The organism is Bradyrhizobium sp. cf659 (genome assembly GCF_900113725.1).
GTDB lineage: Bacteria > Pseudomonadota > Alphaproteobacteria > Rhizobiales > Xanthobacteraceae > Bradyrhizobium.
On sequence record NZ_FOQJ01000006.1, the window covers coordinates 113,690 to 344,375 of the forward strand.

207 protein-coding genes, 1 tRNA gene, 4 pseudogenes and 1 riboswitch (2 of these 213 cut by a window edge) are annotated in these 230,686 nt (G+C 62.4%); of the genes and pseudogenes, 93 read left to right on the forward strand and 119 right to left on the reverse strand.

Features of this window, described 5'->3' with window-relative positions; genetic code table 11:
• Positions 1–53: the final stretch of a helix-turn-helix domain-containing protein gene (locus tag BM118_RS24685; protein ID WP_092188151.1), read on the forward strand. 934 nt of this gene lie to the left of the window's left edge; only the last 53 of its 987 coding nucleotides appear in the window; the start codon falls outside the window, past its left edge; it ends in the stop codon at positions 51–53.
• 206 nt (positions 54–259) lie between these two features.
• Here BM118_RS24685 and BM118_RS24690 read toward each other — a convergent pair whose 3' ends face one another.
• The 6 genes from BM118_RS24690 to BM118_RS24715 all read right to left on the reverse strand — a co-directional run bounded on the left by BM118_RS24690 (position 260) and on the right by BM118_RS24715 (position 9,592).
• On the reverse strand, positions 260–760 hold the full coding sequence (locus tag BM118_RS24690; protein WP_092188153.1) for a Dps family protein: 501 nt from the start codon (positions 758–760) through the stop codon (positions 260–262).
• 429 nt (positions 761–1,189) lie between these two features.
• Positions 1,190–3,511, reverse strand: coding sequence for a molybdopterin guanine dinucleotide-containing S/N-oxide reductase (locus tag BM118_RS24695; RefSeq protein WP_177234654.1), 2,322 nt, complete (start codon positions 3,509–3,511; stop codon positions 1,190–1,192).
• Between the two features lie 363 nt (positions 3,512–3,874).
• Positions 3,875–5,845: a MacB family efflux pump subunit gene (locus BM118_RS24700; protein ID WP_092188157.1), complete on the reverse strand. Its 1,971-nt coding sequence runs from the start codon at positions 5,843–5,845 to the stop codon at positions 3,875–3,877.
• A 1-nt stretch (position 5,846) separates the two neighbouring features.
• Complete coding sequence (locus BM118_RS24705; protein ID WP_244550229.1) at positions 5,847–7,040, reverse strand: efflux RND transporter periplasmic adaptor subunit; 1,194 nt, start codon at positions 7,038–7,040, stop codon at positions 5,847–5,849.
• A 166-nt stretch (positions 7,041–7,206) separates the two neighbouring features.
• On the reverse strand, positions 7,207–8,661 hold the full coding sequence (locus tag BM118_RS24710; protein WP_441299764.1) for an efflux transporter outer membrane subunit: 1,455 nt from the start codon (positions 8,659–8,661) through the stop codon (positions 7,207–7,209).
• 52 nt (positions 8,662–8,713) lie between these two features.
• Positions 8,714–9,592, reverse strand: coding sequence for a DUF3313 domain-containing protein (locus tag BM118_RS24715; protein WP_092188161.1), 879 nt, complete (start codon positions 9,590–9,592; stop codon positions 8,714–8,716).
• Positions 9,593–10,031: 439 nt separating this feature from the next.
• Here BM118_RS24715 and BM118_RS24720 point away from each other — a divergent pair, with 439 nt between their 5' ends.
• Positions 10,032–11,390, forward strand: coding sequence for a sensor histidine kinase (locus tag BM118_RS24720; RefSeq protein WP_244550230.1), 1,359 nt, complete (start codon positions 10,032–10,034; stop codon positions 11,388–11,390).
• On the opposite strand, the gene BM118_RS24725 is transcribed toward BM118_RS24720, so the two are convergent.
• Genes BM118_RS24725 through BM118_RS24735 form a run of 3 tightly spaced genes read right to left on the reverse strand, consistent with a single transcriptional unit; the run spans position 11,391 to position 17,168 of the window.
• Positions 11,391–14,435 carry an efflux RND transporter permease subunit gene (locus BM118_RS24725; RefSeq protein WP_092188165.1) on the reverse strand — a complete coding sequence of 1,015 codons (3,045 nt, stop codon included), beginning with the start codon at positions 14,433–14,435 and terminating at the stop codon, positions 11,391–11,393. It abuts the gene before it with no gap.
• 34 nt (positions 14,436–14,469) lie between these two features.
• Positions 14,470–15,585, reverse strand: coding sequence for an efflux RND transporter periplasmic adaptor subunit (locus tag BM118_RS24730; RefSeq protein ID WP_244550231.1), 1,116 nt, complete (start codon positions 15,583–15,585; stop codon positions 14,470–14,472).
• Positions 15,582–17,168: an efflux transporter outer membrane subunit gene (locus tag BM118_RS24735; RefSeq protein ID WP_092188167.1), complete on the reverse strand. Its 1,587-nt coding sequence runs from the start codon at positions 17,166–17,168 to the stop codon at positions 15,582–15,584. Before BM118_RS24735 ends, BM118_RS24730 begins: the two co-directional genes overlap by 4 nt.
• 84 nt (positions 17,169–17,252) lie before the next feature.
• Between BM118_RS24735 and BM118_RS24740 the strand changes: the two genes are divergently transcribed.
• On the forward strand, positions 17,253–17,984 hold the full coding sequence (locus BM118_RS24740; RefSeq protein ID WP_092188169.1) for a TetR/AcrR family transcriptional regulator: 732 nt from the start codon (positions 17,253–17,255) through the stop codon (positions 17,982–17,984).
• A 54-nt stretch (positions 17,985–18,038) separates the two neighbouring features.
• Here BM118_RS24740 and BM118_RS24745 read toward each other — a convergent pair whose 3' ends face one another.
• Positions 18,039–18,422 carry a hypothetical protein gene (locus BM118_RS24745; protein ID WP_092188171.1) on the reverse strand — a complete coding sequence of 128 codons (384 nt, stop codon included), beginning with the start codon at positions 18,420–18,422 and terminating at the stop codon, positions 18,039–18,041.
• Between the two features lie 236 nt (positions 18,423–18,658).
• On the opposite strand from BM118_RS24745, the gene BM118_RS24750 reads away from it, so the two are divergent.
• Together BM118_RS24750 and BM118_RS24755 are read left to right on the forward strand one after the other, a co-directional pair.
• A complete protein-coding gene (locus BM118_RS24750) occupies positions 18,659–19,381 on the forward strand; it encodes a response regulator (RefSeq protein WP_210189063.1) in 723 nt (240 codons plus the stop codon).
• A 58-nt stretch (positions 19,382–19,439) separates the two neighbouring features.
• Positions 19,440–20,834: a sensor histidine kinase gene (locus BM118_RS24755; protein WP_177234655.1), complete on the forward strand. Its 1,395-nt coding sequence runs from the start codon at positions 19,440–19,442 to the stop codon at positions 20,832–20,834.
• Positions 20,835–20,847: 13 nt separating this feature from the next.
• Here the strand turns inward: BM118_RS24755 and BM118_RS24760 are convergent, their stop codons facing one another.
• The 6 genes from BM118_RS24760 to BM118_RS24785 all read right to left on the reverse strand — a co-directional run bounded on the left by BM118_RS24760 (position 20,848) and on the right by BM118_RS24785 (position 27,281).
• Positions 20,848–21,576: a response regulator transcription factor gene (locus BM118_RS24760; RefSeq protein ID WP_092188177.1), complete on the reverse strand. Its 729-nt coding sequence runs from the start codon at positions 21,574–21,576 to the stop codon at positions 20,848–20,850.
• A gap of 170 nt (positions 21,577–21,746) precedes the next feature.
• The gene (locus tag BM118_RS24765) at positions 21,747–22,241 is read right to left on the reverse strand and encodes a hypothetical protein (protein WP_092188179.1); all 495 of its coding nucleotides are present in this window, start codon (positions 22,239–22,241) and stop codon (positions 21,747–21,749) included.
• Between the two features lie 243 nt (positions 22,242–22,484).
• The gene (locus BM118_RS24770; RefSeq protein WP_092188181.1) at positions 22,485–23,810 is read right to left on the reverse strand and encodes an MFS transporter; all 1,326 of its coding nucleotides are present in this window, start codon (positions 23,808–23,810) and stop codon (positions 22,485–22,487) included.
• Between the two features lie 119 nt (positions 23,811–23,929).
• Positions 23,930–24,778 carry a fumarylacetoacetate hydrolase family protein gene (locus BM118_RS24775; protein WP_092188183.1) on the reverse strand — a complete coding sequence of 283 codons (849 nt, stop codon included), beginning with the start codon at positions 24,776–24,778 and terminating at the stop codon, positions 23,930–23,932.
• A complete protein-coding gene (locus BM118_RS24780) occupies positions 24,775–26,382 on the reverse strand; it encodes a bifunctional 3-(3-hydroxy-phenyl)propionate/3-hydroxycinnamic acid hydroxylase (protein WP_092188185.1) in 1,608 nt (535 codons plus the stop codon). Before BM118_RS24780 ends, BM118_RS24775 begins: the two co-directional genes overlap by 4 nt.
• Positions 26,379–27,281 (reverse strand): VOC family protein, encoded by a 903-nt coding sequence (locus BM118_RS24785; RefSeq protein ID WP_092188187.1) that lies wholly within the window; start codon positions 27,279–27,281, stop codon positions 26,379–26,381. Before BM118_RS24785 ends, BM118_RS24780 begins: the two co-directional genes overlap by 4 nt.
• 171 nt (positions 27,282–27,452) lie before the next feature.
• Between BM118_RS24785 and BM118_RS24790 the strand changes: the two genes are divergently transcribed.
• A complete protein-coding gene (locus BM118_RS24790) occupies positions 27,453–28,151 on the forward strand; it encodes a GntR family transcriptional regulator (protein ID WP_092188189.1) in 699 nt (232 codons plus the stop codon).
• A 26-nt stretch (positions 28,152–28,177) separates the two neighbouring features.
• On the opposite strand, the gene BM118_RS41685 is transcribed toward BM118_RS24790, so the two are convergent.
• From BM118_RS41685 to BM118_RS24810, 3 genes are all read right to left on the reverse strand, one after another.
• Entirely contained in the window at positions 28,178–29,164 is a 987-nt protein-coding gene (locus BM118_RS41685; RefSeq protein ID WP_177234656.1) for a peptidyl-alpha-hydroxyglycine alpha-amidating lyase family protein, read from the reverse strand.
• A gap of 38 nt (positions 29,165–29,202) precedes the next feature.
• Complete coding sequence (locus BM118_RS24805) at positions 29,203–29,874, reverse strand: 4-carboxy-4-hydroxy-2-oxoadipate aldolase/oxaloacetate decarboxylase (RefSeq protein WP_092188193.1); 672 nt, start codon at positions 29,872–29,874, stop codon at positions 29,203–29,205.
• Between the two features lie 97 nt (positions 29,875–29,971).
• Entirely contained in the window at positions 29,972–30,958 is a 987-nt protein-coding gene (locus BM118_RS24810) for a LysR substrate-binding domain-containing protein (protein ID WP_177234657.1), read from the reverse strand.
• 185 nt (positions 30,959–31,143) lie between these two features.
• Between BM118_RS24810 and BM118_RS24815 the strand changes: the two genes are divergently transcribed.
• The 6 genes from BM118_RS24815 to BM118_RS24840 are packed head-to-tail and all read left to right on the forward strand — an operon-like array spanning position 31,144 to position 35,818.
• Positions 31,144–31,902 (forward strand): SDR family oxidoreductase, encoded by a 759-nt coding sequence (locus tag BM118_RS24815; protein ID WP_092188195.1) that lies wholly within the window; start codon positions 31,144–31,146, stop codon positions 31,900–31,902.
• Between the two features lie 47 nt (positions 31,903–31,949).
• Positions 31,950–32,405, forward strand: a complete 456-nt coding sequence (locus tag BM118_RS24820; protein WP_177234658.1) for an acetyl-CoA carboxylase biotin carboxyl carrier protein — start codon at positions 31,950–31,952, stop codon at positions 32,403–32,405.
• On the forward strand, positions 32,405–33,760 hold the full coding sequence (gene accC, locus BM118_RS24825; protein WP_092188199.1) for an acetyl-CoA carboxylase biotin carboxylase subunit: 1,356 nt from the start codon (positions 32,405–32,407) through the stop codon (positions 33,758–33,760). Before BM118_RS24820 ends, accC begins: the two co-directional genes overlap by 1 nt.
• Positions 33,757–34,419, forward strand: a complete 663-nt coding sequence (pxpB, locus tag BM118_RS24830; protein ID WP_092188201.1) for a 5-oxoprolinase subunit PxpB — start codon at positions 33,757–33,759, stop codon at positions 34,417–34,419. The genes accC and pxpB (BM118_RS24830) overlap by 4 nt, the downstream gene beginning before the upstream one ends.
• Complete coding sequence (locus BM118_RS24835; RefSeq protein ID WP_092188203.1) at positions 34,416–35,399, forward strand: 5-oxoprolinase subunit C family protein; 984 nt, start codon at positions 34,416–34,418, stop codon at positions 35,397–35,399. The genes pxpB (BM118_RS24830) and BM118_RS24835 overlap by 4 nt, the downstream gene beginning before the upstream one ends.
• Positions 35,384–35,818 (forward strand): acetyl-CoA carboxylase biotin carboxyl carrier protein, encoded by a 435-nt coding sequence (locus BM118_RS24840; protein WP_092188205.1) that lies wholly within the window; start codon positions 35,384–35,386, stop codon positions 35,816–35,818. Before BM118_RS24835 ends, BM118_RS24840 begins: the two co-directional genes overlap by 16 nt.
• Here BM118_RS24840 and BM118_RS24845 read toward each other — a convergent pair.
• From BM118_RS24845 to BM118_RS24885, 9 genes are all read right to left on the reverse strand, one after another.
• Positions 35,811–36,578: a LamB/YcsF family protein gene (locus BM118_RS24845; protein WP_092188207.1), complete on the reverse strand. Its 768-nt coding sequence runs from the start codon at positions 36,576–36,578 to the stop codon at positions 35,811–35,813. The two genes, BM118_RS24840 and BM118_RS24845, sit on opposite strands and share 8 nt — an antisense overlap.
• 35 nt (positions 36,579–36,613) lie before the next feature.
• Entirely contained in the window at positions 36,614–37,591 is a 978-nt protein-coding gene (locus BM118_RS24850) for a 5-oxoprolinase subunit C family protein (RefSeq protein WP_092188209.1), read from the reverse strand.
• On the reverse strand, positions 37,588–38,283 hold the full coding sequence (gene pxpB, locus BM118_RS24855; RefSeq protein ID WP_244550233.1) for a 5-oxoprolinase subunit PxpB: 696 nt from the start codon (positions 38,281–38,283) through the stop codon (positions 37,588–37,590). Before pxpB (BM118_RS24855) ends, BM118_RS24850 begins: the two co-directional genes overlap by 4 nt.
• 138 nt (positions 38,284–38,421) lie before the next feature.
• Positions 38,422–39,516, reverse strand: a complete 1,095-nt coding sequence (locus tag BM118_RS24860; RefSeq protein ID WP_092188214.1) for an ABC transporter ATP-binding protein — start codon at positions 39,514–39,516, stop codon at positions 38,422–38,424.
• A gap of 11 nt (positions 39,517–39,527) precedes the next feature.
• A complete protein-coding gene (locus BM118_RS24865) occupies positions 39,528–40,592 on the reverse strand; it encodes an extracellular solute-binding protein (protein ID WP_244550234.1) in 1,065 nt (354 codons plus the stop codon).
• Positions 40,593–40,620: 28 nt separating this feature from the next.
• Positions 40,621–41,424: an ABC transporter permease gene (locus BM118_RS24870; protein WP_177234659.1), complete on the reverse strand. Its 804-nt coding sequence runs from the start codon at positions 41,422–41,424 to the stop codon at positions 40,621–40,623.
• Positions 41,424–42,356, reverse strand: a complete 933-nt coding sequence (locus BM118_RS24875; protein ID WP_177234660.1) for an ABC transporter permease — start codon at positions 42,354–42,356, stop codon at positions 41,424–41,426. The genes BM118_RS24870 and BM118_RS24875 overlap by 1 nt, the downstream gene beginning before the upstream one ends.
• A 218-nt stretch (positions 42,357–42,574) precedes the next feature.
• Positions 42,575–43,777: a pyridoxal phosphate-dependent aminotransferase gene (locus BM118_RS24880; RefSeq protein ID WP_092188223.1), complete on the reverse strand. Its 1,203-nt coding sequence runs from the start codon at positions 43,775–43,777 to the stop codon at positions 42,575–42,577.
• Positions 43,770–44,573, reverse strand: coding sequence for an SDR family oxidoreductase (locus tag BM118_RS24885; RefSeq protein ID WP_092188225.1), 804 nt, complete (start codon positions 44,571–44,573; stop codon positions 43,770–43,772). The genes BM118_RS24880 and BM118_RS24885 overlap by 8 nt, the downstream gene beginning before the upstream one ends.
• A gap of 237 nt (positions 44,574–44,810) precedes the next feature.
• Here BM118_RS24885 and BM118_RS24890 point away from each other — a divergent pair, with 237 nt between their 5' ends.
• Positions 44,811–45,503: an SDR family NAD(P)-dependent oxidoreductase gene (locus BM118_RS24890; protein WP_092188228.1), complete on the forward strand. Its 693-nt coding sequence runs from the start codon at positions 44,811–44,813 to the stop codon at positions 45,501–45,503.
• Positions 45,504–46,335: 832 nt separating this feature from the next.
• The gene (locus tag BM118_RS40685; protein WP_143099519.1) at positions 46,336–46,524 is read left to right on the forward strand and encodes a hypothetical protein; all 189 of its coding nucleotides are present in this window, start codon (positions 46,336–46,338) and stop codon (positions 46,522–46,524) included.
• Between the two features lie 106 nt (positions 46,525–46,630).
• On the opposite strand, the gene BM118_RS40690 is transcribed toward BM118_RS40685, so the two are convergent.
• Positions 46,631–47,359 carry a hypothetical protein gene (locus BM118_RS40690; protein WP_143099520.1) on the reverse strand — a complete coding sequence of 243 codons (729 nt, stop codon included), beginning with the start codon at positions 47,357–47,359 and terminating at the stop codon, positions 46,631–46,633.
• A 144-nt stretch (positions 47,360–47,503) separates the two neighbouring features.
• Here BM118_RS40690 and BM118_RS24905 point away from each other — a divergent pair, with 144 nt between their 5' ends.
• Positions 47,504–49,912, forward strand: coding sequence for a MobA/MobL family protein (locus BM118_RS24905; RefSeq protein WP_092188234.1), 2,409 nt, complete (start codon positions 47,504–47,506; stop codon positions 49,910–49,912).
• Positions 49,913–50,543: 631 nt separating this feature from the next.
• Here the strand turns inward: BM118_RS24905 and BM118_RS24910 are convergent.
• Positions 50,544–52,373, reverse strand: coding sequence for a tannase/feruloyl esterase family alpha/beta hydrolase (locus BM118_RS24910; RefSeq protein ID WP_177234661.1), 1,830 nt, complete (start codon positions 52,371–52,373; stop codon positions 50,544–50,546).
• 270 nt (positions 52,374–52,643) lie between these two features.
• On the opposite strand from BM118_RS24910, the gene BM118_RS24915 reads away from it, so the two are divergent.
• Positions 52,644–53,087: an acyl-CoA thioesterase gene (locus BM118_RS24915; protein ID WP_177234662.1), complete on the forward strand. Its 444-nt coding sequence runs from the start codon at positions 52,644–52,646 to the stop codon at positions 53,085–53,087.
• 70 nt (positions 53,088–53,157) lie between these two features.
• On the opposite strand, the gene BM118_RS41690 is transcribed toward BM118_RS24915, so the two are convergent.
• The 8 genes from BM118_RS41690 to BM118_RS24950 all read right to left on the reverse strand — a co-directional run bounded on the left by BM118_RS41690 (position 53,158) and on the right by BM118_RS24950 (position 60,005).
• On the reverse strand, positions 53,158–53,334 hold the full coding sequence (locus BM118_RS41690) for a hypothetical protein (protein ID WP_177234663.1): 177 nt from the start codon (positions 53,332–53,334) through the stop codon (positions 53,158–53,160).
• An 80-nt stretch (positions 53,335–53,414) separates the two neighbouring features.
• A complete protein-coding gene (locus BM118_RS24920; protein WP_092188240.1) occupies positions 53,415–54,419 on the reverse strand; it encodes a branched-chain amino acid ABC transporter permease in 1,005 nt (334 codons plus the stop codon).
• Positions 54,420–54,421: 2 nt separating this feature from the next.
• A complete protein-coding gene (locus BM118_RS24925; protein WP_092188242.1) occupies positions 54,422–55,300 on the reverse strand; it encodes a branched-chain amino acid ABC transporter permease in 879 nt (292 codons plus the stop codon).
• A gap of 13 nt (positions 55,301–55,313) precedes the next feature.
• The gene (locus tag BM118_RS24930) at positions 55,314–56,027 is read right to left on the reverse strand and encodes an ABC transporter ATP-binding protein (RefSeq protein WP_092188244.1); all 714 of its coding nucleotides are present in this window, start codon (positions 56,025–56,027) and stop codon (positions 55,314–55,316) included.
• Positions 56,024–56,821 carry an ABC transporter ATP-binding protein gene (locus tag BM118_RS24935; protein ID WP_092188246.1) on the reverse strand — a complete coding sequence of 266 codons (798 nt, stop codon included), beginning with the start codon at positions 56,819–56,821 and terminating at the stop codon, positions 56,024–56,026. The genes BM118_RS24930 and BM118_RS24935 overlap by 4 nt, the downstream gene beginning before the upstream one ends.
• Before the next feature lie 194 nt (positions 56,822–57,015).
• Complete coding sequence (locus BM118_RS24940; protein ID WP_092188248.1) at positions 57,016–58,116, reverse strand: NADH:flavin oxidoreductase; 1,101 nt, start codon at positions 58,114–58,116, stop codon at positions 57,016–57,018.
• A gap of 433 nt (positions 58,117–58,549) precedes the next feature.
• A complete protein-coding gene (locus BM118_RS24945; RefSeq protein WP_092188250.1) occupies positions 58,550–59,350 on the reverse strand; it encodes an SDR family NAD(P)-dependent oxidoreductase in 801 nt (266 codons plus the stop codon).
• A 76-nt stretch (positions 59,351–59,426) separates the two neighbouring features.
• The gene (locus BM118_RS24950) at positions 59,427–60,005 is read right to left on the reverse strand and encodes a TetR/AcrR family transcriptional regulator (protein ID WP_092188252.1); all 579 of its coding nucleotides are present in this window, start codon (positions 60,003–60,005) and stop codon (positions 59,427–59,429) included.
• A 215-nt stretch (positions 60,006–60,220) separates the two neighbouring features.
• Here BM118_RS24950 and BM118_RS24955 point away from each other — a divergent pair, with 215 nt between their 5' ends.
• The 5 genes from BM118_RS24955 to BM118_RS24975 all read left to right on the forward strand — a co-directional run bounded on the left by BM118_RS24955 (position 60,221) and on the right by BM118_RS24975 (position 67,191).
• The gene (locus BM118_RS24955) at positions 60,221–61,324 is read left to right on the forward strand and encodes an efflux RND transporter periplasmic adaptor subunit (RefSeq protein WP_092188254.1); all 1,104 of its coding nucleotides are present in this window, start codon (positions 60,221–60,223) and stop codon (positions 61,322–61,324) included.
• The gene (locus tag BM118_RS24960) at positions 61,324–64,434 is read left to right on the forward strand and encodes an efflux RND transporter permease subunit (RefSeq protein WP_092188256.1); all 3,111 of its coding nucleotides are present in this window, start codon (positions 61,324–61,326) and stop codon (positions 64,432–64,434) included. Before BM118_RS24955 ends, BM118_RS24960 begins: the two co-directional genes overlap by 1 nt.
• Before the next feature lie 132 nt (positions 64,435–64,566).
• Positions 64,567–64,809, forward strand: a complete 243-nt coding sequence (locus tag BM118_RS24965; protein ID WP_244550235.1) for a DUF3551 domain-containing protein — start codon at positions 64,567–64,569, stop codon at positions 64,807–64,809.
• Positions 64,810–65,022: 213 nt separating this feature from the next.
• Complete coding sequence (locus BM118_RS24970) at positions 65,023–66,183, forward strand: iron-containing alcohol dehydrogenase (protein WP_092188258.1); 1,161 nt, start codon at positions 65,023–65,025, stop codon at positions 66,181–66,183.
• A gap of 129 nt (positions 66,184–66,312) precedes the next feature.
• The gene (locus BM118_RS24975) at positions 66,313–67,191 is read left to right on the forward strand and encodes an alpha/beta fold hydrolase (RefSeq protein ID WP_092188260.1); all 879 of its coding nucleotides are present in this window, start codon (positions 66,313–66,315) and stop codon (positions 67,189–67,191) included.
• Here BM118_RS24975 and BM118_RS24980 read toward each other — a convergent pair whose 3' ends face one another.
• The 6 genes from BM118_RS24980 to BM118_RS25005 all read right to left on the reverse strand — a co-directional run bounded on the left by BM118_RS24980 (position 67,192) and on the right by BM118_RS25005 (position 73,973).
• A complete protein-coding gene (locus BM118_RS24980) occupies positions 67,192–68,355 on the reverse strand; it encodes a lactate 2-monooxygenase (RefSeq protein WP_244550236.1) in 1,164 nt (387 codons plus the stop codon).
• Positions 68,356–68,375: 20 nt separating this feature from the next.
• Complete coding sequence (locus tag BM118_RS24985) at positions 68,376–69,320, reverse strand: ketopantoate reductase family protein (protein WP_092188264.1); 945 nt, start codon at positions 69,318–69,320, stop codon at positions 68,376–68,378.
• 119 nt (positions 69,321–69,439) lie between these two features.
• On the reverse strand, positions 69,440–70,651 hold the full coding sequence (locus BM118_RS24990) for an ABC transporter substrate-binding protein (RefSeq protein WP_092188266.1): 1,212 nt from the start codon (positions 70,649–70,651) through the stop codon (positions 69,440–69,442).
• 245 nt (positions 70,652–70,896) lie between these two features.
• Positions 70,897–71,688 (reverse strand): class II aldolase/adducin family protein, encoded by a 792-nt coding sequence (locus BM118_RS24995; protein ID WP_092188268.1) that lies wholly within the window; start codon positions 71,686–71,688, stop codon positions 70,897–70,899.
• 37 nt (positions 71,689–71,725) lie between these two features.
• Positions 71,726–72,550, reverse strand: coding sequence for a class II aldolase/adducin family protein (locus BM118_RS25000; protein WP_244550237.1), 825 nt, complete (start codon positions 72,548–72,550; stop codon positions 71,726–71,728).
• A gap of 466 nt (positions 72,551–73,016) precedes the next feature.
• Positions 73,017–73,973 carry an NHL repeat-containing protein gene (locus BM118_RS25005; protein WP_092188270.1) on the reverse strand — a complete coding sequence of 319 codons (957 nt, stop codon included), beginning with the start codon at positions 73,971–73,973 and terminating at the stop codon, positions 73,017–73,019.
• A gap of 312 nt (positions 73,974–74,285) precedes the next feature.
• Between BM118_RS25005 and BM118_RS25010 the strand changes: the two genes are divergently transcribed.
• Positions 74,286–75,218, forward strand: a complete 933-nt coding sequence (locus BM118_RS25010) for a LysR substrate-binding domain-containing protein (protein WP_092188272.1) — start codon at positions 74,286–74,288, stop codon at positions 75,216–75,218.
• A gap of 102 nt (positions 75,219–75,320) precedes the next feature.
• On the opposite strand, the gene BM118_RS25015 is transcribed toward BM118_RS25010, so the two are convergent.
• The gene (locus BM118_RS25015) at positions 75,321–75,989 is read right to left on the reverse strand and encodes a TetR/AcrR family transcriptional regulator (protein WP_092188274.1); all 669 of its coding nucleotides are present in this window, start codon (positions 75,987–75,989) and stop codon (positions 75,321–75,323) included.
• A gap of 232 nt (positions 75,990–76,221) precedes the next feature.
• On the opposite strand from BM118_RS25015, the gene BM118_RS25020 reads away from it, so the two are divergent.
• A complete protein-coding gene (locus BM118_RS25020; protein ID WP_092188276.1) occupies positions 76,222–77,163 on the forward strand; it encodes an alpha/beta fold hydrolase in 942 nt (313 codons plus the stop codon).
• Positions 77,164–77,238: 75 nt separating this feature from the next.
• A complete protein-coding gene (locus BM118_RS25025; RefSeq protein WP_177234664.1) occupies positions 77,239–78,222 on the forward strand; it encodes an NAD(P)H-binding protein in 984 nt (327 codons plus the stop codon).
• A 57-nt stretch (positions 78,223–78,279) separates the two neighbouring features.
• Here the strand turns inward: BM118_RS25025 and BM118_RS25030 are convergent, their stop codons facing one another.
• Positions 78,280–78,738 carry a winged helix-turn-helix transcriptional regulator gene (locus BM118_RS25030; RefSeq protein WP_092188278.1) on the reverse strand — a complete coding sequence of 153 codons (459 nt, stop codon included), beginning with the start codon at positions 78,736–78,738 and terminating at the stop codon, positions 78,280–78,282.
• 228 nt (positions 78,739–78,966) lie between these two features.
• Positions 78,967–80,664: a long-chain-fatty-acid--CoA ligase gene (locus BM118_RS25035; protein ID WP_092188280.1), complete on the reverse strand. Its 1,698-nt coding sequence runs from the start codon at positions 80,662–80,664 to the stop codon at positions 78,967–78,969.
• A 311-nt stretch (positions 80,665–80,975) separates the two neighbouring features.
• On the opposite strand from BM118_RS25035, the pseudogene grxD reads away from it, so the two are divergent.
• Positions 80,976–81,306 (forward strand): annotated as a pseudogene (gene grxD / locus BM118_RS25040) (Grx4 family monothiol glutaredoxin).
• A 205-nt stretch (positions 81,307–81,511) separates the two neighbouring features.
• Here grxD and BM118_RS25045 read toward each other — a convergent pair.
• A complete protein-coding gene (locus BM118_RS25045) occupies positions 81,512–82,003 on the reverse strand; it encodes a winged helix-turn-helix transcriptional regulator (RefSeq protein WP_092188282.1) in 492 nt (163 codons plus the stop codon).
• Positions 82,004–82,152: 149 nt separating this feature from the next.
• Between BM118_RS25045 and BM118_RS25050 the strand changes: the two genes are divergently transcribed.
• Genes BM118_RS25050 through BM118_RS25060 form a run of 3 tightly spaced genes read left to right on the forward strand, consistent with a single transcriptional unit; the run spans position 82,153 to position 85,864 of the window.
• Positions 82,153–82,644, forward strand: a complete 492-nt coding sequence (locus BM118_RS25050) for a (2Fe-2S)-binding protein (protein WP_092188284.1) — start codon at positions 82,153–82,155, stop codon at positions 82,642–82,644.
• Positions 82,641–85,010, forward strand: coding sequence for a xanthine dehydrogenase family protein molybdopterin-binding subunit (locus tag BM118_RS25055; protein ID WP_092188286.1), 2,370 nt, complete (start codon positions 82,641–82,643; stop codon positions 85,008–85,010). Before BM118_RS25050 ends, BM118_RS25055 begins: the two co-directional genes overlap by 4 nt.
• The gene (locus BM118_RS25060) at positions 85,010–85,864 is read left to right on the forward strand and encodes an FAD binding domain-containing protein (RefSeq protein WP_092188288.1); all 855 of its coding nucleotides are present in this window, start codon (positions 85,010–85,012) and stop codon (positions 85,862–85,864) included. The genes BM118_RS25055 and BM118_RS25060 overlap by 1 nt, the downstream gene beginning before the upstream one ends.
• Here the strand turns inward: BM118_RS25060 and BM118_RS25065 are convergent.
• The 4 genes from BM118_RS25065 to BM118_RS25080 form a co-directional block, all read right to left on the reverse strand.
• Positions 85,844–86,392, reverse strand: a complete 549-nt coding sequence (locus BM118_RS25065) for a winged helix-turn-helix transcriptional regulator (protein WP_092188290.1) — start codon at positions 86,390–86,392, stop codon at positions 85,844–85,846. The genes BM118_RS25060 and BM118_RS25065 overlap by 21 nt on opposite strands.
• Positions 86,393–86,474: 82 nt before the next feature.
• Positions 86,475–87,740 carry a CaiB/BaiF CoA transferase family protein gene (locus BM118_RS25070; protein ID WP_092188292.1) on the reverse strand — a complete coding sequence of 422 codons (1,266 nt, stop codon included), beginning with the start codon at positions 87,738–87,740 and terminating at the stop codon, positions 86,475–86,477.
• Position 87,741: 1 nt separating this feature from the next.
• A complete protein-coding gene (locus tag BM118_RS25075) occupies positions 87,742–88,539 on the reverse strand; it encodes an enoyl-CoA hydratase/isomerase family protein (protein ID WP_092188294.1) in 798 nt (265 codons plus the stop codon).
• An 88-nt stretch (positions 88,540–88,627) separates the two neighbouring features.
• The gene (locus tag BM118_RS25080) at positions 88,628–89,626 is read right to left on the reverse strand and encodes a fumarylacetoacetate hydrolase family protein (protein WP_092188296.1); all 999 of its coding nucleotides are present in this window, start codon (positions 89,624–89,626) and stop codon (positions 88,628–88,630) included.
• Between the two features lie 281 nt (positions 89,627–89,907).
• Here BM118_RS25080 and BM118_RS25085 point away from each other — a divergent pair, with 281 nt between their 5' ends.
• Positions 89,908–90,810 (forward strand): SDR family NAD(P)-dependent oxidoreductase, encoded by a 903-nt coding sequence (locus tag BM118_RS25085; RefSeq protein ID WP_092188298.1) that lies wholly within the window; start codon positions 89,908–89,910, stop codon positions 90,808–90,810.
• A gap of 255 nt (positions 90,811–91,065) precedes the next feature.
• Entirely contained in the window at positions 91,066–91,362 is a 297-nt protein-coding gene (locus BM118_RS25090; protein ID WP_092188300.1) for a YciI family protein, read from the forward strand.
• Between the two features lie 229 nt (positions 91,363–91,591).
• On the opposite strand, the gene BM118_RS25095 is transcribed toward BM118_RS25090, so the two are convergent.
• The 6 genes from BM118_RS25095 to BM118_RS25120 form a co-directional block, all read right to left on the reverse strand.
• Entirely contained in the window at positions 91,592–92,605 is a 1,014-nt protein-coding gene (locus BM118_RS25095; RefSeq protein WP_092188302.1) for an NAD(P)H-dependent flavin oxidoreductase, read from the reverse strand.
• A 21-nt stretch (positions 92,606–92,626) separates the two neighbouring features.
• Positions 92,627–93,814, reverse strand: coding sequence for an acetyl-CoA C-acyltransferase (locus tag BM118_RS25100; RefSeq protein WP_092188304.1), 1,188 nt, complete (start codon positions 93,812–93,814; stop codon positions 92,627–92,629).
• Between the two features lie 14 nt (positions 93,815–93,828).
• On the reverse strand, positions 93,829–94,959 hold the full coding sequence (locus tag BM118_RS25105) for an acyl-CoA dehydrogenase family protein (protein WP_092188307.1): 1,131 nt from the start codon (positions 94,957–94,959) through the stop codon (positions 93,829–93,831).
• 21 nt (positions 94,960–94,980) lie between these two features.
• Complete coding sequence (locus BM118_RS25110) at positions 94,981–96,162, reverse strand: acyl-CoA dehydrogenase family protein (protein WP_092188309.1); 1,182 nt, start codon at positions 96,160–96,162, stop codon at positions 94,981–94,983.
• A 12-nt stretch (positions 96,163–96,174) separates the two neighbouring features.
• Positions 96,175–96,912 carry an SDR family oxidoreductase gene (locus tag BM118_RS25115; protein ID WP_092188311.1) on the reverse strand — a complete coding sequence of 246 codons (738 nt, stop codon included), beginning with the start codon at positions 96,910–96,912 and terminating at the stop codon, positions 96,175–96,177.
• Positions 96,913–97,355: 443 nt separating this feature from the next.
• Complete coding sequence (locus BM118_RS25120) at positions 97,356–97,985, reverse strand: 2-hydroxychromene-2-carboxylate isomerase (RefSeq protein WP_092188313.1); 630 nt, start codon at positions 97,983–97,985, stop codon at positions 97,356–97,358.
• Between the two features lie 199 nt (positions 97,986–98,184).
• Between BM118_RS25120 and BM118_RS25125 the strand changes: the two genes are divergently transcribed.
• Positions 98,185–98,703, forward strand: a complete 519-nt coding sequence (locus BM118_RS25125) for a winged helix-turn-helix transcriptional regulator (RefSeq protein WP_092188315.1) — start codon at positions 98,185–98,187, stop codon at positions 98,701–98,703.
• Positions 98,704–98,806: 103 nt separating this feature from the next.
• On the opposite strand, the gene BM118_RS25130 is transcribed toward BM118_RS25125, so the two are convergent.
• The 4 genes from BM118_RS25130 to BM118_RS25145 all read right to left on the reverse strand — a co-directional run bounded on the left by BM118_RS25130 (position 98,807) and on the right by BM118_RS25145 (position 104,044).
• Entirely contained in the window at positions 98,807–100,612 is a 1,806-nt protein-coding gene (locus BM118_RS25130) for an AMP-binding protein (RefSeq protein WP_092188317.1), read from the reverse strand.
• A 157-nt stretch (positions 100,613–100,769) separates the two neighbouring features.
• The gene (locus BM118_RS25135; protein ID WP_092188319.1) at positions 100,770–101,969 is read right to left on the reverse strand and encodes an ABC transporter substrate-binding protein; all 1,200 of its coding nucleotides are present in this window, start codon (positions 101,967–101,969) and stop codon (positions 100,770–100,772) included.
• Positions 101,970–102,301: 332 nt separating this feature from the next.
• A complete protein-coding gene (locus BM118_RS25140) occupies positions 102,302–103,195 on the reverse strand; it encodes an alpha/beta fold hydrolase (protein ID WP_092188321.1) in 894 nt (297 codons plus the stop codon).
• A 57-nt stretch (positions 103,196–103,252) separates the two neighbouring features.
• Positions 103,253–104,044 (reverse strand): crotonase/enoyl-CoA hydratase family protein, encoded by a 792-nt coding sequence (locus BM118_RS25145; RefSeq protein ID WP_092188323.1) that lies wholly within the window; start codon positions 104,042–104,044, stop codon positions 103,253–103,255.
• Between the two features lie 252 nt (positions 104,045–104,296).
• Here BM118_RS25145 and BM118_RS25150 point away from each other — a divergent pair, with 252 nt between their 5' ends.
• On the forward strand, positions 104,297–105,493 hold the full coding sequence (locus BM118_RS25150; RefSeq protein ID WP_092188325.1) for an acetyl-CoA C-acyltransferase: 1,197 nt from the start codon (positions 104,297–104,299) through the stop codon (positions 105,491–105,493).
• 133 nt (positions 105,494–105,626) lie between these two features.
• Here the strand turns inward: BM118_RS25150 and BM118_RS25155 are convergent, their stop codons facing one another.
• The 3 genes from BM118_RS25155 to BM118_RS25165 all read right to left on the reverse strand — a co-directional run bounded on the left by BM118_RS25155 (position 105,627) and on the right by BM118_RS25165 (position 109,201).
• Positions 105,627–107,876 (reverse strand): xanthine dehydrogenase family protein molybdopterin-binding subunit, encoded by a 2,250-nt coding sequence (locus BM118_RS25155; RefSeq protein WP_092188327.1) that lies wholly within the window; start codon positions 107,874–107,876, stop codon positions 105,627–105,629.
• 1 nt (position 107,877) lies between these two features.
• Positions 107,878–108,336, reverse strand: coding sequence for a (2Fe-2S)-binding protein (locus BM118_RS25160; protein WP_092188329.1), 459 nt, complete (start codon positions 108,334–108,336; stop codon positions 107,878–107,880).
• Positions 108,337–108,688: 352 nt separating this feature from the next.
• The gene (locus BM118_RS25165; protein WP_092188332.1) at positions 108,689–109,201 is read right to left on the reverse strand and encodes a MarR family winged helix-turn-helix transcriptional regulator; all 513 of its coding nucleotides are present in this window, start codon (positions 109,199–109,201) and stop codon (positions 108,689–108,691) included.
• Between the two features lie 194 nt (positions 109,202–109,395).
• Here BM118_RS25165 and BM118_RS25170 point away from each other — a divergent pair, with 194 nt between their 5' ends.
• Complete coding sequence (locus BM118_RS25170) at positions 109,396–110,724, forward strand: SCP2 sterol-binding domain-containing protein (RefSeq protein WP_092188334.1); 1,329 nt, start codon at positions 109,396–109,398, stop codon at positions 110,722–110,724.
• Between the two features lie 198 nt (positions 110,725–110,922).
• Here the strand turns inward: BM118_RS25170 and BM118_RS25175 are convergent, their stop codons facing one another.
• A complete protein-coding gene (locus BM118_RS25175; RefSeq protein WP_143099521.1) occupies positions 110,923–112,074 on the reverse strand; it encodes a hypothetical protein in 1,152 nt (383 codons plus the stop codon).
• A 386-nt stretch (positions 112,075–112,460) separates the two neighbouring features.
• Here BM118_RS25175 and BM118_RS25180 point away from each other — a divergent pair, with 386 nt between their 5' ends.
• The 4 genes from BM118_RS25180 (at position 112,461) to fabF (ending at position 117,978) form a co-directional block, all read left to right on the forward strand.
• A complete protein-coding gene (locus BM118_RS25180) occupies positions 112,461–113,210 on the forward strand; it encodes an electron transfer flavoprotein subunit beta/FixA family protein (protein WP_092188340.1) in 750 nt (249 codons plus the stop codon).
• Positions 113,210–114,145 carry an electron transfer flavoprotein subunit alpha/FixB family protein gene (locus BM118_RS25185; protein ID WP_092188343.1) on the forward strand — a complete coding sequence of 312 codons (936 nt, stop codon included), beginning with the start codon at positions 113,210–113,212 and terminating at the stop codon, positions 114,143–114,145. Before BM118_RS25180 ends, BM118_RS25185 begins: the two co-directional genes overlap by 1 nt.
• A gap of 103 nt (positions 114,146–114,248) precedes the next feature.
• Positions 114,249–116,318, forward strand: coding sequence for a 3-hydroxyacyl-CoA dehydrogenase NAD-binding domain-containing protein (locus tag BM118_RS25190; RefSeq protein WP_092188345.1), 2,070 nt, complete (start codon positions 114,249–114,251; stop codon positions 116,316–116,318).
• Positions 116,319–116,718: 400 nt separating this feature from the next.
• Positions 116,719–117,978: a beta-ketoacyl-ACP synthase II gene (gene fabF / locus BM118_RS25195; protein WP_092188347.1), complete on the forward strand. Its 1,260-nt coding sequence runs from the start codon at positions 116,719–116,721 to the stop codon at positions 117,976–117,978.
• Between the two features lie 52 nt (positions 117,979–118,030).
• Here fabF and BM118_RS25200 read toward each other — a convergent pair whose 3' ends face one another.
• A complete protein-coding gene (locus tag BM118_RS25200) occupies positions 118,031–119,206 on the reverse strand; it encodes a vWA domain-containing protein (RefSeq protein WP_092188349.1) in 1,176 nt (391 codons plus the stop codon).
• Positions 119,207–119,566: 360 nt separating this feature from the next.
• On the opposite strand from BM118_RS25200, the gene BM118_RS25205 reads away from it, so the two are divergent.
• The 4 genes from BM118_RS25205 to BM118_RS25220 all read left to right on the forward strand — a co-directional run bounded on the left by BM118_RS25205 (position 119,567) and on the right by BM118_RS25220 (position 122,520).
• Positions 119,567–120,409 (forward strand): AAA family ATPase, encoded by an 843-nt coding sequence (locus BM118_RS25205; RefSeq protein ID WP_092188579.1) that lies wholly within the window; start codon positions 119,567–119,569, stop codon positions 120,407–120,409.
• A gap of 80 nt (positions 120,410–120,489) precedes the next feature.
• Positions 120,490–121,077: a TetR/AcrR family transcriptional regulator gene (locus BM118_RS25210; RefSeq protein WP_092188581.1), complete on the forward strand. Its 588-nt coding sequence runs from the start codon at positions 120,490–120,492 to the stop codon at positions 121,075–121,077.
• Between the two features lie 89 nt (positions 121,078–121,166).
• Positions 121,167–121,799: a glutathione S-transferase family protein gene (locus tag BM118_RS25215; protein ID WP_092188351.1), complete on the forward strand. Its 633-nt coding sequence runs from the start codon at positions 121,167–121,169 to the stop codon at positions 121,797–121,799.
• Positions 121,800–121,809: 10 nt separating this feature from the next.
• The gene (locus tag BM118_RS25220) at positions 121,810–122,520 is read left to right on the forward strand and encodes an SDR family NAD(P)-dependent oxidoreductase (protein WP_092188353.1); all 711 of its coding nucleotides are present in this window, start codon (positions 121,810–121,812) and stop codon (positions 122,518–122,520) included.
• Between the two features lie 75 nt (positions 122,521–122,595).
• Here BM118_RS25220 and BM118_RS25225 read toward each other — a convergent pair whose 3' ends face one another.
• The gene (locus tag BM118_RS25225) at positions 122,596–123,702 is read right to left on the reverse strand and encodes a LysR family transcriptional regulator (RefSeq protein WP_244550239.1); all 1,107 of its coding nucleotides are present in this window, start codon (positions 123,700–123,702) and stop codon (positions 122,596–122,598) included.
• 341 nt (positions 123,703–124,043) lie between these two features.
• Positions 124,044–124,847, reverse strand: coding sequence for a glutathione S-transferase family protein (locus BM118_RS25230; RefSeq protein WP_092188355.1), 804 nt, complete (start codon positions 124,845–124,847; stop codon positions 124,044–124,046).
• A gap of 280 nt (positions 124,848–125,127) precedes the next feature.
• Here BM118_RS25230 and BM118_RS42765 point away from each other — a divergent pair.
• The 4 genes and pseudogenes from BM118_RS42765 to BM118_RS25250 all read left to right on the forward strand — a co-directional run.
• Positions 125,128–125,331, forward strand: a pseudogene (locus tag BM118_RS42765) (alpha-hydroxy-acid oxidizing protein); the annotation flags it as partial.
• Entirely contained in the window at positions 125,238–125,528 is a 291-nt protein-coding gene (locus BM118_RS42770) for an alpha-hydroxy-acid oxidizing protein (protein WP_092188357.1), read from the forward strand. The pseudogene BM118_RS42765 and the gene BM118_RS42770, both read left to right, overlap by 94 nt.
• A gap of 241 nt (positions 125,529–125,769) precedes the next feature.
• Complete coding sequence (locus tag BM118_RS25245; RefSeq protein WP_244550240.1) at positions 125,770–126,771, forward strand: fumarylacetoacetate hydrolase family protein; 1,002 nt, start codon at positions 125,770–125,772, stop codon at positions 126,769–126,771.
• Between the two features lie 143 nt (positions 126,772–126,914).
• On the forward strand, positions 126,915–127,844 hold the full coding sequence (locus BM118_RS25250) for an enoyl-CoA hydratase-related protein (protein ID WP_244550241.1): 930 nt from the start codon (positions 126,915–126,917) through the stop codon (positions 127,842–127,844).
• A gap of 262 nt (positions 127,845–128,106) precedes the next feature.
• Here BM118_RS25250 and BM118_RS25260 read toward each other — a convergent pair whose 3' ends face one another.
• Positions 128,107–128,571, reverse strand: coding sequence for an SDR family NAD(P)-dependent oxidoreductase (locus BM118_RS25260; protein ID WP_143099522.1), 465 nt, complete (start codon positions 128,569–128,571; stop codon positions 128,107–128,109).
• Here BM118_RS25260 and BM118_RS41695 point away from each other — a divergent pair.
• The gene (locus tag BM118_RS41695; RefSeq protein WP_177234640.1) at positions 128,517–129,113 is read left to right on the forward strand and encodes a hypothetical protein; all 597 of its coding nucleotides are present in this window, start codon (positions 128,517–128,519) and stop codon (positions 129,111–129,113) included. The genes BM118_RS25260 and BM118_RS41695 overlap by 55 nt on opposite strands.
• A 106-nt stretch (positions 129,114–129,219) precedes the next feature.
• On the opposite strand, the gene BM118_RS25265 is transcribed toward BM118_RS41695, so the two are convergent.
• From BM118_RS25265 to BM118_RS25295, 7 genes are all read right to left on the reverse strand, one after another.
• The gene (locus BM118_RS25265) at positions 129,220–129,681 is read right to left on the reverse strand and encodes a Zn-ribbon domain-containing OB-fold protein (protein WP_092188365.1); all 462 of its coding nucleotides are present in this window, start codon (positions 129,679–129,681) and stop codon (positions 129,220–129,222) included.
• On the reverse strand, positions 129,678–130,877 hold the full coding sequence (locus tag BM118_RS25270) for a thiolase C-terminal domain-containing protein (protein WP_092188368.1): 1,200 nt from the start codon (positions 130,875–130,877) through the stop codon (positions 129,678–129,680). Before BM118_RS25270 ends, BM118_RS25265 begins: the two co-directional genes overlap by 4 nt.
• The gene (locus BM118_RS25275) at positions 130,874–132,166 is read right to left on the reverse strand and encodes a CaiB/BaiF CoA transferase family protein (protein WP_092188370.1); all 1,293 of its coding nucleotides are present in this window, start codon (positions 132,164–132,166) and stop codon (positions 130,874–130,876) included. The genes BM118_RS25270 and BM118_RS25275 overlap by 4 nt, the downstream gene beginning before the upstream one ends.
• Positions 132,167–132,191: 25 nt before the next feature.
• On the reverse strand, positions 132,192–133,454 hold the full coding sequence (locus BM118_RS25280; RefSeq protein WP_092188372.1) for an ABC transporter substrate-binding protein: 1,263 nt from the start codon (positions 133,452–133,454) through the stop codon (positions 132,192–132,194).
• Between the two features lie 27 nt (positions 133,455–133,481).
• Positions 133,482–134,438, reverse strand: a complete 957-nt coding sequence (locus BM118_RS25285) for a PDR/VanB family oxidoreductase (protein WP_092188374.1) — start codon at positions 134,436–134,438, stop codon at positions 133,482–133,484.
• Positions 134,439–134,448: 10 nt separating this feature from the next.
• Positions 134,449–135,696 carry a Rieske 2Fe-2S domain-containing protein gene (locus BM118_RS25290; RefSeq protein WP_244550242.1) on the reverse strand — a complete coding sequence of 416 codons (1,248 nt, stop codon included), beginning with the start codon at positions 135,694–135,696 and terminating at the stop codon, positions 134,449–134,451.
• 100 nt (positions 135,697–135,796) lie between these two features.
• On the reverse strand, positions 135,797–136,117 hold the full coding sequence (locus tag BM118_RS25295; protein WP_092188378.1) for a type II toxin-antitoxin system HicB family antitoxin: 321 nt from the start codon (positions 136,115–136,117) through the stop codon (positions 135,797–135,799).
• Positions 136,118–136,311: 194 nt separating this feature from the next.
• On the opposite strand from BM118_RS25295, the gene BM118_RS25300 reads away from it, so the two are divergent.
• From BM118_RS25300 to BM118_RS25310, 3 genes are all read left to right on the forward strand, one after another.
• Positions 136,312–136,788, forward strand: coding sequence for a MarR family winged helix-turn-helix transcriptional regulator (locus BM118_RS25300; RefSeq protein WP_092188380.1), 477 nt, complete (start codon positions 136,312–136,314; stop codon positions 136,786–136,788).
• Positions 136,789–137,021: 233 nt separating this feature from the next.
• Entirely contained in the window at positions 137,022–138,161 is a 1,140-nt protein-coding gene (locus BM118_RS25305) for an acyl-CoA dehydrogenase family protein (protein ID WP_092188382.1), read from the forward strand.
• A gap of 36 nt (positions 138,162–138,197) precedes the next feature.
• Positions 138,198–139,409 carry an ABC transporter substrate-binding protein gene (locus BM118_RS25310; RefSeq protein WP_092188384.1) on the forward strand — a complete coding sequence of 404 codons (1,212 nt, stop codon included), beginning with the start codon at positions 138,198–138,200 and terminating at the stop codon, positions 139,407–139,409.
• 108 nt (positions 139,410–139,517) lie between these two features.
• Here the strand turns inward: BM118_RS25310 and BM118_RS25315 are convergent, their stop codons facing one another.
• Together BM118_RS25315 and BM118_RS25320 are read right to left on the reverse strand one after the other, a co-directional pair.
• Positions 139,518–140,294, reverse strand: coding sequence for an SDR family NAD(P)-dependent oxidoreductase (locus BM118_RS25315; RefSeq protein ID WP_092188386.1), 777 nt, complete (start codon positions 140,292–140,294; stop codon positions 139,518–139,520).
• 59 nt (positions 140,295–140,353) lie between these two features.
• On the reverse strand, positions 140,354–141,217 hold the full coding sequence (locus BM118_RS25320) for a MaoC/PaaZ C-terminal domain-containing protein (protein ID WP_092188388.1): 864 nt from the start codon (positions 141,215–141,217) through the stop codon (positions 140,354–140,356).
• Positions 141,218–141,349: 132 nt separating this feature from the next.
• Here BM118_RS25320 and BM118_RS25325 point away from each other — a divergent pair, with 132 nt between their 5' ends.
• A complete protein-coding gene (locus BM118_RS25325; protein ID WP_092188390.1) occupies positions 141,350–142,516 on the forward strand; it encodes a thiolase domain-containing protein in 1,167 nt (388 codons plus the stop codon).
• A gap of 1 nt (position 142,517) precedes the next feature.
• Entirely contained in the window at positions 142,518–142,922 is a 405-nt protein-coding gene (locus tag BM118_RS25330; protein ID WP_092188392.1) for a Zn-ribbon domain-containing OB-fold protein, read from the forward strand.
• Between the two features lie 56 nt (positions 142,923–142,978).
• On the opposite strand, the gene BM118_RS25335 is transcribed toward BM118_RS25330, so the two are convergent.
• From BM118_RS25335 to BM118_RS25365, 8 genes and pseudogenes are all read right to left on the reverse strand, one after another.
• The gene (locus BM118_RS25335) at positions 142,979–144,217 is read right to left on the reverse strand and encodes a cytochrome P450 (RefSeq protein ID WP_092188394.1); all 1,239 of its coding nucleotides are present in this window, start codon (positions 144,215–144,217) and stop codon (positions 142,979–142,981) included.
• A 22-nt stretch (positions 144,218–144,239) separates the two neighbouring features.
• The gene (locus tag BM118_RS42415; protein ID WP_244550243.1) at positions 144,240–144,692 is read right to left on the reverse strand and encodes a zinc-binding dehydrogenase; all 453 of its coding nucleotides are present in this window, start codon (positions 144,690–144,692) and stop codon (positions 144,240–144,242) included.
• A 244-nt stretch (positions 144,693–144,936) separates the two neighbouring features.
• A pseudogene (locus tag BM118_RS42420) lies at positions 144,937–145,341 on the reverse strand (alcohol dehydrogenase catalytic domain-containing protein); the annotation flags it as partial.
• Positions 145,342–145,413: 72 nt separating this feature from the next.
• Entirely contained in the window at positions 145,414–146,682 is a 1,269-nt protein-coding gene (locus BM118_RS25345; protein ID WP_092188396.1) for a cytochrome P450, read from the reverse strand.
• Positions 146,683–146,709: 27 nt separating this feature from the next.
• Positions 146,710–147,942, reverse strand: coding sequence for a CaiB/BaiF CoA transferase family protein (locus BM118_RS25350; protein ID WP_092188398.1), 1,233 nt, complete (start codon positions 147,940–147,942; stop codon positions 146,710–146,712).
• Complete coding sequence (locus tag BM118_RS25355) at positions 147,939–148,823, reverse strand: CoA transferase subunit A (protein ID WP_092188400.1); 885 nt, start codon at positions 148,821–148,823, stop codon at positions 147,939–147,941. The genes BM118_RS25350 and BM118_RS25355 overlap by 4 nt, the downstream gene beginning before the upstream one ends.
• Before the next feature lie 48 nt (positions 148,824–148,871).
• On the reverse strand, positions 148,872–149,660 hold the full coding sequence (locus BM118_RS25360) for a CoA-transferase subunit beta (RefSeq protein WP_092188402.1): 789 nt from the start codon (positions 149,658–149,660) through the stop codon (positions 148,872–148,874).
• Positions 149,661–149,879: 219 nt separating this feature from the next.
• Positions 149,880–150,722 carry a FadR/GntR family transcriptional regulator gene (locus BM118_RS25365; protein ID WP_244550246.1) on the reverse strand — a complete coding sequence of 281 codons (843 nt, stop codon included), beginning with the start codon at positions 150,720–150,722 and terminating at the stop codon, positions 149,880–149,882.
• A gap of 77 nt (positions 150,723–150,799) precedes the next feature.
• Between BM118_RS25365 and BM118_RS25370 the strand changes: the two genes are divergently transcribed.
• Together BM118_RS25370 and BM118_RS25375 are read left to right on the forward strand one after the other, a co-directional pair.
• On the forward strand, positions 150,800–153,055 hold the full coding sequence (locus BM118_RS25370) for an acyl-CoA dehydrogenase (protein ID WP_244550247.1): 2,256 nt from the start codon (positions 150,800–150,802) through the stop codon (positions 153,053–153,055).
• A 20-nt stretch (positions 153,056–153,075) separates the two neighbouring features.
• Complete coding sequence (locus BM118_RS25375) at positions 153,076–154,332, forward strand: CaiB/BaiF CoA transferase family protein (protein ID WP_092188408.1); 1,257 nt, start codon at positions 153,076–153,078, stop codon at positions 154,330–154,332.
• Between the two features lie 51 nt (positions 154,333–154,383).
• On the opposite strand, the gene BM118_RS25380 is transcribed toward BM118_RS25375, so the two are convergent.
• Entirely contained in the window at positions 154,384–155,922 is a 1,539-nt protein-coding gene (locus BM118_RS25380; protein ID WP_092188410.1) for an acyl-CoA synthetase, read from the reverse strand.
• Between the two features lie 101 nt (positions 155,923–156,023).
• A complete protein-coding gene (locus BM118_RS25385; RefSeq protein WP_244550248.1) occupies positions 156,024–157,310 on the reverse strand; it encodes an ABC transporter substrate-binding protein in 1,287 nt (428 codons plus the stop codon).
• Positions 157,311–157,422: 112 nt separating this feature from the next.
• Between BM118_RS25385 and BM118_RS25390 the strand changes: the two genes are divergently transcribed.
• Together BM118_RS25390 and BM118_RS42775 are read left to right on the forward strand one after the other, a co-directional pair.
• Positions 157,423–157,911, forward strand: coding sequence for a CoA transferase (locus tag BM118_RS25390; RefSeq protein WP_092188414.1), 489 nt, complete (start codon positions 157,423–157,425; stop codon positions 157,909–157,911).
• Positions 157,856–158,101, forward strand: a complete 246-nt coding sequence (locus BM118_RS42775; RefSeq protein WP_177234667.1) for a CoA transferase — start codon at positions 157,856–157,858, stop codon at positions 158,099–158,101. The genes BM118_RS25390 and BM118_RS42775 overlap by 56 nt, the downstream gene beginning before the upstream one ends.
• 199 nt (positions 158,102–158,300) lie before the next feature.
• On the opposite strand, the gene BM118_RS25400 is transcribed toward BM118_RS42775, so the two are convergent.
• The 5 genes from BM118_RS25400 to BM118_RS25420 all read right to left on the reverse strand — a co-directional run bounded on the left by BM118_RS25400 (position 158,301) and on the right by BM118_RS25420 (position 164,488).
• Positions 158,301–158,642, reverse strand: coding sequence for a hypothetical protein (locus BM118_RS25400; protein WP_092188418.1), 342 nt, complete (start codon positions 158,640–158,642; stop codon positions 158,301–158,303).
• Positions 158,639–159,124, reverse strand: coding sequence for a Rossmann-fold NAD(P)-binding domain-containing protein (locus BM118_RS25405; protein WP_092188420.1), 486 nt, complete (start codon positions 159,122–159,124; stop codon positions 158,639–158,641). The genes BM118_RS25400 and BM118_RS25405 overlap by 4 nt, the downstream gene beginning before the upstream one ends.
• A 17-nt stretch (positions 159,125–159,141) precedes the next feature.
• Positions 159,142–162,276 carry an efflux RND transporter permease subunit gene (locus BM118_RS25410; RefSeq protein WP_092188422.1) on the reverse strand — a complete coding sequence of 1,045 codons (3,135 nt, stop codon included), beginning with the start codon at positions 162,274–162,276 and terminating at the stop codon, positions 159,142–159,144.
• Positions 162,277–162,447: 171 nt separating this feature from the next.
• Positions 162,448–163,551 (reverse strand): efflux RND transporter periplasmic adaptor subunit, encoded by a 1,104-nt coding sequence (locus BM118_RS25415; protein ID WP_092188424.1) that lies wholly within the window; start codon positions 163,549–163,551, stop codon positions 162,448–162,450.
• Between the two features lie 85 nt (positions 163,552–163,636).
• Positions 163,637–164,488, reverse strand: coding sequence for a class I SAM-dependent methyltransferase (locus BM118_RS25420; RefSeq protein WP_092188426.1), 852 nt, complete (start codon positions 164,486–164,488; stop codon positions 163,637–163,639).
• 287 nt (positions 164,489–164,775) lie between these two features.
• Between BM118_RS25420 and BM118_RS25430 the strand changes: the two genes are divergently transcribed.
• The gene (locus BM118_RS25430; protein WP_092188428.1) at positions 164,776–165,414 is read left to right on the forward strand and encodes a TetR/AcrR family transcriptional regulator; all 639 of its coding nucleotides are present in this window, start codon (positions 164,776–164,778) and stop codon (positions 165,412–165,414) included.
• A gap of 405 nt (positions 165,415–165,819) precedes the next feature.
• Here BM118_RS25430 and BM118_RS25435 read toward each other — a convergent pair whose 3' ends face one another.
• From BM118_RS25435 to BM118_RS25445, 3 genes are all read right to left on the reverse strand, one after another.
• The gene (locus tag BM118_RS25435) at positions 165,820–166,665 is read right to left on the reverse strand and encodes an alpha/beta fold hydrolase (protein ID WP_092188430.1); all 846 of its coding nucleotides are present in this window, start codon (positions 166,663–166,665) and stop codon (positions 165,820–165,822) included.
• Between the two features lie 223 nt (positions 166,666–166,888).
• Positions 166,889–167,266 (reverse strand): antibiotic biosynthesis monooxygenase family protein, encoded by a 378-nt coding sequence (locus tag BM118_RS25440; RefSeq protein ID WP_092188432.1) that lies wholly within the window; start codon positions 167,264–167,266, stop codon positions 166,889–166,891.
• Positions 167,267–167,324: 58 nt separating this feature from the next.
• The gene (locus BM118_RS25445) at positions 167,325–168,221 is read right to left on the reverse strand and encodes an NAD(P)/FAD-dependent oxidoreductase (RefSeq protein ID WP_092188435.1); all 897 of its coding nucleotides are present in this window, start codon (positions 168,219–168,221) and stop codon (positions 167,325–167,327) included.
• Between the two features lie 111 nt (positions 168,222–168,332).
• Between BM118_RS25445 and BM118_RS25450 the strand changes: the two genes are divergently transcribed.
• The gene (locus tag BM118_RS25450; protein ID WP_092188437.1) at positions 168,333–169,016 is read left to right on the forward strand and encodes a TetR/AcrR family transcriptional regulator; all 684 of its coding nucleotides are present in this window, start codon (positions 168,333–168,335) and stop codon (positions 169,014–169,016) included.
• A gap of 100 nt (positions 169,017–169,116) precedes the next feature.
• On the opposite strand, the pseudogene BM118_RS42425 reads toward BM118_RS25450, so the two are convergent.
• Positions 169,117–169,203: pseudogene (locus BM118_RS42425) on the reverse strand (SOS response-associated peptidase); the annotation flags it as partial.
• 500 nt (positions 169,204–169,703) lie between these two features.
• Here BM118_RS42425 and BM118_RS25460 point away from each other — a divergent pair.
• From BM118_RS25460 to BM118_RS25480, 5 genes are all read left to right on the forward strand, one after another.
• The gene (locus tag BM118_RS25460) at positions 169,704–171,140 is read left to right on the forward strand and encodes an ABC transporter substrate-binding protein (protein WP_177234669.1); all 1,437 of its coding nucleotides are present in this window, start codon (positions 169,704–169,706) and stop codon (positions 171,138–171,140) included.
• A 62-nt stretch (positions 171,141–171,202) separates the two neighbouring features.
• Complete coding sequence (locus tag BM118_RS25465) at positions 171,203–172,126, forward strand: carbohydrate ABC transporter permease (RefSeq protein WP_210189064.1); 924 nt, start codon at positions 171,203–171,205, stop codon at positions 172,124–172,126.
• Entirely contained in the window at positions 172,123–172,962 is an 840-nt protein-coding gene (locus tag BM118_RS25470) for a carbohydrate ABC transporter permease (RefSeq protein WP_092188444.1), read from the forward strand. The genes BM118_RS25465 and BM118_RS25470 overlap by 4 nt, the downstream gene beginning before the upstream one ends.
• A 10-nt stretch (positions 172,963–172,972) precedes the next feature.
• On the forward strand, positions 172,973–174,076 hold the full coding sequence (locus BM118_RS25475) for an ABC transporter ATP-binding protein (RefSeq protein ID WP_092188446.1): 1,104 nt from the start codon (positions 172,973–172,975) through the stop codon (positions 174,074–174,076).
• Between the two features lie 82 nt (positions 174,077–174,158).
• The gene (locus tag BM118_RS25480) at positions 174,159–175,001 is read left to right on the forward strand and encodes an SMP-30/gluconolactonase/LRE family protein (protein ID WP_244550249.1); all 843 of its coding nucleotides are present in this window, start codon (positions 174,159–174,161) and stop codon (positions 174,999–175,001) included.
• 44 nt (positions 175,002–175,045) lie between these two features.
• Here the strand turns inward: BM118_RS25480 and BM118_RS25485 are convergent, their stop codons facing one another.
• The 5 genes from BM118_RS25485 to BM118_RS25505 all read right to left on the reverse strand — a co-directional run bounded on the left by BM118_RS25485 (position 175,046) and on the right by BM118_RS25505 (position 180,777).
• A complete protein-coding gene (locus BM118_RS25485) occupies positions 175,046–176,899 on the reverse strand; it encodes a TRAP transporter large permease (protein ID WP_244550255.1) in 1,854 nt (617 codons plus the stop codon).
• Between the two features lie 35 nt (positions 176,900–176,934).
• On the reverse strand, positions 176,935–177,960 hold the full coding sequence (locus BM118_RS25490) for a TRAP transporter substrate-binding protein (protein ID WP_177234685.1): 1,026 nt from the start codon (positions 177,958–177,960) through the stop codon (positions 176,935–176,937).
• 185 nt (positions 177,961–178,145) lie between these two features.
• Positions 178,146–179,156, reverse strand: a complete 1,011-nt coding sequence (locus BM118_RS25495) for a transketolase family protein (RefSeq protein ID WP_177234670.1) — start codon at positions 179,154–179,156, stop codon at positions 178,146–178,148.
• Positions 179,153–180,004: a transketolase gene (locus BM118_RS25500; protein ID WP_092188454.1), complete on the reverse strand. Its 852-nt coding sequence runs from the start codon at positions 180,002–180,004 to the stop codon at positions 179,153–179,155. The genes BM118_RS25495 and BM118_RS25500 overlap by 4 nt, the downstream gene beginning before the upstream one ends.
• A gap of 23 nt (positions 180,005–180,027) precedes the next feature.
• Positions 180,028–180,777 carry an SDR family NAD(P)-dependent oxidoreductase gene (locus BM118_RS25505; RefSeq protein ID WP_092188456.1) on the reverse strand — a complete coding sequence of 250 codons (750 nt, stop codon included), beginning with the start codon at positions 180,775–180,777 and terminating at the stop codon, positions 180,028–180,030.
• A gap of 108 nt (positions 180,778–180,885) precedes the next feature.
• Between BM118_RS25505 and BM118_RS25510 the strand changes: the two genes are divergently transcribed.
• From BM118_RS25510 to BM118_RS25540, 7 genes are all read left to right on the forward strand, one after another.
• Positions 180,886–181,782 carry a LysR substrate-binding domain-containing protein gene (locus tag BM118_RS25510; protein WP_092188458.1) on the forward strand — a complete coding sequence of 299 codons (897 nt, stop codon included), beginning with the start codon at positions 180,886–180,888 and terminating at the stop codon, positions 181,780–181,782.
• Positions 181,783–181,831: 49 nt separating this feature from the next.
• Entirely contained in the window at positions 181,832–182,119 is a 288-nt protein-coding gene (locus tag BM118_RS25515; RefSeq protein ID WP_092188460.1) for an ATP-binding cassette domain-containing protein, read from the forward strand.
• A 312-nt stretch (positions 182,120–182,431) separates the two neighbouring features.
• Positions 182,432–182,587: a hypothetical protein gene (locus tag BM118_RS41705; protein ID WP_177234671.1), complete on the forward strand. Its 156-nt coding sequence runs from the start codon at positions 182,432–182,434 to the stop codon at positions 182,585–182,587.
• Between the two features lie 205 nt (positions 182,588–182,792).
• Positions 182,793–183,740, forward strand: coding sequence for a GIY-YIG nuclease family protein (locus BM118_RS25520; protein WP_177234672.1), 948 nt, complete (start codon positions 182,793–182,795; stop codon positions 183,738–183,740).
• A gap of 12 nt (positions 183,741–183,752) precedes the next feature.
• A complete protein-coding gene (locus BM118_RS25525; RefSeq protein WP_092188463.1) occupies positions 183,753–184,235 on the forward strand; it encodes a hypothetical protein in 483 nt (160 codons plus the stop codon).
• On the forward strand, positions 184,232–185,806 hold the full coding sequence (locus BM118_RS41710; protein WP_177234673.1) for an AAA family ATPase: 1,575 nt from the start codon (positions 184,232–184,234) through the stop codon (positions 185,804–185,806). The genes BM118_RS25525 and BM118_RS41710 overlap by 4 nt, the downstream gene beginning before the upstream one ends.
• A gap of 140 nt (positions 185,807–185,946) precedes the next feature.
• Complete coding sequence (locus tag BM118_RS25540; RefSeq protein WP_177234674.1) at positions 185,947–187,221, forward strand: DUF2130 domain-containing protein; 1,275 nt, start codon at positions 185,947–185,949, stop codon at positions 187,219–187,221.
• A 254-nt stretch (positions 187,222–187,475) separates the two neighbouring features.
• Here BM118_RS25540 and BM118_RS25545 read toward each other — a convergent pair whose 3' ends face one another.
• The 3 genes from BM118_RS25545 to BM118_RS25555 all read right to left on the reverse strand — a co-directional run bounded on the left by BM118_RS25545 (position 187,476) and on the right by BM118_RS25555 (position 196,401).
• The gene (locus tag BM118_RS25545; protein WP_092188465.1) at positions 187,476–193,622 is read right to left on the reverse strand and encodes an HTH domain-containing protein; all 6,147 of its coding nucleotides are present in this window, start codon (positions 193,620–193,622) and stop codon (positions 187,476–187,478) included.
• A 636-nt stretch (positions 193,623–194,258) separates the two neighbouring features.
• Positions 194,259–196,226 carry a DUF6538 domain-containing protein gene (locus tag BM118_RS25550; protein WP_092188467.1) on the reverse strand — a complete coding sequence of 656 codons (1,968 nt, stop codon included), beginning with the start codon at positions 196,224–196,226 and terminating at the stop codon, positions 194,259–194,261.
• A gap of 100 nt (positions 196,227–196,326) precedes the next feature.
• Positions 196,327–196,401 (reverse strand) — tRNA-Gln (locus BM118_RS25555).
• Positions 196,402–196,674: 273 nt separating this feature from the next.
• On the opposite strand from BM118_RS25555, the gene BM118_RS25560 reads away from it, so the two are divergent.
• Positions 196,675–198,453 (forward strand): acyl-CoA dehydrogenase, encoded by a 1,779-nt coding sequence (locus tag BM118_RS25560; protein WP_092188469.1) that lies wholly within the window; start codon positions 196,675–196,677, stop codon positions 198,451–198,453.
• 242 nt (positions 198,454–198,695) lie between these two features.
• Here the strand turns inward: BM118_RS25560 and BM118_RS25565 are convergent, their stop codons facing one another.
• Positions 198,696–199,934 (reverse strand): MFS transporter, encoded by a 1,239-nt coding sequence (locus BM118_RS25565; RefSeq protein WP_092188471.1) that lies wholly within the window; start codon positions 199,932–199,934, stop codon positions 198,696–198,698.
• A 101-nt stretch (positions 199,935–200,035) separates the two neighbouring features.
• Between BM118_RS25565 and BM118_RS42600 the strand changes: the two genes are divergently transcribed.
• The 10 genes from BM118_RS42600 to BM118_RS25610 all read left to right on the forward strand — a co-directional run bounded on the left by BM118_RS42600 (position 200,036) and on the right by BM118_RS25610 (position 210,564).
• On the forward strand, positions 200,036–200,170 hold the full coding sequence (locus tag BM118_RS42600) for a hypothetical protein (RefSeq protein WP_283806378.1): 135 nt from the start codon (positions 200,036–200,038) through the stop codon (positions 200,168–200,170).
• A 69-nt stretch (positions 200,171–200,239) separates the two neighbouring features.
• Positions 200,240–200,998 (forward strand): enoyl-CoA hydratase-related protein, encoded by a 759-nt coding sequence (locus BM118_RS25570; protein WP_092188473.1) that lies wholly within the window; start codon positions 200,240–200,242, stop codon positions 200,996–200,998.
• A 155-nt stretch (positions 200,999–201,153) separates the two neighbouring features.
• Positions 201,154–202,812 carry a bifunctional metallophosphatase/5'-nucleotidase gene (locus BM118_RS25575; RefSeq protein ID WP_092188475.1) on the forward strand — a complete coding sequence of 553 codons (1,659 nt, stop codon included), beginning with the start codon at positions 201,154–201,156 and terminating at the stop codon, positions 202,810–202,812.
• A 135-nt stretch (positions 202,813–202,947) separates the two neighbouring features.
• On the forward strand, positions 202,948–203,877 hold the full coding sequence (locus BM118_RS25580; RefSeq protein ID WP_092188477.1) for a histone deacetylase family protein: 930 nt from the start codon (positions 202,948–202,950) through the stop codon (positions 203,875–203,877).
• A gap of 74 nt (positions 203,878–203,951) precedes the next feature.
• Positions 203,952–204,203, forward strand: coding sequence for an exodeoxyribonuclease VII small subunit (locus BM118_RS25585; protein WP_008132970.1), 252 nt, complete (start codon positions 203,952–203,954; stop codon positions 204,201–204,203).
• A gap of 587 nt (positions 204,204–204,790) precedes the next feature.
• A complete protein-coding gene (gene dxs, locus BM118_RS25590) occupies positions 204,791–206,719 on the forward strand; it encodes a 1-deoxy-D-xylulose-5-phosphate synthase (protein WP_177234675.1) in 1,929 nt (642 codons plus the stop codon).
• 38 nt (positions 206,720–206,757) lie between these two features.
• On the forward strand, positions 206,758–207,312 hold the full coding sequence (locus BM118_RS25595; RefSeq protein WP_092188481.1) for a nucleoside 2-deoxyribosyltransferase: 555 nt from the start codon (positions 206,758–206,760) through the stop codon (positions 207,310–207,312).
• 51 nt (positions 207,313–207,363) lie between these two features.
• The gene (locus BM118_RS25600; RefSeq protein WP_177234686.1) at positions 207,364–208,098 is read left to right on the forward strand and encodes a TlyA family RNA methyltransferase; all 735 of its coding nucleotides are present in this window, start codon (positions 207,364–207,366) and stop codon (positions 208,096–208,098) included.
• Positions 208,091–209,338 carry a class I SAM-dependent RNA methyltransferase gene (locus tag BM118_RS25605; protein WP_092188485.1) on the forward strand — a complete coding sequence of 416 codons (1,248 nt, stop codon included), beginning with the start codon at positions 208,091–208,093 and terminating at the stop codon, positions 209,336–209,338. Before BM118_RS25600 ends, BM118_RS25605 begins: the two co-directional genes overlap by 8 nt.
• Positions 209,339–209,499: 161 nt before the next feature.
• Positions 209,500–210,564, forward strand: coding sequence for an Acg family FMN-binding oxidoreductase (locus BM118_RS25610; RefSeq protein WP_244550250.1), 1,065 nt, complete (start codon positions 209,500–209,502; stop codon positions 210,562–210,564).
• A 4-nt stretch (positions 210,565–210,568) separates the two neighbouring features.
• On the opposite strand, the gene BM118_RS25615 is transcribed toward BM118_RS25610, so the two are convergent.
• Positions 210,569–211,201, reverse strand: coding sequence for a hypothetical protein (locus BM118_RS25615; protein ID WP_092188489.1), 633 nt, complete (start codon positions 211,199–211,201; stop codon positions 210,569–210,571).
• A 253-nt stretch (positions 211,202–211,454) separates the two neighbouring features.
• On the opposite strand from BM118_RS25615, the gene BM118_RS25620 reads away from it, so the two are divergent.
• Positions 211,455–212,513, forward strand: a complete 1,059-nt coding sequence (locus BM118_RS25620) for a class I SAM-dependent methyltransferase (protein ID WP_177234676.1) — start codon at positions 211,455–211,457, stop codon at positions 212,511–212,513.
• A gap of 30 nt (positions 212,514–212,543) precedes the next feature.
• Here BM118_RS25620 and BM118_RS25625 read toward each other — a convergent pair whose 3' ends face one another.
• Positions 212,544–212,927, reverse strand: coding sequence for a bleomycin resistance protein (locus tag BM118_RS25625; protein ID WP_092188492.1), 384 nt, complete (start codon positions 212,925–212,927; stop codon positions 212,544–212,546).
• 222 nt (positions 212,928–213,149) lie between these two features.
• Between BM118_RS25625 and BM118_RS25630 the strand changes: the two genes are divergently transcribed.
• On the forward strand, positions 213,150–213,977 hold the full coding sequence (locus BM118_RS25630; RefSeq protein WP_092188494.1) for a nucleotidyltransferase domain-containing protein: 828 nt from the start codon (positions 213,150–213,152) through the stop codon (positions 213,975–213,977).
• A 16-nt stretch (positions 213,978–213,993) separates the two neighbouring features.
• On the forward strand, positions 213,994–214,767 hold the full coding sequence (locus BM118_RS25635; protein WP_092188593.1) for an enoyl-CoA hydratase/isomerase family protein: 774 nt from the start codon (positions 213,994–213,996) through the stop codon (positions 214,765–214,767).
• 39 nt (positions 214,768–214,806) lie between these two features.
• Here BM118_RS25635 and BM118_RS25640 read toward each other — a convergent pair whose 3' ends face one another.
• Positions 214,807–215,442: a hypothetical protein gene (locus BM118_RS25640; protein ID WP_092188496.1), complete on the reverse strand. Its 636-nt coding sequence runs from the start codon at positions 215,440–215,442 to the stop codon at positions 214,807–214,809.
• 169 nt (positions 215,443–215,611) lie between these two features.
• Positions 215,612–216,475, reverse strand: a complete 864-nt coding sequence (locus BM118_RS25645) for a DUF1194 domain-containing protein (protein ID WP_092188498.1) — start codon at positions 216,473–216,475, stop codon at positions 215,612–215,614.
• A 320-nt stretch (positions 216,476–216,795) separates the two neighbouring features.
• Positions 216,796–216,873, forward strand: a riboswitch (Fluoride riboswitch).
• A 140-nt stretch (positions 216,874–217,013) separates the two neighbouring features.
• Between BM118_RS25645 and BM118_RS25650 the strand changes: the two genes are divergently transcribed.
• The 6 genes from BM118_RS25650 to BM118_RS25675 all read left to right on the forward strand — a co-directional run bounded on the left by BM118_RS25650 (position 217,014) and on the right by BM118_RS25675 (position 220,604).
• Positions 217,014–218,222, forward strand: a complete 1,209-nt coding sequence (locus tag BM118_RS25650) for an MFS transporter (RefSeq protein ID WP_092188500.1) — start codon at positions 217,014–217,016, stop codon at positions 218,220–218,222.
• Between the two features lie 19 nt (positions 218,223–218,241).
• On the forward strand, positions 218,242–218,631 hold the full coding sequence (crcB, locus tag BM118_RS25655) for a fluoride efflux transporter CrcB (protein ID WP_092188502.1): 390 nt from the start codon (positions 218,242–218,244) through the stop codon (positions 218,629–218,631).
• A 6-nt stretch (positions 218,632–218,637) separates the two neighbouring features.
• The gene (crcB, locus tag BM118_RS25660) at positions 218,638–219,066 is read left to right on the forward strand and encodes a fluoride efflux transporter CrcB (RefSeq protein ID WP_092188504.1); all 429 of its coding nucleotides are present in this window, start codon (positions 218,638–218,640) and stop codon (positions 219,064–219,066) included.
• 2 nt (positions 219,067–219,068) lie between these two features.
• Positions 219,069–219,410: a DUF190 domain-containing protein gene (locus tag BM118_RS25665; RefSeq protein WP_092188506.1), complete on the forward strand. Its 342-nt coding sequence runs from the start codon at positions 219,069–219,071 to the stop codon at positions 219,408–219,410.
• A gap of 44 nt (positions 219,411–219,454) precedes the next feature.
• The gene (gene clpS, locus BM118_RS25670) at positions 219,455–219,760 is read left to right on the forward strand and encodes an ATP-dependent Clp protease adapter ClpS (protein WP_092188508.1); all 306 of its coding nucleotides are present in this window, start codon (positions 219,455–219,457) and stop codon (positions 219,758–219,760) included.
• Between the two features lie 79 nt (positions 219,761–219,839).
• Positions 219,840–220,604 (forward strand): hypothetical protein, encoded by a 765-nt coding sequence (locus BM118_RS25675; RefSeq protein WP_177234678.1) that lies wholly within the window; start codon positions 219,840–219,842, stop codon positions 220,602–220,604.
• An 18-nt stretch (positions 220,605–220,622) separates the two neighbouring features.
• Here the strand turns inward: BM118_RS25675 and BM118_RS25680 are convergent, their stop codons facing one another.
• The 4 genes from BM118_RS25680 to fabI form a co-directional block, all read right to left on the reverse strand.
• The gene (locus tag BM118_RS25680) at positions 220,623–221,813 is read right to left on the reverse strand and encodes an adenylate/guanylate cyclase domain-containing protein (RefSeq protein WP_092188510.1); all 1,191 of its coding nucleotides are present in this window, start codon (positions 221,811–221,813) and stop codon (positions 220,623–220,625) included.
• Positions 221,814–221,929: 116 nt separating this feature from the next.
• Positions 221,930–223,018 carry a chorismate synthase gene (gene aroC / locus BM118_RS25685; protein ID WP_092188512.1) on the reverse strand — a complete coding sequence of 363 codons (1,089 nt, stop codon included), beginning with the start codon at positions 223,016–223,018 and terminating at the stop codon, positions 221,930–221,932.
• A 168-nt stretch (positions 223,019–223,186) separates the two neighbouring features.
• Entirely contained in the window at positions 223,187–223,786 is a 600-nt protein-coding gene (locus BM118_RS25690; RefSeq protein ID WP_092188515.1) for a histidine phosphatase family protein, read from the reverse strand.
• 12 nt (positions 223,787–223,798) lie between these two features.
• Positions 223,799–224,614, reverse strand: a complete 816-nt coding sequence (gene fabI / locus BM118_RS25695) for an enoyl-ACP reductase FabI (RefSeq protein WP_092188517.1) — start codon at positions 224,612–224,614, stop codon at positions 223,799–223,801.
• 172 nt (positions 224,615–224,786) lie between these two features.
• Here fabI and BM118_RS25700 point away from each other — a divergent pair, with 172 nt between their 5' ends.
• On the forward strand, positions 224,787–225,275 hold the full coding sequence (locus BM118_RS25700; protein ID WP_011085414.1) for a sigma-70 family RNA polymerase sigma factor: 489 nt from the start codon (positions 224,787–224,789) through the stop codon (positions 225,273–225,275).
• A gap of 106 nt (positions 225,276–225,381) precedes the next feature.
• A complete protein-coding gene (locus tag BM118_RS25705; RefSeq protein ID WP_092188519.1) occupies positions 225,382–226,152 on the forward strand; it encodes an anti-sigma factor family protein in 771 nt (256 codons plus the stop codon).
• A gap of 325 nt (positions 226,153–226,477) precedes the next feature.
• Here BM118_RS25705 and BM118_RS25710 read toward each other — a convergent pair whose 3' ends face one another.
• Both BM118_RS25710 and BM118_RS25715 read right to left on the reverse strand, forming a co-directional pair.
• Complete coding sequence (locus BM118_RS25710) at positions 226,478–227,440, reverse strand: DnaJ C-terminal domain-containing protein (protein ID WP_092188521.1); 963 nt, start codon at positions 227,438–227,440, stop codon at positions 226,478–226,480.
• Between the two features lie 110 nt (positions 227,441–227,550).
• Positions 227,551–227,958: an RT0821/Lpp0805 family surface protein gene (locus BM118_RS25715; protein ID WP_177234679.1), complete on the reverse strand. Its 408-nt coding sequence runs from the start codon at positions 227,956–227,958 to the stop codon at positions 227,551–227,553.
• Between the two features lie 113 nt (positions 227,959–228,071).
• Here BM118_RS25715 and pdxH point away from each other — a divergent pair, with 113 nt between their 5' ends.
• Complete coding sequence (gene pdxH / locus BM118_RS25720) at positions 228,072–228,713, forward strand: pyridoxamine 5'-phosphate oxidase (protein ID WP_092188524.1); 642 nt, start codon at positions 228,072–228,074, stop codon at positions 228,711–228,713.
• A gap of 21 nt (positions 228,714–228,734) precedes the next feature.
• A complete protein-coding gene (locus tag BM118_RS25725; RefSeq protein WP_092188526.1) occupies positions 228,735–229,487 on the forward strand; it encodes an SDR family NAD(P)-dependent oxidoreductase in 753 nt (250 codons plus the stop codon).
• A 211-nt stretch (positions 229,488–229,698) separates the two neighbouring features.
• Here BM118_RS25725 and BM118_RS25730 read toward each other — a convergent pair whose 3' ends face one another.
• Positions 229,699–229,917: a hypothetical protein gene (locus tag BM118_RS25730; protein ID WP_074077209.1), complete on the reverse strand. Its 219-nt coding sequence runs from the start codon at positions 229,915–229,917 to the stop codon at positions 229,699–229,701.
• A gap of 185 nt (positions 229,918–230,102) precedes the next feature.
• Positions 230,103–230,686: the 3' portion of a magnesium transporter CorA family protein gene (locus tag BM118_RS25735; protein WP_092188528.1), read on the reverse strand. 394 nt of this gene lie beyond the right edge of the window; the window shows 584 of its 978 coding nt (coding positions 395–978); its start codon lies beyond the right edge, outside the window; the stop codon is at positions 230,103–230,105.

Genomic DNA, 230,686 nt, shown 5'->3' on the forward strand with positions numbered 1-230,686 from the left:
CGCGGCGCCGTCCTGCCGCGGACAGGGATTGGATGGCCAGCGCGGCCGCGTAGGGGTCCTTATCGACACGCCAGGCGACACTGGAATTGCGGAATACGCGTCCGGTTTGGTCTGCAACGTTTCGAACGCAAGTGCCCCTCCACTTGCGCCGGCTCGCGCCCTCCTCCCGGGCCTACGAGCCACTCGGGGCCGTCCCTGCTCCCCCACAGGACGGCCCCTTTTCTTTGTATCGCTGCAACCGCCACCGCGGCGCGCGGCATCACGCATGCGGACCGGTGCGGCCGGACTCGTACAGGAACCAGACCCGGCGCTCGGCCTCATCGATCCAGTTCTCGATCAGGCTTGCGGTTGCGACATCGCCATATTCGTCGCAGAGCTCGTGCACGCGCCGCATCTCCCGCGTCAGCTGCTGGTTGTCGCTGCGCAATTCCGCCAGCATGTCCGGGGGGTCGACATAGTCCGCGTCGTTGTCGAGGATGCGCTGCTCGCGCGCGATGTGGCCGATCGAGCGCAGCGTCGTGCCGCCGATCTTGCGCGCGCGCTCGGCGATGTCGTCGGTCATGGCGAAGATCTGGTCGGCCTGCTCGTCCAGCAGCAGGTGATAGTCGCGAAAATGGCTGCCCGACATGTGCCAGTGGAAGTTCTTGGTCTTCAGATAGAGCGCGAAGACGTCGGCGAGCAGGGCACGCAGCGCGGCGGGAATGTCCCGGTTCGCGTTGGCGCCGAGATCGGTCGGGCTTTGGAGGTCTGCCTTGGTCATGTTCGTTGATCCTAGCCTGGAGTCACGAACCTTTAGCAGCACGGCGCGGGAGCTTTCTTTCGTCATGCGCGGGCCGATTTCGAATTCGCACGGGTGCGCTCAGGTGCAAAAGCACACCAACTCCGTCATCCCCGCGCAACGGCGAAGCCGTTGTCGCTGGAGGTGCGAGCCATGGGACGCAACGCGTCCCATGGGGAGCCTCGAAGGATGCACGGCCGGGATACAGCCGGGCCGTCGCCCTTCGAGGCTCGCCGAAGAGGCGAGCACCTCAGGGTGACGGGGATGGAATAATGCTCCGCTGTCTCGACATCGTCATTGCGAGCGCAGCGAAGCAATCCAGGCTGCCACCGCAGAGAGACGCTGGATTGCTTCGCTGCGCTCGCAATGACAGCAGAATGCGCGAAGGCGGCAGAATGCGCGAACTATCCGCTACACCGGATCGAACGCCCGTATCGGCGGCAGATTGCCGGTGAATTTCTCCACCTCCACCGTCGTCAGCTGCCCCGTGCAGCCCTGCGCGAAGGACGAGGTGCCGATGTCGCGGGTGAGCACGTTCGGATTGCCGTGGACGCAGAGCGGCGCCTCGTCCTCGGGGTCCATCGGGTCGTACCAGGCGCCGGTCGGGAGCTGCACCACGCCGGGCGCGATGCCGTCGGTGACGTGGACCGCGGCGAGGCAGGCGCCGCGCTGGTTGAACAGGCGGATGATGTCGCCGTCCTTGATACCGCGCGCGTCGGCATCGCGCGGATTCATGCGCGCGACCTCGCGTCCCCGATGTTTGCTTTGAAGCGAATGTCCGCCGAAGTCGAGCTGGCTGTGCAGGCGCGTCACCGGCTGGTTGGCGACTAGGAAGCACGGCGCCCCTCGCTTGGGCATGTCGGTCTTCTCCAGCCAGACCGGATGTCCCGGACAATCCGCATCGCCATGGCCGGCAATCTTCGCAGAGAAAATCTCGATGCGGCCGCTCGGCGTCGGCAGGGCGTGAGTGACCGGATCTTCGCGGAAGCGGCGCAACCGGCCGCCGTCGTCGGGCTGTTGCGGCACGACCAGGCTGCCGCGCTGCCAGAATTCGTCGAAGCCTGGAGCCTCGAGGCCGCGCGCTTCGAGCGAGGCGCGGGTCGGCTCGTAGAGATGCTCCAGCCATTGCCGCGACGTGCGTCCCTCGGTGAAGGGCTCGCGCGCGCCGAGACGTTCGGCAAGATCGGCAAAGATCTCGTAGTCGTCGCGCGCGAGGCCAAACGGCTCGGCGATCCGGTGCATCGCGACCATGAGGGAATCGTTGGTGGAATAGCCGATGTCCTCACGTTCCAGCGTCATGGTCGATGGCAGCACGATGTCGGCGTGCCGCGCGGTGGCGGTCCAGGCCAGCTCGTGCACGACCAGCGTGTCGAGTTGCGCAAAGGCCTTGCGCAGGCGGTTGATGTCCTGATGGTGATGGAAGGGATTGCCGCCGGCCCAGTAGACGAGGCGGATGTCCGGATAGGTGCGCGTCTCGCCATTGTAGCGATAGGTGGTTCCGGGATTGAGCAGCATGTCGGCGATACGCGCGACCGGGATGAAATCGCGGACGCCGTTGCGACCCTGCCCGAGCGTCGGCCCCGGCACGTCGTTGACGCGGCGACCATAATAGCCGATCGCCCCCAATGAATAGGCATAGCCGCCGCCGGGCAGGCCGATCTGGCCGAGGGCTGCCGCCAGCACCATGCCCATCCACACCGGCTGCTCGCCATGCTCGGCGCGCTGCAGCGAATGCGAGACGGTGATGAGCGCGCGCTTTCCGGCAAGCCGGCGCGCGAGCGTGCGGATCGTGTCCGCGCCGACGCCGGAGATCGCAGCGGCCCACTCGGGGCTCTTCGGCTGTCCATCGCTCTCCCCGGTGAGATAACGCAGGAAGACGGGCCAGCCCTCGGTGTAGCGATCGAGGAAGGCCTGATCGTGCAGGTTCTCTGCGACCAGCGTGTGGACGATGCCGAGCATCAGCGCGGTGTCGGTGCTGGGCACGCAGGTCATCCATTCGGCACCGGCCTCGACCGGCAGGTCTTCCCGCAACGGGCTGACCAGGATGAACTCGCAGCCGCGCCGGCGCGCCGTTTCCATGGCCCCGCGCTCGACATGCTTGCTGATCGAGCCGCCGGCCACCATGGAGTTCTTCAGCGCCATGCCGCCGAACGCCAGCACGATCTCGGTGTTATCAGCAATCTGCTCCCAGGTGACGTTGCGCTTGGTGATGTCCTCGTAGCCCGCCATGATCTGCGGCAGCAGCACCGAGGACGCGCCCGAGGAATAGGTGTTCACGGAGCGCACATAGCCGCCCATCGCGATGTTGAGGAAGCGATGCACCTGGCTCTGCGCGTGGTGAAAGCGGCCCGCGCTCGACCAGCCGTAGGAGCCGCCGAACACGGCGCCGGGCCCGCGCGTGTCGCGGATGCGGCCGAGCTCGTCGCCGAGGAGGTCGAGCGCCTTCTCCCAGCTCACGGAGACGAATTCGTCGCGGCCACGGCGATCGTCCGGACCGGGACCTCGTTCGAGCCAGCCGCGGCGAATCGCCGGCTGGGCGGTGCGTGCCTGGTGCCGCAGCGCGCCGGGGAAATTGTCGATGATGCCGTTCGGATCAGGATCGCCCGCATAGGCCCTGACCTCAAGGCCCGCTGCACTGTTTCGAGCCGAGAACACGCCCCAATGCGAGGTGTGCGGCTTGAAACCGTCGGACAGGTCGAGGCCGGGGTCGGGGAAGCCAATCGTATCGTCCATCGTCTGATCCTTGTTCCGGTGCATGGTGGCAGTATACCGATCCACGTCCCGATGTCGTCGAGATCAGGGTTGACGGAAACGCTGGGCTCCCGCGCGCGCCGCAGGCAGGTGGGGATGTGTGGCGGAACGATCGGCGACGGATCACCGGATATGGTGGCCGCGACCGGCCTCGAGCCTGGGATTCGCCGAGCGAGAGACACGCTCAAACAATTGATTTTTCTTAGTTTTTCCCAAGTAGCCAGAATACGATCGTCGCAGATCAATGGATCATAGGCTGGACGCGAACATATTCTCCGGTTGGCTCGCGCACCCGAGGTCGTCTGCCGTCAGGACGCCGGCGAGAATCTTTCCGCATCCTACGGGCTACTCGCGCGACAACGCCGCCACGGGATCGAGCCGCGACGCGTTGCGTGCCGGCATGTAACCGAATGCCACGCCTATCACGGTCGAGAACGCGACTGCGATGACAATCGCCGTCGTCGAGTAGATCAGCCTGAAGCCAACGTCGAAGGCGTTGAAGATGGCGCCGAAGCCCAGCGCAAAGCCGATCCCGAGCGCGCCACCGATCAAGCAGACCAGCACCGCCTCGATCAGGAATTGCTGGAGGATGTCGGACTGACGCGCGCCGACCGCCATGCGCACGCCGATCTCGGCGATGCGCTCGGAGACGGACACCAGCATGATGTTCATCACGCCGATGCCGCCGACGATCAGCGATATCACGGCGATGGCGGCGACCAGCAGCGTCAGGATCTGGGCGGTGCTCTGGATGGTCCGGCGGATCTCGTCGGTATTGAGAATGAAGAAATCCTTGGTCCGATGACGCTCCGTCAGGAGGCGCGTGACCGCCTGCTCGGCGACACCTGTCGACATCGTGTCATTGATCCGGATGCTGATGCTGCGCAAGGACGGATCGCCGAGGAAGCGCGCCTGCACCGTGGTGTAGGGCAGATAGACCGTGGGATTGGCGCTGGATCCAAATCCGCTCTGCTGCTGGCGGGTGACGCCGACGATGCGGCACGGCACCTTTCCGACGAGAATGACCCTCCCGACCGGGCTCGCGGTGCGATCGGGAAACAACGCTTTCCGCGCGTTGTCGTCGATCACCGCGTCCTGGGCATAGCTGCGCACGCTGTCCGCGTCGAAGAAGCTCCCCTCGGCCAGCTGCGTGCCCTTCACCTGAAAGTAATATTCGCCGACGCCGCTGACCTGTGCGCTGGCCTCGGTCGCGGCGAAGCGCAGCGTGGTCGACGTGGACACCGTCGGCGTGACCGCGGCGACATAGGATTCCTGCCCCAGCGCACGCGCATCCGCCAGCACCAGCGTCTTGATCTTGGCCGAACGGGTATCGCCGAAGTCCTTGCCCGGAAATATCTCCAGCGTGTTGGTGCCGAGGCTGTTGATGTTGGCGAGCACCCGCTCCTGCGAACCCGAACCGAGCGCCACGACGCAAACCACGGACGCCACGCCGATGATGATGCCCAGCATGGTCAGGAATGCCCTGAGCCGATGCGCATTCATGGACAGCAGCGCCATGCGCATCGTTTCCTGGAAACGACCCAGCGCCGCCCGCCAGCCCGACGGCGACGGTGGCGCCGCCTCCTCCGTCGTCGGCGCATGAGCCGCGGCAACGGCGGCACGATCGCCCGGATTGGGCTGATCCGAGCACACCTTGCCATCGCGCAGCTCGATGATGCGCCGGGCGCGCCGGGCCACCGCCATGTCGTGGGTAACGATGATCACGGTGCGGCCTTCGGCGTGGATCTCGTCCAGGATGCGCAACACCTCTTCGCCGCTGCGGCTGTCGAGCGCGCCGGTCGGCTCGTCGGCGAGAATGACGTTGGCATCGTTGATCAGAGCCCGCGCAATCGAGACGCGCTGCTGCTGGCCGCCCGAGAGCTGCCCCGGGGTGTGCTGGAGCCGGTTCACCATGCCGAGACGGCCGAGCAGGTCCGATGCCCGGTCCCGCCGGTCGGAGGCGCTGCGGCCGGCATAGATCGCCGGCATCTCCACATTGCCGACCGCGGTGAGCTCGGCAAGCAGATGATAGCGCTGGAAGATGAAGCCGAAATGCTCCCGCCGCAGCGCGGCGAGCTCGTCCACGTCGAGCGAGCCGACGTCGCGGCCGGCGATGCGGTAATGGCCGGAGGTCGGACGGTCGAGGCAGCCGAGGATGTTCATCAACGTCGACTTGCCCGATCCGGACGTACCGACGATCGCGACCATCTCGCCGGCGGCGATCCGGATATCGACGCTGTCGAGCGCCACCACGATGGATTCGCCCGAGACATAGGCGCGGCTGACCGCGTCGAGAACGATCAAGGGCTCGGCCATGTCACATCCCCGGCTGCGGCGGAAGCGCCGACCTGGCCTGCGACACATCGTTGCTGCCGATCACGACGCGCTCGCCGGCGGAAAGCCCGCTGCGGATCTCGGTCAGGATCTTGTTGCTGAGGCCGACCTTCACCATGCGGGTGACGACGGTGCCCGACGGCTCGACCACCCTCACCCTGGCGGTGCCGTCCGCGGATGTCTCGCCAAGCGCGGCGACCGGAACGGTCAGGACATTATGTGCTTCCCCGAGCAGGATATGCACCTCCGCAGTCATGTAGGTCCGCAGATCGCCTTCGGGGTTCGGCACCTTGAAGATGCCGTTGTAGTAGATCGCCGACGAGGTGGACGACGAGGACGAGCTGCTGCTCGAGGACGTCGTGGTCGTCGAGGTAAAGCTGCTGTCGGTCTTGATCGATTCCGGCGCAGGCTCGATGGATTCGAGCTGCGCCTCGTAGCGGCGTGCCGGATCGCCGAGGATGGTGAAATAGACTTTCTGGCCGGGCCGGCACCGCACCACGTCGGCCTCGGAGATCTCCGCGCGGACCGTCATGGTGTCGAGCCGGCCAAGCACGACGATGGTCGGTGCCGACTGCACCGAGTTCACGGTCTGGCCTTCCTGGGTCACGATCGAGAGCACCGTACCGTCGATCGGCGCGACGATGCGGGTGTAGTCGAGATTGATCCGCGCGGTCTCGACCGCGACCTCGGCCTCGATGATCTGGGCGTCGAACTGGGCGATCTGGGCCTTGGTGGTCTTGACGGTGGCTTCGGCGGAATCATAGTCGGCGCGCGAAGACGCCTTCTGGGCCAGCGTGGTCTGCTGGCGCGCGAAATTCGCTTCGGCAAGCGCCAGGCTCGCCTCCTTCTCGGCGCGCTGGGCGCGGGTGTTCTGAAGCGCCGCCTGGTTGGTCCGCAGCGTGTTCTGCTGGGTCAGGGAATCGATCTCGGCAATCAGATCGCCCGCCTTCACCGTCTGGCCGAGCACAACCTTCAGCGACACCAGACGGCCCGAGGCTTGCGCGCCGAGCGCCACCAGCTTGACCGGCTTCAGCGTGCCGGTCGCCAGCACGGTCTGCTCGACGTCGCCCAGCGTGACGGGCGCCGTCGTCAGGTCTGCGTTCGACGATGGAAACATCACGACCTTTGCGCCCCAGCCCACCAACGCCAGCAGCAGGATGGCCGCGAGGATGCGCATGCGCCGCGAAAATGATCTTTGGCGCGGCGGTGCGCTCGGCTGCGGCGCATGGCTCGTCGGTCGCGGCGTTGCGTCCGTCCGCGGAATACGTTCCCGCCCCTTGATTTCCACCACATCGTTCATGATCGCTCCGATCGATGCCGTCGTGTCCGATTGCGCGTCTGCATCATTGTCCCGCGGCCAGATGTGGACCCATTTCGGCGTCGACGACCTCCGGCTTGCTGCTGTCGATCGCGCCGTCCCAGCCGCCGCCGAGCGCCTTGCCCAGCGCGACGTAGTCCCGCGCCAGATTGGCCCGGCTCTCCAGCAACGAGTCTTCTGCGGAGAATTGCGAGCGCTCGGCGTCGAGCACGTCGAGGAAGCTGCTCGACCCGCTCTCGTAGAGCGAGCGCGACAACCGGGCGGCCTCGCCGTAGCGCGAGGCAGATTCGGACAGGCTGCGGATCCTGATCCGCTCCTGGGCGAGCGAGACGATGGCGTTCTCGACATCCTCCAGCGCCGTCATGACGGCGCTGCGCCAGGCGACGTGGTACTCGTCGCGCTGGGCTTGCGCCACCTCGACGGCGGCGCGCAGCTTGCCGCCGTTGAAGATCGGCACGCTCAGCGACGGGCCGACCGACCAGCCGATCGTCGAATTCTTGCCGAGATCTCCGAGCTTGAGCGCAGTCGTCGAGACCGATCCGTTCAGGCTCACATCGGGATAGAGGGCGGCTTCGGCCTGTCCGATCTTGGCGGTGTATTGCGCGAGCTGCCGTTCGGCCTTGCGCACGTCCGGCCGCATCGTCAGCAGGTCCGCCGGAATGCCCTTCGGCAACGGCAGGCGCGGCGCCGGTATCGGCACCACACGCGCCATGCGCGAAACCAGCGCCGTGGGATCGCGCCCGAGCAGCACGCCGAGCCGGTGTACCGCCTCCCCGTAGGAAGCCTCATGGGTCGGGACATTGGCCTCGGTGCTGGCGGCCTGCGCGACGGCCTTGGCGTTGTCGACGGCGGACGCCGAGCCCGCGTCGAGCTTCTTCTGGGTCAACGCGGCCGTTGCGCGCTGCGAGGCCGCCGTGCGCCGTGCCAGCGCCGCACGGGCCTGATAGCCCCGGGCCTGGATGTAATTGGAGGCGACATCGCCGATCAGGGTCAGCAAGGTCGCGCGCAGGTCGTCTTCCGACGCCTGCACATTGTAGGTCGCGCTCTCCACGGCGCGGCGGTTCGCGCCGAACAGATCGAGCTCCCAGGATGAATCGAAGCCGGACTGGAACTGATTGTAGGTGGTGGCGCCGGTGCCCTCGGTCGCAACGCCGGCGCCGGTGCGGTTCGCGGTGGCCGAGCCGGATCCCGATATCTGTGGAAACAGCGCACCGATCGACTGGCGCTGCAATGCGCGCGCCTCGCGGATGCGCGCCTTTGCGGCTGCGACGTCCAGATTGCCCTGCACGGCCTCCTCGATCAGTTCGTTCAGCAACGGATCTTTGAGACGCAGCCACCATTGTGCGAGCTGCACGGGGCTCTGTCGCGGCCGCTTGCCCGCGTCGTCGCTCCAATGCGTCGGCAGCGCGATCGACGGGCTCGTATGATCCGGCCCCACGGCACAACCGGCGAGCATCGACATGACAAGCGGAAGCGTCATCAAACCAGCCGTTCTGATAATGGCCTTCATCATGCCCCGATCGATCGATCGCTCATTGGCTGGTCGCCGGAGCGCCCTTGTCGGACCACTCCGGCGGCGCGCCCAGACCTCTCGCGACCATCCCGACCACGCCTGGGTCGCGGCCGAACGCCTCGCAGGCTTCGTATTTCGGCTTGCCGCCCAATGACGAGCCGATCCCGTCGAACGACGGCAGGCTCGGCGCCTTGCCGAACGGCGACTCTCCGGTGACCAGCAGCCGGCTGAAATCCCCGGCGAACGCACCGGCGAGGTCATAGGCGTCGCCGGCACTCGAGACGGTCGGCGAATTCGTGAAGGAGTTGGCGCCGCGCGCCCAGATCATTGCGGCCTGCTGCCGGCCGGTGCGGTCTTGCGCCTCGGCTTCCAGGGACAACGTGCCGAGCCCGATCGGCAGACGCGGTATCGGCGCCGGCACGCCCAGTGCGGCGGGCACCACCGACACCACCTTCGAGGCGCCGGCGGCCACCTCGTTGGTCGGCGCAGCCTGCGTCACCAGAACACGGGTCGTAAGGTCCGCCGGTTGATCCGGACCGACCACTCGAAACCGTTCGCTGAGGCCGATACACAATGCGCGGTTCACGGCATTGGCCACCAGAGTGCGCTGCTCCTGCGACAGCGTCGGCGATGCCGCTTTCGAGAACCCCGCCGGCATGAGCCGCACGGTCCTGGCCGCCAGCACATCATCCTTGCTGACGCGCACCAGCGATTTCGCCAGCACGCCGTCGGACGGCGCCATATCGTCGTAAGACGACAGCGAGCCGCCCCTGGTCAGCGGTGCATTGGCGCAGCCCGATAGCGATACGGCCGCCAGGAGAACGAGAACCGGGTGCGGGCGCAGCACGCGTCCATGCGACGCGCCAGCCGGGCGCGGACCTTCGATATCCGCGATCATCAGTGCACCAGCCCGGCCGGGGCAACCAACGATCGCGCAGTCGGCATCGGCCGCAGCGCCGGCGCGTGATCGACCGGCTCGTAAAGCCGCCGCGGACGATTCACGCCCGCGACGAGCCGACTGAAGCTGAAAACCCACGCGACCGCCATAACATCCTCGGATATCGGAGCGGCACGATAGAATGGAGCCGAATGAACTTGGATTAAGAGATGTTACAAAAGATTACGGCGGCGAAACGCGCATTGTCCCGGTTCGCCCCGTGGATCATGGCCTTCGCGCGTCATTCATCAAATGAAACACTTCGCGCCCTGCCCATCAGCGATGAATCTCCTACGGTGTTGCGATGCCAGCTCCTCTCGACACCACACGCTCCCCCGCCCACGACATTCGCACCGATTTCCCGTCACGCCTCTCCGCGTCGAACGTCGGAAAGCGCCTGGTGACGTTTATCCAGCGGATGCTGCCGCAAAACATCACGACCCAGATTACCGGCCTCGTCGCCGTCTCGGTGTCGCTCGGAATCGTGCTTCTGGCGGCGATCCTCTGGTTCCTCTACGATCCGCCCGCGCGCGACGACAGCCCGTTCTATGCTGCCGCACGCATCACCGAGATCACGCGGATCGTACGCGCCGCAAAAGGGGCGACGGAGATTGACGCGATACTGAATGCGATCGAGCGCAGCGGCCTCCAGGTCAGGCGCATCAACCTCGCCGATCTCGCGCCGGGCAGGACCGACGCCTTGTCCGCCCGTCTCGCGACGCATCCGCTCGAGTCGCGCCGCGACATCGAGATCCTGGACGGCGTCAGGGATCCTGCGGGTCCGCCGTCGCAGATCATCGCCCGGCTCGACGACAGTCATGGCCTGATGTTCAATCTCGCCGTCAGGACGTGGCCGATGTTCATCCCGCCTACCGCCCTGCTGTTGATCACGGTCGTGTTCTCCGCACTCCTCATGTCCATCTATGCCGTGCGCTGGGTGGTCGCGCCGCTGGCTGCGGTCGCGAGCGCCGCGACCTCCTTCGGCCGCTCGCAACAATCCTATGACGCGTTGAGCCGGCGCGGTCCCCGCGAGATCACCCAGGTCACCGACGCCCTCAACGAGATGCGGACCCGCATCCGCTCGCTGCTGAACGACCGCACCCGCATGCTCGCGGCGATCAGCCACGACCTGCGGACGCCGCTGACGCGGCTCCGGCTGCGCGCCGAGCAGATCCAGCAGGACAGTCTGCGCGCGCCGATGCTGCGCGATATCACCAAGATTGGCCGCATGCTCGACGACACGCTGGAGTATCTCCGGGACGACGCCAAGTCGGAACCGTTGACGCGTGTCGACCTACCGAGCTTTCTACAAACGATCTGCTCGGACTTCTCCGACATGGGGCATGCGGTGACCTATGCCGGTCCGGAGCACCTCTCCTACGCCTGCCATCCCCGCGCCCTGTCGCGTGCCGTCACGAACATCGTCGAGAATGCGGTCAAGCATGCCAGCACGATCAACGTGTCGCTCGGCACCAACGCCGGTGATGCGATCGAGATCGACGTTTCAGACGACGGCCCGGGTATTCCCGCCCCTCTCCTCGACCAGGTATTCCAGCCGTTCTTCAAGGTTGACGACGCCAGGGGCGAGAACAACAGCGGCTTCGGCCTTGGACTCTCGATCGCACTCGAGATCACCAAGCGGCATGGCGGCCACATCGAAATGCGGCCACGCCTGCCCACCGGCTTGCAGGTGCTGATGCTGCTGCCGCCCGAGGGGTCTCGCCAGGCCCCGACAGGTGATGGACCGGCATCGGGATGACTAGGCTGCGTCCTGACGCGCCGGACGGGCGATCAGCGCATAGGCCACGGGCACCACGAACAGCGTGAACAGCGTCCCGATCGAGAGCCCCGTCGCGATCACGAGCCCCATATTGTAGCGCGACACGGCGCCTGCGCCGCTCGCCGTGATCAGGGGCACGACGCCGAGCACCATCGCCGCCGTGGTCATCAGGATCGGCCGCAGCCGGATCGTCGCCGCCTCGATGATCGCGTCGGTGGGCTCCTTCCCGGCCGCGCGCAGCTCGTTCGCGACCTCGACCATCAGGATGCCGTGCTTGCTGACGAGCCCCATCAGGGTGAGGAGGCCGACCTGGGTGTAGATGTTGAGGCTGGCGCCGCCCACTCCGACGCTGATGAAGATCAGCGCGCCGGCGAGCGACATCGGCACCGACACCAGGATGATGACGGGATCGAGAAAGCTGTTGAACAGCGCAGCGAGCGCCAGGAAGATGATGATCACGGCGAAAGCGAACGTGGTGACGAAGCCGCCCGATTCCTTCTCGAGCTGCCGCGATGCGCCGCCGAAATCGACCGAGTAGCCGACCGGCAACGTCTTCGCCAGCTCCTTCAGCGTCGCCAGCGCGCTTCCCATGGAGACACCGGGCATCGCGACGCCCGAGATCGTCGCCGCATTGATCTGCTGGAAGTGGTTGCGCGACTGGGGAATGGTCTTGTTCTCGAGATGCGCCACGGTCGACAGCGGCACCATCGAATTGTCGCTGGCCCGAATGTAGTAGCCGAGCAGCTGGTCGGTGGTCAGCCGTTCGTTCTGCCGGGCCTGGGGGATCACCTTGTAGGACCGGCCGTCCAGGCTGAAATAGTCCAGATAGTTGCCGCCCAGCATGGTCGCGAGCGCACCGCCGAGATCGCTCATCTTCAGGCCGAGATCGCCGGCCTTGTCGCGGTCGAACATGACCATCGTCTGCGGCTTGTCGACTTTCAGGTCGGTGTCGAGGAAGATGAACTGACCGCTCTTGAGCGCCTGCGCCATGAAATTCCGCGAGACCTCGTCGAGCTCGTTGAAGGATCCCGTCGTGCCGATGACGAACTGGATCGGAAGCCCGTTGCTCCCTGGCAGCGGCGAAGGCTGAAACGCGACCGACCGGGTGCCGGCGATGGTGTTGAGCAGGTTCTGGAAGTCCGGCTGGAGCGTCTTGGTGGTGAGACTGCGCTGCTCCCAGGGCTTGAGCACCCAGCCGCTGATCACCTGGGTCGAGGTGTCGATCTGGAAGACGGTAGCGGTCTCGGGCCGCTTGGCCACGAGGTCGTAGAGCTGCCGCCCGTAGAACTGCCGCTGCTGAAGGGTCGCCGAAGGAGCGGCCGTGGTCAGCGAGAGAATGACGCCCTGGTCTTCGTCCGGAGCCAGCTCGCTGGTCGAGGTCGCGTAGAGCCAGGGGATGCCGGCGAGCAGCAGCAACGCGAACACGACCACGACGGGCTTCATGGCGAAGACCGCCTCGAGCCGGCGGCGATAGGCGCCGGAGAGCCACTCCAGCACATGGTCGATCCCGCGCACCAGGCGCGCCTCCCAATTGGCTGCATCGCGTTCGGTCTTGCGCAGGAGCCAGGCGCAGTTCATCGGCGAAAGCGTGAGCGCGATCACCGCCGACACCGTCACGGCACCCGCAAGCGTAAAGGCGAACTCGGTGAACAGCGCGCCTGTCAGGCCGCCCTGGAATCCCACGGGCACGTAGACGGCGATCAGGACCACGGTCATGGCGATGATCGGGCTCGCCAGCGAACGGGCCGATTCGATGGCGGCCTCGACCGGAGGCACGCCTTCGTCGATCAGCCGATGCACGCTTTCGACCACGATGATGGCGTCGTCCACCACAAGTCCGATGGCGAGCACGAGCGCAAGCAGCGTCAGGAGATTGATGGAAAAGCCCATCAAGAGCATCAGGCCGAACGTGCCGATCAGGGACAGCGGAATCGCGATGACCGGGATCAGCACCGAGCGCCAGGACCCCAGAAACAGGAAGACCACGACGATCACGATCAGCACCGCTTCCAGCAGCGAGTGGATGACCTCGTTGATCGAGGAGTTCACGAAATCCGTGGAGTCGTAGAGCACCTCGCCGGAGAGGCCGTTCGGAAGCTGCGCCTTGATGTCCGGCAGCACCGCCTTCACGCCGTTGATGACGTCGAGGAGATTGGCCGTTGGCGCGGCCTGGATGCCGATATAGACGGCGGTCTTGCCGTTGAACCGCGTTTCGGTGTCGTAATCGTCATTGCCCAGCGTCACGTTCGCCACGTCCCGCAACCGGATGATGGCGCCGTTGACGTTCTTGACCACCAGGTTCCGGTACTGCTCGAGCGAATGCAGGTTGGTCGATGCCGCCAGATCCACCTGCACGAGCCGGCCCTTGGTCGCGCCGAGCCCGGAGATGTAGTCGTTGCCGGAGAGCGCGGTCGAGACGTCGCTCGCCGTCAGGCCGTAGGCGGCGAGCTTATCCGGATCGAGCCAGGCCCGCAGCGCGAACTTCTTTGCACCCAGCAACTCGGCCGTCTGCACGCCGGAGACAGCCTGAAGGCGCGGCTGCACCACGCGCGTGAGGTAGTCCGTGACCTGGTTCGGCGCCAGCACCTCGCTGGCAAAGCCGATATACATGGCATCGATGGTCTGGCCGACCTTGAGCGTCAGGGTCGGCTGCTGCGTGCCGGTCGGAAACTGGTTGAGGACCGAATTGACCTTGGCATTGATCTCCGTCATCGCCTTGCCGGAGTCGTAGTTCAGCCGCAGATTGATCGTGATGGTGCTGGAGCCGGTGACGCTGCTCGACGTCATGTAGTCGATGCCGTTCGCCTGGGCGATGGCATTTTCCAGCGGCGTCGTGATGAAGCCGGCGATGATGTCGGAATCCGCGCCGGCATAGGCCGTCGTCACCGTGACGATGGCGTTCTGGGTCCGCGGATATTGCAGGATCGACAGCGTCGACATCGAACGCAGGCCGAGCACCAGGATCAGGGCGCTGACCACCAGCGCCAGGACCGGCCGGCGGATGAAGATATCGGTGAAACGCATCGCTAAGGCTGCCTGCTGGGACTCGTGGCCGGGTCTACTGATCGACGATATTGGGTGCGGCTTCGGCGACCGGCACATGGGAATTGTCGATCTTGACCGGGCTGCCATTGCGCAGCTTGAGCTGACCGGCAATCACCACCGTCTCGCCCGGCTTGACCCCCTCGTTCACCGCGATGCGGTCGCCCTTCGGTGACCTGGTCTTGACGAACATCTGGCGCGCCGTGCCCTGCCCGTCATGGACATCATCGACGAGATAGACGAGATCACCGTAGGAATTGTTGACGATCGCGGTCAGCGGCACCGTGACGACCTGCTCGGGCTTGCCGACGGCGATCTCGACCTTGGCGAACATGCCCGGCAGCAGCCGGGCCTCGCCGTTTCGCAAGGTGGCGCGGACCTGGACGTTGCGGCTGCTCGAATCGATCTTGGCGTTGATGGCCGTGATCTGTCCGGTGAAGCGCTCGGCCGGAAACGCATCGACGGCGATCGTAACGTCCTGCCCGGTACTGATCGCCGCGAGCGCCTGCTGCGGCAGGTAGAAATCGACGTAGATCGGATCGAGGCTCTGCAGGGTGACGATGCTCGTGCCGGCGCTCAAATATTGGCCGAGATCGACGGCGCGGATGCCGAGCCGGCCGGCGAACGGCGCCTTCAGCGTCTTCTGCTCGAGCAGGGCCTTCTGCTGCCCCACCAGGGCCTGGGCGTTCTTCAGATTGGCCTTATCGCTGTCGACCGTCGCCTGGCTGACGGCGTTGAACTTGATCTGCTCCTCGTCGCGCTTCAGCACGATGGCGTAGTTCTCGGCGGTTGCTTGCAGCGAGTTCAGCTTGGCGATGTCGTCGGTTGCGACCAGCGACAGCAATGGCTGCCCGGCCGCGACGCTGTCACCGGAGGAGAACTGGATATTCTGGACGATGCCCGCGACCTGCAGCGCGAGATCGGCGCCGTTGACGGCCCGCAGCGAGCCGACGGCGCTGAAGGTCGACTGCCAGGGCGCGTTGGCGGCCACCACGGTGGACACGACCTGCGGCGGATTCGCCATGCCCCCGATCGCCTTCCTGATCATCATGTCCTTGAAGGTCTGAAAGCCGTAGAGGCCGCCGAACAGGACGGCCATCCCGCTCAGCATGATCGTCATGCGCTTGATCATCGCATCGCTTCCTGGTTTTTCTTGTCGGGACCGGCGAAGTAGCCGGGATTGGCGCGCGGCAGCGCGTCGGGAGTCTCGTCCGCCCGATTCCACCAGCCGCCGCCGAGCGACTGGAACAGCGCGGCCGTATCGGTGAAGCGCGTCGCCTGCGCCTTGATGCGCGACACGCGCGCATTGAGATAGGACTGCTGGGCGTTGATGACGGTCACATAGGGGACCGCGCCGGTCTTGAATTGCTCGACCGCCATCGCGAGACTGTCCGCAGTCGCCTTCTCCGCGGCCGCCTGCGCCTTCAGCGTCGCGGCGTCGTACTGGATGGCGCGCAGCGAATCCGCAACGTTCTGGAACGCAGTCACCACCGCGCTCTTGTAGAGCGCCAGATCCTGCTCGAACGTCGCCACGTCGGCTTCCTTGGTGTGATACAGCGTCCCGCCATCGAAAATCTTCTGGCTGACGCTCGAGGCCGCACTCCAGACGATGGTGTCGGGCGAGAACAGCCGCTCCGGACCGCTGGCTCCATAGCTGCCCGACAGCGTGAGCTGCGGCAGCAGATTCGCGATGCCGACGCCCACGGTGGCGGTCGCCTGATGCAGCGTCGCTTCGGCCTGGCGGATGTCGGGACGCTGCCGCACCAGCGTCGAGGGCAAGGACACCGGCAACCGGCCCGGCAGACGCAGATCGGCAAGCCTGACATGCTCGCCACGGTCCTGGCTCGGCAGCCGCCCGAGATAGGCCATCAACTGGTTGCGCTGCTGCGCCAGTTGCTTCTGCAGAGGCGCCAGCGTTGCTCTCGCCTGCGCCAGCGTCGCCTCCTGCGAGAGCACATCCGATTTCGAGTTCGCGCCGATCTCGAACTGGTGCTGGATGCGCACGAGTTGGTCCGTCTCGGCCTTGATGATCTCCTCGGTCGCGGTGATTTGATCGCGCAGCGAAGCGTCCGTGATCGCGGCGGTGACCACGTTGGCGGTCAGCGCCAGATAGGTCGCCTCGAGCTTGAACGCCTGGTAGTCCGCCTGCGCCTGAAGGGATTCGACCTGACGTCGCGTGCCGCCCCAGATGTCCAGGGCGTACGACACGCTGACCGAGGCGCCATAGAGCGTATAGTTCGAGGTCTGCCCCGGCCATTGCCCCTGCTGGGCCGTCGTCCCCTGCTGGCGCTGCGCCGATCCGTCCGCGGTCACCTGTGGAAACAGGCTCCCCTGCTGCGCCAGCGCGTTTTCCCGCGCATTGCGCAGCGCGAACTGCGCCGCCTGGACATCGGGATGGTTGCGCACCGCCTCCTCGACGAAGGCGCTGAGCTGCTTCGATCGAAACAGCGTCCACCAGTACTCGGATATGTCGCCGCCGGAGGCGAAGCCCTGCGCGTTGCCGCCGGCAACCGGAGCGCTCGTCGTCGCCGCGAGGCGTTGCTCGCGCGTGAAACCATCGACCGCCGGGACCGAGGGCGGGATGAAATCCGGCCCGACGGCACAGGAAGCGAGCAAGAGACCGGGGAGAAGGATGCCGGTCCAGGCAAGCCCTCTGCCGCGCCGCTCGGCCGCAACGGAGGGCCTTCGCCGGCGTGGGTCGCGTTTGGGAGACATAGTCGAACTAAACCGTTTAGTTTTGTTTGGCGGGCATGTATGCTGCCAGCCTCGGGGAAATGTCAAGCCGCGGAGGAACGGGTCATGGCAGCTGCTGCGCAAAAGCCGCAAACACGACGGGCGCCGAATCGGATCGAGGCCAGCGAACGGCCGCGGGCAAAGGCGAAGTATCGCCAGATCCTCGACGGCACGCGCGGGCTGTTTCTCGACCTCGGCTTCGACGCAACGAGCATGGATGCGATCGCGCGCCATGCCGGCGTGTCGAAGGCGACGCTCTACGTTCATTTCGACGACAAGGACGACCTGCTGCTGGCGCTGGTGAGCGACGAGTGTCGCCGCTTCGGGCCGAAGACGTTGTGGCACGACGACGGCGGACCGATCGACCTCAGGAAGGGGTTGCGCACGATCGCAAAGACCTTCCTCGAAGGCTTTCTCGACCACAGAGGCCTGGCGATGCACCGGCTGATCATGTCCTGCGCCTCGCGCCATCCGCGCGTGGCCGAGGTCTTCATGAAGGCCGGGCCCGAACGCTGCGACGCCGAAGTGGCCGCATTCCTGCGCGCAGCGCAGGCGCAGCGGCTCGTCAACATCCCCGACATCAAGCTCGCGGCCACACAGTTTCTGAGCCTGATCCAGGGCAAGGTGATCCTGAAATGGGCTCTCTCCATGAATGCGCCGAGCGAGGCCGAGTGTCGCTCGCTGATCGAGGGAGGCATCGGCGTCTTCCTTGCCGCCTACCAACGCAATCCCACCGCCGCGAAAACCACCGGCAAGCAGGCCCATCAAAGTTCGGTGAAGGCGCGAGCTCGGCGTTAACATCGGCGTGTGGCCGCCTGGCTCGGGAACGAGACGATGAGCACGGCAGGGTTGCTACCGTCTGAGCCGCAGCTCCACCGCGCTGTCCGTGTAAGCGTCCAAGCCTCCGGCGACCTTCGCGAAGCGATGGCATTTGACGCCAATAATGGTCATCGTGATGCAGATGTCCTCGCCCTTGATCCCCCATGTCGCCGACACCGTCATAGGTCCCTCGAATGTCCCCGTGCCGTCCGGATTGAAGGTTATCCTCGCCTGGCGACCGCCCTCGCCCGTCGCAGCCCAAGGCCTGGAATCGGCGAGGATCTTTGCGGCCTGGGCCGGACGCAGGAACTCGCGCTCCGCCTGAGCCCGCACGATGCCGCCGGACGGCCCGAGCGCCGTCATGATCGCCGCCCCCGTGCGGATCACTCGCACTAATTTGATGATTGTCGGCCGCATGTTCGGTATTCCTTGCTCCGCTTCCTGCAAGCAGTTGATCGTCAATCCTGCGCGACGATCTCTACAGCCTCGATGCGTCGGCAGGATGAGCCGCAAGTTTCGGATTATTTCATTCTGTAACGTCCGGTCGGTTGCGTTGAGGACGGCCCCGCAAGGTCGCGGTCAAACGGGCGGCTGTTACACATTGTTACGAGAAAACGCTTGAGACGATCGAAAAACCGAAGGATGCCTCGATCATGTCGGCTCCCCACATCCTCATCGTCGACGACGATCCGAAAATTCGCTCCGGCCTGGCCAAGTTTCTCGGGCAGCAAGGCTTGCGCGTGTCGGTTGCGAGCGACGGAAAGCAGTTCCGGGAAAAGCTTGCGACGTCCAAGCTCGATCTGATCGTGCTCGACGTCATGCTGCCCGACGAGAACGGACTGTCCCTGCTGCGCCAGACGCAGGCCGACAACCCGGTGCCCGTCATACTCTTGACCGCGGTCGCCGAGGAGACCGACCGGGTGATCGGCCTTGAGCTCGGCGCGGAGGATTACATCTGCAAGCCATTCGGTCTCCGCGAACTCCTGGCCCGCATTCGCGTGGTCCTGAGGCGTCAATCCACTGTCGACGTCAACAAGTCCGCCAAGCAACAGACAGTGTTGGTGTTCGCCCGATGGACTCTGGACATCCGGGCGCGGACGTTGAAATCCCCGTCGGGCGCGCTGGTCGAGCTCACCTCCGGCGAATATGACCTGCTTCAGGCCTTCGTCGAGCACCCCAACCGCGTGCTCAATCGCGACCAGCTTCTGGACCTGGCGCGCGGCCGCACCTCGACGTCGGTCGATCGCACCATTGATGTCCAGGTCATGCGCCTGCGGCGCAAGCTGGAAGAGAACCCCGAGAATCCGACGCTGATCAAGACAGTGCGGAACAGCGGCTACATCTTCACACCGGTCGTCGAAAACAATGCTGCCTAAGGAACATGCCCTGAGCTGGATCCGGCGACCAGGAATTGGCCGCCGAATTGCCGCCGCCATGGCCCTCAGCCTGGTGGCCGTCCAGTCCCAAGCGATCTTCCAGGTCTGGCTGTTTTCGGAGCCGCAAATACGGATGACCGGAGCGCGATGGCTCGCAGAGCAGACAAGCAGCCTCGCCGCCGAGATCTTCGCGCGACCGGCGCTGGATCGGGCCTCCAAGGCAACGCAATCCAGCTCGCTCCTGTCCGTGACGTGGTCGAGGGAAAAGCCGATCGACAAGTCGGACAACGGCCAGAACCCGACCTACGCCAGGCTGGGCGCGACGATCAAGGCTGCACTTGGTGACGGTATTCGGACGGTCGAGGTCTACGATGCCGGGTTTGCCGTCGCGCCCGTGGTTCAAACGATCAAGACGCAGGTCGTACCGGCCTCGGTCGGCGCCTCGTTGGGCGCCACGCCCATGGCGCCGAGCGAGCCGGAAGCGCTCGTGCCGGCCAGCCTGAGGATCGCCGTTCAGGGCAGCGATAGTTCCTGGGTCAGCGTGTCATTCGCGGAATCGGTCGGCGGCTTGAACCATGCCCTGCCCCTGCTTCCCCTGATCGGCGGCGGCCTGATCATCGCGATCATTTCCACGCTGCTGACTCGCCGGATCGTCGCGCCGCTGGACAGGCTGGTCGAGGCCGCGGACCGGATCGGCAAGACGCGCGATTTCGTTTCGGTCTCCGATCAGGGCCTGTACGAGTTCGGTGTCGTCGCCAGGGCGTTCGAGGACATGCAACGGCGCCTGTTGTCCTTCGTCAAGGAGCGCACGCAGATGCTTGCGGCGATCTCTCACGATTTCAGATCGTCCTTGATGCGAATGCGAATTGCCGCCGAGCAGCTCGACGCGGAGGATGATTGCAACGCCATGATGTCCGAGATTTCGGACATGACGGCGATGGTCGACACCACCCTCGCCTTCGCAAGCGGAGAGACGACCGAGGCGACGACCCAGCCGATGGATCTGGCCGCGCTGCTGATCAGCCTGGTCGACGAAGCCACCGACAATCGCCACGATTGTAGCTATGACGGCCCCGATCATCTCGAAATCGTCGGGCGCCTGATTTCGCTCAAGCGGGCTTTTCGAAACCTGATCGACAACGCCGTGAAGTACGGCGCGGTCGCGCGGGTGAAACTGACGGCAGGCGGCCAGCACATCGAGGTCGGCATCAGCGACGACGGGCCCGGCATACCCGACGACAGGACCGACGAGGCGATGGCACCTTTTCGGCGGCTGGATCACGCCAGAAGCGCCAAGATTCCCGGCACCGGATTGGGCCTCGCGATCGTGCGCGACGTCGTCCTGAGCCATGGCGGATCCATCGGGTTCAAGACCGACGATGGCACAGGATTTACCGTGACGATTTTGCTGCCCAAATTGAGCTCGCGGCCATCGGCCGTTCGCCGGTGCTGACCGGCAGACATCGTCAGGCGCCGGCGTTGGCGCCACGGATGGAGTTGACGTCGGACGTGAACTGATACCCGCCGTTGCGGATCGTGCTGATGAGGCCGCCATCGGTCTCTGCAAGCAGCTTCCGGCGCAACCGGCTGACCAGCACGTCGATTGATCTCGCCGCGTCATCTGTCGTTCGCCGATCCATCAGATCGAGCAATTGCGATCGCGACAACTTCCTTCCGGCCCGCGCAACGAACGCAGCCAGCAGATCGAACTCGGCCGACGTAAGCCGGAGTGATGAACCGTTGGGTCTCGTCACACGTCTTTCCTTGACGTTCAGCCGCAGTCCTGCAAACGAATAGGTATCAGCAGCTTGATGGCCGCGGTCGACGATCCGCAACCTCGCCCTGATGCGGGCCACGAGCTCCTTCTCGTCCACCGGTTTTTCGATGCAATCATCCGCGCCGAGCTCGAGCCCGATGACGCGATCGATGGGATCACCACTGCCTGTGAAAAGGATGATGGGGACGAGGACGCCCTTCTCCCGCAATCTGCGACAGGCTTCGAGCCCGCTCCCGTCGTCATTGGCAACGTCCAGAACGACCGCGTCGACTGTATTCGTCTCGAGTTCGTGGAGCGCGTTGCGTCCCCGGCCGATGGCCGTCGTTGCGAACTGATGAGCCGCAAGACAGGCGCCGATCGTCCGTCGATCCACTGGAGAACCGGAAACGAAAAGAATATGAGGCAGTCGTCTCGACATCACATCGATTGCTGAATTGGTCGAGCAGCAACATAACGCCTCACAGGTTCCGGCTGATGAGCGGCGTGTTCACTTGTGTAACAAACGATTGCAGCCGTGCCGTCCCACTGCCGAACGCAGCATGGACCGCCTTTCGTGCCATTGCCCGGCAGCTGAGCTTCTGCCCGTCACTACATATCCTTGTTCAGCTCGATGGCGACTTGCGAGACCCAGGCGCCGGGGGCATCCATGACGAAGGACTGCCGGTTGCCCTTGGTCCGGATCGTCACCAGGGCTGCGACGGTGTTGCCTTCGATTCTGGCTTCGATCAGCCCGTCCTCCGCGCTGGTTCCGTAGATCTTGCCGCCCTGGCGGTATTCGCTCTCGAACCAGTTGCCCGAGAAATTCGCTCCGTTCTGCTCGATGTTGGCAGACAGGATCATCCTGTAGGCCTCGCTTGCGCACCGCAGCTCCAGCGTCAGCGAGCGGCCGGGCTTCGTGACATTGTAGGCAACCTTGCAGCGTACCCTCTCGCGCGGACCGTCGGCGGGCTTCATCGAGCCCATTCCGGACCACGAGCCGGCCAGGGCGTCCAGAGTCGCTCCCGCAGGGGATGAGATCACGGTCGCCAGCACGAGGCAGACGGCACCAAGGCCCCTTGGCGTCACGGACAATTTTAGGGACATCGCGGCGGTCTCCGATTCCAGCGTTTGAATCGATCCTACCCGAGGTCCGCCGGTCAAACTTTGGCGAAGATATTGAGATATGTTGCAGAACATGGCCGAAGTGCGCGGCGGTCGCTGCAGGCGGCGGCTTGAACCGCCGCGTCGTGATCCAAACCGCGCGCCCTGGTTCAGAGAAATGACCGCCACCGAGATCGCACCGATGCATCGCTACCAGCGGACGGGGCCTCCGCCTCGCCATTGACTTTACAACGGGCGTTTCATGCTCTCCGGGGCCAGCAGAATGCCGATGAAGGCGCAGACTGCAATCACCTCAAAATACAGAATGACAGACGTGAAGCTGCCGCCGGCTCCCATCAAGGCGGTGCCGACCAGCGGCGCGATGCCGCCACCGAGGATGATGCCGAGCTGCTTGCCGAGCGATGAGCCGCTGACCCGGATCTCGGTCGGAAACAGCTCTGCGGTGAAGGCGGCTTCGGGCGCGAACATCAGCGCGTGGATGATCCCGATCGAGACGACGAGGCCCAGGATCAGCAGCGTCGGATCCTTGGTCGCGACGAGCTGGAAGTAGATCGAGTACCAGGCCGCGGCAAGGAGGATGCCGAGGGCGATGAAGGGGCGCCGGCCGAAGCGATCGGAATAGCTCGCGATCAGCGGCACCATGCACATTTCCAGCACGTTGGCCACCATGGTGCCGAAGGTGACGGTGGACTGCGCCATGCCCAGCGTCTTCACGGCATAGCCGAGCACGAACACCGTGCTCATGTACTGGAAGGTGCTGTGCACCATGTTGGCGAGGCAGCCGAACAACACCGATGTCTTCCACGAGCGCAGCACGTCGAGCAGCGGCGCCTTTGGCCGCGCGGCGGAGACCTGCACCGCCTTGAACAGCGTGGATTCATCGACCTGGAGGCGGATGTAGGTGCCGAGCACCACCAGCACGAGGCTCAGCACGAAGGGCACGCGCCAGACCCATTGCGCAAAGTCCTGCGGCGTCGAGACGAAGCCGAGAAGAGCGATGAAGCCCGAGGCCAGGATCACGCCGATCGGACCGGAGGCGTTGACGAAGGAGGCGAAGAAGCCGCGCCTTGCCGAGGGCGCGTTTTCCAGCGTCAGCGATACCGCGTTCATGTATTCGCCGCCGAAGGCAAAGCCCTGGGCGAAGCGCAGCGCTACCAGCGCGATCGGCGCAAGCAGCCCGATCGCGTCATAGCTCGGCAGACAGCCGATCAGGAAGCTCGCGATGCCCATCAGCATGAAGGTGATCGTCAGCATCGCCTTGCGGCCGAGCCGGTCGCCGTAATGGCCGAACACCATGCCGCCGAGCGGGCGGGCGACGAAGCCGACGGCGAAGGTCGCGTAGACCGCCAGCATGCTCGCCGTCGAATCCATCCTGGGGAAGAAGAAGCGGTCGAATACCACGGGCGCGGTGAAGGCGTAGATGAAGAAGTCGTAGTGCTCGATCACCGAGCCCAGCGAGGAGGCGATCACGAGCTTGCGGAACGCGGGCGTAATTGGAGCCGCCGCCGCGGCTCCGTTCGCGCCGACCATGACATCTGCACTGTTGCTCATGACGTTTCCCCTCGTTGGTCTTGTTTGTATTGTCTTCAATCAGCAGCATGCCGGCGTGCAGACGAAGCCAAACGAGCTTCGCCGCCGCCGTTGCCGGCAGCTTCCGTCGGATGGATCGGTCACCGCGCCTCGTCCGTGATCGGATTGCGCAGCACGCCTAGCCGCTCGACCTCGACCTCGACGACGTCGCCCGGCTTCATCCATAGCGGCGGATTGCGCCTCGAGCCGACGCCGCCCGGCGTGCCGCTGACGATGACGTCGCCGGGCTCGAGCCGCGTGAAGGTCGAGCAATATTCGATCTGGCGCGGGATATCGAAGATCATCTGTTTGATGCGCGCTTCCTGCACGACCTCTGCGTTGAGGCGGGTCGTGAGCTTCAGCTCTGCGAGTTCGCCGAGCTCGTCCGGCGTCATCATCCACGGGCCGAACGCGCCGGTGTCCGGAAAATTCTTGCCGGGCGTGAACTGATGGGTGTGACGCTGGAAATCACGGACGCTGCCGTCGTTGTAGCAGGCATAGCCGGCAACATGGCCCATCGCCTCGCTGCGGGAGATGTAGCGTCCGGCCTTGCCGATGATGACGGCGAGCTCGCCTTCGAAGTCGAGATCGGTCGAGACGCGCGGCCGGATGATCGGCTTGAGATGCCCGGTCTGGCTGTTGGCGTAACGTGCGAAAATCGTGGGGTGCTCGACCTCGGTGCGGCCGGTCTCTTTGCGGTGCGTCTCGTAGTTCAGTCCGACGCAGAGAATCTTGTCGGGGTTCGGAACGACCGGCAGCCAGGTGAGCTTCGCAAGCGGCGTGGCCGCAGCCTTCGACCTGGCCTCCGCAACGTCCGCAAGGGCACCCGCGATGGCCGCCCGGAGATCGGCATAGCGTGACGCGAGTACGGTCCCGACATCGAAAAAGTTGTCGCCCTCGACAAGGCCCCAGGTCGTCCGTCCGTCGATCGCAACGGTTGCGAGCTTCATGCTGTCTTCTCCATTTTCAGATCCGGTTTGTGGTTGCCGCGCAGGCGTGAGCTGATGTCGTGCAAGAGCCGGCTGAGTTCGGACGCGCTGCGCGCCGTCCCGAACACGTAGTGATCCGGGCGCACGACCGCGGCGACGACGCCGTGACGGTCGAACCAGCCGGCCAGCACGCCGTCGATTTCTTCCAGAGTGAGGGGCTTTCCAGCGCCGGCGGGTGCGATGGCCGTTGCGGGCAGGTCCGGGTGCGCGGCGCAGAGCGCGGCGAGCGACGATGCGTCGCTACGCCGGCCGTCGATGAAGACGCGCAGGCCTGGGCCGGTCATCTGATCGAGCAGCCGAGGCCCGCCGTCACTGGCGATGCGCGGCTGCGGAAACAGGCTGCCGCGTGCCGCACCGTCCTGCTCCGAAAGAAAGCCTGCGCGCAGCGGCGGGATGATCTCCTGCCGCGTCAGCACCAGCGGCTTACCGCCGCCCTCGGAGAGAATCTGCGCATCGCGCCGTCGCGCGGCGGCCGGGTCGCGCTCGCAGATCGACTGGCCGATCGCCTTGATCTTGCCGGTCAGCTCGATGACATGCTGCTTGCGCTCGGCGGTGTAGCTGTCGAGCAGGCCGTCGGGCGAGCTGCCCTTCAGCACGCGATCGAGCTTCCAGACGAGATTGGTCGCATCGCGCAGCCCCTGGCACATACCCTGGCCGATGAAGGGCGGCTGCTGATGCGCGGCATCGCCGGCGATGAGGACGCGGCCATTGCGCCAGTCGGCAGCGACCAGGGCGTGGAAGCGATAGGATGCCGCGCGCCACAGCTCGCCATCCGCAGGCGCGAGCCACGGTGCCAGCAACGACCATACGTTGTCCGGCCGCTCCATCGCCCGCGGGTCTTCGCCCGGCAGCAGCATGATCTCCCAGCGGCGATGGTTGTTCGGGCCGATCAGAAAGCTCACGGGCCGCGCCGGGTTGCAGAACTGCGCCGAGCTTTGGGGCAGCCTTGCGATCGCGTCGGGATTGACGCGCACGTCGACCACGAGCCACGGCTCGTCGAAGATCAGGTCTTCCAGCGCGATACCGGCGATCTGCCGCACCGTGCTGGACGCGCCGTCACAGCCGAGCACGTAGCGCGCCGTCACCGATCGCAACTGTCCGTCGGCATCCCGCAGCTTCGCCTCGACGTGCTCGGGCCGCTGCACGAGATCGACCAGTTCGACGCCGAGCGCGGCACCCACGCAATCAAAGCTCAAAGCGTGACGGCGCAGCTCGGCCTCGACCGGCGGCTGGCTGAACACCATGCTCGGCGTGTAGCCGAGCGGGTAGGGTTTTGCGACCATGTCGATGCGACGGATCAACTGGCCGTCAGCGCCAAAATGTTCGGAAGCCGTGAAAGGCTCGACGTGAGGCGAGATTGCCTCGGCCACGCCCATGTTGTCGAAGTGGCGAAAGATCTCGTGATCGAGCGCGATCGCGCGCGGCTTGTCGTAGATGCCGGCGAGCCGGTCGACGACCAGCGTGCGATGGCCAAGCCGACCGAGCAGGCCGCTCGCGACCGCGCCGGTCGGTCCGAAGCCGACGACGAGCACGTCATAGCCGGTGGCTGCGGAAGACATCGTCATGCGCGCCCGCCGGCGTCGAACAGCACGGCGAGCTGTGCCGCCTTGCAGGCCTCGCTCTTGGGCGCCGCGATGCCCCATTGATCGGTGCGTCCCGGCGGCCAGACCCATTCGGCCGGTCCCTTCGCGCGATAGCTGTCATCGACCTGCAAGACTTCGGCGGTGTATTCGATGACGACACCGGTCGGATCGACGAAATAGGCGAACACATTGTCGCCGGGTCCATGCCGGCCGACGCCCCAGCCGATCGGGAAGCCGTGATCGACCATGCGGCCGGAGCCGCGCATCACCGACTCCAGGTCCGGCATCAGGAAGGCGACATGGTTGAGGCCGTTGACCTTCGCCTCCGCGAGAACGACAGCGTGGTGGTCGCTGTTGCAGCACAGAAACGCCATCAGCTTCGAGCGGTCAGTCTGGCGGAAGCCGAGAACCTGCTGATAGAAGCTGGAGAGCTGTTCGACGTCGGCACTGTTGATGTTGACATGCGCAAGCCGCTCGGGGCGGTCGGCCGCGACGCGCGCCGTCTTGGTGCGATCGCCATGGACGAACTCCAGGCAGCAGCCCTGCGGCTCCCGGATCACGAAATGCACGCCGCCTGACGGTGTTGGCGACGGGCCGGGCGGCGTGATGACTTCGCAGGCCGCTTCGCGCGCGCGGGCAAACAGGCGGTCGAGATCCTCGCGCGAACGCACGCGAAAGCTCACCTTGCGCAGCGCCGGCCGCTCGCCTTGTGTGAGCTCGAGAACGTGGAAGTCGGATCCCGTCGCCGCGAGATAGATCGTGCCATCGGCGTTCGCGACGAAATCGAGTCCCCAGACCTTGGCGTAGAAATCGGCCGAGGCACCCAGCTGCGGCGTCGTCAGCTCGACACTGCGCAGAGCGGCCACCGGGAAATCGGACATCGGGCTTCCTCGTCAGTGGTCGCGGACTGGAGCTGACCTGGTCGCGACCGAATCTGTTGCTGCTGGCCAAGGAGTAATATATATAAAATAGCCAGTAAAGCATAAATTTATAAATTATCGGTCGAGGGTTGGCTGATGTACAAAAAATGCCGATGAATCAGTGGGACTCTCATGCGCTCTGACCTGTCGAGCCCGAAGATGGAGGCGCCGGCGACGCTGGCGACGACCATCTATGCCCGCCTCAAGGCCGACATCCTGACCACACGCCTCGCGCCCGGGCGCAAGCTCCAGTCGCGCTTCCTGATGGAGCACTACAATGTCGGGCAGACGCCGCTGCGCGAGGCGCTCAACCGTCTGACCACGGAGGAGTTCGTCATCGGCATGGAGCAGCGCGGCTTCTACGTGAAGCCGGTCAGCAAGGACGAGCTCCAGGAGCTGACCAAGACGCGCTGCTGGGTCGAGGGCCTCGCGCTGCGCGAGTCCATGCAGAACGCGACGCAAGACTGGGAGGAAGCCCTCCTGGTCACGCATCACAGGCTCGACCGCACCCCGCGCTCGCTCGACCCCGAAAAGTTCGAGGACAATCCGGACTGGGAGAAAGCGCACCGCGCCTTCCATGCGACGCTGATCGGGCTATGCGGCTCGCGCCCGCTGCTTGGCTTCTGCGAGCAGCTCGCCGACCGGCTCTATCGCTATCGCATGATGTCGATCGCAAAGGCCTATCCGATCCGGAAGGTCGGCGCCGAGCACGCGCAGATCCTTCAGGCGGTGCTCGACCGCAAGACCGACGACGCCGTCGCGCTGCTCCAGCAGCACTATCGGCGCACGGCCGACGTCATCTATTCCGATCTCGAGACGGTACTCACCTAGCACCGTCAGGCCGTCGAGGTTCGCCTCTAGCGAGGATCTTCCGCGACGCGCTCCAGTTTCTGCAAACAGCGCGTTGTGCGGACCACGGCCGGCATGTCCTCGTCCGGAAAATTCGTCTTCCAGTCGGTGACGCCGACCTCACCGACATACATGTCGCCCCTGGAATCCAGTGCGATGCCATGCGGCGCGAGGAATTTGCCGCTCGCAAGACCGGGACCATCCTCGCCGCCGAGCCGCGCGATGCGCTTGCCCTTGGCGTCCACGATCGACAGCCGCGGGCCGAGATTGGGTACCTTGCGGTTGACCGGCATGGCGGGGCCGAGCTCGCCGATCACGAAGGTCGGGTTCTTAGCCCCACCGCAGCAGCACAGCGCGCATGGCCGGTGCAGGTTGTTCCACTGCGTCTCGTATTTGCCGTTGCCGTCGAACACCTGCACGCGATGGTTCTCGCGGTCTGCGACATAGACCCAGCCGTCGGCGTCGGTGACGATATTGTGCACGATGTTGAACTGGCCGGGGTCGGTGCCGGGCGCGCCCCAGCTCCTGATCAGCTTGCCGTCCGGTGTGAATTTATGGATGCGCGCGTTGCCGTAGCCGTCGGAGACGTAGATCTCGCCCTTCGGTGACAACGCGGTGTGGGTGCAGCGATGGAAGGGATCGCCGCTCATGAACGGCGATGGCTTTTCGGGAACGCCGATCGTCAGCAGCACCTTGCCGTCGGTCGTGCACTTGCGCACGGTGTGGTCGCCGTCGTCGGTGCAGTAGAGATTGTCATCGGCATCGATGGAAAGGCCGTGGGCGCGGGAGAACAGCCCCTCGCCCCAGCTGCGCAGGAAATTGCCGTCGCGGTCGAGCACCACCATCGGATGGGCACCGCGGTTGAAGACGTAGATTCGGTCGCGGCTGTCGACCGCGACCGAGGCAACGTCGGTGAGCTGCCAGCCATCCGGCAGCTTCGCCCAATTGTCGACGACGCGGTAGCGATGCTCGCCCGAGCCGAGAATGGCTGCCACTGGTTTTCCTGTTATTGCTCGCTTGTGGCGCCTGCCGCTCAGGCGAAGGTGCAGCCCTTGGATTCCAGCACCTTGCCGATACCGGAGAGCTCGAGGATGTCCCCGCCGGCCTTGAGCGCCTTCATCACGCCGGCTTCCTTGTCCTCGCGCGCCGCGGACTTCACGCAGACGTCGGCGATGTTCTCCTTGGGCACGATCACCACGCCGTCGTCATCGGCACTCACGATGTCGCCGGGACGGACGGCAATGCCGCCAATGACGATCGGCTGGTTGATAGTGCCGAGGGTCTCCTTGACGGTGCCCTTCATGCAGAGGCCGTAGGAGAAGACGTTGAAGCCGGTGGCGCGCACCGCCAGTCCGTCGCGAACGCCGGCATCCGTGACCAGGCCGACAATGCCCTTGGCGACGCAGGCCGTCGCCAGCACCTCGCCGAAGCCGCCCTGCTCGGGGTGATCGCCCGCGCTCACCACGAGCACATCGCCCGGCTTGGCCAGCGAAATCGCCGTGATCAGCATCATGTTGTCGGCCGGATGGCAGCTCACCGTCAGCGCCGGCCCGCAGGCGCGCATCCCGGAATAGATCGGCTTGATGCGGGAGGTCAGCGCGCCCGATCGCCCCTGCGCCTCATGCAGGGTGGACGGAGGAAACTGCTTGATGCGCTCGACGAGGTCTGCACCAGGCCGATCGAATGTTCTGACGACGTGAACCATGGTCCCTCCGAGGGTCCGCAATCTGCGCTTCACCTCAGATAGTCGACCGTCTCACATCGGAGAATTTCAGATTTTGGGATTGCCACATCGTGTTTCGTTATGGCTCGTTCTTCTGACCCTCCAGAGGCGATGTTGGGGCCCCCTCTGCGATGGTAACCGCGCCGGGAGGGATATCGAACTGCCCCCAGGTCTTGACGATGATCTCGAGCAATATCTTGTAGACGGCGAAGGCGGCGTCGGACAGGGCGGCGTTATCGGAAATGCAGAGCGACATCTGCTGCGAGGCCGACGGCGCATTGATCCGCCGAATGCAGAGTTCATCCAGGTTCGGCAATGCCTTTGCGATGGAGATGGGGAGCACGGCAGCCCCCACTCCGGCTGCAATCGCCGAAGACAGGGTCGATTGGGAATGGATCTCGGCGACGATGCGCGGGCGCAGTCCCACTTCAGCGCAGACCCGCTCGACCGTCTGTCGCAGGAAGGATTCCCGATATGGAAGAAGCAGGTCGAATTGTGCGACCTCCTCCGCCGAAACCTCCTCCGGAGGCGTCTGCTCCGAATATATGCTGCGGGGTGCGACAAGATAAAAATACTCGCGCATCAGCGGCTTGTAATCGAGACCGGTCACCGGGCGATCGCCGTAGAGGACGGCCATATCCATGCTCCCCTTCAGCATCATTTCGCTGAGCATGACCCCGGAGCTGTCGTAAATGTGCGGCACGATGCCGGGATAGCGTTCACGCACCTGCATCAACAGCGGGGTCGCGAGCAATGCCGCCGAGCTCAGCGGGGCCAGGCCGATCGTGACGTTGCCGGTCAACTCCGGCTTGTTGTCCAGAATGGTGCGCCTCGCCTCTTCGATCTGCCGCTGGATCGACTTGGCATAGCGATAGAGGATTCGTCCGGCCTCGGTGGGCTTGACCCCGCGGGCGCTGCGATCGAGCAGCTTGCACTTGAATTCCGCCTCCAGGCTCGCAATGTGCTGGCTCAGGGCCGGCTGTGCGACATTCAGCACCTTCGCCGCGCTCGTCATGCTGCCGAGATCCACGACCTTGGTGAAGGCCTCCAAACGTTTCGTATCCAATACGGCGCCTCCGGATATCCAGACAGGGAGCGATGCAGCAGCAATAGGCTGAAGCTATGGGATCAGAAGGAATTGTTCTTACCACCTGGAACCTGAGGGGCCTATAGGTAGTGCTGCACTCGTCCGCCGCTCGCGTTACAGCCGACGCCATTCGGGGTTGGACGGTAGCAGAGGAGCCCTCACGGATGGGATTTTCGGACTATCGAACGGCCCTGGTGACGGGCGCATCCTCGGGGATCGGGGCTGCGACGGTTCGCCGCCTGAGTGCGGAAGGGCTCGAAGTTTACGCCGTGGCCCGCGACGCCACTCGCCTGAGCGCCTTGTCCGCGGAGACCGGCTGTCGACCATGCGCCGTCGACATCAGCGACCTCGACGCGCTTGCGGCCCTGGCGAAATCGGCCGAGTTCGACGTCCTGGTCAACAACGCCGGCCAGTCCCGACGCGGCAATATCCTGGACACGACGCCGGAGGATGTCGATGCGCTCATCGACGTCAATCTGCGCGCGGTCCTGCATCTGACCCGGCTGGTCGTGCCGGGCATGGCCCGCCGCGACCGCGGCCATGTCGTCAACATCTCCTCCATCGCCGGCCACTACGCATTCGGCGGCGGAAACACCGTGTATCATGCCACCAAAGCGGGCATTCACTCGCTGTCGCAGCAATTGCGCGTTGACCTCTACGGAACCAGGGTTCGCGTCACCGAGATATCGCCGGCCCGGGTCGAGACGGAAGTGTTCGGACGGCTGCTGGGTGATCTGGCCGAAGCCAAGCGCCGCTTCTTCGACGACTACGATGCACTCCAGCCCGAGGACATCGCCAATTCGATCGCATTCGCGGTTGGATCGCCGGCGCGCATGAATGTCGCCTTCATGGAAGTGCTGCCGACCCAGCAGGTCGTCGGCGGCCTCAATTTCGCACAGAAGAGCCGGCCGCCGGCAGAGTGAGGCGTGAACGCCCCGAACTCGACAGGCCGTCAACGCGGAGCGTGACTGTGGACCTCCCCAAAATCGAACAGCTCGTGGATCTGGTTGCACGCTCCGCCATCGCGGAGCTGGACCTCACGCAGGACGGGACCCGCATTCGCATCCTCAAGCGCGCCTCTGCGGGAGCCTCACCGGTCCCGGCACACCCCGCGAGCGGGAGCAGCGTTGAGGCTCCCGCTCCTGATCGCGAGAGCCCTCGTCCCGACGCGACCACCGACATTGTCGTGCCGGCGCCGATGCACGGCGTGTTCTACCGGGCCGCGGCGCCGGACGAGCCGCCGCTGGTCGAGGTCGGCGCACGGATCGGGGCGGGGCAGAAGATCTGCATCATCGAGGCGATGAAGACCTTCATCGACATCGCCGCCGAGGCGCCCGGTGTCGTGCTTGCGATCCTCGCGGAGAACGGTGACGAGATCGAAGCAGGGCAGCCCCTGTTCCGGATCGGTCCTGCAGGTTCATCCTGATGTTCGACAAGGTCCTGATCGCCAATCGCGGCGAGATCGCGCTTCGCATCCAGCGCGCCTGTCGGGCGATGGGCCTCAAGACGGTCGTCATTCACTCGGAGGCGGACCGCGACGCGCGCTACGTTGCGCTCGCCGATCAGGCGCTCAGCATCGGACCGGCGCCGGCGAGCAGCACTTATCTCAACGTGGCGGCGATCCTGCTCGCGGCCGAGGTCAGCGGCGCCCAGGCAATTCACCCGGGTTACGGATTCCTCTCGGAGAGAGCGGAGTTCGCCGAACGGGTCGCGCGCGCCGGTCTCACCTTCATCGGCCCGCCCGCCGACTGTATCCGGACCATGGGCGACAAGGTCGCCGCCAAGCGCGCGATGCGGATGGCGGGCGTCCCTTGCGTACCCGGACCGGACAGTGCCCTGCCGGATGATCCGGCCGAGGTGCGCGCGATCGCGCGGGACATCGGATATCCCGTGATCATCAAGGCCGCCGGTGGTGGCGGCGGGCGCGGCATGCGGATCGTGCGCAACGAGCACGCGCTGGACGAGGCGCTGGCGCTGACGCGTGCGGAAGCCAGCAAGGCCTTTGGGAACGCTGCGGTCTACATCGAGAAATTCCTCGAAAAGCCGCGCCATATCGAGATTCAGGTGCTGTCTGATCAGCACGACAATCACCTCTGGCTCGGCGACCGCGACTGCTCGCTCCAGCGCAGGAACCAGAAGGTCGTCGAAGAAGCTCCCGCGCCCGGCATCGATCGCGCGCTGATCGAGCGGGTGGGCGCAAGCTGCGTCGAAGCCTGCCGCCGGATCGGCTATCGCGGCGCCGGCACTTTCGAATTCCTCTACGAGGACGGACAGTTCTTCTTCATCGAGATGAACACGCGCGTCCAGGTCGAGCATCCCGTCACCGAGATGACGACGGGGATCGACATCGTGAGGGAGCAGATCCGCATCGCACGGGGCGAGGCGCTGGGGATCGCGCAAGGCGACATCGCACGTGTCGGCCATGCGGTCGAATTCCGCATCAACGCCGAAGACCCCACCACCTTCGCGCCCTCGCCGGGCACGGTGACGCGCTGGGACGTGCCGGGCGGCATCGGCATCCGCGTCGATTCGCACATCACTGCCGGCGCCTCCGTTCCCCGTCACTACGACTCGCTGATCGGCAAGCTGATCGCCCATGGCGGCACCCGTGACGAGGCCCTGGCACGCGCGCGCGTCGCCCTGTCCGAATTGCGCGCCGAGGGCGTCCGAACCAATGTGGCGCTGCATCAGGCGATCCTCGCAGATCCGGCGTTCTGCCGTGGCGGCTACGACATCCATCATCTCGAGCACTGGATGAATGCGCGGGTGGCCGCGCAATGACGGCGTCTGACCGGCCGCGGATCAGCCTGCTCGGGACATCAGCGCTCCTGTTCGAGGCGCCCGGCGCGTTCGACCTGCCGCACCAGCGGCGCATCTGGTCACTGGCGGCCACCGCGTCGAAATGGCCAGGAATCCGCGAGGCCATTCCCGGCATCACCAACCTGATGCTGACCTTCGAGACCCCTCCCCGCGAGCTGGACGACCTGATCGCCGCCCTCAACGACGGCTGGGACGCGGCGGAAGGCCTCGCGATTGGCGGTCGCGAGATCCGCCTGCCGGTCACCTACGGCGGCGAGATCGGATCGTCGCTCCAGTCCGTTGCCGATCATTGCGGCCTGTCCGTCGACGACGTGGTGTCGATCCATGCCGCGCCGCTCTACACGGTGTTCGCACTCGGCAGCCATCCCGGCTACTGCTACCTCGGCGGCATGGACCCGCGCATCACCATGCCGCGGCGGCAGACGCCGCTACAGCGTTCCGCAGGCGGCTCGGTCTCCATCGGCGGATCGCAGACCGGTGTCTCCGCATCGCCCGGGCCGAGCGGCTGGCACGCCATCGGGCATACGAGCTGGATGTTCTTCGATCCGACCTGGCCGACGCCGGCCGCGCTCGCGCCGGGCGATACGATCCACTTCGAGATCAAGCAGGTGATCCGGTGATCGAGATCCTGTCAGTCACGGGGCCCGCCAGCGTCCAGGATCTCGGCCGTCTCGACCAATATCGCTTCGGGGTCGGCACGTCGGGCGCGATGGACGACGTTGCCCTGCGCGCCGGCAACATCCTTCTCGGCAATGACGAAAACGCTGCCGGCATCGAAATCCCGATGATGCCGTTCCGCCTTCGTTTCGGCCGGGACATGGCCTTTGCGCTCACGGGCGCCGGTGTCGAGGCCGAGATCGCAGGACGCGCAATCCCGCCATGGTGGCGGTCGCACGCCCGTGCCGAAGAGATTCTGAGCATCAAGACGATGCCCCGCGGCGCACGACTCTATCTGACCGTCGGCGGTGGCATCGACGTGCCGACGGTGCTGGGCTCGCGCAGCACGCAGTTTCGCGGCGAGTTCGGCGGCTGGCACGGACGGCCGCTCCAGCCCGGCGACAACCTGCCCTGCGCCATCCCCACCGCGACCATCGGCGAGCTCGGGGTCGAACCGGCCGAGATCACGCTGGCGCGGCCGAACGCTGCCGCGGACGAGACCGTCGTCAGGGTCGTGATCGCCGGGGAATATGACGGGTTCGATGCCGCCACGCAGGAGCGCTTCTGGTCCAGCAGCTGGAAGATCACGCCCCAAAGCAACCGCTACGGCTACCGCCTGCAAGGACCTGCCGTGAAGCCGACAGCGCCGATCGAGAAACGCTCGCACGGCATCGTCCCCGGCGTCATCCAGATTCCGCCGAACGGACAGCCCATCATCCAGATGCGCGATGCGCAGACATCCGGCGGCTATCCGAAGATCGCGACCGTGATCCGGGCCGACCTGTGGCGCGTCGGGCAAGCGCGGCTCGGTGGAAAGTTGCGGTTCGAGCAAACTGCCTATGCCGATGCACTTGCAGCCGAGGCCGAGATGTCCGCCTATCTGGATCGGCTCAGGACCAGCGTGCGCCTTGTCGAGGAGATCAGAACATGCCGATCAAGCTGACCGATATCGAGCGTCTGGCGCAGATCCTCGAGAGGTCCGGCGTCGACACGATCGAGATCGAGGAGCCGGGACAGTCCCTGAAACTCGTCGTGGACACGGGCGTCCGGATGGCTGCAGCTGCGACGCTTGCCGCGGCGGCCGCCTCTGCCACAGACCATTCCGTCATCGCGAAAGCGGATGTCGCAGGACATTTCCTTGCGGCCCATCCCTGGCGGGACAAGCCGTTCGTCGCACCCGGCCAACCAATCGAGGCCGGCGCGCTCGTCGGCCTGGTCAAAATCGGGCTGCTGTACGCGCCCATCGTTGCACCGGCCGCCGGCACCATCGATGCCGTGATCGCGGAGCCCGGCACAACTGTCGGCTATGGCACACCGGTCGTGCGCATCCGCCCGCGCGCCGGGAGCGGCCCGGTCAATTGAGCAAGACGGTCGCGGGCGTGACTTCGCCGCCGCCCTGCTCGATCACGCGGCGCACCGTGCGGGCGAGATTGACCGATCCGGGCGTGTCGCTGTGGATCAGGATCGAGCGCGCCTCGACCTTGATCGACTTGCCTTCGATGGTCTGCACCGTCCCGCTGTCCAGGAACCGCTTGACCCGCTCGGCCACGGCTTCAGTCGAGGTGATGACCGAGTTGGGAAGCTTGCGGGACACCAGATGGCCGTTCTCGTCATAGGCGCGATCAGCCAGGAACAGAGTCAGGATGCGCAGGCCTACCTTGCGCGCGGCGCGCACGATCTCGGCATCAGGCTGCGAGAACACGATGAAATCGCGATTGATGGTCGCAATCGCGCGGGCGACGACATCAGCCATATCGGGGTCCGCATTGACCATGTTGCCCATCGCAGCATGGAAGCTGACATGGGTCACGCGGTGGCCGGCATTGGCCGCGATCGCCTGTAAGGCGCCGATCTGATAGACCATGTGCTTCTCGAGCTCGGCGGCGTCCATCTGGATCACGCGGCGGCCAAATCCGAGCAGGTCCGGCAGACCCGGGTGGGCGCCGACCTCGACCCCCTTCTGCTTTGCCAGCCGGACCATGCGATCCATGATGATGGGATCGCCGGCGTGGAAGCCGCATGCCACGTTGGCGGACGAGATGATGCCCATCAGCGCCTCGTCGTCGCAGATGCGATAATTGCCGAAACCTTCGCCCATGTCCGAATTGATGCCGATTTTCATGTTCGCACCCTGCTCTTGTTCTTGTTGACGTTCACTCAAAGCGCTCGATAGAGATCCGCAGTCGCACGCAACTTCGCGAGGTAGTCGTTGACGGGAGCCATGGCCGCAACGGCCTCCTGGTAGCTGACCTCGCTGAAGGCGATGAGCGTTCCCGGCGCCGCCTGGCCCAGACGCCAGAGATCGGCCTGTATCACGGCCGCCATCTTCGGATAGCCGCCTGCCGTATTGGCGTCGCTCATCTGGATGATCGGCTCGCCGGCCGGCGGCACTTGCACGACACCAGCCACCACGCCATGCGAGCGCATCTCGACGGGCGCGTCCAATGTCAGCTTGTCTCCGGTGAGGCGGTATCCGCCCCGGTCGCTCCGGGCGCTGATCTTCCATGTGGTGGACCAGAACGTCGCCTGCATCGCCTCCGAAAACAGATCATACTCGCCGGCCCGCATGACGCGTATCCGCAGCACACCGTCATCCGCCGGGCCGGAACCTGCGATCGCCACATCCGGCGGCGCGACGCCGAAGTCGAAGCGGCCGTCAGCATTGCGTGGCGGCGTCCCGATCGGCACGACATCGCCCGCCTCCAAGGTGCGCCCCTCGAGCCCGCCGAACCCTGCGCGCAGATGCGTGCTGCGCGAGCCCAGCACGCGCGGAACATCGATGCCACCGCCGAACGTCGCGTAGACGCGCGCCCCGCGCCTCGGCACGGCAATCGCGAGAATGTCGCCCGCCTTCGCCCGCGTGCACCACCACGGCCGCACGGCTGATCCGGCCAGCGTGGACTCGTGGTCGGCGCCGGTGAGCGCAAACGCGGTGTCCGCCGAAAAGCGCAGGCGGAACGGAAAGGTCTGGATCTCGATGCCGGCCGCACCGTCGTCATTGCCGAGCAGCGCATTGCCGGCCGCGAGCGCGACGGGATCCATGGCGCCCGATGTGCTCACGCCGAAACGGCGCGCGCCGTGACGGCCAAGATCCTGGATGGTGTTGAAAGCGGGACTGGTCACTACCTCGATCACAGCTCGATCCGATCGATCCTGAATCTGACACGGTCACCCGGAAGCATGAGCGAGGGCTGTTCGGACTGCGGGTCGAACATCGCGACCGAGGCCCATCCGATGGCATTCCACCCGTTCGGACTTGTCAGCACCGCGACGCCGGTCTGCATCCCGCCGATGGTCACCGAACCCGCCCGCATGTTGAGCGACGGCACGGATTTGCGCGGCATGTGGATGCGCGGATCGAGACCGTGGAGGTAGCCGAACCCCGGGGAGCTCGCGATGGCGCAGACGGTGTAGTCACCCTCGCTGTGGATCTTGATGACCTCGCGCTCGGACAGTCCGGCGCGGTTCGCGACCGCCGGCAGGTCAAAGCCGAGCTCCCCGCCATAGACCACGGGAATTTCGATGATCTTGCCGTCGGCCTTGCGGCTCGGCGTACGATGCCACAGTTCGACGATCGAAGCGCTGAGCATGCCGATATCCGCGGGCGGCCGCTCGAATACGAGCATCACATTGGTGACGCCAATGACGGCTTCCTGGACGTTGGGCCAGGCAGAAACAGCATCCGCCAGCGCCCAGATGCGTCCCTGCTGAACCAGGTCGAAGTCACCCGGCGCCTCGACCAGCATCGCAAGTGTGCCGATCAGGCTGATCTTCGGGCTCTTCTCGATCGTGCCGACAAAGGGGGCGCTGGGCTGATTAATCGACAAAAGGGCCTCGCTGATCCAACGCCCGCGGCGCCGCCACCCTCAAATCTAGTCAGGCAGCGGAAGCCGATCCAAGACGATGTTCGTCTGCGGGTATAAGGGATGTCGATTGCCCGCGAGACGCCGCGTTCGTCCCGAGCTTCAGTGACGGGCAATGACGTGATTGCTCGGGGACTCCCACCGCGCGACAACCTCCTCGCCCACGGCGTATCGAAGTCCCGCTTGCTGCGATTGATTCTGCTCGAACACGATGATCTGCCCGCCGCTCGGCGTCTTGAGGTAGTAGTGACTGACGAACCCGCGATAAATGACCTGGTCGACACGCGCCGTCACGCTATTGGCACGTTGCGCCGTCGGACTCTGGCCAGCGCGCTCGACGAGGATCGCTTCGGGCCTGATCGAGACCATCACGTCGCTCGCCGATGACGGTATCTGATCGACCTGGAGGCTCAATTCGGGCGATACGCGAATGACCGCTCCGCTTCCGTTTCGCTGCTCGATGGGGCCCTCAAACAGATTTGACGCGCCGATGAACTGCGCGACGAATTTCGAGGCCGGACGCTGGTAGATTTCGGTCGCCGAGCCGACCTGCTCGAGCTTGCCGTCGCGCATCACCACGATCTTGTCCGCCATCGTCAGGGCTTCGTCCTGGTCGTGAGTCACCATGATGGTGGTCAGGCCGAGCCTGCGCTGAAGGGCACGCAGCTCGACCTGCATGCTCTCGCGAAGTCCCTTGTCGAGCGCCCCGAGCGGCTCGTCCAGCAGCAGCATCGCCGGCTCGATCACCAGGGCGCGCCCCAATGCGACGCGCTGCTGCTGACCGCCGGAGAGCTGCGCCGGATAGCGTTTCCCGAAGCTCGACAGCTGGACGAGATTGAGGGCCTCGCCCACCTTCCTTGCGGCATCGGCCTTGGATATCCCGCGCATCTCGAGACCGAATACGATGTTCTCCTCGACGGTCAGATGAGGAAACAGCGCGTAGTTCTGGAACAACATCCCGACGTTGCGGCGATGCACGGGAACGTCGGTCATCCTCTTGTCGTTCACGAAGACGTCGCCGGATGTCGGGCGGATCAGCCCCGCGACCATGCGCAGGCAGGTCGTCTTGCCGCATCCGCTCGGACCGAGCAGCGCAACCATGTGGCCCGGCTCGATCGTGAGCGAGACGTCGTCGACCGCGACGGTGCGGTTGTATTCCTTGCTGAGGCGGTCAAGCCTGACTTCGGAAGACCTCATGGCACCCTGCCTTAGCTCGTGAACACCTGATTGTAGCGTTCCAGCCACGGACCGCGGCGCGGAACGATGAACTTCCAGTCCGGCGTGAACAGCCCGAGATCGGTTGCCTTGGTGTCGGGATAGGCAAGGAACTTGGCCGTCTCCGGCTTGAAGTCGATACCGCCCACCGAGGGCGCGCTGAGGGTCTGCTCGGACAGCATCTTGGCGACCGATGGCTCCAGAATGCGGTTGATCAGCGCACAAGCAAGCTCCGGCTCGGGCGCGTTCTTGACCAGCGTCATGCTGTTGATGCCGGTGAACGCGCCCTCTTTCGGGAACGTCATGTCGAGCGGCAAGCCCTTGGCCGTGTGAGGATAGATCGCCTTCGAATATTCGATGCCGCCGATGGTCGCCTGGCCCTGCGCCACCTGAAGTACCTGCGCCTCGCTGTCGTAGATCGTCAGGACGTTGGGCTTGAGCATTGCGAGCTTGTCCCAGCCGCTATCGACCAGGTATTGCGCCTCCTTCAGCGGCTTGCCCGTCGTGAGCGCCGTCGCCACGATGAGCATCAGCACGCTCTGGGTGTTCTTGGGCGTGTTCAGCAGGATCTGCTTGCGATACTTGGCGTCGAAGATCTGCTCGTAGCTCTCGAGCGGCTTGGTCACCTGCGGATTGATGAACATGGCCGCACTGGAGATCGAGAAGCCGACGCCATAATCCTCCTCGAACAGATAGCGCGGATAGACCTTCGCAAGATTGGGAATTTTGCTCGCGTCGAGCTTGTCGATCAGCCCTTCCTGCTTGGCCTGGGGAATGCCGACGTCGTCCATCATCATCATGCTGAAGCGCGGCGTATCGCGCGTGGCGCGGAGGGCGGCGATATTGGAGAGCGTCGCGCCTTCGATCGTGAAGACCCGGCACTTGAACTCGGCCTCGAATTTCGGAATGACTTCCTTCTGGATCAGCTTGCCCAGCGCAGAGTTGTAGACGCCGACATGCAGTTGCTTGGCGTCCTGCGCCCACGACCGGCTGATGATCGTCGGGAAAGCAACCGCGGATGCGCCGGCCTTAATGAGAGTCCTACGTGTCAGCTTCATGGGTCCAATCTCCATCTACCAATGCACATCAGGCAGCCAGCGCGCGGCGAAGGCCAACCAGCTTTTCAAGCAACAGGACGCCGACCATCGCCATGAGGATGATGATCGTCGACATTGCAGGAACGGAAGGGTCAAAGACGTTGACCAGTTGCCGCATCAGGACGAGCGGCACGGGCGAGTATTCCGAGTTCGCCAGCCACATCGTGACCGGATAATTGTCGAAGGACACCATGAAGGCGAACAGCCCGCCGGCGGCGACGCCTGAGGCGATCTGCGGCAGCGTCACGCGCCAGAAGGTCGTCAGCCGGTTCGCGCCGAGGGTGCGTGCGGCATCCTCCAGGTTCTCGTCCACCAGCTGAAGGCTGGTGACGACGGTGCGGATGACATAGGGCGACGTCACGACCACGTGCCCGATCAGGAGATTGAGCCGCGCGTCCTGCGAGCCAAGCTTGGTCAGGACCTGAAGCAGCGCCAGGCCCGTGACCAGCGCCGGGAAGATCAGCGGCGACAGCAAGAACCCCTTGATCGCCGCCAGGCCGAAGAACCTGCCCCGCACCAGCGCAAAGGCCGCGGGCACGCCGAACAGGAGCGAGCCCGCTGTCGTGCCGAGCGCAAGCAGAATGCTCAGCCTCATTGCCTCGAGGAAGTCGCGATCCTGGAGAACCTTGGCGTACCATTTCAGCGTGAAGCCTTGCGGGGGGAAGGTCACGAAATAAGAATCGGAAACGGACACCGCCATGACGAGGAGCAGCGGCGCCAGGATGAACAGCATCATGCCGACGGTGATGGTGTAGAGGATGAAGGCGCCGAAGCCTGAAAACCGCTCGTCCATCAGTCGGGCCTCCTGAGACGCCGGCCTTCCAGAAGCCACATCGAGACGCCATTCACCGCAAGGACGAGGCCGACGAGAACGACGGCGATCGCAGCGCCGAACGGCCAGTCGTAGACGACGAAGATCTGCTGCTCGATCAGATTGCCGAGCATCACCGCCGAGGCCCCGCCCAGGATCGCGGGGATGACGAAGGAGCCGGCCGTGAGCGAGAATACGAGGGTAAAGCCCGCCACGAAGCCAGGCATGCTCAGCGGCAGCGTCACCCGGAGGAACACCCTCCACCACGGCGCGCCAAGCATGCGGGCGGCATCTTCGAGATTGGGATCGATCTTGCCGAGCGCCGATGCCAGCGGCAGAACCATCATCGGGAAGAACACGTGCAGCGATCCGATGACGACGGCCACTTCGGTGTAGAGGACCGATATCGGTGCGTCGACGATGTGCAGCGTCATCAAGATCCAGTTCAACATGCCCTTCGGGCCGTTCTGGAGCACGAGCTGCCAGCCGTATCCACGAACGACCACGCTGACGATCAAGGGCGCAATGACGATCAGCGTGATGATCCGCGTGACCATCGGACGGCTCTTGACCATCACCAGCGCTACCGGATAGGCGAGCACCGTCGCGAGCGCCGAGGTGATGATGCTGATCCGCAGCGTCGTCCAAAGCACGCGCGCATAGAGCTCGACGTTAATCAGACGGGCGTAGTGCGCAAGCGTGAACGGGCGCCCGATGATGCCGCGGCTGTCCTGGGTCTGGATGCTCGAGAGCAGCAGCCCCAGCGCCGGATAGAAGAAGAAGTATGTGAGAAATGCCAACATCGGGACGGCAAGGAGCCCGACCGGCAAAGCCAGGCGCCACCCCGGTCGCCGCCGGGCTGCCGGAGGAGCTTCAACGCCCAAAATCGCCACCGCATCGTCGCTGGTGGTCATCGCTGGCCGTCCTCGACTGCGCGATACCAAGGCAATACCCCTCTTTGCACAAAGCTTATGCGTCGGCACCCTACAGGACCAAGAACATCTTCGTTTAGGGGCATCAGGAAGGATTATGACAATTGGTTCGGCATACTGCTCCGATCTTGGTCGACGAATGCCGCTGGCTGCATCTTTGGTTCTCCGCCGAGGGCCAAGCCCCCTGACATATTGACGCGTCAGCGCAGGCTCTCGCAGAAGCTCGCAATGCGCCGGCAGCCTTCCCTCAGCGAATCGGTGTCGGTCGCGTAGGAAATGCGGAAGTACGGGCTCATGCCATAGGCGCCGCCGGGCACGGCCGCGACATGCTGCTCTTCCAGCAAAGCCGAGATGAAGTCGGAATCGGTTTCCAACCGCCGCCCGGCCTTGGTGGTCTTGCCGATACAGCCGGCGATGTTCGGAAACACGTAGAAGGCCCCTTGGGGCTTGTGGCAGGTGATGCCGGGGATCTGATTGAGCAGCCTGACCACCAGATCGCGCCGGTCGCGATAGATGTCCGCGCGCTCCTTCAGGAACTCCTGCGGCCCATCCAGGACCGCAACCGCCGCCGCCTGGCTCAGGGTGCAGATTCCACCGGTCGCCTGACCGTGGACATTGTTCATCGCCGCGATCAGGTCCTTGGGGCCGCCGCAATAGCCGACGCGCCAGCCGGTCATGGCGTAGGCCTTCGACGCGCCGTTCACGGTCACGACGCGGTTTTTGAGTCTCGGTTCAACCTCCGCGATGGTGCAGAATTCGAAACCATCATAAGTAAGGTGCTCGTAGATATCGTCGGTGAGAATCCAGACGTCGGGATATTTCAGCATGACGTCGGCGATCGCGCGCATCTCGTCGCGCGTGCACGCCGCGCCGGTCGGATTGTTGGGAAAATTCAGGATCAGCCACTTCGTCCGCGGCGTGATCGCCGCGTCCAGGTCCGCCGGGCGGAGCTTGAACTGGTTGTTCTCGGGGCACGGCACGGCGACGGGCGTCGCCTCTGCCAGGAGAACGATGTCCGCATAGGTGATCCAGCCCGGCGCCGGAATGACGACCTCGTCGCCGGGATTGCAGGTGGCGAACAGCGCGTTGAAGATGATCTGCTTGCCGCCATTGGCGATCAGGATCTCGTCAAGGGCGTAGTCGAGATTGTTCTCGCGCTTGAACTTGCGCTGCACCGCAGTCCTGAGCGCGACGGTCCCGGGCTGCGCGGGATATTTGGTGTCGCCCGCGAGCGCGGCCCGATGCGCGGCCTCGATCGCATGCGGCGGCGTCGGAAAATCGGGCTCGCCGGACGACAGGCCGACGATCTTGACGCCTGCGTCCCGGAGCTCGCGCGCCTTGTCCGTCATCGCCGCCGAGGCCGACACCTTTACGGTCTTGAGGCGGTTTGCGAGTTCAGGCATTGTCAGCTCCACTTCTCATTTCTCTCAATCGCGCGGCCTCGGATCGGCTCGCGAATCGCAATTCGCCGACGACCTGGAACGTTGGTACGATTTCGATCGTCGCGACGTTCATCCGCGTCGGCGCGCCCACCGCGAATGCGATCGCGTCCGCGACGTCCTCGGACTGGAGCGTCTCGAACCCACCCACGAAGCGGGCATCCGGATTGTCGGCAGCGTTCTGGTTCTGGAAGATGCTCGTCGCCACACGTCCGGGCGAGACTTCGGTGACGCGAACGCAGGTCCCGTAGAGATCGACGCGCAATTGCTGCGACAGCGAATGAATTCCCGCCTTTGTCGCGTGATAGGCCGCGGATGAATTGAATGTCGTCGCGTTCTCGCCGAAGGCATAGTGGCCGGCGATCGACGAGATGTTGACGACGTGGCCGCGGTTGCGGCTCGCCATATCAGGTACGATCAGCCGCGTCAGGTGCAGGACCGCGCGCAGATTGACGTCGACCAGCGTGTCGACATCATCAGGTGCGGTGTCCAGGATAGTGCCGCGCCGCGACTGGCCGGCATTATTGATGAGAACGTCGAACTCGGCCGAAGCCGCGAGCCGCGTCAAAGCGCCGAGATCGTTGACATCGACGACACATGCGCGGCATCCGGTCTCGGCCGACAGGCTTGCCAGCCGGCGAGCATCACGCCCCAGCGCGTGAACCTCGATCCCCTCCGCGCGGAGACGCCGAACCGTCGCGGCCCCGATACCCGAGGACGCGCCCGTCACCAACGCCGTTCGATAGTCCGAAAATCCCATCCGCAGGGTTCTTTTGCAGTCAGGCAGAGTTGCGGAAAGCTACGTGCGGAGGCCGAGGCGCGCATAGAGCGGATTTGTTCTGCCCTCATAAGGACATCCAATATCCTGGCCGAAGTCGTCGGCTCGCGAGCCATAAGCACGCCCAATGCCGGCAGAGTGAATTTCTCTTACTCGCCGTCACGCGTATCCCCTTACATTTCGCGATGCTCTTGGCTCACCCGTAGGAGACGGACTCGGATGTTGGAAGTCGGCAATCGGATCGTCATGGTCTCCGGGGCTTCGCGCGGCATCGGACGCGCCGTCGTCGACCGGCTCCTGGCGTCAGGCTTCCGCGTATCGGCGGGGCTTCGCGACCCGAGCCGCCTCGCGGAGAGCGAGAGACTCATGACGCATCGTTATGACGCCGAAGACGCCAAGAGCCCGACCGCGTGGGTCAACGCGACGGTCGCACGGTGGGGTGGCGTCGATGCCATCGTCAACGCCGCCGGAATCAATCCGAAGGTTCGCGTCTCCGACGAGGGCGAGAGCGAACTGGATGAAATGTGGCGCGTGAACGTCAAGGGCCCTCTGCGCCTCGTCAGGGCCAGCCTGCCTCATCTGGCCGTCTGCGGTCATGGGCGGGTCATTAATCTGGGGTCACTTTCCGGAAAGCGCGTGGGAAGCAATGTCGGCTACGCCATGACCAAGTTCGCCGTGGTCGCCCTCACCCACGGCATTCGCCGCGAGGGGCGCGCGGCGGGAATTCGGGCGACGGTGATCTGCCCGGGCTATGTTGCCACCGACATGACGCTGAACGACGACGAAATCCCTCGCCACGAGATGAGCCAGCCGGGCGACATCGCCCGCCTGGCCGAGACCGCGCTCATGCTGCCGAACAATGCCTCGGTCTCCGAGATGCTCGTGCACTGCCAGTTCGAGCCGATGCTCTAAAGCCCGGGCGAGACGGCTGCGTTCGTAGCAACAATCTGGCCGTGCGGCGTGTGACCACGGAAACCGTGGCACGAGACGCGGCTTGTTCTTTCGCGAGAAACGAAAAAGCCCAGCATCAGCTGAGCCCCGGAAGGGTGGGCACACCAGCGCTCGAACCTGGGGCCCGCTGATTAGGAGTGAGCTACCCGGGACTTATCCGGCCGAAAATGGGCATCCGTCGCACGTTCCTGAAATTCTCGCTCCACAGCACGCAGGTATCCATACTAACATGACGGCCAAGTCGCTGGTTTCCGACCGCGGCTTGATATTTGTGGATGTACCACTCTCGAGGTCCCGTCGTTGCATGCAAAAGAGCAACATCAAAGAACTTGAAAAGACGGCACGTGCTTTGGCCGAGGGAGCTTCCGCCGAAACTCGAAATGCCATTGAGACCGTCATTCGAGAAGCCAGGAAGTACGAAACGGTAAGAGAATCCAACCCCGTCCGCTTACCGCACTACTTGAAGCTATCGCTATGTCTTGCTGCGCTGATTTTGATTATAGCTTTGCTATTGATAGTGATGCGGTGAAGGACGGCAGAAGCTTTTCGCCAGAACCTCCACAGGGAGCGGGCCTAGCGTATCCGCTATCATAGCGGATCGTCCATCATTCGCGCAGTACGCAGCTCTACCATCGCGGCCGAGAATAACCATCGACTGCGCAGGAGGCCACGCTCGGCACGCTCTACCATGATCTCGATCAGCAAAGGCGGGAACGCCACTCGCAGATAGCGTTCAGGCGCTCAATTCGCTTTTTGAGAAGTCGGGCCGCATTGTAATTTCACGAACGCTTCCGTGAGCCTCGACGAAAACGAACCCAGCGCAGAATTGCCAAATGCGGGGCAACATGAATTTCCAAACGCGGTGAAGCTTCCAATTCGAGCAACGAAATTTACTCAATCGAATCAGCGCGTTGGCTATGGCTGGGGCGGGAGGGTACTCAGCCAGATCGACGCCGCTCTCAGGCGCCTGAAATCACTCTAGAAAATGGAGCGACACGAGAGGTGTGTAGCAGCCCTGTGCCCCACCTCGCAAGCCATCAGAACACCCGTCTGATGACCTGTTTCGGGTAGCAGCCGCCTTCGATCGGCTAGGTCGGCAACGGGCGGCGCGGCAACGTGGAGCGGTACGGCGAGGCCACCAGCCGCGTCGCCGCGGAGACCGCCGGCTGCGCGGGCGGGACTTCCGTCTCCATGTTCATCGTCTGCGGAGCAACGCGGTCCTCGGCCGGCGCAACGGCGGCGGCCTCCATGTTCGCCGGCGGCACCTCGGGCGACGCGAGCGGCGGCGCATCGGCTTCGACCTCCGGACCGGCGTTGCCCTCCGGTCGGGTTGCGGAGCTTTCCCCATCGGGCCCCTCCACGCGACCGGGGAAGGCGGCGCGCAAGCGCTGCAAGGCCTCAGCGGTGACACGACCACTCCATCCAGCGGAGCGCCCATTCCAGTGGCAGCCTTCGCGCGTGAGGATGTCGCGATTAGCCGCGGAGGCGTTCCGGCTCAGCCGAACGAACACCTCGACGAGCTCCTGGCGAGGATCGTTGGAAGGACCGGCGTCAGCGCTGACGCCACCCGGATCGAACACCGGGCGATCCACGCCGGCGCCCTGCGCGAGCTGCTCGAGGCCGGCAAGAAGGCTGGCAGCCGGCACCTGTGTCAGATTGAGACGCTTCACGGCTTCTATCACGAACTGCTGGACGTCAGCTTCGTGGCGCTGTTCCAGGGATGCGATCTCTGCATCCAGGCGAGCGCGGTCTTCGCGCATACGCGCGAGGACGAGCTCGGATGCTTCAAGTTTCTTGATGGGATTACGACGTCTCATGGGACCTCCTGTTGCTAACGGAAGTAGCCCATCACGCGGCTCGGCAAGCGCAAAAGGAAATTATTCGGGGAAACACGAGCAATACTCCTTGCGAGTTTCCGAAAGCTCCGAGCTCAATATACAAAATGATTTCGGGCATCTTAGATGGCAATTCCGTTTGCATATTTGGCTCCTGTCCACCTGACCGAGCACGGTGGCGCGACCAGCACTATCGCCTACGTAGCTCGTAACGTCATCGATGATCCGCGCTTCGAGCAGCCCTTAGACTACTCGCATCTTCGGGCTGACCTGGCGTGGGAAGAGGTCATATTGCCGGAAGGCTGTTCACCCGCGTTTCGGGATCGTAGCGCACTCGCGGTCGCGCTCGACGAGGCCGAGATGCGCAAGGTCCGCACTCCACTTACTGCGCGAAAGCGACGCCCGCAGGTGGGCCTAGGGCTCGTTCTGGCGCTTCCTCCGTCAGATGAGGTCTCAATAGACGAAGCCGCTGAGATCCTGAGGAGGGTCGTTCTCGCTGCCCGTGGATCGGAGGCGGTCCCGATCCACCTCGCGATCCACGAAGCCCGCGTTAATCGGCATGGCCATGCCCTGTTCGCACTCCGATCCGTCGATCGTGACGGCGTATTTGGGATGAAGCTCCGCGACTTCATCGCACGCGTCCGTCACACGGCCGGAAATTACGATACGGACGTTGTCGAGGGTGTCCATTGGCCGGATCTCAGCTGGGAGGTTCAGCAGAGCTATTTCCATGAGCTCGGGATCGACCTTGTTGTCGATCCCATTGCCCCCAGACCCGGCAAGCACTTGTCACCGGTCGTCTATGGTAGTGGCAAGATCATCAACAAGACCAACGAACAGATCGCGTTTAACCGCAGCCACGCCTATGCAGAGAATGTCCGCGCGATCGAAGGCAGTCCGTCCCGCCTGATTGAGACGCTATTGCGGGGGCGATCCTCGTTACGCACCGCGGAGATCGAGCGGCTCTGCGCGAAATTCCTCGACAGTGAGGCAGATCAAGATGCAAACGCGGCCCGCATTCTGACCGATCAAAACATCATCACGCTGAGCGACCCGGGTTACGATAGGAAGCCACGCTATGTCACGACCCGGCGCATGCATCGCCTGCTGACACGCGCGGCTGCCCTCATTGACCGCTCAGGAGAGAGCCAGATCAGAACGTTCACCGGGATTAACGGGAATGACGTGCTCGCCCAAATGCTCGAGTGGTGCGTCGAGACGCGACGCGAGAGACCACTCATCCTTGGCGCGAAGCTCTCGGACTGTGACGCCGCCAAAATTGAACTTGCAGCTTGTGCCCCTATTGCAGGTACCGTCGAAATGGCGGTGACGGGATCGCAGGACCTGCGCGCCGAGGGTCGCAGGCGCGACGTATGCCTCCGCACCAACCGGCCGGTCATAGTACCTCATGCTGAACTGATCGACGACTACCAGCTTGCCCGTCTCATAATAGCCACGAGGCAGATTGGTACCGAACTCGTCCTTGGCCACGACCAAAGCAATCAGACCGGAGTGGTCTGCCGGCATCTCCCCGCCTACGCTGCCGACCGAACCACGACGAAAGCTGCCTTGACCAGTGAGGATCGTCGCTCAACTGAAGCCGTACGGCTCCTGCGAGCAGGCCTAGTGCGGCACGCTATCGATAAGATGACGCATGGAGGCTTGCTGGAATTCGGTAGCCTGCCCAACTTGGCGGAGGACGCCCCGCGATTCGTCGTCTGCGACGATCCGCGCCGACTTAAAGAACTATCCCAAAACCGACGGTTCGGTCCCGAGCGGTCAGCAGGCATTGACCTTAGCGAAGCCGTGCTTTCGCTGCGGGAAGCTCGAGGCCTCTCCGCGGAGGCACGCCTAGCCGTCGAAGCAACCGCCCCACGAAACCTATGGAGCGCGCTCCTGCTCGTCGCGAGCCGAGGGCAGAACGCCCGGCTCCATGTCATTCCGGCGCTCGCCAGAAGTGCAGCCGAGCTGGTTGACGTTGCCCGCTCATCTTTACCTGGCGCGCTTCCACACGAGAGAGCGATGCGCAAAGATCCCGATGCCGCGATCAACAGGATCGTATCGGACATGACCAACGACCTTGAAGTTCTGCCTGAGACCACGCCTGTGGAAATCAAGCCGCCACGACCGATCCACGCGACCGAAGACGTGCGCCGCTTGCTTGCGCACGACCGCATCGCGAGACATGGCTACAGGCTGCTTTACGATTACGTCGGGCCTCACAATGTCGACCGTACCGAAAACACGACGCGTGCTCTGAGCCTATACTGCAATGAGTTGACGAGGACCGTTGTTCGATTTCTCGGCGGCGTAGAGCGGAAACTGCCGCTTGATCCGAACATGTCCTTTGACCTTCCTTCCGAGCTCGAGGAGCTCGAGCCGGAGCGCTGGGATTATCTTGACGTATACCAGCTAAGGACAGACCTTCGTTGCCTGACGATACCGGGACGGAACTGCCCCATTAACCCCGCCTCTAATTTCGCCGTCCGTAGATTGAGCCGCCCGCATAACGAATTGTCTCGATCAGCGACCTAAGTCCGGATTGAAATTCAGCGAGGCGGAGGGGCGGCCGCTTTGCGCCAAGAGCTGCCAGCTTGGAGGGGCGCTTTGCAAGGGGCGCAGGTTCGTCCTAAGTGCCAGCTGGTCTAATGTCTTCAACCACCTCGATCGATCGGGGCTTGGCGCAGTGGCCGTAGCGCGTACCCACAACCCCCTCCAACCGGGTGTGGCCACTCGGCTTCGAAGGCCTGAGCCATGCTCGCCGCAGCTTTGCCGGCTCCCACTGTGAATAAGCGCCGAACTTTGACCCCCATCGGCTTACAACATTGACCCCATACGTGATGAACATGCCCGTGATGGTTCAATGAATTCTGCTGTGTTGGCGGGGGTCAACCTTCGGCGCCGATCGGGGGTCAAACCGCACGCCGAATAACAATCGACCAGAGCCGGTGATCAAGGGCCGCTGCCGGCAGCCGGAGTGGAAGCCGCCCGCGGAGAGCCGATCATCTGGAAGACTGAACAGCAGTTAGCTGGAGGACCCTGATCGACCATTGCGGCGCGTCACGCCGATCGGCAGTCATTCCGCGCAAGGGGCGGCGGCGACGGAAGCTGTCCGGCACCGACAGCGGCTCGCAACGCTTGGTGTCGTGTCAGCGCCCTGCAGCGACTAGCGGCAGCTGAAGCTTGAAGGCTGCGTTGCCGGCCCGCGGCCGTTCCATGTCGTCATCAGCGGATAGACACACGCCGGATAGCTCACGCTGTTGTCGCGCGACACCAGCATGATCTCCTCCGGGGCTGCGCCTCTCTCGACCCAGTCCGTCAGCGCGGAGAAGAACTGGTCCTGCTCGCGAGCGGGCTTCTGGTTGGCATTGCCGGGCAGTTTCGGCAACGGCACCGCATCGTTGCGGCCCCCGGCCGCATAAGCGCGTCCCTGAGAGGAATGCGCGACGCCGGGCAACAGGTACATGCGCATGAATTTCCGCACCTCGGCATGACCTCCCATCGCCGCCACCACGCGCTCATGATAATTGACGTTGCCCGCCGGCGGGATGGCGTCGTCGGCAAGCCCGCTCCAGACGATCACCTTGCGGCCGAGATCGCGCAGCTTGGCGAGATCGGCCTTGTCAGTGGCGAGGCCCGCAAAGAGCGTCGGCTGTAGCGCGACGTTCTTGTCGATGGCAGCGGCAACACCGGCATAGTCGAGTTCGAGCCATTTGTTCCGGACATTCGTGGAGCCGTTCGCGATCGGGATCGACGACGTCGTGCTGGCATCGGCGGCATAGCGCACGTCCTGCAAGGCCAGCGCCAGACTGTCCGTGGACGCGCTCTTGATCAGGCTGGTGATCGCGGTGCCGCGCGTGAACGTCCACCAGAGCTGATTGCTACCGAGCGATTTTCCGCTCCGGGCATCGCGGCTCTGCGCCGCATCGACGCTGCCATCGCGCGTCGCGCCGTACCAGATCTTGCCGAGCGCCCTCGCCTCACTGGCGCTCATGCAGGTCGCGGCATCATTGCTGCTGCCGGTGACGCCGGTCCCCGCCGCCCCCGTGCAAAGCGCCGCCGCATCGCGCGCAGGATCGTAATCGCATGCAAAGGGATCAAGCAGGAAGCCGAGCCCCGCCTTGTCGCAGGTCGCCACCGCGCGCTTGTTGATCGCATCCACCTTGGACGCGAAGGCGGCCGCTTCAGCCTTGTTGACTGCGGTGAAGCCGAGCTCGGTCTTCATCACGATCTGCGGATAGATCGAGGCGGTGCCGAATATGGCAATGCTGAGCGCGGGCTGGGCGATCAGATAGCCGTCATAAAGCTCCGGAAATTCCTGAGCGATCTTCATGCCCTGCCGGCCACCTTGCGAATGGCCATCGTAATAGGCGAACTTGGGCGCCTTGCCATAATAGAAATTGACCAAAGCCTTCGTCTTGACCGCCTGCTCGACCATCGCATCGACCGAAAAGCTGCGCAGCGCCTCGGCATTCACCTTGCCGTCGGACAAGAACGTGAAGGAGCCGTCCTGGTACCAGGGCTGGCCAGCATCGGTGGTGCCGGAAGCATAACCGACGTTGGCATTGACGATAGCCGGTACCTTGCTCCCGATCTTGTCGGCATAGCGATGTCCGCCGCCGACCCAGCCGCCGCCGCCATAGTTGCGGATGCGCTCGTTCCAGTTGGCGGGTGTCGGCAGCCAGACTTCGATGCCGATGCCTTCGGAATGCGAGCGCGCCGACTTGTCCTTCTCCGCAGTGACGCCGGGGCCGACCAGCAATTTGACCAGGCAGAGGTCGGCGGCCGCCGTGATCGGCGTCGGCGCGTCCGAGGCCAGCAATTCCTCGCTCTTTTTCACCAAGCGAACGGCGACGACGCTGGTATTCTCATCAGGACGAAACGCCTGCTTGATACCATCGTCGCACGACAGTGGCTCGGCCAGCGCAGCCGTAAGCTGGCTCGAGACTAACAGCAGCAGAAGGGACCAGATGATATTCCGTGACGTGGTCCACATCGACATATCCCTCTCGATTTGCGGGCCTGCAACGATAGCGTGTCACTGACCCGGGACAATTATTCGTTTGTTACCGGAACCTAACATGATGTTATTTTGTCAACTGGCCGCCAGACCTGGGGCCAGTGAAGCTCTCGATGCATGCATCGTACCATCCGGACGTCTTTGCGGGCGCGTATCGACGCGCGTCCGCTTCTTCGCGACTTGCCTCCCTTGATCCTACAAGCTAGGCAAGCTTCAGCATGTACGAGTTGCAGTGGAGCATCTACGATGTCCGAGCGTCCGGCGCGCGACGAGCGTCGCCAACACTTCTTCTGGTGGACGAAGATCTCAAGCCGCTGGGCCGATTGTGATGCCTACGGACACGTGAACAATGCGACCTACTATAGCTGGTTCGACACTGCCTTGACCCTTCTGGCGATCGAGCGTGGAATTCTCCGTGCGCCAGGTCAGACGTCGATCGGGCTTTGTATCGCCAGTGAATGCGAATTTTTGGCTCCGGTCGGCTTTCCGGAAACGGTCGATATCGGCATTCGGTTGGGTCGACTGGGGAGCAGTTCGATCACATACGAGCTCGCGATATTTGGCGAAGCTGCCGGCAAGGCATCGGCCGTTTGTAAATTCACGCACATCTATGTCGATGCCGAAACGCGAGCGAAAGTATCGCTTACCGAAGAGCAAAGATCTGCGATTGGAGACTTGCTCCGGTACTAGCACTCGCGCGGTCGGCCCGATATTCACGTGTATTGAAGCACGATCAGGTCAGCCGTCTCATGGCGATAACTCAGAATCGAAAGTAGCCGGGCACAATCGCCCCATACCAATCGAGCACACGCCAGACCCAATTGTGCAGCATCCCGCCAACTGCCTCGTTGATATCATTATGAAATTCTTGAGTGTAGAATGGCTCAAGGTGTCTCACAAAGCGGACGCCGGAAATTGGCGTAAGAATGAATGTCATGAATCGCGCGACTCCTATGCTGGCCTAAGCGGTCAATTTCTTAGAACGGCTTCTGCTGATCGCTCGGCATTCTCGTCATCTCACAAAGTCTTTCTTTGAGCAAGGATCGCGAACTGCCTTGCGCCGTGCGGTACGAGGTAGATGACGAGGAACAGCAGCACGCCGAACACGGCGCCGGAGAGGCCCTTGGAGATGCTTTCCGCCATGTTCGGCACGAAGATGATGAAGGCTGCGCCGACGAACGAGCCGGGCAGCCAGCCGACGCCGCCGACCACCATGCCCAAGAACAGCGAGATCGCGAGGAGGAAGGTGTAGCTGTCGGGCGCCACGAACTGCACCGCAATGGCGCTCAGCCCCCCCGCCACTCCGGTGATGCCGGCGCTCACTCCGAAGGCCAGAGTCTTGTAGAGCGCGACATCCACACCCATCGCGGAAGCTGCGATCTCGTTGTCGCGGATCGCCATGAAGGCGCGGCCCGAGCGGGAACGCAGCAGGTTCACCGCGAAGATGTAGATCGCGAGCGTCACGATGAGCGTGAAATAGTACAGCCACATGTCCTGCGACATCGGCAAGCCGAACGGCGCGTCTGGCTTGGTGACGACGAGGCCCTGCACGCCGCCAGTCCAGTGCTCGATAACGTTCAGCTTGAGGAGCTGCGGCATCGCAGTTGCGAGCGCGAAGGTCGCGAGCGCGAGGTAGACGCCGGAGAGCCGCAGCGCCGGCTGGCCGAACAGAAAGCCGAAGCCGAAGCAGACGACGCCGGCGATCGGCAGCGTCAGCGCGTAATTGACGTTGAAGTGCTCCATCAGCACCGCGGTCGTATAGGCGCCGACCGCGTAGAACGCGCTCTGGCCGAGCGAGAACTGGCCGGAGCCGCCGGTCAGGATGTTCAGCGCCAGCACCGCGAGCCCGTAGATCAGGAGCATCGTCATCTGGAAGATGATGAAGTTCTTGACGAAGACGGGCGCGATCAGCAGTGCCGCGAGCACCACCAGCGAGGTGCCGGTGCCCAGCGTCATGGCCCGCTTCGGAACAGCCTCGACCGCCTGGTGGCCTTCGGCGACGACTTCTTCTGCTGCGCTCATGATCAAACTCGCTTGACGATGTGCCGGCCGAACAGACCAGCGGGTTTGACGACCAGGACGGAGATGATCAGCGCGAGCGCGATCGGGAGTTTCAGCTCGTTGCCGACGCCGGGGATGTAGGTGCCGGCGAGGTTCTCGAACACGCCGACCAGGAAGCCGCCGACCACGGCGCCGAACGGGCTGGTGAGACCGCCGAGCACTGCGGCGGCAAAGCCGTAGATCAGCACGCCGCCCATCATGTTCGGCTCGAGGAACACGACGGGGGCGATCAGCATGCCGGCGATCGCGCCGATCGCGGTCGCCATGCCCCAGCCGAGCGCGATCATCCAGGACGTGTTAATGCCGACGAGGCGGGCCGATTCAGGCACCGAGGCGGCCGCGCGCATGGCGAGGCCGATCCGCGTGTACTGGAAGAAGAAGTAGAGGCCGAGCAGCAGCAGCACGGTGACGCCGATCATGCCGGCCTGGTGGGTCGAGATCAGCTGGCAGCCGAGGAACGGCGAGGAGCCGAACGGGGTCGGATATTGCTTGATGGTGAAGTCCCAGATCAGGCCGGCCGAGGAGTTGATGATCGCGAACAGCGCGATGAAGCCGGCGACGTTGGTCAGCACCGGCGCCTTCGCCAGAGGCTTGAACAGGATGCGCTCGATCGCGATGCCGGCGACGAAGGAGAGCGCCAGCGTGATGACGAAAGCGGCCCAGTAGGGGATGCCCCACTGCATCAGCTGCCAGGAGATGAAGGTCGAGAACATCGCCATCTCGCCCTGCGCGAAGTTGAGATGGTCGATGGCCTGGTAGATCATGACCACGGCGAGCGCCATGCAGGCGTAGATCGCGCCCGTGGCGATGCCGGCCAGGACCTGGTTGGTGAACAGCTCCATAGTGCCGGCTCCCTCAGTAACCCAGATAGGATTTGCGGATTTCTTCGTTGTTCGCGATGTCCTTGGCATTGCCCGACATCACGATGCGGCCGGTCTCGATCACGTAGGCCTTGTCGGCGAGCTCGAGCGCGAGCTGGGCGTTCTGCTCGACCACCAGGATCGACACCTTGTCCTCGCGGTTGATCTTGCCGAGGATGCCGAACAGGTCGCGTACCACCAGCGGCGCGAGGCCGAAGGACGGCTCGTCGAGCAGCATCAGCCGCGGTCGCAGCATCAGCGCACGGGCGACCGCGAGCATCTGCTGCTCGCCGCCCGAGAGCGTGCCGGCCTGCTGGGTGTGGCGCTGCTTCAGCACCGGGAAATGCGCATACATGCGCTCGATGTCGGAGACGATGCCGGCGCCGTCCTTGCGGGTGATCGCCCCGAGCTGGAGGTTCTCCTCCACCGTCATGTTGGTGAAGGTGCCGCGGCCCTGCGGCACATGGGCGATGCCGAACCGCACGATGCTCTCGGTGGAGCGGTTGTTGAGCGGCTTGCCGTCGAACTCGATTCCGCCGGTCGAGCGCACCATGTTGCAGATCGCGCGCAGCGTGGTGGTCTTGCCGGCGCCGTTGGCCCCGAGCAGCGTCGTCAGCGAGCCCTCGTTGAGCGAGAAGGACAGGCCATGGAGCGCCTGGACCTGGCCGTAATAGGCGCGCAGGTCCTTGACGTTGAGCAGTGTCGTCATTGGTCCTTGCTCCCGAGATAGGCCTTGATGACGTCGGGGTCCGCCTGCACCTGGGCGGGGGTGCCTTCCGCGAGCTTCTTGCCGAAATTCAGCGCGACGACGTGGTCGGCGATCGACATCACGAGGCCCATGTGATGCTCCACCAGCAGCACGGTCATGTGGCGGTCGTCGCGGATGCGGCGGATCAGGTCGCCAAGCACGTAGACTTCCTCGTGATTGAGGCCGCCGGCCGGCTCGTCGAGCAGCAGGATCTTCGGATCGGCCGCCAGTGCGCGCGCCAGCTCGACGCGCTTCTGGGTGCCGAAGGGCAGGCCGGACACCACGGTGTGGGCGACGTCCTCGAGATCGAGATAAGCGAGGATCTCGTGCACCTTGGTGTTGACGCTGGTCTCGCTGCGCCGGACCCAGGCAAGCTTCAGGGAGCCGCTGATGATGTCGCTGGAGGTCTTCGAATGCGCGCCGACGCGGACGTTGTCCATCACCGACAGGTTCGGAAACAGCGCCACGTTCTGGAAGGTGCGGCCGATGCCGATCTCGGCGATCCGGTGCGGCGGCCGCGAAAGGATGCTCGTGCCTTCCATCAGGATGTCGCCGGACGACGGTTGGTACAGCCGCGAGAGGCAGTTGAAGAGCGTGGTCTTGCCGGCGCCGTTGGGACCGATCAGCCCCAGGATCTGGCCCTTGTGCATGTCGAAGGACACGCCGTTGAGCGCGACGATGCCGCCGAACACGACGCTGACGTCGCGAACGGCGAGCAGGAGCGATGTTCCCTGCGCGAGCTGTGCCTGCGTCATCTCGTCTCGCCCTTGTCGTTCGGCGACCTGGTGGGCGACCACGCTCCGCAACGACAACGGCTATTCGATCCCCTTCGCTTCCCGCGCATTTTTTCCTCCTGATTGCGTCATTGTTTTTTCGGGATTTGATGTCGCAACTTGCGCATCTCCTCCGATCCTCGGTGCTCTACAGAGCAATCAACGCGTTTCGACGTTCAGCTCAAGGTCGCAAATGCAGAGCGATCGAAAGCCATCAGTTCATTGGCTCGTCCGTCACGCACCTTCAAAAGCCATTGCGGATCCTGAAGTAGCGCCCGGCCAACGGCCACGAGATCGAATTCCTCTCGGTCCAGACGACGGACCAGTTCGTCCAAGGATGCCGGTCGCGAACTCTCTCCGCCGTATGCGGCGATGAACTCACCCGTCAGCCCCACTGAGCCGACCGAAATCGTCGGCAAGCCAGTCACCTTTTTCGCCCACCCGGCGAAATTCAGATCCGAGCCGTCGAATTCCGCCTCCCAGAAACGCCGCTGCGAGCAATGAAGAACGTCAACACCGGCTTCGCGCAGAGGCGCCAACCACGCCTCCAACTCGTTCGGCGTGATGGCGAGCTTCACGGCGAAGTCCTGCTGCTTCCACTGGCTGATCCGAAGCAATATCGGAAACTCGGGGCCGACCGATTTACGCACCGCGCGCACGATATCGGCGGCGAAACGCGCTCTCCCGGGCAGGTTTCTGCCGCCATACGCATCTTCTCTGCGGTTGGTCCCTTCCCAGAAAAATTGGTCGATCAGATAGCCGTGTGCTCCATGCAGCTCGATGGCATCAAAATTCGAGCGCTTGGCGGCAAGAGCGGCATCCGCGAAAGCCCGGGTGGCGTCCGCAATGTCCTCATCGCTCATCGGAACGCCCAGACTCTTGTCAGGTCGCGAAAGCCCCGAAGGGCTGTCGTAGGCGCCTGGAGGGTGCCAGTCCTTCTCGCGCGTGCGGACGGCGCCGACGTGCCAAAGCTGAGGCGCCATCAATCCACCGGCATCATGGACTTCGTCCACGACGCGACGCCAGCCGGCAAGCTCCTGTACGCCGTGAAACCGAGGGACGTTCGGGTCGTTCAACGAAGCCGGGCGATCAACCCCTGTCCCCTCCGAAATGATAAGTCCGACCCCGCCTTCGGCACGGCGGCGGTAGTACTGCGCTACATCTGCGGTAACAATGCCATTTGGAGAGAACGAGCGGGTCATCGGCGCCATAACGACGCGATTTGGCAGGCTCAGGCCCTTATAGGTGAACGGACGGAAAAGAACGTCGATCGCCATTTGCGCTCCAGACTCGCTCTAGCCTAGCGAAGTTCGGTGCGAGCGATCTCGCGGTTTGGATTCAGAGTGCGCCTATCTGCGATCATCACCTTCCCCCCGTTTCGGCGAATTTTTGGATCGGCTCGTTTTCTAAGGAGTGATTCAAACTCCCCACGAGTCTTGCTCTCAGCGATCCGAGCTGAGGCCAAATCCCTATATAGTTCTAAATAAGAACTGTCAATTACGCTAATGTAAGCTGTCAGTCATGAAAGCGTTTGGTTAGACACTATGACGCAGTTCTTTTTAGGAATTCCCGTGGGGACTGCGCTTCAGGTGATTTCGACTGCGCTGGCCGGGAGTGTGCGAGGTCTCAGGAGCCTGTTCGGCGGCGCTCTTCGAAACCACTTGCTCAGAACGTGGGTCGATAAGCGCCCGCACGCAGGCGCTCCAGGCGTCAAGCGTCCATTATTCTTTTCATCGTGGCCCTTTGCATTGATCGCGGTGTCAGACGATTTGAAAAGGCGGCCATCTTGTTCGACAGGCCGGCGATCACCATGGCCTTTCCTTGCATGAGCGCCCGAATACCGCTCGCGGCGACCGGACGCGGCTTCATGGTGAGGAGGCGCAGCATGGCCGATGCGGTTGCGCCGGCTGCCGCATCGAATCCCGTCGCGGTGTGCCCTGGGCAGAGACTGGTAACGACCACACCATGCGGGCGGAGTTCGTCATGCAGAGCCTCGCCAAAGGCCAGCACATAAGCCTTGGTCGCCGCATAGGCCGCATAGCTGGGAACGGCCTGGAAGGCCAGAAGGCTGGCGATGAGAAGGATATGTCCGGATCGCCGCTGAGCCATGTCGAGGCCGAAAAGATGGGTCAGCTCTGTGAGCGTCGTGATGTTGAGCTGGATCATGTTCGCGGTCTGCTCGATCGGCGTGTCCAAAAAATCGCCGTGCAAGCCGAATCCGGCATTGTTCACCAAGATGTCGATCGTCACGGATCTCGCGTCGAGACTGCTTTTCAGGCGGCTGGCCGCGCCCGGCGCGGCAAGATTGATCGCCTCGACCAGCACATCCACCCCATATTTGCTGCGGAGATCGGAGGCAAGCTTGTCCATCGACTCTCGCCGTCGAGCCGCCAATACGAGATTGACTTTCTGCGCCGCCAGGAGATCTGCGAATTCTAGGCCGAGGCCACTCGACGCCCCCGTGATCAGCGCCCATTTTCCGGCGAAACTGTCCGTTGCTACTTCCGACATCGTTCTCTTTCTCGTCTATTTGGAGTCAGCGAATGGGGCTCGGGCAAATTCTCAATCCGAACACCGGCCTATCCTTTCAAGCGGCAGCGGCGTCTCGAACCTGTTTCGCCGCTGCATCCAGAACGGCCTGAGCCAGATCAGGGTCGTTGATCACGCGCGATAGCGTCACCGCGCCAACCATCGTCGCGAGAATGGCCATGGCCTTGCTGCGGGAGACCTCGTCGCCAGCCCCGGCGAGAAAGCGATCGAGTACGTCGAGATGCGCTTTGATTCCTGCTTCGAATTCCGCCTTCACCTCGGGGCCCTGTCGAGCGGCATCCGAACCAAGAGCCACGATCGGGCAGCCATCCATCTTCTCTCCGCGATGGTCGCCACTGAGGTAGAACGCAATCACCGCGCCGAGTGGATCGTCAGGATGTGCCGCGGCCGCGTCTGACCACCGGCCGGAGGCGCTCTCCAATGCGCGCTTGGAGGCCTCAACCGCCAGATCCTCTTTTGATGCGAACTGCTTGTAGAAGGCGCCTTGGGTTAGCCCAGCCCCCTTCATCAGGTCCTTGAGGCCGATGCCATCAAAGCCGCGCTCCCTGAAAAGGCGACTGGCCACATTGATCACGGTTTGGCGGTTCTCGGCCGCCTGAGTGCGACTCACTCGCATCGTGGATCTCCATTTGGATTTCGTACGACCTCTATATTCAATATAGAGTTCAATTGCAATCTATCAATCCGACGACGGTATCAAAACACCGTTTATCGCGAATCTTGATTGTTGGCGGGATCGCGCTCCCGTCATCACCTCAAAATTAGATTGCGATCGAAATCTAATCTGTGTATAGAGTTCGCATGCAATCTAATTCTCAAAAGGAGACGGTCATGAAAAGGGGTGTTGCGGTGCTCGCCGGTATTCTGGTCCCAGCTGGGGTGGCGACCTTCGTTGCTCTTGCGATTCCCTCCCATGAAGCCTCCGCGGTCATCGACCCCAGGCAGGAGCCCCCGATGGTCCGTCTGGTCACGGCCGCGCGGGTCAGCGGATCTGAACGTGGCTTCACCGGGACCGTCGGCGCGCGCGTGGAGAGCAATCTCGGTTTCCGCGTTGCCGGGAAGATCGTCGAACGACTCGTGAATGTCGGTGAGCAGGTCAGATCCGGCCAGCCGCTGATGCGGATCGATGAAACCGATCTCCGCCTGGCAGTCACAGCGAAGCGCAACGCGGTCGCCGCTGCGCGTGCAGTTGTCGTTCAGACTGACGCCGACGAGCGGCGCTACGCCAATCTGGTGAACGACGGATGGACTTCCAAGCAGCGCTACGAGCAGGCGAAGGCCGCATCGGACACCGCCAAAGCTCAGCTTGCCGCGGCGGAAGCCGAAGCTGGCGTCGCAGAGAACCAGGCGACCTATTCCGTGCTGGTTGCGGATGCGGACGGAACGGTCACCCAAACGCTGGGTGAGCCCGGCCAAGTCGTCGCCGCCGGCCAGGCGGTGGTTCGGCTGGCACAGTCCGGTCCTCGCGAAGCTGTGGTGGCGCTTCCCGAAACGACCCGTCCGGCGATTGGTTCGCTCGCCGAGGCGAGCCTGTATGGCAGCGATGGGCGCCGCTTTACCGCGCGTCTGCGCCAGTTGTCGGATTCCGCCGATCCGCAGACCCGCACCTATGAGGCCCGCTACGTGCTCGATGGTGACGCCGCGGCGGCACCGCTTGGCGCGACGGTCACCATTCGGCTTGCAAGCCAGGATCATCAGCCGGAAGTCCAGGTGCCGCTGGGAGCCGTGCTCGACGACGGCAGAACGACGGGCGTTTGGGTCTTCGACAGCGCGACCTCGACCGTGCGCTTGCAGCCCATCAAGCTTCTGCGTGTGACCAGCGAAACGGCCGTTATCTCCGGATCGAAGTCCGGGGACCAGATTGTTTCCCTGGGCGCTCATCTTCTGCACGAGGGCGCTCGCGTCAGGACCGCGTCGGAAAACAGGAGCAACTGATGAGCTTCAATCTCTCCGCCCTCGCCGTTCGCGAACGGGCCGTCACCCTGTTCTTCATCCTCCTGCTGGCAGCCGCGGGCGCCTACGCCTTCTTCATGCTCGGGCGGGCCGAGGATCCGTCCTTCACCATCAAGACCCTGACGGTCACCACCGTCTGGCCCGGCGCGACGGCACGCGAGATGCAGGACCAGGTCGCCGAACCCCTGGAGAAGCGGCTTCAGGAACTGACCTGGTACGACCGGGTGGAGACGACCACGCGGCCTGGTTATGCGTACATGACGGTTACGCTGAAGGACAGCACACCGCCCTCTAGCGTGCAGGAGGAGTTCTACCAGGCCCGCAAGAAGCTGGGAGACGAAGCGCGGAAGCTGCCGTCGGGCGTGCTCGGCCCCTTCGTCAACGACGAATATTCGGACGTAAGCTTCGGACTCTACGCCCTCAAGGCCAAGGGCATGCCGATGCGCGAGCTCGCAAGGCAAGCCGAGGTCATCCGTCAGGACCTCCTGCACGTGCCCGGCGTCAAGAAGATCAACATCCTCGGCGAACGTCCCGAACAGATCTTCGTCGAGTTTTCCTATGCCAAACTGGCAACTCTCGGTGTATCGGCAACGGATATCGTTGCCGCCTTGCAGCGGCAGAACACTGTCACACCGGCGGGTTCGATCGACACCAAGGGGCCGCAGGTCTTCATCCGGGTCGATGGCGCTTATGACAGCGTCCAGGCGATCGCCGACACGCCGATCGTCGCTGCCGGGCGGACGCTGAAGCTTTCCGACATCGCCGAGGTGCGCCGCGGCTACGAGGATCCGCCCACCTACATCATCAGGCACCAAGGTGAGCCCACCATCATGCTCGCAGCGGTGATGCAGGAGGGCTGGAATGGTCTGGCCCTCGGCAAGGCGCTGGAGGAGAGGTCCGCAGCGATCGCCGGGACATTGCCGCTCGGGATGAGTCTGGCCAAGGTCAGCGACCAGGCCGTCAACATCACCTCGGCGGTCGACGAATTCATGATGAAGTTTGCGATGGCGCTCGGCGTGGTGTTGCTGGTGAGCCTGCTCAGCCTCGGCTGGCGCGTCGGCATCGTCGTCGCGGCGGCCGTGCCCCTGACGCTCGCCGTCGTGTTCCTCATCATGCTGGAAACCGGCCGGTTCTTCGACCGCATCACGCTCGGCGCTTTGATCCTGGCGCTCGGTCTCCTCGTCGACGACGCCATCATCGCGATCGAGGTGATGGTGGTGAAAATGGAAGAGGGCATGGACCGCATCTCGGCGGCGGCCTATGCGTGGAGCCATACCGCGGCGCCGATGCTGTCCGGAACGCTAGTGACGATCGCGGGCTTCCTGCCGGTGGGTTTTGCCCGCTCGACCGCCGGCGAATACGCCGGGAACATCTTCTGGGTCGTGGGTTTCGCCCTCATCGTCTCCTGGATCGTCGCGGTGATCTTCACGCCCTATCTTGGCGTCAAGATGCTGCCCGCGATCAAGCCGGTCGAAGGCGGTCACCATGCGATTTACGGCACGCCCAACTATCAGCGCCTGCGAGGCCTTATCACCCTCGCCGTCCGCCACAAATTCCTGACCTGCAGCATCGTCGCCGTCGCTTTCGCGCTTTCCGTCGTCGGCATGGGTGGTGTCAAGCAGCAGTTCTTCCCGACCTCCGATCGCCCGGAAGTGCTGGTGGAGGTTCGCCTGCCGGAAGGCACCAGCATCGAGACGACGACGGCCACCGTCGAGAAGCTCGAGGGTTGGCTGCACGATCAACCCGAGGCCAAGATCATCACGAGCTATGTCGGTCAGGGTGCACCGCGCTTCTTCTTCGCGATGGCGCCCGAGCTGCCGGATCCGGCCTTCGCGAAGATCGTCGTTCTGACGCCTGACGCAGAGGCGCGCGAGGCTTTGAAGCACCGGCTCCGGCAGACCGTGTCACAGGGGCTTGCACCCGAGGCCAATGTGCGCGTCACCCAACTCGTGTTCGGACCTTACACGCCCTTCCCGGTGGAGTTCCGGATCATGGGGCCAGATCCCGCTCAATTGTATGCCATCTCTCAGAAGGCTCTCGAGGTCATGCGTGGCGTTCATGACGCGCGGCAGGCAAATCGGGATTGGGGCGATCGCACGCCCGTGCTCCGCTTCATCCCGGATCAGGATCGCCTGAACCTGATCGGCCTTTCGCCGGCCGAGGTGGGCCGTCAACTCCAGTTCCTGCTCACCGGCATCGCCGTGACGCAGGTTCGCGAGGACATCCGCAATGTCCCCATCGTGGCGCGCAGCGCCGGCGGCGAGCGGCTCGATCCGGCGCGTCTGGCGGATTTCTCGCTGATGAGCCGGGACGGCCGCGCGATTCCGCTCGACCAGGTCGGCCATTCGGAAATCCGGCTCGAAGAGCCGATCATGAAGCGCCGCGATCGCACGCCGGTCGTCACCATTCGCTCTGATATCAATGAGGCGACCCAACCTCCGGAGGTCTCGAAGGAGATCAAGACGGCCCTTCAGCCGCTGATCGCCTCCCTTCCGGCCGGCTATCGTATCGAGCTGGGCGGATCGATCGAGGAAGCAACCAAGGCCAACGACGCATTGGCGACGATCTTCCCGGCCATGATCGCCGCGATGCTGATCGTCGTCATGCTGCAGGTGCGGTCCTTCTCGACGATGGCGATGGTCGTCCTCACGGGACCGCTCGGCCTCGTCGGCGTCGTGCCGGCACTGCTCCTCTTCAACCAGCCCTTCGGGTTCAACGCGATCCTGGGTCTGATCGGACTGGCCGGCATCCTGATGCGCAACACTCTGATCCTGACCGAACAGATCAAGGAGAACCTTGCCGCCGGACTTGACGACTATCACGCCGTCATCGAGGCCACCGTGCAACGGACCAGGCCCGTGATCCTCACGGCGCTTGCTGCGGTGCTGGCCTTTATCCCGCTCACGCACTCCGTCTTTTGGGGATCGATGGCCTACACGCTGATCGGCGGCACCGCGGTCGGAACGGTGCTGATCCTGCTGTTCCTTCCCGCGCTCTATGCCACGTGGTTCCGGATCAAGCCGACCGCAGATGGGACGCATGCGGAAACGACGGAAGAAGCGCATGCACAACCGGCAATGGCTGCCGAATAGACGTCTCGCAGACTCATGAATCACCGCGACGAGCAGATTCCGATGCGACCCAACATGAATGATGCAACCGCCTGCGAAAGCGCGCCGTTCCTCGGCGTGCAAGAACAAATGACCGCCTGAGTGGAGACGACCTTGAGCAAGCTATTCACCCTCCTCTCGATCGTCTTCGCCGGCCTCGCTGGCGCAGACTATTTGAGCGTTGCGCCGGCAGCCTCAACAAACGCCTACGGATATTGTCTCCAGGACTATTCGTCAGACATGCGGACATGCAGCTTCGATACGCTCGAGCAGTGCATCGTCCTGATTTCCGGTCGCGGTGGGAGCTGCGCTCGCAGCCCCTACCCGGCCCCGGAAGCCGCGATGGCGGCGAACTGAACCAAGCTACATGTTCTGGCCGAGCCAGGCTTTCTCGAAGCGTGGCTGGGCTGATCGACCGCTCGCACGCGCGTCCGAACGGTTGCTTTCCGTTAGGATCACGCCACCCACCGCACGAACTCGCCTCGATCCAGCGCCAGAAAAGATGACCGTTGCGCCAAGTAACTATTAATACTAAAGTGACTTACATTCAAAAACATCCAGGGGAAACAAATGCGCAAGGTTGGGATACATAACTTTCCGGACATCGACCGTGTGATTTACGGCAAGCCTGCAGCCGAGGCTTTGAATGATGAAGCGGTGCGGCTGAATGCCAATCGCGTTTTCCTCCTGGTCAGCCGTACCCTGAATACGAAGACCGACGAGATCGAAAAGATTCGCCGCGCGCTCGGCAACAAGCATGTGGCGACCTTCGACGGAATTGCGCAGCACACGACCCGGAAGCAGGCCGCCGAGGTCGCGCGTCAAGCGAAGGAGGCGCAGGCTGATCTGGTCGTAGCCATCGGCGGAGGCTCTGCGGTCGACCTCGCGAAGATCGTCATCATGGCCATGGAACATGAGATCTTCGATGAGGCAGGCTTCGACCCGTTCGTCATGGGGCCTGGCGTGCCCTTCTCTCCGTTCCGCGCGCCCTCAGTGCGGCAGATCGCAGTGCCGTCGACGCTGAATGGCGGCGAATACAATGCCGGTGCGCTCGTCACGGACGAGCGCACCAAGCTGAAGCAGATATTCTTCCACCCACAGATGTCACCTGTGGCGGTCATTCTTGACCCCGACCTGAGCCTTCACACGCCCATGAACCTGTGGATGGGGTCCGGGACACGCTCGATGGATCACGGCATCGAAGCACTGTGCTCGCCAGCGGGCACGCCATTGGCCGATGAAGTGGTCTTGGCGGGCATCCGTCTTCTGCGCGAGGGTATGCTCCGCACCTTGCAGCACCCGGATGATTTGGAAGCGCGACGCCAATCGCAACAAGGCTCATGGCTCGCCGCTTTCGGTTTGCAGGCGCGCGTTCCGATGGGGGCAAGCCACGGTATCGGACACGTGCTTGGCGGCACTTTCGACGTTCCTCACTATTACTGCACGCCCGTCATCATGCCGAGCCTTCTTCGGTACAATAAGGCCTTTACAGAGGATGCGCAGAAGCGCTTGGCGGCAGCCCTCGGCAGCCCCGATATGGAAGCTGGAGATGCCTTTGCCGGCTTCGTCAAAGCCCTCGGACTACCTACGCGCCTGGCTGACGTCGGCGTCGGCGAAGACAAGTTCAAGAAGATCAGCAAAATTGCGATCAATCACCGCTTCGTTCAGGCCAATCCACGGCCGTTCAAGAGCGAAGCCGACATCATTGACCTGCTGCGAATGGCCGCCTAACTGAACCGGTTTACGCGATCTTTAGGGCTGCGGTGCGTGCCATCGGCAAAGAGTCGGCTTGCGTCAGTTTGATGCAAGCCTTTTCTCGCGTGTCCTGGAGCCACTCTCATCTCGAAAGACGGAGTGACGATGACTGCTCTCGCTGATTTGTTTCCCGGATTTAAGTCGGTGTATGTCGAAACAAGTTCGGGACGCATCTTTGCGCGGGTTGGCGGTAAAGGGCCCCCACTTCTCCTGTTGCATGGATTTCCTCAAACCCATGTGATGTGGCATCATTTGGCGCCGGCACTCGCAGAACGGTTTTCTCTCGTCATCGCTGATCTTCCGGGATACGGCGCGTCAGACGTTCCCAAGACCGACGCAGACCATACTCCTTACACGAAACGGGCAATGGCCCGAACGATGGTCGAGGCTATGGAAAGTCTCGGCCACTCCCGTTTCGCCTTAGCCGGCCATGACCGCGGAGGACGTGTCAGCTATCGTATGGCGCTCGATCATCCCGAACGGCTTTCGCGACTTATCGTCCTCGACATATTGCCTACTTACAATTATTGGACAAATCTAAGCCGTCTTTCGGCGCTTCGCATCTATCATTGGACCTTTCTCGCTCAGCCTCATCCTTTACCCGAGACGCTGATCTCGCGAGACCCGGACGGATTCTTCAGCCCCGTGTTCGCGGAAGGCTTTGATTCCCGGGCGGTGGAACACTATCTCAGCGCGTTGCGCGATCCCGAACGCGTGCATGGCCTCTGCGAAGACTACCGCGCCGGTGCCTATGCAGACTTCGACCATGACAAGAGCGATCTTGATGCTGGGAGGCAGATTACAACGCCCCTTCATGTCATCTGGGGAAGCCGCGGTATCGCCGCTTCGGGCGCCCAACCGCTGATCATCTGGAAGCATTGGGCGACGCAGGTGACGGGAGAAGCCGTCGAGGCAGGTCACTTCATGTGCGAGGAAGCTCCAGGTGCCACCCAGACGGCTCTCCTGAAGTTCCTCGCCGGCTAATCAGCCGACCGGCAGCAGCGCCGACGGCCGAAGATCGGCGATATCAGGGTATCCGTCGACCGCCATCAGCAAATCCGCCTCGGCCAAAATGCATCGCAGCACGTGAACGATCCCCTCGACGCCGCCGAGTGCGAGTCCGTAGGCATACGGCCGTCCGATGCCGACGGCCGTCGCGCCCAAAGCCAGAGCCTTGACGGCATCCGTGCCTGAGCGAACTCCCGAGTCGAAAAGAACGGGCGTGTTGCCGGAGGCTCTGACAATGCCGGGCAGCAGATCCACCGCTGCGATGCCGCCGTTTGCCTGGCGGCCACCGTGGTTCGAACAATAGATGCCATCGACGCCAGCGTCGATGGCACGTCGCGCGTCGTCGGGATGACAAATGCCCTTCACGATCAAGGGCAGTTTCGTCAACGAGCGCAACCACGGAAGATCATCCCAGGTCAGAGGATGTCCGAAGATCGTTCCCCACTTCATGACAGCAGCGGCTATATCGCTCTCGGGCGGCTTTGCGAGACTGCCGCGAAATACAGGGTCCGAGAAATAGTTGGCGAGGGCATATCCGCGGAGCTGAGGGAAATTAGCCTGACTGAGATCCCGCGGACGCCACCCGGTCACCCACGTGTCCAACGTCACAACGATGCCCATGAAGCCAGCGGCCTCCGCCCGGTGAACCAGGCTCTCGGCAAGCCCGCGATCGGTGGGCGTATAGAGCTGAAAGAAGCCCGGCGTCTCGCCGAACTCCGAAGCAACCTCTTCTAGCGGAGCGTTGCTCAAGGTCGATGCAATCATGGGTACGCCAAGCTTGCGTGCGGCCGTTGCCGTTGCAATATCGCCACGCCCATCCTGCGCGCACAAACTGATGACGCCAATCGGGCACAGGAACAACGGTGTCGGAAGCCGCATTCCAAAGAGATTGACCGACAAATCGCGCTTCGCAGCACCTACGAACATGCGTGGGATCAACCCCCAGCGCTCAAATGCAGATACGTTGACATTCTGCGTATGCTCGTTCCCGCAGCCACCTGCCACATAGGATACGACCCACGGCGGCAGCGCGGCATGAGCCCGTGCCTCGAGTTCACGAAACTCGACCGGAAGCTTCGGAAGCACACCGTGCAAGCCCGAGCGATAGATTTCAAATTGGTAATCGCCATAATCAACCACGCCGACCTCCCTTGCCCGTGTCATTTTGCAGAATGCCGCCGCGGATGCTCGCGAGCCTGACGCGCCTCATACGACTTCACATGGGCATAGGCGGTCCTGAGGAGGATCGGGACCTCGCCTCCACCGACGCGACCGAGCAGATCACCGAGAATATGATCGCCCTCGGTCGGTGCTCCTCGCTCGATATCACGCGCCATGGAAGCCATGAGCGGAGAGCCCGGCGTTGTGAGAATGGAACGCACCCGCTCGATATAGGCCGGACGTGGTCCAAACCCCTGCTTGGCCGCAATTGCGCTGGCTTCGTCAAGCAACCCGATCACCACGTCGGATGCGCCGGCAGCTACGATGTCCCCGATCGAGGCGCGCATCATGCAGGTCGCGCCGGCGGTGGTGGCGATCATCACCCACTTTTCCCACATGGCCTGCAGAATGTCGTCGCTGAGCTCGGCGTCGAAACCGGCACCCAACAAAGCACCGACGATCTCGGCGCGACGTTCCGATCGCGTCCTGCTCTGTTCGCCAAAGCTCAGCGTGTGCAGATCCGTCATGTGCAAAATGTCGCCGTCGGCAGACAGCGACGCTGAGATGGCACACTGGCCACCGAAAACGTTCTTTTCACCGAACCGGGCGTTCAGCACGTCGAGATGACGCAAGCCATTCAACAGAGGTATGATGACCGAGTTTTTTCCCACCGCCGGAGCAAACGACTCGATGGCGTCGTCAAGATCGTAAGCCTTGCAGCTCACGATGATAAGGTCATACGAACCATTCAGCCGGTCGGACGTGACGGTCGGAGGCGATGCCAGGTGCAGATCGCCAAGCTTGCTCTTGACGACCAGCCCGCCCTTCGCGAGCGTTTCCGCGCGCTTGGGCCGCACCAGGAACGTGACGTTGCGCCCTGCTGCCAGAAGCCTCGCGCCAAAATATCCGCCCAGGGCGCCGGCTCCGATGACCAGTATCCGCACAATTCATCTCCTCTTTGATGTGAAAGATCGTCGTCCCTGGCCGAAGGCGCGACCCGAGCGTCTGGCTGTCCAGCGCGATAGTCGCTCCTCTGTGACCGTCGCCTTGCCGACAGACGCGCCTAGTCCGCCGCGCTGACAAGCTTCCCGAAGGGGATCCAGCTTTTCCCGTCGAAGCTCTCGAACTGAAGCGACGTCCACGCCTGGTTATTGTTCACGCTGGTATTGATGGCGCTGCCGGGGAGGGCCAACGAAGGAGAGAAGTTTCTCAAATTCAGCGCCTGCTTCATGATGTTTTCGCGCGTCAAGTCATCGCCGCACTGCTGAAGGATCTTCTCGAGCATCTCGCCCTGGACGACGCCGGCAACGTAAAGCGTCTCTGCTACGTCACCAGTTGGAATGTATTTGGCGAGAAACGCACGATAGCTTTTTACCCCGGGATCGTGCTCCCATGTCGGATCCGTCGGATCTTTCAGGAACGTGCTTGATACCACCCCCTTGGCATTGTCGAGGCCTGCCGCCGCGAGCGTGCCCGCTACGGACGTGGTTGAATTGATAATGACGGTCAGAGGATTCCAGCCGATTTCGCGGCTTCTGCGGAGAGCCTGCGCCGTGAATTTCGGCGACCCCGCGATGAAGAACGCTTCCGCCCCCGAGCTCTTGAGCGACACGACCTGAGAATCGACGGTCGGATCGGCCGCTTCGTAGGATTTTGCCACGACCAGCTTGCCGAAATCGTCCTTCATGTACGAACGGAACGCGCCGACAAAATCCTTCCCCAGGTCATCGTTCTGATAGAGGATGGCGATGCGCGAACCCGGCATCCTTTCGGTTATGAACTTCGCATACACTCTACCTTCGGTGTCGTAGCTCGGCAGCCCGGTCGTGGTGTAAGGATACTCTGCGTGATTGGTGAATTTGTTCGCCCCTGAGAGAACGAAGAGGTGCGGCACCTTCTTGGTGTTGGCGTATTTCACGTTCGCAGAAATGCTTGCGGTCCCGAGCGGACTGAACAGAAATGCGACCTCCTCGCTTTCCACCAGCTTGCGGGTCTGTTCGACGGATTTGCTCGGCGAGTATGCATCGTCGAGTGCTATCAGCCTGATCTTGCGGCCGTTGACGCCTCCCTTGTCATTGATGAACTCGACATAGGCCATCAATGCCTTGCCTACATTGCCGAGGGCTGAGGCAGGACCACTGAAAGGAAACGTCGCGCCGACCCTGATCTCCGTTGCCGTAACCCCGACTGGGTCCTCGGCCTCCGCCTTCTGCGCAAACGACACCGGCGCGATTGCAAGCATCAGCGTCGCGAGCACGGCTCTTTTCTGCCACATCGATACTTTCCCCCACACTGAGACGCTCTCGGCGTCGAATGGCATTTCCGTTCTGCCCCCCGCATCTGACGGCGGGGTTGTGCACATATGAAAGCGGCTTTGACTTATCATCGCTGTCTTCTATCAGCCAATATTCGGCGGTCCTCTCGCGCGAGAACTCGCGGTAGGCGTGCCGGACGATGCTGCCGTCTGATCTTGCGGCGCGAGAAGCTGGCCGCAGCCCGCGAACCGTGCCGGTACCGCTTTTAGTCCCTGTAACGCGAACCCTTTCCGTCCAGTGCGCGACGATAAGCCTCGAACGAATCTTGCCCAAAAGAAGTCTTTTCGTCGAAGCCCTTCGCAACCTCGCTCTGCATCTGGCGCGTCGTACGGCGCAGAATCTCTTCCGGCAAAGGCCGCCAGCCCCTCCCGAATGTTGCAGCCGCGAGTTGCACCTCGCATGCACGTTGCAGGATCGTCATGCGGAACAATGCCTCCGCGGCGGTCCTCCCGCAGGTCAGAAGACCGTGATGTCTCAGGATCATGTAGTTCTTGTTGCCGAGCGATTTGACGAGGCGCTCGCGCTCGCCGAGATCCGTCGAGATGCCTTCGAAATCGTGATACGCAATTTGCTCATAGAGCATCGCGCCGTAAAAGCTGTGATGCGAGAGCCCCTCATCCGTGCAAGCAACGGCCACTCCGGCCGTCGTGTGCGTGTGGGCGATGAAATGTGCGTCATCGCGCGCGGCATGAACCGAAGAATGGATGGTGAACCCCGGCGCGTTGACACGACCCGGAACGTTCACAACTTTATTCCCATCAAGATCGATCTTGATGAGATTGGAGGCTGTGACTTCGTTGTACGCCAGCCCGAACGAATTGATCAGAAAGTGCCTGTCAGGACCCGGTACGCGAGCCGTGATGTGATTGTAGATGTGTTCGCACCAGCCTAGATCAGAAAACACATGATAGAGCGCAGCGAGGTCCTCACGGACCAGCCGCTCGTCGGCGGCCAGAGCGTTCTGGCTGACTTTTCCAGGGGAAGTTTGGACGTTCATGCGATCCCTCCGAGCGAAATTATTGCTGGCCGGCACCTCAGTTGAGCAGATCCGGCTGTTCTTTTACGATCTTCGAATACAGGGTCTGGAATTGAAACCACCCTGTCCTTGAAGCACCGAGGATGGCGAAAGCCTGTTTCGCAGATGCTTCGGGAATGACCTTGAGAGCTTGGCCGGTTCGCGCCGCCGCCGCTTCCGCAAGTAGCTGAACCTGGCACGACCGCTCCATCGTGATGAACCACCAGACCGCCTCATCCACGCTCTGTCCGACGGTCAACAGGCCATGGTTCTGCAAGATAGCCGCCTTGTGCGGCCCCAACGCCTTGGCGATTTGCTGGCCTTCGTCCATTTCGACTGCGACGCCACCGTAATCTTCGTAGAGAGCATGATCGTTGTAGAACGCGCAGGCGTCCTGAGTGATCGGCTCCAGTTTCCGAGCCAGCGTTGAGAACGCCCGGCCATGCGTTGAGTGCGAATGCGCCGCACCGATCGAATCGGGACGAGCCGCATGAACGCTTGCGTGGATCGCGAAGGCAGCGGCATTGACGGGATGGTTGCCCTCGACGACCTCGCCTCTGTGATTGACCCGAATGAGATCCGACGCCTTGATCAAACCGAAGCTCATCCCGAAGCCGTTCACCCAGAACGTGTCCGTGAACTCCGGGTCACGCACCGTGATGTGGCCCGCGACACCCTCGTCGAATCCGAACTTGGCGAAGAGCCTCAGTCCGGCAGCCAGCCGTTCCTTTCGGTGCTGTCTCTCTTCAGCCAGACTGCTGAAGGCCGGGGGCTGGGGCAGCCCCACATTGATCTTCGCTACGGCCCCCGTATGTTGATCTTGCCGCTGGGGTGCGTTCATCATTGTGCCCTCGCCTCTGGTTTCCGCGGTCGGCCGGTCGGACGCGCGCGGCTTTTGCTCGATGCGATCTGATAACGGTCTAGATTTCGCTATCCAGCGTTCGCTGCCTTTCGACTAAACTGGCCAGCAAGCCGCACGAAAGACAATTGAAATCGATTGCGAATCGTTGAACTGCGCTCAGCGCAAGACGTCGAATGCACAATCAACGCTGCCCCCGTTCGAAAGCCCTGCCCGTTTGTGCGCATTGGCGTGGCTCCAACGTTCGCAAAGCTTTCGGCCGAACAGAAACAAACGGAATGGTTCGTCTCCGTTCGAAACGCGAATGACCTGGCGACAAATGGCCGTTGATCTCGTTCAACACGGCGTCTCCCTCGTGTGGATCGCCAGTAGCGAGTTCTATCGACGGACGACTGCCGTAAATGTCAAACTTCTGCTGCCACCCCGGCAGAGCGGCGGGGTCCCGTGTTGGTCAGGGAGCGTCGATCGAACGCAACTGGAAGGTCGGCGTCTGGCCCTTCTTGGGAGTATCCATCAGATAGCCGATCTGGCCTTCCGCTACCCAAAGCATATTGCCGACGCGCGCGACGCCTGTTGGTCCAGCAAATTCCTTGATCGTTTCGATTTCGGCCCGATCCCCGACGATCGTGACTTTCGAAAGCGGACCGGCACCTTCAACCATCACGAACCCGGTCTTGTCTGCCCTAAGTCCGTCCGGAAACTTGATTGGGCGTGATGTTTCAAGCTTCGTGACGGCGCCGGCGACTCCCGATTTGGCTTCGATGCGGAAGAGTTCGCCGCTTTGGAAAGTGTTGACGTACAAAGCTCCATCCGGTCCGAACGCAATCCCATCAAGGCCACCCTTCAGCTTGTCGTCCTGGATCCAGACGTCAAGCTCGGAAGATCCCTTCTTCAAGCGAAGGATCTGCGGTTGCAGAGTATTCGTGACGTAGAGCTCGCCGTCCGGCCCAATCGCAAGATCGTTGCAGAGCGAGGGTTTTGCGGGCAGCTGGGCGCTAATTTTTCCCTCTCCGGTCTTGAGGTCAAACCCCTTGACGAACGAGCCTTCGACCGTGTTTGGACCTTTGACGCCGAGCGGGGTGGCATCGTTCGAACAGACCCAAAGCAGCCCTGATTTCTCGTCGGCGAGAACGCCGAACGTCGATCGCGTATCGAATGTCCCGGGCTTGATCCAGGCTTCGGCCTCGGAGGCGCCGGGCTTTACGCGCACGATCCCGCCGTTGGTCAAGCTGCTGGCGAAGAGCGTTCCATCCGTTGTCGCTGCCAGACTTTCCGGAAACGGGGATCCCGGCGGGATCGCGATCTGCGATGGAGCTTCACTTGCAAACGAGGCCCCGACCATGCCTACCACCGCTGCGGCGGCAATTCGGACCAATTTTTGAAAGAGATCCGATTTGTTGGCTGACATCCGTTCCTCCGAACTAGATTGCATGGTCGACGTTTGCTTCAAGGGATCCCGAGCCACTCCACCCAGGATTGGCGGCTCGCGTGAAGGCAGCTCATTGCCTCGAGCGCCGGACTCGAATTCTTGCGACCGCCTGCGCCAGCGCGACATTGAACCCGCTATCCGACCGGCCGCGATGAAACGTTCGTCCGATGTCGCCCTCATAGGGGCCTAAATTGCGCTATGGAGCGTCGCTTGCTTCCGCTAAGCTGGCCAGCAAAACAGGTGGAACACAATTGAATTCGATTGCGGATCGTTGAAGCAGGTTCACGACACATGTCGAATGCACCATCAGCCCTTCCCCCTCTGGCGAGCCTGCGCGCATTCGAAGCTCTCGCACGGTCAGGCAGCGTGAAACTTGCTTCCGAAAGTCTGAATCTCACGCCGTCCGCGATCACGCATCAAATTCGTACGCTCGAAGCACACTTCGGGATTCAACTGGTTCGGCGCAGCGGCCGGAGTATCGAACTCACTGAAGACGGGGCGATCTATGCCAGTGCCGTCCTGAGCGCTTTCAACGAACTGTTTCGCGCGAGCGACCTCTTGGAGGATAGAAAGCGCGGCCCTATCGTCCGGGTCAGCGTAACCCCTACGTTCGCGATGCTCGCTGCGCTCCCTCACCTCGAAAGATTCCGCATCGACAATCCGGGGCTTGATCTGAGACTGGAGGCCAAGAACACCCTGGCCGATTTCGAGAGAGACAATATCGACGCCGCGGTCCAATTTGGCGAGCCCCCGTTCGGCAGCCTGACCTATCATAGGCTGCTCAGGTCGCGCGCTGCCCCATGCGCGGACCCGAAGCTATTGGATCGCTTCGCCCCAATTCAGCACCCGGAAGACCTGACGAAGCTGCCGTTGATAAAGTTCGCCACGGCGCCGGATCTTTGGCAAAGGTGGTTTGAGGAGTACGAACCGCAGGTCGCCACCAAGGAACCGGACCTTGTCGGCGACAGCCTCTTGACGGCCATACAGATGGCTAGGTCATCGATGGGCGTCGTGCTGGCGCCTTTTCCTCTGATCGCACCGCTGGTCAGCAGCGGCGCCCTGACGGTCATAGCGCGATGGGGCTCGAAAAACATGGCGCTGAGGGACTTCTACTTTACCCATCGGAAGGTCGACGGCTCGTCCGAGAAAATCAAAGCTGTCCATAAATGGCTGAAGGCCGTGGCCAAGGCCTTGGAGACTGATGCTAGGAAGTTCGGCGTTTAAAAAATCGAGGTTCTTGAGCCAGTTCTGTCCAAGGCCGCTATCCGGCGTATTGCACACGTGCCGAGTTCGCTGACTCCGCAACACAGGCCTTGTGGGTCTTCTTCACCCCAGATGCTTCGATTTTTCGCGCTTCTGCGGCCTCTTTGCATTCGGGCGCTTAGTCCGCGTCGAGAATTTACGCGGCGCTTTCGCGATTCCGAGGACCTGCGGCTCGTTGCCCAGAACATACTCGCGAGCCACGCTCATTATTTCCGATGAGAATTCCGGATGATCCACCGCCCGGGCCAACAGCAAGGCACCCACGATCTCGGATACGACGGCAATCGCTTCTCGCTTCGATGGGCCGTTCACGTCTCTGGACAGAACGTCGATCATCTCTCTCAAGCCGTTTGAAAACGTCCTTCTGATGCCCATGCCGGCCCGAGACACCTCGGCTCCGAGCGAGGGAAGCGCGCAACCGTTCGCGATATCGTCGCGGTGTCGATCCGCGAGGTAGTAGTCGACGATGCTCAGAAGACGTTCGCCGGGACCCGAGCGATCGGCCGCCTTCCGCCATCGCTCCACCGATCCGTCCATGGCTCTGGCGAAAGCTCTTTCGATCAGATCACGACGAGATTTGAAATGGAGATAGAAGCCGCCGTGCGTCAGACCGGCAGACTTCATGAGCCTGGCAATCTTGACGCTTTCGATTCCCCGCTCGCGGATCCGAGCCGAAGCACACTCGACGATACGAGCCGACGTTCCGGCTCCATGACCTTTCTCGTAGCGCATAATGTCCCGCCGTCAACGAGCAATTGACCGATCGAAATTCGCGACTACATTCCCCGCGCCCGCGTGCGGCCGTCCGTTGGGCCAATCGTGGTGCAATCGCCTCTCCGGTTTATCGTACTTCAACCCAGTGCAGCCCAACACGGCAAAGCTGCTACCACGCCTATTCAACATTGAATTACCCACCTCCGGCTCTGGATGATAATCATCATCCAGAATTTGCGAGGATCTGCCAATGACGAGGACTGCTGCGCCTTCACCCGACCGGCCCGGTGCTCCGGTGCAGACGGGCCAGAAGATTGAGCCGAGGGAAATCCGCAAGCGGGTTGTTCGGGCCAACGGGCTGGAGTTTCCGGTCCTTGAAGTTGGCGACGGCCCCCTGGTGCTATGCTTGCACGGTTTTCCCGATCACGCGCAAAGCTGGGTTCATGTCTTGGGCCGTCTTGCGCAGGAGGGATATCGGGCCGTTGCTCCGGCACTGCGCGGATTTTGGGCCGGTGGCGCTGCACCCGACGGATCCTACCGTGCCGCGGCAATTGGGCAGGACGTCCTCGCCCTCATCGAAGCTTTGGGCGCCGAACAGGCCGATGTCATCGGTCACGATTTCGGAGCAAGAGCGGCCTATTCCGCGGCAAGTCTCGATGCATCGCGGATCCGCAAGCTTGTAGGGCTGGCGGTCCCCTATGGGAAAGGCTTGTCGCAGGCATTCCTGGCCGACGGCGATCAACAGCGACGAAGCTGGTACATGTTCTTCTTCCATACGCGTTTTGCCGAGCCGGCAGTTCAGCTCAACGACTTCGCCTTCCTCGATCGGCTTTGGCGGGAGTGGTCGCCCGGCTACAAGATGCCGGCTTCGGATCGCAGCGCGTTGATCGAAACGTTCAGACAGCCCGGAGTCGTGCCCCAGACGCTCGCCTACTACAGGCAATTGTTCACGCCGCCAGCCGAAGCGGAAGCGCAGGCCCTCGAAGCTCGCGCCAACGGCCCGATTGCCGTCCCAGCCCTCTATTTGCACGGGGAGGAGGACGGCTGCATGTCAGCGCGGCTTAGCGACGATATGGCTGCAGCGTTCACGAAGGGCTTCGAACGCGTGGTCATGCCCGGCGTCGGCCATTTCCTGCATCTCGAGAAGCCCGAGGCGGTCTTGGACCACATTTTGCCTTTCCTCAAGAGCTGATGGCCTCGAGGCGCGCCGCGCGGCCCACCTTTCCATACGAAAATCGTCCCAGTCACATCCTCCAAGGAAACGCCGATGTCCAAACAGCATCCCATCTTGATTACTGGCGCCGGCGGAGATGTAGGCTCCATCAGCAAGACGATGATCAATATGCTCATCGAGAAGAAGCATTCGGTGCGTGCCTTCGTACGTAAAGACGACGAGAGGGCGCAAGCTCTTCGACAGCTGGGCGCCGACGTATTTGTGGGAGATCTCCTCAACGTCGCAGACGTTGCCGCCGCGCTGAAAGGCTGCCGCCGGGTCTACTTCAGCATGAGCTTGAATCCCTATTACACCGATGCAACGATCTTGATGGCAGCCGCCGCGCGCGCACAAGGAGACCTCGAGGTCTTTCTCAATATTTCAGAGTTCGAGCAGTCCTATATGGACTTCACGCGGATGACGGCCCCTTATGAGACGCGGCGGGAGTGGTTGGGAGGACTTGTCGCCGACTGGTCGCCGCAGCAGAGAGCCCATTGGACCTCCGAACAGGCTCTGAATTGGTCCGGCCTGCCGGTCGTCAATATCCGGGCTACGATGTTCGTTGAAAACCCGATTCTTGCCTGGTTTCCGCTCAAGCAGTTGCTGGGCGCCGGCGAGCTTCATCTCCCCTTCGGCAAGCACAGGATCGCCCCGATTGCCGCCTACGACGTCGCCGAGATTTGTACCAAGATCTTGATCGATCCGTCGACGCACGTATCGAAGACCTACGAGCTCACCGGCCCGGAGGCGAAGGACATGCAGGGCTTGGCCGAGGATTACGCTTCGACGTTGGGAAGACCCGTTTCCTACGTCCCTCAGGATCTGAACGCCTGGATCGAGGCCTACATCAATGGTGCTCTGGCAGCTCGCGTCCCACACACCGCGGAGCACCTGAGGACGATCACCCGCCTCGCCGCAAGTGGACGCTATGAGGCCGTCACAGGCGAACTCGAACATCTGCTCGGACGCGCTCCGAAGAGCTTCAGATGGGCCTTGGAGCGATCGCCCCGGCTCCTCGAAGCCCGCGGCAAAGGCTGATCGCGACGAACTCTGTCCGAAGCTGAATCCCGGGCCCCTCACATAGTGGCTCGTGGCTCAGTTTCTTGCGCCTCTCGCTGCCTTCGCCGCCGACTTGCCTGCGGATTTCACGCGTTGCACCGGACGGCGGATCAAGGCCTCGGAGGCTTGCTGCAGGTGGCGTAAGCACTCATCGTGCTGCAGGCCGGGGCTCAATTTCCCGCCGAGATGCCGCAGGCCCCATCGACCGAGAGCCAACACGATGACGCCGAGCTCTCGGCCCGGATCCGTCAGAGTATAGGCCGCCCTGGGAGGGTGATCGCTGTAGAATTCGCGGCGCACGAGGCCGTGTTCCTCAAGTATCTTCAAGCGATCGGAGAGCACATTGGGAGCCATGCGGGGCAGACGCTCCTGAAGATCCTGAAAGCGCATGGTGCCGGGAAGCAGGTCCCTGATGATGAGCAGCGTCCACCGCGCGCCGACGATGTCGAGCGTTCGGGCTACCGGACAAGTTACGTCGAGGCTCTTTCTTGCCATCCAAATGGGGTCCGAGAATCCTTATCTTGTCTAAATATAGTCAATATTCCCGGAATTGAAACTGCGCCGATGTGCCGAGAGCCATGATCTGCGGGCCCGCGTCCCGCGCGACCAGGTTCGCTGGCACGGTCCCATGTGCATCGTTGCAGGCCGGGCGCCTACGACACCGACCGCGCCCATCGATCGGTCTTCCTCTTTGTGGCGCCGTGAGATTCTTCGCGCGTGCTCTTATGGAGTCTGCGACCCGCCGTTTGCTTGCGCCTCACTCCTCAGCTCGCGGCGCAAGATCTTCCCGACATTGCTCTTGGGAAGTTCTGTCCTGAACTCGATCAGCTTTGGAACCTTGTACGGCGTCAACTGCGTCCCGGCAAAACTGACGAGCTCCTCCGCCGTCAGCTGGGGGGCGGCACGAACAACAAAGATTTTCACCGCCTCGGTGGATTTCATGTCCGGCACGCCGATTGCGGCACACTCCAGCACCGCCGGGTGGCTCGAGATCACCGCTTCCACCTCGTTCGGATACACATTGAAGCCCGAAACGATGATCATATCCTTCTTGCGGTCCACGATCTTGGTGAATCCGTCGGCCGACATGACGCCGATGTCACCGGTTCGGAAGAACCCGTCAGGGGTCATCACCCGGGCGGTCTCATCGGGCCTGTTCCAGTAGCCGGACATCACCTGTGGTCCTTTTCCGCAGACCTCGCCGGCTTCACCGATCGGGACTTCGTTTCCGTCGTCGTCGCGGATCGAGATATAGGTCGATGGAAGCGGCAAACCGATCGAGCCGGAGAACTCCGTCATGGTCGGCAACGTGGCCGTCAGCGTCGGTGACGTCTCGGACAGTCCGTAGCCCTCGGAAAGGACACAGCCCGTCACCGCAAGCCACTTGTCCGCGACAGCCTTTTGAGTTGCCATTCCTCCGCCGATCGCCATCCGCAACTGTGAAAAATCCACGTTCTTGAAGTCGGGATGTCGTAGGAGCCCGTTGAACAGCGTGTTGACGGCCGGAAAGCTGTGAATCTTGTATTTGCGGAGCTCCTTGACGAAACCATCGATATCCCGCGGGTTCACGATCAGAAGATTGGCGCCGCCGATCCGCACGGAGAACAAGAAGCAAACGGTAAGCGCGAAGATATGATACAGCGGCAGCGCGCAGACCGTCAGCAAAGGTTCGCCTGGGTGAACGCTGCGGAAGGCAGGCTCGCTCCAGGCGCAAATTTGAAGCACGTTGGCCACCATATTGCGATGGAGCAAGATCGCTCCTTTCGAGACGCCGGTGGTGCCTCCCGTGTATTGCAGGAAGGCAACGTCGTTCGGTCCGACATCAGGTCTCCTCAATTTCAGCTTCCGACCTGCCGACAGCGCATTCTTGAACGAGACGGCGCCCGGCAGTGCATAGGCAGGGACCATCTTCTTCACCTTGCGCACGACAAAGTTTACAAAGACCCCCTTTGGACCGAGCAACTCCCCAATCGAGCAGATAACGATGTGCTTGACCTTCGTTCTTGGCAACACCTTTTCCAAGGTCGCAGCAAAGTTCTCGAGGATGAAGATCGCCACCGCGCCCGAATCGTTCAACTGATGCTCGAGTTCTCGAGGCGTGTAGAGAGGGTTCACGTTCACAACCGTGCAGCCGGCGCGCAAGGCCGCCGCGCCAGCGATTGGATTTTGGAGAACGTTCGGCATCATCACCGCGACCCGACTTCCCCTTGCGAGGCCTTTGCTCTGCAGGTAAGCGCCGATTGCAGCCGACATCTCCTCGAGCTCGCGGTAGGTGATTGCCTTGTCCATGCAGATGGCCGCTTTACGATCTCCAAACTTCGCAAAGCTCTCTTCGAACATTTCGATCAATGACGGGATTTGATTGGCGTCGATATCCGCAGGCACGCCGTCGGGATAATTCCCCAGCCAAAAACGTTCCACGTTTTACTCCCCCCTTTGGTAGGACCGCCTTTGAGGCCTCGATCTGTCCGCCGAATGCGCCACAGCTGCGGTTGCCCGAGCGACGATATCAGCGCAGGAACCTGAATACCACCGTTCCTTTTTGGAATTGACTTTCTATCAAAATTAAAGTGACCTATTTGCTCGTTTCGAAAAGCCGAGCCGGATTCGCGAGAGATCGCGCCCGGCTGACCGCGCCACGTTGATAGCAAAGGGGCATGTCCGCCGGGCTCCCCTTCGTTCTCACGCGAAAATATATCGACTTGGAACTGACAGACGGCAGGAGAAGACGGATGACGATCGCAGAGTTCATAAGCAATGAAGTCAATGCAAACGAAGTCGTGCTATTCATGAAGGGATCGCCTAGCTCGCCGGCCTGCGGATTTTTCGGCGCAGGTCGTCCGAATCCTCGAACATCTGGGCGTGACGTTCAAGTCGCACGACATCTACCAGTCCGAGGAATTGCGGCAGGGAATCAAGGCGTATTCGGACTGGCCGACGATTCCGCAACTCTACGTGCGCGGCGAATTCGTTGGCGGCTGTGACATCGTCACGGAAGTGTTCCAGTCGGGCGAATTGCAACAGTTGCTGTCGGAAGAGCACCAAGTCGCGCACTCGTCCTGAGCTTGCCGCAACAACAACTGAGGTCCGCCTGCTTGGCGGGCTCTCGCAATTGTCATGATGACAGCACAGCCATCAGCTCTGGGGACAGCTGACCGTCCATGCGTCGGACGGCAGTATGACAAGACCGTAGCTCGCCTTTCATTCGCGATCGACCGCCCAGCGGTGGCCATGGGCGCCGCCCCAAGACCACGATCCTGCTGGGCGGCTATCGTGCGAATTTAGATATGCGCCATCTCACCAATTCGTCGGCGCCTGGGCCGGCTTTCGGCCGAACATCCCTCAAGTGGATAGTCGCTCCCGTGTCTTCATCGACAGTCGCCAACTTCACCCGGCTTCCCCCGTTCTTGTTGATGAATTCGAGTGGAGGTCCGGCGCTGCCGGTCACTCCCCATTTGTCGCCGACCTGAGCGAGCGCCTGAATCACGAGAACCACGTCCCAGCCTCGCCCGGACAGGACATACTCATAGCGATCGGGTCCAGTTCGATAGAGACGACGCTCGATCAATCCGTTTCGCTCGAGATGTTTTAGCCGATCAGACAGCGTGGCATGGGTAATGCCGCTCGACTTCTTCAGATCCTCGTACCTGCTTATCCCCAACGAGAGGTCACGTAGGATCAAAAAAGCCCAGCGGTCCCCGACGGCGTCCAGGACGCCGGCGATCGAACACGCCATTCCTTCAAAGCTTTTCAAGCGCATCCGTCGTTGGCCCATTCAAGCAACACAAGGCCCCCCGCAGACGAGCTGCATCCGAAATCGCGGGGCGGCGGCAAAAATCGCTTGCCGGATGTCACTATTATTATTAGAGTGACTATAAGTAAAGCATCAAGATAATCGCGGGAGGAATTATGCCGGTTCAAGCCGTTCCGCATGAAGTGACAATCGAGGTCAATGGTTCTCGCAGGACGGTGACCGTCGAGGCGCGCAGATTGCTCGTCCATCTCATCCGGGAGGATCTCGGCCTCACCGGCACGCATGTCGGGTGCGATACTTCTCAATGCGGCGCCTGTACCGTCGAGATCGACGGACAGGCGGTGAAATCTTGCACCGTCCTCGCCGTCATGGCCGACGGCTCCTCCATCACGACGATCGAGGGCGTGACCGGCAGCGGCGGCGATCTCGACCGGGTTCAGGCCGCGTTTCAAGATCACCACGCGCTTCAATGCGGCTTCTGCACGCCAGGCATGGTCATGAGCGTGCGAAATCTGTTGAAGGAGAACGCCGCCCCCAACGAGCGCGAGATACGGCACGGTCTTGCCGGAAATATCTGCCGGTGCACAGGCTATCATAACATCGTGCGCGCCGTCGAAAGCCTCGCATCGAAGGGGGACGTGGCATGACCATTTCGACCGGAAAACGACTCATCGGCCAGCCGCTGAGGCGGCGCGAGGACCGCAAACTGCTCGCCGGCAGGGGCCGATACGTCGACGACATCAAGTTGCCGGGCATGCTGCACATGGCGATACTCCGATCGCCACACGCGCACGCCGCGATCAGCAGCATCGATCTGTCGCATGCGAGAGCGGCGCCCGGAGTCCGCCTGGTTCTTTCCGGCGAGGCGCTTGTCGACAGGATCGGTCCTATCGTGCCCAACTGGATTATTCCCGGCAGCAAGGTGCCGGTCCGTCCAGTGATCGCGACCGACCGCGTTCGCTTTGTCGGAGAATGCGTGGCGCTGGTGGTGGCGGAGACGCTGGCGCAAGCCTACGACGCAGTCGGTCTGATTGAGGTCGACTATGAGGTACTACCCGCGGTGACCGAGGAGGCGGTCGCCGTCCAAGAGGGCGCGCCGCAGCTTCACGAAAACGTACCTGGCAACGTCACGACCCTCTACAAGGTCAAGGGAGGCGATTACGCCAAGGCAAATCAGGAAGCGGATCAGGTCATCAGTCTCCGCGTCATCAATAACCGCTTGATTCCGACCTGCATGGAGACGCGCGCGGTCATCGCCGCACCAGAGCCAGACGGCACGCTCACCGTTTATATCGGCAGCCAGGTTCCTCATATGCACCGGCGCTGGATCGCGGAGACGGTCGGTATCCCCGAACATCAATTGCGCGTGGTCGCACCTGATATCGGCGGTGGCTTCGGTGCCAAGATGCATCTGTATCCGGAAGATCTGCTTTGCCCCTATCTCGCTCGCGAATTGAGCGTCCCGGTGAAGTGGTGGGAGACTCGCTCGGAGAGCCATCAATCAACCAGCCACGGCCGCGCCCATACCGAGGATATAGAGGTCGCTTTCAAGAACGATGGAAGGATCCTGGGCCTCAAGGTCAGCACCCTCGGGAATGTCGGAGCCTATTTGTCAAACATGGCGACCGGCGGTCCGACCGTGAACACGGTCAACTTCGGAACGGGGACCTACAAGATCGACAATTACGAAGCATTTTCCCGGGTCGTCGTCACCAATACGGTGCCAGTAGACGCGTACCGCGGCTATGGCCGGCCCGAAGGAGCCTACATCGCGGAGCGCGCCATCGATGCCGTGGCGCGCCATCTCAATCTCGATCAGGTGGACGTCCGACGAAAGAACTTGCTTCGTTCGTCGGATTTCCCTTACCGGCCGTATGGCAGCACGGGCGTGATGTACGACAGCGGCGACTATCAGGCCTTGCTGGACAAAGCGCTGGCGGCATTCGATTATGAAAAACGCCGTGAAGAATGCGAGAGCTTGCGCGGGAGCGGCATCTACCGCGGCATTGGAGTCGCTGCCTACACGCATATGTGCGGCATGGCTCCATCACGCCGTTTGGCTCCCGGCGGGTTCAACCGCGGAGGCTGGGAAAGCGCTCGCGTCAGCATTGATTCCAGCGGCCGGGCCACTGTTTACTCCGGCTCGATGAGCCAGGGGCAAGGCCATGCCACGTCGCTCTCGCAAATCGCCGCGGACGTTCTGCAAATTCCGATAGAGGATATCGAGATCGTTCAGGGTGACACGCGCCAGGTGCAAGCCGGACACGGCACGTTCAACTCACGCTCCATGGCCGTCGGCGGATCGAGCGTTCACGTGTCTGCCCACCAGGTCATTGCCAAGGCCAAGAAGATCGCTGCGGGCATGTTGGAGGTGGACGAAAAGGATGTCTCCTATTCGGCGGGCGCATTCACCGTACCCGGCACCGATATCGCGCCGCTGACCTTTTCCAAGGTGGCGCGCATGGCATATGTCGGCCATAAGCTGCCCGACGGAGTAGCCCCCGGCCTCGACGAGACGGTTTTTTATGATCCTACCGGCATGGGCGCGCCGTCAGGCGTCCACCTCGCCTATGTGGAGGTCGATCCCCAAATTGGAACGGTCAACATTCTCGACTATGTCGCGGTGGACGATGTCGGGACGTTGATCAACCCGCTTCTGGCGGCCGGCCAAATCCATGGCGGCGTCGTGCAGGGCATTGCTCAAGCCCTTTATGAAGAAGTCAGCTACGACCCCGAGAACGGACAGCTCCTGACCGGTTCGCTGCTCGACTATGCCGTTCCCCGCGCCGAGCATGTCCCGAACATCCGATCCTTGTTCCAGGAGACGCCGTCGCCCACCAATCCGATTGGCGTGAAAGGCATCGGTGAGAGCGGCTCGATTGCTGCTCCGCCCTGCATGGTCCACGCCGTGCTCGATGCGTTGTCGCCATTCGGCATCAAACATCTCGATATGCCTCTCACGCCCCCACGGATCTGGGCTGCAGTACGCAGCGCACGCGCAGGAGCCGCCTGATGATCCCCGCTGCATTCGATTATGTCCGCGCGTCTTCCCTCGCCCGGGCGATCGAGCTGCTGCGCGACAATCCCGACGGAGCGAAGCTCCTGGCCGGCGGCCATACCCTGCTTCCAGCGTTGAAGTTGCGGCTGGCTTCGCCCGAGCTTTTGATCGACATCCGCGGTATCGCCGAGATCAAGGGCATCGAAATCGGCGAGACCCATGTCAGGATCGGCGCGCTCACGACTCACGCCGAGCTGTTTGCTTCCGAGCCGTTGAATGAGATATTCCCGGTCTTCCAGGAGGCCGCCAGTGTTCTCGCCGATCCTCAGGTGCGGAACCGCGGCACGATCGGCGGTTCACTGGCGAATGCCGACCCGGCGGCAGACTGGCCAGCCGTCGTCTTGGCGCTGCGGGCGGAAATCGAGATCGCTGGCGCAGCCGGACGCCGCACCGTATCGGCCGAAGACTTTTTCGTCGATATTTTCTCGACGGCCCTGGAGCCTGACGAAGTTCTTGCCGCTATCCTCATCCCGAGACCGAAACCGGGCACGCGTTACACCTATCGGAAGATCCGGCATCCGGCGAGCGGGTTTGCGGTCGTGGGAGTCGCGGTGGGGATGCAAATGCAGGGCGGTATCGTAGCCGACGTTTCCATCGGCATCACCGGTGTAGCGAACCACGCCTTCGTAGGCAGGGCAGCGTCCGACTTCCTGATCGGCAAGACTCTCTCTCGGGACAACATCGATGAAGCCGCCCAAATGGTGAGTGAGATCACCGAATGTCTCTCGGACCGATATGCGCCGGCCCAATATCGCGCGGACTTGATCCGGATCGAGCTCGGGCGAGCTCTACTTGCGCTTTCCTCTTGAGACGGCACCGGCCGGCCGGCCTGCATTGCGGCCACCCGAAGCGCCGCCAAATCGCCTTCGGTTGAAAGACACGGCACCTGCTCCGGGGACGATCTCGACGTCCTCGAGCCGCAAAGGCCGGCCATCCGCCCTTTTCAGCTCCGGATATTCAATCGGACGTCCCGCCTCGCGATCGAGAAACACGACCTGCGGTCCCTCTGACTCTGCGAGCCAGTCGTCACCCCATTTCTTCAACGCCAAGTAGGCCGGAAAAAAGTCGCGGCCCTTGTCGGTGAGGACATACTCATATCGTCCCGAATGTTCGGGCAGAGGTACCCGCCTCATAACACCGGCACTTACAAGCTTCTTCAACCTGGCGCTGAGGATGTTCGGGGCGATTCCGACGTACATCTCGAACTCGTCGAAGCGCTTCACACCGTAATACGCCTCCCGCAAAATCAGGATAGACCAGCGGTCCCCGACGATTTCCATCGCTCGCGCAACGGAGCATTCCTTGTTGGCGAGACGGCCCTGCTTCGCACTGGACATAGGTTTTCACCTCCAAACCCAGCCCATACCAAATCGAGCGGGATTCGTGTATGTCCAGTTCGAGCCATTTCGCGTCTATTCTTCAGGCGGCCTGTCCCGGCTCGCTTGTCGTCTTGGCAGTCGCGTCTGGCCCCTGGGCACGCCGATGAGACACCAGAACGCCCGCTTCGCTCAATCGCTTCAGCTCTTCTTCGCTGATGCCGAGCTCGCCGAAAACCGCAAAGTTGTGCTCTCCCTGGAAGGCCGGCGCTCCAATCGGCGACAACTGGTCTCCGGAAAAGTGCCACGGTCGCCCCGGCAACCGGTATTCCCCGCCGCTTCGATCAGGAACCCGTTGGACCGCGCCCCAATAGTCGCTCCACTCCGAAGATGCGAGCTCCTTGATGGAGCGGATTTCGCCCATCGCGATTTTGGCTTCGTCGAACTGCGCATCCAGCGTCGCCATGTCCGGGAATGTCAGGATCCAGGACTGGATGATCTGGTGCAGCAGACCGAAGTTCAACCGGCGCGCGGCCGCGGTGGCGAACCGTGGATCCTCGATCAGATCGACGCGGCGCATCGCTCTTAGCCAAGACGGAAACGTCAGGCTGCCGATGATGCTCGTTGCGACGGTGAACTCGTCGCCTTGGGGCCCTATGAAGAACGAGCAGTCGGTCGCCCCCAGCACCGCCGGCTCCGCGCCAATGTCGTCATCGGACAGATCGACGTGGGCCCGCTCATTGACCGCCAGCAGCGTCGCCGCCATGGCGATGTCTATATACTGGCCCTGCCCGCTCTTCTGCCGGCTGTTGAGAGCCGCGAGGATCGCGATCACGCCCTGCAAGCCAGTGTAAACGTCCGCATGCGAGAGGCTGTCGGTGCGCGGCTCTGCTAACGCCTCGCCGTAGTGACGAATGCTGTTATGGGTGAAGCCGGCCTCGGCCTGCACGGTCGGCGCATACGCCATCCGGCTGCGCCAGGGACCACCCTGCCCATACCCGGTGATGGAAGCGTAGATCAATTTCGGGTTTCGCTTGGACAGCGTATCATAGTCGAGGCCGAAGAAATTCAGCGTGCCAGCGCGGAAATTCTCGACCACCACATCCGCCGTGTCACAGAGCTTCAGGACCAATTCGTAGGCCCCCGGAAGATTGAGATTGATGCTGACGTTGCGTTTGCCGGCATTCTGCTGCGCGTAATAGCCTGACATCCCGTCGGTCGACGGAAACGCGAACCGGCTGACGTCGGGGCTCGGCGGCTCAATCTTAATGACCTCGGCGCCGAGATCCTGCAGCGTCCTCGCGCACAGGGGGCCCGCCAGGACGCGCGAGAAATCCACGACTCGAATTCCACTGAGGGGACCAGTCATGTCAGCGCCCCGCGAACTTTGCGAGACCAGGACCGTTCTTGCGATAGGACGCAAGACCAGTCTTCAGATCCTCAGACGCCCATATCGGCGCCTGCACTCTCGCCATCGCCTCGTCGGCCGCCGCGACGCCCTCGTTGACCGCGATATAGGCGAGCTCCTTGGTGGCGGCGTGCGCGACCGTGGGGCCTTGCGCAAACTCCTCCGCGATCGCCATCGTCGCAGTCTCCAGGGATTCCTCCGGCACCGTCAGATTGATCAGCCCCCATTTCTCCAGAGTCGGGGCGTCGTAGCGCCGCGCCAACATCGACATTTCCTTGGCGCGCTGCGCGCCGATGCGCTGCACCTGACGCTGGATTCCGCCCAGCAAAGGATGCAGCCCCAGCGTCGCCTCGACCGAGCCGATCTTTGCCGAGCTAGCCGCGATGATGTAGTCGCAGGACAGGGCGAGTTCGAGCCCGCCGCCCAGGCAGACACCGTGGATGCTCGCAATCAGGGGAATCGGCAGCAGCTCCATGAAGCGCAGGAATTCGACGTTGGTTCGCCGCATATTTGCGCCGCTCCGTTCGGCATCGTCGGCCGCGACCTGCGTCTCGAAAATATCCAGATCCGCTCCGGCCGAGAAATGGCGCAACCCGCTACGGATGACGATCGCACGGCTTCCAGCCTTCTGAGCTGCCTCGACCTGCTGAACGATCGCACTGAGGAACTTGGGGCCGAGCAAATTGTACGGCCGGTAGACCATGGTCAATACCGAGATATTTCCGCGCTCGTCGCGCGTCACCAATGCCTCTTCAGACAAAGCCGCCTCCCTGGTCGTCGACGCCGCTCCGTAACGGCTCTTATTTTCCTACGAGAATTGTCACACCATGACTTGCAGTTTGCAAGCATCAATCTGCCGGCACATCCTGACGCACGACTTTATTTCTCAAAACTCCGATATTCTCGGCTTCGAGCTCGATCGTATCCGAATGCTCAAGGTACCATCCCAGCTCGAGACCGCAGCCATTGCCGACCGTACCCGAGCCGATGAATTCACCCGGCATCAACGTCTCATCCCGTGTCACATGCGCGATGATTTCTTCGAACGAGAACAGCATGCCTTCGCTGGTGCCTCGGGAACGGGTCACCCCGTTGATGCGCGCTTCCATTGTGAGATTGTAGGGATCACCTATTTCGTCTGGCGTCACGATCCAGGGCCCGAGCACGTTGCCGCCGTCGAAGCTCTTGCCTTTGGCGGGCCCGAGCCTTCCTTCCATCTCCACTCGCTGGGCATCGCGCGCGGAAAAGTCATTGAAGATCGTGAACCCGAATATGTGATCGCGCGCTTTCGCTGCGGAGATGTTCGCGCCCCTATTCTTGGTGATGATGCCGAACTCCAACTCGTAGTCCATCACTTGGCTGTAGCGGGGCCATCTAACGGTGGTGTTGGGACCTCCGACGCTGAAGCGGTTCGTGATGTAGTAGATCGGCTGCTTGCGATAGACTTCCGGTAATTCAGGCAGAGGCGCCGCCTGAAGGCGGGCGAGCTCAACCGCATCGCCGGCCTCTCGCGCCTGGAATTTGAGGTGTCCGATTGGCGCTTGAACGATGTGCACCGGAAACGACATGCCGTCGCGCATTTGGCGCGGCTCCGGCAGGGGCGCGAGAAGCTCGGATGCGGCGACATCGAACGACAGATCTTGGTCCTGCCCGTACCGGCTGAACAGGTGCGACGCTACATCGAGCGACGCATCGCAGTCGTCGATGAGATCGAGCATCGAATGGAAGGCCGGATTTGGTTTGCCGGCTCGCTCGGAAGCGGAAGCGAGATCGAACAAACGCGTGTCGCCGGCATGAACCAGCGCGACTTTGTTCCGACCATTCGATCGATAGGTGGCCAACTTCAACGGCCCCTCCCCTGATTTGAGTTTTCCTTGTTGGCCGAAGCATATCCAATAACTATTCTTTTGCAAGTCATCAGACGGACGGATCGGCGACCTGCCCCCCCAACCATCTCCATGCCACGCCATTAGCAGCATCGGCTCAGGAGCGTCGGCCAATAGTGCGCGCTCGATGTGACTAGTCGGCGCAGGTCGAGCTTTCTGCCGCGCCGAAGCTCTGCTTCTGCATGGCCAGCGTATAGCTTTCACCTGATATGCCCCTATTCGGCCCCTCGCGAGGAGTAAACATGCAATCCCCCATCCTGATCACCGGCGCCGCCGGAACCATTGGCCATGTTGCATGCAAGCTGCTAGTCGAGCGGGGCTCGAAGGTACGGGCCCTCGTCCGCAGCGAGGACGCCCGATCGGCCAAGCTGGCTAGCTTAGGAGTTGAGATCGTCGTTGGCGATCTCCTCGACCTGCATGCGATGCATCGAGCGGTCGAAGGTTGCGAGCGGGTCTACTTCGGTATGGCGGTTTCACCTTCATATCTGGAGGCGACCGTCAACGCTGCAGCCGTCGCGAAACACCACAAGGTGAGCGCGTTCGTGAACATCTCTCAGATGACCGCATCGCAGATGAGCATTAATTCGACGACCGACAGCCCGCAGCAAAAGCTGCACTGGCTCGCAGAACAGGCATTGAATTGGTCCGGACTACCCGTCGTACACGTCCGCCCCACGGCATTCCTGGACACCTTTTTCCTTCGACTGTCCGCGAGCTCTATCCGTGACCATGGACAAATTCGCTTGCCGTTCGGAAACGGGAAGACGTCGCCGATTGCAAGTGAAGATGTTGCGCGCGTGATCGCAACCATCCTCGAAAACCCAGGCCCGCATATCGGCAAGATTTATGAACTGACGGGACCCCGGTCGCAGGACATGAACGGAGTTGCCGAAGAGTTCTCCAAGGCGCTCGGAGATCCGATCACTTATGTCAACGTTCCCTGGGAACCTTGGCGCAAGCAGTTGGAGAATAGCGGACGGTTGCCTCGCCATGCGCTTTCCCATCTCGCGACAATGGCGCTTCTCAAACAGCAGAATCGGTACGACAGGTTGACATCAGATGTCGAGAAGATCACCGGCAAGCCGCCGCTTGGCGTCTACGATTTCGTTCTACGCCATGCGGGCTTTTATATGACGGGAGGCTAGGCGAGACCGCGTCAAGATTACCAGACGTCCGCGGTACGTCATCGGCGATGCACAGCGGCGCATACGGGCGCTCCAGGTCAGTTACGGCATGCGAAACCGACCCTGAGAATCTGATCGTCCCCTCAAATCCGAGGTTTATATACCTTATATAGCGACTTATAATTTGATAGTCGCGACACGACCTCGCTCCGATACGGGCAACGGTCGACAGATCGATGGGCGTGTCACCACTGCCTCTAAGCTCGGAGTCCAGACATGAAGGCTTACCTCTGCAAATACATTCCGCCGCGGGCCGATTTCTTGACGACGATGACGGCCGACGAAGCAAAGTGGATGAAGCAGCATGGAGCGTTCCTGGACGATCTGCTCGCCCAAGGAATAGTCGTCGCTCACGGCCCCGTCATGGATCCGAGTGGCGGTTATGGCGTCTCACTCTACCAGATTGCCGACGATGAGAACATCGAAGCGATTACCTCAGAGGATCCCATCGTGAAGAACGGCGCCGGCCATTATGAGCACTATCCGATGCGTCATTTGGCGGCTCGAGGCTGAACGCCGCGTCCATCACCTCCAGGATCGGGCACCGAGCGAATCTGGCGTTTGCCTCTCGGACTTGCGCGGGATGCGCGCTCCAGTACGGCGCCAAAATCGGCCGAGAAAGCAACGCGCTTCTTTTTCCGGCGGTCGGCGCACTAAAGAATATACGACGGACTCATAAGGGGACTGGACGCTCAAAAAATTGAGCGTCCAGTCTGTTTAGTCCCTTGCTTCTTCAGAAGCGTCAGGCGATTGCGCGCACCGGCACGGAAGCCGTGCTCACACCGTCGAGGAAGCCCGTCAGCCGCTGCCGGATGATGCGTTCGGCACCATCCATGATGCGATCGATCAACTCCTTGACGGTCGGAATATCGTTGATCAGCCCGACCACCATGCCGCAGCTCCAGGCCCCGGCATCCATGTCGCCTTCCAACATCACCTTTGGATAGACGCCGGCAACCTGGTCGAGAATGTCCTCGATCTTCAGGCTCGCGCCCTTCTCGCGCTCGATCTCGATCAGCTCGCTGACGCCCTTGTTCTTCAACACGCGCTCGGTGTTGCGCAGCGCGCGCATCACGAGAACGGTGTCAAGCTCGGTCGAATTGACCAGTGCTTGCTTCACCTTGTCGTGGACCGGCGCCTCCTTGGTGGCGACGAAGCGGGTGCCCATGTTCATGCCCGCCGCACCCATGGAGAGAGCCGCGACGAGGCTGCGCGCATCCGCCATGCCGCCCGACGCGACGAACGGGATCTTTAGCTCATCGGCCGCACGAGGCAGCAGGATCATGTTGGGAATGTCGTCCTCGCCGGGATGACCGCCGCACTCGAAGCCATCGACACTGACCGCGTCGCAGCCGATCTTCTCCGCCTTCAGCGAATGCCGCACCGAAGTGCATTTGTGGATCACCTTGATGCCGGCGGCCTTCAGCGCCGGCATGTACTCTTCCGGGCTACGGCCAGCGGTCTCGACCGCCTTGATGCCGCCTTCCTTGATCGCGGCGATATATTCGGGATAAGGGGGCGCGGTAAAGCTCGGCAGGAAGGTGAGATTGACGCCGAACGGCTTGTCCGTCATGTCGCGACAGCGCGCGATTTCCTTGGCCAGCAACTCGGGCGTCTTCTGGGTGAGGCCGGTAATGAGGCCGAGGCCGCCGGCGTTAGACACCGCTGCTGCAAGTTCGGCAAACCCGACATAGTGCATCCCGCCCTGAATAATCGGATGTTCGATGCCGAACAGTTCAGTAATCGCTGTCTTCACGATGATCTCCCGCAGTTCCGTTCAATGGATGATTTCGAAAAGGCCCGCCGCGCCCATGCCGCCACCGATGCACATGGTCACGACACCGTACTTTGCCTTCCGTCGCCGCCCCTCGATCAGAAGGTGGCCAGTGAGGCGGGCGCCGGTCATGCCATAGGGATGACCGATCGCAATCGAGCCCCCATTGACGTTGAGCTTGTTCGGGTCGATGCCGAGCTTGTCGCGGCAATAAATCACCTGAACCGCATAAGCCTCGTTGAGCTCCCAAAGATCGATGTCGTCGATCTTCAGGTTGTGACGCTTCAGCAGGCGGGGGATCGCGACCACCGGGCCGATACCCATCTCATCCGGCTCGACCCCCGCGGCAACGAAGCCACGGAAGATCCCGAGCGGTTTGAGCCCCTTCTTGGCCGCGATCTTGTCGCTCATGATCACGCATGCTGATGCACCATCCGAAAGCTGGCTCGCATTGCCGGCGCTGATGGTTTTGCCCTCGAACACCGGCTTGATCTTGGCGAGGCCTTCTGCGGTCGTATCAGGACGCGGGCCTTCGTCCTTGGTGAGGGTCACCTGTTCATAGGAAACCTGCTTGGTGTCTTTGTTGACGAGCGCCATTTTCGTCGTGATCGGAACGATCTCCTCGTCGAACCGACCGCTCTGCAGGGCGGCCCCGACCCGGCGCTGGCTCTCCAGGCTGTATTCATCCTGCTTGTCACGGCCGATCTTGTAGCGCTCGGCGACGACCTCGGCCGTATCGAGCATCGACATGTACATTTCGGGCTTCATCGCCATCAATTCATCGTCGACCATATGGAACTTGTTCATGTGCTCGTTCTGCACCAAGCTAATCGACTCGATGCCGCCGCCGATCGCGATGTCCACGCCGTCAAGCATCACGGAACGTGCCGCCACGGCGATCGCTTGCAGGCCTGAGGCGCATTGCCGGTCGATGGTGGTGCCGGCGACGGTCACCGGCATGCCCGCGCGGATCGCCCCCTTGCGGGCTACGTTCATCACCATGGTGCCTTGCTGCATGGCGCAGCCCATCACCACGTCTTCGACTTCACCCGGGGCAATGCCGGCGCGCTTCACCGCCTCGGCCATGACGTGACCGGCCATGGTAGGCCCCTCCGTATTGTTGAGGGATCCGCGGTAGGCTTTGCCGACCGCCGTACGAGCGGTGGAAACGATTACTGCTTCTGTCGTCATACTCGCCTCTTTTCTTACGCGGCCGCGCCCAGTCGTGCATAGCGCAGGACGTGGAACGCGGGGTCGCCGAACTGGATGTTGATGGAAGAGATGCGCTTGAAATAGTGGCCGACATTGAGCTCGTCGGTCATGCCCATGCCGCCATGCAGCTGCACAGCCTGTTCGGCAACGAACTTGGCCGCATAGCCGATCTTCGTCTTGGCTCCCGATGCGAGCCGCGAGAGACCCGCTTCACCGCCGCTGATGCTGAGATTGAGATGCTGCATCAGGGAGAGCGCCTCCTGATGGGCGATGAACATGTCGACCATCCGATGCTGCAGCACCTGGAATGAACCGATCGTGGTGCCGAACTGCTTGCGCGTCTTCGAGTATTCCAATGTGGCGGAATTCAGCTCGCCAATGGCACCGACCGCTTCCGCGCAGAGCGCGCCGATGGCGCGATCGCGGCAGGCCTCCAGCGCTGCCACGCCCTCGCCTTCCTTGCCGAGCAACTGTCCGCGGACATTGCGCAGATTGATCTCGGCGGCGCGACGGCCGTCGATGGTCTTGAAGCTCTGCAGATCGACGCCAGCCGCGCGGCGGTCGACCACGAACAGACTGACCCCGCCGCGATCCCGTCGATTACCCGAGGTAAGCGCGGAAATGACAAGGTAATCCGCCCATGGCGCCGCGATCACTGCCGTCTTTCCACCGCTCAGGACGTAGTCATCGCCCTCACGTCGCGCGGTGGTCGTCACGTCTGCGAGATCGAACCGGCCCCCCTTCTCCGTCCAGGCCAGCGTCCAGATCTTCTTGCCCTCAATGATATCGGGGATGAAGCCCTGTTTCTGCGCGGCATCGCCTAGCCGTTCGATCAAGCCGCCGGCCAGCACCACCGTCTCGACGAACGGCTCGACGACGAGATGGCGCCCGAATTCATGCGCGATGATCATGGTCGATAGCGGGCCGCCGCCGAGGCCGCCGGCATCCTCCGCGAACGGCGCAGCCAGCAAGCCGAGTTCGGCAAACGCCTCCCATTGCCTGCGGCTGAATCCTTGTTCGTCGGCGACGATCTTGCGGCGCGCCTCGAAATCATATTGGTCGCGCAGCAGGCGCTGGATGCTGGATCGCAGCAGTTCCTGCTCTTCAGTAAACTGAATATCCATCCGACCCTCTCGATACCCCGGCTACAGACCCAGGACAGCTTTTGCGATGATGTTGCGCTGAATCTCGTTCGACCCGCCGTAGATGCTGAGCTTGCGGGAATTCAGGTACTTCTCCGACGCGGTGTGCCCGTATTCAGGACCGGGCATGAAGTGATTGGCGCTGGTCGGTTGCTCTCGCAGCGCGAGCCCGTGATTGCCGATCGCGCGGTGGGTCAGTTCGGTGATGTTTTGGAAGATCTCGGTGCCGCGGATCTTGAACAGCGATGCGGCCGGCCCAGGATCGATGCCGCGTGCCATCTGAGCCACGACACGCAGCTCGGTCGCCTCGAGCGCCAGTACGTCGAGTTCGACGAGGGCGATCTCGCGCTGGAAGTCGAGATGCATCGGATCGTCGGACGGGATCTCGGCTTCTACGATTCTCTTCAGTTTGTTGATGTAGCGTGTTGACCGGCCGATGCCGGCCATGCTGGTGCGTTCGTTGCCGAGCAGAAACTTGGCGTAGGTCCAGCCCTTGTTTTCCTCGCCGATCAGGTTCTCGACGGGGACACGAACGTTCTCCAGAAAAACGTCGTTGACCTCATGGCTTCCGTCGATGGTGATGATCGGTCGCACGGTGACGCCCGGCGACTTCATGTCGATCAGCAGGAAGGAAATGCCGGATTGTGGTTTCGCATTCGGATCGGTCCGCACCAGGCAGAAGATCCAATCCGCATGCTGAGCGAGCGTCGTCCAGGTTTTGTGGCCATTGACGATATAGTGATCGCCCTCGCGCACGGCCTTGGTGCGGACGGTTGCCAAGTCAGAACCGGAGCCTGGCTCGGAATAGCCCTGGCACCACCAGTCCTCGCCCGACAGAATACGCGGAAGAAACTTCTTCTTCTGGGCCTCGTTACCGAACGTGTAGATGACGGGCCCCACCATGGTGACGCTGAATGCCAAAGGCGGCAGCGTGCCGGCCCGGCTGGTCTCCTGTTCGAAGATGAAGCGGCGCGTAATCGACCAGCCGGGCCCACCGTACTCCTTGGGCCAGAGAGGCGCGATCCAGCCCTTTTTGTGCAGAATGCGATGCCAAAGCAGCGATTGCTCCTTGGTCAGGTCGGTCTCCGGATTCGGGACGCGCATTTCCGCAGGGTAGTTTTCCGCGATGAAGGAGCGCACTTCGTCCCGAAATGCGGCATCCTCCGGAGAAAGCGCCAGCTCCATACTATTTGCTCCTCACCACTTCTCGCCGAAAGGACGAATCTCCAGCTCGAACGTCCATGCGCTTTTCGGCTGCTGGTAGAGTTGCCAATAGGATGCAGCAACGGAGGACGGCGGCATCAACGCATCAGGATCATCCAGCGCGTTTGGCCCGAGAGCCTCCAGCCGCCGCTGCCGAACCCATTCGGTATCCACGCCGGAATCGATGATCAGATGCGCGACGTGGATATTTTTCGGACCAAGCTCGCGGGCCATCGCTTGCGCGACCGCGCGAAGGCCGAATTTGGCACTAGCAAAGGCGGCATAACCGCTGCCGCCGCGGAGCGAAGCGGTCGCCCCCGTAAAGAAGATGTTGCCGCCCCCGCGCGGCAGCATGAGCCGGGCCGCCTCACGGCCGGCCAGAAAGCCGGAATAGCAGGCCATTTCCCAGACCTTGCGGAAAACCCGCTCGGTCGTTTCCAGAATCGGGAAGTTGACGTTCGCGCCGATGTTGAAGATGCAAACTTCCAGCGGCGCCTGCTTGTCTGCATCGTTCAGGAAGGAGACGATCTCGTCTTCCTTGCGAGCGTCGAGCGAACGGGCGTGAATCTCTCCGCCGGCAGCCTCGATGTCCTTGACGAGGGGAGCCAGCTTTTCGCCGTTACGACGGCCGGCGAAGACCGTGAAGCCTTCTGCGGCAAACTTCTTGGCGATCTCGCCGCCGATGAAATCGCCGGCGCCGATGACTGCCGCAGTTGCGTTTCTCTTCTGCACGGGCGTGCTCCCTGTGAGGTTATACGTCGCTTGCGAACGATTTTGCTGTGAACCCGCCGGACCGCGTCCGTCGACGCGCCCTCGGCATCATGGAAGTACATAGCGTTCTTTTTTAGAACTCGTCAATTGATATTTGACGTTGGTGCTTCGAGTTCGCAAGGCGCACCACACTCCAACCTCAAACTGATCAGCATTTCGACCCTGACAGCCAAGCACAGCAGAAGATGCGCTCTCCCGAAGGACAGCTCATTCAAGGTGAGCTCGCTCACGGCACAAGATTGAAGGACACCAGCGCTGTCCTTTATTTTGGCGATTGCGATCTAACGGTATTTCCGGGCGAGCGCCGTCGAAAGCCTGGCCTGCTAGATGCGCAACGGTTATCGCCGGCGAGCTTTGGCCAACGGCGAATTTCATTTCATGATCGCCGAACTTCGATGCAGATATCACTTAGCCTTGGAAGCGGCCCCGCATTGTTCGACGATGGATTCCTCCACGTCCCGCAACTGGTCCTTGCCGAAGAATATTTCCTTGCCGACGAAGAAAGTCGGCGAGCCGAACGCGCCCCGGCTCACAGCGTCGTTCGTCAGCTCGATGAGCCTCTTCTTCACGTCGTCTTCTTGCGCACGCTTTGCAATGCGATCGATATCGATGCCTGAAGAGATGAACGCGCTGCGGAAAACCTCAGGGTCGTCCATCTTCTTCGGTTCTTCCCACATATGATGATAGGCCGCCCGGAAATAGGGCTCGAACACCCCCTCGAACTGGGCAGCAACCGCACAGCGCATCAACATGAGGGTATTGACCGGGAAGAAGGGGTTCGTGCGAAATTTCGTCACGTTATGGCGGCGAATAAACCGCTGCGTCTCGAGCGCCTGGTACTCCGGCTTGTTCTTGATTCCACGCAGAGAATCGAAGGGCGACATGTTTCCGGTGGCCTTGTAGATGCCGCCAAGAAGGATCGGGACGTACTCGAATTTCACCCCGGTGCGCTGTTCGATGCCTGGGATCGCGACCTCGGCCAAATAGGCATTCGGGCTACCGAAATCGAACAGGAACTCTACTTTCGGGGTCATATCGGCGTCCTCCGGACAAATTCGAAGATTGTGATAACGATCTACAGTTCGTTTTTTGAACTGTCAAACTGATACTCCGGCGATTTGGTCGATTTTTCCGAGGGGTATTGTTTGGGGATCAGTACCTATCTAGAATGGTATGGCTTGTCGCTTCTCCGCAGATTCGTGGGAGAATGATGGGGTTTATTGGAGACCGCGGATGAAATGGAAAGAACTTGAGGAAGAGCCATGTTCGATGGCCAGGACGATCGCGGTCATCGGCGACCGATGGACGCTGCTTATCCTGCGCGAATGCTTTCTGCGCACCCGCCGCTTCGAGGGATTCCAGTCCGCGCTGGGTATCACGCGGCATCTGCTTGCCGAACGGTTGAAGAAGCTTGTCCGCCAAGGCATTCTCCGCCGAGTCCCCTACCAGGAATCGCCGAAGCGTCACGAGTACATCCTGACCCAGAAGGGCCTCGATCTCTATCCGATCATGATGGCGATCGTCCATTGGGGCGACACTCACATGGTCGACGAACGCGGTCGGCCGCTTCTGCATCTGCATCGTAACTGCGGTAAGAACTTCGACCCCGTCATGGTTTGCTCCGAGTGTGGCGAGCCGGTTTTGGCCAAAGAGGTCCACACGCATCCGGGCCCAGGTGCCAGGCGCCCCCTCGCGCAAAAGGAAATGGAAGCACCGGCCCCAAAACCCAAAGCGCGCCGCAAAGCAGCCTGATCGCCCCTGCCCTGTGGAGCCCGCCAGGCGGCTACCGAGGAGCCGACCGCTTCACCGCGATCAGCCTCCATGCCCACCGGTTCGGTGCTCGATGAGTGAGAGCTCAAACCCGGATCACGCCTGGGGTCGGAGTGGAGCAGTAGAGAGTTTCGACCTGGTCCGACCGGCACTTCAAGACGGCGCGTTGATTGACGTATGCCTTGTCGGTGATTTCTCCGGCGGCAATTGACGGGGGCTCCTTGAGCAGCAGGAACGAATGAGCATTTTCGCTGCTGCCAACAGTCTGGTTGTATTCTTGAAGCCGGTCCTTGAGGAACTGCACGACGACGGGATCGCCGGTCAGGTCGGAAGACGGCTGCGAAGAGATCCGCGCCGCCTCCGTCGGGTTCAGCCAGCAAAGCAAACCGCAGTATTCTCGGTTTTCGCCAGCAATCACCACATCCGTTAGCACGCCGCGGGTAGCTGCCAGGATTGCGGCGCGCATGCTCCCGATCGATACCCAGGTCCCGTTCGCGAGCTTGAAGTTTTCGGAAATCCTACCCGTAAAGCGAAGTCCCGATTCGGGTTTCTCGGGGTCCATGAACGACACTGTGTCGCCGATGCGATAGAAGCCTTCTTCGTCGAAGGCTTGCTCCGTCAAATCCGGCCGACCGAGATAACCCGGCGTGACGTTGGGACCTTTGACCCGCACCTCGTAGGTATCGGAAACGGGAAGCAGCTTGAGCTGCAAACCGGGCGCCGGTAGGCCGATTTCCCCGGGTCGATCGGTAGCCCAATGGGTCGTACTGATCGTTGGAGCGGTTTCCGTCGTACCATAGCCGGACATGACGGGAATTCGTCGGCCGGTGATCGATGACGTCAACCGGTAAAGACGCTCGAGCGTGTTCTGCGAGATGGCCGCGCCGGCGTAACTTATCCTATCCAGCCGCTTCAAAATATGCGCGCCAAGCTCGGAATCTTTCTCGATCGCGTCGCAAAGGAAATTATATCCGGCCGGCACGTTGAACATCGCGGTCGGTGAAACCTCCTGGAGATTGAGGAGCGTCTTGTGGAAGAGCTGCGGCAATGGCCGGCCGTCGTCGATGTAGAGCGTCCCGCCATTCTTGAGTATGCCGTGGAGGATTACGTTGCTTCCCATAGTGTGATGCCATGGCATCCACTCGACCTGGACAGGCGCTTCGGACGGGGCTACCAGCAAGCTGCCCATTTGTAGAGCGCTCGCCATCATGCGGTGAGTATTCAGGACACCCTTGGGGAGGCCCGTCGAGCCCGACGTGAAGAGGACCTTCGCGACGGAATCGCAAGATACAGAGCGGGACGCGCGCTCGAAGCCTTCATAGCTGCTCCTCTTCTCAGTTAGGTCGGAATAGCGCACCGTTTCGGGAGCACCGTCGACGCTGATCCAGCTTGCGGCTTCCAGTTCCGGAATGGATCGGGCAGCCGAGAAATCGCGTCCACTTTGCACGAACACGAACTTCGGACGCAGCACCTCTGCGATATCCTTCAGCCGTGCCAGGCCTCCGGGCATCAACGTGTAATTCGGCGAGATTGGCGCAAAAACTATCCCGATGGACATTGCGGCGAAAGACATCACCGCGTTCTCTATGGAATTTCCGGAGAGGATGGCGAGGCTATCTGAAGGCTTCGCATCCATTTCGATCAGGCTTTGACCAACCGCCTGGACCAGGGACCAGGCCTGGCTATATGTGATCTCGTCCCATCCGCCGTCTGGATTGCGTTGAGCCAAGAAAATGCGGTTGGGAGCGGCTTTCGCCCATCTCGGCAGGAAGTCAGTGATACGCCAATCGCACTCCCCCAGCTCGATCGGCGAGCTCAAGATAAGCGTACCGTCGCTCCGACGCTGCAGAGAGACCTCTTTGGGTGCGAATACGGGTGCGTTCGTTGACATTGAAGAAATCCTATGACTTACGGCAGCGCCGCCCCGCACACTCGCGTGTGATCCCGCTTCTGATTGCCGACCAACTTGCGGACTTGTGCGAACGGCTCACCTCAGGAGGCCGACGGTGCATTCGATCACGCGCCGTTTTCCAATTTTCTGTGCTCGACTACTCAGATTTCGCGTCAAGCACGTCGCCGAACAACTGGTAGGTCGTTCCGGTCCAGCGCTGCAGCCGCATTTGAGTCCACATCATACTCGAGTTTTCGCTGGTGTTGACCTCGATTCCCGGCAGTGCGACGGGGACGATGACGTTCTTGAGGTTCTTTGCTTGCGCCAGGATATTCTTGCGAGAGAGGTCGTTGCCGCATTGCTTCAGGATCTGCTCGAGCAGAATTCCCTGCTGATATCCGACCGCATAACTTCCGTTGGTGATGTCGGCGCCGGATAGATACTTCTCGAAGAAGCTCTTATAGGCTTGCATGCCGGAATCGTTCGTCCACGTCTCGTCTGCCACGTCTTTGGTGATCGTGCCGACGATCACGCCGATCGATTTGTCCAGTCCGGCCGGCGCGAGCGTGCCACCAACAGATGCGGACGGGAAATTGATGATGACGGTCGCCTTCCATCCAATCACCGAGGCCTGCCTGATCGCCTGCGCTGCAAACTTCGGTGTCCCGGCGATCACGAGAGCCTCGGCGCCCGAACTCTTGAGATTCGTGATCTGTGAATCGATCGTTGGCTCGCTAACCTCGTAAGAGGCGGTCACGACCTTTCGATCGAAATCGCCCCCCAGATACGCCTTGAAGGCATTGACGTAGTCCTTACCGAGGTCGTCGTTCTGGTAGAGAATTGCGTATTTCGCGTTGGGAAGCGACTTGGTCAGATACTTGGCGTAGATCTTCCCTTCAGTATCGTAACTGACGAGACCGGTCGTCGTCAGGGGATAATTCGCGACGTCCGTGAACTTGGAAGAGCCGCTGACGATTGCGAGGCTGGGCACCCCTTTCGCCCTGAGATACTTGGCTGTAGCCGAGATGCCGGGCGTACCGAGTTGGCCGAACATGAAGGACACTTCGTCGCTCTCGACCAGCTTGCGCACGTGCTCCACCGCCTTGGGCGGACTGTATGAGTCATCGTAGGCGATGTAGTTGATCTTGCGGCCGTTTACACCGCCTCGGTCGTTCAGCGATTGGATATAGGCGATAAGCCCCTTGCCCACGAGCCCGATTGATGACGCCGGTCCGCTGAAGGGGAAAACCCCTCCAATCTTGATCTCAGTTTCGGAAATGCCGGGCTCTTCCGCCGCGGACGCGGGGCCGCTCAAAAGCACAGCTAGAGCTATCGCGATTTTCCATTTCGCTATCATCGACCGTCCTCCCCACGCGCGCCTGTCGGGGCGCGCCAGTATGTTGGTTGACCTTCTGCTTTGCGCGCTCGCCCGCCGGTCGTCGGTTAGGCACCGACCGGAGTGACAGGCTAGAGGTCTAGCCGGACAATAACGTTCTTTTTTAGAACTCGTCAAGCGCCTCCATAACTTAACCACTGCGACACGATCACCTGAGACCGGACCTTCCAATCAATCTGACCGTGACAAGCTCCATGCGCCTGCTCGATTGGTTACTTCCGTAATGGAACTAACCGCATTGTGCCTCGAGCGACCGCCTCACAAGGACTGGACGGCCGACACTCAGCACGTCATCAGGTACTGCCGATGAAAAGCTCGATCAGCGCAATCACGGTGTCGGGCGCGTCTTCCTGGCTAAAGTGTCCCGCGTTCGGAAGTTTTATGATCGGCCTCCCCGGCCAAATCGCGCTGAAATCGGCGATCTGCGTGTCCGGCGCGATGGCGCGGTCCTTCATGCCGACGGCGAGCATCGCCGGCTTGGACTTCAGATTGTCAATAAGGGGGAAGCCTTCCGCGAGGTAGGGCCGGATTCTGCCGAGCAGCGCATCAAGCGGAAACTCGATCGCTCCAAGACACTCTTCTTTCGTCGTAAATGGCGCCCCGTAGGCCGCGAGCCAATCGGCGTTGACGACGGAGAGGTTCTCCAGGCCCTGGGTCTTCATGACGCTCAGGATATTGACATCCAGGTGCCCGAGCACTTCTGGGAGCGTCCCAGCTCTGTGATGATTGAGGACGAACTGGAACCACGGCGTCAGCCCCGGAGGGGCATTGCCGTAGCCGGTAAGTGTGTTGAGCAAAAACAGCCGTTTGACGCGATCGGGATAGCGTAGCGCGAACGCCGAACCGATCAAGCCGCCCCAGTCCTGGATAACAAGCGTGATGTTCGTGAGATCGAGCGCTTCGACCAACTTGGTGAAGTTCTCGACGTGGATTCTCAGCGAATATTTGCGATCTGGAGGCGTCTCGCTCTTGCCGAAACCCATATGGTCGGGAACGATCACCCTATGTGAACCTGCAAGCCGCGGGATGAAGCGGCGATAGAGATAGCCCCACGTCGGCTCACCATGCAGACAGACGATAGGATCGCCACTCCCCTCGTCGACGTAATGCATCCGGAAACCGCCTCCTTCGAAGAAGTGGGGCTGGAAGGGCCAGGTTCCGCCGAAGGTCTCGCGAGCGTCGATCATCGTTGCGATGCAACTCGTTCTAAAGGGCTTTTCAACCTTTTCCGTCGCCCGCGCCGACTATCTTCCGCGGAAAACGGCTGGACGACGTTCGATGAAGGATTGGATGCCTTCCATCATATCTTCGCTACCGAGGACGCAGTCCTTGATCTTGGGGATGTAGTCGATCGCATCGCGCTCGGCCGCTTCGATATACCTCAGCGCAGCTTGCTTCGTGACCTGTATTCCGAGCGGTGCATTTTTGACGATCGTCTGCGCCAGCTCCATCGCCCGATCGATCTGGCTTCCGGGCTTGACCACTTCCTGCACGAGGCCAATCGCGTGAGCCCGGTCAGCATCGAACTCATCGCAAAGGAATAGGTGATACATCGCGTCACCCCAACCTGCGCGCGTCAGGAATCGGAAGTGAGCGCCGCCGAGAGGCGCAATTCCACGCTTTGCCTCCATCTGGCAGAACCTACTGTCCGAAGCTGCGACAACGATATCTCCGGCAAGCATCATTTCGATTCCGATCGTATAGACGATGCCCTGCACCGCCGTCACGATCGGCTTGCGGCATCGTCCCTTGAGCGCAAATGCATCGATGTTGCTCGGAGAAATATCGATTTTTTCGGCGTTGGGGCCGAAGAATTTGGGCATGTCGAGACCTGACGTGAAGTCCGCCCCTTCTGCGCAAACGACGCCCGCCCAATAATCATCGTTGCTGTCCAGCAGCGTCATCGCGTTCGACATCTCCACCATCATGGCGGGTGTGAACGAGTTTTTCTTCGCCGGATTGTCGATGACGATCTTGAGGATTCGGCCGTGAACTTCTGTGCGGATCCGGCCAGCCGGGGCCTTTTGATCGCTCATTCGTATCCTCCCGACGCGTCAAACAACGACCGCATCGCCAAAGCCCGCGTTCTTGGTGGGCGAGTTGACAATGAGCTTCCGAAGCCGGCTACAACAATCTTGTGCCAACCCTATTCAAAGGTGAATGCCACCGCCGAGGGGTGCGCATGCAGGCTGAGAAGTGTCGAGAGCGCCGAGGGCAGGTGCATTGCAATTCGGTCGATACATCATATGATGACCGTCAGCCAACATTGAACAGCGAGGAGCATCTCCATGGCCGAAGCCGCCGATCCCGTCGTCATCGTCTCCGCCGCCCGCACCCCGCTCGGCCGCTTCATGGGCGAATTGTCACCGCTGGCCGCGCATAAGCTCGGCTCACACGTGATCGGCGCGGCGCTGGAGCGCGCCAACCTCGCGCCCGAGAAGGTCGACGAGGTCTTCATGGGCTGCGTGCTGCCGGCGGGACAAGGCCAGGCACCGGCACGCCAGGCGGCGCGCGCCGCCGGCCTGCCCGACGCGACCGGCGCCACCACGGTCAACAAGGTCTGCGGCTCCGGCATGAAGGCGACGATGCTGGCGCACGACATCATCCGCGCCGGCTCGGCCGAGATCGTCGTCTCCGGCGGCATGGAGAGCATGAGCAACGCGCCGTATCTGCTCGCAAAGGCACGCGGCGGCTATCGCGCCGGCCACGACCGCATCATCGACCACATGATGATGGACGGCCTGGAGGACGCCTACGAGACCGGCCGCTCCATGGGTGATTTCGGCGAGGCGACCGCCGAGGCCTATCAGTTCACCCGCAAGGACCAGGACGCCTATGCGATGGAGACACTGAGCCGCGCCCGCAAGGCGGTCGAGGGCGGTGCGTTCAAGGCCGAGATCGCGCCGATCACGCTGACCGAGAAGGCCGGCCCGCGCGTCATCGCCAATGACGAACATCCGCTGAAGGTCGATCCCGCCAAGATTCCCGGCTTGAAGCCAGCGTTCCGCGCCAACGGCACGATCACGCCGGCGGCCTCCTCCGCAAACGCCGACGGCGCTGCCGCGCTCGTGCTGACCAGTCGATCGCTGGCCGATCGCAATGGTTTGCCCGTGCTCGCCGAGATCAAGGGCCACGCCACCCACAGCCAGGAGCCGCAATTGTTTACGACGGCGCCGATTCCGGCGATCCGCAAGCTGCTCGACAAGATCGGCTGGGCTGCCTCCGACGTCGACCTGTTCGAGATCAACGAGGCCTTCGCCGTGGTGGCGATGGCGGCGCAGCGCGATCTCGGCATTCCCCGCGACAAGCTGAACGTCAACGGCGGCGCCTGCGCGCTCGGCCACCCCATCGGCGCCACCGGCGCGCGGCTGATCGTGACGCTGCTGCATGCGCTCGAGGCGCAGAACCTCAAGCGCGGCGTAGCCGCCCTCTGCATCGGCGGCGGCGAAGCCACCGCGATTGCCGTCGAGCGCCGTAGCAATTGAACGTCTCAGCGCCAGTAGGCGGCCTGGAGCGTCGCGGAATTGACGACGCAGCTCGCGCCCCGGCAGCTGATTCGTAGAAGCGACGGCCCGCCAAGCGGCCGTCGCGGGACTGAGATTTCCGGCAATCGACTCTTCAAGCGAAATTGACGCTCTTGTTTAGAGGCAATTCGCGTACCCGCTTCCCGGTGAGAGCAAAGATCGCATTGGCGAGAGCGGGTGCCGCCGGCGGGACGGGAGGCTCACCAATTCCTCGTACTTCCCCACCAAGCTCCAATCCCTTGACGATGATCTCCGGCGCCTGATGAAATCTCATGGCCTCGAACAGATGAAAGTTCGTCTGGACCGGCGCAAAAGTTTCGTATGTCAGCTCGCAGTTCATGGCATGGCCCAAAGCCCAGATGATGCCACCCCGCACTTGCGCTTCGAAGTTGACCGGGTCCAGAATGCGCCCCACATCGCAAACGGCATATACCTTGTCGATCTTGATGCCCTGAGGAGTGTCGCTCACCTCGACGATTTGAGCCATTGGCACGCCGAAGGACAATGTCAGCGCCAAGCCGCGGGCTCGCCCGTCGTCGATTCGCGAGCCTTTCCAGGCGGAAATATCTCGCAGGGTATGCAGCACCTTCTTGGAAGGCTCATGATTGCAGAGACGAATGAGTTCTGCCATCGGATCCGCACCGGCGGCATGGATCAACTCGTCCAGGAAGGAAGCATGGTGGAAGCCATTGCCGGATGCTCCAACGGAGCGCCACGGGCTGACCGGCACCATTTCCTTCGCCCGATAACCCGTCACGCGGAAGTTCGGTATTGCGAAAGGTTGATCCCAAATGCCGTTGATGCTTGAAGTATCGGGGCCGGGAGGCACGGGCGCCTGCAATCGGTTGAACCAGGAAGCGCCCATCGATTGTCCAGCCACATCGATGCTCATGCTTTCGACCATGCCATCGCGAACTGTTCCCTTCGCGCGCGAGAGCTGGATCGGGCGCGGATAGTCGTGCCCCATGTTCTCTTCGCGGCTCCAGATCATCTTGACCGGAACGCCTTCCATGGCCATCGCGAGTTCGATCGCCTGCAACGCATAGGTGTCGTCGAGGCGCGCCCCGAAGCTGCCACCGATCGGCTGAGCGTGCACGTAGATCTTCTCTTCCGGCAGTTGGGTCAGCTTCGCCGCATGCGCCTGGAGGAATACCGGGATCTGCGTTCCCGTCCAGATGTCGAGCCGTTCCTTCGTGTAGAGTACGACCGCATTCATAGGCTCGAGCGGCGCGTGGGCCAGATATGGGGTCCGATACTCCGCCTCAATCGGCTTGGATGAACCAGCCAAAGCCTTTTCGACGTCTCCGTCATTGCGAAGCCGGCTGTCCAGCAGGTCTTTGGAGAATGAATTCTCCAGCACCTTCCACATGCCAGCCGAGTCGGCCGGATAAGGAGGATCGTTCCATTCGATCTTGATAGCGGCCGCAGCCTGGAAGGCTCTCCACGTGTTATCGGCAATGACGCCCACACCGTCTTTGATCGGGACGACCTTTTTGACGCCTCTCATCTTTTCCGCGCTGGAGGCATCATATCGTTTGATCGTGCCCCCCATGCCGGGGTTGGCACGTACGGTGGCGTACACGACCCGGTCCGGACGAATATCAATCCCATATTGTTGCGTACCGGTAGACTTGGCGACGATATCGATCCGGCGCATCTTCTTGCCGATGTAGCGCCACTCCTGTTCCGGTCGGAGCGTGACATCGGTAACCGGTGCAAGCTGCGCTGCCTCAATGGCCAGCTCCGCGTAGGTGACGGACTTTCCATCGGGCAAGATGACCTGACCGTCCTTGGTCTTCAGTTGCGATCGGGGCACCCCCGACCTTCTGGCCGCCGCCTCCTTCAAAGTCTCGCGCGCGACGGCGCCCGCCATGCGAAGTTTTTGATAGCCGTCGGGTACGGTGGACGAGCCTCCCGTGATCTGCATGCCGAGAAGACGGCTCAACACCTCGCCACCTCCCCGCGCGCCTCGGGCCATGATGCCATCGTCAATCGTCGCGAAGGGCAGGCTGTCGTCCATGATCCGGCTGTTGAAGTAGGCCGTATCTGGCGGACCAGGATCGATGCGAACCTTGTGCGGATCCACGTCAAGCTCTTCGGCAATCAGATGAGCTTGGATGGAATATGAGCCTTGACCCTTGTCGGCGCGCGGCGTGATGAGCGTGACGCCCTTTGCGTCGACCCGGACATAGGGCGTGATCGCGGCTTCCCCCGTCTTGAGATTCTTGAGCAGCGGGTTGGGAGGATCCTGGCGCAATCGGTAATAGCCGAAGGCAACGCCCCCGGCGATTGCAGCCGAGCCGATCAGAAACGTGCGTCTTGCAATTGTCTTGAGCCGAGCCACGCTATTTCCCCTTCATCGTCTGGGCTGCAGTTTTGACGGCGCTGTGGATGCGCGTGTACGTTCCACATCGGCAAAGATTTCCGTCCATGGCGTCGGCGATTTCGGAGTCTGTGGGATCTGGGGTTTTCGATAGCAGGGCCGCTGCAGTCATCATTTGGCCGGACTGACAATAACCGCACTGCGCAACTTGGTGCTCGATCCAGGCCTGCTGAACAACGTGCAGGTTTGCGGGACTTCCCAGGCCCTCGATTGTCGTGATGCTGCCGCGGACCTCGCCAGCGTTGATCGAGCAGGAGCGAACTGCGGCACCGTCGATATGAACGGTGCATGCACCGCAAAGGCCCGCCCCGCAACCGTACTTCGGCCCCGAGATACCAAGCTCGTCCCGGAGCACCCAAAGAAGCGGCATTTCCGGTTCGACATCCAGATCGTAGTGCTTACTGTTGACGGTCAACTGCATTCCGAATGCTCCTGTAGTTGCGCACGACGACACCTGCCTGCCTCTCCAAGCGCCACGGCCGGCCGGATCTGACGTGTCGAACCTGCACGTATTCTTGACGATTAGGTCGTTACGGAGGTCTCGGCCAATTCAGAATCGAATAACTCTGCTTTACCGCTGAATTGCCGCCAAGCGCGCGTCGGCAGAGCCGTTCGATGCCTTCGATCTTCGGAAGCAGTGCGCAGCACGACGCTCGGTCCCACCAGGCCCCCGCGCCGCTCGGTCCGTCTCTTCGATACAACTACGATGCTTTCGGCGAACACCGGCGCAGGACGATATCGGAGCTGCCGTGCGTCGGGCGTGCGGATCAGAGCTAACTAGGTTTCCGCCGCCTCCGTCGCCCGGAAGCAGTGGCATCGGTCTGCTCCAATCCAACTTCAGGCAGCGGCGCATCGATAACACGCTTCATGAGCTCGCGAAGATGGCCGGCCTCGCGCACACTGAAGGCCGATTCGAACCCGGCTCTCGCCTTTTGCCAGGCCGGATGCGCCGCAAACAGCATCTCCTGCCCGCGGTCCGTGATTGTAACCTGCCGCACCCGCCGATCCTCCTCGCTCACCCTGATCTTGAGCAAGCCATCCCGCTCCAGCGGCCGGAGATTGTGGCCCACTGTCGCTCGATCCATCGTCATGATGTTCGCCAGGTTGGCCATCGTCATCGGGCCTTCCGAGGCCAGAAAGCCCAGCAGGCTGTACTGGGTCGACTTGAGGCCGGTACCGGCAAGACAGAGATCATAATAACGAGATACGCGTCGCGCAGCCCGCCTGAGCTGGCTGCACGTGCAGTTCTGAGGAAAATCACTCGTCGGAAACGAACGTCGTGCCAAGTTCAGGGTTTCCTTGCTGGCCTGGATCGGTGCTCCAGACCCTTAGCATCAAATCGTCGAGCGAACCTCAATTAAATGGCAGTTTGCCGGCCCGCGTAACGGATGATAGTCTCATATGCCCGTAACTATGTCCGGCGCGCCGCGCGCGGGCGCAGGCAGCCTTCAGATGCAGCCTTCAGATCAAGGAGACCAGCATGGCGGGACTCAAGGACCACCCGATCGCCGAGCGCATACGGCTCAACCCTCCGGGACCGCCTGCATCCCTCAGCCTCGAGGCTTTGAAGGCGTTGGTCATGGAATGCGGTGCAGACGATTGCGGTATCGTCAGCCTCGACGACCCTCTCGTAAAGGACGAAGCAGTTCACGCGCGACGGGCGTTCGCGGGGGCGCGATTGGCGGTGAGCATCGTGAGCAGGATGAATCGCGCTCCCATCCGTTCACCCGCGCGTTCGGCGTCCAATAACGAGTTTCACAAGATTTCTCACGACGTCGACGATATCGCGCGCGAGCTGGTTCGGCGGCTGGAGGACATGGGAATCTCGGCGATGAACCCGCCGATGGCATTCCCTATGGAGTTCGACAAGTACCCGGAACGAGGATGGGTCGTCTCGCACAAGCTCATTGCTGAAGCTGCTGGCGTAGGAAAGCGCGGCATCCATCGCAGCGTCATCCATCCCGAATTCGGCAGCTTTATCCTTCTGGGCACTGTGCTGGTCGATCTCGACATAGAAGCTCCGGCAAAGCCGCTCGACTACAACCCCTGCTTCGAATGCAGACTTTGTGTTGTCGCCTGCCCGGTCGGCGCGATCAAACCGGATGGATATTTCGATTTTTCTTCCTGCCTCAACCACAACTACCAGCAGTTCATGGGCGGATTCGCACAATGGATCGAGGACATCGCGGACGCGAAGTCCGCCAAGGACTACCGTGAACGCCAACCGTTGGCAGAAACAGTCAAGCGCTGGCAGAGCCTCTCGTACGGCCCCAACTACAATGCTGCCTATTGCGTCGCGGTTTGTCCTGCCGGCGAAGACATCATGGCCGGCTACTTGTCAGACCGCAAAGCGCACGTGGAAACGATCGTCAAACCGTTGCAGGACAAAGTCGAGCCGCTCTATGTCGTCCGGGATTCCGATGCAGCAAGTCACGCCGCAAAGATGTTCCCGCACAAGACGCTTCGGTTTGTGCGCTCGAGTGCCCGGGCCTCGAGTATCGGCGCATTTCTCTTCGGAATGGGGCTTACCTTCCAGCGTAATAGGGCTAAGGGCTTGAATGCCATCTACCACTTCGTCTTCACGGGCCAAGAACCCAAGGAGGCCACGGTGGTTATCAAGAATCAGAAGCTGACCGTTACCGACGGCCTCATCGGTACCCCGGACTTGCGCATTCAGGCGGACTCAGCCGCTTGGCTGAAGACTTTGAATGGTCAGCTCTCGGTCGTCCTGGCGCTCGCGCAGAGAAAAATCCGATTGAAGGGTCCTCTCAAACTCCTGAAGGCCTTCGGTGCCTGCTTCCCGAAATGACAAACACTGTCGCAAGCCAGAGCCGTAATGGCCCCGTCGGGCTCGGCTCCTCGCCGGAGGACTCTATCGTTCCTTTTTAGAATTGACGGAGCCATCATCTCGATGTCTTATTGCCGCACCTCCCGGTCCGGTCCAGGAGACGGCGAGATCTGGCTCGGACTACTTAAACCGGCTGCGAAAGCGGCCGGTTTTTTTGTATTATTCGGTGGGACGAAGGAGCCAGGCTCGTCTCGCGATCTGCAGCATCTCCGTTTCACGGAGCTTAAGCCGGTAAACTCTCGCTTTCGATCTTGGATAATGCTGGGCCGGGGAAGCTCTCAAGATCGCCGGAAGCGCGCTGAAGCCGAGCATCATGCCATTCGGTGCGGTTTCGGTTGGATCGAGACGAAAAGCCGCCGGCGAAGCAAGGCCGTCTCCCTCGTGGTCACGGCTCCAGCCCAGGCGATCGAGCGCGGCTAGAGGTGAGTGTTCGCCGGCGCGCCATTTCAACACTTCGATCGCCGATCGAAAAGCAAGCGTCACGCAATCGATGTCGTCGACAGATCGATCGCCGGCCCTCTGCGCGTGATGCATAACAGCTTGCAATATCTCTTCACGCGCGTGATCATGGCTGAGCGCGATAGCGGTCAAGCCAAAGAGAGCGTCAAAAATCCGGAATGCGTGGCGGGCGGTGGCCAACGTCCTGAGATAACATTCCAAGGCACCCGATCCGAACGCAGCCGCCAACTTCGCTCCGGCCGCCGCCAGCCATACCGTGCGCGCTCGCGTGAATCCCAAGCTGGGAGACCACCCGTTCAAGGTCGATGATCTGGCCGCTTCGACCAACCTGTAGTCAGGAGCGTCGCTGCTCATCAGGACGAAATGAGCCATGGTATGGGTGATTGCGCAGTAGTTGCATTCACCGGGACTGAAAGCGGGATTGGCTTCAACCCTCGCGCGCTCACGTAAGTCTTCCAGGGCCTTCAAATAACGCGTTGCCAACGCATATGCCAACAATTCGATGAGAGGCGCCCATCTGAATATGGACTGGAACTCTGTTCTAGACGGAAAGCGCCCCGGAAGAGTGAATGGCGCGAGCAAATCGAAAGCGATATCCCTGCTTTTCGCTCTGACATTATGTAGCCGGCTCCGTAAGCCTGCAGATGTCATGAGCTTGTCGATCTCCTCACCGACCGGGACGCCGTGCTGACGAAGCGGACGCAACCTCCCGGACGGGTCAATCTCAATGGCGGCCGGGACATCCGGAATTTTCAGGATCACTGGTCGCGCAGACTCGCCGGGCGTCCGGATGCTTTCCCATGTTGTCGGCTCCATCTCTATGGCGAGTCCGATCGCCAATGTGTCGGCCATTCTCACGAGGTCGTCAGATCCAATTGCGGCGATGACCGAACCGAAGTTCTGAGACCTCTCTCTGGTCTCCTGGTTCGGCCGATCCGGAGACAAAGTTCGCTGCTCCAACGTCCACCTCTTTGGTTTTCCTGGGAGCGTGAATCCGCTCGTCGCGCATGACGAACGGATCGATTTCCGAGGATGAACTTAGGACGAGAAAGTAGGTGTATTTCCTGCGGCCTGGTCGAGCCGCATATTGCGAGCACCGCCTAGTCAGAAATGAATAAGCGGTCGTGCACGCTATGCAGTCGATGCGGTCGCCGAACTGCCCTGCTCGCAAAGCGCTTGCGTCCCTTGACAAGTTCTTTTATGGAACTTATCGAAGCTTTCCAAAGGGAGGCTACTCGATGAAGGTCTTAGTGCCGGTAAAGCGGGTGGTCGATTACAACGTCAAGGTCCGCGTCAAGGGCGATGGATCGGGCGTTGAACTCGCCAACGTCAAAATGTCCATGAACCCGTTCGACGAGATCGCGGTCGAGGAAGCGTTGCGCCTGAAGGAAGCCGGCAAGGCGACCGAGGTCGTCGTGGTCTCCATCGGACCGGCGCAGGCGTCGGAGACGATCCGCACCGGTCTGGCCATGGGCGCCGATCGCGGCATCCTGGTGAAGGCCGAAGGCACCGTCGAGCCGCTTGCCGTCGCCAAGATCCTGAAGAAGGTTGCTGAAGAAGAGCAGCCGGGCCTCATCATCCTCGGCAAGCAAGCGATCGACGACGACAGCAACCAGACCGGCCAGATGCTGGCCGCGCTGCTCGGCTGGTCGCAGGCGACCTTCGCCTCGAAGCTCGAGGTCGAAGGTTCTGACTTCAAGGTCACCCGCGAAGTCGACGGCGGCCTGCAGACCGTGAAGCTCAAGGGACCGGCGATCGTCACGACGGACCTGCGCCTCAACGAGCCGCGCTATGCGTCGCTGCCGAACATCATGAAGGCGAAGAAGAAGCCGATCGCGGAGAAGACCGTTGCCGACTACGGCGTCGACGTCGCCGCGCGCCTCGAAATTCTCAAGACATCGGAGCCACCGGGCCGCAAGGCGGGCGTCAAGGTCAAGGACGTCGCCGAGCTGGTGTCGAAGCTCAAGAACGAAGCCGGGGTGATCTGATGACGACGCTGCTCATTGCTGAACACGACAACGCGTCGCTGAAGGACGCCACCAACAAGGCCCTGACGGCGGCTGCCGCGCTCGGCGCCGACGTCCACGTGCTGGTCGCCGGCCAGAACGCCAAGGCCGCGGCCGACGCCGCCTCCAAGCTCACCGGCGTGACCAAGGTGCTGCTGGCCGAGGGCGATACGTACGCCCACGATCTCGCCGAGCCGCTCGCCGCGCTGATCGTCTCGCTGGCCTCGGGCTACGACGCCTTCGTGGCGCCCGCGACCTCGCGCTTCAAGAACGTGATGCCGCGCGTCGCAGCCCTGCTCGACGTCATGCAGGTCTCGGAGATCATCAAGGTGGTCGCTCCCGATACGTTCGAGCGTCCGATCTATGCAGGCAATGCCATCCAGACGGTGAAGTCGAAGGACGCCAAGAAGGTCATCACGGTCCGTACCTCGACCTTCGCGGCGGCAGCGAGCGGCGGCAGCGCGCCGGTCGAGACTGCTTCGGCTGCGGCCGATCCGGGCCTGTCGACCTTCGTCGGCGAGGAAGTCGCCAAGAGCGACCGTCCCGAGCTGACCTCGGCCAAGATCATCGTCTCCGGTGGCCGCGCCATGCAGAGCCGGGAAAACTTCGCCAAGTACATCGAGCCACTTGCGGACAAGCTGGGCGCCGGCGTCGGCGCCTCGCGCGCGGCGGTGGACGCCGGCTATGCGCCGAACGACTGGCAGGTCGGCCAGACCGGCAAGGTCGTGGCCCCCGAGCTCTATGTCGCGGTCGGCATTTCCGGCGCGATCCAGCATCTGGCCGGCATGAAGGACTCCAAGGTGATCGTCGCGATCAACAAGGACGAGGACGCGCCGATCTTCCAAGTCGCCGACTACGGCCTGGTCGCCGACCTCTACCAGGCGGTTCCTGAGCTGACGACCGAACTCGGCAAGTAATGCACGTGGCGGCCCCTGCACCGTTCGAGGCGCGCAAGCGATCCAACGTACCCGGCAATTCCAACCGCAAGCGCCGTCCAGGATGGCAATATGGAGGAGATCGATGAGCAATGTCGTAAGCCTGAAGTCCCACGACGCCATAGGCATCGTCACCATCGACAGCCCTCCCGTCAATGCGCTCAGTGCAGCTGTACGCGGCGGCATTCTGGAGTGCGTCCAACAGGCCATCGCCGATCCCTCCATTCAGGCGATCGTGTTGACCTGCGCAGGACGGACCTTCATTGCCGGAGCCGACATCACGGAATTCGGCAAGCCTCCGAAGAAGCCGACCCTCGATGAGGTCCTGACCGCGATTGAGAGCAGCCCGAAGCCCGTCGTCGCGGCAATTCACGGGACCGCACTCGGTGGGGGGCTTGAGGTCGCCCTGGCGTGTCATTTCCGGGTGGCCGACAAGAGTTCGAAGCTCGGCCTGCCCGAGGTCAAACTCGGTCTATTGCCGGGCGCCGGCGGCACGCAGCGCCTCCCGCGCGCAGTAGGTCCAGAGCTTGCCGTTAAAATGATCATCGGCGGCGATCCCATCGGCGCCAACGAAGCGCTTCAGAACGGACTAATCGAAGAGATGGTGGAGGAGGCATCATCGGGCGGAGAAGTCTTCGCTCGAAAACTCCTTGCCGACAGGCGCCCGCTTCGCAGGTTGCGCGACGATGACGCCAAGCTGGCCGCGGCTCGATCGGACCGCTCGATCTTCACCGGCGCGGTGGCTGCGATTACAAAGAAGGTCAGGGGATTGGAGGCGCCGTTCGTTGCGGCCGACGCAATCGGCTATGCGCTGGATCTACCCTTTGAGCAGGGGCTGAAGAAGGAACGAGAGTTGTTCCTTCGGCTGATGAGCAGCGATCAATCGAAGGCTCTGCGATACGCGTTCTTCGCCGAGCGAGAGGCAGCGAAGATCGCCGGTGTCGAGACCGGCACGAAGCCGCGTTCAGTCGAAGGCGTGGCAATCATCGGCGCCGGCACCATGGGTGGCGGTATCGCGATGTCTTTCGCGAACGCAGGCATTCCCGTCACGCTGGTGGAGACCGGAAAGGATCAGCTCGATCGTGGATTTGGCATCATCCGCAAGAACTATGAAGCCACCGCAGCGCGCGGCGGTATTCCCGCCGACGCGCCTGCGAAGCGCATGGCACTCATTACGGGAGCCGTCGGTCTCGAAAACATCGCGCAAGCCGACCTCATCGTAGAGGCTGTATTCGAGACTATGACGATCAAGAAGGAGGTTTTCGGACAGCTCGATAAAATCGCGAAATCGGGCGCTATCCTGGCCACAAATACCTCCTTCCTGGACATCAATGAGATCGCCAAGGAAACCAAACGTTCGCAGGACGTGGTCGGCATGCACTTCTTCAGCCCGGCCAATGTGATGAAGCTGTGCGAAATCGTCCGAACCAAGAGCAGTGCGCCCGACACGCTGGTAACCGCAGTTTCATTGGCGCGGAAGATCGGAAAGGTACCGGTGATCGTCGGTGTCTGCGACGGCTTCGTCGGCAACCGGATGCTCATGGCCCGGCAGCGTCAGGCCAGCCAGCTGCTTTTCGACGGCGCACTTCCTCAGCAGGTCGACGCCGCCCTGACCAAATTCGGCATGCCGATGGGCCCGTTCGCGATGGGCGACCTGGCCGGATTGGATATCGGGTGGCGATCGCGACAGGATCGTGGCATCAAATCGGAGATCGAAGACGCCTTATGTGAGGCAGGCCGCTTCGGACAAAAGACCGGAAAGGGCTTCTTCCGCTACGAAAGCGGCTCGCGCGCTCCCCTTCCCGATCCAGAGGTCGAAAAACTGATCGATCAGACGTTGAACCGTCTCGGGCGCAAGCGGCGCACGATCAGCGATGAGGAAATCCTGGAGCGGACGACATATGCGATGATCAACGAAGGAGCTCGGATCCTTGAAGAAGGCATTGCGGCTCGAGCAAGCGACATCGACGTGGTGTGGCTTTATGGGTACGGATGGCCAGTCTATCGTGGAGGCCCCATGTATTACGCCGACCATGTCGGGCTGAAGACAATCGCTGCCAAGCTGTCAGACTATGCGAAGGAAGCAAGCGATCCGTCGCTCGAGCCCGCACCGTTGCTGAAGCAGTTGGCCGACCAGAACGGGAAATTTACCTGACTGTCTGCCCCCGGCGTGAACCGACCCTTCTCGCCGAGAGGCTGACCTGCCTGGCGGCGAGTGGGCCCCCGAACGGCGAGAAGGGACCTTGGCGGGGAGAGGCGCAGACCGACATCTCGAAGCTTTGGAGAAGTCCGAACGACATTGGGGAAAGCTCTCCGCGAGAGCTCAGCTTCCGTCCCGGGCGCTGAAACAATAGTTACTTGATATTTCGTAGCTTCTCTGGCAGTTTGGCTCAGCGTAGCTATTTGCAGGGGTAGAGCACGGCTCCCTATCACGGGTGACGACGTCCCCCTCATCGCTGGAGAAGAAGTTCAGGAGGAACCGATACTGCTGACGCATGATCGGGATCTCTAACTCTGGCAATCGACCATCGTATCTCCAAGAATCGGGTCCTTACATGCGCCGAATTGTAGTCACAGGAATGGGGCTGGTCTCTCCGCTCGGCTGCGGTACGGAGGTGGCGTGGTCCCGACTGCTTGCTGGCAAGTCCGGACTGACCATTCTGCCCGAATGGGCTTCCTCGCTGCCGGGGAGAGTTGCCGGGCTCGTGCCGACCAAAGACGATGACCTCGATGGCGGCTTCGATCCCGATCTGACCATCCCGCCCAAAGAACAGCGGAAAATGGATCGGTTCATTCAGTTCGCGTTGGTAGCGGCTGCGGAGGCAGTCAAGCAAGCTGGCTGGTCACCTGCGAACGAACGCTCTCAGGAGCGCACAGCGACGATCATCGCTTCTGGAATTGGCGGATTTCCGGCCATCGTCGAAGCGGTACGGACGACCGATCAACGTGGCATCCGACGCCTGTCACCGTTCACCGTGCCATCCTTTCTCGCAAATCTCGCCGCCGGACACGTTTCCATACAGTACGGCTTCAAAGGGCCAATCGGTGCCCCCGTCACGGCGTGCGCCGCCAGCGTACAGGCGATCGGCGACGCGGCTCGATTGATCCGTGCGGGTGAGGCCGACGTGGCGGTCTGCGGTGGCGCCGAAGCTTGCATCGATCTCGTCAGCCTTGGAGGTTTCGCGGCGGCCCGCGCAATCTCCACGCGCTTCAACGACAGGCCGTCGCAGGCGTCTCGCCCGTTCGATCGGGACCGCGATGGATTCGTCATGGGCGAAGGAGCCGGAATTCTAGTGATCGAGGAGCTCGAGCACGCTCGAGCACGAGGGGCCCGGCCGATCGCCGAACTCGTCGGCTATGGAACTTCCGCCGATGCGCATCATATCACCTCGGGACCTGAGGACGGCTCAGGCGCCAGGCGAGCCATGGAAGCGGCCTTGCGGCAGGCCGACCTTTATCCGCGCAACGTGCAGCATCTCAATGCTCACTCGACCTCGACCCCGGTCGGCGACAACTCCGAGCTTGCCGCCATCAAGTCAGTTTTCGGAGCTCACGGCGGCATCGCCGTGAGCGCGACAAAGTCGGCAACCGGTCATTTGCTCGGCGCGGCAGGAGGCGCCGAGGCCATCTTTGCGGTCCTCGCCGTCCGAGACCAGATAGCCCCTCCCACGCTCAATCTGCAAAATCCCGACGAGGCAGCGGAAGGCGTCGATCTCGTCGGACCAAAGGCCCGAAATATGGCGATGGACCATGTGATCTCGAATGGTTTTGGATTTGGCGGCGTGAACGCCAGCGTCATCTTCAAGCGCTGGTAGGGTGACGTGCGCGCACTTCTCTTCGCTCCGCTCTAGCCGATCCAGCTCCGCTCTAGTGCGTCAATTCCTTCATCGCACCTTCCAGACCTTCAATTGTGATCGGGAACATGCGGTTGGCAAAGATGCGTTTGATGATGGTGGTCGATTCCGAATAGTCCCAGTGCTTCTGCGCGACCGGATTGAGCCACACCGTATGCGGATAGGTGCGGATGATGCGGTCGAGCCAGACCGAACCCGGCTCCTCGTTGACATGCTCGACCGAGCCGCCCGGCACCATGATCTCGTAAGGCGACATCGAGGCGTCGCCGACGAACACGACCTTGTAGTCGTGCGGGTATTTGTGCAGCACGTCCCAGGTCGGCGTGCGATCGGTGAAGCGGCGCTTGTTCTGCTTCCACACGCCTTCATAGAGACAGTTGTGGAAGTAGAAATACTCCATGTGCTTGAACTCGCTCTTCGCCGCCGAGAACAGCTCCTCGACCTGCTCGATATGCGCGTCCATCGAGCCGCCGATGTCGAAGAACACCAGAAGCTTCACCGCGTTGCGCCGCTCCGGGCGCATGTGAACGTCGAGATAGCCGTGATTGGCGGTCTCGCGGATGGTGGTGTCGAGATCGAGCTCGTCCGGCGCGCCGGTGCGCGCGAACTTGCGCAGGCGACGCAGCGCCACCTTGATGTTGCGGATGCCGAGCTCGACATTGCCGTCGAGGTCTTTGAACTCGCGCTTGTCCCACACCTTCACGGCGCGGTTGTTGCGGTTCTTCTCCTGGCCGATGCGCACGCCCTCGGGATTGTAGCCATGGGCGCCGAACGGCGAGGTGCCGGCCGTGCCGATCCACTTCGAGCCGCCCTGATGCCGGCCCTTCTGCTCCTCGAGGCGCTTCTTAAGGGTCTCCATGAGCTTGTCCCAGCCCATGGCCTCGATCTGCTTCTTCTCTTCCTCGCTGAGGTATTTTTCGGCGAGCTTCTTCAGCCACTCCTCGGGGATCTCGGCGCCTTCCATGGCGTCGAGCAGGCTTTCCAGTCCCTTGAAAACGGTGCCGAAGACGCGGTCGAACTTGTCGAGGTTGCGCTCGTCTTTCACGAGGGACGTGCGCGACAGATAGTAGAAATTCTCGACCGAGTAGTCCGACAGATCAGCGTCGAGCGCCTCCATCAGCGTGAGGTATTCGCGCAGCGTCACGGGGACCTGCGCATCGCGCAGAGAGGTGAAGAATTGCAGGAACATGATAGATGGCCCATCCGAGTATCGGGGCAAAATTATCTCGGATCTTGGCGCGACCGATCGACAAACGAGAATAAGTACGCCTCATCGGTGAATAGCCTCGCGCATTGATTCTTGCTCTGCCGATGGTCGATCAATTGCTCTGAGTGAGTAAGGCACAAAGCATTTGAATCATGCGACTTTAACCACGCCGGGCTGCGCTCGGGCAGGTAACCGTAACTTGTCGGCTTTGCATGCGAGTCACTCCATGAATATCCGCGGCTGTTGGAAGTGGCGAGGTGGCCGAGGACTTGATTCCCTTGTAACACTGCCGCTATTCAGATCGTACCTTGCGTACTACCCACTCGAACAAATCTGATGGCCATGAAATTTACTGGGACGAAGAATTACGTCGCAACCGACGATCTCAAGGTGGCCGTCAATGCCTCGATCGTGCTGGAGCGCCCGCTCCTCATCAAGGGCGAGCCCGGCACCGGCAAGACGGTGCTGGCGGAGGAAGTGGCGAAGGCGCTGAACGCGCCGCTTCTGACCTGGCACATCAAGTCCACCACCAGGGCGCAACAGGGCCTCTATGAATACGACGCGGTGTCGCGCTTGCGCGACAGCCAGCTCGGCGATGCCCGCGTGTCCGACATCAGGAACTACATCAAGCGTGGCAAGCTGTGGGAGGCGTTCACCAGCGAGCAGCGCCCGGTGCTCTTGATCGACGAGATCGACAAGGCCGACATCGAATTCCCGAACGATTTGCTGCTCGAGCTCGATCGCATGGAATTCCATGTCTACGAGACCGGCGAGACGATCAAGGCCAAGCAGCGCCCGATCATGATGATCACCTCCAACAACGAGAAGGAGCTGCCGGATGCTTTTCTGCGCCGCTGCTTCTTCCACTACATCAAGTTCCCCGATGCCGAAACGATGGGCCGCATCGTCGACGTCCACTTCCCCGGCATCAAGAAGCGTCTCGTCGAAGAAGCGCTGCGCATCTTCTTCGAGGTGCGGGAGGTGCCCGGGCTGAAGAAGAAGCCGTCCACCTCGGAGCTTTTGGATTGGCTCAAGCTCCTTCTCAACGAGGACATGAGCGTCGGGCAACTGCGCGAGCGCGATCCGCGCAAGCTCATCCCGCCGCTGCACGGCGCGCTGCTCAAGAACGAGCAGGACGTGCACCTGTTCGAGCGACTGGCGTTCCTCGGCCGTCGAGAGGTCTAGCCATTCAAGAATTCGATATTGGCCGTCAGCCGGAGTTCTTGATATTCAGGTCTCCGTTTATTCTGACCGGAGTCGATGAGATGGGCCACTCCCAAGTGGAAAAAGCGAAAAGTCGGGAGCGTATTCTGGATGCCGCCGCAGTTCAGATCCGGAAGTTAGGATTGGACGGCCTCAGCATTGCAGAGCTGATGAAATCGGCAAAGTTGACGCACGGCGGTTTCTACGGGCATTTTGACTCGCGCGATCAGTTGATCTCCGAGGCTTTGGCAAAGGCTCTCTCGGAAGGCGGCCCGGAATCCGCACGCGTGGGAAGCACGAACGGTCCGCGCACGCTCAAAGCGCTGCTAAACAACTATCTCAGCAAAGCGCATCGAGACGATCGGAGTGTGGGATGTGCGGTAGCGGCGCTGGCTGGAGACGTTGCGCGAAGCGATCGAAGAACGCGCGAAGTCATGACGAACTATCTCTCCCAGTACTTCGACAACGTGGCTCAGCTGGTGGAAGGCGAGCACCCAGACGAATCCGCCATTGCCATCGTCTGCACGATGGTCGGAGCGGTCGCTCTCTCGCGGGTCGCAAGAGATCGCTCGATGTCTGACAAGATACTGCGCGCGGCCCAACGGAGCATTCTCGATCTTGTGGAATGCCGCGAAGTAGCTGAAGAATAGCAGGTCCATATGACGCGCTCGGTGGATGCATCGAAGCTCAAGACCTAACGTCGATCGCTCCCAGGCCCGAAGGAAAGACGAAGACGACGATGAAGCTCTACGATTTCGGACCTGCGGCGAGCGCTCAACGCGTTCGTGTCTTCTTGGCCGAGAAAGGCCTCGAACTGCCGACCGAACAACTGAACGTCCGGGAAGGGGCGCAGTTCACCGTCGCCCTCACCGAGATGAATCCGTTTCATTGCGTCCCCTTCTTGGAATTGGACGATGGCACGGTCATCGCGGAGTCCCTGTCGATTTGCCGCTATCTCGAAGAACTATACCCGCAACCCGCTCTTTTTGGGGGCACGAGCACCGAGCGCGCCGTGGTCGACATGTGGTTGCGGCGGTTCGAGCTGGATGGCCTTGTTCCGATGCTGCACGCCGTGCGCAATTCCCTGCCTGTTTTTGCCGGTAGAGTGGTGCCGGGCACGCGGAATAGTCTGCCGCAATTACCCGCACTGGTCACTCGTGGGCGCGAAATGATGGAAATCTTTCTCGGTCGCGTGGAGCCGCACATGGCCAAGAATGCTTTCGTCGCCGGTCCCCAGTTCAGCGTCGCAGATATCACCGGGTTCTTCGCCATACGCTCGGCCAACGCGCTGAACATGGATATTGGCGCGCGCTATCCTGCCGTCGCGGCGTGGTTTGCCAAAGTTTCGGCGCGCCCGTCCTTTCAGCTCTGAGGAGGCCCGTATGAAAACTCCAGTTTGCCTCGTCACCGGGGTGGGTCCTGAGAACGGCACTGGCGCGGAGATCGCCAGACGTTTCAGCGAGGGCGGCTATCGGGTCGCGATGATAGCCCGCAATGCGGAGAACCTCCGTAACATGGCATCGAAGTACGAGGGCGCGCGCGCTTATCCTTGCGATGTCAGTGATCTCGAGGCGTTGGTCCGGACGCTCGCTCTCATCAGGACCGAGATGGGTGCTCCTCAAGTCGTGGTTCACAATGCTCTGCGTGCAACGCGGGGAAGCATCCTTGCCATGGACCCCGACGATTTGGAGAAAAACTTCCGGGTCAATACCACCGCGCTGCTCCATCTCGCCCGCGAGACTGTTCCGCAGATGTTGGAGGCAGGAAAAGGCGTAATTCTGGTCACTGGCAACACGTCTGCCTTTCGTGGAAAGGCCAACTGGGGCTTCTTCGCGTCAACCAAGGCGGCCCAGCGGATTTTGGCCGAATCGATGGCGCGGGAGTTCGGGCCGAAGGGAATTCATGTCGCCTACTTCATGATCGACGCAGCGATCGACACTCCCCGCACCCGCCCGATTTTGGCGGCGGACAAGCCCGACGATTTCTTCGCAAAGCCTGCCTCCATAGCGGAGGAGATGTTTCGGGTCGCCCATCAGGACCGGTCGACGTGGTCGTTCCTTGTCGAACTACGCCCGTTCGGCGAGACTTGGTAAGGGTAATCGAACTGCCGAGCGTGGCAGATCAGATGGTCAAGCTTGCTCTGGCGTCCTGGGCCGATTTGACCGGGATCACGCAACCCGTTGCAGTCGCTTCTGAGCTGACCTCTGACCGACAAACCAGGACCTGGTGTTGGTCAATTCCGCTTCCAGAAAGCGCCAGACCTGCTTGGTCATCTTTCTGAGGTCGCTTTCGCGGCGACGGAGCAGCCATAAATCCAGAATGGCCGCCTCGTCCGGAAGCACACGCACCAAGCCTTCGGCCAAGGCAAACGGCACCGGCAGAAACGCCAACCCAAGCCCTTCTGCCGTCGCAGCGAAATGATTGACGACCGGCGTAAGCGACAACGTACTCCGGGCGTTCGCAGCCGAATTGAAGACCGTCAACAACGTGATGTGACTGGTGCGTTCGTTGTGAAGCCTGCCGTACTCGGCCATGCTTCCGATCAGTTCATGGTCGACCAACTCGTTCAGAGACCTCGGCGCACCACGCTCCGCCAAATAGCTGTCAGATGCAAACAGACCAAAGGCAATGGTTCCGACGCGGCGTCCGACGAGTTCGCTGTCACCCGGATGTCCTATCCGAATGACCAGATCGAGATCGCTGGTGGCAAGGTTCTGCTGCTCGACGGTGGAATTGATCTCAAGTCGGATCTGAGGATTCAACGCGCGCAACTTCTTGACCCGAGGCAGGAGCCAGTGCTTGGTCAGGCCTTCTGTGGCGGAGATCTTGACGGCGGTCGAACGATGGCCGACCCGCAAGGACAGATCCCGGTGAAAATCCTCGAAAGAACGAACCATCTCTTCCGCCGAGCGGAGAAGGTCCTGTCCCTCCTGGGTCAATTTCACTCCGGACGAGACCCGAAAGAACAGCGGCGCACCGATATTCCGCTCCAACTCCTTCAAGCGCCTGCTAAGAGTCGGCTGGCTCATGCCCAAGTCGCGCGCGGCCCTGTTGACGCTTCCGATTCGTGCCACCGAAAAGAAGAGCCTGAACAGATCCCAATTGGTTTCGGTCAAGCGAGGTTTGTGTTGGGTAGTACCGGTCGCCTCCATCCCCGTGTTGCGGGGCTCCCCTTCGGAGAAAGGTCCGCCGCGCGTAGCTTCGCCACCCACCACGTTCTCCATTTCCACCCCCTTCGAGACATGTCCGAGCGGAGATAAAATGACGCTCGTCATCTTTGGCTCAGGATGATGCTTGTCATGCAGAACGTCAAGCGGGGGATTGAACACAAATCGGTGGGAAACAACAATTGAACAAGCGTTCACTACATGGTTTCAGAGTTGTGAAGACTGTGAATCGAGCACACCGGCTGGTTAACTTCAGCTGTGTGGGTCCTTTGCGCAAGAGAGCCGAATTCGCCTCTCCTGATGAGTTGTTCAGCCCGGCAAGCTTTGTAAGGCCCCTTACACCTTCCAGACGAGCTGTCTGAGAAATCTCCGGCACCCTTAAGTACGACTTCATAAACCACACCGCGAACGCGGCGAGTTGAGTTGTGGACGTACTGCATACCGTCGCTTCAGGCTTCCGCCGCGGACAGTTTATCTACGTATGGCCCAAGGTCCGCAGCGAAATGCTCGTGCTTCAACAAACGACCGAAGTGTCCCATCATGCGTGGATACTCGTTGCGGACACCACGATGGAGTATTCTGCTTAGGCTTAGCTCCTCCAGCTGACGCGCTCGATAATGTTCGTTCATGAAAAGAGCGAACTCAGTGGCGAAGCAGATATCGGCAAGAGAAATGTTGTCGCCGACCAGCCCCCGGCGGAAGGGTGAGAGCGCTTGCTCAAGTCCGGAGGCGTAGATCGAGAAAGCTTCTTGAGCTCTCGCGTGGATTGCCGCGTCCACTGTCCCGTCTGACAGCGCGAGAAGGTAGATCTCAGCGTCCCGTGCAAAAATCAGGCTTACATCCAGAAAACTGTCGATCCTGGAAGTCTCGTAAGCATCGTGCCCATAGAGAGGGAAATCGGTCTTGCTCAGGCGTGCCACCGCTCGCATGATGCTATTCGATTCGAAGATGCCGAGTTTTCCGCCGGGAGCGAACGCGGCGGGAACGTTGCCGAACGGGTGGGCATCCATGAACGCTTCGGTCTTGAACAGGCGTTCTCCTGTCATCCCTATCCTGCCAGTCCGGGCGAGCGGCGAGTACGCATGCCATTCGTAGGAGGCTACGGGGGCGGCATTGTAATCCCAGAGCCAGCCCTTCAACTCTTTCGCAGGGGCACCTTTGATCTCGATTTCAACTCCTGCAAATCTGCCCGCAATGGTCGCCTTCCAAACTCTTGGATTCGGCAAATAGGAAAAGATACGAAGGTCAGCCATTGTAAGCCACTCAGAGATGCAGTCACCTCGGATGTGTCAGAGGACTAAAGGCCTATCGGAGTTCCTAGCAATCAAAAATCTGCATATCGCCCTAGCCACCAATGAATAACCGCCGCGAACTGCTATAGGCGCGTGTGCGTCACCGCAGGCCTAACGCATCCAAGCTGGGCACTCGACTTTGCAAAGCACGGCGTGCCGAAGGTGGCGAGCTTTACCAGAAGAGACGCTTCAGACCCGGCAAGTCAGGCTGGGCAAATAAGACAAGGCCTGGACACGACCTTCAGTGTTGGTCAAGGGCGTGTTGCGGCCGGACGATGCCGTGCGATGCATCGCTGAGGGCGCAGACGGCGTCATCCTGTCGAATCACGGCGCTCGGCAGCTGGGGATGCGATCTCTCCGCCTCAGGTCTTGGCTGAAGCACGAAGCAAGATCACACAACCGATCCTCATCGACGGCGGTTTCCGCCGCGGCGCGGACATCGTGAAGGCGCTCGCTCTTGGAGCAAACGCGCTTCAACTTGGTCGCGCGACACTCTACGGGTTGGCGGCTCGGGGGAAATTGGTGTCACGGAAGTGCTCAATCGACAACACCATGGCACAAATTGGTTGTTCCTTGATTGCGGACCTCCGCCCGGATTGGATCCTGAAGATCGATTGCCTCTGGCCGCTCGCTCCTGACTGAACGATTCCGCCGGATGTTCTGTCGCCATTTCCACCCGTAGCATAACGTTCGGCCGGCGTATGGCCCTTTGAGCGGAACCATTCTCCGATGAATAACGCCTAGCCGAATTTGCCGGCGCGCACACCATACGTCCGGCCTATTGTTCGCATGACAAACGCTGAGCGCCAGAGCGAAAAGCAACATCAGTCGCCTCACCAACATTACATCCAGGGAGATTATCATGCACTCACGTCGGAAGCTGATGAAGGCCGGCCTCGCCGCGGCCGCATTCGCCGCCACCAAGGTCAGTGCGCAGGCCGCTGGCGAAGCGTCGTCGCGGAGCAGCGGGAGCGAGGAACTGCCTCGCAAGCTGACGGTCTTGTCGATCCGCCAGGAGGACGGGCGCGAAACCATGGGCGTGAAGACCGCCGCCGGCGTGCTCGACGTGGCCGCCGCGACCAAGCTCCTCGGATTGTCGGCGCCGCTCACTTTGGAGGCGCTCCTCGTCAACGGCGGCAATGGGGAGCTGAGCACTCTCGTTGACACTGCTCTCAAGGCGCCGAACGCGAATGCTGCGTTCTTTGACGAATCGAAGATCAAGTTCGGGCGTCTGTTCACCAAGCCAGGAAAGATCGTCTGCCTCGGCCTCAATTACCGCGAACACGTCGAGGAGACGGGGCAGAAACTGCCTCCCCTACCCATCCTCTTCAACAAGTACAACAACTCGCTTGCACCACACATGGCGTCGGTCCGGCTTCCGCCCCGCGACGTCTGCTACAAGTTCGACTATGAGACCGAACTGGTCGTCGTGATAGGCCGCAGGGCGAGCAATGTCCGCGCTGAGGATGCCCTGTCATACGTTGCCGGTTACGCCGTCGGCAACGATTTTACGTCGCGAGATCTGCAGCTTGAGGTCCCCGGCGGCCAGTGGATGGTTGGCAAGACGCTCGACGATTTCGCCCCCATCGGTCCATATTTCGTCTCCGCCGATCAGATCGATCCCAACAATCTGGACCTCGAGACTCGCGTGAACGGAGAAATACGGCAATCGTCGAACACGACGAAACTGATCTTCAATCCTCAGAAAATCATCGCCTACGCCTCCCGGCTGTTCGCGCTCGAACCAGGAGACATCATCTTCACCGGAACGCCTTCCGGCGTGATCGTCGGATATCCCAAGGAGAAGCAGGTCTGGTTGAAAGCGGGCGACAAGATCGAAAGCACGATCCAGGGGCTGGGGACGCTATCGTTCACACTCGCCTGATTGCGCTCACCGATCATGAGATGAGTGTCCATTGAGCGATCGAGGCAGGCACCGATATCGGTCCGTGCAGCCAGGTTCGTCAGAGCTTTTGTCTACTCATCCCAATTCCAGCACATACCCTCGCTTCTCGGGGAGAGATCAAGATGTTTCGTTTCGACAGAGTGACGGTTTCGCTTACGGTCGTGCTGCTTTGGCTGTCGCCTTTGCACGCGCAACAGATTGGAGGCGCGCCGTCCATTTCAGCACAAAATGGCCGGACGGCCCGTATGGACGAAATTCCATACAGCCCTCAGACGAAGATCACGGTCGAACGCCAGGGACAGGTCGTATTGATCGGCATCAATCGGCCCTACATCGACAACCGCATCGACCCAGAGGCGCTGGAAGGACTGGCGAGAGCATACTATGACTATGATCAGGACCCGTCGCTTCGCGCCGCCGTCCTGTTCGGCCATGGCGATCGCTTCTCCAAAGGCATAGATGTCGATGCCACCAAATCGTTCACCCAGTCAGGAAGGAAACTTCTGGATGGCCCAGGTTTTATTGACCCGACGGGTCGGAGCAAACCAAGGCTCACGAAGCCACTGGTCATTGCGGTCCATGGCGACACCTGGAACTTGGCCCATGAGCTCTTCCTTGCCGCGGACATACGCGTCGCTTCGGAAGACACGGAGTTCGGCCAGGATGAAAATGCGCATGGCCGATTTCCTGGAGGCGGCGCCACGATCCGCTTTCCGAGAGAGGCGGGTTGGGGAAACGCCATGCGATACATTTTGACGGGAGACCATTGGGGAGCGAAAGAAGCCTTCCTCATGGGGACCGTCCAAGTTTTGGCTCCAAACCGGGAGGCCGCTCTCACGAAGGCGATCGAAATTGCGAACAAGATCGCTGCGTCCGGTCCGCTCGGCACCAAAGCCTCTCTCGCCAGCTCCCGCATGGCGCTTGAAGAATCGGAGAGCGCGGCCATGGCGAAGCTCGGCGAACAATATTTCGCACTGCTCAAGACCCGTGATTTCCAAGAAGGTCGGGATGCCGAAGCTCAAAAGCGTCCACCGGTTTACGAAGGACGCTGATTGAGAGATTCTTGTGGTCGCCCGTCCAAGCGAGCACACGCGGGCCGGCCACCCACGGCTGTCGTCTGCTCGCGAGGTAGACGAGGAGGTTCGCCAGATCGTCGGGGGTCCCCGGGACCCGAGCGGGATCGAGGGGGCTAGGTAATCCTCGAACTGCGCGTTCTCCGTCGCGGTCGCGTTCGCCCGGCGAGCCTGGCCGAGATTGGTCCCGGCATGCCAGCCGGGAGCGATCGCGTTCACGCGCACGCCGTCGTTTGCGTACTCAATGGCGAGCTGGCGTGTGAAACCGATCACGCCCGCCTTTGTGGTCGTAGGGAAGGCTGGCGACCGGAAAGCCGGGATAGACTCCGACCATGCCGAGATATGAGCTGATGTTGACAACAGATACGGCGGGGCTCTTCAGCAGCCGCGGCATCAGCGAGCGCGTGCACAGAAACAGGCCGCGCAAGTTCACCGAGAAGACTCGATCCCAGTCCTCCAGCGTCACCTCGAGCAGCCGGTCAGGTAACGACGTCACGCCCGCATTGTTGACGAGTACGTCAAGCCGGCCGGCGGCGGAGACGGCGTTCGCCGTCATGGCTTGAACGGAGCGTTCATCGGTCACGTCGACTTCGACGGCGCGGGCGGACTGGCCGCGGGCTCGCAATCCGAGGGCAGAATGCCCGGCTACACGTGATTCCGGAGCTCGCGCGAAACGCGGCCGAGCTAGTCGATGTCGCCCGGTCATCTTTATCTGGTGCGCTTCCACATCAGAGAGCGACGCGCAAAGATCCCGATGCGGCGATCAGCAAGATCGTATCCGCGATCACAAACAGCCTTGAAGTTCTGCCCGACACCACCCCTGTGGAACCCAAGCCGCCGCGGCCGATCCACGCTACTGAAGACGTGCGTCAGCTTGCACACGATCGCATCGCCAAGGATGGCTATACGCTGCTATACGACTTCGTCGGGCCTCACAATGCCGACCGCGTCGAAAACACGACCCGTGCTCTGAGCCTATATCGCAATGAGCTGACGAGGAAGGTTATCCGGTTTCTTGCCGGCATAGAGCGGAAACAGCCTCGCGATCCGAGCATGTCCTTCGATCTTCCTTCCGAGCTCAAGGAGCTCGAGCCAGAGCGTTGGAACTATTTGGACGTCTACCAGCTAAAGACGGACCTTCGTTGCCTGATGATACCGGGACGGAACTGCCCTATTAACCCCGCCTCGAATTTTGCCGTCCGGAGATCGAGCCGCCCGCGCAACGGACTGTCTCGATCAGCAACGTGAGCCCGGATCAAGATTCGGCGAGGCGGAGGGGCGGTCGCTCTCCGCCAAGAGCTGCCGCTCTTCAAAAAAGAGGGTATTCGGTACGTCCTAAACGCTCTCGTCCCGCCTAGGGACCGGAGAAAATCCGCCAGTGCAGCAGAGAGTACGGAGGATCAGAATTAGGACGATGTTCGAACACCCCTTCAACATCCGTTCCGATCGAGATGGTCTGCATCGGATCGCCGAGCAAATTGCCCACCATCCGCACACCACCGGCATGCGGGATCTCCACAAGCACGGCGAGGTACGGCCCGTGCTCTTTCAGGACCGGGTGCGAAGGATGCGAGACCCGCTCCCAGCTGAAGATCCGTCCACGAGGATCGATCTCCGTCCATCCGGGATCGAAGGCGTGGCATTGATGACAGATCCACTCCGGCCCAAATTGCCAGGTGCTGCAATGGCTGCACCGTTGCACCATGAGCCTGTTGCGGCGCAGTCCCGCCCAGTACGGCGCCGACAGGCCATCGAGCTCGGAGACGGGAATAGGCAGTCCCTCGGGAAGATAACTTGTCCCCCTCTCGCTGCTCACAGTGTCGCCTCCGAGCCGAGAAGAAGATTGCTGACCGGCGTCACCATGGGGCCGCCGATGACCATGGCCACGTCGTTCCGCTTCGACTGACTGGTCGAGACGCCGCGCACCTGGCGTACGGCCTCAAGCACCAGCTCAAAACCGTGCATGTAGCATTCGGCAAGATTTCCGCCGCTGGTGTTCAGCGGCAGGTGGCCGGACGGAGCCGTCAAGTTCTCAAACGTCAAGAATTCGTTGGCTTTCTCCGGCTTGAAGAAGCCGTGCTCCGCCAGCGCCATCACAACGCCGCCCGTGAAGTTCTCGTAGCACTGAACGACGCCGACATCGGACGGACCGAGGCCGGTCATTCCATAGAGATCAGGCGCCACCGTATCGAAGCTCGCGCTGGCATAGCGCGGCGAGTTGTGAGGGCTCGCTCCCGTGCGATAGCCGGACCCGACCGCCGCGCCGAGCAGGTAGACCGGCTTGTTGCGATACTCTTTGGCACGCTCGGCCGGCACCAGCACGAGCGCGGCGGCGCCGTCATTCTCCATGCAGCAGTCGTAGAGATGAAACGGCTCGGCGATCCAGCGCGACGCATCATATTTGGCGGCATCGAGCGGCTTGCCGTACATCACCGCGCGCGGATTGGCCTGCGCATGGTGGTAGGATGCGAGCGCGATCGCACGCAGTGCCTCCTGCCTCACGTCATGCTCATGCATATAGCGACGCACACGCATGGCAAATCGCTGAGGCGGGGCCAGCACGCCGTAAGGCATCAGATAGGCTTTCTCGCCGGAGATCGTCTCGATCCCGGTCGTCGTCTGCCCGAACCGGCCATATTGACCCTGCGCGAGCGAGCGAAACACCACGACGCAATCCGCAAGCCCCGCGACGATCGAAGCGGCCGCATTGGCGACAGCAGCGCAGCAGCCACCGCCTCCCCCGCCCCATTGCATGGTAGCTGCGCGAAGGCGGCGCGTTCCGAGCGCTGCTGCGAGCCGCGACGCTTCGCTCCGCTCCTCGCTATAGGAAGCGAAACCATCGATGTCGCGCGGATCGATCCCAGCATCGCTGCAGGCCGCGAGAATTGCCTTCAGCGCCAGCTTGAATTCCGGATCCGGAGATCCACCGTGGCGATAGTAGTCCGTCTCGCCGATCCCGATGACGGCAACCCGGCCCCTGAGCGTTCGTTCGGGTTGCGCCCGCACGCTCATACCTTGGCGTCCTGCCGCGGCCGTCGCGCCGCATCAGCGCCAAAGACGCCCGCGCTCGCAAGTCGTCCAAGGCGGGAATCGTCATAACCGAGTAGTTCGCGCAGCACGCTTTCGGTGTGCTGCCCGACGGCCGGGGCCGCGACGGGATCCACGATCGGCGTGCCTGAATAGCGGATCGGCAGGGTGACATTCGGGATCCAGCCCAACTTCTCGTGCGGAATGCGCGTCACTATTCCGCGCTCGCGGGCTTCCGGCGAGCGGATCGCCTCGCCGACGGTGCGCACCTGCCCGCAGGGAACGCCGGCCACGCGCATCCGCGCTTGCCAATATGACCAGGGTTGCCGCGCAAAGGCTTCACCGAGAATTGCGAACAGCTCGTCCCGGCGCCGGATGCGGTCCGGGCCGGTCGCGTAGATCTCGGCTTCGGCAAGATCGGCGCGATCGATCACCTGCGCCATCAGGCGTTGGAAGATCTTGTCGTTTCCGCAATTGATGTAGAAGGTGCAATCCTGCGCCCGGAAGACGCCCGACGGGCAGGTGTCCGGACTGGTATTGCCGTGACGCTGCGGGTTCGCCCCACTGAACAGATGCTGCATCGTCGCGTAGCCCGTCATCAACACGGCGCTGTCGAACAGCGAGACCTCGATCGCCTGGCCGAGGCCGCTACGTTCGCGGGCGACCAGCGCGCCCAGAATCGCGTTGCAGGCCATCATGGCCGTGCTGATGTCCATGACCGGCGACAGCGCCCGCACACCCTCGCGGTCGGCATAACCGTTCATGGACACGAAACCGCTCTCGACCTGCGCGATCGGATCGAAGCCGAGCCGGTCCGCAAAGGCGCCCTCGCGCCCGTAAGCCGACACCGAGCAGTAGATGATGTCGGGTCTGATCTTGCGGCAGGCCTCATAGTCGAGCCCGAACCGTTCCATGACGCCGGTCGAGAAATTCTCGACGACCACGTCTGCGGTGGCGATCAAGTCGCGCGCGACTGCTACTCCCTCCGGCATCTTGAGATCGAGCGCTACGCTCCGCTTGTTGCGATTGGTCCAGACGAACGGCGCGCCATGCTTCAGATCGGGATGGACCGGCGGATAGCGGCGAAGATCGTCGCCGGGGCCGGGCGCCTCGATCTTGATGACCTCGGCCCCCATGTCAGCCAGGATCATCGTTGCGAACGGCCCGGCGATGAAGTGGGAGAAATCGACGACCCGTATCCCATCCAGCGCTTTCGGCGCACCGGGGCGGCGCGGCGCATATTCGGGAAAATCAGCCTCGATGTTGTCCAACATGTTGCATCCATTCTTTCGCCACGCGTTAATCCCGACCAGCCAGCGCGCCGGCTAGTGCCTCTGGTTGATTGCCCTTCGGTTGATCGACCATCGTGCACCCGCCCTGCTCGATCGGACGGAATGCCTCGGGTCCGCTCAACATGCCGATATTCTCGAGCAGGTCCCACTTGCCTTCCGAGGCCTTGGGCGCTTTGACCTTCAAGATGTACATGTTGTGAAGGGCGCGGCCGTCCGCCCTCACCACGACGGGTCCGAACAGGGCGTCCTCGATCGGCCGCTCCTTGATCTTCCGGATGACGGCCTGTGCGTCGTTGGTCCCGGCGGCGAGCGCCGCATTGAGATAGGCCAGCACCGACGAATAGACGCCGGCGTGGAACGCTGTCGGCGACTGCCCGTGCTGGCGCGCGCTGAATTTCGCCGACCAAGCCCTGCTGGCATCGTTCAGGTCCCAATAGAATGGTTGCGTGATGATCAGCCCCTGGCCAACGGCAAGGCCGCTCGCCTCGACGTCATTCGTCGTGGTCAGCAGCGCGGCGAACGTCTTGCCATTCTGCTTCAACCCGAACTCCGATGATTGCTTGATGAGGTTGACCGTATCGCCGCCGGCGGTGGCGAATGCAATCACGTCGGCGCCCGAGGCGTCCGCCTGCAGGATGAACGAGGCATAATCCGCGTTGTTGATGGGGACGTTGACCGATCCGAGCACGGTACCGCCGCCGGCGCCGATCACCGATGTTGCGTCGCGGACCATGGACTTTCCGAGCGCATTATCGGTGGCAATGAAATACCACTTCCTGCCGCCGTGATGCACGAGATAGTTGCCGATCGTGTGCGAGGCCGCCCAGGTATCGAACGTCCACTGGATTGTGTTCGGCGAACAGTACTTGCCGGTCAGGTCGGACGTCGCCGCACTGGAAGCGATCAAGGCCGCCTTGCCACCGCGGACCACCTCGTTGACGGCAAGTCCGACGGCCGAGTTCGGCACATCCGCGACCGCATCGACCTTCTCCTGGTCGATCCAGCGGCGCGCAATCGCGGCCCCCACATCCGCCTTGTTCTGATGATCCGCCGAGATGATCTCGACCTTGAAATCCGGATGCTGCTGCATGACCTCTTCTGCTGCGATCTTCGCCGCGGTTACCGATCCCTCGCCCGCGTTGTCCGAATAAGGACCTGATGCGTCGTTGAGGATGCCGATCTTCATGGTGCGTGTTGTATCGGCCATAGCGGCCGAACAGGCCGTCACGACGAAAAGAGATGCTCCGATCAGGCGCAAAAAACTCTTCATATGTTTCCTACCACGAACGTTTTTCTTTCAGAGATCAAGCACGAGCGTTGCTGATTTCACGCCCGAGCAGCAGATCATCATGGTTTTGTTCGACGCCTGATCTTCCCCGCTCAGGAACTGGTCCCGATGGTCCGGTATACCGTCGAGCACGCGCGTCTCGCAGGTCCCGCAGACACCTTCGGAGCAGGCGTAGTTGGCAGCTATTCCGGCATCCAGCAGCGCATCCAGAATGGTCTTGCCGGCTTTGACCGCGATGGTCCGATTGCTGCGCGCAAGCTTCACCTCGAAACCTCCGGTCATCGCGGGCGGATTCTTGGCCTGGAAATACTCCACATGGACGCGGTCGGCGGGACGATCGGCGGTCGCCGTCTCGAATGCTTGAAGCATCGGTTGCGGTCCGCAGCAGTAGAGATGTGCCTGCGCCGGCGCCTGCCGGACGATCGCGGCCAGATCGAACACCTGCCCGGAACGCTCGTCATCGAAGTCGAGGCGGAGATGCCCGTTCCATCTCAACGCCTCGATCTCGTCGAGGAATGCCGCGGCCGATCGTGTCCTCGCGGCATAGACGAGCTCGAACGAGCGGCCCAGCGCGTCAAGACGGCGCGCCATCGACAGAAGCGGCGTAATTCCGATTCCGCCGGCGATCAGGAGCGAGTGCTCGGCCTCTTCGCAGAGCGCGAAGTTGTTGCGCGGCTTGGACACCCTGACAATGTCACCTACCCTGAGATTGTCATGGACAAATTGCGAGCCACCGCGGCCGGCGAGCTCCCTGTTGACGGCGATGACGTAGCGATGTCGCTCGTGCTGATTGTTCACAAGCGAATAGCTGCGGATCATCCCGTTCGGCAGATGAAGGTCGATATGAGCTCCAGCAGTGAAAGGGACGAGGTCGCGGCCATCCGGCGCCGCCAATTCATAGGAATTGATCCGGTCGGCCTCATAGCTGATGCGCTTGACGCGGAGCTCGAGCGTATCGTCAATCACGAGCGGGCGCTCACATCTCGTATCCGAAATCGGCACCCAGCCTGGCGCGCATGAATGGCGCTCCGGCGTCGACCCAGGACTCCTCCGGGGGCAGCCGCATCGAGACCGCCCGCACCATGAAGACGTCGGGATCGGTCACGCCTTTTGGCTTGGTGCCGTGATCGCGATAAGCCCCGAGCGCCTCGAGGATGAAACGGCGGGTCATCGCGATGCCGGTGTCGCTCGAGCAGAGATTCTCCCGAGTGCGATCGAAGATCGGCGACACGCCGCTCTGGCAGGCGCCGTCCTGCACCCAGAGGCCCGGCAAGCCGGAGAACCAGGTCGTCTTCTGCGCCTCATAGTCGAATTGGTAGCCGTTCTGCGGATTGTACTTCGTCCAATAGCCCGCATAGGGGACGGTGACCGGATGCTGCACCAGGGCATTCCGGCTGGCATGCCCGCTCTCCCGGCCATTGTGGCCTTCCGAGAAGACCTGCCGCGTCTTCGGCAGCAATGGCTGCGAGGGATGATATGAGAACATGATGCAGAGGGTGTTCTCGTCGTCGATCGGCACCCAGGCATGCCCACTGAGGTCGGGAAACGGCATCAACGGCGGCACCAGCGTATAGAACGGCAGCAGGAACTGATTGACGCGCCAGTAAAGCGTGTTGGCGTCGAAGTTGCGCCGCGCCGCAATGCTCATCCCGAAATCCTGCTTGATGCATTCGAACGTCGGGCGAAGGTCGCGCTTCTGAATCCAGGCATTGGTCGAGCCCTGCGAGTCCAAGCGGCCGTGCAGCAGCGGCGCGTGGGCGGAATCGATCTCGCCCTCGACTGCCTGAAGCCAATTGCACTCCTGGACGCGGAGCGAGATGTGTACCTGGTCCTGCGGGACCAGATTCCATTCGAGGTTCGGCAAGGCCGGAAGCTCGGTCTCAGCCGGGCCCATATAGGTCCAGACCATCCCGTTGCGCTCGCGACAGGGGTAGGCCTTGATCCGCACGCGCTCCTTCAGCCGGCTACGGGCCGGCTCGGCCGGCGTGTCGGTCGTGGCGCCCGTCACGTCGAATTTCCAGCCGTGGTAGACGCAGCGGAGCCCGCAATCTTCGTTGCGCGCAAACACCATCGGCGCGCCGCGGTGCGGACAAGCCTGATCGACGAGGCCGACGCGCCCCTCCGAATCCCTGAAGGCGACAAGATCCTCGCCCAGGAGCCTGATCCGCTTCGGCTGCCCGTCAGCAACCAGATCGGCGGAGGGGAGGAAAGGAATCCAATACAAGCGGAAGAGGTCTCCGAGAGGGGTGCCCTTTCCAACCCTTACCAACCGTTCGTTGTCTTCATGTGAGAGCATGATTTCTCCTCCATCGAATGGCGCGGCGTCACGCGCCTCGCTCGCGCGCACCGCGCAACAGTGCGGCAACGCGGCCTGACAATCCGAGATCACGGGCGGTCCAAAGCGGATCAGCCGCGGCGAGCGGCTTTCGCGGCACCGGTGGTTCCCTCCCCCTCTCCACGAGATCCACGATCGTTTCGATCCGGCGCCGCTCAAGCTCTCTCAGGGTTTCCTCGATGACTGCGCCCTCCGCCGTGCAACCCGGCAATTCGGGATAGGACAGCCGGACGACCCACCTGCCGGGCTCGGTCTCCAGCGCCTCGGCCTCGAGAAGGTAGGGAATCGACAGCAGCTCGCGCAGCTCCAAGCAATCCTCCCGGGCAGCACCTCATTTGATACGTATACGTATTATATCAACGAACGACTTGCAATAGCAAATCCGCCCCGAGGGGTCCGAATGCAGCCAAACGACCCAGTGCTTGCGCGCAGGGTTGAGAGCCAAGGTCCGAGCTGCTAACGGCTAAGTCGCATTTCCCGGCGGCAATCAAGGTCCACGACGCGATGTCTACCCACAAGGAAACCACAGACGCGGCGGACCTCGCGCGCAACTGGCGGCTGGAAGGAGGCCTCGGATTTCTCCTCCGCCTGCTCGAAGCGCGTTATGACCTGCTCTACCAGGACTTGACGGGCCAGAGCGACATCACGCCGCGGCAATTCGGCGTGTTGATCGCGCTCTATCAGGATGGCCCGCTCACCCCGTCCGCGCTGGCGGAGCGCATCAGCAGCGATCGCAACACGCTGAGCGAGATGTTGAAGAGAATGGCGGCCCGGAAGCTGATCTCGAAGCGGAGCAACTCGGAAGACCGCCGATCAATTCAAGTCCAGATCACCGCCAAGGGCGAAAACGCCTTGCTCGATGTGGTGCCGGCCGCGGCCGAGCTTCAGAACGCCTTGTTGGCGCCGCTCAGCAAGGAGGACCGCGCACACTTCCTCAAATGTATGCTGACGATCGCAAAGACCGCAGCCGGCGGTAGCTGATCGTCAGGCGTTCGAGCCTTTTCTTCCCGCCGCCCCCGGGCGTGCAGGAACTAATTGCATTTGTGGCAAAGACTTCCGTCCGAATGCGACCTTCGGCGGCATACAGACATCCCTGTCCACCTGTCGCATGTCGTCCCCCGCTAAGCGGAGAAATCATTTCCCCTCTCGACAGCGCATTATTTTGCAACCATAATGGTCCAACCATTGGACAACTAGGGGAGAGTTGCGTCGTCATGTCCTTTACCGAGGAGCAGGTCGCCTTTCGCGATAGCGTTCAGAAAGTCGTCGCCAAGCATGTGGCTCCGATCGCGGCGGAGATCGACGAGACCGACCGCTTCCCCGAGGAGATCGTGAAGATTTTCGGCGAGATGGGCCTGATGCAGCTTTGGGTCCCCGAGCAGTATGGCGGTCCCAACGGCAATCTCACCATGATGTGCATCGCGCGCGAGGAAATATCGAAGGTTTCACCCGCCTGCGCGTCGATTGCCGGCCTCAACACCATGTTCATCATGCCGCTGCTGCACTTCGGTTCGGAAGAGCAGCGCAAGCGCTTCCTGCCGATCATCGCCAGGGGCGGCGTCGTCACGGCCATCGCCATTTCCGAGCCGCAGGCGGGATCGGACGTCTCGGCGCTCAACACACGCGCCCGCAAAGACGGCGACAGCTACATCATCAACGGCCGGAAGCAGTGGTGCAGCTACGGCGTCGCCGCCGACTACATCGTGCTGATGGCGCGCACCAGCGACAGTCCCGGCTCCGACGGCATCAGTGCATTCATTCTCGAGCCGAAGAAAATGCCCGGCATCAGTTTCGGCCGCCATGAGCGCAAGATGGGTTTCCGCGGCGCGCCAAATACGCCGATCTTTCTGGACAACGTCCGCGTCCCCGCCGAGAACCTCGTCGGCGAGGAAGGCAAAGGGTTCAAGGCCTCGATGCGCGCCCTCGATCTCAACCGGCCGACGATCGGCGCGCAATGCGTCGGCCTCGCGCAAGGCGCGTTCGAAGCCAGCCTCGCCTACGCGAAGGAACGAAAACAGTTCAAGAAGAGCATCTCCGAATTCCAGGGCGTCCAGTTCATCCTGGCTGACATGGCAATGCAGATCGAGGCGGCGCGCGCGCTGGTTTACGAATGCGCCCGGGCCGGAGACGTCGGAGACTGGAAGCGCCTCAACCTGCTTGCGAGCATGGCCAAGTGCTTCGCCAGCGACATGGCAATGAAGGTCACGACCGATGCCGTGCAGGTCTTCGGCGGCTACGGCTACACCATGGATTATCCGGTCGAACGGATGATGCGGGATGCCAAGCTGACCCAGATCTTCGAGGGCACCAACCAGATCCAGCGCCTTGTCATAGCGCGCGAACTGCTTCGCTAAGCCAGCAATCATAAAAGTACATCGGGAGGAAATGCCGTGAGCCGTCGATCCGTTCTGACGTGTTGGATTCTCGTCGCTGCGCTGCTGTCGCTTGCGAGCGCACATGCCCAGAAGGCCTATGGGCCGGGCGTTAGTGACACCGAGATCAAGCTCGGTCAATCGACGCCGCTCAGCGGCCCCGCCTCTGCGTTCGGTGCGGGCGCCGGACGGGCCGTGGTCGGCTATTTCGATATGGTCAACGAACGCGGCGGGATCAACGGACGCAAGATCAGCTTCACCCAGCTCGACAATGCCTACAGCGCGCCGAAGGCCATCGAGCAATCGCGAAGACTCATCGAGGATATCGGTGTGCTGGCCGAGGTCGGCACGATCGGAACGGTGCCGAACGTCGCGATCCAGAAGTATCTGAACTCCAAGAAGGTGCCGCAACTTCTGATCACCGCAGGAGGGCGACGCTTCAACGATCCCAAGCAATTCCCTTGGACCGTTCCGCTTTATCCGGACTTCGAGACGGAAGGGCAAGCGGTTGCCAAATACGTCCTCAAGACCAAGCCGGACGCCAAGATCGGCGTGCTCTATCAGAACGACGACTTCGGAAAGGATTATCTGAAGGGTTTGCGCGCGGGACTAGGCGAAAAGGCTGCTATGATCGTGACCCAAGTCTCCTATGAAATCGCCGATCCGACCATCGACTCTCAGATCGTGCAGTTGAAGTCCGCCGGCGTTGACACGCTGATCGAGCAGTCCTCAGCGAAGGCAGCAGCACAATCGATCCGCAAAGTCCATGAGCTGGACTGGCATCCGCTCCACATCATTGGCGGCTCGACAGCATCGGTCGAAACGGTGCTGAAGCCGGCAGGACTCGACGCGTCGCGCGGATTGGTCACCACGCAGTTTCTGAAACAACCGGGCGATCCAGCCTGGGCTAACGACGACGAGGTCAAGGCCTACAAGGATTTCCTGAAGAAGTACGCGCCATCGGTCAACTCCGACGATTATTCGGTTCTCGTCGCCTACATGAACGTCAACACCCTGGGTGCGGTGCTGAAAGCATCCGGCGACGACTTGACCCGTGAGAGCCTGCTTAGACAGGCGACATCCCTCCACGGCCAGCGCATGCCTATGATGCTGCCCGGTATCACCATCAGCACCACGCCCGAAGACTACACGCCGTTCAAGACTCTGCGCATCGCCGTTTTTGACGGCACCAGCTGGACTTTATCGGGCGAACCGATCTCGGCGGATTAGGAGCAAAGAGCCGGTGGCGCGCGTCTCGTGCGCGCCCCACCGCAAGTTTGGCTTTCGTGTTTCGGCACCGCGTCAAACGCGATGCTAAGGGAGACGAAGGCTGGTCGATCAAACACTGATGTGGAAGCCGCCGTTGACGCCGATGTGCTGGCCCGTCGTGTAAGACGCAGCATCTGAAAGCAGGAAGCAGACGGTCTTCACCACCTCATCCGGCGTCGCCCAGCGCGCAAGCGGAATCTGCGCCAGCAGGCCATCACGGAATTTCTCGCCTCGCACCACCTCGGTCATCGGTGTTTCGACCACGCCAAAGCAGATCGAGTTGGTACGGATGTTGTACTTGCCCCATTCCCGCGCCGCGGTCATGGTCATGCCGAGAAGTCCCGCTTTGGCGGCCGCATAGTTGATCTGTCCAACCGAGCCCTTTCGTCCTGCGTCAGACGAGATGTTGACGATGGACCCGCCGGAAGCATCGCCATCCTTGGCGCGCTCGACCAGATGGCGCCCGACGGCCTGCAGCCAGAGGAAGGCGCCGGTGAGATGGACGTCGATGACCTCCTGCCATTGACGCATGCTCATCTTTTCGATCATCGCGGGGCGGATGATACCGGCATTGTTGACCAGTCCGTTCACCGAGCCGAACCGGTTGGCGGCATCTGCGATGGTCTTTGCCGCCAACTCCGCGTCAGTGACGCTGCCGACGACCTTCATCACACGCTCCGCAGGCAAGCTCGCCACGACCGCCCCGAGCGCCTCGCCATTGAGATCGACGGCGACGACGTTCGCACCGAGTTCGATTGCGAGTTCGGCTGTTGCCTTGCCGATTCCCTGTGCAGCGCCGGTGACGACGATCGTCCGGCCTTGCAGTGACACCATGTTCTTCGTCATTGGCCATTCCTTGGTTCGTGGGTAAAGCTTGCTATCCCCGCGCAATCTGCGCGGCCGTTTCAGGTCGTTGCCCAGCCATGGCTGAGCACCAGCGCCTCTCGCTCGACGACGCGCGCCTGAAATGCGATGCGATCGTCTAAACGCCAGCATTCGAGCCGGATCGTATCTCCGGGAAACACCGGCGCGGACATGCGGGCGCGGATCGTCTTCAGCTTCACGGGATCTCCCTCGCAGAAGGTCTCAACCAGGCCGCGGCACGCAAATCCGTAGGTGGCAAGTCCATGCAGGATCGGTCGTGGAAAGCCGGCCTTGGCAGCGAAGGCGGGATCTATGTGCAGCGGATTGAGATCGCCCGAGAGACGATAGAGCACGGCCTGGTTCGGGCGCGTCGGCAAGGTGATCACCCGGTCCGGCGCGCGATCCGGAACAGGCGTCGGCGCAGCCGCGGGTTCGTCGCCGCCGAAACCTTGCGAGAAGCCGCCGTCACCACGCAGGAAAAGCACCTGTTCGCTGATGGCCACCAATTGATTGCTGGCTTCGTCCCATAACTCCTTCTCGACATGCATGACGGCGCCCTTTCCCTCGCCCTTGTCGACCAGGCGCGCGACCCGACTCTTGCCGAGCAGGATTCCGCTCGAAGGAAGTGCAGCATGCATCTGCACGGACTGCTCGCCATGCACCATCTTCGCAAAATTGATCCCGAGCTCCGCGTGATCCCGCATCCAGGCGCCCGGCGAAGCCAGCACGGTCGCCATCGTCGGAAGTGGCACGAGATTCTTCTCGTACACGAGGCGCAGCTGCCGCTCGTCGAGCGGATCGCACGCGGCACCGACACCGAGCGCGTAGAGAATGATGTCTCTTGCCGTGTAGGCGTGGCGAACGTCGCCGGACCGCCAGGCTCGCGTCTTGGCATAATCAACCATGGTCGACAGCTCTCTCCTCGGGAAGGATCAATATCACCTATTGGTCTTTGGTTGAACCAATGATATATGTAGAGGCCGCCGCGGTCAACGACGCCTGGCGGCGGCGTGCTGAGCATGAGCCCGGGAGACCTGATGAGCATTCGACGCAAGGCCTGCATCGCAGGCGCCTATGAACATCCGACGCGAAAGGCACCGGACAAGGCGGTGGCGCAACTGCATGCTGAATGCGCACGCGGGGCTCTTGAAGACGCAGGCCTGAGCCTTGGGGATGTCGACGGCTATTTCTGCGCCGGCGATGCGCCAGGGCTCGGCGCGAACAGCATGGCGGATTATCTGGGGCTCCGCCCCCGCCATGTGGACAGCACCGATACCGGCGGGTCCGCCTATCTGGTTCACGTCTCGCACGCTGCCCAGGCCATTGCCATGGGCAAGTGTGATGTGGCCCTGATCACGCTCGCCGGCCGGCCGCGCAGCGAGGGATCGAGCGGCGTCGCACCGAGGCTGGTCGGCGCAGGAACGCCGGACGTGCCTTGGGAGGCATCCTATGCGCCCGTGACGGTCAACATGTATGCGCTGGCGGCGAACAGGCACATGCACGAGTACGGCACGACCAGCGAACAGCTGGCGTGGATCAAGGTCGCGGCGGCCACCCATGCGCAGTACAATCCGAATGCGATGTTGCGCGAGTCGGTCACGGTCGACGAGGTCCTCGCCTCCCCGATGATCTCCGATCCCCTGCACCGGCTCGACTGCTGCGTTGTCAGTGACGGCGGGGGTGCCCTCGTCGTCGTTCGCCCCGAGATCGCCCGCTCGCTCAAGCGGCCCGTCGTCAATATCCTCGGCGCCGGGGAAGCCATCAAGGGCCAGCTCAACGGCCAGGTCGACCTGACGTTCTCGGGCGCGGCGTGGTCCGGCCCGCGCGCCTTTGAAGAAGCCGGGGTCAAGCCATCCGATATCCAATACGCCTCGATCTACGACAGCTTCACCATTACGGTGCTGATGCAGATCGAGGATCTCGGCTTTTGCGAGAAAGGCAAGGGAGGGCGTTTCGTCGCCGACGGCAATTTGATCTCGGGAGTCGGCAAGCTTCCCTTCAACACCGACGGCGGTGGCCTCTGCAACAATCATCCAGCCAATCGCGGCGGCATCACCAAGGTGATCGAGGCGGTCCGGCAGTTGCGCGGCGAAGCGCATCCGAAGGTGCAGGTCCCCGATTGCAGCCTAGCCTTGGCCCAGGGTACCGGTGGCCTGCTCGGCTCCCGACACGGCAGTGCCACCCTCATCATGGAGCGTGCGTGAGATGACAACGATGTATCAGGACCGCTCGCTTGGCGCAGGCGTGCATGACCCTGCGACCGAACAGTTCTTTGCCGCAACGGCAAACGGATCGCTTCGCATCAAGGTCTGCATTTCCTGCCGCAAGCCGCATTGGTATCCACGCCCCCTTTGCCCCTATTGCCTCGGCGACACCGAATGGAGCGATGCCGCCGGCAAAGGCGTGATCTACAGCGTCAGCGTCACCCGCCGTGCCGGTCCCGTTCCCTATGCGATTGCCTACGTGCGGCTCGATGAGGGCGTCACGATGCTGAGCAATATCGTCGATTGCGATCTCGACTCCGTGCGCATCGGGCAGCGCGTCCATGTCGTCTTCAAGCCAGCCGACGACGGCACGATGATCCCGATGTTCGCCCCCGACCAGGGCTGACGAACCGCGAGGCGGAGTCTTGCTCCGCCATGGGAGCCGGGTATGCCTGCAGTCCGCTAATGGACTCGTGAGAAGCGGATCGGGAGCCGCTTCAGGCCGCCGACGAACGACGTCTCGGTCCAGGCCGGATCGCCAGTCAGTTCGACGCTACCCACGCGCGACAACAGCTCCCGGATAAAGGCGATCATTTCGACCTTGGCGAGATACATGCCAAGGCAGGCGTGGATGCCGAAGCCAAAGCCGACATGGCGGTTTGGCGTCCGATCGGCAATGAATGTGAATGGACGCTCAAAGGCATCCTCATCCCGGTTGGCAGACGGATAGGCCAGCAGCAGGTTGTCGCCTTGCTTGATGGTCTTGCCGCGCAAGGTGTAGGTCTCGGTCGCGGTCCGGAAGAAATGCTTCACCGGAGACACCCAGCGCACCATCTCCTCGACCGCGGTCGGAATGAGATCGGGATTGTCTTTCAGCTTCCGCATCTCCGCCGGATTCTCGATCAAGGCGAGCAAACCGCCCGATAGCGTGGCGCTGGCCGTATCATGACCGGCACTGGCGAGCGCCACGTAATAGGAGGACGTTTCAAACTCTCCGATCGGCTTGCCGTCGACCTCGGCGGTCGCGATGATGCTTGCGAGGTCGTCCTTGGGGTTCTGCCGGCGGTCTTGCGCCACTTCCCTGAAGAAGTTCACATAGGCGAAGGTAGCGTCGATCAGGTCGCTACCGCGCTGCATATCCGGGTCGCCGCCGCCGAAATAGGCCTTGGTGATGTCGAGCAGCCGCTGGCCATGCTCGTCCGGAATCCCCAGGATCAGCATAATGACCTTCAGCGGGTACCACACTGCGACATCGTTGTAGAAATCGCACTCATTGCCTTTCTCCAGCATCTGGTCGACGCTCGCGCGGGCGAGCGAGCCGATGCTCTCTTCGAGACGACGCACCTCACGCGGTTGAAACCAGGCATGCGTGATTTTCTTGTATTTGGCATGCTCCGGATTATCCATGTGATTGATGGCGCGGACCAGCATCGGGCGTCCCGCCATCGCCTCGCGCACCTTGTTCTCGAATTCGATGGACAATATCTTGGTACGGGGCGCGTTGATGAACCGCTCGTTCTGCCGCTCGATCTCGATGATGTCATGGTGCTTGGCGATGGTCCAGAATGGGCGAAATCCCGACGGTTCCGTCCAATGCACCGGATCGCTCTCGCGGAGAGTCGAAAACAGCGTGTGCTGCCTCTCAAGACTTCCATAGGTCTTGTGATCGACGATCGCCTGATCCAAATTCGTGTCCTGCATCGTGTCCTCCTCTTCTTCGTGTTCAGTTCATCCGTAGCACCGGCTTGATGGTTGCCCCGGTCTCCATGTCCTCAATCGCCCGGTTGATCTCGTCGAACGGATAGAAGCTGACGATCCTGTCGAGCGGCAGCCGCTCCTCGCGGAAGAATGCGATGAGCCGCGGCAGGAAGAGGCCCGGCACGGCATCGCCCTCGACGACGCCGCGCACGGTCAAGCCCCCGCCGATCAGAACACTGGCCTCGACCGGAAAGCGCGTCCCACGCGGTGGCGCGGCGACTTGGGCTGACGAGCCTCGCTGACGCAAACATCCGATGGAAGCTGCGACCACTTCGGGAACTCCCGTGGTGTCGAGCGAGTGATCGACGCCGCGGCCCTTTCCCAACGCAGCAACGGCCTTGGCAAGATCCGGCGTCCGCCCGTCGATCGTATGCGTTGCTCCGAGCTCGAGCGCGCGCGAGCCGTTCGGCACGGACATCGACGGCGATAATCGTGCTAGAGCCCGCAAGCCTCGCGGCCATGATTCCCGCCATCCCGACTGCGCCTACGCCGAACACCGCGATCGATGCACCGGCCCGGGGCGACAGAACGTTCAGCACCGCACCCGCACCGGTCTGAATTCCGCAGCCGAGCGGAGCAAGCAGCGCGAGCGGCAAGTCCTTGTCGATCTTGACGACGTTCCGCGCAGTCGCAATGGCATGAGTTGCGAAGGCCGATTGCGCAAAAAAATAACCGCCGAGGTCGGCGCCCCGATAACGAAGCCCCGAGCCGCCGCGCCGCTGTCCGAACAGGTTGATCATTCCGAACTCGTCGCAATAGCCGGGCGCCCCGAGCTGGCATTGTCCGCAAGCGCCGCATGAGCCGAAGCTCATCAAAACGTGGTCGCCCTCGGCCAGTCCGGCCACGCCCAGGCCGACGCGCTCGATCACCCCCGCGCCTTCATGGCCAAGAATCTTGGGCAGCGGCACCGGGATGTGCTGCAGCTTGACAGCGAGATCGGTATGGCAGATGCCGCAAGCTTCGATGCGCACCAGCACCTCGCCAGCGGCGAGATCATCCGCCAATTCGCAGTTGATCAGTTCGAACGGACGCTCCGGCGCATGCGCCACTGCGGCGGTGATCTTCATGCTCGTCCAGTGCTCCGTTGCGAATGCGTCGGTCCGGTCAAACCATGCGGAAGCGGATTCTTTCGGTTTGGATCAATGCAATTGGCAGCGGACCGGCAGCCGCTTGGGCCCGTTGACGAACCAGGAGACGGTCATCGCACCTGGCCCGTCGAGCGCGACCGACGAAATTCGCTGCACCAATTCTTCGAAAAGGATCCGCATCTCGAGCTTGGCAAGATACTGTCCCAGACACAGATGGGGTCCATAACCGAAGGCCAAGTGCCGGTTCGGCGACCGATCAATCCGGAACGCGTCGGGATCCTGGAAGACTGCCTCGTCGCGGTTTGCCGAGGCGTAGCACAGCATGAGCCAATCGCCGCGCCTGATGCGGCGGCCGTCCAGCTCGGTGTCCGCGGCGGCCGTCCGCATGAAATGCTTGACCGGCGTGCTCCAGCGGATCGCCTCATCGACGAAGCCGGGGATCAGGGTTGGGCTGACCTTCAGCTTGTCGAACTGCTCCGGATGCTCGCAAAGCGCCCACATCCCGCCCGCGCTCGAGGACGACGTCGTGTCGTGACCGGCGGTCGCGATCGTCACGAAATAGCTGAGCGCATCCAGATCGGAGATGGGATTGCCGTCGATCTGAGCATTGGCGATAACGCTTGCGAGATCATCGCAGGGATTAGCGCGACGGTTCGCGACCACCGAGGAGAAGAATTCGCCAAACTCCGAGACGACGTCCGAAAGCGCCGTGACGCCGTCATTCTGCCCCTTGCGGGCGTTGTCGGGGTCCTTGGCACCGAAGAACTCCTGCGTCAGGCGCAACATCTTGGGCTCATCGTGAGGATCGACCCCGAGGATGCTCATAACGACCCGGAGCGGAAAGCCGAGCGCGATTTCGGAGACGAAGTCGCAATGTCCGCCGGACATCGCGAGCCGATCGACATAGCTCTTCGCGATGTCGCGGATCTTGCCTTCGATCGAGCGAAGATTGCCCGGCGTGAACCATTTCTGCGTCAACATCCGGAATTTGGGATGATCGGGAGCGTCCATCTGCACCAGCGAGCGGAGCAGGCCATTGCCGCCTGTTTCCGCCTCGATCCTGGCTTCGGCCTTGCGGCTCAGCAGCGCCACCGGGCGATCACTGCTGCGAAACACCTGGCTCTGTTGGCTGACGGTCTGAATGTCCGCATGGCGCGTCACGACCCAAAAGGGGTTGAAGCCGCGAGGGCTGGCCATGCCAAGCGGCTCATTGGCACGCAGCCAGCGATAGGCGTCGAAGATCCGGTGATCGGCATAGGCCGCAGGATCCGTCAGCACCGCCGCAATGTTGTCAGGGATCGCATGATTTGCAGCGCTCAACTGTGGTCCTCTCCCGCGTTGAGCGATCTACTCTGCTGCCGCGACGGATTCGTCTTGTACGCCGCGAAGAACTTTGCTCCGGCGCAGCGCCGCAATCGCCTCCGGGCCCAGGCCCAACAGCTTCTGCAACAGCCGTGGTCCATCCTCGCCGAGCGCCGGCACCTTGTTCCGGACGTTGGCCGCGCTATGCGCGAAGCGGAAGGCCGGATTTGGGATGCGCAACGGCCCGGCCCCGTCGTCGATCTCCTCGAAAACGCCACGCTCCTGGATCGGAGGCAGCGCCATGGTCTCGCGGATTGTTCGATACTGAGAGCACGGCACGCCGGCCTTGGTGAGGGTCGCCTCGCATTCCGCAGCCGTTCTCGACGCGGCCCAATCATCGAGAAGGTTCATCAATTCGGACCAGTGATGCTCGCGGTCCCTGCTCGTGGCAAAGCGCCCATCGCTGATCCATTCGGGATGGCCGACGCCGCGTGCCAGAGCCTCGAAATTATTCTGGCTCACGGGGGCGACGAGCAGGAAACCGTCGCTGGCCTGGGTCGGCCGATATAGCGGCCTGCGGCGCTCAGCCGGGAATTGTGCCTCTTGGCACTCATAGACCAGCATACCAACCATGGCGTCGAGCAAGGACACGTCGACATACTCGCCCTGCCCGGTCTTCAGCATGCGAAACAGGGCCGCTTGAATGGCTCCGAACGCGGTCGAGCCGCCAAGCACGTCGGCGATGAAGATCCCGTTCTTCAGAGGACGCGCAATGTCGCCCTCCTGATAATCGAGGTTCGCCAGGTCATAACCGGAGGTGGCGTGCAGGACCGGCGCGTAGGCACTGCGTCCCGACCACGATCCCTCCTGGCCGAAGCCCGAGATCGAGCAATAGACGAGCTTGGGATTGAGCTTGACCACAGTTGCGTAGTCCAGCGCGAGCCGCTGCATGACTCCGGGGCGGTAATTCTCCACGAGCACGTCGCAATGAGGCACCAGATCATAGATCAACTTGCGAGCCGCAGGTTGCTTGAGGTCGAGGGCGATGCTCCTCTTGCCGGCGTTGAGTTGGGCGAAATAGGCGCTTCGTCCGTGCCGCAGCGGCGGACGCATCCGGATGTGATCGCCTTCCGGCGGCTCGACCTTGATCACCTCCGCGCCGAGATCCGCCATCAGCCGCGTGCAATAGGGTCCGGACATCATGGCGGTGAAGTCGAGCACACGGATCCCGTCGAGGATTCCCGGCCGAGCCGATCCGGTTGGCATATCAATGCTCATTTCAGGTTGCTTTCGGAGACAGCGAGCGCCGCCAGTCGGCTGCCGCCAACCGCGTCGAGATAAGCGCTGGACGAAGCGCCCCGAACATACCGGTCAAGGTAGACGCCGAAGGTCTCTGAGCCGGCGCTGCTCTTCACATACTCCTTCAAATGCGCTTCGTCGGAACGGTACAGCGAAGCTGAGGCCGTCGGATGCGCGCCGAACGGCGCCTCCACAATCGCATCGACCATCGCGCCCGGCAGCTTGGTCAGATGATTGCTGCGCCGGATCGTGTCGGTCGACACAATGCGATCTACCGAGACGATCACCCGCCGAGAGGCCTGCGCGATCATCGCGTCGAAGAAGGGCGGACCCAAGTGCTGGACGTTGCCATGCTCGTCTGCCTGCTGCGCGTGCAGCAGGCAGACATCCGGCTTGACGGCCGCGACGGCGAGCATCTTGCGCTCGCCGGGCATGGACGGCAGCGGCCAATAATGCTCAGGCGCGAATTTCGGCAGATCGGTGCCGAGGTCGGGCACCGGCATGTAGGGCAGGTCGCAAATTCCCGCCCGCAGCCCACCGGCAATGCCAGGTCCGTCCAGATCGTGGACCTTGAGCGCGCCGCTCTCCGCCTGACGACGGAAGTGCGGCGCCAGGCCGAACTGCTCGAAACTGATGAAAACGCAGACGGTGGAGGCAGCACACCCCGCGCCGATCAGCATGTCCGGCGCGATCGAGCCGGGCGCTGGGATGATATGCAGGTTGCGCGCGCCCTTGCGGATCAACGCCCGCACCAGCGCCATCGGCTGCGAGTTGAATATCCACCCTCCCAGCGCAACCTTGGCTCCGTCCTGGATATCAGCGACGGCCTCATCGACGGAAACGATCTTGCTCTTTGTCATGGGAGTTCAGCTTGCCTGTCGGTGATGGAAGGACGCCGGCCGTAGCGATCAGGGAAATTTGCGTCGGAGATCGCCGCGACGATCGATATCTTTGCGCAGCAGTTCGAGCTCATGATCGGTGGGCATTGTCGTCACGGGGGGCGTCCCTTCCACGATGACATCGAAGGCGGTGGAGTCGCGGATCTGCTCGAGGCTCACGCCCGGACTGATCGACTTCAGGCGCATGGCCTTGCTGCCGGGAGCGAAATCGAAAATGCCGAGCGGCGACAGCACCAATTTCGGACCGCCAGGCGGCAACCCCATGCGTTCGCGGGAGTCGCCGCCTTCCATGTGGCCGGGACCGCACAGGAAATCGACCCGCGGCACGAACGCGCTACGGTCATGACGGGTCAGGCAGACGTAGAAGCGCTTGGCGAGACCGCACAGCGCGCTGATACCGACGGTTCCCGGGCCGCGGACGCGCGGCTTGCGCTGGTCGCCAACCACGACCGTATTGATGTTGCCGAACCGGTCGACCTGCAGTGCCGACAGGATGGCAAAATCGAAGAAGTGGACCTTCCAGTCGATGAAGTCGATCATGACCGGCAGATCCATCCAGGCCTCCGCGGACTCGACGTTCTCATAATCGGCCGTGGACAAAAGATGATCCCGGGTCGGATTGACCATTCCGCCCGGGCCGGAAATCCACCACAAGCGCGGCGCCTGCATGCGCCGCGCAAGATTGCAGGCGGCAAGCTGGATGTCGGAGTTGGTGCCGATAATGACCTTCTCACCATCGGCGATATCGCGCGCGAGCAATACCGCCAGCGTTTCACCGAGGGATGGATTTGCGGACATTGCGCCCCCGACCTATTGGTTGAACCATTGCGACAGTATCGGCGGTCGGATACGATGTCAACGGACTAGAGGAGGGGGCGCTAGGTCACGCGGGTCCGCGTCCGGCAATTCGGACGCGAGCGATCGTCCGGTGGCTCGCGGGTGTCCGCACTCAATCGATAGTCTGGCGCAGCCCCGCCGCTCGAACGACGATGGGCCGGCTTTGCGCGGTGTGTGGGTCTAGCGCTGGGCGGTCGGGGGAGACCGGCGAGCGCGTGAAGCAGCTTTGGTCGCCGGCGCAGCTTCCGTCGCCTGAATCCGCGACATATAGCTTCGCTGTAGGCGCTTCAGGCAGGATTCCATTTCGGCCACGGCGGCGTCAGCGTCGCCAGCCGCGAAGTGTTCCATGAAGCGGCGACGCGACGGCAACACGAAACTGTTGTCATATTCGCCGATCCGCTGCACGAAATGCGCGAGCACGTCGAGGACGCCGTTCATGACGATGACCATGATCGGATTGTCGGTGAGGCGCGCCAGCATCCTGTGGAACTCGATGTGCCTCTCTGCGCGTCCGGCGAAATCGCCGCGGCGGCGCGCCTCCTGCGCCTCATCGATATTGCGGTTCAGCATGTCGATGTCCGCCGCGGTCGCACGACGGCATGCTTCGCGCACCACGACGGATTCGAGCCAGATACGGGCTTCGGTCAGTTGTGCCGGCTGAATGGTACCGACGTGGTACATGTCCATCAGCCCGGTCGCGATCGCCTCGCCGCTATGCTGGCTGATGAAAGCGCCGCCGCGGGCTCCCTTCTGGAGGCGAATCAGACCGGCATGCTCGAGCGAGCGCAAAGCCTCGCGCAGCGTGTTTCGGGAGACACCGAACTGCTCCGACAGCGCCCGCTCGGACGGCAAGCGGTTGCCGACTGCAAGCCTGCCGGAGGCGAGCTCGGTCCGGATCTGGGCGGCGATCTCGTCGAACGCACGGGGCGATCGGATACGCTGAAACTGCGCCAGCGGTGCGGCCTCGGCGCTGGATTTGGCCGGCAATTGTGAAGCGCTCATATCAACCCGGATCTTCGACACGCAACGACATATAGGCGAAGCCGACGATTCTCGCCAGTAACAAGCTGCCATTGACCGGCGCTCTGCACAAAAGTAGAATGGTTGAACCAAAACCCATATGGACCGTTTTAATGCTACGGGAGTTGCCGTCGGACGAGGACCGCCAGATCCTGCAAGAAGCCGTCCGCGGATTTCTTGGGAGCATGTCGGACAAGTCGGCTCTGACGGACGCGCAACTCTGGAAGCGGCTGGCTGCTCAGGCACTGACGCAGATTGCCGCCTCCCCCGCCGAAGGGGGCTTGCGCGAGATCGTCCTGGTGCAGCAGGAGGCCGGGCACGCCGCCTGCCGCGCACCGCTCGCGGATGCGGCCTTGATCAACCTCATGCAGCTTCCCACCCGCAGCGATGCCCCTGCCCTGCGTGCGCTGCTGGATGATCTTCACGCCGGCGACGCAGTCGTAGCCCTGTCGTTGGCGGGTTTTGACCCGGATGGAGCCGCGGGCTGGGCGAAATTGGAAGGCGATAGCCTGATCGCGGAGTTGGGCTTCGTCGAGTCAGCCGATATCGTTACCCATCTCGCCGTGTTCGCGCCGGGCCCGGTGCTTGTCATCGTCAAGACCGGCGAAGGGGTCAACGCGGAGCCAACCCCTGTGATGGGAAAAGCCGGTTGGTGGCGAGTTCGAATCAATAAAGCCTTCCTCGTCACTGTACCGTTCACGGAAGCTGCGGTCCGCGATCTGCTCGCAATTGCGGCCCTTGGCGAGACCGCACGGGCCTTCGGTGCAGCCCAGCGGGCATTCGAACAGGTCGTTGCCTATGCCGGCGAGCGTCGCCAGTTCGGGCAACCGATCGGCCGTTTCCAGGCCATCCAACACAAGCTTGCGAACTGCCACATCGCATTGCGCGCGATTCAGCTTACGATCGCAAATGCCGCCGCTCAATATGACCTGGAGGCCGCGCCTTGGCGATGGTTCGCGGCCGCTGCCATGGCCACCGCCGCAAGTTCGCTTCGCCAGGTGTCGCTCGAAATCCATCACGCCTTCGGCGCGATCGGCTACAGCGAGGAACATGAGGCGCCGCACCATTTCCGACAAGTTCATGTCGGTGTGCTTCGCCATGGCGGTCAGCGCAGGCCGGTCGAACAATTGGCGAGCCATTTTCTCGATCATGACGGCGACGTTCGTTTTCCGGAGTACGATCTAGGACCAGCGGGGAATGCTGTCCGCCGTCAGGTGCGCGCCTGGCTGGACGCGCATTGGACGGGCGAGCGCCGCGCCCGGCACGAGCAGCTCTCCTTCGCTGAACGGGAATATGATCGCGAGTTCGCCAGGGCACTGGGCGCGACCGGCTGGATTGGCCTGAACTGGCCGAAGCGATTCGGCGGCCAGGAGCGCGGCGCCTTCGAGCAGCTTGCTTTCATGGAGGAGATGGAGCGCGCCGAAGCTCCGCGTGCCGGTGCGCCCGTGCAGGCGGCCATGCTCCAGGTCTACGGTACGTCGGAACAGCAGCAGCGCTACCTCCCGGAAATCCTGCGGGGCGAAGCGATCTACGGCATGGGCTACAGCGAACCGCAGGCCGGTTCCGATCTGGCGTCGTTGAAGACTCGCGCCGTGCGCGACGGCGACCACTATGTGATCAATGGACAGAAGATCTGGACCACGACGTATTGGGGCGAGTACATGCTGCTGGCGACGCGGACGGATCCGGACGCGAGCCCGCCTCATGCCGGGATCACCATGTTCATCGTTCCGATGACGACGCCCGGGATCACGATCCGGCCGTCGGAGACGATGTATGGCGGCACTTTCGCCAACATCTTCTATGACAACGTGCAGGTGCCTGCTGAAAACCGCGTCGGCGCCGACGGAGACGGCTGGAAGGTTCTGACCGGCGCCTTGGCGACCGAACGCGGCTTCATTGGCGGCGGCATCGTCCTGAAGGTCGCCCACATGTTCGAACTGCTGTGCGAGCATATCCGCACCGCCGAGCGCCACGGCAGCCCGATGCGGTACGATCCGCTGGTGCGCGCCAGAATCGGCACACTCGCGGCCGAAATCGAGGCCGGCCGGCGCATGATGGTTTATTGCGCCGAGCAGGTGGACAAGGGCGAGACGCCGCCGGACGAGGCCGCGGTCAGTAAGGTCTATTCCGGCGAGCTGATGGAGCGTTTCTGCGAGAGCGCGCTCGATCTGCTTGGGCCGGAGGCGCTGCTGAGCGAGCACAGCCCGGGCGCGATTCTGCGGGGGCGCATCGAACAGATGCTCCGACATTCGCTGATGTGGGTCATCAGCATCGGCACCAATGAAATCCAGCGCAGCCTGATTGCCCAACGCGGGCTCGGACTGCCGCGATAGACGTTGCCTAGAGGTGATATGTGACCATGACAGAGCGTCCCAAACTTCCGCCTGCGCGCGCGCGAGCGCCTCGCGCCCCCTCCCCGCTCCAAGGCTTGCGTGTCATCGACTTCTCGCATTTCATCGCGGGACCCATGTGCACGCTCTTCCTTGCGGACATGGGCGCCGACGTGATCAAGGTCGAGAACGCGGCGAACGGAGACGATTTTCGTCGTTTCCAGCCTCACCTTGGCGGCGAAGGCGTGCCGTTCCTTTGGGTCAATCGCAACAAGAAAGGCATCGCACTCGATCTCACCAACGAGGCCGCGCAAAAGATCGCAATCGAGCTCGTCGCGTCAGCCGACATCCTGGTGGAGAATTTCTCGCGCGGGGTGATGGAGCGGTTCGGCCTCGGCTACGATGCGATGCACGAACTCAATCCTCGCCTGATCTATTGCAGCGTGTCGGCCTATGGCCGCGACGGCGCCATGGCTGATCGTCTCGGCTTTGATCCCGTGATCCAGGCGGAGACCGGCTTCATGTCGATGAATGGCTTTCCTGACCAGGAAGGCGTCCGCACCGGTCCCGCGATCGTGGACATCTCCACGGGCATGACGGCGGCCATCGCCGTGCTCGGTGCATTGACCGCACGCCAGAGCACGGGACGCGGACAGCGGGTCGAGACCGCCTTGTTCGATACTGCCGCGCTGATGCTCGGCTTTCATGCCATGAACTATCTCGCAACGGGCCGCAATCCAACTCGCGCCGGCAACCGCAGCGCCGACAGCACGCCGACCGGCACATTCCGGACGGCAGACGGCCCGCTCTACATCACCTGTGCGAACGACCGGACCTTTCGTCGTCTCGTCAGCAACGCGCTCGAACGGCCGGAGCTGGCCGAAGATGCCCGCTTCGTCAGCAATCGCGACCGGATGGCGCATCGCGAGGAATTGACCGCCATCATCGAGGGGATTCTTGGCAGCGACTCCAGCGAGCGATGGGCCGCGAAGATGCACGCGGCAGGCGTGCCGTCCGGAGTCGTCAGGACGGTCGAAGGTGCTTTCAGCTCCTTTGAAATGACCGAGCGTGCGCTTGCCTCGTCCATTCCGCATCCGACGGCAGGCGACATACCGAACATTGGATCTCCCTTGCACTTCAGTGAAACGCCCGTTCTCGACCCGGTCGCGGCCCCGACTCTCGGGCAGCATACGACTGACGTGCTGCAGCGCGTTCTCGGCTATGGACCCGAGCGAATCGCCGCGCTGACAACAGCAAGCGCCTTCGGGTCGCCGAGCTGACGAGGCCGCCGATGCGCGCTGTGCTCCGATCTTCGCGCGGAGAAATAACGATCAGATCCGGCGGCCCGCATCCTTCCAGAAGGGGTCCTTGAGCCGGCGCTTGAAGATCTTTCCGCTTTCCTCGCGCGGGAGCGCTACATGGAAGTCGATCCGGGGCGGCACCTTGTATTTCGCGATCCGCTCGGCGAGATAGGCGCGCACCATGTCTGCCGTCAATTCTGATCCGGGCTCGGGCTCAATCGCGGCCGCAAGCGACTCGCCGAACTCCTCGTCCGGAATACCGAACACGGCGCAATCCCGGACACCAGGACATTGGATCAGCGCCGATTCGATTTCCGCCGGATAGATATTGACGCCCGCCGAGATCACCATGTCCGACCGCCGGTCGCACAGATACAGCCGCCCGTCCTTGAGATAGCCGACGTCGCCGACGCTGATCAGCCCGTCGCGCTCGACCGATTTGCGCTTGGCAGGGTCGTTCAGATAGACGAAATCCGCCAGCGAATCCTGCCGGACAAAGATTTCGCCGACCTCACCGGGCGGAACGGGCTTGCCGTTCTCACCATAGATCGTGATGCGTGCGCCAGGCGTGGGGCGCCCGACGCTGCCAGGATGGGCCAGCCAGTCGTCCGGCGTGCTCAGCATCACCGCTCCAACCTCGGTGCCGCCATAGGTCTCGTAGATCACGGGCCCCCACCAATCCATCAGCGCTTTCTTGATTTCCGGTGAACAGGGTGCGCCGGTGTGGATCACCCAGCGAAGCGAGCTAACATCATAGCGGCGGCGTATCTCTTCCGGCAGGCGCATCAGACGCACGAACATGGTGGGCACCATGACGGCATGCGTGATGCGCTCCCGCTCGATCATCGCCAGGGTTTCTTCCGGCTCGAACTTCGATTGAAACGTGATCACGTCGGCCTGACCAATGGCCTGACGCAAGCAGGCATTCGGAGACGCATGGTAAAGTGGACCTCCGATCAGGACACGAACGCCTGGTGCAATGCCGTAGACTGACCGCATCAGTTCCCCGTAGGCCTTCGCTTGTTCGGGCGTCGCAGGCTCGCGCTTCACGCCTTTCGGGTGCCCCGTGGTGCCCGATGTGTAGATCAACGTCGCGCGGCTCCGCGGCGGTGCGGCGCTCCATGGCTGGAATTCGGCGAGCCAAGCCGGCCAACTGGCGTCTGTTCCCAGCGGCTTCTCCGCTCCCGCCGGAACGCCGAATTGCCGAACGAGTTCGGGCGGCGTCGGTACGCTCAGCACCAGAATGCCGTGCAAGCTCTCTCGAAGCTCGTCGCGACCGGCCGCGAGCAGATCGGCATGCGCAACCAACACTTTGGGCTTCGCGTCCTTGAGGACGTAAGCGATCTCCTGCGCCCGACCGTGCCAATTGATCGGCACGCAATAGGCACCGATCAGAGCAGCGGCCTGCGTCGCCTCGACGAAAGCGAAGTCGTTGCGCAGCAGAAGCGCAACGGTATCCCCTTCACAGACGCCGCGAGCCTGCAGCCCGCTTGCCGCACGTGCAGCGTTGACGAGCACCTCTTCGCGTGCGCGAGCCGTTCCATCGAGAAAAATCTGTGGCGACGTCATCGTTCCTCAAACAAAGCTTTACTGGGACCTGAAAGCGCCTCTGGTGAAGCGCATGGCTGTTCGGGGCCGGCTGGAGGGCGATCATCCTGCAAGACGCTTGGCTACTGGCTCGCCAGCTTGCAGTCCGGATTGGGGGCTTCCGACATCAATTCATCGACTTTCATGCGCCGGACGACCTTGAAATAGTCCCATGGTCCTTTTGATTCCTCCGGCGATTTGACCTGGACCAGGAACATGTCGCGCAGGACGCGGCCGTCTGCCCGAATCCGAGCCGACGGTGTTGTGAGGTCCGAGATCGGCAACTCGTGCATCTTCTTTGCCACTTCCGGTCCGGATGTCGTGCCGGCCGCCTTGACCGCCTTCAGGTAGTGCGTGACCGAGCTATAGACTCCCGCCTGGAGCGCGGAAGGTGGTCGACCCGTCTTCTCGCTGAACCGCTTTGCAAAGTTGCGGGTGTTGTCATCCGTATCCCAATAGAACGCCGTCGTCGTATAGATGCCCTTCATGCGATCCAGCCCCAGGCTGTGCACATCGGACTCGAACAGCATGAGGCCCGCGATGCGAATTCCCTTCTGCAGCAGCCCGAATTCAACCGCGTTCTCGATGAGAAGCACCCCGTCGTGACCGGCAAAGGACGAGGCAATCGCATCGGGCCGCGCTTCCTCCGCGGCCAGGAGCAGCGAGGCGTAATCCGAGGTCCCAATCGCCGCACGCCGGGTGCCGACCAACTGTCCGCCGGTCTCCTTCACGGCGTCCGCGACTCCCCGTTCCATCTGGTGTCCAAACGAATAGTCGGGCCCGACCGCGAACCACTTCTTCACGCCGGACTCCGCCGCGCTCAAAACCGGCGCGCGCGGTAGCACGCTGGTGTCAAACGTCCAGACGAATCCGGTTGGCGAGCACGACTTGCCGTAGAGATCGAGGGTCCCGGAGCCCGAGATCAGGGCGATCTTTCCCTTCGTATGCGCAAGATTTTGAATGCCGAGAGCGATGGTCGACACAGGAATGTCGGCGATGGCCTCGACATGCTCCTCGTCGAACCAGCGCCGGGCGATGGTCAGGCCGACGTCGGGCTTGAGCTGGTGATCGGCCGAGATGATCTCGATGGTCCGGCCGAGCGCGGTGCCGCCGGCGTCACTGACCGCCAGCTCCGCCGCAATGACCGACCCGCGACCGACCGTGTCGGCGATGACACCCGACATGTCGGTCAAGACACCGATCTTCAACGGCTCGCCGAGGGCCAACCCGCCCCACAGGAATGAGCCCACGACCGCGGCCACGACTGGTCTTGCCATGGATAGCCATCCTCCCGTTATTGGTTGTACCATTGATACAACGTGAAAGTAGCGTCTGCAAGCCTGCGAAGGAAGCGGCCGGACAGCACCCATCGAGGAATTCGAGCCGAAGCAAGCGGGGGTACCCATGTAAAATGGCCGGCCATCGGACGGTGCGGCTGGCCTTCCAGCCGGCAACAAGTCTGCTGGGCGGTGGGAGGATCTCGTGACCGGCGTGCTCCAGGGCCTAAAAGTCATCGACAGCGCCACCTTTGTCGCCGGTCCGGCTGCGGCCGTGATCCTCGCGGATTTCGGTGCGGACGTCGTTAAGATCGAGCCAGTCGGCGCCGGAGATCCGCAGCGAGTCCTCGGTGGCCTCCCCAACCTGCCCAAGGCCGACCACAATTACGCGTGGACGATTGCCTCACGTAGCAAGCGTACGCTGGCGCTGGACCTGAAGAACGAGACGGGTCAAGGGATCCTGCGACAACTCGCGCGTTCCGCAGACGTTTTCATTACCAACCAGTCCCCGGCCTCACGCTCGCGGCTCGGGATCAGCTATGAGCAACTTTCGCAGATCAATCCGCGTCTCGTCTATGCAGCGCTCACGGGCTACGGAGAGACCGGCCCCGAAGTTGAAAGGCCAGGATTCGATGCCCATGCCCATTTGGGCTCGCTCGGGACTGGCCGACAACCTGCGGCCCGACGTCGATAGTTCTCCGGCGGCCCCTACTCTCGGGATGAGCGATCAGCCGACCGCCGTCACGCTTTACGCTGGGATCGTCACCGCGCTTCTTCACCGGCAGCGCACGGGCCGAGGCAGCCCCTTCAATTCGTACGATCCGCGTTCACCGAAGCGCAGTCCTGCGCCCGCAACAAGATCGGTCGCCACCCGCGAGACATGACGCGACGTACTTCGCACCGGGGATTTCCGCCGCCATCCGCCGCCCAAGGGCAACCGGAACTTGAGCATCGGTGACCCGATGCAGCACCAAGGTCGGGGCGCGGACACACGGAAGAATTCCGGTCACGTCGATCCGGCGAACGGTCGGACGAACGCGAGCATTGGAGCGAGAACGGTCACGCAGCCGCTGAAGCCGCAGCTCAAATCATCGTGCCCCGCATGAAGCAGCGGACCCGTGGGTGGCCGTCGATATAGTATTTCCACACCATGGTCCGCCCGGTCTTGTTCGGCTGCGTGACCACGGCGCCATCAGGCACGATCACCCACTCGCCATCGATCCGCACCCGGTAATGCCCGCGGTCGGATTCCCAATCGACGTCGGCTACGATGTACCCATCGGCGTCCGAGCAGCATGGCCCTAATTCGCTGGACAGGCTCTCGAACCATTCTTTCAGCGGTGAATCGGCATAGCGCCCGTCATCGCGCGCCGCCGCGGACGTCGCCAGCATGATCAGGCCCAATGACCACCCGATGCGCTTCATGACCGGGATTTCTCGCTCCCAGCCATGTACATGGCGGCGTGCCGCAGGACGAAGTCGTAAACGCTGAGCGGCGGTGTGCCGGTGACCTTCTCCACATTCGACGTCAAGCGATCGTATCGGTTCTGGTGCTTGAGAAGGGCCATTGTGGCCAGATGGGCGAGCGCATGCGATGACAACTGCCCGCTATTCTCGAGCTGCGTGCGCCAGGGTCCCCAGGGCACGTTCACATAGGTGATCTGATGTCCGAGAGCCCTTAAGTACTCTTCGGCAATTCCGTTCATGTCCTGCGATCGCGGCCCGGTGAGTTCGTAGACCTTCCCGATGTGCCGGCGGGGGTCTTCCAGGATTACGGCGATCACCCGCGCGACCTCTTCGCTCGCGATCGGCGAGATCTTCCCATCACCAAACGGCAGTCGAATTTGCCGGTTCTCGCGGATGGAACTCACGGTATCGCCTTCGATATGTTCCGCAATCAGTGTCATCTGTCAGGACTCGTCAATCAGCGTTGCTTCTCAGCAAGCGGAATTGCGTGGGGGTCATCGCTCCGCTGCTGCGCAGCAGGCTGCTCAGGAGTGCCGGCCTCATCCAGGCTCTTTCGGAACCACAGGGCGTAGAGGCCGGGCAGGTACAAGAGCGTCAGGAAGGTGGCAACGAACAATCCGCCCATGATGGTGATCGCCATCGGGCCCCAGAATGCCGAGCGCGACAGCGGGATCATTGCGAGGATCGCGGCCAGCGCCGTCAGCACCACCGGACGCGCACGGCGCACGGTCGCCTCCACGATCGCCTCGCGGCGGGGCAGGCCGTGGGAGACGTCGGTCTCGATCTGGTCGACCAGGATGACAGCGTTACGCATGATCATGCCGGCGAGCGCGATCAGGCCGAGCAGCGCCACGAAGCCGAACGGGGCGTTGGCGACGTTGAGCCCGAGCGAGGCGCCGACGATGCCGAGCGGCGCGGTCAGGAACACCAGGATCAGGCGCGAGAAGCTCTGCAGCTGGATCATCAGCAGCGTCAGCATCACCATGACCATCAGCGGGAAGAGGATAAAGATCGAGGCGTTGCCCTTGGCGGATTCCTCGAACGCCCCGCCCGCCTCGATCCGGTAGGCCGGCTCGAGGTGGTCAATGATCGGCTTGAGCTTCGGCGTGATCTGGCTGGTGACATCGGGCGCCTGCACGTCGTCGGCGACGTCGGAGCGCACGGTGATGGCCATGTCGCGGTTGCGTCGCCACATAATCGGGTCCTCGTGGGAGTACTCGATCCTGGCGATCTGCTGCAGCGGCACGGCGACGCCGTTGCGCGAGGTGATGGTGAGATCGCCGACCGAGCCGAGGTCAAGACGCTCGGACGAGACGGCGCGGGCGACCACGGCTACCTTCTCGATGCCGTCGCGGATGGTCGTGACTTGCGCGCCCGAGATCAGCATCGCCAGCGCCTGCGAGACGTCCTGCGGGGTCAGGCCCATGGCGCGGGCGCGGTCCTGGTCGACGACGAGCTTGAGGTACGGCGACTGCTCGTTCCAGTCGAGCTGGACGTCCTTGACGCTCTTGTTCTGCCGCATGACGTCGCGAACCTGGTAGGCGATCTCGCGCACCTTGTTGGCGTCGGGGCCGATCACGCGGAACTGGACAGGGAAGCCGACGGGCGGGCCGAAATTGAAGCGGTCGACGCGCACGCGCGCCTCGGACAGGAAGCCCTCGCCCGCGGCGTTCTCGATCTTCGCCTTGATGCGCTCGCGCGCCTCGACGCCCTTGGCGACGATGACGATCTCGGCAAAGGCCTCGTTCGGAAGCTGCGGATTGAGGCCGAGCCAGAAGCGCGGCGAGCCCTGGCCGACATAAGCGGTATAGGTCTCGATGTCCTTGTCGTCCTTCAGCAGCGTCTCGGCCTGCTTGACCGCCTTTTCGGTGACGTTGAAGGCGGTGCCCTCAGGCAGGCGAAGCTGGAGGAACAGCTCGGGCCGCTCCGAGAGCGGGAAGAACTGCTGCTGGACATGGCCGAAGCCGACGATCGAGGCAACGAAGATACCGACGGTCGCGGCGACCACCGTGATGCGGTGGTTGACGCACCATTGCACGACGGCGCGCAGGCCGCGATACATCCGCGTCTCATACACGGCATGGGGATCATGATTGTGATGGACCTTGATGTCCGGCAGCAGCTTGACACCGATATAGGGCGTGAAGATCACCGCCACGAACCAGGACGCGACCAGCGCGATCGCCACAATCGAGAAGATGCTGCCGGCATATTCGCCGACCGCGGAATTGGCAAAGCCGATGGGGAGGAAGCCAGCGGCCGTGACCAGCGTTCCCGTGAGCATCGGAAACGCAGTTGATTCCCAGGCAAAGGACGCAGCCCGCATGCGGTCCCAGCCCTGCTCCATCTTCACCACCATCATCTCGACCGCGATGATGGCGTCGTCGACGAGCAGGCCGAGCGCGATGATCAGCGCGCCGAGCGTGATGCGGTGCAGGTCGAGCGACATCGTGTTCATGACGATGAAGACGATGCCGAGCACCAGCGGCACGGACAGCGCGACCACGATGCCGGTGCGCCAGCCCAGCGCCAGGAACGAGACGAACAGCACGATGACGAGCGCTTCCATGAAGGAGTGCACGAACTCGCCGACGGCGTGCTCGACCACCTTGGGCTGGTCGGCGATCAGCTTGACGTCGATGCCCTGCGGCACGGCCTTCATGAATTCGTCCGTCGCCTTCTCGACCTCCTTGCCGAGGTCGAGGATGTTGGCGCCCTTGGCGGTGACGATGCCGACACCGATCGCAGCCTTGCCTTCCTGGCGCACGACGAAGCTCGGCGGATCGACATAGCCATGGGTGACGGTGGCGATATCACCTAAGCGGAAGACGCGGCCGTTGCTCTCGACCGGCGTTTCGGCGACGGCCTTGGCACCGTCGAGCGCGCCGGTGACGCGCAGCGGCACGCGCTGCGACGAAGTCTCGACCGTGCCGGCCGGCGTCACGTTGTTCTGCTTGGCGAGCGAATCGAACAGCGCCTGCGGCGTGATACCGAGCGTGGCGAGCTTGGCGTGGCTGAACTCGACGAAGATGCGCTCGTCCTGATTGCCGTACATGTCGACCTTGGTTACGCCGGGCACCTTCAGGAGGCGCTGGCGGAAACCTTCGGACACCTTCTTGAGCTGGGCGTAATCGGCGCCGTCACCGGTCATCATGTAGAGGATGGAGTCAACGTCGGAAAACTCATCATTGACGACGGGTCCGAGAATCCCTGCGGGCAACTGGCCTTGCACGTCGGCAAGCTTCTTGCGCAGGAGATAGAAGAGATAGGGCACCTCCTTCGGCGGCGTGGAGTCGCGAAAGGTGACCTGGAGTGCGCTGAAGCCCGGCTTGGAGTAGGTTTGAACCTTCTCGAAATAGGGCAGCTCCTGGAACTTCTTCTCGATCGGGTCGGCGACCTGCTCCTGCATCTCCTGCGCGGTCGCACCGGGCCAGATCACGGAGACGTTGACCACCTTCACCGTGAAGAACGGATCCTCGGCCCGCCCGAGCTTCTCATAGGAGAAGAAGCCGGCGACGCCGAGCATCAGCATCAGGAACAGGATCAGCGTCGGATGGCTGACCGCCCAGGCCGAAAGATTGAAGCGCTTCATCGCTCTCTCCGAAAGACGATCCAGTTGCAAAACGACAGCCGCTCAGTTCAAACCGTCGTCGCGAGGCAGCGAAGCAATCCAGGGGGCCGGGCAGGTTCTGGATCGCTCCGCCGCTTCAGCCCCAGCATTTGCGCTCGGGCCGAAACTCGCCTTGCAACGGACACGTAAACTCTAGAAAGACAGTGATGACAGGATCCGCACCTTCTGGCTCGGATCGAGCTTTTGCACGCCGACGGCGACGATCTTGGCGCCCTCTTCGACACCGCTGGTGATGATGACGTCGCTGCGGTCGTAGGACTTCACCACAACCGGCCTCAAGGTGAGCGCCCCGTTGTCGACAACGTAGAAGGACGGCTTGCCGCCTTCGTTGAACAGCGCCGACAGCGGCAGCCGCGCGACGCGCTCGGTCGCGGCGTCCGACAGCGACAGCGTCGCCGTCATGCCGAGCGCGACCTTGTCGTCGGCCTCGGGCAGCGAGAATTTCGCAAGATAGGTGCGGGTGGCCGGATCGGCTGTCGGCGCGATCTCGCGCAGCTTGGCCGTATATTTCTTGCCCGGCTCCGACCAAAGAGTGACGCTGGCGGCGCCCGACTTGGCACGTCCAACCAGCGTCTCAGGGATCGCGACGACCGCTTCTTTCTCAGCAAAGCGGGCGACACGGATCGAAGCCTGGCCCGCCGCGACCACCTGGCCGGGCTCGATCAGCGTTGCGGTGACGACGCCTCGGGCATCGGCAACCAGCGTCGCGTAGGAAAGGGAATTCTTAGTCAGCTCGACCGAACGGATGGCGCGGTCGAGACGCGCACGGGCCTCGTCGGCGGCGGCGCGGCTCGAATCCATCGCCGCATCTGTGGTCCAGCCCTTGGCCTTCAAATCCTTGGCGCGCTGCTCGGCAGCGGCAGCCTGGGCCAGCACGCCTGTGGCAGCCGTCTGTTCGGCAACCGCCTGTTCGGCCTGGAGCTTCAGATCAACCTCGTCCAGGGTTGCGAGCGGCTGGCCGATCTCGACGGTCTGTCCGACTTCCACAAGGCGCTTGGCGACCTTGCCGGCGACGCGGAAGCTGAGGTCACTCTCAATCCGCGGCTTGATGGTGCCGACGAAGCTCCGCTCCGGCGTCTCGGCATCATAATGCGCGGTCGCGACCAGAACCGGCCGCGGCGGCTCGGCCTTCTCGGCGACAGTGTCGTTGCAGCCGGCCAGCGAAGCGGCCATCAGGGCCAGCGACACGCCTGTCAACAGCCAGGAATAGGTCGACAAAACCGACCGGACGAACATCGAAGGACACTCCTGCGTCTCGAATGAGAAGACTGTCGACTAATCAAAAAAGTGCTTGCTCTCATGGCCGCCGATCTAATCCCTGTCAGCTTGCGGGATTGCGCGCGGTGACGATCCACGTCGCTCTGCCGATCATCAACGATCGCTCGCCGGGGAGGTCCGCGAAGGCGGCACGAACCGCGACCGAGGCGCGGGCGCGAATGTCGTCGGGCTGATCAACGAGCGCGCGCGACAGCGGGCCAACCTCCAATGTCATCCTCACCGCCTCGTCGATCGCCGCGTCCCGCGTCGCGCCCTCTCCAAACGGGATGGAAGCATCGAAGGGCGCGAGAGCGGTATCGGTGAAGCCGGCCGCCGTCAGGATGCGCTTCACCCGCCCCCGGTCGCCGAACGAGAATGGGCCGGGCGCTTCGGGATCGGGCGGCGCCGTCAGCGGGACGATGCCTTTGATCGCGTCCATCGGCAGGCGCACCCAATCGTTCTCGGCGATGCCGCGCCAGCAGACGAAAGCGACCCGCGCGCCCGGCTTGAGCGCGCGGCGCATATGAGCGAACGCCGCCGTAGGATCGTCAAAGAACATCACTCCGAAGCGCGAGAACAGGATGTCGAACGCGCCCTCGGGCAGCTCGGCGCTGCCAGCGTCGGCCACCCGGAACTGGACCGGTATATCCTGTGGCGCAAGCGCGCGCGCTCGGCCGATCAGCGCTTCGGATATGTCCACGCCCAGTACATGGCCCCCCGCGCCGACGCGGGCGGCCAGAGCCAGACTCGACGCGCCCGCGCCGCAGCCGATGTCCAGCACGCGCTCGCCCGTCGCGGGTGCTGCGGCTTCGATCGCGGCCTGGCCGAACACCGCCGCCATGGCGTCGAGCTGGGCCTGGTTAGCGACCCAGCGCTCCCCGCTTGGGCCATTCCAGTCGGCGACCTGATCGGCCATGGTGATGAGCTCCGTGTTGTGGATGGAGGGGGTTGGCTTGGGCCTGGCGCGAAATATCGTCCAGCGATGCGCGCTCAAAACGGGCAGCGAGTAGGGCTTCGGCATCGACGAGAAAGTCGCCATCGCTGTATTAACCGGCCGGACCATGCCGCATTCGATATCGCCGGGCGGCCCGGGAAAACTTGATTTGGAGGACAAGTTGAACCCTACTCATTGGCTTGCATATTTCAGATACTATATGGTATCGTAATGCAAGAGTTATAGTACTGTCAAGTACTGGAATTGTCGTGACCGAAAACAGCCGAGGCCGGCGCGGACGGCCCGCCAACGAGGCGCTTGGCCAAACGATAATCGACGTCGCGAGCGAACTCTTTGTGGAATTGGGTTTTCAAGCGACCACATTGGACAAGGTCGCCCAGCGGGCGAAGATATCCAAGCTCAGCATCTATCGGCACTTCGAGAACAAGGAGGGGCTGTTTAGCGCCGCCATCGCGGCCCGCTGCCATCAGTTTGCACTACAGGCCCTTCTTGAAGGCGTCGACGGTTCGGCCGAAGATCAGCTCATGGCCGTGGGATCATCCCTGCTTCGCACGCTGTTGAGCCCGGACGTCCGCAGTGTCGAAGCCATGGTCATGGCCGACAAGACGAGGCAAAAGTCGTTAAGCAAGCTCCATTACGAAGCCGGCCCCGCCCATCTCATCGCCCAAATCGAGGCCCTGTTGCGTCAGTTGCACGCGAAGGCGCTTCTGAACGTGCCCGATCCTCTCCGGTCCGCCCGCTTGTTTGCCGCGCTTTTCAAAGGAAACGATCTCCTGGTTATCGCTGACGCGACAGCAGAGGATGACAACGAGATCGAATCCTATTGTCGGTCGGCCGTCGCCATGTTCATCGCCGTGCACGGTGGCAACGACCACGTGGGCGGATAGTCTAGTTAAGAGGATCGTCACGGCGCGCAATCCGGCAAGCTGACAGGGATTAACAGGGGGAGACGCCCCATCTCGATGGCTCGGCGTCGGCCGTGACGTGATCAACCCCGCACCGCTTGGGCGGGAACGCAGAGGAGGTAGAGCGACGGCCTTTTGCCCCAGGTCGCACCGCTGCCTTCGGTTTATATCGCGCTCATCGGCGACTACCTCTGAAGCGAAATTGACTGTCCCAGAGCCCTGATAGTCGAACGCGTTCAGCGGCACAGGGGTTATCCCGGCAATTGCAGCGCGGTCACGGCTGTTGGCCCGGCGCGGGAGAACACGAACCAAACCAAACGGCAATACGCCTCCGTGCCGCTCGCGACGTTGTCGACGGTCCTGACTTCGGCCTGGACGAGTGATCCTCTACTCGGCCCATGCCGCGATCCGTTCGGCGATCACCTCGGGGGCCTCGATGTGCAGGAAGTGACCGACGTTGGGAACGACCTCCATCGCGCGCCGGGCGGCGAACCGATGTCGGTCATCGACTTGCGCAGGGAGGATGCAGCCGTCGTTGGCACCGTGAAGCTGCAACATGGGCACCGTGATCGGCCGAGACATACGGCGCGTCGCCCCAAGCATGCCAGGCCGCAGCATCGCCCGGTAGTACTTCAGAGGCGCGGGCATGCTCGCCCGCAGGTGCTCGTGTAGCTCCGCCTTGAGAGCGGGATCGAGCGAGAAGCCGGGCGACCACTGTTGCCAGAGGCGGTCGATGAAGGCGAGATCGCGGGCGGTGGCGATCCAGCCGCTTCCCGGCAGTTGAAAGAGCCCCATGTAAGAGCTCCGGCGCAGCTGAGCGGGGTCCGTCAGCCGGCTCATGAAGGTGAGTGGGTGCGGGATTGCGAGCGTGACCGCGCGCTCGATCCGCTCCGGCGCGGTGACGCAGGCATCATATGTGATCAGCGCGCCCCAGTCGTGGCCAACCAGCTCCACGGCTCGCCCCGGAGACCAGCGGTCGATCAGCGCGAGCACGTCGCCGGTGAGGGCTGCGAAGTCGAACGGTCCCGCCGTCGGGGACGGCGCGTAACCGCGAAGCCAGGGTGCGACGACATGACGGCCACGGCGGCCGAGCTCGGCAAGGAAGGGCTTCGCGGTCGGCGGATGGTCCGGGAAGCCGTGCAAGACGATCATCGGTTGGCCATCGGGATCACCACCCTGCAACGCGTGAAAGGTGCCGTGTGGCAGGTCGAAGGTGACGTGTTCGAAGTCCATGTGTGGGGCTTCTCCAACAGCGGTCGGACGAGAGATGCCGATGCTGGCTTCGGTGTTTCTGGTTTTGGACAGGTGCATCTCCTCAGGCGCCGGGTGAACTGTGGGGGCAGCCGGCCAGTCGGTTTTCGATGACACCGGTCCGGAGAAGTGAATCTGCTCTCTCAAGCCAGCATCGACTGCTGGGCGAAGATACCCGCCATCGCGCCGTGCCATATTTCCGGAGTCAGGCCGTGCAAAAGCCGGGGACGGCGACCTTCTGGAACAGGTGCGGGGTGGCTACGACGGATGGTGGATAGGCCGAAACCTTCGCGACGAATTCGGGACGGGAGAAGGCTTCGCGGAGCGTCTCTGTGGATTCCCACACCACATAGTTCAGGAAGATCGGGCTATCGCCGATCGCTCGGTGCAGTTGGGTGGAGATGAAGCCACGCTGCTTCTTCAGGGTTTCGCCAGCGGCTATAAAGGCGTTTAGGAAGCCCTCTTCGTCACCGGCACCGACCGTGAATATGTTGATGAGCACGATTGGCGCGGCCGAGATGCCAAGTTGGCGCTCAAGCGGGAATTCATCGTTTAGCGGCTTGAATTTCTTTAGGACTTCCATGTGGAGTATCCCCGTCTGGTGTGAAAAACGAAACTGGCGTGATCGATGCTGCTTGCACTCAAACCACCATCGACTGCTGGGCGAAGATACCCGCCATCGCGCCGTGCGATGATGCCAGGGTGACCGATGGCGGCGTGATGGGATTGGCGAGGTCGCCGGCGGCGTAGATGCCGGGCATGCTGGTTTCGCGGCGATCGTCGACCTTGAGGATGATGCCGAGGGGGGTTTTGACCGTGGCGAGGCCCAGTGATTCATGCAGGCTTGCGGACGGCTTGTTGCGCGGATGCGCGAACAGGATGTCGACCGCGACATCGGGGCCGGTATCGAGCCTGACGGTGGCGTTATGGGCCCCGCGTTGGGCGATCCCAGTGATCCGGCCATCGACGACGGGTATGTTGCGTCGCGCCAGATCGGCCCGGATATCGGGCGGAATGTCGTGACCATCGGCGAAGAGCGTCAACTTGTCGGTCCAATCGCGGAACAGCCTGACCTGATTGTGCGACTGCGGGCCGGACCAGACGAGGCCCCAATGCTGGCCGGCGACTTCAAAGCCGTCGCAATAGGGACAGGGCACGATGGACGTGCCCCAGCCTTCGGCAAAGCCCGGAACATCAGGCATCTGGTCGGTGAGGCCATAGCTCAGGATCAGACGGCGCGCTCCAAAGCTTTCGCCATCGGAAGTGAGGACGGAGAAATTGTCGATGGCGCCGGAGATGCTGTCGGCCCGGGCACTGACCAGCTTGATCGTGGGATAACGCGCCAGCTGCTGCCGCGCCTCGGCCAGGATGTCCAGCGGCGGCTTGTGATCGTGGCCGAGCAGGCCGTGCGAGTGGCCGGCGAAGCGGTTGCGCGGCAGGCCGGTATCGAGAACGGTGACCTTGCGGCGGGCGCGGCCGAGCTGCAGGGCGCCGGCGAGACCGGCAAAGCTGCCGCCAATGATGATAACGTCATCCATGGTGATGAGCTCCGTTGGAGGACAGGTTGCAACCTACCCGGCTTGCATATTTCAGATACTTCATGGTATCGTAATGCAAGAGTTAGAAAACTGTCAAGTACTGGAATTGTGGTGACCGAAAACAGACAGGGACGGCGCGGCCGGCCCGCCAACGAGGCGCTTGGCCAAACGATCGTCGACGCCGCGCGCGAACTCTTTGTGGAGTTGGGTTTTCAGGCGACGACATTGGACAAGGTCGCCCAGCGGGCGAAGATATCCAAGCTCAGCATCTACAGGCACTTCGAGAACAAGGAGGCGCTGTTCAGCGCGGCCATGGCGGCCGGCTGCCAGCAGTTGTTTGCACCGCAGACCCTTCTTGAAGGCGACGACGGTTCGGTCGAAGATCAGCTCATGGCAGTGGGATCATTGCTGCTTCGCACGCTGTTGAGGCCGGACGTCCGCGGTGTCGAAGCCATGGTCATGGCCGACAAGACGAGTCAAAACGCGTTAAGCAGGCTCCATTTCGAAGCCGGCCCCGCCCATGTCATCGGCCAAATCGAGGCCCTGTTGCGTCAGTTGCACGCGAAGGCGCTTCTGAACGTGCCCGATCCTCACCGGTCCGCCCGCTTGTTTGCCGCGCTCTTCAAAGGATCCGATCTCCTGATGATCGCGCGCTTCGATCAGGCGAGAGCAGAGGACGACAACGAAATCGAATCCTATTGCCGGTCGGCCGTCGCCATGTTCATCGCCGCGCACCGTGGCAACGACCACGTGGGCGGATACTTGCCCGCCCCAAGGTCAAAAGACAAAATTTGAATCGTGCGTGACCGACGTTCTCAAAATAACCGAGACCGGTTTGAAGGCGGACTGGATTCGAGGAAATGCGCTGCCAAGGGTTCGCCGCCTCCGCTTGAGCGCCGGCGAAGCATGCGAGCGGCCGAGTATTGTCGCGCGCGAACCAGATGTCGCCGCCTTCGGCCTTGTTGAACTCGCTGAACAGGTTTGCCGAACCAGCACCCGAGGCGTTGGTGATCGCCACAGGCACGGTGGACTGGGCCTGCTTCATGTGGCCGGCATTGCAGTGGCGGTCGATGATGCCTGCGGTCTGCCATCGGAATCCGCACTTGCCTGCCTTCTGAGAGCCCAAGGCCGGACAGGTGAATGCAGCTCACCCACGCTTGCAAAGTTCTCATTTGTCGAAGAGTTCTGCGACAACGCAGACTAGCCCCAAAATAGCAGCGTTTTGGGGGAGGATGCGTGCTTCAAGGAAGCCAATTCGCGTTTATTCGGAAAGTCCAGTCAGGCTGATGCAGACCTGGCCGAAAGACGCCTGACTGGCAATTCTCGCCATAGATGAATCGATTTGCCCGCGACGTCGGATCCGCCCGTCCGTGCTCACGCCGCGGGGCCATATCCGCACTGCTGATCAGCCATAAGTCACGTGAGAAGCGCTCCAAAAGCCGCCTGGCGGTCTGCGGGCGCCCAGGAGAGGAGGAAGAAGGGATGAAGTTCAGGACGTTTCTCGGCGCGGCCGCTGTCCTGGCGCTCACTGGTGCCTCGGCACCGGCTGCCGACAAGGATGCCGCCGACGTCGCGGTCGAAGCAGCAAAGAAATACGCGGGCACGACGATCAGCATTGTCTGGGAGGCCGGCCTGCAATCTCTGGACCCGCTAAATTATTCGGGTCCCAAGTGGGAGAAGCTCACCGGCATCAAGGTGAAGGTGGTCGAAGTGCCGACCGACCAGATGTTCACCAAGATCATGCAGGATTTCAAATCGGGCGCCGGCGCCTATGACGCGCTGAATGTTATCCCGTCCTGGATGCCTGATCTTGCGCGCGCTGGCGCGCTCGAGCCGCTCGACAAGTATGTCGACAAGTTCGGCTATCGCGACGAGTTACAGGACATCGCGGCCGCGTACCGCGACAATCAGATGCAGTATGACGGGAAGATTTACGGCTTTCCGGACGACGGCGACGTAATGCTGCTCTACTACCGAAAAGACATCTTCGAGGATCCGAAGATGAAGGAGGCGTTCAAGGCCAAGTTCGGCTACGAACTCGCGCCGCCAAAGGACTGGAAGCAGTTCGACGAGATTGGGCAGTTCATCACCGACAAGATGGCGCCCAAGGTTTACGGCGCCGGCTTCTTCCGCACCGCGCCCTACCCGCAATACATGTTTCAGGAACGCTTCCGCATGGAGGGCGGCAAGTTCTTCAACGCCGACACCATGAAGGCGACGGTGAATGGCGATGTCGGTCTCAAGGTATTCAAGCAGATGCTGGCGGAAAACAAGTTCATGCCGCCGGGCGTCGAGCAGTGGAATTTCGTCGACAATCTCGCCGCATTTCTCCAAGGCACGACCGCGATGACGATCTCCTGGCCGCCATACGGACGGTGGGCCGCCGGCTACGGCTCGGGCGAGGAAGCATTGAAGTGGGTGCCCAAATCGCAGGTCGCCGGCAAGGTCGGTTACGCACTCACGCCGCTCGGCCGTCCGGAGCTCGGTGTTGGCTTCGACCTGTCGGTGTCGGCAACCAGCAAGAACAAGGAGGCCGCTTACCTCTTCATCCAATGGCTGAACAGCAAGAAGACGAGCCTCGAGCGCGTCCAGCTCCCCTATACGCTTCGCGATCCGTTCCGCCTGTCGCACTACGCGAGCGAAAAATACCGTGCGCTCTGGCCTGATGCTCCCGCCTATCTCGATACGATCAAGACATCCGGCGAGAAGGGCCTGCTCGATCTCTCGCTTCTGCAACAGGACAAGTACGACGAAGCAATGACCAAGGCGATCTCGAGCCTCTGGGCGGGTGAAGATCCCAAGGCTATCCTCGATCGCCTGGCACAACAATTCGACGCCATCACCGAGAAGGTCGGCGTCGACAATCAAAAGGCCGTCTACAAGGTCTGGGCGGCCAAGCCCGGCGCCTATCCGCAATAGCTGCCCTGGACACCACATGGGAGGCATTGTCCTCCCATGCGGCCTCGTTTCCTGGACCGATGATGACGCTTTCCGCAAGTCTCAATGGTGCCGAGCAACGCCGCCCCAGCCGCTTCGGGCGCATGCTCGAGGACCGCCTGCCCTATCTCATCGTCGCACCGGCCATTCTGATCCTTCTCCTGGTCGGCTTGCTCCCCCTGATCTACTCGCTGATCGTGAGCTTCCAGCGCATCACGATGACTGAGAACAACACGTCCTTCGTCGGCCTCTTGAACTATGCGGAGCTGTTCAGGGATGCTCGCCTCTGGGCCTCGCTCGGTCACACCGCCATCATCACCGCGGTCGCCCTCCCCCTCGAGCTGCTGATCGGTTTCCTGATGGCGCAGCTTTTCATCGATCGCATGCCCGGACGCCAGCTCTTCGTCGCGCTGCTGGTGCTTCCGACAGTGATCTCTCCGATCGTCGCGGGAGCGACCTGGCGGCTGATGTTCGACGTTCGCTTCGGTCCCATCGGTGAGATCCTGAGCTTCATTGCGGGCGAACCGGTGCGGATTCTTTGGACGGTCAATCCTGCCTACGTCTATCCGGCGATCATCGTCTGTGAAATCTGGCAGTGGTCGCCGTTCATGTTCCTGCTGCTGCTCGCAGCCTTGTCGAACGTCGACCAATCGCAGCTCGAGGCCGCGGAAATCGACGGCGCATCATACTTTCGCGTGCTTCGCGCAATCGTTCTGCCGGCAATCGCCCCCGTTGTCGCCGTTGCCTGCCTGATCCGGGGCCTGGACCTCGTCCGCATCTTCGACATCATCTGGGCTCTTACCGAAGGCGGCCCCGGCTCGATGACCGAGACCATATCGCTCTACACCTATGTGCAGGGTTTCTCGCAATTTGAGACGAGCTATACGGCCGCGATCTCGTTCCTGGTGATTGCGCTGCTGACGCTCATCACCACCCTGGTCCTCAAGCGCATGGAGCTTGCGCGATGAGGGTCGGCAAGCTTTCGGCGAGAAAAGCCCGCATTCTCGCGCTTCGCTATCTCGGCGCCGGCGTCGTAACTCTGCTGTTCCTATTTCCGGTCTATTGGCTGTTCATGATTTCGTTCAAGACACCGGACGAGATCTATCATGTGCCGCCCTTATGGGTCCCCGAACAGATCCAGTTTTCGAACTATTACGTTTTGTTCAAGGACGGTGACGTCCTTGCCATCCTGAACAGTCTGATCGTCGCCGGCGTCAGCTCCGGCATTGCGATCGTTCTTGGGACGCTGTGCGCCTACAGCCTCGCCCGGTTCGGCACCGGCGGCGAAAACCTCGCGATGTGGATCATTTCCCAGCGCATGATCCCCCCGATCGCGGTGGTCTTCCCGATTTTCCTGATCTACGTCTATTTCGGCCTGGTTGACGGCTATTTCGGGCTGATCCTGCTCTACACGGCGTTCAATCTTCCTTACGTCATCTGGATGATGCGCGGCTACATCGTCGACGTTCCGCTGGAGCTCGAGGAAAGCGCTCTCGTCGATGGCCTGAACCGATGGGAAGTGATCTGGAAAGTCGTCTTCCCGATGGTGCGCCCCGGGCTCATGGCGACGTCGGTCTTCACCTTCGTCTTCGCCTGGAATGACTTTCTCTTCGCGCTGGTGCTCACGCGCACCGAGGTCATCACCTTTCCCGTCATGCTGACGCACTACTTCGGCGGACAATCGAATTTCTGGGCAAAGATCGCGGCGATGTCCGTATTGGGAACCTTGCCGATCTTCGTCGCAGTCTCGGTGATGCAACGCTATCTCGTGCGCGGCATCTCCTTGGGCGCAGTCAAGGGTTAGGGAGAGCGGAGTGGCCGATGTCAAGCTGTCCGGGGTGCACAAATACTACGGCAACGTGCACGCGGTTCGAGGTGTCGATCTCACCATCGCCGACGGCGAATTCGCAGTTCTTGTAGGGCCGTCGGGCTGCGGCAAGAGCACGCTCTTACGAACGATAGCCGGTCTTGAAGACCCGGACGACGGTACGATCACCATCGGTGGCGCGGTGGTCAACGATCTGCGCCCGCGCGAGCGCAACATCGCGATGGTGTTTCAAAATTACGCGCTCTATCCCTATTTGACGGTCAACGAGAACATCGCCTTCGGTCTGCGCGCCCGCAAGACTCCAGAGATCGAGATCAGGAAGCGGGTCAGCGAAGCCGCCGACATGCTCGGCATCGGAAATCTCCTTCAGCGCTATCCGCGCCAGCTCTCCGGCGGACAGCGTCAGCGCGTCGCCATCGGCCGCGCCATCGTCCGCAAGGCGGACCTGTTCCTGTTCGACGAACCGCTCTCGAATCTCGACGCTCAATTGCGCGACGAGATGCGGACCGAGATCAAGCGTCTGCATCACGAGATCACGACCACGATGATCTACGTCACCCACGATCAAGTCGAGGCTATGACGCTCGCCGACCGCATCGTGCTGCTCCGCGATGGAATGATCGAGCAGCAAGGGGCCCCGCTTGAACTGTTCGAGCAGCCCCGTACGGGCTTTGTGGCCGGCTTCCTCGGGTCTCCGTCGATCAACCTCGTCCCGGCGACCCTCAAGACGAGCGGCGGCGGTGCCGCAGTTGTGTTTCAGTCCGGCGGTGCGCTGACGCTTCCGAGCGCAAGATCCAAATTGCTGACAGGTGCGGATGGCCAAGAAGTTCTCGTCGGCATTCGGCCGCAGCACTTCAGCCGAGCTGGCGGCGGACCTCTGCGCGACGGGGTGGTCTCCTATTCGGCCGTTGCCGATCTCATTCAGCCGACAGGGACCCGCACATTCACCACCATCAAGATCGGCGGCGTCGATGCGGTCGCGGAGCTGCAGGCTCATGACGTCAGCAGCCATGGCGAGCGGATCGACCTCGCCATCGACCTCAATCGCGTGGTGCTGATCGATCCGGCCAGCGGCCTGGTCATCTCGTAACGAGCGCCGGCAATCTGGAGAACGGGAGGAAAAAATGGCGTCGAGACTGTTTGCCACCGGAATTGGAGCGCCGGAGGGGCCCGTGTGCCTGCCCGATGGATCAATGTATGTGACCGAAATGTCCGCGTCGACCCTTTGCGTCACACGGCTTGACCCTCGCGGCAATCGCAGGGTGATCCGGACGACGGGCGGGCGTCCGAACGGGTTGACGACTGATGGCCACGGTCGGATCTGGATCGCAGAAGCAGGCCTCCGGGCGCTGATCTGCATCGACGAAGGCGGAAACGAGATCCGGCGCATGCAGGGCGAAGGTACGGATCGCTTCCTGTTTCCGAACGATCTTTGCTTCGGCCCGAACGGACTGCTCTACATGACCGACTCCGGCATGGCGGCTGAAGATTTCATCAACGGCCAGGCATTCGTCGACGGCTATATGGACCTTGATTGGGACGGCCGTGTGTATGAGATCGATCCGGCGGCCATGAAGGTCGTACGCGTGCTCGATCGCAAGATCCGCTTCACCAACGGCATTGCCTTCGGTCCCGACAATCACCTCTATGCCAACGCATCCTTTACCGGCGAGATCTACCGATACGACGTGCTTGGCGAGGCCGCGCCGAAACGGATGGTCTTCGGCAACGTCCTGCAACCTGATTCTAATCCCGATTTCAAAGGACCGGATGGAATGGCCTTTGGTACGGACGGGCGGCTCTATTGCACGGTCTATAACCAGAAGAACGTCACTGTCCTGGATCGCCAGGGTGAGGTTGCCGAGCGTCTGATCCTGGATGGGCCGCAGCCGACGAATTGTGCCTTTGCGCTCGAAGGCAAGCAGCTGCGCGTCACTGAAGTCGGCAAGGGCCAGGTCGAAGAGATCGATATGCCCTGCGAAGGCCTGCCGCTGCACCTCCCGAAATTCGCCTAACGAAATGTCTCGCGGTTTGTCCCGCAAGGCGTTCAGGCACGAGGTCAAAGGAAGCCGATCGATAGCCAGGGCACGGCTGCCACGATCAGTGTGCCGATCAAGAGCGCGACCATGTAGCCCACGATCGGCTTCATTCCCTCGTCAGGGTTGATGCGGCTAATGGCGCACGCCGCGTAGTAGCCGACGCCGAAGGGCGGCGCGAACAGGCCGATGCCCATCGCGAGGACGACCACCATCGCGTAGTGGACGTCGTGCACCCCCACCTGCCGCGCAATGGGGAACAGGAGCGGGCCGAACAAGACGATGGCCGGGATTCCTTCCAGAACACTGCCCAGAATCACGAAGGTCACGATCGTCACCGCCAGGAAGACGGGGACTCCGCCGGGAAGGCTGGTCATGAACTTTGCAAGAGAGGCGGAAAATCCGGACTGGGTCAGCGCCCAGGCCATGCCCGTCGCCGCGCCGATGATGAGCAGGATCGCGCCCGATAGCGAGGCCGTCTCGACCAGCATCGGATAGATGCGGCGCCAGTCGAACTGCCGATAGATGAAGAGACCCGCACAGGCTGAATAAAGGATCCCGATGGTCGAGACCTCCGTTGCCGTCGCAACGCCTTCGACGACGGCGGTCCGGATCACGAATGGCAGCGCAATGGCCGGAATCGCGATCACGAAGGCGCGGCCAATCTGCCGCCCCGTGGCGCGTTTGACGTGAGACAGATCCTCGCGGCGGTATCGCCACCAAACGACGGCCGCAAGCATGACCGCGAGCACCACGCCCGGAAGCAACCCGCCGGTGAACAGCGCCGAGATCGACACACCGGTCACCGAGCCGATCGTGATCAGAACGAGCGACGGTGGAATCGTCTCAGTCTGCGCCCCCGTAGCGGCCAGGAGCGCAACGAGATCGCCAGGCTTAGCGCCCCGCTGCCGCATCTCGGGAAACAGCACCGGCGCCACCGCAGCCATGTCCGCCGCCTTGGAGCCGGAAATGCCCGAGACCAGATACATCGCCCCGACCAGCACGTAGTGCAGTCCGCCACGCACGTGGCCCAGAAGGCTTGCAAGGAGGCTGACCATGGCGCGCGCCATGCCCGTCATCTCGATCAGAAGGCCGAGAAAAACGAAAAGAGGCACGGCGAGCAGAATCAGGTGGCTCATACCCTCGTCCATTCGTCCGATTATCACCACGTCGGGCGTGCTGGTTGTCAGGGCAAGATAGCCGACCGTGGCGAGGCCAAATGCAAACGCGATCGGCACAGCCGCAAAGACCATCGCGCCGACCACGAAAACGAAGAAGATCAGAAGATTCAGATTGCCTAGCGGCTTCAAGATGGGCGCCAGCAGAACGAACGTTCCAATGATGCCTGCGACGATCGCGAGCGAAGCCAGCAAGCTGCGCAGGCTCGCGATGCGGATGAGCCGGAGGACCGCGGCGATCAGCATCAGTCCGAGTCCGATCGGCAGGGCCGCCGCGCGCCAGCTGTTTACGATCTCGAGCGCCGGCGTGGTGACGAATGCCTCGTCGGCGGCGAATTCATAGGCCGGCCACACGACGAGCGCGAGGAACGCCAGCGATGCCGCAGCCGCCGCGACATCCAGGAAAGCGCGAACTTCCGTTCCGAGAATCCCGACGATCGCGGTCATCCGCATATGCTCGCCGCGCTGGAACGCAATCACCGATCCAAACATGGCAAGCCAGAGGAAGAGAATGCCGGCAAGTTCATCCGACCAGACGATCGGCGAACGGAACACGTATCTGGCTACGATGCCTGCGGACAGAACCGCGATCTCGGCCAGCACGAGTAACGCCGCCGGTACTGCGACGACGTGACCAAGCACCGCATTCGCTTTCACTATCCAACTGCGCGAGCCTGCTTGAGACGCGCAGACTGCCATACCGGCATCTGCGTGCGGCGTATGGCTCACGCTGGTCATGACAGTTGGCCCGCGACTTTTTCGAGCTGCGACCATGCCTCCTCGCCGAACTTGCCTTTCCAGTCTGCGTAGAAACTGGTCTTGGACAGCGCCTGGCGGAACGCGGCACGATCGACGTCGATAAATTTGAGTCCCTTGGCGGAGAGATCGGTGCGCAGCGACTGGCTGAGCTTTGCGATGTCGGCACGCTGGTCGATGGCAGAGCGGTCGAGCTCGCGAGTCACGATCTCCTGCACGTCCTTCGGAAGGCGCTCGAAGGCGCGCTTGTTCCCCAGGACCCAGTAGCCGTCCCAGACGTGCCCGGTCAGGCTGCACGTGCTCTGCACCTCATAGAGACGCGCGGTCCCAATAATGGGCAGCGGATTCTCTTGACCGTCGACGACTTTGGTCTGCAACGCCGAATAGACCTCGTTGAAGTTGATCGGCGTCGGCCCGGCTCCGAGCGCCTTGAAGAGTGAGGTCAAAAGCGGCGCGGGCGGAACACGGATCTGGAAATTCTTGAGATCTTCCGGCGTCCGCACCTCGCGGCCGGACGAAGTCACCTGACGGAAGCCGTTGTCCCAGGCTTTCGAAACCGCCATGATCGGCGTCGTGGCAATCTGCGCCCGGATATAGGTGCCAAGGTCACCGTCCATCGCCTTCCATACGCTGTCGTAGTCGGCGAACGCGAAGCCTGTGTTCACGATGCCTGCGCTGGGCACCAGAGTGGCAAGGATCGAGGACGATTGATTGAAGAATTCGACGCCGCCACTGCGGACCTGGGTCAGAAGCTCGGTGTCAGAGCCGAGCTGGTTGGCCGGAAACAGCCTGATCTCGAGCCGGCCGCTTGTCGCCTCGCGGATGCGGTCGATCGCTTCCTGCGCCCGGATATTCACCGGATGGGTCGGGTCCTGCCCTGTCGCGAACTTGTAGACGAACTCGGCGGCGGACGCCGGACGGGTCAGAATTCCGCAGAGAGGTACGGCCGTGGCAGCCATCAACAACGAACGGCGGCTAATGCTTCCGGGCTTCGAGACAGTCATGTTATCCTCCAGATCCTGCTTTGAATTTGCTGCCCGCTTCATCGCCGGCATGCGGGTGTTCGGACTCTTCGCCCTCCGGCTCTCGACCGCCGGCAATTGGGCATGAGCCATCGCTCGCCGCCGCAACAAGCGGCGGGCGTAGCTCTTCGCAAGGCTTGGCTTGGTTGGCGCTTAACGCCCGTAGACTAAAGCCACTGCTTGATCTGCCTTGCGACCTCTGCAGTGGAAATCCCGTAGCGGTCGTGCAAGGTCGGAAGTGCGCCGGCGTCAAGAAATTCGTCCGGCAATGCAATTTGGCGGAAAGGCGGATGGACGCCTGAACGCATCAGAAGTGCGGCAACCGCCTCGCCAAGACCACCAATCGTTGTGTGGTTCTCGGCAACGACGACAAGGCGGCCGGACTTGCCGGCCTCACGCAAGATCATGTCGGCGTCGAGCGGCTTGATGGTTGGAACATGCAGCACCGCGATATTGATGCTGTCGTCCTTCAAGATTTGCGCGGCCTCTAGCGCACGCATTGTCATGATGCCGGATGAGATGACGAGGGCGTCCTTCCCGTCACGGATCAGCTTGGCCCTGCCGAACTCGAATTTGTAATCATATTCGTCCAGCACGACCGGAACCTGTCCGCGCAGCAGGCGCATGTAGACCGGCCCCTGATGCGCCGCAATCGCGGGCACCAGCTGCTCGATTTCGTGGGCATCGCAGGGATCGATGACCGTCATGTTTGGCATCGCGCGAAACAGCGCGAGGTCTTCCGCGGCCTGATGGCTTGGGCCGTAGCCCGAGGTCAGGCCTGGTAATGCGCAGACGATCTTCACGTTGCGGTCTTCCTCCGCGATCGTCTGGTGTATGAAGTCATAGGCCCGCCGCGACGCGAACACGGCGTAAGTGGTCGCGAAGGGCATGAAGCCTTCGGCGGCAAGGCCTGAGGCGGCGCCGAACAGAAGCTGCTCGGCCATGCCCATCTGGTAATATCGGTCCGGGAATTCCTTCGCGAAGATGTGCAGGTCGGTGTATTTGCCGAGATCGGCCGTCATGCCGACCACCTCAGGGCGGCGGCGCGCGAGTTCGACGAGCGCGTGTCCGAAGGGCGCAGGTTTGGTCCTCTGTCCCTCAGACGCGATCGAGGCAATCATGGCTGAGGTGGTCAGGCGCGGCTTGCCCGGCTGAGGTGCTGATCTGACGGTCTTCATGCCTGCCTCCCAGCTTCCAGTGCGGCAAGCGCGAGCTGCCATTCGTGCTGCTCGACGCGGATGAAATGGCTCTTCTCGCGCTGCTCGAGGAAGGGAACACCCTTCCCCATCAACGTGTCGGCGACGATCATCCGCGGCTTGGGCTCGGGATGGGAATTGGCCGCGTCGAAGGCGGCAACCACGGCATCGAGATCGTTGCCGTCGATGCGCTGCACGAACCAGCCGAAGGCCTGAAGCTTTTCGACCAGCGGCTCGAACGCCATGACTTGCGTCGACGGGCCGTCCGCCTGCTGGTTGTTGACGTCGACGATGCCGATCAGATTGTCGAGCTGGTAGTGGCCTGCCGACTGGATGGCTTCCCAGACGGAGCCTTCATCAAGCTCGCCGTCAGAGAACAAGGTGTACACCCGCGCCTCGGATTTCTTGCGCTTGAGCCCTAGGCCCATGCCGACAGCGATGCTGAGCCCAAGCCCGAGCGAACCGCCGGACATTTCCATCCCGGGCGTGTAAGAAGCCATGCCCGACATCGGCAGGCGGCTCTCGTCGCTGCCATAGGTTTCGAGCTCTTCCTCGGGGATGATCCCCGCCTCGATCAAGGCTGCGTAGAGCGCGATGGCATAATGCCCGTTGGAGAGGAGAAAACGGTCTCGCTCTTCCCAGGACGGATCTTCAGGCCGGTAGCGCATCGCATGGAAATAGGCGACGGCGAGGACGTCGGAGATGTCGAGCGCCTGAGCGATATAGCCCTGGCCCTGGACTTCACCCATGCGCAGCGCATTGCGGCGAACGTTGTAGGCGCGGTCCGCCAGCTTTGGCGAGTTGGTAAGTGTGTTGGTCGACGTTTCCATGGTTCGGACCCTGTCTCGCTGGCTCAGTGGATGAGCATGCCGCCGTTGACGTCGATCACGGCGCCTGTCACGTAGGCGGACAGATCCGATGCCAGGAAAGTGTATATACCGGCGACGTCGTCCGCCGTGCCGAGACGATTGAGCGGAATGCCTTCCAGGATCTTCGCTCTCATCTCATCGGTCAGCTTTCCTGCCGTGATGTCGGTGCCGATCAGGCCGGGCGTGACGCAGTTGACGCGGATGCCGTCGGGGCCGAACTCACGGGCCATCGCCTTCGCGAGACCAAGCACGCCGGCCTTCGCCGCCGAATAGTGCGGGCCGCCAAAAATTCCACCGCCGCGCTGGGCCGAGACCGACGACATGCACGCGATCGATCCAGACTTCCGTGCGCGCATATGCGGGATCACGGCCTGGGAGAGGAACAGAACGCCCTTGAGATTGACGTCCTGAATGCGATCCCAATCGGCCGGAGATATGTCGAGGAATTTCACGGGCTGGGTGATGCCGGCATTGTTGATCAGGATGTCGATGCCCCCGAACGCTTCGACCACGCGGGCAACTGCCTGTTCGCAGGACAATTTGTCGGCGACGTTGCAGTGAAGCCCAATGTGGGACTTTCCAAGCGATGCCGCAGCATCCGCCGCAGCGCCGGCGTCAATATCGAGAATGGCGACCCGAGCTCCCTCGGCCGCGAACCGCCGGGCGGTGGCAAGCCCGATCCCGCGCGGCGAGGCCGCGCCCGAAATGATCGCCGTCTTACCGCTGAGCAGCATCAGTTCCTCCCGTAAATTGTTCTTTCTTGGCGCTTAGGAATGACCCTCCGACGGTGAACGGACAAGCGCGCAGTTGTCACGGATCGATGAATCTGGTTCACTTATGGGATGCTGTCGAATATCCCCATATCGGCAATTCGCGCTTTTGAAGCGGCCGCCCGCACTGGATCATTTCGCGATGCGGCGAATGAGCTTCACCTGACACCAAGTGCAGTCAGTCATGCCATCCGCAAGCTGGAGGGCACGCTTCGGACCGTCTTGTTCGAACGCAGCGCGCGCTCCGTGCGGCTCACGCCGGCCGGCGAAAACCTGATGCGTCACACCGGCGCGGCGTTCGATCAGCTCCGCCGCGGTCTTGAGGAAGTCGCCGCGCGCGGACCTCAACTGGTGCGCGTCCACTCAGCGCCCAGTTTTGCTGCGCAATGGCTGGCACCGCGGCTCGCACAGTTTCTCGCGGCTTATCCGAAGCTCGAAGTTCGATTGGCCGCCAGCACGGACTATGCGCGCTTCAGCAACGACGATTTCGATATCGATATCGTTTACGGCCCGCCACGCGCGGAGGGCGTCGAAATTGTCCCTCTCCCGGAGGAGACGGTCACTCCCCTCTGCTCCCCTGCGCTCGCAAAATCGATCAGGAAGCCTGCCGACCTTCTCGATCAGACGCTGATCCGCTCCGATGTGAAGCAGGTTCAGTGGCACCAATGGTTCACAGCCAACGGATTGGAAGCACCTGCACTCCACGGCATGAGATTCGACCGCAGCTTTCTTGCAATCGCGACGGCTGCCGAAGGTTTGGGCGTGGCGTTGGAATCAACGCTTCTGGCCGAACGCGAACTAGCGAGCGGGCGATTGGTGGCTCCATTGGCGGGACGCGCCAACGATATCCGCTACATCGGTCACCGATTGATCTACCCGCGCGCAAGCCGACAACGATCGTCGGTGCGAGCTTTTGCGGATTGGGTCGTGGCCCAACTCGGCGGCGGTGACATCCGCTCCTCGCAGTGAGCCACAGTGCTGGTCGATGATCATCGCAACCAAACGAGGAGCGTCCGCTATGCGCCGCGCTGCCGTTACTGCCAAACACAGGTCTTCCACGCGGGTCCAGCCGACCTCGGCACTCGATCCTGAAATAGTCGGCGAGGTGCTGGCTGCGATCCAGCAGCTTGCGACCAATGGCATGGCCACGATCTGCCTGACCCATGAAATGGGCTTCGCCCGCGAGGTGGCCGACGAGGTCTGGTTCATGGAACGCGGGGCAGTGGTCGAGCGAGGCAAACCGGCGGACCAGATCAACAACTCCGCGCATCCCCGGTTGCAATGTTTTCTCCGAACGGTCGCGTAGGGCAGTTGTCCAGCTTTTCGTCAGTTCGCCGCTCGCCCGCTGCACTTGAGGCGCACGCCACCTGCCGCATGCCACTTGCGATGTGGACAGGCCGCACTTGAATGGGAAAGCCGAATTCAGGTGATCGCGCGCTGGGAGCCCACGGCAGACCGCTGCATTAACCATCTTTGAGCGGTCCGGCTGGCAAAGCGGCTGGCCTAGAGGCATATTTGTTTCAGCTTCACGGATCACGCGAAGCGACCAATGCGGCTGCCGTCCGGTCTGGAACACCGAACGACAGCCTAACCACAACCGACTAAAGGAGAGTCGACCATGGCTAATTGTCAGTATATCGCCGATTCGGCACGTTTACCCCAGCCCCACATCCTGCGCCAAGACCGCCCCGCCTCGACTTCCGCGAAACGCGCGCGCGTTCTGGAAGCCGGCACGCCGCCGTCGTCCGCGACCAAGTTCATGACCGCGGCCTAGGAAACGGTCGCAGGTTTGGCCTCGTGAAGCGCCAACAGGCGCCAGAGAGCGACCCAACTTGCGCTGTGCTCTTGCATTCGGCGAAGCCCATGCATGCTAACGGCGCCTTTGGCTTCGGTCGTGTCCGGCTCATTAGCCGGCTCGCCATCGATCGCTCAGCTCACGACGTCGACCCGCGACCCCTGCTAAAAAAGGGGTATCTATTATGTCATTCACTACCGAACTGCTCTCGCCTCGGGCGCCGTGCACGACAAAAGTCTATCGACCGCTCGGAGGTATCGCCGGCCCGCGCCTAGTGCGAGATGCCGCAAGCCGTGTTGCGGTTTGCGCCATCCCTTTGGCCCAAGCCGCTCATATCGCGGCGCTGGCCGCGGGCCCCGCCGCGTACGTGTTGATGAGCCATGACACGGCCTATTTCGGCGAAACCTCCAACGCAAGCACTCGCATCAGCAAGCATCTCTCAGACCCGACAAAGGCGTTCGCTCGCATCGCATACATCGTGACAGGCTATCCGGAACCGTGGTCGAACAAGGGTCCCGCCATCTATTTGCAATACCACCTGTGGGAGATCGCGCGCACGGCCGGGTTCGTGAACATCGCCAATGACCGCACACCGCAAATGCCAGTGGTGGGGGAGGACGAGCGCGGCGAATTGCAGTGGCTCCTTGAGCACGCGCGTCAGCAGCTGTTCGACGCGGGCTGCCTGGCGCTCGACTCGAACTTCGATAGCCTGTGCCGTGTCGCTTCGCCGACTGACCTGGAGGACGATCCTATCGGCCCTCATGATAACGACCCGATCCGAATTGACGTCGTCGCCACCCCGCCTGCCGGAAGCGAGCTTGAGCTGAATTACGTGGGTCTGTGGGCTCGCGGCTACCCGACCGCCGACGGCGGCTTTGTCGTCATGCCGGGCGCTGAAATGCGAACTCCAGTCAACGGGAGCGCCCATGAAATCGTTAAGACACGTCGCGACGAACTGAGAAACCAGAAAGCCCTCGTGCCTATACCGGGCATTGCCAATCGGGAGCGGCTACTAGTCGCCGTATGGTTTCCTTCCCCCGCCATCGCTGCCAAGGTGGTCACCGGCGCTCACGCCGCGGCCCGGGTCTGGGTCCGGCGGCGCTTCCCCCAACCGATCATCATTGCGAAGTAGGGGAGCGCTCAGATGCCTGTTTTGATCAATTCGAGCGACGACGCTTGGCCCTTCTGCGCTGAAGACGGTCCGCCTTTGGCATGGTGGCGGATGCTGCCAATGCATCATTTCCGCGATGCCGAGCACCTCCTGGTGCGGAACGCTCTGGAAAGAATCGCCGTGATCCATGGTGGCGAACAAGTCGCAGCTGCTTTGCGGGGTGATCCTGCGGCTGCGATCGCCGCAGCGCTCTCGCTCGTGCCAATACGTGAGGTGTCACTGTCGATCGACATCGCGATGACTGCCCTGCTCCGCTCCGCCCTCAACAACGACGCTGCGGCCGCACTTGTGCTGTCGCACGTGATTGGACGCGCTGAGCTCGACCATCCCTTCGCCGCTGAACTCGCCACATCATGGCTCGCACACCACTTTCGTGACGCGCGTGATCCACATCGGTTTGCTCAGGCAGAAGCTGCACTCTCGGGCTTCTTGCGCCAAGAGGAGAGCGGCACGTGAGCACAAATAACCGCGGTGATAACGACGACTTCGATCTGCCTGCGCCGGAAGACGCGGCCTCAACCGGTGCAGCGGCCGATTCGGGCGATTGGGACGAGCGTCTCAAAGGTCTGCCACGGCTTCTGCGCTACGCAAAGCTCATCATCGACGAGGCCGATCATATCAAGGAGCGGCTCATCGCGGAAGTCGACGAACTCTGCCCACAGTTGCCACATAACCTTGCATGGGCCACTGGCAGATCGCTCGAGGCCGCATTGGCACTCGCGAATGAACTTGACCGCCTCGCTGCCGCCAAGAACGAACCGGTGCTTAGAGGTATTGCCGATAGCATCCGGCTTGTGAGCTTGCCGACACCGTCCACCGACGAATACTTCGAGCTACACCGCAGGGTCGGCAAAGCCCTCGTGCAGGCGCTGCAGGTAGGTGTCCGGCACGCCGACGAGGAGCTCTGCAGCGACCTCGAAGCGTTCACCTACGGTTGGGCTGCGCTGCCGGCTTGCACCCACGTTCTGCCGGAGATGGTCTCAGCAGCTTCGAACGCCGAGAGGCTTGGATATCGCATGGCGGAGCATCGCCTCATCGCAGCCAAGGCTGAAATTCGACGCAAGTGGAAGGAAGCGGAAGAGCGGAGGAATACAGAGAAGGACGAGGACAGGGCCACGACCGCCGAGCAACAGACCGAGGCGGCCGTAGACACCGTTCCCGAACACCATCTCGTGGTCGCGCGTCTGTCCGAAACGGAAATGAAGAGCCCGAAGCTCAAGGAAATCATCGGTCCGTTGAAGAACGTCATCAATGCCGCCTTGCCTCTCGTGCAAACGCCGCCATTGCACGAGGCGCGCAATGCATTGATGTTCGAATTCCCCTATGCCATGGACGTGATTGACTTCGCGCTTGCGGATCTCGTCGGGCGAACCACCGTGCACGTGCGCCCACTCCTTGTGGTGGGTGACGCAGGAGGTGGTAAGAGCCGGTTCGCGCGCCGGCTCGGTGAGGTGTTGGGTCTGCACGTTTGGCGGACCGACGCCAGCCGTTCCGACGGCGCTATGTTCGGAGGGACGGACCGGCGCTGGTACTCGGCCGAGCCGTGCCATCCGTTTCTGGCTGTCGCGCAAGGGCGCATCGCCAACCCGCTTGTGCTCATCGACGAGGTCGAGAAGGCCGCAACCCGATCCGACTACGGTCGACTGTGGGATTGCTTGCTCGGTTTTCTTGAGGTGGAAACGAATTGCCGCTATCCGGACCCTGCGTTGCAGACCAATCTCGACCTCTCGAAGGTGTCGTATATCGCGACGGCCAATCGGCTTGATCCACTGCCGAGCCCAATCCGTGACCGCTTCCGTATAGTGACTTTTCCCAAGCCGACCGCGAAAGATCTGGACGCATTGCTGCCGGCTGTGATCGCTGACCTCGCAAAAGAGCGCGGCCTCGACCAAAGCTGGGTGACGCCCCTCGATGGCGTGGAGCGCGAGGCCGTTGCGAAGCACTGGCCCGGCGGATCGGTCCGCCGCCTGCGTCGCGTTGTCGAAGCGGTCCTGCGCGAACGCGACGTCCACGCGTCGAGGAACTGATCATGGAGGAACACGGCTCAGGACGACCACGGCCGCTATTGCCTCGACCGCCGCATTTGCGCGGGATAACCCGCCCGCAAGGCTTAAGTGGCGCACACGCACCGGGTACTATCCCGGTCAATTCTCAGAGAACCGATGCCATGACCGATCCCCAGATCGTCTGCCCCAACTGCCGAACCGAAATCAAGCTGACCGAATCGCTTGCCGCTCCCCTCATCGCCGAGACGCGCCGCAAGTTCGACCAACAGCTTGCGGCGAAGGAGGAAGACTTTGGCCGGCGCGAAGCGCTCCTCAAACAGGCAAGAGAGGAAATCGCGAAAGCTCGCGAGGCGGTCGACGAGCAGGTGGCGGCCAAGCTGAAAGCGGAGCGGGCGAACATCGCTGAAGCGGAAGCCAAGAGAGCGCGTCTGGCGGTCGCCGACGAGCTCAGCACCCGCGACCAGCAGTTGGCCGATCTGCAGCAGATGCTCACGACCAATGGCGAGAAGTTGGCTGCAGCCCAGAAGATCCAGGCGGACATGCTTCGCAAGGAACGCGAGCTCGACGACGCCAGGCGGGAAGTCGAGCTCACGGTCGAGACCAAGGTCCAGGAGGCGCTTGCTGCCGTGCGCGACAAGGCGAAGCTTGATGCCGAGGACTCGTTCAAGGCAAAGGTCGCCGAGAAGGAGGCCCAGATCGCCGGCATGAACCGGCAGATCGAAGAGCTCCGCCGCCGGGCCGAACAGGGTTCCCAACAGCTGCAAGGCGAAGCCCTCGAGCTCGAACTGGAATCTCTGCTCCGTAACCATTTTCCGCGCGACCTCATTGAGCCGGTCCCGAAAGGCGACTTTGGAGGCGATGTTTTGCATCGCGTCTCCGGTCCTGGTGGGCAGACTTGCGGCACGATCCTCTGGGAATCAAAGCGAACCAAACGCTGGAGCGACGACTGGCTGACCAAGCTTAGGAGCGACCAGCGCGCCGCCAAAGCGGAGGTCGCCCTCATTGTCTCCAGCGTCCTGCCAAAGGACGTCGAGACCTTCGGTCTCGTCGACAACGTCTGGGTGGCAGAGCCCCGGTTTGCCGTCCCCCTGGCGATCGTGCTCCGGCATGGGCTGATCGATCTCGCCGGCAGTAGGCAGGCCCAGGAAGGCCAGCAGACCAAAATGGAGATGGTGTATTCCTACCTGACGGGCCCCCGCTTCCGCCACCGCATCGACGCGATCGTCGAGAAATTCACCGACATGCAGGCCGACCTCGACCGCGAACGCAAGACGATGATGCGGCTATGGGCCAAGCGCGAGGAGCAGCTTCGAGGCGTGCTCGATTCCACCGCCGGCCTCTACGGCGACCTTCAGGGTATCGCCGGTCGGGCAATGCAGGAGATCGAGAGCCTTGATTTGCTTATGATCGAAGCCAAGGGCGAGGCAGCCGAGTAGATTGGAGCTCATCTCAGTTGTATTTGAGTACTGAGCGATCAAACCTTATCAGTCGGTCAACTGGCCTTGTCGCCAAATACTCTGCTTGCGACCACACCTCCCGGTCTGCAGCCCGGCTACGTTTTTACGCTTGTCACTGTTTTGCCTACGGCTGGGAACTGCGCGCACAAATGGCGGAGGTCTCCGGGACCATTCGTGAGCGTGGCAGGACCGGTCTCGATGAGGCAGCACTGCGCTCTTGAGTGCTGCTTGCTTCACGCCGCTAACGAGCTACCTACGAGCAGCAGCATCGCCCGGCCCAAGGCGGCTACCATCCTGGGATCGCGTTCGCACAGAGCTTCCATGACGGTTCGGACATCGAGGGCCTCGCTCTCTGCTGTGGCATAGGCGAACCTCGTAGCCACCTTGCCGATCTCGCGATAATAGGCGGTGAGATCTTCGTGGGCGGCGCACGCCCTCATGGCGCATAACATCAGCGGAAGTATCTGCTTGGACTTAGAATTGCTGGTCACCAAGCGCAGGCATCGCGTGATGACCGCGTCCGCGAGCGTCGCACTTCTCGTCGTGGTGGCGACGTAAGCGCAGCACGTGAGTATCAATCGGGCGGACTGAGGCGAGGCAAGCTCCTCGTTCGACCCTTCTAACAGCCGCATCATTTCATCAATATGGCTGATATCGATCCCGCCTGCGTATGCGATAATCAAAAGACCTGGGGCTTGCTTGAACGAATCGCGCTTTTTGAGAAGTTCCTGAACCGTTTGGATGTCCGCTTCTCTGCGCTGGGTTGATGAAGCTGGCCGAAATCCATCAAGCGGGCCAGGAAAAATCGCCGACATTTTTGGATCGATTTGGTTGAGCGCGGTTTCGATAGGCTTTGTCCAAGAGACAGGCGCCTTTCTCTTGCCGAACCGGCCAAGCGCTCTAAGGCATCGACCAACTATCTCGGCCCTAATCGAATCCGGGCCAATCCACTCTGAATCCCAGCGAGGCTCTTCTCGCAGATCGGGGACGGCTTGCCATGTGTAGGCACCACTAAATGCCTCTACCGCCCATTCCAAGAACTTCGTTGTATCTTTAATATTGGACAGTGCATTCGTAAGCACACCGGCGTGGGCAAGAACAGCCAAGCGAAACCAGTAGAGAGGTGCGTTAAGCTCATTTGCGAGGGACCTCAAACGAGTGCTTGTTATGACAGCGCACGCCGAGAACATCTCACATCGCTGACCAAGCCAAGAGGGGTCTTTAAATAGCCTTTCCAAGAAGCGCCGTCCCATCGCCAATGCAGCCTCGTCGCCGGCGCGATATCTCTCCACACAGATTTCAAAGCCGAACAGCAAAGAAAATGGGTCAAATGCAGCAAGCAGCAACTCAGTCTGGGCCAGCGATATGCGGGGCATCTCGCTCAACGGCATTACGTCGTCCGATAGACATCCATAGGCGAGCCGCCGCAACCCGACATCTCCTTTGCCCAACATGAAGCTACGGAAAGAGGCATGCTGGTCTCGTGCATGCTCGGAAAGGGTGCTGCTGCTGCGGATTGGTCCGACCAGACGTTCAAAGTAAAGCCGGTCACGCGGGACCATATTGTCCCCATTTAGGTTCTGCGGTTTCGAGAGTGATGCAACAAAGGCCTCGGGCGTCTCTCGTGTGGCTTCCGTTAATTTGACGAACTCTTCCTCCTTGAGTGGGCCAGTTCTTAGGAGTTTCTGCCAGGCCTTCTCCTCATCGCGGAGCAAGGGATGGTTCTTAAGCATCCGCGCCAACGTGGCTGTTCGCTTGCTTTGAAACGTACTGAGAACGCTGCCTTCAGGAAATCTCATGTTCAGACCGTCAAGGATTACCACCGGTATGCCGGTGCGGTCGATGGAAGTCTTGACTGTGGCACGTGATCCGTCTGCGAGGTTCAATTGCGCGGAGCGTTTCTTCGCTAATGCATTCCTTATGCACCTGACGAAGCTCGTCAGCTCGACCTCTTTGATACCGTTTAACGTCAATGCTGTTCTCAGCGGAATGCCAACTGCAGCTGCAAATCCGGGAAGATCGAGAAGATCCTTCTTAGTGTCGGGATGAGCAGTGAGAACCAGTCTCCTTACCACTGCTCGCCTGGCATCGATCGGATAGGCGTCCTTCGTTTCGACAAGGTCTCTTAGGAACTTGGCGATGTATTTGATGGACGAACGATACAAGGCGGGTTGCGCTGAACGGCAGTGCTTCAGTAATCGCTCCTCGACCCAAGTTCCGTAACGCCGCTCCTGCTCCACTCGTGAGAATGGGCTCGTGACGAGCATCGCCAGCTGGCTTGTGGCAATCTGTGTTGCTGCGCTCCATGCTCGCTCGTCCGCGGGCTGGCGTACCCAGGTGAGAGGATTTGGAAGGAGAGCTAGGAGCCAGTTGGCGCGGGCAATGGTCCCCGCAGAAAATCGTCGCTCACTCCAGATATCACGAAGAACCTGGAAGATCACTTGGCGCGAGTGATTTAACCACGGGGCCTCCGTGTCAACAAACGCATGATTTTCATACGCGATTGTAAGGCTGCGGCGTATAGCGGTCAGCTCTGGTGTCTCCACCAGATGGTCGCTCTCAATCTCCGCCCTAGCCAGCTCGTGCTTCAGCTCTTCGCGATTGAATGGCACGGGGTGATATCCCGCCGCCCGCAGCCGATGATGGTGTTCGTAGATCTGCGGCTCAGGCAGCTTTCCTCGACTGTTGAGTGCGCATATCAGGTCGAGGGTTGTAACGCACGGTACGGCTCGCTTCCCATCAGACCAGCGCCCCTCATGGATAAGGTAGCGGTCATCGCAAACAACGGCGTCTACCTCAGAAAGGTCTGACATGATGTCTACAGAGGGAAGTTTCTCTCCAACATTTTGTTCCTCGTCGCCCGCCGCGCTAGGCAGTTGCCGTCGAGCGGTGAAGCTTAGCCCTGACTGTGATTCAATCGCTGCGTTGAGTGTCGAGCGAATGCGCTCCACGGTGGATAAGAGGCCGGCGGAGGCCTCGGCGCTTTGGATTATTGAATCGCAGTGGCTTTCGACTTCCTCGTGAATGAATACATTCCTGATTTCTTGGGTAAGTGTGTCGAGCAAGCCGACATGGTGAAGGTACACGACCGAGAGTTGGTCCAAATACAAAACGGATCGCTTGGTTATTCGCTTCGACTTGAATGGCCAGCCCTGATCAACATGCGCTAGATAGGCGTTCGCTCCTTCCGCGACAGCGTTCGTGAGCCTACCTTTGAGAAAGCGCAGGACCTCCAGAGTGTCCGTGATGCAGTCGGAAAAGGCGCTCATGTCGACTTTCTCTTCGAGAAGTGAGCGAAGCTTGAAGACTGGAGCGCTGCGGACGACTATGGCCTTGTTTTCCCGCGCGGTGTTTAGCAGCTGATGCAGGTCTGGATCGATGTCGAGGGAAACTGTCTCGGCAACGCTCATCCGTTCTGATTTGATGATTTTCAGCCGCTTCTTCGCAATCAGGTCCTTTATATACCGAGCTTTGGCGACCTCGGACGGCTGACGGAAGCGAATGAATTGTCTGTCGATGAAAAGAGAGCTTAGGGTAGATGGCGCAATGCGGACTTGATCGAATGCGCCGATTACTTTTCCGAGTAAGCCCAAATAGTCGAGCGTGTAGAGTGCCGTGATATCGAGAGCGACCCTGCGCAGGCCGTCGAGATCATTGGGACCTCTTGCCCCTGAGAAGGCCAGTACGGGAAATTGCTGTTTTGGATTTGTTGTTCCTTGATTTCGTTTAGCGACACCAACATACAGCTCTATGGGTTGGCGGTTGACGACGCGGGCGGCCACATTGAGGGGGATCTGGGCTTGAGCTAGAAGGTCGTTCGCGTTCTCAACTCTCTCGTTCCACCCGGGCGTTCGGTTGACGATCTCTTGAAGCTTGACGTGTTGAATCGGGCCCGTTGGTCCAGAGAGTTCAACGGCTTTTTGAAACCACTCGTGCGCGCGTGATTCTTGGTATTCCTCGCCCCGATCGACGGAAAGTTGGTATGCGGCAAGGTAAGGTTCGGGTTTGTCGGGTGCAGCAGCGATGGCTGCATCCCTAAACTGGTCGACGTAGGGGCTGCCACATTCAAAGGCCAGGCGCGCGAGCCTTATAAGCGATACTGGGTCAAGTTGTGAAATGCGCGATACCTCACGCGCAACGATCGACTGGATATGCCCCCAATCTCCCGTCTCCATAGCCGTGTTAATATCCAGCTCTCGGTCGTTCGATTCGTGACGCTTGCCGACGAGCTCACGGGCAATAGTGCGTGCTTCCAGTACTCGACCGAGATGAAAAAGAGCCCATCCTTTGACCGAAGCAAATTCATCCTTTCTGGCATGAAGCTCCGGGTATTGGTCGGACAGCTCGATGATCTCCTTATATTGTCGTTCAGCGTAAAAGGCTTTCTGAGCGAGGTCGTAGTCCTCCTCCCGCTTATCTTCCTTGACAAGTATGGGCGCATACTTGGTGAGTTCTGCGAAATTCTTGTCACGGAACAGGCTGAGCACCAGCAGTCGCAGATGCGTGAGTTCCTTGTCGGTCTCATACAGATTGCGAACGCGCTCGGTCTCGTTGCCTTCCTCAACGGAAGCAATCAGCGCCCCTATGGTAGTGGCCGCTTGCTCGCTTAGAACCTTCTTGCGATGTTCTTTAACTCGTGCCTTAGCATCTTCAAACCGGCCAACGCGAGTTAAAGCTTCGGCTTCAATATGCGCGAGGATCTCTAGGGAGAGATCTTGGCGTGAAAATACCTCAGCATGATGCTTGTCGAAGTATTCCGCCAATTTTTTGACGTCTTGGCTGAACCAAGCCAGTAGAAATAAGGTGTACTGGTCATCAGCGGTGGCCTGGCCAAGCTCATGCTTCGCAGTCAATGAGCGCTGCAGAGCGTCGCGATTGAAAGGGATTTTATAGGCGAGGGCTAGTCGCACCCTGCGCAGCGTCTTGTCAGGATCTTTGATTTCTTCTTCAATCTGCCTTTTTGCATCCTGGACGGTCGACAAATCTTCGAGGCGCAGCCACAAGATCTGCTCATCGAGGTATGGGCCGTAGAGTGTTAAATTCAGTGGCCTTATGCTTGATCGCGCGGCTTCAAGCTCAGCGCGTGCTTTGGCAATGTTCGTTTGCGTTTGAGGGATACTCGCAAACTGCAGCATCCGTGGGTTAATCGGTAGGCCTTGGAACAGGACCCCTCGCTGATCACTAGGAAGGACGGCTGCGAGCAAAAGATTTGCCCGAATGGTTCTGAGTGCTGGAAAATCCTCTAGCCAGTCCGCTGATAGAGCTTCCGCCTCGGTGAGCGCTGTCTGATGGTCGCCTTCCTCCGCGCGGCGCAACAACAGATTGATTGAACCTGCGGCCCCGAGATCGCGAATGCTGTAACCTTCGAGGCGCATCCATGAGAGCGCTTCTGCGGCGCCTTGACGGCGAGCGATTACATTGAAGCGTGCGGCGCGTGCCTCAGGCCGGTCGAGTTTGCTCAGCCGTTTTAGAGTTTCGTCGCCATTGCCTTCCGCATCCGGCAACAGGGCGTGATAAAGCGACGTGTCACGCACACCGAGCCTTAGCGCCTCAGCATGGAAACGCTTGGCGTTGTCGATAGTCTCGGGTGCCAGATTTGCCCTTGCTGCACGCTCTAGCGCGTCTGCGCGGAGGGCGATGGGCGCCGCTACTAGATTTCCAGCGGTGACGCGAGCGGCTATCTCGCCAAACTCCTGCGCGATCTTGGTCTCACCAAACCCGCGCCTCTTATTTGCGCGTTCCAGCTCGACCTTGAGTTGGCTTTCCGCGAAATCAGGCGGCAGGGCGTAAGCTTGAACAGATGTTTGCTGCTGAATTTGGTCTGCGATGCCTTGAACCTGAGCGGCGGTCGGTTGGCCCTTTTGAGCCTGGGTTACTTTATTGAGTTGTGTTTGGAATGATTGGAGTGAGGGGCTCCAACCGGGATCGAATGCCTGCCGAGCACTGGGATATTCGTCAATCAGCTCTTCCAGTGTTCCCCAGCCCCAAACCTCAATTCGGATGTTCCGCTTCTTCTTGGCCTGATCAAGCGTGAGTTTCTGGGCAAGCTGATCCAGCGCTGTATCGTTCTTGGCCGTTGTAATGATGATGTATTCTTTTAGCTGCGGCGAATACTTGAGAGCCTTCTTTACCTCGGCGCGGACTTCATCTGCAGTCAGTGTGCTGGTCGGAGCTTTTTTCTTGCACTGAATGCCGACGATCTTGCTGACTTTTTCGTCGCGGTAACCGATCAGGTCCACGCCAAATTGTTCCTGCCCATCGCGCCCGAGGCGCTTGACCGAGGGGTCCTTTAGGATCTCTCGGAATAGGACAACCGCTTTGCGCTCGAAGTCCGCGTGATTCTTGGGAATAGGGATGTGGGTCGGCGTACTTCCTGCCATAATCTGCCAAACTTCCTTGACCGCATCCTCAATCGATTTTTTTACGAAACTGGTGCGGGCGGCCGGACACGAACCGGCACAGGCCTTGCGGCCCCACGGATTTTCTTACCACTTCGGCTTTCGCCGCCGCCCATTCGGCGTTCGTGGTCTGGACTGTCCCCTCACCTTGGCGATGTCCGCTGTCGGTACTGCGCGCCTAGTCTCCACACCTTGTCCCTGGTGGAGCTTTTCTCGGGATTGCCAGCTAAAGTTTTCTCGACTTTCAGTTCTGCTCCTAAAGTCTCCCCAGGGCGTTCGATGGTCGAATCCCCGTTATACAACTGACAATATCGGCAAACGGACTTTACCCTCAAGGTCACCGAAGTGCGATTGCACAACAATTCGGCTAAGGGCGGGCGATAAGGAGAGCGCCTTAGCGAAAGAGGCAAGCCGCTACAGGCTCGCAACAGTAGCCACCTCGGGCTCTTAAACGGGGGCCTTCGCCGGCAAAGCGAAAATGAAAACTGGTTGGAGGAAGGGATTCGATTCCCTGCCCCTGACAAGCTATCGTGATCTCGCATTATTCGGGGTCAAGACTGATAAGCTTTTGTTAGAAGCCTTATCAGTTCTGGATTGAGGCCGTTCGGCGCCCTCTTATCATGCCATGTGCTTCGATCGCGACGGCTGGGAAAACGGCGCAACCTCCTTCTTCAGAACCCACGGCAGCAGCTGGATTTCCTGAGGCTGCAAGTGGGCAGTCACCACTGGCAGCTTCTCCACGAACTTCAAGAGGGTCGCGATTTCATGCGGCTCGCAATAGCGCTCGCTGGTCTCGCTGTCGCCGCCATGGCCGAGCAGGTCGGCGCGATCCTCTTCAGCCACCAACCTCTTCTTGAGCTGGGAACCGAACAGGTGACGGACCGCATGAGAGCCGAGTCCCTTCTCGGTCACTCCGACGGACACCAGAATGGGTTTAAACTCCTTGTAAAATCGGTCGCCCAACGGGGATTGGCTGGAGGGGGAGTAAAGGTCGGGAAAGAGGAGCTTGTAACCGAGGACTTTGATGGCCTTGACGTAGGCGACGAAATTCAGCCGGAGCACCTCACTATGCAACGGGATATTCCGCTGCGACTGAGGGTTCTTGACCCGCCTCCGCTCGTTCTTGGCAATGTGGAGGTAAGGAATTGAGCCGTTATCGAGGATGACGTCATCCACCATCAGCCCGCACAGTTCTTCGCGGCGGCAGCCGGTGTAGTAGATGAGGATCGGCACGAAATAGAGCGCACAATGGAAAAGCTGGCGCATTCCATCCGGCCCCGGTTCGTTCAAGCGATCCCAAGCGGCGCAATTGTTGAAGGGGGGCGCTTGGAAGATGGCCGCAGCCTTGTCGAGCGGTAGCTTCGCCCTCTCGTCGCGTGCACGCTTCTTCTTACCCTTTGACCGAAGATCGACGAGTTTGATCTGGGCGAGTGCGTCAAATCCGCGGGCAGCCACGTGCCGGAAGATTTGAGCAAGGAAGGTGAGATGACGATTGACCGTGTCGCCGGCGATCCCGCGTTCGCCCACCGGGTGTTCCTGCGCTATGGCTCGGAGTTCGGCGATTGTCCGGCCTTCATCCTTGGGCGATTTGCCGTAGTTCTGGTAGATGTCCGACCGAAGGAAATCGACGAACTTCCCCATGTGATGTTGGCGCAGGGCCTCGATGCTCTCGACGTGTTGGTCCTGCAGCATGAACTTGACAAACAAGTTTGAAATGCTTCTCGCCTGCCGCTGGGTCTTGTCGTCCCAAAGAGCGTCTCTGGCATTCTGCAGGATGAGTTGCTCTGTGAACTCCGAGAAACGCGCCATGGGCACGGAGTGCGCTGAACGATCCTCAGTTGCCGGTGGATCGCTTTGGCGGACGTGGCTGGCGGCCTCCGGTCCCAAGATCGGCTTCGGTGGATCGCTCCTGGCGAGGAGCATGCGATCCACAAAGCCCTCATCCTCGACCCGGCTGCCTCCGTAGCGGCGATCGACCTCGGCCAGAGCAAGCTTCATTCCGCGGAAGTACGTCCCCTGCGCGACGTCAATATTCATCGCCGTTGGCCTGGCGCCGACCGCATCGACCATCCGCCCGAGGATATGCTGATTGGTCGGGACGATATCCTGGAACCGGAGCGTCATCAGATGGTGTTGCACGGCCTCAATATCGAATTCGGACAGTCCGTCGGCAGCCATGCGGACGCGATCCTCGGGGCGTACGACGGCAGCCACGCCCTGGGCATCGAGCAGGGCATAGCTCCAGAAGGCTCGCTTGTCGGCCATCCGTTCGCGCTCGAAATCGAACCCGGCCGAGCTCTTGGCGGCGTGCGCCACCCGATCGAGCTTCGTCAGATGTTTATCGACGACGCCGCGGAGCATTGTCTCAATTTGGGACCGTGACAGGTTCAGGTCGGCACTCTCGGCAAGCATCGCGGCATCTTCCAGGATCAAGTCAAGCTGAGCCCCCATCCGACGCGCCACGACGGGGTTGGTCGTTCGGAGGCTCAGAAAAAGATGCGGGCGATCCAGGATATTGGCAAGCGCGCGCGGTGCTCGGCGCCGCCAGTAATACACGGCATCACGACGAAAGATGTGGACGGCCATTGCAAAACACACCCTGTGCAGCAGCAGTGTGTCGCAGAGCTGTGCAGCAGCTCCCCAGCCAGGCCGGTTTCGTGAGTGATTTCAGGCGGAGCGGGCGACCTGGCTGGGGCGGGAGGGATCGAACCTCCGAATGGCGGAATCAAAATCCGCTGCCTTACCGCTTGGCGACGCCCCAACAGGCGACCGGGATCGGCGGAAGAACTGGCTACCGCAGATTCCCTTCGGTCGCAGCCGGTCTATAGGGTGCGGCGCGGCATTTCAACCGCCCGGAGGCGCAAAATACCACAGCGCCCGGGATCGGTCTCGCCACACCAATTACGCGCCACACTCTATTATAAGCCCGGGCGGAGGCCCTGTTCCGGGCCGGAGCTGTCCCGGCGTCCAGCCAGTTGAGACCTCCCGCGTTTCATGGGAAGACGGCGCCAATATCTGTCCACGGGAGTGAGCCATGACCTACCGCGCGCCGATCTCTGACATGCTGCTGTCACTCAATCATGGCGCCGGCCTGAAGGCCGCCGTGGAAGCCGGCCATTACGGCGATTTCGACGCCGACATCGCGGCCGCCGTGCTGGAGGAAGCCGGCAAGTTCGCAACCGACGTGCTGGCGCCGCTCAACCGCATCGGCGACGAGCACGGCATCAAGCTCGACGCCGGGAAAGTCACGACCGCGCCGGGCTGGCCCGATGCCTACAAGCGCTGGACCGAGGGCGGCTGGAACGCGGTGTCCGGGCCTGAGGATTTCGGCGGCCAGGGCCTGCCGATCGCGATCAACGCCGCCTGCACCGAGATCTGGAGTGCCGCCAACGTCGCCTTCGGCCTGTGCCCGCTGCTGACCGCCTCGGCGATCGAGGCGCTGGATGCACACGGCAGCGACGAATTGAAGACGATCTATCTCGAGAAGCTCGTCTCCGGCGAATGGACCGGCACCATGCAGCTGACCGAGCCGCAGGCCGGCTCCGATGTCGGCGCGCTGCGCACCCGCGCCGAGAAGCAAGCCGACGGCACCTATCGCATCAAGGGGACGAAGATCTTCATCACCTATGGCGAGCACGACATGACCGACAATATCGTGCATTTCGTGCTCGCGCGTCTTCCGGACGCGCCTGCCGGCACCAAGGGGATTTCCCTCTTTCTTGTTCCCAAGTTCATGGTCAACGCCGATGGCTCACTCGGCGCGCGCAACGACATTTTTGCAAGTGGCGTCGAGCACAAGCTCGGCATGCATGCTTCGCCGACCTGCACCATGACCATGGGCGATCATGGCGGCGCGATCGGTTTCCTGATCGGCGAAGAGAACCAGGGCATGCGCTGCATGTTCACGATGATGAACCAGGCCCGCCTCGGCGTCGGCCTCGAAGGCGTCGGCGTTGCCGATCGCGCCTATCAGCAGGCGTTGTCCTATGCGCAGGAGCGCAAGCAGGGCCGCGCCGTCGGCAAGAAGGGCGACGGTTCGGACGCGATCTTCGTCCACCCCGACGTCAAGCGCATGCTGATGCGGATGCGGGCGCAGACCGCGGCGGCGCGCACCATCTGCTACGCCACCGCCGTCGCACTCGACGTCTCGACCCGCGCCAAGGATCCGAAGGTCCGCGCGAACGCAGCCGCGCGCGCGGCGCTGCTGACGCCGATGGCCAAGGGCTATTCCACCGATATCGGCAACGAGGTCGCCTATCTCGGCGTGCAGGTGCATGGCGGCATGGGCTTCATCGAGGAGACCGGCGCCGCGCAGCACTATCGCGACGCCCGCATCACCGCGATCTACGAGGGCACCAACGGCATCCAGGCGATCGACCTGGTCACGCGAAAGCTCGCGGCCAATGGCGGCGCCGCGGTGTGGGCGCTGCTCGACGAGCTCTCGGCCATCGTCAAGCAGGTCGAAGCCTCCAACGACCCCGCTTTCGGCACCACGGGCGTAAAGTTGCGCGAAGCGCTGGACGCGCTGACGCGCACCAGCAAATGGCTGCTGGAGCGCGTTACGTCCGCGCCGAACGAGGCGCTTGCCGGCGCGACGCCCTATTTGCAGCAGTTCGGCACCACGCTCGGCGGCTGCATGCTGGCGTCCGAGGCGCTCGCCGCGAAGGGCGACGGCCTTGCCGATGCGCCGCGCTATGTCTCGCTCGCGCGCTTTTTCGCCGAGAACATCACGGTGCAGGCGGGCGCGCTGGAGCGCACCGTGACGGAAAGCGCGGAGTCGGTCGCGGCCGCGGATGCAGTGTTGCTGGGGTAAGGTGCTGCGACACATTCGGTGTCGTCCCGGCGAAGGCCGGGACCCATACCGCGTGATCCATCGATGGAGCGCAGCTCGCAGTACCGCGGGAAGACCGCTTAACTGCTAGTCTTCGTCAAACTGCTTCCTAGGGTTATGGGTCCCGGCCTACGCCGGGACGACACCGTATTTTGACTCCCGCCTTCCCGCTTGCAGATCGTAGCGGGAACGGTCATCCCGGATTGCGCTTCGCTCCGTCCGGGCTACGAAGCTGCGAGCTTCGCCCGCCTCCCCGGCCGCCACAGCACGATGCCCGCGGCCACGAGATCGAGCACCACGCACATCGCAAACGCCGTCGTATAATTGCCGGTCAGGCTGCGCACGAGGCCGACGAGGCCCGGGCCGAAGGCGCTGACGACGCCGCTGATCGACGTGCCCAAGCCCATCGCGGCGGCAAAGGAGCTGGCGCCGATCTCGCGCTGGATGATCAGGGGCGGGAACGTGATCATGTTGCCGATCGAGAAGCCGTAGATGGCACAGCACACCAGCAGCGCCGTCGGGCTCGTGCTCTGCACCAGCACGAACAGCGCCGCCGCCTGGCTCGTCATCGACGCCGCGCAGGCGAGTCGCGGATCGAGCCGGTCGACGAACAGGCCGAGCGACAGGCGCCCGACCACCGCCATCGCGGCCATGATAGTGACGGCAAGGCCGGCGCTGGCGCGCCCGATCAGCGGTTCGAGGAACGTCACCTGGTGGATGATGAATCCCATCTGTGCCAGCAGCGCGATCGCGATCGGCAGCACCATGGTCCAGAACGCCGCGTTGGCGAGCAGCGCCTTGCGGGAATGAGCCGGCGCGGGCGTGTCACCATCGGCGGGGCGTTCAGCCGATGCCAATGGCGGCCCAGCCGGCCAGCGGATGAAGCCGACGACCACCGGCAGCACCAGCAGCACCATCACCATCGTGGCCGCGAGCATCGCCGAACGGAAGCCGATGCTGCCGGTCAGCGACAGCAACAGCGGAACGAGGACGATGCCGCCGCAGGTCGCGCCGTTGAAGGCGAGGCTGAGCGCAAGGCCGCGGCGCCGGTCGAACCAGGAGTTCAGCACCGTCGCGATCACCACGGTGCCCATGCCGGTCCAGCCGACCGACATCAGCGCATAGGCGAGATAGAGCTGCCAGGGCGTCTGCATCAGCGCCAGCAGCACGGTCGATGCGCCGAGCGCCGACAGGCCGCACAGGATCAGTGAACGCAGCCCGATACGGGCGAGCAGATCGTCGGTGAAGATGACGAGCACGGAGGTCAGGAGAAACGAGAAGGTGCTGGCCGCGGAGACCAGCGTGCCCGGCCAGCCATGGGCGCGCTGAAGCTCGGCGAGATAGACGCCCTGACCATACAGGCCGAAGCCGAACATGAAGAAGGCCATCAGGAAACAGGCCAGCACGACCCGCCAGCCGCGATAATGCAGCGAGGATTCGTCGACACCAGTTGCGGCAATCATCAATCGAGCAATCGGCCAAATGGAACAGCGCGATCGTGCACCACAACCACCGGTTTTTCAAATGAAACATTGTAGCCGTTTGTTGCAATGCGCAACGGCACATGACGCGCGATGCGGCGGTGCGATCCAACCGATCATGGTTCCTCGGACGGAATACCGCCGCGAAGGGCGGCGCATGCGCCGGGATCAAGGGAATCATCGTCGAAAAGGCCGAGCGGGCGGATTGGCACATCTGAAAGATGATGTAGGCTGATGCTTGCGAGACTCGCCGGCGGCAAGCGTCGCGGCGACCGCGGGGGGTCATCATGCCGAATGGCAATATCGTCGTCGCCGAAGAGCGTGGAACGCGCGTGATCACCCTGCGCCGCCCGGGCAAGAAGAACGCGATCACGCAGGACATGTATCGGGAGATGAGCCACGCGATCGACACCGCGCAGAACAACCCGGACATCCGCTGCATGATCATCACCGGCGGCTCCGGCGTATTCACCGCCGGCGACGACATCGACGATTTTCTGAAGGCCGACACGGCACGCCCGGAGACGCTGTCGAACGGCGCCAGGTTTCTCTATTCGCTCGCCCTCAACGTCAAGCCGATCATCGCGGCCGTCGACGGCGCGTCGATCGGCATGGGCACCGTGATGCTGTTCCATTGCGACTACGTGCTCGCTTCGAACGCGGCGACCTTCTCCGCGCCCTATATCCACCTCGGGCTGGTGCCGGTCGGCGCCGCCAGCCTCCTGATGCCGAACACGATGGGCTACCAGCGCGCCTTCGCGATGCTGGTGATGGGACGGACCTTCACCGCCGCGGAGGCGCACGCCGCCGGCTTCGTCAACACCGTGGTCTCGCCGGGACACACCGAGGTCGAGGCCCGCAAGGTGGCGCGCGAGATCTGCCGGCTGCCCGCCGAGGCGGTCGCGACTTCGCGCAGACTGCTGCGTACCCCGCCGGAGGAACTGACCCGCCGCATCGACCGGGAGGCCCATCTGTTCGGCGAGCGTTTGAAGTCGGACGACGCCGTGGCTGCGTTCAACGCATTCGCGAACAGGAAAAAGCGGTAGAGCCCGTCATTCCGGAGCGCGCGAAGCGTGAGCCGGGAATTCATCGGGCCGCAGAGCTGGTGAATGAATGGATTCCGGGTTCGCGACTTCTCGCGCCCCGGAATGACGGCGAGAACCTTCGTGAAATCTTCGCGCTGAACGACTAATCTGGTTCCATGCGACATCTTCTCCGCCTGATCACTTTCGCCCTCGCGCTCGCCGCCCTGCCCGCCTCTGCCCAGACCGCCGCACCGGTCGAGCTGCGCGTCCTTGCGATCAATGATTTCCACGGCAATCTGCGGCCGCCGCCCGGCGGCATCCGCATCAACGATCCCGAGGATAGAAGCAAGAAGGTCGTGGTGGCGGCCGGCGGCGCCGAGTACATGGCGACGCTGGTGAAGCAATTGCGCGAAGGGCACAGGAACACGATCTTCGTGGCCGCCGGCGACCTGATCGGTGCGAGCCCGTTCCTGTCGGCGATGTTCCACGACGAGCCTTCGGTCGAAGCGCTCTCGATGATGGGGCTCGCGATCACTTCGGTCGGCAATCACGAGTTCGACGAGGGCAAGGCCGAGCTGCTCAGGATGCAGAACGGCGGCTGCCATCCGGTCGACGGCTGCCAGGGACCGCATCCCTTCACGGGCGCCAAATTCCACTACCTCGCCGCCTCCACCGTGGAGACAGCGACCGGTCAAAGCGTGCTGCCGCCATTTGAGATCCGTGAGTTCGACGGCATTCCCGTCGCCTTCATCGGGCTGACCTTGAAGGGCACCGCCGGCATCGTGTCGCCCTCGGGCATTGCCGGGCTCGAATTCCGCGACGAGGCCGAAACGGTGAATGCGCTCGTGCCGCAACTGAAGGCGCGCGGGGTAGAAGCGATCGTCGTGCTGATCCACGAAGGCGGCGAGCCTGCCGGCGACTACAATGAATGCCCGGGCCTTTCGGGGCCGATCGTCGAGATCGTGAAGAAATTCGATCGCGCCGTCGACGTCGTCGTCAGCGGCCACACCCATCGCGCCTATGTCTGCGATATCGACGGACGGCTGGTGACGAGCGGCGACAAGTACGGCACGCTGGTCACGGCGATCGATCTCAAGCTCGATCCGGCAACGCGCGACATCGTCGGCGCCAAGGCCGAGAACGTCATCGTCGCCAATGCCTCGCTGGCGAAGGACGCGGAGCAGACAGCGCTGATCGAGGCCTATGACAAGCTCGCCGCGCCGATCGCCAACCGGCTGGCCGGATCGGTGACGCAGACGCTGTCGCGCATTCCGAACGAAGCCGGTGAAAGCCCGCTCGGCGACGTCATCGCGGACGCGCAGCTCGCCGCGACGAAGGAGGCCACCAATGGCAGCGCTGTCATCGCGCTCACCAATCCCGGCGGCATCCGCACCGATATCGTTCCGAAGGAGAACGGCGCGGTATCCTTCGGCGAGCTGTTCGCAAGCCAGCCGTTCCGCAACCGCCTCGTCACCATGACGCTGACAGGCAGCCAGCTCAAGGAGATGCTGGAGCAGCAATGGCTCGATCCGAAGCGGCCGCGAATCCTTCAAGTGTCGAACGGGTTCAGCTACGCATGGGATGCGTCGAAGCCGTTCGGCGAACGCGTGATGGCCGAGAGGATGACGCTCAACGGCAGGCCGATCGAGCCCGGAAGCGGCTACCGCGTCACCCTCAACGATTACCTCGCCGTCGGCGGCGACGGCTTCACGGTCGCCAGGCAAGGCACGGCCCCGCAATATGGCGGCTACGACGCGGACGCGTTGTTCGCGTTTTTCCGGGTGCACGGGCCGATCGGCCCGCTGCCGCCGAGTCGCATCCTGCGCGTGAATTGATCCGGATCAAACGGGCCGGAACGGGACAACCCTTTGCCATTCCCGGCGGAGCGCATAGATTGGGTTTTGCATTGCGTTTTGGCGCCGAATGCGCCAAGCGACGTCAAGAGCCCATTCCCCAGTGAGCCCGACCTGATGAGCACGCTTCTCCTCTCCCACAAGGCCTGTCTCGACCACGTCACGCCGCCGGGACATCCTGAAAGGCCCGACCGCCTGCGCGCGGTGGAGGAGGCGCTGTCGCATGAGCGCTTCCAGTTCCTGGTCCGCGACCAGGCGCCGGAGGGCGATCTCGATCTCGTGGCGCTGTGCCACAACGAGCATTACGTCACCGAGCTGCGCCACATCGCGCCGACCAGCGGCCTTGTCTATATCGACGGCGACACCTCGATGTCGCCGGGCACCTGGGAAGCGGTGATGCGCGGCGTCGGCGGCGCGGTCGCGGCGACCGAAGCGGTGATGGCGGGCGAGCACCGCAACGCCTTCGTCGCGGTGCGCCCGCCCGGCCATCACGCCGAGATCGGCAAGCCCATGGGCTTCTGCTTCTTCGACAATGTTGCGATCGCCGCGCGTCACGCGCAGCGCAAATACGGCATCAAGCGCGCGGCCATCATCGATTTCGACGTGCATCACGGCAACGGCACGCAGGACATCTTCTGGTCGGACCCCACGGTGATGTACTGCTCGACGCACCAGATGCCGCTGTTTCCGGGCACCGGCGCGAAGGGCGAACGCGGCGACCACGACACCATCGTTAACGCGCCGCTGGTGTCCGAAGACGGTGGCCCGGAATTCCGCAGCGCTTTCGAGAACCTGATTCTGCCGCAGCTCGAAAAATTCAGCCCCGAGCTCCTGATCATCTCTGCGGGGTTCGATGCACATTATCGCGACCCGCTGGCCTCGCTGAATTTGCGCGCGGAGGATTATGCCTGGGTGACGCGCAAGCTGATGGACCTTGCCGACAAGACCGCCGGGGGCCGCGTTGTTTCGGTGCTCGAGGGCGGTTACGACCTGCAAGGACTGAAAGAATCTGTTACGGCGCATGTCGGCGCCCTGATGGGCGCCTGACGAGCCCGCCACATTAAGCCCGCAAAACCCTGCTTCTTCTGCATGTGAAGCGAATCGGGCAATCGGAAACGGATATGGCCGAAAATACCCAAGTCGACGTCTCCAGGCTCACCTTCGAGCGCGCGATCGAGGAACTCGAGACGATCGTGAAGCGGCTCGAGGACGGCAAGGTGCCGCTCGAGGAATCCGTGACGATCTACGAGCGCGGCGAAGCGCTGAAGCGCCGTTGCGAGGAACTGCTGCGCCAGGCCGAAGCGCGCGTCGACAAGATCACCACCGATGCGAGCGGCCAGGCCACTGGAACCGCGCCGCTCGACGTCCAGTAAGGAACGACGACCCAAGCCTCTTCCGGGCATCGGACGCCTGCAATTTTTTCATGATCGCACGCTGCTGGGTGTGCTCATGGGGGCGGACGACTAGGCACTGAGATCGAAGAGTTCCCGCGCTGGAGCCGTTCGGCCCCGCGAATCGAGCGGAAACAGCCTTCCTCTCGCCCAAAATCCTGCCGGGGAACCGGGCAAGGCAGGAACCTCCCCGTTGACGCCGCGGTTAACCAATCTGGCCCGCCGGTTGCAGCTGCATGCCCGCAATCGGCGCAGCGGGTTGGCTTTGGCCCAAGCTTTGGTGTAAAGCTGCGCGGAGTGTGGCTTTTTGTTAGCCTTGCGTGGGCACCGATTACCGACGACAAGCGCTTCAAATTGCTAATGAAATTGGCTGGGACGGACGAAGCCGATCTAAGTGACAGGGATCACAGAGACTGAACCGGAGCGCACTTAAGCTCACCTAAGCTTGAAGACGGGGCCTTGCCCCATGCAGGTGGCTCCGACGGTTTAAGGACTCGCGCTGCGCCGATATTGTGCAAACCCATCGCGCACCGGAACGACCTTCCGGCGCTGACAAATTGGAAATCGCCGTGAACGCATACAGTAAAACGCCGCTTCTCGACACCATCCGGACACCGGAAGACCTGCGCAACCTCAAGATCGAGCAGGTTCGCCAGGTCGCCGACGAGTTGCGGCAGGAGACCATCGACGCCGTTTCGGTAACCGGCGGCCACTTCGGCGCTGGTCTCGGCGTGGTCGAGCTCACCACCGCGATCCATTACGTCTTCGACACGCCGCGCGACCGGCTGATCTGGGACGTCGGCCACCAGGCCTATCCGCACAAGATCCTCACCGGGCGGCGCGACCGCATCCGCACCCTGCGCACCGGCGGCGGCCTGTCCGGCTTCACCAAGCGCAGCGAGAGCGATTACGATCCGTTCGGCGCGGCGCATTCCTCGACCTCGATCTCCGCCGGCCTCGGCATGGCCGTGGCGCGCGACCTCTCCGGCGGCAAGAACAACGTTATCGCCGTCATCGGTGACGGCGCTATGTCGGCGGGCATGGCCTATGAAGCCATGAACAATGCCGGTGCGATGAACTCGCGCCTGATCGTCATCCTCAACGACAACGACATGTCGATCGCGCCGCCGGTCGGCGCCATGAGCGCCTATCTGTCGCGCCTGTATTCCGGCAAGACCTATCGCACGCTCCGCGAGGCGGCCAAGCAGATCAACAAGCGCCTGCCCAAGATCATCGCCAACCGCGCCAACCGCGTCGAGGAATATTCGCGCGGCTTCATGATGGACGGCGGCACGCTGTTCGAGGAGCTCGGCTTCTATTACGTCGGCCCGATCGACGGCCATAACCTCGACCACCTCCTGCCCGTGCTGAAGAACGTCCGCGACATGGAGGAAGGCCCGATCCTGGTCCACGTCGTGACGCAGAAGGGCAAGGGTTACGGCCCGGCGGAAGCCTCCGCCGACAAGTACCATGCCGTCGTCAAGTTCGACGTCGCGACCGGCACGCAAGCCAAGGCCAAGCCGAACGCGCCCGCCTACCAGAACGTGTTCGGCCAGAGCCTCGTCAAGGAAGCGCAGAAGGACGAGAAGATCGTCGCCATCACCGCGGCGATGCCGTCCGGCACCGGCGTCGACATCTTCAACAAGGCATTCCCGGATCGCACCTTCGACGTCGGCATCGCCGAGCAGCACGCGGTGACCTTTGCCGCAGGTCTGGCGAGCGAAGGCTACAAGCCGTTCTGCGCGATCTACTCGACCTTCCTCCAGCGCGGCTACGACCAGATCGTGCATGACGTCGCGATCCAGAATCTCCCCGTCCGCTTCGCGATCGACCGCGCCGGCCTCGTCGGCGCCGACGGCGCGACGCATGCCGGCTCGTTCGACAACGCCTATCTCGGCTGTCTGCCGAACATGGTGATCATGGCGGCGGCCGACGAAGCCGAGCTCGTGCACATGGTGGCAACCCAGGTCGCCATCGACGACCGTCCGAGCTCGCTGCGCTATCCGCGCGGCGAAGGCCGCGGCATCGAGATGCCCGAGGTCGGCATTCCGCTCGAGATCGGCAAGGGCCGCGTGATCCGCCAGGGCAGCAAGATTGCCCTGCTCTCGTTCGGCACGCGCCTCGCCGAATGCGAGAAGGCGGCCGACGAGCTCGCCGCCCACGGCCTTTCGACCACGATCGCGGATGCGCGCTTCATGAAGCCGCTGGACACCGAGCTGGTGCTCAAGCTCGCCCGCGACCACGAGATCCTGATCACGATCGAGGAAGGCTCGGTCGGCGGCTTCGGCTCGCACGTCGCGCAGTTCCTGACCGACCAGGGCGCGCTCGACAGCGGCATGGTCAAGTTCCGCACGATGGTGCTGCCCGACGTGTTCCAGGACCACGACACGCCGGCCGCGATGTACGCCCGCGCCGGTCTCGACGCCAAGGGCATCGTCGCGAAGGTGTTCGAAGCGCTCGGCAAGGACGTGAAGACCGAGACGGTCAAGCTCGCCTGAGGGCGAGCTTCGACCTTTAGCGAAGCAGCGCGACTTCCATGAAAATCTATCTGGCAGGCCCCGACGTGTTCCTGCCGGATGCGGTCGAGGTCGGCCGTCGCAAGGCAGAGATCTGCGCCCGCTTCGGGCTCACCGGCCTCTATCCCCTCGATAACGAGATCGCCCTCACCGCGCCCGACGCCTCGCGGCAGATCTTTTGCGGCAACGAGGCGATGATGGATGCGGCCGACGCCATCATTGCCAACCTGACGCCGTTCCGCGGTGCCGGCGCCGATCCCGGGACCGTCTACGAGCTCGGCTATATGGCCGGGCGCGGCAAGTTCTGTCTGGCCTATTCCAACGATGGCGCCGCCTATGCCGACCGCGTCGGCCGTTTCATGGACCTCACGTCCGAAAACGGGCGGCTGATCGATGCGCAGGGCCTGACGGTCGAGGATTTTGGCCTCGTCGACAACCTCATGATGATCCACGCGCTGGAACTGCACGGCTGCCCGCTGGTGACGCCGGCCACGATGCCGATCGACGTCTGGCACGATCTCGCCGCGTTCGAGGCTTGCGTCCGGATGGCGGCCGCGCGATTGATTGCACCATAAGCGCATCAATCGTCCCAAGAATCGTCTCAAGAATCGTCTCATGAGAGCATGATGCCCCCTCCCCGCAAGCGCGCGGATATTCTGCTGGTCGAGCGCGGCCTGTTCGAGAGCCGGGCACGGGCGCGTGCGGCCATCGAGGCCGGCCTCGTCATGGCCGACGACAAGCAGGTGACAAAACCGTCGGAGACCATCGCCGAGGACGCGGTGATCCAGGCCGAGCCCGCGCACCCCTACGTGTCGCGCGGCGGCCTCAAGCTCGCGGGCGCACTGGAACGCTACCCGATCGAGATCGAGGACCATGTCTGCCTCGACGTCGGCGCCTCCACCGGCGGTTTCACCGAGGTGCTGCTGGCCAATGGCGCAAGCCTGGTGTTCGCCATCGATGTCGGCACCAACCAGTTGCATCCCTCGCTGCGCGGGCATCCAAAAATCGTATCGATGGAGGAGACCGACATCCGCGCCTATGAAGGCAAACGCCTGCCGGCGCGGCCCGATATCGTCGTCATCGACGTCAGCTTCATCTCGCTGAAGACCGTGCTGCCCGTGGCGCTGTCGCTGGCGGCTGCACCGATGAGCCTGCTGGCGCTGATCAAGCCGCAATTCGAGGCCGAGCGGAAGCACAACAAGAAGGGCATCATCCGCGACGCCGCCGTGCATCGGGAGATCTGCGACGACATCGCGACCTTCGCCGCCTCGCTCGGCTGCACCGACATCGAGGTGTTCCCCTCCCCGATCACCGGCGGCGACGGCAACGTCGAATTCTTCCTGGGCGCGCGCCGTGGTTGAGCGCCTGAGGATCGATCACGTCGGCCATCGCGGCGACGGTGTCGCGCTCGACGCCGGTGAAGCGATCTACGTGCCATATGCGCTCGGCGGCGAGACCGTCGAGGTCGACCATGTCGCGGGCCATCACCCCGACCGCCGCAAGCTGCTGGCGGTCGATGTCGCAAGCCCCGAGCGCATCGCGCCGTTCTGCCCGCATTTTGGCGTCTGCGGCGGCTGTGCGATCCAGCACTGGGCGGCCGAGCCGTATCATGCCTGGAAGCGCAGCATCGTGGTCGAGACGCTGGCGCAGGCCGGCATCGATTGCGAGGTTGCGCCGCTGGTCGATGCCCATGGTGTGGGGCGCAGGCGCGTCACGCTGCACGGCCGGTTCGGCACGCACGACATCCTCAAGGTCGGCTTCTCGGCAGCGAGCTCGCACGACGTCATCCCGATTCATCGCTGCCCGATCCTCGATCCCGCGCTCGACGGCGCACTCGATGCCGCCTGGGCGCTGGCGGAGCCGCTGACGTCCAAAATGCCGGTGACGAAGCCACTCGACATCCAGGTCACCGCCACCGCCAACGGCCTCGACGTCGATGTGCGCGGCTCCGGCCCGCTGCCGACGCCGCTGGTCACGGCGCTGTCGCGCGTTGCCGAGCAGCATCGCCTCGCACGGTTGACGCGGCATGGCGAGCTGGTGCTGCAACGCCTGCCGCCGACGGTGAAGATGGGCCGCGCTGAAGTGACGCTGCCGCCGGGTTCGTTCCTGCAGGCGACCGTCGCCGGCGAAGAGACGCTGGCGTTTCTCGTCGCCGAACGCGTCGGCAAGGCCAAGGAGGTTCTCGACCTCTTCTGCGGCGTTGGGCCGTTCGCGCTGCGGCTCGCCGAGAAGGCCCGCGTCACCGCCTATGACAACGACGCCGGCGCGGTCGCCGCACTCGCGAAAGCCGCGCGCACGCCTGGGCTCAAGCCTGTCAGGTGCGAGCCACGCGACCTGTTCCGCCGCCCCCTTGTGCCGCAGGAGCTGCGCGACTTCGACGCCGTCGTGTTCGATCCCCCGCGCCAGGGCGCACAGGCGCAGGCACTGAAGCTCGCCGCAAGCAAGGTGCCCGTCATCGTCGCGGTCTCCTGCAACGTCGCAACCTTTGCCCGCGACGCACGGTTGCTGATCGATGGCGGCTACAGGATCGACGGCGTCGTGCCGGTCGACCAATTCCGCCATACGCCGCATGTCGAGCTGGTGGCGCGGTTTGCGCGGTAGCTGCAAGCCTCGTGGGACGGCCCGCAGCAAGCTCCTCACCAAATTGATCCGGTGCCGATCCGAACCTTGATGCCGGTCAACCGCCCGAGCTTCCGGTGGCGCTAGAAGCGTCGTGCGAAAGGACCGTGGAGCGGATGATGGCGATCGACCGGCGACAACTCATGGCCACCGCGCTCGGACTTTCCGCGGCGGCGATCACCGCCCGCCCTTCGGCTGCGGCGACGACGACCTATCAGGAAACGGTGCGCGCGTCGCGAGCGCCGCTGCAACCGGTGCCGCGGGACCGCGAACTCGTACGTTTCGCCACGCTCGCCGCCAACAGCCACAACACCCAGCCTTGGATCTTTTCCGCCCGCGGCAATGAAATCGTGATTGCGCCCGACTTCGCGCGCCGCTGTCCGGCGGTCGATCCGGACGATCACCACCTTTTCGTCAGCCTCGGCTGCGCCGCCGAGAACCTCGTCCTCGCGGCATCAGCGCTCGGCTGGCGCGCCAACCCGATCGTCGACGGCGACAGGATCGTGATCGCGCTGGAGCAAGCGCGCCCCGAAACGTCGGCGCTGGTCAACGCGATTCCCCTCAGGCAATGCACCCGTGCAGCCTTCGACGGCAAGCCGGTGGCGCCTGACATGCTGCGCCAGCTCGAGAACGCCTGTCGGGAGCCGAACGTCTCGGCAATGCTGATGACCGAACGCGCCGCCATCGCTGATGTCACCGACTACGTGCTCGAAGGCAATTCCGCGCAAATGCGCGACAAGGCCTTCATGAGCGAGCTCGTGAGCTGGATGCGCTTCAACGAGACGGATGCCGTCGCGACCATGGACGGGTTGTTCTCGCGCGCCTCGGGAAACCCGTCCCTGCCGGCATGGATCGCGCGGCCGCTGCTCAGGTTCTTCTTCACCGAAAGCGGCGAGAACGGGAAATATCGCGCCGGGCTCGACAGCTCCGCGGGTGTCGTCGTGCTTGCCGCCGATCGCAGCGACACGTCGCACTGGATTTCGGTCGGCCGTGCCTGTCAGCGGTTCGGCCTGCAGGCGACCGCGCTCGGGCTCAAATATTCCTTCATCAACCAGCCGGTCGAGGTGCCGGCACTCAGGCGGCAGTTCGCGGCCTCGCTCGGACTCGGCGAGCGGCGTCCCGATATCGTGATGCGTTTCGGAACCGGGCCGGATCTGCCGAAATCGCTCCGCCGCGCCCCGGAACTGGTGATGCGGTCTGCGCCATAGTCTCCTAGCGCCGAAGGCCGCCGAGCGCCGGTGACTCGCCGGGCAGCATGTTCGATCTGATATCGCTGTCCATGCGGCCGGAATCCTGCTGGGTGAACCCGGCCCCGAACGACAGGCTGAGGTTGGAGGTCGGCTTGAATTCGACACCCGCGAACGCGCCATAGCCGGGTGCAGCGCCGGAGGTGAGCGGCGCAAGCGAACTGCCAATGCCGTTGCCGTATTTCAGCGTGTCGAAGCCGGCAAAGAACGTGACGGGCAACCCGCCCGCAGTCTTGGTGTTGTAACCGAACTGTGAGCTGTCATAGGAGAGCGCGCTGAAATTGCCGGACGCCCCAAACTGGCTGATGCCGCTCCAGCTCAAATTGCCTCGTTGGCCTCCGATAAGGAAACCGGTCGGGGCATTATAGCGCGCACCGGCATCGCCGGTACTGAAGCTCGGGAAATTGCCGTAGGCGTCGGAGCCTTGGGTATCGGAGCCTTGGCTACCAGAGCCTTGGCCGGCACTGTCGCCAAAGCCGAATGGTCCGCCCGGTATCCAATACCTCAAGGGTGCGACTTGCGCATGAGCGGGCGCTCCGCCGAGGCAAAGCACGGCGAAGAGAGCTGCGAGACCGCAAGAACCTGCAAGGCTGGACATTCGGGCTACCGTCAAAAAGCTCTCAAATTATACCCTCCGGGTAGCGCGATTGCCAGCGAAGCAACGCCGGTCCTCGCGTCCCCGGTTCCGGGGTAGCGTCTTCCTGACACGTTGAACCTCCCATCCGCCGGATTGACCCACATAGAGGACGCGCAAGCTCCCGCCGTCATCGCGATCGCCAAAGCCTCGCGCGATCCAACAATGCGCAGTTTGCGCTGACCATTGAAAATGCCGACATAGCATGGAGGCCATCATGGAGGTCAATTCCGACAGGTTGAACGCGTTTATGGGCAAGATGATCACCGAGGTCGGGGCGGCGATGAACGCATCGCTGGTCTTGCTCGGGGACAAGCTCGGTCTCTACCGCGCCCTCGCGGCCAAGGGACCGATGAACTCCGCCGTGCTGGCGAGCGTCACCGGAACGACGGAGCGCTACGTCCGCGAATGGCTCTCGAGCCAGGCGGCATCCGGCTACATCGAATATGATGCCGCTTCAGGAAAATTCTCGATGTTGCCGGAGCAGGCGATGGCGCTTGCCGACGAGGACAGCCCGGTGTTCCTCGGCGCAGTCGGCAATGTCATTGCCGCGGCGTTTCTCGACGAGCCGAAGATTACGGATGCATTCAAGTCCGGCAAGGGTGTCGGTTGGAACCGGCGCAGCGAGTGCCTGTTCTGCGGCACCGCCCGCTTCTTCCGCACCGGCTACATGCATCATCTCGTGCAAGAGTGGCTGCCCGCGCTCGACGGCGTCGTGGACAAGCTCAAGCGCGGCGCCAAGGTCGCCGATGTCGGTTGCGGGCATGGCGTTTCGACGCGGTTGATGGCGCAAGCCTTCCCGAATTCCCGATTCTACGGCTTCGACTATCACGAGGGCTCGATCGAGGCCGCGCGAAAGGCGACGAACGAGGCCAAGCTGGGCGACCGGGTCAGCTTCGCTGTTCACTCGGCCAAGACCTATCCGGCCGAAGGCTATGATCTCGTCTGCTTCTTCGATTGCCTGCACGACATGGGCGATCCGGTCGGCGCCATCAACCACGTGCGCGAGAGCATGGCGAAGGACGGCACCTGCATGCTGGTCGAGCCGTTCGCGGGCGACCGCCTCGAGGACAATCTCAATCCGGTCGGACGCGTCTACTACGCAGCGTCGACCATGATCTGCACGCCCGCCTCACTCGATCAGGAGGTGGGACTCGCCCTCGGCGCGCAGGCCGGCGAGGCAAGGCTGCGCAAGGTCGCCAGCGAAGGCGGCCTGTCGCGCTTCCGCCGCGCCGCCGAGACGCCGTTCAATCTGATCCTGGAGGCACGCATCTGACTCAACGGCGGACGTACGCGGCCGACGATGTCAGGCCGCGGCGCCCGTCGCCATGCCAAATGTGAGCTGATTGCCGTCGGCATCCACGACGTCGAAGTCGCGCATGCCATAGTCGCGGTCTTCCGGTTGATTGAGCAGCCTGGCGCCGCGTCCTGAAACCTCGGCATAGATCCGGTCGACATCTCTGACGAAAACGCAAAGACCGCCCTGTCCGGGCAACCGTTTCGTTGCGGCCGCCGCGAGCAAGTGCAGGCCGACCTCATCACGGCAGAGGCAGGCATAAGACGGAGGCTGGCCGTATTCGAAGGTGACCTCGAAGCCGAGCACGTCGCGGTAATAGGCGAGGCTGGCAGTGATGTCGGAGACGACAAAAACGGTGGCGGAGCCGGCCATCATAGGGCGTTCGTCAGTCATTGGCGGCGCCTCCTCGTCGCAAGCAATCTCCGCGGCGCAGTCTATCATGCGCGGGCGGGTCTTGCACGGGTCGCGCGGCAACGTAGGCTGGCCTTCGCACGGCCGCACGAGTCTGCCGGAATGGGAGGATAACGATGAATCGTTCAGGCTTGGCACTGCAGGCGGAAGCGCCGAACGACAGCGCGCCGCCGCTGGCGGCGACGTAGTGGCGCCGCACCGTTCATGCTCCACGATCCGCTGCTCACGCGCCTGACATCCGCCTTTGCCGGCGTACCGGGCGTCGAGGCTGTCGTTCTCGGCGGCTCGCGTGCGCGGGGCAGCGAGCACGCTGCGTCGGACTACGATATCGGCCTCTATTTCAAGACGGCGATTCCGCTGGATACCGAACGGTTGCTGGCCGCCGCAAAGGAGATCGCCGACGATCCCGCCGCCACGGCCGTGACGCCGGTCGGCGAATGGGGCCCGTGGATCGTCGGCGGCGCCTGGCTTTCGGTGGATGGCCGCAAGGTGGACCTGCTCTACCGCAACGCCGACGCGGTCGAGGCGGTGATGCAATCCTGCCGCGCCGGCGTGGTCACCATGGACTACCAGCCTGGTCATCCGCACGGCTTCTGCTCGGCGATCTGGATGGGCGAGATCGCCTATTGCCGGCCACTGCACGATCCGCAGGCGCTGATCGCCCGGCTGAAATCGATTGCGCTGCCCTATCCGCCGCCGCTGCGAGCGGCGTTGATCCGGCGCTTTCAGTGGGAAATCTCGTTCGGTATCGAGAATGCGGAGCTTACGGTGGCGCGCGGCGAGCAGACCCATGTCGCGGGATGCCTCTACAGGTCGCTCGCCTGCATCGCGCAGGTGCTGTTCGCACTGAACGAACACTATCTCATCAACGAAAAAGGCGCGCTCCAGGAGGCGGCCGGCCTGCAGCTGACGATCCCCCATCTTGCACAGCAGGCGGACGAGATCTGGCGGCAGATCGGCAGCGGCGCCTTGGCGCCAGCCTGCGAAGCCTTGCGCGGGATCGACCGACAACTGAAGCTGCTGACGTCTTGAAAGCATGGAGAACCCGGTGACATCCGACAGTCCCGTCACTTACGAACGCGCAGGCAACATCGCCCGCATCACGTTGCGCCGCCCGCCCGTCAACGCGCTGAGCCTCGAGGTCATCCGCGCAGTGGTCGCAGCTTTCCGCCGGGCAGCGGACGATCAGGACGCGCGCGTGGTCGTGCTGGAGAGTGCGATTCCCAAGCGCTTTTCGGCGGGCCTCGATCTCGACATCCTGCTTGGCAAATCGGGCGCCCAGATCCGCGAATTTCTCCAGGCGCTCTATATCGACCTTTACGATGCCCAGTACGGGCTCGGCAAACCCTCGATCGCCGCGGTCGGCGGCGCGGCCCGCGGCGGTGGCATGACCATGGCGGTGTCCTGCGACGTGGTGCTGGCATCCGAGAGCGCGACGTTCGGCTATCCCGAGATCGACGTCGGCGTCATTCCCGCGATCCACTACGCGCATCTGCCGCGGATCGTCGGACGCCATCGCGCTTTCGAGTTGCTGTTCACCGGCCGCGTCTTCAGCGCCGCGGAGGCGCGCGAGCTCGGCGTGGTGAACCGCGTCGTCGGAGAGACGGAGCTCGAGGCCGAGGTCGTGAGGCTCGCGGCGCAGTTCGCAGGGAAATCGGCCGCGGTGCTGCGGATGGGCCGCGCCGCCTTCATGCGCCAGATCGACCTCGACTATCGGCGCAGCATTGCCAGCGCCGTGGACGATTTCTGCAACGTCGCGACGTCGGACGAGGCGCAGGAGGGCCTGAGGGCGTTCGTGGAGAAACGGGCACCGAAATGGTGAGGACGGACGGCCGCCGCGCGCGTCGGGAACGCGAAGCGTTCAGGCGGTCTTGTCGACCGAAGACGATGAATCGGCCGGCGGATATTTCGTCACGGGCACCATGAAGGACTTGGTGCCGACCTGGTAGATGATCTTGCCGTTCTGCCCGTCATCGGTCGCGATCTGCGCCTGGCCGAACATGATGACGTTCTTGTAGACGATGCCGGTGCCCTGGCGCGTGATGCCGTCGGTGGTGACGCTGACCTGCGCTTCGTTGCCGCTGACGGAAAGCACCTTGAAGCTCGCGCTTTTGCCGTTGTCGCTGGAATAGCCGCCCCAGCTTCCCATCAGACGGCTGTCGGAGGCCGGCGGCGCCTGCTTCTCGAGATTGGCGGTCTGCTTGCCGCTGCCACCCGCGGAGAACAGGAGCACCATGTTCTTGCCGTCCTTGGTGCCGACCGTGACCCCGCCGAAGGTGATAAGCGAGCCCTGGACCTCGCCGAAGCCGCGCTCGGTATGCCCGTTATGGGTATACTCGACCTGCGCCCGGGCACCGCGGATGTTCACGACCTTGAAACCGACGGCCTGGTTGTTGCCCACCCAATTGCCCTTCCAGTCACCGACCAGAGCGCTCTGGTGAAAGATCCGCTCGTTCGCGGGCGAAATCTGGCTGGTGCTCGATGTGACGATGGCCATTGGATTGCTCGGCGGACAGGTTTGAAAAACCCGCTTTCGTTCGCTCCAGCAATGTCAGGATGCTGGCTGGAAATGAACGGAAACCATCCGATTAGGGCCACGCGCAGGTTAATGAGCGGTTAAGCTCAACCGCCGGCTGAGACGGCAAAACGTCTCAGCCGGGTCCGCCTTAGCGTCCCCAGCGGTCCGACCAGATCTTCTCGCCGATCATGCAGCTGACGCGCGGCTCCTTGTCCGCAACGCGCACCACGGGACGCTCCGGCGTGCGGCCTGCGACCTCCATCAGGAGCTTGGTGCGGATCGCTTCCTTGAACTTCTCGCGGTCCTTGATCGTGATGACGAAGGAGCCGGGACCGCCGATCACGCAATCCTCGTAGTAGTAGTCGAGATTGTCGATATCCATGGTCGAATAGGACGGCTCCTTGACCATGATCGGCAGGCCGTTGATGACGATGCCTTTCTCGAGCGCAGCGTCGCGCGCCACCGTGACCGGGCCGCCATTGTTGTTGGGACCGTCGCCGGAGATGTCGATGACGCGGCGCAAGCCCCGATAGGGATCCTCGTCGAACAGCGGCATCGCGAACGTGATCGCGCCGGAGATCGAGGTGCGCGAGGCGCGCCGGATCGGCGTCTTCAAGATTTCGGCGGCGACCGCATCCGCGGTCTCAGGTCCGTCAATCAGCCGCCAGGGAATGATGATCTTCTGGTCGCTGGAAGCAGCCCACTCGAAATAGGTCACCGCGATCCGGCCGTTCGGACCGAGCTTCAGCGCCTGCAAGAACTCCTTCGACTGGATCGCCTGCGCATAGCCTTCGCGCTGGATCGCGAGCTCGTCCATGTCCATGGAGTAGGAGACATCGACCGCAAGGATCAGTTCGACGTCGACCGTCTGCGCGTCCCTGTCGGCCGCCAGCCGCTGCGGTCGATCCTTAGACGCCTCAAATTTAGGTCCTGGTGCAGCGAAGCCCGCAACATCCCCCCCAGCGAGCACGCCGGCCACCAGCACAGCCCCGATCGAGAACAGCAAGCGCATCGCAGCCTCCCGTCGTATGACGCGATGGTGACATGCAATCGCCTTGCCGCAAAGTGCGAAGATCGCTTGCGCTTCACATTCAAGTTAGGAATCTGCGTCGTTGCGGTGACTTGCCGTCGTTTGGCCATAGCGATGACGTCGGAACGCGCACGATCACCAGCGCCGTCATTCCGGGGCTCGCGAAGCGAGAAGCTCTGGCGCGCGCTTGCGTCCGGGAATGTCGAGAATCCGGGTTCGATACTGCGCATCGCCCGGAATCACGAGTCGTGGGATGGAGTGCCCCGCCCACTTGTCCGGCGCGATTTCCATGCTAGGCTGGCCGCACAGATGGGGATGGAGTCCCCCGACAACCGCCCGGCGGTCGGTGACCGTGATGGGCTGATGACTCCTGCTTGAGGTGGGGCAATTTTTGGGCCTCTGCCTTTGGCGGGAGCATGGATAAACCCGCCGATGGCGGGTTTTTTGTTGCCTGAAGACGAAGGCCGGGAGAGGGCGAGGACGTGAAGGCCAAGGGGAAGTCGAAGGGGAAATCCAAGGCGTGACGACGACGACACCGAATGCTGCGCGTGCCGGGCTGCCCAGAGGGATCTGGGTGCTCGGCTTCGTCTCGATGCTGATGGACGTCTCATCCGAGATGATCCACGCGCTGCTGCCGGTCTATCTCGTCACCGTGCTCGGCGCCTCGACGCTCACGGTCGGCTTCATCGAGGGAATTGCGGAGGCGACGGCCTCGATCACCAAGATCTTCTCCGGCGCGCTGTCGGACTGGCTCGGCCGCCGCAAGCTGCTTGCCGCGCTCGGCTATGGGCTGGCCGCCTTCACCAAACCGCTGTTCCCGCTCGCGCCCAGCGTCGAATGGCTGGTGGCCGCGCGCTTCATCGACCGGGTCGGCAAGGGCATCCGCGGCGCGCCGCGCGATGCGCTGATCGCCGATATCGCCCCCATCGGCCTGCGCGGCGCGAGCTTTGGCCTGCGCCAGTCGCTCGACACCATCGGCGCCTTCGTCGGACCGCTCGCGGCGATCGGCCTGATGTGGTGGACGGCGGACAATTTTGCCGCCGTGTTCTGGGTCGCCGTGCTGCCGGCCTTCTTGTCCTTCGGACTGATCGCCTTTGCCGTGAGCGAGCCGAAGCCGGACCAGAGTCGGGAACCTGCGAAGAATCCGCTCAATCTCGCCGCGATGCGGCAGCTTGGAGCGGTCTACTGGCGCGTCGTGGCGGTCGGCGTCGTCTTCACGCTCGCGCGCTTCAGCGAAGCCTTCCTGATCCTGCGCGCGCAGAACATCGGCCTCAATGCGATGTGGGTGCCGGGGGTGCTGGTGCTGATGAACATCGTCTACGCGCTGTCGGCCTATCCGGCCGGCGTGTTGTCGGACCGCATCAACCGGACCGGCCTGCTCGCGCTCGGCCTCATCTTCCTCTGCGGCGCCGACCTCGCACTCGCGCTGCTGCCGAACCTTGGCGGCCTGGCGCTCGGCGTCGCGTTGTGGGGGCTGCATATGGGATTGACGCAAGGCCTGCTCTCGGCCCTCGTCGCCGACGCCGCGCCGCCAAGCCTGCGCGGCACCGCATTCGGCTATTTCAACCTGTTCACGGGCCTGGCACTGCTGGCCGCGAGCGTGATCGCAGGTGCGCTGTGGGACGCCTATGGTCCGGCCGGCACGTTCCTGGCGGGGCTCGGCTTCGCGCTGGTGTCGCTCGTGGGGCTGTTCGCCGTCGGCAACGGACTGGCAGCGGAGGGCAAATGATGACGGGGAGCTGTTCGTCGTGTTGAGCGGGGTGCTTGCCATTATGATCGGCAGCGTGCTGGGCGGCTGTGCGCGCTATTTCATCTCCGGCGCGATCGCGCGGCGGCTGGGCGAGACGTTTCCGTGGGGCACCATGACCATCAACGTCACCGGCGCCTTCCTGATCGGCGTCTTTGGCGCGCTGGCAACCCATCCCGGCTCGATGTTCGCCTCGCCCAATCCATGGCTGTTCGCAGTGACCGGTTTCCTTGGCTGCTACACCACGGTGTCCTCGTTCAGCCTGCAAACGCTGACGCTCGCCCGCAACGGCGAGCCCATGCATGCGCTCGGCAACGTCGCCTGCTCGGTCGGACTGTGCCTCGCCGCCGTCAGCTGCGGCTTCCTCCTCGCTGACGGTCTTGGAGGGTAGAGGCCGATGAACGCTCCCTCCTCCGCCGAGCGCTGGCGCAGCGCGATGCTCTATGCCTGGGTTTCCGCCGGCAGCGTCGTCGGTGGCCTGACGCGCTATCTGGTCGGGCTCGCGCTCGATACCGGTCCAGGCTTTCCCTTCGCGACGCTGTTCATCAATGCCACCGGCTCGCTGATCATCGGCTTCTATGCGACGCTGACCGGCCCGGACGGCCGCATGCTGGCACGGCCCGAGCACCGGCAGTTCGTCATGACCGGGTTCTGCGGCGGCTACACCACCTTCTCGGCCTTCAGCCTGGAAACATTCCGCCTGGTCCATGGCGGCATGAAATACACCGCGCTGGCCTATGTCGCGTCCTCCGTCGTCTGCTGGCTGGTGTCGGTCTGGCTCGGCCATATGATGGCGAGCCGCTACAACCGCTTGAAAAGGAGCTGACCATGCAAATTCCCAATCAGGCTGTTTCGCTCCGCATCTTCATCGGCGAGAGCGACCATTTCGACGGCAAGCCGCTCTATGAAGCGATCGTGCTGAAGGCGCGCGAGCTGCACCTCGCCGGCGCCACCGTGCTGCGCGGACCGATGGGCTTCGGCAAGTCGAGCCGGCTGCACACCTCGAAAATCCTGCGGCTCTCGGAAGACCTGCCGCTGCTGATCGAGATCGTCGACAGCGAGGACAACATCAACGCATTCCTGCCCATCCTGGATGGCATGATGTCGAGCGGGCTGATCACCTTGGAGAAGGTGCAGGTCCTGCAATATGGTGAGAAAACCGCGAGCTGATCGCTCCGGCAGGGAACCCGAGCCCGCCGTGTCCAGGAGGCGGAATGAACGACGCCGTCACCAAGCCGAAAACCAGGACCAAGACCAAGGTCGAGCGGCCGAAGCTGCACAAGGTCATCCTGATCAACGACGACTATACGCCGCGCGAATTCGTCACGATGATCCTCAAGGCCGAGTTCCGCATGACGGAGGATCAGGCCTACAAGGTGATGATCACGGCGCACAAGCTGGGCGCCTGCGTGGTTGCCGTGTTCACCAAGGACGTCGCCGAGACCAAGGCTACGCGCGCCACCGACGCCGGCCGCGCCAAGGGCTATCCGCTGCTGTTCACGACCGAGCCGGAGGAATAACGGCGCCGTCTGCCCGCTTCGGGTCAATTTTACCGATCCGCACTACCGCAGGTTTAATCTCCTGTGTCACCACGGTGCGATGACAGTCGCACTGCGCAAACAGCTCGAACTCAAGCCGGCCCGCCACGAGACCTCGTTCGGTCCGTTCAAGCTCCTGCATGCGCTGCCCTGGCTGATCCTGGCGGCGGCGATGCGGGTGATCGCCTTCGGCGGCGGCGCAGTGGCGCTGCCAGCAATCATCATTTCCAGCGTTTCGGTGCTGCTTGCCTTCTTCGCGACGGCGCAACAGTCGATCGAGGCAGCCGGCGGCCAGTCCTCGCTCGGTACGCTGACGTTCGGCGAGCAGTTCAAGCTCTCCTTCTCGATCCTGTGGCGGATCACCCTCGTGATGATCGTAGCCGCGCTCAGCACCGCGGCGACCGGCCATGAGGCTTTCGCGCCTCATCTGATGGCGGGCCTTGACGGCATGGCGTTCGACCAGTTCACCCATCCGGGGCGCTTCTGGAGCGCATGGATTGCCGCCCTCGTGCTGCTCATGATCGTCCGCGCCGAGCGCGACGACGGCAAGATCGCATTGTTTGCCGCGATCGGCGAATTGGCGCGACGCGGGTTGTGGCTCGGCGGCGCCGTAATCGTGCTCGGCATCTTCAACATCGCCCTCGCCTATGGACAGGAAGCCGTGCGCAGCGCGATCTGGAATTTCTGGCAGACCTCATCGGCGACGCAGTTCACCAAGAACCTGATCTATTTCGTCTTCATCTTCAGCTTCGCCATGCTGCGGCTGTGGATCACCTTGAGGGTCCTGACCTTCGGCCTGAAGCAGTCCTATGTGCGCGAAAGCTAACGCCGACGGCGCCATCCGCTAGGCCATCACCACCGGCGTTTCTTCGGCCAATCCATACACGCGCTGCGCCTTGGAAAATCCCGCGATCGGAAATTCGCCGAGCTCGTGCCAGTCGTGGCGGCAGACATTGGCAAAGCCTTCCGAGGCCACGACGGTCCGTCCCAGCCGACCCGTGATCTTCTCAAGCCTCGCGGCAAGGTTGACGGCAGGACCGATGCAGGTGAAGTCGAGGCGGTTGCCGCCGCCGATATTGCCGTAGAGGATGTTGCCGACGTGGAGCGCGACGCCGAAGCGGAAGCGTTCGACGATGTCGCCGACCGGAAAGGCGAGCGCCTCGACGCTGGCGCGGGATTCGCGCGCAGCCTCCAGCACGCGCGCGCAGACATGCGCGGCATCGCCGACATACTCGTCGATCGGGAACACCGCGAGCAGCCCGTCGCCCATGAACTTCAGTACCTCGCCGCCATGGCCCCGGATCGCGGTGACCTGGCAGTCGAAATATTGGTTGAGGATCTCGACCACGGTCTCGGCCGGCAGCCGGTCCGACAACGCAGTGAAGCCGCGCAGATCCGAGAGCCAGATCGCGGCCTGCATGGTGTCGTTGTGGCCGCGGCGGATCTGGCCGCCGAGGATGCGCGCGCCGGCGCGGTTGCCGACATAGGTGTCGAGCAGCATCTCGGCGGTACGGCGCAGGCTGACGATCTCGCTGACGCGTGCCAGCGGCGCCATCATGGCCCGGATCGCCGCGACGTCGTCATCGCTGAAGCCGCCGGGGTGACGGGTGGTCCAGCTCGTCGCGTGGATCGAGCCGTCGAGATAGGGCATCGGCATCGCGAGGTAGTCGGTCACGCCTTCGGCGCGCATGTCGTCGAGGAACGGAAACCGCTTGCTGTCCGGGTCGTCCATCCGCCCCCGGACCTCCTGCCCCTTCTCGAACACGATCCGAAGCGGGCTCCTGGCGAATTCGGGAGTATCAAGAATCTCGAAATCGACGGTGCCGATTTCGACCTCCTGGCCCTCCCGCCAGATGAAGTTGCGGCCGAAGATTTCGGGATGCAGCGTGCGGATGAAGATGCCGAACCGCCACAGCGGCAGGCCAGCCTCGACCAGATGTTCGCAGACGTCGGCGATCATCTGGGCCGGAGTTCCCGACGACCTCGCGCCGTCGATCAGCCAGTTGGTGATGCGCTGGAGCTCGGAACTTTCCATGAGCGCATTTGCCGACGACGTTGTAGCGCCGTCAAGCTGCGCGGTGGGCTAGTACCGCGACACTACGCTTCATCCGCGGTGTGCTCACGTCTCCCCAGCGGGGAGAGGTGAAGAACTCAGCGTCCCACCTGCCCGCGGTCTCGGATGAAGTGATCCGCCAGCACGCAGGCCATCATGGCTTCGCCGACGGGGACGGCACGGATGCCGACGCAGGGGTCGTGGCGGCCCTTGGTCATGATCTCAGTGTCGGCGCCGGCGCGATCGACGGTGAGACGCGGCTGGAGGATCGAGGAGGTCGGCTTCACGGCAAAACGCACCACCACCGGCTGTCCGGTGGAGATGCCGCCGAGAACGCCGCCGGCATGGTTGGACAAGAAGCGCGTGCCGTCATTGCCGGTGCGCATCTCGTCGGCGTTCTCTTCGCCGGTGAGCTCGGCCGCGCCAAAGCCGGCACCGATCTCGACGCCCTTCACGGCATTGATGGTCATCATCGCACCCGCCAGATCGGAATCGAGCTTGGCGTAGATCGGCGCACCGAGGCCCGCCGGCACGCCTTCGGCGACGATCTCGAGCACCGCGCCGATCGAGGAGCCGCTCTTGCGGATGCCGTCGAGATAGGTTTCGAAGAACGCGGCCTTGTCCTTGTCCGGACAGAAGAACGGATTCCTGGCGACCTCGTCCCAGTCCCACTTCTCGCGATCGATCTTGTGCGGGCCCATCTGCACCAGCGCACCGCGCACCTTGACGTCGGGCAGCACCTTTCGCGCGATGGCACCGGCGGCAACCCGCGTCGCGGTCTCGCGCGCCGAGGAGCGCCCGCCGCCGCGATAGTCGCGCAGGCCGTATTTGGCCTCATAGGTGAAGTCGGCGTGACCGGGCCGAAACTTGTCCTTGATCTCGGAATAGTCCTTGGAGCGCTGGTCGGTGTTCTCGATCAGGAGCCCGATCGGCGTGCCCGTCGTCACCTGCACGCCGGTCTCCGGATGCGCCATCACCCCGGACAGGATCTTCACCTGATCCGGCTCCTGGCGCTGGGTGGTGAAGCGCGACTGGCCGGGCCGGCGGCGGTCGAGATCGCCCTGGATGTCGGCCTCGGTGAGCGGGATCATCGGCGGGCAGCCGTCGACCACGCAGCCGATCGCCACCCCATGGCTCTCGCCGAAGGTGGTGACGCGGAACATGTGGCCGAAGGTGTTGAAGGACATGCGCGGACGCCGACCTATGTTGGCAAATGACATTGCGGTGGTAGCGCGCGAGGCAGAACCGGTCAAACGGTGTTCCCGTCATTCCGGGATGGCCCGAAGGACCAGACCCGGAATCTCGAGATTCCGGGTTTGGTGCTGCGCACCGCCCCGGAATGACGAAAACTCGGCTTAACTATACTTCTCCAGCCGCCCGTCCCGGAACACGTAAACGGCGCCCTGCTCGATATAGAGCTCGGCGGCGCTGGCCGGCGTCTCGATACCGAGCGAAACCATCAGGGCCCGACAGGTCCCGCCATGGGCAACCGCGACGGTGTCGGTCCGGAGCTGATCGTACCAGGCCCGCACGCGGACCTGCACATCGGCGTAGGTCTCCCCGCCTGCGGGGCCCACCGTCCATTTGTCGGCGAGGCGCCTGGCGTAGATTTCGGGATCGGCGGCCTCGCTCTCGGCCAGCGTCAGTCCCTCCCAGACGCCGTAGCCGATCTCGCGCAGGCGATCGTCGAGCGAATAATCTGCCACGGGCAATTCGAGCTTGCCGCGCGCAAGTTCCATGGTCATGCGCGCGCGGCCGAGCGGACTCGACACATAGGGCAGCGCCGCCTTGTCGCGGCCGTCGCGCTTGAACAGATCGGCGAGAATGCCGCCGGCCTGCATGGCCTGGCTGCGTCCGCGCGCGTTCAGCGGAACGTCCTTGGTCCCCTGAAGCCGCCCGAGCGCATTCCACTCGGTCTCACCGTGGCGAAGATAGTAGATCGTGAGCACGGGCATTGCAGGTAAGAGTTAGTCCTTCCCGCCGAGCGAAATGTCCGGCGCGTCCGGGCGCTTCATGCCGAGCACGTGGTAACCGGAATCGACGTGATGCACCTCGCCGGTGACGCCGCGCGAGAGGTCGGAGAGCAAATACAGCGCGCTGCCGCCGACGTCCTCGGTGGAGACGTTGCGCCGCAACGGCGCGTTGTGCTCGTTCCACTTCAGGATATAGCGGAAGTCGCCGATTCCGGAGGCCGCGAGCGTCTTGATCGGCCCGGCCGAGATCGCGTTGACGCGGATGTTCTTCTCGCCGAGGTCGGCGGCGAGATAGCGCACGCTTGCCTCCAGCGCCGCCTTCGCCACGCCCATCACGTTGTAATGCGGCATCCACTTCTCGGCGCCGTAATAGGAGAGCGTGATGAGCGAGCCGCCGTCGGTCATCAGCTTCTCGGCGCGCTGTGCGACGGCGGTGAACGAGTAGCAGGAGATCAGCATCGACTTGGAAAAGTTCTCCTGCGTGGTGTCGACGTAGCGGCCGTCGAGCTGCTCGCCATAGGCGATCGCGTGCACCAGGAAGTCGATCTTGCCCCACTTCTCCTTCAGCACCGCGAAGGCGGCGTCGATGGTCGCAGCGTCCGTGACGTCGCAATGGCCGAGCACGAGTCCGCCGATCTCGGCGGCGAGCGGCTCGACGCGCTTCTTGAGCGCATCGCCCTGGTAGGTGAAGGCGAGCTCGGCGCCGGCTGCGTGGCATGCCTTGGCGATGCCCCAGGCGATCGAGCGGTTGTTGGCAACGCCGAGGACCACCCCACGCTTGCCTTGCATCAGACCTGAATTCTGCGCCATTTTTGAACGTCCCGTCGAGCTCTCGTTGAGGTCTGGAGGTACACCAGCCCTCCTTCGCGGTACAGTCCTAATACGCGGCGTTAACGCTGTTTCGGGCGCCGGAATAGCTGTTCCGTTCGGGTGTTATGATGAGTAAGGCGCTCGCGCCGAACACCAGGACGTCAAGACGGCTATGAGTGCGTTTCGCCAGAGTGTGGAAGCGATGATCCCGGCGTTGCGCCGCTACGCCCGCGCGCTCACGCGCGATGCGGATGCGGCCGACGATCTGGTGCAGGATACGTTGGTGCGCGCACTGCGTTCGGAGCGCCTGTTTCTCGGAGGCGACGTCAGGAGCTGGCTGTATACGATCCTGACCAACCTCAACAAGAACCGGCGGCGCTCGCTGGCAAGGCGGCCGCAATTCATGCAGCTGACGGAGAACAACCCGGATGCCAGCGGGACCGAAGCCGAGGGACGCGACATCGAGAAGGCGCTGGCAACGCTGGTCGAGGAGCAGCGCTCGGTGCTGCTCCTGGTGATGCTGGAGGGCATGAGCTACCGCGAGGTCGCCGACATCCAGGGCGTGCCGATCGGCACCGTGATGTCGCGCCTGGCACGGGCCCGCGCCCACGTTAAAGCCTCGCTGGAGGGTGAGCGCCCGGCGCTCAGGCGGGTGAAGTGATGGCAGGATTGATGCATCGCGTAATGTCCGTCCGCAGTCTGCCGATGAGACGAGGGAAGTTGAGTCACGAAGGATATTTTGGGCCGCAGAGCCAGAGACGATCGATATGAACGACCGCAATATTCCGATCACCGAAGACGAGCTGCACGCCCATGTCGATGGCGAGCTGCCGGCCGAGCGCCGCGCCGACGTCGAGGCCTGGCTTGCCGCCCATCCTGACGATGCCGAGCGGGTGCAGTCCTGGCGCGCCATGGCCGAGATGCTGCACGCCCGCTACGATTCCGTCGCCCAGGAGCCGGTCCCGGCGCGGCTGGAGCTCGAACGGCTGGAGCGCCGCCCCCGGCAATGGCTCTATGGCGCCGCCGCGGCTGTGCTGGTTGCCTTCGTCGCCGGCGGCACCGCCGGCTGGGTCGCACATGGCGCCGCCAGCGCCCCCTCGACCTTCCAGAGCTTCACGGCGGACGCGCTCGACGCCCACCGCCTCTATGTCGTCGAGGTCCGCCACCCCGTCGAGGTCGGCGGCAACGAGCGCGACCATCTCCAGGCCTGGCTGACCAGGCGCTGCGGCTGGACCGTGTTCGCGCCGAACCTGGAGGCGAGCGGGCTGAAGCTGGTCGGCGGCCGACTTTTGCCGGGGCCGAACGGCCCGGCGTCGTTCCTGATGTATGAGGGCGCCTCGGGCGAGCGGTACACGATCTACACCGCCAAGACCGAGAATGGTGCAACGCAGATGCGGTACGCCAGGACGGACAAGGATGGCGCGCTGTTCTGGGCCGAGCGCGGCGTCGGCTACGTCGTCAGCGGCGGCGGCGATCGCGACCGGCTGACCAAGGTGGCGCAGGCCGTGTACGATCAGGCAGAGAAAAACGGCACCTAGACAACCGCACAAGCGCGGTGCCTCGATTCCGTCATTGAAAATTTGGAATCAAGACATCGGCGCGTCTCATTATCGCACCGGATGATCACGCGAAAATGAGCAGCGTTCGATCCGCCGATCGACGCGGGCGGCCTCGATTGGGGTTTTTGGTACCGCGCTGGTCCCCCTCTCGAGGCCGCACCTTTTTATCGACTGCCCCGCCGGACAGCCGACACGTCGAGCATATGAGCCGAGAAGCGCGATCGCGCCTCAGGCGTATGATGAGCATCATCTCCAGGGAGGATGCTCCAGACCTTATGAGAACCCCTTCAGTTCCGATCTCGCCCTAACCAAGCCCGCTACGTGGATTGTAGGGGTGTTGGTCCCGCCACTTCTCCATCAATGCCTCAAGCTCGGCGTCGTTCCCGTCCGGTAGCATAATCCTGACGGTGACGAAGAGATCCCCGGTTCCGCCCGCTTTCGGCAGACCCTTGCCCTTCAGCCGGAAGGTGCGGCCGCTGGAGGTGTTCTTGGGAACCGAGAGTTCGACCGCATTCCCAAGGGTCGGCACGCGGACCTTGCTGCCGAGCACGGCCTCGTAGAGCGTGACCGGCAGGTCGATCCGCAGATCCGTGCCCTCGACCTTGAAATACGGGTGCGGTGCAATGCCGATGGTGATCAGGAGATCGCCCGGCGGGTGGCCCTGGGCGCTCTCGCCCTGACCGCGCAGCCGGATCTGCTGGCCCTCGGTGACGCCGGCCGGAATCTTGACGTTGAGCTCCTTGCCCGTCGGCAGCCGGACGCGCTTCTCGCCGCCCTTGACCGACTCCTCCAGCGAGACGGACATGGCAACATTCACGTCGAGATCGAGCCCGATCCCGCCAGTGTCGAATTCGAACTGCCCGGCGCCGCCGGCACCGGGCCGCGCGCCGCGCACCCCGCCGCCGAACATGCTGTTGAGGATGTCCTCGAACGCGCCGCCGCCCTGACCCGGGCCGCCGCCGGAGCGGAACGTATAGCTCTCGAACCCGCCGGGACCCGCGCGGCCGCGCGGCCCGCCGCCGCCCGGAAAACCCTGGAAGCGCGGCTTGCCGTCGGCGTCGATCTCGCCGCGGTCGAACTGCTTGCGCTTGTCCTCGTCGCCGAGGATCTCGTTGGCCGAATTGAGTTCGGCGAAGCGCTCGGCGGCCTTCGGGTCGTCCTTGTTGCTGTCGGGATGGTGCTTCTTGGCAAGCTTGCGATAGGCGCTCTTGATCGCGGCAGCGTTGGCGCTCCGCGGCACCCCCAAGACCTCATAGGGGTCGCGCATCCGTCACGTCTCCTTCAAAGAAATCGAATTGTTCAAAGGGCTCCCCGCCCCACCTGCGAACCATGTGGGGAGAGAGTGGCATTTTTGCAACTAGGATTGCCGGCCGAATCCTAGCTCCGCCACGGCTTTAGCGTATGAATCTCCCAACGGCCACGGCTGCTTTGGCAGCCGGCGCCCTGGAGCCAGCTTTCGGTATTGCCGTTGACGTAGCTCGCGAGGAAATCGCGGCACCTGCGGCCGTCCTCGGCGGCATAGGATTGCGCGATCGGCGTCACCGAGCCGCGCGCCCCGGTCTCCGGATTCTCCCAGTGCTGGCTGGAATCCTTGTCGCCCTTGCTCAGCACGTCGGAAGCGGCGTTGCGGGCGAAGGCAAGATCGGTCTCGGTCGGTGCCGCGTCCTTCGCCGGCCGCACGATCGAGCCGGTGAGGTCGCTGTCGTCGGCCTTGGCATAGGCGCTGGTGTCATTGCGGGAAAAGCTGCAACCGCCGGAGCCGAAGCCGATCAGGATCACCGTCATGACAAAGCCGGACGGCCGGATCGCCGATAGGCCAACGCGTCCCCATGCCCTATATAGGGCGGTAGCGGACAACAACGCGTTTTGGGCCGCGGAACGCAACTCGGACTCCAGACATGACCGACACGACCTCGATGAAACACCAGACACCCTTAACATCCGGTGATTTCACCGCCGCCGACGAGCCATTTGCGCTGTTCGAGGCCTGGCTGAACGAGGCGATCAAGAGCGAGCCGAACGATCCGAATGCCATGGCGCTCGCAACTGTCGACCCGGACGGCCTGCCGGACGTGCGCATGGTGCTGATGAAGGGCTTCGATACCGAGGGTTTTGTCTTCTACAGCCACATCGCGAGCCAGAAGGGCCGTGAACTCGCCGCAAATCCTAAGGCAGCGTTACTTTTTCACTGGAAGTCGCTGCGCCGTCAGGTCCGCATCCGCGGCAACGTGACGCCGGTGACCGACGCCGAGGCCGACGCCTATTTCGCCACCCGTCCCAAGCAGGCGCAGATCGGCGCCTGGGCGAGCAAGCAGTCCGAGGCGCTGGAGAGCCGCTTCGCCTTCGAACAGGCCATCGCAAAGGTCGCGGCCAAATACGTCATCAGCGAGGTGCCGCGGCCGCCGGGCTGGAGCGGCTGGCGCATCACGCCGGTCCGCATCGAGTTCTGGCACGATCGCCCATTCCGTCTGCACGACCGCATCGAATTTCGTCGTGACGCCGCGGGCCAGAAGTGGTCCAAGACGCGGATGTACCCTTAGGCCCCGACCTGAAAGACCTTCATGCCGCATTCGTCAAACGCACCGCGACGCACGCTGCTCCTGACCGGAGCGAGCCGCGGTATCGGCCATGCCACCGTGATCCGTTTCTCCTCGGCGGGCTGGCGCGTCATCACCTGCTCGCGGCATCCCTTCCCGGAGGACTGCCCCTGGGATGCGGGCCCTGAGGACCACATCCAGGTCGACCTCGCCGACCCCAAGGACACCACCCGCGCGATCTCCGACATCCGCAACCGCCTCGAGGGCGGCATGCTGCATGCGCTGGTCAACAACGCCGCGATCTCGCCGAAGGGCCCCGGCGGCTCCCGGCTCGGTTCGGTCGACACCGACCTCGATACCTGGACGCATGTCTTCCACGTCAACTTCTTCGCGCCGATCATGATGGCGCGCGGGCTGATCGAGGAGTTGAAGGCGGCCAGGGGGTCGGTCGTGAACGTCACCTCGATCGCGGGCTCGCGCGTGCATCCCTTCGCAGGCGCGGCCTATGCCACCTCCAAGGCCGCGCTCGCATCCCTGACGCGCGAGATGGCCTCCGACTTCGGCCGCATCGGCGTCCGCGTCAACGCGATCGCGCCGGGCGAGATCGACACCTCGATCCTTTCACCCGGCACCGAGAAGATCGTGGAGCAGCAGATCCCGATGCACCGGCTCGGCACGCCCGACGAGGTCGCCAAGATCGTCTACGTGCTGTGCACGGAGACCTCGTCCTACGTCAACGGCGCCGAGATCCACATCAACGGCGGCCAGCACGTCTAGGCCATCCTTTATCCTTCGTGATTGCGAACGCAGCGAAGCGAAGACAGCCTCCGCAGAGACGGTCTGGATTGCTTCGTCGCACCAGCGCAAAATTGCTTCGCAATTTTGTCGCGGGCTCCTCGCAATGACGGAATTGGAAACAGTACCAAGGGAAGCAAGGCGATCCAGACAAAGCCGCCGCAAGACCTGGATCGCCCTTACCTTCCGTTCCTCAATCGAGTCGAATCCGACGTGACCTCTCGCGTGGCCGTGGCGTGGCCGTGCTGAATGCAGTCGAGCAGTCGTCGTCGTTCTCACCATCGAGCAGCGGAGCACCACAGTGCCGGCACATGCGTGCCGACATCGACGACGCCTTGCCGTTCGCCAGCGCCTGACGATAGTTCGCCAGATCGATGACGTTGCGGGGCGACGTTATGTGTTTTTCAACCATGGCTGTTCCTCGCGGCTACGCACTGTTTATCGCAGACAAGTTTCGCGCAAACGTTCAGCTCACCGCTCAAATTTTACCGGAGGAATTGGGGCGGCAGGCACGCATCACCGCACGGCCGCAATCCCGCTCTATTCTGCGACACCAACCACCATGTCTCTACGAACGGCGTAAGGTCTCGGTAGGTATCAGAGCCACTTCTTCCACTTGAAGATCCAGTACGGGACGATGGCCGCGATCAGCATCAGCACCAGTGCCATCGGATAGCCGTGCACCCATTCGAGTTCCGGCATCGCCTTGAAGTTCATGCCGTAGATCGAGGCGATCAGCGTCGGCGGCATCAGGACAACAGCCATGACCGAGAACAGCTTGATGATGTTGTTCTGCTCGAGATTGACGACGCCGAGCATGGCGTCGAGCACGAAGGTGATCTTGCTGGAAAGATAAGAGGCGTGGTCGGTCAGCGAGGAGACGTCCCGCTGCATGGTCTTGAGCTGCTCGCGCATGTCCTTGGACCATTTCACGCCCTCCACCACCGCCGAAAGGAAGGCGACGACGCGGCCGATCGACACCAGGCTCTCGCGAACCTTGGAGGTGAGATCGCCCTTGCGGCCGATCGAGATCAGGATCTGGGAATATTGCTTGGCATGGCCGTGACGCTCGCTCTCGGGCTCGAAGATGTCGTGCGAGACCTGGTCGATTTCGGCACCGCAGCGCTCCAGGATGTCGGCGCAGCGGTCGATCACGGCGTCCAGCAGTTCCATCAGCACCA

Bases quoted from the DNA above. Each gene is read 5' to 3' on its own strand.
- BM118_RS25070 (WP_092188292.1), bottom strand. From the start codon at position 87,740: ATGACTGGTCCCCTCAGTGGAATTCGAGTCGTGGATTTCTCGCGCGTC.
- BM118_RS24700 (WP_092188157.1), bottom strand. From the start codon at position 5,845: ATGGCCGAGCCCTTGATCGTTCTCGACGCGGTCAGCCGCGCCTATGTC.
- BM118_RS41690 (WP_177234663.1), bottom strand. From the start codon at position 53,334: ATGACATTCATTCTTACGCCAATTTCCGGCGTCCGCTTTGTGAGACAC.
- BM118_RS25160 (WP_092188329.1), bottom strand. From the start codon at position 108,336: ATGCAGTTGACCGTCAACAGTAAGCACTACGATCTGGATGTCGAACCG.
- BM118_RS24735 (WP_092188167.1), bottom strand. From the start codon at position 17,168: ATGTCTCCCAAACGCGACCCACGCCGGCGAAGGCCCTCCGTTGCGGCC.
- BM118_RS24775 (WP_092188183.1), bottom strand. From the start codon at position 24,778: ATGAAGCTCGCAACCGTTGCGATCGACGGACGGACGACCTGGGGCCTT.
- BM118_RS25405 (WP_092188420.1), bottom strand. From the start codon at position 159,124: ATGACACTGATTGCGGAACATATCGAAGGCGATACCGTGAGTTCCATC.
- BM118_RS25545 (WP_092188465.1), bottom strand. From the start codon at position 193,622: ATGGCAGGAAGTACGCCGACCCACATCCCTATTCCCAAGAATCACGCG.
- BM118_RS25465 (WP_210189064.1), top strand. From the start codon at position 171,203: ATGACGCTTTCCGCAAGTCTCAATGGTGCCGAGCAACGCCGCCCCAGC.
- BM118_RS25090 (WP_092188300.1), top strand. From the start codon at position 91,066: ATGAAGGCTTACCTCTGCAAATACATTCCGCCGCGGGCCGATTTCTTG.
- BM118_RS25245 (WP_244550240.1), top strand. From the start codon at position 125,770: ATGAAGGCCGGCCTCGCCGCGGCCGCATTCGCCGCCACCAAGGTCAGT.
- BM118_RS24790 (WP_092188189.1), top strand. From the start codon at position 27,453: ATGCGCTCTGACCTGTCGAGCCCGAAGATGGAGGCGCCGGCGACGCTG.
- aroC (WP_092188512.1), bottom strand. From the start codon at position 223,018: ATGTCCTTCAACACCTTCGGCCACATGTTCCGCGTCACCACCTTCGGC.
- BM118_RS25085 (WP_092188298.1), top strand. From the start codon at position 89,908: ATGCAATCCCCCATCCTGATCACCGGCGCCGCCGGAACCATTGGCCAT.
- BM118_RS25335 (WP_092188394.1), bottom strand. From the start codon at position 144,217: ATGCAGGACACGAATTTGGATCAGGCGATCGTCGATCACAAGACCTAT.
- crcB (WP_092188504.1), top strand. From the start codon at position 218,638: ATGAACGCTCCCTCCTCCGCCGAGCGCTGGCGCAGCGCGATGCTCTAT.
- BM118_RS24865 (WP_244550234.1), bottom strand. From the start codon at position 40,592: ATGAAGCTGACACGTAGGACTCTCATTAAGGCCGGCGCATCCGCGGTT.
- BM118_RS25510 (WP_092188458.1), top strand. From the start codon at position 180,886: ATGCTGTCGAATATCCCCATATCGGCAATTCGCGCTTTTGAAGCGGCC.
- BM118_RS24760 (WP_092188177.1), bottom strand. From the start codon at position 21,576: ATGTCGAGACGACTGCCTCATATTCTTTTCGTTTCCGGTTCTCCAGTG.
- BM118_RS24910 (WP_177234661.1), bottom strand. From the start codon at position 52,373: ATGTGGACCACGTCACGGAATATCATCTGGTCCCTTCTGCTGCTGTTA.
- BM118_RS25000 (WP_244550237.1), bottom strand. From the start codon at position 72,550: ATGATGAACGCACCCCAGCGGCAAGATCAACATACGGGGGCCGTAGCG.
- BM118_RS25270 (WP_092188368.1), bottom strand. From the start codon at position 130,877: ATGAGCGTGCGGGCGCAACCCGAACGAACGCTCAGGGGCCGGGTTGCC.
- BM118_RS25470 (WP_092188444.1), top strand. From the start codon at position 172,123: ATGAGGGTCGGCAAGCTTTCGGCGAGAAAAGCCCGCATTCTCGCGCTT.
- BM118_RS25175 (WP_143099521.1), bottom strand. From the start codon at position 112,074: ATGGCCGACACATTGGCGATCGGACTCGCCATAGAGATGGAGCCGACA.
- BM118_RS24950 (WP_092188252.1), bottom strand. From the start codon at position 60,005: ATGCGAGTGAGTCGCACTCAGGCGGCCGAGAACCGCCAAACCGTGATC.
- BM118_RS25725 (WP_092188526.1), top strand. From the start codon at position 228,735: ATGCCGCATTCGTCAAACGCACCGCGACGCACGCTGCTCCTGACCGGA.
- BM118_RS24975 (WP_092188260.1), top strand. From the start codon at position 66,313: ATGACTGCTCTCGCTGATTTGTTTCCCGGATTTAAGTCGGTGTATGTC.
- BM118_RS24860 (WP_092188214.1), bottom strand. From the start codon at position 39,516: ATGAGGTCTTCCGAAGTCAGGCTTGACCGCCTCAGCAAGGAATACAAC.
- BM118_RS24915 (WP_177234662.1), top strand. From the start codon at position 52,644: ATGTCCGAGCGTCCGGCGCGCGACGAGCGTCGCCAACACTTCTTCTGG.
- BM118_RS25500 (WP_092188454.1), bottom strand. From the start codon at position 180,004: ATGGAAACGTCGACCAACACACTTACCAACTCGCCAAAGCTGGCGGAC.
- BM118_RS24885 (WP_092188225.1), bottom strand. From the start codon at position 44,573: ATGGGATTTTCGGACTATCGAACGGCGTTGGTGACGGGCGCGTCCTCG.
- BM118_RS25350 (WP_092188398.1), bottom strand. From the start codon at position 147,942: ATGAGCATTGATATGCCAACCGGATCGGCTCGGCCGGGAATCCTCGAC.
- BM118_RS24740 (WP_092188169.1), top strand. From the start codon at position 17,253: ATGGCAGCTGCTGCGCAAAAGCCGCAAACACGACGGGCGCCGAATCGG.
- BM118_RS25230 (WP_092188355.1), bottom strand. From the start codon at position 124,847: ATGGCTGACCTTCGTATCTTTTCCTATTTGCCGAATCCAAGAGTTTGG.
- BM118_RS25260 (WP_143099522.1), bottom strand. From the start codon at position 128,571: ATGACCGGGCGACATCGACTAGCTCGGCCGCGTTTCGCGCGAGCTCCG.
- BM118_RS24815 (WP_092188195.1), top strand. From the start codon at position 31,144: ATGGGATTTTCGGACTATCGAACGGCCCTGGTGACGGGCGCATCCTCG.
- BM118_RS25410 (WP_092188422.1), bottom strand. From the start codon at position 162,276: ATGAAGCGCTTCAATCTTTCGGCCTGGGCGGTCAGCCATCCGACGCTG.
- BM118_RS24705 (WP_244550229.1), bottom strand. From the start codon at position 7,040: ATGCGCATCCTCGCGGCCATCCTGCTGCTGGCGTTGGTGGGCTGGGGC.
- BM118_RS41705 (WP_177234671.1), top strand. From the start codon at position 182,432: ATGGCTAATTGTCAGTATATCGCCGATTCGGCACGTTTACCCCAGCCC.
- BM118_RS25325 (WP_092188390.1), top strand. From the start codon at position 141,350: ATGAGCATTCGACGCAAGGCCTGCATCGCAGGCGCCTATGAACATCCG.
- pxpB (WP_092188201.1), top strand. From the start codon at position 33,757: ATGACGGCGTCTGACCGGCCGCGGATCAGCCTGCTCGGGACATCAGCG.
- BM118_RS25360 (WP_092188402.1), bottom strand. From the start codon at position 149,660: ATGTCCGCAAATCCATCCCTCGGTGAAACGCTGGCGGTATTGCTCGCG.
- BM118_RS42600 (WP_283806378.1), top strand. From the start codon at position 200,036: ATGACGCGCGATGCGGCGGTGCGATCCAACCGATCATGGTTCCTCGGA.
- BM118_RS24925 (WP_092188242.1), bottom strand. From the start codon at position 55,300: ATGGAGCTGTTCACCAACCAGGTCCTGGCCGGCATCGCCACGGGCGCG.
- BM118_RS24905 (WP_092188234.1), top strand. From the start codon at position 47,504: ATGGCAATTCCGTTTGCATATTTGGCTCCTGTCCACCTGACCGAGCAC.
- BM118_RS25485 (WP_244550255.1), bottom strand. From the start codon at position 176,899: ATGGCAGTCTGCGCGTCTCAAGCAGGCTCGCGCAGTTGGATAGTGAAA.
- BM118_RS24745 (WP_092188171.1), bottom strand. From the start codon at position 18,422: ATGCGGCCGACAATCATCAAATTAGTGCGAGTGATCCGCACGGGGGCG.
- BM118_RS24955 (WP_092188254.1), top strand. From the start codon at position 60,221: ATGAAAAGGGGTGTTGCGGTGCTCGCCGGTATTCTGGTCCCAGCTGGG.
- BM118_RS25320 (WP_092188388.1), bottom strand. From the start codon at position 141,217: ATGGTTGATTATGCCAAGACGCGAGCCTGGCGGTCCGGCGACGTTCGC.
- BM118_RS24945 (WP_092188250.1), bottom strand. From the start codon at position 59,350: ATGTCGGAAGTAGCAACGGACAGTTTCGCCGGAAAATGGGCGCTGATC.
- BM118_RS24725 (WP_092188165.1), bottom strand. From the start codon at position 14,435: ATGCGTTTCACCGATATCTTCATCCGCCGGCCGGTCCTGGCGCTGGTG.
- BM118_RS24765 (WP_092188179.1), bottom strand. From the start codon at position 22,241: ATGTCCCTAAAATTGTCCGTGACGCCAAGGGGCCTTGGTGCCGTCTGC.
- BM118_RS24710 (WP_441299764.1), bottom strand. From the start codon at position 8,661: ATGACGCTTCCGCTTGTCATGTCGATGCTCGCCGGTTGTGCCGTGGGG.
- BM118_RS25055 (WP_092188286.1), top strand. From the start codon at position 82,641: ATGACCATTTCGACCGGAAAACGACTCATCGGCCAGCCGCTGAGGCGG.
- BM118_RS25540 (WP_177234674.1), top strand. From the start codon at position 185,947: ATGACCGATCCCCAGATCGTCTGCCCCAACTGCCGAACCGAAATCAAG.
- BM118_RS25680 (WP_092188510.1), bottom strand. From the start codon at position 221,813: ATGGAAAGTTCCGAGCTCCAGCGCATCACCAACTGGCTGATCGACGGC.
- BM118_RS42415 (WP_244550243.1), bottom strand. From the start codon at position 144,692: ATGTCCGTGCCGAACGGCTCGCGCGCGCTCGAGCTCGGAGCAACGCAT.
- BM118_RS25710 (WP_092188521.1), bottom strand. From the start codon at position 227,440: ATGCGCGACCCCTATGAGGTCTTGGGGGTGCCGCGGAGCGCCAACGCT.
- BM118_RS24880 (WP_092188223.1), bottom strand. From the start codon at position 43,777: ATGCCTGAACTCGCAAACCGCCTCAAGACCGTAAAGGTGTCGGCCTCG.
- BM118_RS25225 (WP_244550239.1), bottom strand. From the start codon at position 123,702: ATGACGAGCGTCATTTTATCTCCGCTCGGACATGTCTCGAAGGGGGTG.
- BM118_RS25120 (WP_092188313.1), bottom strand. From the start codon at position 97,985: ATGACCCCGAAAGTAGAGTTCCTGTTCGATTTCGGTAGCCCGAATGCC.
- BM118_RS25575 (WP_092188475.1), top strand. From the start codon at position 201,154: ATGCGACATCTTCTCCGCCTGATCACTTTCGCCCTCGCGCTCGCCGCC.
- BM118_RS25150 (WP_092188325.1), top strand. From the start codon at position 104,297: ATGGCCGAAGCCGCCGATCCCGTCGTCATCGTCTCCGCCGCCCGCACC.
- BM118_RS25380 (WP_092188410.1), bottom strand. From the start codon at position 155,922: ATGACGTCGCCACAGATTTTTCTCGATGGAACGGCTCGCGCACGCGAA.
- BM118_RS24960 (WP_092188256.1), top strand. From the start codon at position 61,324: ATGAGCTTCAATCTCTCCGCCCTCGCCGTTCGCGAACGGGCCGTCACC.
- BM118_RS25550 (WP_092188467.1), bottom strand. From the start codon at position 196,226: ATGGCCGTCCACATCTTTCGTCGTGATGCCGTGTATTACTGGCGGCGC.
- BM118_RS25665 (WP_092188506.1), top strand. From the start codon at position 219,069: ATGCAAATTCCCAATCAGGCTGTTTCGCTCCGCATCTTCATCGGCGAG.
- BM118_RS25100 (WP_092188304.1), bottom strand. From the start codon at position 93,814: ATGACGACAGAAGCAGTAATCGTTTCCACCGCTCGTACGGCGGTCGGC.
- BM118_RS25205 (WP_092188579.1), top strand. From the start codon at position 119,567: ATGAAATTTACTGGGACGAAGAATTACGTCGCAACCGACGATCTCAAG.
- BM118_RS25305 (WP_092188382.1), top strand. From the start codon at position 137,022: ATGTCCTTTACCGAGGAGCAGGTCGCCTTTCGCGATAGCGTTCAGAAA.
- BM118_RS24695 (WP_177234654.1), bottom strand. From the start codon at position 3,511: ATGGACGATACGATTGGCTTCCCCGACCCCGGCCTCGACCTGTCCGAC.
- BM118_RS25715 (WP_177234679.1), bottom strand. From the start codon at position 227,958: ATGACGGTGATCCTGATCGGCTTCGGCTCCGGCGGTTGCAGCTTTTCC.
- BM118_RS25370 (WP_244550247.1), top strand. From the start codon at position 150,800: ATGGTTGAACCAAAACCCATATGGACCGTTTTAATGCTACGGGAGTTG.
- BM118_RS25315 (WP_092188386.1), bottom strand. From the start codon at position 140,294: ATGACGAAGAACATGGTGTCACTGCAAGGCCGGACGATCGTCGTCACC.
- BM118_RS25640 (WP_092188496.1), bottom strand. From the start codon at position 215,442: ATGGCCATCGTCACATCGAGCACCAGCCAGATTTCGCCCGCGAACGAG.
- BM118_RS25330 (WP_092188392.1), top strand. From the start codon at position 142,518: ATGACAACGATGTATCAGGACCGCTCGCTTGGCGCAGGCGTGCATGAC.
- BM118_RS25600 (WP_177234686.1), top strand. From the start codon at position 207,364: ATGCCCCCTCCCCGCAAGCGCGCGGATATTCTGCTGGTCGAGCGCGGC.
- BM118_RS25065 (WP_092188290.1), bottom strand. From the start codon at position 86,392: ATGTCCAGTGCGAAGCAGGGCCGTCTCGCCAACAAGGAATGCTCCGTT.
- BM118_RS25610 (WP_244550250.1), top strand. From the start codon at position 209,500: ATGGCCACCGCGCTCGGACTTTCCGCGGCGGCGATCACCGCCCGCCCT.
- BM118_RS25030 (WP_092188278.1), bottom strand. From the start codon at position 78,738: ATGGCAAGAAAGAGCCTCGACGTAACTTGTCCGGTAGCCCGAACGCTC.
- BM118_RS25560 (WP_092188469.1), top strand. From the start codon at position 196,675: ATGACCTACCGCGCGCCGATCTCTGACATGCTGCTGTCACTCAATCAT.
- BM118_RS25400 (WP_092188418.1), bottom strand. From the start codon at position 158,642: ATGAAGCGCATCGGGTGGTCATTGGGCCTGATCATGCTGGCGACGTCC.
- BM118_RS24840 (WP_092188205.1), top strand. From the start codon at position 35,384: ATGCCGATCAAGCTGACCGATATCGAGCGTCTGGCGCAGATCCTCGAG.
- BM118_RS25185 (WP_092188343.1), top strand. From the start codon at position 113,210: ATGACGACGCTGCTCATTGCTGAACACGACAACGCGTCGCTGAAGGAC.
- BM118_RS25220 (WP_092188353.1), top strand. From the start codon at position 121,810: ATGAAAACTCCAGTTTGCCTCGTCACCGGGGTGGGTCCTGAGAACGGC.
- BM118_RS24870 (WP_177234659.1), bottom strand. From the start codon at position 41,424: ATGGACGAGCGGTTTTCAGGCTTCGGCGCCTTCATCCTCTACACCATC.
- BM118_RS25200 (WP_092188349.1), bottom strand. From the start codon at position 119,206: ATGTTCCTGCAATTCTTCACCTCTCTGCGCGATGCGCAGGTCCCCGTG.
- BM118_RS25005 (WP_092188270.1), bottom strand. From the start codon at position 73,973: ATGTCAGCCAACAAATCGGATCTCTTTCAAAAATTGGTCCGAATTGCC.
- BM118_RS24920 (WP_092188240.1), bottom strand. From the start codon at position 54,419: ATGAGCGCAGCAGAAGAAGTCGTCGCCGAAGGCCACCAGGCGGTCGAG.
- BM118_RS25700 (WP_011085414.1), top strand. From the start codon at position 224,787: ATGAGTGCGTTTCGCCAGAGTGTGGAAGCGATGATCCCGGCGTTGCGC.
- BM118_RS25190 (WP_092188345.1), top strand. From the start codon at position 114,249: ATGAGCAATGTCGTAAGCCTGAAGTCCCACGACGCCATAGGCATCGTC.
- BM118_RS25460 (WP_177234669.1), top strand. From the start codon at position 169,704: ATGAAGTTCAGGACGTTTCTCGGCGCGGCCGCTGTCCTGGCGCTCACT.
- BM118_RS25520 (WP_177234672.1), top strand. From the start codon at position 182,793: ATGTCATTCACTACCGAACTGCTCTCGCCTCGGGCGCCGTGCACGACA.
- BM118_RS25415 (WP_092188424.1), bottom strand. From the start codon at position 163,551: ATGTTCGTCCGGTCGGTTTTGTCGACCTATTCCTGGCTGTTGACAGGC.
- BM118_RS25490 (WP_177234685.1), bottom strand. From the start codon at position 177,960: ATGACTGTCTCGAAGCCCGGAAGCATTAGCCGCCGTTCGTTGTTGATG.
- BM118_RS25445 (WP_092188435.1), bottom strand. From the start codon at position 168,221: ATGGATGACGTTATCATCATTGGCGGCAGCTTTGCCGGTCTCGCCGGC.
- BM118_RS25130 (WP_092188317.1), bottom strand. From the start codon at position 100,612: ATGTCAACGAACGCACCCGTATTCGCACCCAAAGAGGTCTCTCTGCAG.
- BM118_RS24990 (WP_092188266.1), bottom strand. From the start codon at position 70,651: ATGTGGCAGAAAAGAGCCGTGCTCGCGACGCTGATGCTTGCAATCGCG.
- BM118_RS25515 (WP_092188460.1), top strand. From the start codon at position 181,832: ATGCGCCGCGCTGCCGTTACTGCCAAACACAGGTCTTCCACGCGGGTC.
- BM118_RS25105 (WP_092188307.1), bottom strand. From the start codon at position 94,959: ATGGATATTCAGTTTACTGAAGAGCAGGAACTGCTGCGATCCAGCATC.
- BM118_RS24730 (WP_244550231.1), bottom strand. From the start codon at position 15,585: ATGATCAAGCGCATGACGATCATGCTGAGCGGGATGGCCGTCCTGTTC.
- BM118_RS25675 (WP_177234678.1), top strand. From the start codon at position 219,840: ATGACAGTCGCACTGCGCAAACAGCTCGAACTCAAGCCGGCCCGCCAC.
- BM118_RS24780 (WP_092188185.1), bottom strand. From the start codon at position 26,382: ATGACGATGTCTTCCGCAGCCACCGGCTATGACGTGCTCGTCGTCGGC.
- BM118_RS25580 (WP_092188477.1), top strand. From the start codon at position 202,948: ATGAGCACGCTTCTCCTCTCCCACAAGGCCTGTCTCGACCACGTCACG.
- BM118_RS25110 (WP_092188309.1), bottom strand. From the start codon at position 96,162: ATGGAGCTGGCGCTTTCTCCGGAGGATGCCGCATTTCGGGACGAAGTG.
- BM118_RS25705 (WP_092188519.1), top strand. From the start codon at position 225,382: ATGAACGACCGCAATATTCCGATCACCGAAGACGAGCTGCACGCCCAT.
- BM118_RS24995 (WP_092188268.1), bottom strand. From the start codon at position 71,688: ATGAACGTCCAAACTTCCCCTGGAAAAGTCAGCCAGAACGCTCTGGCC.
- BM118_RS25630 (WP_092188494.1), top strand. From the start codon at position 213,150: ATGCTCCACGATCCGCTGCTCACGCGCCTGACATCCGCCTTTGCCGGC.
- BM118_RS25495 (WP_177234670.1), bottom strand. From the start codon at position 179,156: ATGAAGACCGTCAGATCAGCACCTCAGCCGGGCAAGCCGCGCCTGACC.
- BM118_RS24935 (WP_092188246.1), bottom strand. From the start codon at position 56,821: ATGACGCAGGCACAGCTCGCGCAGGGAACATCGCTCCTGCTCGCCGTT.
- BM118_RS25300 (WP_092188380.1), top strand. From the start codon at position 136,312: ATGTCTACCCACAAGGAAACCACAGACGCGGCGGACCTCGCGCGCAAC.
- BM118_RS24805 (WP_092188193.1), bottom strand. From the start codon at position 29,874: ATGGTTCACGTCGTCAGAACATTCGATCGGCCTGGTGCAGACCTCGTC.
- BM118_RS25585 (WP_008132970.1), top strand. From the start codon at position 203,952: ATGGCCGAAAATACCCAAGTCGACGTCTCCAGGCTCACCTTCGAGCGC.
- BM118_RS25435 (WP_092188430.1), bottom strand. From the start codon at position 166,665: ATGGACTTCGAACACGTCACCTTCGACCTGCCACACGGCACCTTTCAC.
- BM118_RS25730 (WP_074077209.1), bottom strand. From the start codon at position 229,917: ATGGTTGAAAAACACATAACGTCGCCCCGCAACGTCATCGATCTGGCG.
- BM118_RS25625 (WP_092188492.1), bottom strand. From the start codon at position 212,927: ATGACTGACGAACGCCCTATGATGGCCGGCTCCGCCACCGTTTTTGTC.
- BM118_RS25215 (WP_092188351.1), top strand. From the start codon at position 121,167: ATGAAGCTCTACGATTTCGGACCTGCGGCGAGCGCTCAACGCGTTCGT.
- BM118_RS24690 (WP_092188153.1), bottom strand. From the start codon at position 760: ATGACCAAGGCAGACCTCCAAAGCCCGACCGATCTCGGCGCCAACGCG.
- BM118_RS25010 (WP_092188272.1), top strand. From the start codon at position 74,286: ATGTCGAATGCACCATCAGCCCTTCCCCCTCTGGCGAGCCTGCGCGCA.
- BM118_RS25250 (WP_244550241.1), top strand. From the start codon at position 126,915: ATGTTTCGTTTCGACAGAGTGACGGTTTCGCTTACGGTCGTGCTGCTT.
- BM118_RS25275 (WP_092188370.1), bottom strand. From the start codon at position 132,166: ATGTTGGACAACATCGAGGCTGATTTTCCCGAATATGCGCCGCGCCGC.
- accC (WP_092188199.1), top strand. From the start codon at position 32,405: ATGTTCGACAAGGTCCTGATCGCCAATCGCGGCGAGATCGCGCTTCGC.
- BM118_RS25525 (WP_092188463.1), top strand. From the start codon at position 183,753: ATGCCTGTTTTGATCAATTCGAGCGACGACGCTTGGCCCTTCTGCGCT.
- BM118_RS25180 (WP_092188340.1), top strand. From the start codon at position 112,461: ATGAAGGTCTTAGTGCCGGTAAAGCGGGTGGTCGATTACAACGTCAAG.
- fabF (WP_092188347.1), top strand. From the start codon at position 116,719: ATGCGCCGAATTGTAGTCACAGGAATGGGGCTGGTCTCTCCGCTCGGC.
- pdxH (WP_092188524.1), top strand. From the start codon at position 228,072: ATGACCGACACGACCTCGATGAAACACCAGACACCCTTAACATCCGGT.
- BM118_RS25615 (WP_092188489.1), bottom strand. From the start codon at position 211,201: ATGTCCAGCCTTGCAGGTTCTTGCGGTCTCGCAGCTCTCTTCGCCGTG.
- BM118_RS24750 (WP_210189063.1), top strand. From the start codon at position 18,659: ATGTCGGCTCCCCACATCCTCATCGTCGACGACGATCCGAAAATTCGC.
- BM118_RS25050 (WP_092188284.1), top strand. From the start codon at position 82,153: ATGCCGGTTCAAGCCGTTCCGCATGAAGTGACAATCGAGGTCAATGGT.
- BM118_RS24755 (WP_177234655.1), top strand. From the start codon at position 19,440: ATGGCCCTCAGCCTGGTGGCCGTCCAGTCCCAAGCGATCTTCCAGGTC.
- BM118_RS24785 (WP_092188187.1), bottom strand. From the start codon at position 27,281: ATGTCCGATTTCCCGGTGGCCGCTCTGCGCAGTGTCGAGCTGACGACG.
- BM118_RS25015 (WP_092188274.1), bottom strand. From the start codon at position 75,989: ATGCGCTACGAGAAAGGTCATGGAGCCGGAACGTCGGCTCGTATCGTC.
- BM118_RS25060 (WP_092188288.1), top strand. From the start codon at position 85,010: ATGATCCCCGCTGCATTCGATTATGTCCGCGCGTCTTCCCTCGCCCGG.
- BM118_RS24890 (WP_092188228.1), top strand. From the start codon at position 44,811: ATGTTGGAAGTCGGCAATCGGATCGTCATGGTCTCCGGGGCTTCGCGC.
- BM118_RS25645 (WP_092188498.1), bottom strand. From the start codon at position 216,475: ATGCGCTTGCTGTTCTCGATCGGGGCTGTGCTGGTGGCCGGCGTGCTC.
- BM118_RS25565 (WP_092188471.1), bottom strand. From the start codon at position 199,934: ATGATTGCCGCAACTGGTGTCGACGAATCCTCGCTGCATTATCGCGGC.
- BM118_RS25210 (WP_092188581.1), top strand. From the start codon at position 120,490: ATGGGCCACTCCCAAGTGGAAAAAGCGAAAAGTCGGGAGCGTATTCTG.
- BM118_RS25570 (WP_092188473.1), top strand. From the start codon at position 200,240: ATGCCGAATGGCAATATCGTCGTCGCCGAAGAGCGTGGAACGCGCGTG.
- BM118_RS42775 (WP_177234667.1), top strand. From the start codon at position 157,856: ATGCCCATTTGGGCTCGCTCGGGACTGGCCGACAACCTGCGGCCCGAC.
- BM118_RS24940 (WP_092188248.1), bottom strand. From the start codon at position 58,116: ATGGCGATCGACGTTCTTTTCCGTCCGTTCACCTATAAGGGCCTGAGC.
- BM118_RS25440 (WP_092188432.1), bottom strand. From the start codon at position 167,266: ATGGAAGTCCTAAAGAAATTCAAGCCGCTAAACGATGAATTCCCGCTT.
- BM118_RS25125 (WP_092188315.1), top strand. From the start codon at position 98,185: ATGAAATGGAAAGAACTTGAGGAAGAGCCATGTTCGATGGCCAGGACG.
- BM118_RS24770 (WP_092188181.1), bottom strand. From the start codon at position 23,810: ATGAGCAACAGTGCAGATGTCATGGTCGGCGCGAACGGAGCCGCGGCG.
- BM118_RS24845 (WP_092188207.1), bottom strand. From the start codon at position 36,578: ATGAAAATCGGCATCAATTCGGACATGGGCGAAGGTTTCGGCAATTAT.
- BM118_RS24715 (WP_092188161.1), bottom strand. From the start codon at position 9,592: ATGATCGCGGATATCGAAGGTCCGCGCCCGGCTGGCGCGTCGCATGGA.
- clpS (WP_092188508.1), top strand. From the start codon at position 219,455: ATGAACGACGCCGTCACCAAGCCGAAAACCAGGACCAAGACCAAGGTC.
- BM118_RS24970 (WP_092188258.1), top strand. From the start codon at position 65,023: ATGCGCAAGGTTGGGATACATAACTTTCCGGACATCGACCGTGTGATT.
- BM118_RS25385 (WP_244550248.1), bottom strand. From the start codon at position 157,310: ATGGGTGCTGTCCGGCCGCTTCCTTCGCAGGCTTGCAGACGCTACTTT.
- BM118_RS25620 (WP_177234676.1), top strand. From the start codon at position 211,455: ATGGAGGTCAATTCCGACAGGTTGAACGCGTTTATGGGCAAGATGATC.
- BM118_RS24930 (WP_092188244.1), bottom strand. From the start codon at position 56,027: ATGACGACACTGCTCAACGTCAAGGACCTGCGCGCCTATTACGGCCAG.
- BM118_RS25280 (WP_092188372.1), bottom strand. From the start codon at position 133,454: ATGAAGAGTTTTTTGCGCCTGATCGGAGCATCTCTTTTCGTCGTGACG.
- BM118_RS25140 (WP_092188321.1), bottom strand. From the start codon at position 103,195: ATGATCGACGCTCGCGAGACCTTCGGCGGAACCTGGCCCTTCCAGCCC.
- BM118_RS25020 (WP_092188276.1), top strand. From the start codon at position 76,222: ATGACGAGGACTGCTGCGCCTTCACCCGACCGGCCCGGTGCTCCGGTG.
- BM118_RS25025 (WP_177234664.1), top strand. From the start codon at position 77,239: ATGTCCAAACAGCATCCCATCTTGATTACTGGCGCCGGCGGAGATGTA.
- BM118_RS25595 (WP_092188481.1), top strand. From the start codon at position 206,758: ATGAAAATCTATCTGGCAGGCCCCGACGTGTTCCTGCCGGATGCGGTC.
- BM118_RS25135 (WP_092188319.1), bottom strand. From the start codon at position 101,969: ATGATAGCGAAATGGAAAATCGCGATAGCTCTAGCTGTGCTTTTGAGC.
- fabI (WP_092188517.1), bottom strand. From the start codon at position 224,614: ATGGCGCAGAATTCAGGTCTGATGCAAGGCAAGCGTGGGGTGGTCCTC.
- BM118_RS25505 (WP_092188456.1), bottom strand. From the start codon at position 180,777: ATGCTGCTCAGCGGTAAGACGGCGATCATTTCGGGCGCGGCCTCGCCG.
- BM118_RS40690 (WP_143099520.1), bottom strand. From the start codon at position 47,359: ATGAGACGTCGTAATCCCATCAAGAAACTTGAAGCATCCGAGCTCGTC.
- BM118_RS25045 (WP_092188282.1), bottom strand. From the start codon at position 82,003: ATGCGCTTGAAAAGCTTTGAAGGAATGGCGTGTTCGATCGCCGGCGTC.
- BM118_RS24875 (WP_177234660.1), bottom strand. From the start codon at position 42,356: ATGACCACCAGCGACGATGCGGTGGCGATTTTGGGCGTTGAAGCTCCT.
- BM118_RS25145 (WP_092188323.1), bottom strand. From the start codon at position 104,044: ATGAGCGATCAAAAGGCCCCGGCTGGCCGGATCCGCACAGAAGTTCAC.
- BM118_RS25690 (WP_092188515.1), bottom strand. From the start codon at position 223,786: ATGCCCGTGCTCACGATCTACTATCTTCGCCACGGTGAGACCGAGTGG.
- BM118_RS25355 (WP_092188400.1), bottom strand. From the start codon at position 148,823: ATGACAAAGAGCAAGATCGTTTCCGTCGATGAGGCCGTCGCTGATATC.
- BM118_RS25420 (WP_092188426.1), bottom strand. From the start codon at position 164,488: ATGGCCGATCAGGTCGCCGACTGGAATGGCCCAAGCGGGGAGCGCTGG.
- BM118_RS25170 (WP_092188334.1), top strand. From the start codon at position 109,396: ATGGCGGGACTCAAGGACCACCCGATCGCCGAGCGCATACGGCTCAAC.